We start from the raw sequence: 228,078 nt of genomic DNA on the forward strand, positions 1-228,078 counted from the left end.
GTCGTCGCCGGCGGCAGCAGTGTCGCGAGAGACAGCGGCGGCGGACGCCACGCGGAAGCGGGCGTCGCCAGGTGAGCGGATGGTATCCAACTCGGTCAGGAATTCCGCGATGCTGGCCTGGTCGGTCCGTAACGTACCGTCGTTGCGGCTCGAGGGTATTTGCAGCCGCGCGTGCACTTCATGTGCACCGGTGGCGTCCAGAATCGCGCGAACGTTGTTCGCCCGTACCGACCCTGCAACGAGGATGCTCGGTCGCGGCACGGCGTGGTCGGCGGCTTCGGTGCCTGCGGCTGAGCGGCGCACGAGTTCCGCAAGAACCTGGACTCCGTCACGTGCTGTTCCCGGCCCGCCGGAGGTCAGAATCCTCTCGACCCCGAGAGCAGAGAGGGCGTCGTATGCCTCGAGCAGGTTCCTCGTTGCGTCGAACGCTTTGTGAAAGGTGATCGGTAGAGGGGCGGCAGCGGCGGCAAGGCGCTTCATCGCCGGGGCGTCGACCTCACCGGTCGGCGTCAGCGCACCGACGACAACTCCCACTGGAGTGCGCCCGTTCGCCGAAGCCTCAGTGATCGCCCGCAGGTCGTTGCACATCACGTCGATTTCTTGGGGGCTGTAGGAAAAATCCCCGCCCCGCGGACGCACGATGACCTGAACCCCGACGTGTTCGACCGTGTCGAACACCGAGCGGATGAGGCCCATGCTCGGGGTCGTTCCCCCCTCCATGAGATTGGCGCAGAGTTCGATCCTGTCTGCACCGGCTCGATCAGCGGCGAGTGCGCCATCTAGGTCGTCGACACAGATCTCTGCCAGCGGTCGGGCGCCTGTTTCCCCCACGATTACCGAATCCCGGTGCGTGTCGCTGTAAGCCAGTCTTCGACGTCTGCGCCGGGCACTATGGAGCCGACGGGGATGCCGCCACCAAGAATGGGCAGTTCGGTGAGAGACCCAGCGGCCGAGGTGTCGACACCAAGCGCACCGAGGATCCTGAGGGCGAGCAGCGTGGTCGCCCGTGGGCTTCCGTCAACGATTTTCATAGCGACAGCCTGCCCGCTCGCCGCAGCCATTCCGATCACGCCTTCAGCGCCGCCCTTAGCGAGCACGCCCGGGATGCGGCTCATGGTGTCGCTATTGGCGTGATTGTCTCCTCCGACGAAGAACGGGTGGGAACGCATAGCGTCGGCCACGCGGCGCTCGTTGGTTCCTTCCTCGGCCGCGACGAGTCCTCGGAATGCGCGGGCGAGTCCTTCGACCGTCGTGCTGAAGAGGGGCGCGCCGCAGCCGTCGACGGCGGTGTGGGCGACCTCGACCCCCGACATCCGCTGGACTGTCTCGAGGATAAGCCGCTGCAGGGGATGCGACGGCTCGAGGTAACTCGACGTGTCCCATCCGTTGGTCACGCACGCAAGCAACATCGCCGCGTGCTTTCCGGAACAGTTCATTCGCACCCGCGAGCGTGTTTCACCATCGCGGATAAGGCGCTCCCTGGTCGGCTCGTCTTCGGGCCAGTCGACCGGGCAGCGCAGCGCTGATTCGTCGAGCTGTGCGCGAGAGAGGATGCTGCGAACAGCCTCCGCGTGAGCATCCTCTCCCGTGTGACTTCCTGCCGCGATTGCCAGCTCCTCATCGCTCAGGTCTGCTCCGGCAATGAGACATGCGAGCGCCTGTAACGGCTTTGTCGTCGACCGCGGCAGCACCTGTATTGAATCGTCACCAAGGTGTGCGGCGACGGTCCCGTTGGCGTCGAGGGCCACCAGCCAGCCAAAGTGGCGGCTTTCCGGGACCCCGGACCGCACGATGACGGCCAGTTCTGCGAGGTTGAATCCGGCGTTGGACAGTGTCACGGGTGCTCCTTCGTCGCGGCGAGCGACAATCGGTTGGTGGTGAAAAGCGAGCGATTTGCTCAGTCGAGAATCGGCGTTCCGGCAAGCGGTGCCACAGCGGGAGCACCAGGCTTCGCGGGGCTTCGCTTCGTTGGGCTGGTGCGCAGCCGCGCCGCCAGTGCCGACAGCGCGCCATTGAACACCAGGTAAATCAGTGTGACGACAACGAAGGTCTGGATCAGCAACTGGTTGAATGAGGAGAGCACCTGGCCGCGATAGAGAAGCTCGGTGAACGCGACGATGTAGCCGAGCGACGTGTCCTTGACGAGGCTGACGAGTTGGGTGATTAGCGAAGGCGCGGCGAACCTCAGCGCCTGGGGAAGCACGATGAGTCGCGTGGTCTGCGCCTCGGACATTCCGAGACTCAGGCTTGCCTCGCGCTGGCCCCGTGACAAACCGAGGATTCCGGCGCGAACGATCTCGGCGAAGGCCGCCGAATTCGCGATCGTGAGCGGAATGACGAGTTTCCAGATCAGCGGGAAGTTGAGTCCGAGCTGCGGCAGGCCGAACAGCATCAGGTAGATCAGAAGCAGAACGGGGATCGTGCGGGCGATTTCGATATAACCCGTGCACGCCCAGCGAATCAGCCGCACGTTGCTCAGCCGTCCGAGCGCGAGGAGCACACCGAGGAGTCCGCCAAGCACAGCTACCAGGGCGGCGGCCTGGATGGTGCCCCATAGCCCAACGAAGAGATACTGCCAGATGGGCCACTGCAAAAACGGCGTCCACTTGTCCGCGTCGAGCTGACCACGTGATCCGAACTGATAAAGCCCCGCGCCGACGGCCGCGAATAGCAGAACCGTGACGATCACAGACCAGAGTCGAATGGTGCGGCGCGTGCGTGGCCCCGGCTCGTCATACAGCGAGACCGTGTGCTGCGCCGGTCCCTTCCGGCGGGCCGGACGGATGCCTGTTGCGGCGCTCATCGGAGAATCGCCACCTTTCGCTCGATGCGGCCGGCACTGAGGCCGATCACGAGAGCCAGGAGCATGTACGCCAACCCGGCCGCAGTGAAGATGAGAATCGGCTGCGCTTCGATGAGGTTGAGCTTGTTCGCGGCGGCAGTGAGTTCGACGACGCCAACCGCGGCCGCAAGAGCCGTGTTCATGGTGAGCGCTATCATCACGTTTCCGATCGGCTGGACGGCAGCACGCAGCGATTGCGGAATGACAATGAGGCGCAGCGTCTGGACGAGGGTGAATCCGAGCGCGCGACTCGCCTCGATCTGCCCGTTGCCGACGGTGTTGACGCCACTCCGGATCGCCTCGGCCACGTAGGCGGCCTCATAGAGGATCAGGACGATGACCGCTGTGGGCCCCAGCGGGAGCAGGATGCCGGCGTCGGGAAGTGCGAAGACCGCAAGCACGAGCAAGACAAGTAGTGGAACGTTCACAAAAAACTGAACGTAGGCGAACGCCGCCCCGCGCAGCACGGGGATCGGGCTGATTCGGGCGGCGACAATGAGCGTGCCTAACAGTAGTGAGCCGATCCCGGCGACGAGCGCCATCAGGATGGTCGTTCCGAGCGCGGACAGCAATGGTCCTGCGCTATCGACGAAGATCTCCATTATTTCCTTATGACGGGGGTGCGAGCGCGTCCGCTCGCGGACGCCCAGAGCCGGTTGCCGTGAGTGGACACGGCAACCGGCAGACCGTTAAGAGCCCGGAACGGAACCGATTTCGGGGGCCTCAGGGGTCTCGGACTCAACAGCGGCGCCGAGCGTCGCGTCCCAGACCTTTGCCCAGGTGCCGTCTTCCTGAATCTTGATCAGCCACTCGTTGATGAAGGTCTTGAAGTCCTCATCGTCGTGCTTGAGCCCGATGCCGTAAGCCTCGGTTGTGAAGGGCTGGCCCACGACCTTGACCGACGGGTCGGATGCCGCGTTCGACGCGAGCAGAGTGAAGTCCTGCACGTACGCGTCGCCCCGGCCCTGCTTGAGTGCCTTCATCGCCTGCGGGTCGGTTGAGAAGCTCACAAGGGTCGCGGTGGGCTGCTCAGCGGGCACGGCGGTGACGGCGGGGGTGTTTGCTCCAACGATGACCTTCTTGTTAGCGAGGTCTTCGATTCCCTTGATGTCGTCATTGTCGGCCTTGACCGCAACGGCGAGGCCTGACTCGAGGTATGGGCCGGCGAAGGAGACCTGTTCAGCGCGCTCCTCGGTGATCGTATAGGTGTTGAAGACCACGTCCACGGTGCCGTTTTGCAGGAGGGCTTCACGGGTCTCGGACGCCGGCGGAATGATCTCGACGTTCGGTTCACCCAGGATATAGATCGCGAGCAGTTTGGCGAGGTCCGCGTCAAAGCCCTCGACGTTCTCGGGGTTCGAAGGGTCCTGCTGAGAGAGCAGCGGAGCGTCGAGCGCTTCACCGACAATCAGCTTTCCGCGCTCCTTGATCTTTGCCATCGTGGAGTCGGGAAGGATGTCTGCTGCTTCCGCCACGACGGCGTTCTTGTAGACCTCGGTGAGCGACGACTCCTTTGAGGTGTCTGGCTCGGCACCGGGAACCGCTGCGTCGGAGCCGGAGCCGGAGCAGGCGGAGAGGCCAAGCATGGCCGTAAGAGCGACGGCGGCGAGGGGGAGCGCCCGGCGGAAGGGGGATTGTGAAGTGCGCAAGTTAGTACCTTTCATCGTTGAATTCATGAGAGACGATCAATGGGCCAGGATCTTGGAGAGGAACGCTTGAGCGCGCTCGCTTTGCGGGTTGTCGAAGAACTCGGCAGGCGAGTTCTCCTCGACGATGCGCCCGGCGTCCATGAAAATGACGCGGTCGGCAGCGCGACGGGCGAACCCCATTTCGTGGGTGACGACGACCATCGTCATTCCCTCCTTTGCGAGCGAGATCATGACGTCGAGTACTTCGTTGACCATTTCAGGGTCGAGTGCCGAAGTCGGCTCGTCGAACAGGAGCACTTTGGGGCGCATGGCGAGCGCGCGGGCGATGGCTGCTCGCTGCTGCTGCCCACCGGAGAGTTGGGCAGGGAAACTATCGGCTTTGTCAGCAATACCGACACGGTCGAGGAGTTCGAGGGCGTGGGTCATTGCATCGCGCTTTGAGATGCCGCGAACCTTCATGGGAGCGAGCGCGACGTTGTCGAGGATCGTTCGGTGAGCGAAGAGATTGAACGACTGGAATACCATGCCGACATCGGCGCGCAGCCTGGCGAGGTCTTTGCCCTCCTGGGGCAACTCGGAGCCGTCTACGAGAATCTCGCCGGAGGTGACCGTCTCCAGTCGGTTGATGCACCGGCAGAGCGTCGACTTGCCGGAGCCAGATGGGCCGACGACCACAACGACTTCCTGCGTGGCGACCGTGAGATTGACGTCTTTGAGCACGTGGTGCTCGCCGAAGTGCTTCTGCACGTCACGCATAACGACCATGTCGGTCGCCGTGGTGCCGTTCCGCTGAGCCATGAGCCGCCTTACATTTCGTGGTGCGGCCGGGCCGCGTTGCCATCCGGGTCAATGCGCTCCGGGAAGCGGGATCAACCTAACAACAGATTGTTACACGTATATTTCGATCAACTTTGTGCAAGACTGGATTAACTTATTCGATTCAGGTCAGCGATAGAGGTGGTGATGGTGACCGAGTTGCCACGTTTGCCGCAGCCGTATTCGCCACAGAGCGTCGAGATTCTCGCCGCTCTCCGTTCCGGCCGGGCAAATTCGCGGGCTGCGCTCGCGAAGATGACCGGTCTGTCGCCATCGACTGTTGCGGCGCGCGTCGATGCGCTCATCGGCCGGGGCCATATCGTTGAGACCGGTCCGGGTGAGTCCCGAGGGGGCCGCCGGCCGCGTCACCTTGAAATTCGCGGCAATGCTGGCTTAGTTGGCTGCGTCGACCTCGGCGTCGACCGGGCGTCGTTCGGGCTCGTTGATTTCGCCGGGACGCTTCTCGCTGAGCAACACATGTCGCTCGACATCGCGGCCGGACCGCACGAGGTGCTCGCCCTCGCCGCGACAACCCTCAGCAAGATGGTCGTTGATGCGGATGCGCCCGTAACCACGCGTCTTTGCGGGATCTCGGTCGGTGTGCCGGGCCCCGTCTCCTCAGCGTCGAACCAGGTCATCTCTCCATCGCGCATGCCCGGGTGGAACGGCGTGACCGTCGCCGAGGTCATGAAGCAATTCGTTTCGGTTCCCGTGATCGTCAATAACGACGCCAACCTCATGGCGGTCGGGGAACTGCTCGACGTCGACGGTGACGTTTATGACAACCAGGTGCTCATCAAAGTGGGTTCGGGAATCGGTTGTGGCATCATCTCCGGGGGTGCCCTGTACACCGGAAGCAACGGTTGGGCCGGAGACATCAGCCACGTGTCAGTGCCCGGTGCGGCTCCCGTGCCCTGCTCGTGCGGTCGTACCGGATGTCTCGATGCACTGGCATCCGGCAACGCGCTCGTGAAGGAGATGCGGGTAGCGGGGACAGACGTGCAGTCGGTTGAAGCGATGATTGAGCTCGCCCAGGACGCGCATCCGACGGCGACGGGGTTGCTGCGAAACGCCGGTGTCATGACGGGAGGCGTGCTCGCGACGATCGTCAACTTCTTCAACCCAGACCGCCTCGTCCTCGGCGGTGTGCTTGCCAATTCCTCGGTGTTCGTCGCGGGCGTTCGTGCCACCCTCTATGCCGACTGCCTCCCCATGGTGACCGAACAGCTCTCTGTGGATGTGGCCCGCTACCCCGCGACGGCCGGCCTGCGCGGGGCCGGCCGGGTATTCCTCGACCGGATGTTCTCTGCCGAGGGCATCCGAACCCCCGCGTAGTCGCGCCGGGCACCTCGCGTTCTCGTGGTCGTGGCGTCCGCTCTGGAACCCTGCGACCCCACCCGCGTAGGCTGGTTCTGACTCCACGGTGCGGCGCACCGATTGCCGGCCTCGAACGAAAGCAGAACCGTGCAGGTATCGCCTTTGATCTGGACCCTCACGATTGTCTTCATTCTGGCGTTGCTCGCCTTCGACTTCTTCTTCCATGTGCGGAAGGCGCACATCCCGACGCTCAAGGAAGCGGCGATCTGGTCGTCGATCTACATCGGCATTGCGATCGTTTTCGGCCTCGGCGTTCTCATTTTCGGCGGCGCTGATCCCGGGTCGGAGTACTTTGCCGGTTACATCACCGAGAAGGCGCTGTCTGTTGACAACCTCTTCGTCTTCCTGATCATCATGTCGAGCTTCCGGGTGCCCCGCGAAGACCAGCAAAAGGTGCTGCTGTTCGGAATCGTCTTCTCCCTTATCGCCAGGACCGCGTTCATCTTCCTCGGAGCAGCCCTGATCAATTCGTTTGCCTGGATCTTCTATTTCTTCGGTCTCATCCTCCTGCTCACGGCGGGCAACATGCTGAAGCCTAAAAAGGACGAGAAAGATGAGGCAGACAACCTCATCATCCGGTTAGCGAGGAAAGTGCTCCCGACTTCGGAGCACTACGACGGAGACAAGCTGATCACCGTGGAGAACGGCAAGCGCGTTCTCACCCCGATGCTCCTCGTGATGGTGGCCATCGGCGGTACCGACATTCTCTTCGCGCTCGACTCGATCCCCGCAATCTTCGGCCTCACGCAAGACGTCTTCATCGTGTTCACAGCGACGGCGTTCTCGCTGCTCGGACTTCGCCAGCTCTTCTTCCTCATCGACGGGCTCCTCGACCGCCTCGTCTACCTGTCCTACGGGCTCGCCGCGATTCTCGGCTTCATCGGCGTCAAGCTGATCCTGCACGCGTTGCACGAGAACAACGTGCCGTTCATCAACAACGGAGAGCACGTTCCCGTCGTCGAGATCAGCACCGGCGTCTCGCTGACCTTCATCCTCGGGGTACTCGTCGTCACTGTCGTGGCGTCGATGCTGAGTCCGAAGGGCAAAGCACATGCAGCGATCTCCGGAGCGCGGCGCCACGCGACCGCATACGTCGACCTCGAGTACACGGCAGACCAGAGCGAGCGCAATCGCGTCTTCACCCGTCTCCTCGCTGAGGAAGAAGCCATCCGTTCCCTGCAGCCCAAGTACCGGCAGTGGGTTCGCGATGAGGTGGAGCTCATGGCGCTTCTCAAGCGCGCGCACGACGAGCACGACGCGTCGGTGACGAAGTAGCCGCTGCTCGGTAGCGAGACAGCGCCCGCCTCGAGGGTGCCGACGCCCTCAACGAGAACGCCGGCCCCCTCGGCAGTTAGATCACCGCGGGAGCGAGTACGCGGTCAATGCCGTGCAGGACACCATTGCTCGCGCGGATGTTGAGCTGCTTCAGGATGAGGCGCGGGTCGCGAAGGCTCGTGTTCTCATCGCGGAGCGTGGTCAGCCGTGGCTTGATCACTCCACCATTTGCGACAGTGATCGACCTCGAGAGCAGAACCTCGATCGCTCCGAGTGAGCGGTCTGGCACGACGTGATACAGCAGGACGTTGCTGATCTGCTCGGTGGTCAGAGCCGTCGTGATCGTCGTCAGCGCCGCGGCTTCACTGACCGGCGCTGTGCCCGTCAGGTCCGTCACGAGCCGGGCAAACGCGCGGTCGTTCGGGGCGAAAACCGTGAACCGACGGGAGGTGTCGGCGAGCACCGGGGCCAGCCCGGTGGCGCCAAGCGCCTGGATGAGCAGATCGTAATCGTGCGGGTTGTTGTCGGGTGTTCCGCCACCGGATGCCGCCACAGCGACGTCGACGATCGAGCCGGTGGGGGTTGCGGATCCGTGCGCACTCGCTGGTGCCATCGGTCCGACGAGGATCAGGGCCGCAACGGCGGCGGTGATCGCGGAGACGGTGTTCTTCTTTTTCATGTTCGGCACTCCTTTGTCATGGCATATTCATGCCCCGAATGGGTGCCTCCCGCGAAGGAGCATACGACAGGCGTGGAGCGTCCGCCATAGCTAAAAAAGTTTCCACACTGTTTCGGTCTCGGTGCATCCAAACCACTGTCTGAGACGGAAGTACCTGTGAGAGCGCGGTTGTGTCGCCGGATCCTGGCCGGGTGCCTCTGACTTGGGTTCCGGCGGCGCATCCCGCTTTCATCCCGGTCCGGCGAGCCGACCCGGAGTTCAGCACGGCACGACGGCGGGACGCAATGTCAACGAACAGCAGGCCGGTCCGCTCCGACGACAACTCGGAGGGCTGGTCTCGAGGAGGTGAATGGTTGAGACTGTGGGTGGCGGCGCCGCCGATCGAGCACCGACCGACTCCAACGTCTCAACCGCGATTCCGGATCGAGAGGTCACACACTGACGTGACGGACCCCACCGATGCCGATATCGCCGCGCGATTCAGTGCGGGTGACGAGCGCGCGCTCGCCGACGCATATGCCCGATTCTCACGCGTTGTGTATTCCCTGGCCCGACGGGTTCTGGGCATCGATGCAGACGCTGAGGATGTGACGCAACAGGTTTTCATCGCAGCGTGGCGCGGCCGTGACACCTTCGATGAGGCCAAGGGGCCGCTCGGTGCGTGGCTCGTCGGAATCACCCGCAGGCGCATCGCCGACGCGCTGGAAGCACGCTCACGGGTTCGCAGGATCGAGGAGAGCTGGGCGGAGGCGTCGGGCACACGTGCCCAACCCGAGGTGGTGGACGTTGCCGAACGACTGATGATTGCCGATGAGCTTGAACGCCTTGACCCGGTTCCCCGGCGAGTCATGGCACTCGCGTTCTATGGCGACCTGACACACTCGGAGATCGCAGAGACGACAGGAATCCCGCTTGGCACCGTGAAGAGCCATATCCGGCGAAGTCTTGGCAAGCTGCGCACCCGATTGGAGGTGACTGATGATGCACCTCGATGACGACGAGTTGGTTCTCTACTCCTTCGGCGAAGACACACCGGATGCCGCACAGCGCGAGCACCTCGAGAACTGCGCCCTGTGCAGTGCCGAGCTCAACGCATTGAAGCACCTCGTGAGCGCCGGGCGCGCGCTCGATGACACCGATCTCGTTGAAGCGCCCGATTCTGTGTGGCAGCGGATCCACGCGGAGCTCGAGCTGTCCCCGGAGCTCGGACCGGTTCCGCGCGACGGCGGGGCCCAACCCGTGACGGTTGGCGTCGCCGCTCCACTGCAGGTGCCCTCCCGGCGCGCCTCGCCCACTCGCCCTGAGCGCGAACAGCGGAGGGGGAGGATCCGCCCGATGACCGCCCTGCTCGTTGCGGCGTCGCTCGTGGTTGGGCTCATTGCGGGCATCGCGGGAACCGTGCTGGTCTCCCGTCCCGGTGATCCGCGGCTCCTGGCCGAAGCCGAACTCCAGCCGTTCCCCGACTGGGATGTTTCCGGCTCGGCACGCGTCGAGGAGAACGAGGCAGGTGTGCGCCACATCGTGGTCGACGTCTCTGCGCCGGGTGAAGGACTGACCGAGGTCTGGCTTATCGATCCCGAGACCTCCGGGCTGGTCAGCCTTGGACTGCTAGGTGGCGAGTCGGGCACGTTTGCAATTCCCGAGGGCGTCGATCTCTCGCGCTACACGGTCGTCGATGTGTCCCGGGAGCCGGCCGACGGTAACCCGGCTCACTCCGGCGACTCGATAGCGCGCGGCGAGCTCCGCGGCTCCTGAGCTTTCGTTTGCCCAGCTTTCTTCCTACCGAAAGGCCGGCAACAGACACCGACACTTCCGACGCACACTCGCCGGGTACCGGCCCGAGTTTCCGTCACCGCCACCACCGGTGGCATAAGCTCGCTCCATCCACTCGCCAGCGAAAGGTGCAGAACATGTCACGGATCGTCGTCATCGGTGCAACGGGCCACGTTGGAACCTCTCTCGTTCCCCGGTTGGTTGCGTCCGGACACGACGTCGTCGCTGTGAGCCGCGGCATCCGGTCGCCGTATCGAGAGGATGTCGCGTGGCGACAGGTTCGGCGGGTCGAACTCGATCGCGAAGCCGGTGATTCCGACGGCTCGTTCGCCGGCGCGATCGCCGAACTCAACGCAGACATGGTCGTCGACATGATGTGTTTCACCGAGAGTTCTGCCGCGCAACTCGTTGAGGCTCTCCGAGGGCGTGTCGAGATTCTGCTCAGCGCAGGAACGATCTGGGTCCACGGGCCAGCGGTCGCCGTGCCGACGCGCGAGTCGGACGACAGACACCCGATCGGCGAGTACGGAACCAACAAGTCCGCGATCGAGGCCCTCCTGGCGGCTGAAACCCGGAACGGCGGCCTGCGGACGGCGGTTCTGCACCCCGGGCACATCTCCGGGCCCGGCTGGCCCATGGTCAACGCACAGGGAAACTTCGACACCGGCGTGTGGGAGACCCTCGCCGCCGGCGAACCGCTGGTCCTGCCGAACCTCGGGCTCGAGACGGTGCACCACGTTCACGCGGATGACGTCGCGCAGGCGTTCCACAAGGCGATCGCGCACCCCGACGCGGTGGCGGGGAAGAGCTACCACGTCGTGTCGGAACGGGCCATGACGCTCCGCGGGATCGCAGAGACCGCCGCGCGCTGGTTCGGCCGCGAACCGCAGCTCCGGTTCGCCCCGCTCGAGGAGTTCCTCGCCACGCTGACACCGGAACACGCCGACGCGTCACGCGAACACATCTTGCGCAGCCCGTCCATGAGCATCGCGGCGGCTGCGACCGACTTCGGCTATGCCCCGCGTTTCACCTCGGCGGCAACGATTGCGGACGGCGTCCGGTGGCTCGTTGCTGATGGGCAGGTCGACACGGGCGGGCGGTCCTTGAGGGAGTGACCCGGCCTCGTACCCGGGGTGCCCCGCGCTCAGCCCACAGCTTCGCCGGTCGCGTCATCCGCTGAGGCGTCGAAGAGGTCGTGGCCGCCGATGGGATCCCCGTCCCACTCCACCACGTTCCAGCCGTCGACGGGGCTGCCGGTCACGATGACGACGCCCGTGTTCGACAGCGGATGCTCGGCGGCGTAATCCCCGTCGATGTTCGCGGCTCGAGCGGCGACCCAGGTGCGGATGGCGGCGCCATGGCTGACCACGGCCGCCGTCGACATGCCGCTCTGCGAGACCCGCTCGACGGCGCCGTCAAATCTCTCGAAGAACTCGTGGCCGTCGTATCCGCCCGGCATGGAGCGGGAAAGATCGCCGCCCGCCCAGGCGAAGACGGTTTCCAGGTACGTCAGGTGTGACTCGTGATCGCTGTGTCCCTCGAGCGCTCCCGCGTCGATTTCGTGGATGCCATCGATGATGCGGGTGTCGAGGCCGCGGTCGACGGCGAGGGGTTCTGCGGTGAGCTGGGTCCTGATGAGTGTCGATGCGAACAGTTCTTCGATCTTCTCGGCGCGGAGTGCCCGGGGGATCGCGCGGGCCTGACGGGTGCCGAGAGCGGTCAGCCCGGGGCCCGGATAGGCGGTGTCGAGCAGGCCCCGCACGTTGGACGGAGTCTGACCGTGCCGAATGAAGAGAATCCGCACCGTGTTGCCTTTCGCAGAGAGTGGAGCCGCACCCCGGAGAACTGCGCCGGGCGGGGAGGGGTTTCCAGTCTCGGTTGACCGTGCCCTCGAGGGCAAGTGCCTCGGGCGCACGCGTGTCTGTCAAGGCTCTCCGAGGAACGCTTGGCGTGTCGCGGGGAAGCTGTCTATGCTCCTTAACATTCGAACATAGATACGCATGAGGGAGTCACAATGAACGCCGTGAGGGATCGAACCGCGACCGTGTGGACCGATGGTGACCGGCCGTTGCGGATGTTTTGGCAAGACAAGCGATGGCGGGTCTCCGACACCCCGACAGGGATCTACGGCGAACCCGATTTCGCTCACCCGTTGCTCACGCACTCGCCCGTCGTGCGCATCGGCTGGCGGTTTCAGGTCACAGACGACGAGGGCGAATCGCTGGTCGTGGATGCGATCCAGGACGAGGGTCAGTGGGTCATCGCGAAAACATACCGGTAGTCGGGAGAGAATGGTCGTGTGACACATTCGCTCCCGGCGCCGCGGTTCGGCAGACCCGCCGCGATGCCGCGATGAGCGAGGGAGCGGTGGCAGACCGGGTGACGCAGCTTCGCGAAACGGCGCGAGAACGCATCAAGGACGCTGCGGAACGCGCGAACGACCATCCCAAGGTGCGCATCGCCGCCCGGGCGGGCCTCGTGGCCAACGGGATCATTCACATTCTCATCGGCTGCATCGCCATCGGGATCGCCTGGGGCGCGTCCGGCCAGGCGGACCAGTCCGGAGCGCTCACCGCTGTCGGCTCTACACCGGTCGGCAGCGTTCTGCTCTGGGCTGCCTCAGCATCGTTCATCGGCCTCGCCGTCCTGCAGGGAAGCGAGGCGGCGCGGGTGTATTCAATTCACCGGAAACTCGTTCTTCTCCGCCGGTGGACCAACGTTGCCAAGAGCCTCGGCTACACGGGTATCGCGATGGTGACGGCGCTCTACGCTCTCGGTAGCCGCCATAACGGCTCCGAGGTTTCGCAAACACTCAGTGCGGACCTGCTCAACACCCCTGGCGGGGTCTTCGCGCTCGTCGCAGTCGGCGTGCTGGTCGGCACCGTTGGCGGAACGCTGATCTTCCGTGGGCTTTCGCGCAACTTCCGCGAGGAACTCGAGCCGCTCTCCGGCACACGCTCCCATGTCGTCGTCTCGCTTGGACTTCTTGGGCACACGGCAAAGGGTGTGGCACTCGTGATCTCCGGCGTGCTGTTCCTCTGTGCCGCGGCATTCGCCGATCCGGATGCCGCGCGCGGCGTCGACGGTGCGCTCCGGGTAGTCGCGTTTCTTCCCCTTGGCGGGGCTCTGCTCGTCGTGGTGGCGAGCGGGTTTGTCGCGTACGGGTTCTACCTCTTCGCCCGCGCGCGGTTTCTCCGGAAGGGCCCGCTCGTGGTGGTCACCCGAAAGGACCGCAGGCGGCTGCAGCGCGGCGAAGCGCTCGACATCTGAGGGCCCGCGACATCCGAAATGTACGGCGCGCCATCGACGTGCTGGTGCCTGTGCCCACGCATGCAAATGGCCCGGTCCCACCTGAGGTGAAACCGGGCCACGACTGGCCTACTTGTTGAAGGCATCCTTCACGTGTTCGCCAGCCTGCTTGAGGTTTGCCTTGCTCTGGTCTTTTTGGCCATCGGCCTGAAGCTTTTCGTTGTCGGTAGCTCCGCCAAGGCCTTCCTTGGCTTTGCCCATCGCTTCTTCAGCGCCGTTGCCGATCTTGTCTCCGAGTCCCATAGGCTTCTCGCTTTCTGTCGTTGCGAACCACAGTGTGGTTGGACAGTTTTCACTGTAGGTGTTGTTCGGCCGATGCCTCAAGGCCTTGACAACGGATGCCACTGCACTGGTAAGGGCGATCAAGCCTCGTCGGCATCAGCGTCAGCGTCGGAATCATCGGCAGGGTCCGTGTTCACGTCCGGCCGGTTCAGGGGACGGATGTGGTCCTCGCCCTCGGCACTTTCCGGGACAGAACCCTGTGACGTTCCACCTCCTGTTGCGGTGCTGCCCGGTCCGAGGAGAGCCTCGTCGGGGGCATCCGGGTTCTTGTCGCTGACATTCGACATGGTTTCTCCTCAGCTTGCGAGCCAGTTGCCTGGCCCTGTGACGGTGAACGGCCAGTCTGCATGGCGTCGCAGGCCGGGTCAAACCGCTTGCGGAATGACCCGGGCGTGATGACGTGGCGGGATGACGCGGGCGAATGCCGCAGTCGCCCAGACATTGGCCCTGTAGCGCGCGGCGCTGCGGGGGTACATTGTCGCCATGCCAGAGCGCGACCTGCCGACCAGGCTCGACGAGAGCCTGCCGGACGTTGACTGGGACCGTCTCGCGCCCGACGCTCGCCGCTGGACCTTCAGTGCACCGAGCGGTCCGCTCGCCGCTCTGGAGTCGGGGACCCCGTCGGCAGAACGCGCTGTCCTGGTCCCCGGGGTGACCGGCTCGAAAGAGGACTTCAGGTTCGTGATGCCGCAGCTCGTCGCTGCGGGGTATTTCGTGCAGAGTTTCGACCTGGCCGGGCAGTACGAGTCATGGCCGGCAGGACCGGAGAACCTCCGCCCTCCGCGCGTCGAGTACGACTATGACCTGTTAGTGGGCGACCTGATCGCCTTTCTCGAGGCGGGCAGCACGCCCTCACATCTGCTCGGGTATTCGTTTGCCGGTGTCGTCGCGCAACTCGTCGCAGCGCAGAGGCCGGACCTCGTCTCGAGTCTCACGCTGCTCAGTACACCGCCGGTTTCCGGCAGGGCCTACCGTTCGATCAAGCGGATCGGCTGGCTCGATCGCTTCGTGGACGCGCGTGGAAGCGCACTCTTGATGAAGCTCGGCATCGTGTGGAATGTGCAGCGGGTTCCTCCGGGCAGATTACGGTTCGTTCGTGAGCGCTTCACACTCACCCGCGCGGAGGCGCATCGGCAGGTCATGGGCCTGCTTTCGAGAACACCCGATGTGACCGGCGCGCTCGCCGCTCAACCGTTTCCGAAGCTCGTGGCCGTTGGAATGCACGATCTCTGGCCGCTTGGGCTCCATCGCCGGTTCGCGCAGAAGCTCGGCGCAACAATCGCGGTCTACCGCACGGGCCACAGCCCCTGCGAGACGGCGCCGCATCAGCTCAGTCGCGACCTGCTTGAGCTTTACGCCACGGCGCCAGCGGAACGTCGATAAGCCCGGACGCGCGGCGTTCCGCGCGTCGACGCCAGAAGGGTTGCTCCCGCTCGTTGACGAACACCGTGGCAAACCCCCATCCCACCCGCCGGAGAAAGCCGGCAACGGTGCCGAATGGGCGAGCGGAGATCGACATGCCGAGGTTCCTGTCGAAAATCACGCGCATGTCCGGCTCGATCCGGTAGCTGAGATCGAGGTCGTCGTGGACGTCGTTGCGTGAGAGGTGAAGCCCGTCGCGCATGCGCTGCCACGCATCGGCCCTGAGCGCGAAGTTGGATCCGAAGAGAGGAGGGTGGCCGAGCAGGTACGCGATGAGCGTGAAGTACGCACCCAGGAAGCAATACCGCCCGAACCAGCGCGAGAATGCGGTCCCGCCGTAGAACCAGGCGGTCCCTGTGATGGCGGATGCTTCCGGCTGCGTCTGGAAGTCCGCCTCGATTCGCTCCAGCCAGCGTGGTGGCGGAACCGAGTCTGCGTCGAGTCTCGCGAGGATGTCTCCGGTCGCCGCGTCGAAACCCGCGGTGGTCGCCCACAGGATCCCGCGGTGCGGTTCAGGCACGATACGAGCGCCCGCCTCGCGTGCCACGTCGGCCGAGGCATCCGTCGACGCGTTGTCGACGACGATGACCTCGTCGGCTGGCCGGGTTTGAGCTGCGATCGCCGCCAGGCAGGTGCGAAGCAAATCTGCGTCGTTGTAGACAGGGATGATGACGGAGATCGAAGGCACCCCCCAACACTAGGGAGCCTGCGGGATGAACACAGGGGCTTGCGCCGCGGGTCCGCGGATGCCGGTCGGATCGCAACCCCTATCTCGAAATGTTTGAGTGCCGATATCGTGAGTGCATGGTTGACGAGAACGATGTGCGAATGACGCTGCCCACTGACCGCAAAGACCGCGGGCCGGAAATGGGTGAGGCGGTGCAGGTCCTGAATCTCGAGGAGATCCGCGAGGACCTCGCGTCAACCATTTCGGCCATTCGCGAGAAGGTATCGACGGGCATGCTCATCGCTGTCGCCGTCACGCTCGCTGGCATCGTTGTCGCCGCCACCCTGGCCATTGCAAGGGGTGACCATGGCGACGACTTCTAACGACGAGAGGTCGCAGGCCGCGCGCGACGACGAGGACACGGTCCTCGCGTCTGCACCGTCCGATAAGGAACTTGCCGAGGACTCCGACGCTGATCGCGACGCCCCGCGACGTGCGAAGCTCACGCCGAAGGGACTGCTCGCCGTCTACTCGCGCGCCTTCCGCGAGTTCACCAAAGACCAGGTCGGTGATATTGCCGCCTCGCTCACCTACTTCGCAGTTCTCGCGCTGTTCCCCGCGATCCTCGCCATCATCTCGCTGCTGTCGCTCATCAACCAGGGCACCAACGTGACCGACGGCCTGCTCAAAATCTTCGGAGAGATCGCGCCGGGAGACACGGTCGAGAGCCTGAGGGGGCCCATCGAGGACCTGACCGCGACGCCCGCGGCCGGCCTCGGTTTCGTCATCGGTCTCGTCGGTGCCATCTGGTCGGCATCCGGTTATGTCCGGGCGTTCTCGCGCGGGATGAACCGGATCTACAGCGTGCAGGAAGGTCGGCCGTTCCTCAAGTTCCAGCCGGTCATCCTCCTGATCACCGTCATCTCGCTCATCACCCTCACCCTCATGGCGCTCATGATCGTGCTGAGCGGCGACATCGCCGAGGCCGTCGGTAGCGTGATCGGCCTGGGTGACACGGCGCTCCTGGTCTGGAATATTGCCAAGTGGCCGGTGATCGCATTCCTTGCGGTCATGATCCTCGCGATGCTCTACTACGCCACGCCCAACGTCAAGCAGCACAGGTTCCGGTGGCTGACCGTTGGTGCACTGACCGCGCTCGTCGTGTGGGCGCTCGCCACCTTCGGATTCTTCTTCTACGTCTCCAACTTCGGCAACTACGACAGGACATACGGCACCCTCGGTGGCGTGATCGTGTTCCTGCTCTGGCTCTACCTCAGCAACATGGCACTCATGTACGGCGCCGAGGTCGACGCGGAAGTCGAGCGGGTTCGCGAGCTGCAGGCCGGTATCAAGGCGGAGTACGCCATCCAGCTTCCGTTGCGCGGCACCGCGCTCATCGACGCTGCGATCGAGGCAGAGGCGAAAGCCGTCCTGGCTTCCAAGAAGCTGCGGCAGGACTGGCACGCCGAACACGCGCGGGGTTCCGAAGAGGCATAGCCTCGCCGTCGGCGGTGCACGCCGAGAACATCAGTTGCGGTCGAGAGCGTCAGTTGCGGTCGAGAGCATCGGTTGTGCGGGATGTTCTCGCCCGGAAGTGATGCTCTCGCGGCGGGCGGCGAGCTGCATCACACCAGAGCGAGCCTCGCCTCGCGCGTGAGCAGCGACCGCTTGACGTCGATGCCCCAGGCGAACCCGCCCATGGTGCCGTCTGTGCGCAGCACCCGGTGGCACGGAACGAACAGTGCTGGCGTGTTGGTCGCGCAGACGCTCGCCGCGGCGCGCACCGCCGCCGGGTTGCCGATGGCATCGGCGAGTTGACGGTAGGTGAGCGGATGCCCCGGCGCGATTGACCGGAGCGCAGTCCAGCCCCGAAGCCGGAACTCTCCACCGCGCTGCTCGACGGCAACGTTCTCGATGGCGGCGAGGTCGCCGTCGTAGTAGGCGGTGACGGCATCCGCTGCTGATACTGAACCCGCGGTCACGGTTGCCGGTCGAAGCACCGCAGCGATGCGCGCGGTGAGGGCGTCGACGTCGGCGGTCCAGCCGGAGGCGAGTACCGTCCCATTGTCGCGGGCGATGATCGTGAATGGGCCGTCGGGTGTGTTCATCGTGTGGCTGAGCGCGGTGGTCGTTGGCGTGCCCGACGGCGACGCCGCGGGTGCCGGGTGAAGGGTCGTGCTGGTCATGCGATCTCCTCGAGGGTCGTGGCGGGCGGCGGCGCGAGAGGCGCTTTCGTGCGGCGGGATGCCGGCGGTGCCGTGGCGGCGCTCCGCCAGAGGTGCATACAGAGGTAGGAGCGCCACGGCGCGAAGCGCTCGACGTCGCGGGTGAGCGCACGCGGCTCGGCGGGAAGGCCGAGAGTGCGTGCACCGGTTCGCACGGCGACGTCGCCGGGCAGGAAGACGTCGGGATTGCCGAGCACCCGCATGCTGAGATAGCCCGCCGTCCAGTCGCCGATGCCGCGGAAAGCGGTGAGCGCCCGATGCTGTTCGACGGCGTCGTCGCCAAAGCCAATGGAGAATGCGCCGGTGGCGAGAGCCTCGGCCACCGTGAGCAGGGTGTCGATCCTGGCGCGCGGGCCGACCATCGCGTCACGGCCGTGCTCGACGATCTGTGCTGCGGTCGGGAAGAGGTGGCTGAGACCATCGGGCCCGTCGACGGGGGTGCCCGCTGCCGCGGTGAGCCGGTTGAGCTGGGTGCGGGCTGCGGCTACCGAGATCTGCTGCCCGATGATCGCGCGGAACAACATCTCTTCCGGATCCAGGGCCCCGGGCAGGCGGATGCCGGGGGTCGAGTGAACACTCGCTGCGAGGCTTGGATCTGCCCCGAGCGCTCGGTCGATGGCGACCGGATCCGCGTCGAGGTCGAACAGGCGCCGCACCCGCGACACGAGCACGGGCAGGTCGCCGAGCGAGCTCAGCGTAGCCCGCAACCGCAGTGCGTCACCGTCGAGGCGCACCTCGAAACTGCCGGGGCCGCCGGGGAGGGAGACGGTGCGCCGGTATCCGGTCGCTGTGGCGACCTCGACGCCGGCGACCGCACGAGGCACGAACCAGGCGAACAGGCCGGCGGCATCGAACGGCGGGCGGAATGGAAGCGCGAGATCGAGCGTGCCAGGCACTGGGCGGCTCGAGTGCCGCTGCCTGCTCCGGATTTCGCCTGGAGTGAGCTGGAACACCTCACTGATGGTGTCGTTGAACTGCCGGATGCTCGAGAACCCGGCGGCGAATGCAACATCAGACGCGGGCAGGTCTGTCGAGGTGAGCAGGGTGCGTGCGGTCTGCGCGCGCAGTGCGCGCGACAGTGCGAGCGGCCCGGCGCCGAGCTCCTCGGTGAGGATCCGCGTGAGGTGCCGGCTCGAGTAGCCGAGTCGGCCGGCAAGCCCGGGGACGCCTTCACGCTCGATGATCCCATCGCCGATGAGCCGCATGGCCCGCGCGGCGAGATCGTTGCGGAGGTTCCACGCGGGTGTGCCGGGGACGGCTTCGGGGAGGCACCGCTTGCACGCGCGGTAACCGGCCTCGTGCGCTGCGGCACTGGTCGGGAAGAAGGTGACGTTCTCGGACTTCGGTGTGCGCGCCGGGCACGATGGGCGGCAATAAATGCCCGTGGTGCGCACCGCGGTGATGAACTGCCCGTCGAAACGGGAGTCCTTCGCCTGGATGGCGGAGTAGCGCTCGGTGAAGTCCATGCTCCGAGCTTTTCACAGCGGATGCCGTCGGGCTAGCGGAAATCGGACATTGCCGTGGAGGTGCCAGGGCCAGCCGGGGCGCTGGCTGGTCCTGCGGCGAGGCTACTGGCCGCTCTCGCCGCGCAGCTTCGTCGTCAGTTGCTTGAGTTGCAGCAGCTCTTCGTCCGAGAGGGCGCTCATGAGCTCGGTGATGGTGGCCATGTGGTGGCGTGCGGCGTCCCGGTACCTGTCGAAGCCGTCATCCGTTATCGCGACGATCGTGCCTCGTTTGTCGGTGGGGTCGGGATGCTTCGACACCAGCCCGCGCGCGGCAAGCCGGTCGATGAGACGGCTCACGCTGGGCTGGCTGAGCAGAACGAGCCGATTGATGTCGCGCAGCCGTGCCCTGCGGTCGGGCTGGAGGGAGAGGTTGAAGAGAACGTCGTACTCGTTGAGCGACATGCCCCGCAGGGGGAATTCGGCGCCGAGCACCCGCAACACGCCGACCTGCGCCCGAAACAGTGATTCCCACGCGGATACGGCGAGTTCACGGTCTGTCATTGAGCCTCCTTGCGAATCAAGCCTAGGGGGTGTCGTCTCGCTCGCTCCGGTCTTTCGGCGTTGTGCCGGTGATGGCGCGGTAAATCAGCACGAGTCCCGTGAAGTTGACGGCGATGCCGATGAGGGCAACGAGGATGCCGGGAATCAGTGCGACCGGATTCGACTCAACGAGCTGCACAAGCACGAACACGACAGCGCTCGCCACCAGCAGCAGCCCGCCTCCGAAACAGATGAGACCGGTGAGCATGCGCCGACGTGCCCGGTCTGGTTGTGGGCTGCTGGGGGGATCCGGCGGGGTGTTCGACATGGGTTCAGGGTATCGATCCGAAGCTGGTGTCGAGCCGTGTGCGAACGGATGCCGCGGCATCCGCTCGCCCCTGTTACTCGCGGCTCACATCGCTGAGCGCCTTCACCCGGCTGAGCGGGGAGAGAGCGACCCACAGAATGGTGGACAGGCACAGGATGCCGCCGACAAACATGCCGAGGCGGGTGCCGAGCCAGTCCCCGGCAAAGCCACCAGCGAGGGCGCCGAGTGGGATGGTTCCGTAGGTCACCGTGCGCATCGTGGCGTTCACGCGGCCGAGCAGTTCGTCGGGTGTTCGCAACTGCCGGATGGTGATGAGGAGGACGCTTGAGATCGTCGTTCCCGCCCCGTTGAGTGCGAGTGCGGCGCCGAGGAACGCGATGACGGCGACGGTGCCCCACGAGGCATCCGCCAGCGGCAGGACCGCGAGCATGAGGCACTCGACAGTGACGCACAGCATCATGATCCGGCCGACCGTGAGCCGCGCGGTGAGACGTGGGGTCAGTGCTGCCCCGGCAAGTGCGCCGGCGGCACCGACGGAGAAGACCAGTCCGAGCTGGGCCGGTTCCAGGCCAAGCTCCCGCACGGCGTGGACGACGAGCAGGATGGTCACCCACTGGGCGAAGGGGTTGTAGATCGCGGAGAAGCCGACGTTGGACTTCAGGTATGGATCGTGTGCCACCAGCGATACGCCCGCGCGGAGCTCAGCGAGAAAGTTGCGGTTGGCGTGTGTGGCCGGTTTCGACTCGGGGGTGCGGATCGCCGCGAGCGCGCCGGCCGATGTGAGGTACGCACACGCGTTCACCAGGAGCGTTGCCGGTGCCCCGAGGAGCTGCACGATGAGGCCGCCCAGTCCCGGGCCGCCGACGTCGGCGGCGGCAGCGGTCGCCTGGATGCGTGAGTTCGCCTTTTCCAGGTGCTTCCGGGGCACGAGCGAGGGGATGACGGACTGGTAGCCCACCTCGTGCACCACGGCGAAGATGCCCAGTACGGCAGCGGTGACGACCAGGCCGGGCACGCTGAGGGCGCCGAGAGCGACGGCTCCGACGAGTACGACGATGAGTATCGCGCGCGCTGCGTCCGACAGGATGAGCAACCGTCGGCGCCGGTGGCGATCGATGAGGACGCCGAGGGGGAGCGCAAGCAGAAGGAAGGGCACCCACTGCGCGGCGTTGATGACGCCGAGGTCGGTCGCCGACGCGTTCAGGGTGTACAGCGCGAGCAGGGGAAGCGTGAATTCGCGCAGCTGGTCGCCCGTGAACGAGGCGCCCTGCGCCGTCCAAAACCACCGAAAGTCCCCAACTTGCCGCCGTTCCTGCACGACATCCGGTGTAATGAGTGATGGCCGATTCATGCATTAGAGTATGGCGGATTTCTAATGGGCAATACAAGCAGAATCTATTAGAATTGCGCCATGGCATCCACCGAGCGCCGCACAACGTTCTCCACCATCGCCGGGCATCCCGCGCTTGACCTGGTCAACACGGTTGACTGGCGGTTGAGCAGGGAGCGGTTCAGCGAGGAGCTGGTGGCCTACGGCGACGTCCTCACCTGGGCGCTCCAGTTCGAGCTCATCGATGCGGCCGCGGCCCGTGAACTCGAACGGCGCGCGAATGAGAATCCACGCGAAGCTGAAGCCGAAACACTCCGCGTCCGCGAGTTGAGGGAAGCGATCTACCTCGCCGGTTTCGCAGAGGCTGACAACGACACCGTTGCCGCCCACTACCGCGACGCAATTCAGCGAGGCCGTCTCGATCTCGATGGCGGGAAGCGGGTGTGGAAATTTCCTGTCGACCTGTCGCTGCCGCGGCACCACATGGCGATTCAGGCTCTTGATCTCTTCACGCGCGTGGATGCCGCCACGTTCGGCCAGTGCCATGACGCCGAGTGCGGCTGGGTATTCCTCGACACCTCGCCGCGGCACAACCGGCGCTGGTGCGTGTCTGCCGACTGCGGCAATCGCAACCGGGTGCGGGAGTTCTACGAGAGAAATCGCAAGGCGGGAGATTCCGGCCCGGCCGCGTAATACCGGGCATCCTTCCGCCGCGGAGACCCGGGCGTTAACGGATTGAAGGCCGGTCGTAGAGGCTTACGACCGGCCTTCCCCTTGCACCAAGAGTGTCCTGCAATCACATTCCGCTTCAGCTGCCACAGCAAACAACTTCCGCTCTTCGAATATATAACGGAAAGGTAACGGCGTCTAGTTACCGAAACGTTATTTTTCCGAAACTACTCCGCGCGTCTCCGACGCAGCACAGCCATCGGGACCCCGGCTCCAATGAGGAGGGCCGCGATCCCGGCAGGCAGCGCGGTATCGGCACCTGTTGCCGCCACCGTCTCGCTGGTCCGGGCATCAGACCCCGCCCGGTTCTCACTGGGCCCCTGACTGTCGACCGGCGGTGTGGCAGCGGTGTCGTCATCCCTGGCGGGAGGGGTGACGGTGGGCGCTGCCGTGGCCGTGGGTGCGATCGCCGGTGCGGTGACGACGGGAGGGGTGGTCCCCGACGCTGGATCGGCGGGAAGGATGGCCGCTGGCGGGTCTGCGTCTGGTGTCGTTTCCGCTGGCGGCGCGGTTGCGGTCGGTTCGTCAGCCGGCGGAGCCGAAACGGGCGGGGCGCCAGGGGCCTCGCAGTCGCGTGGTGCGGTGATCGTGTTCGCGTCGAGCGTGACCGCCCCGTTCCTCGCGAGCAGTCGTCCGTCGACATCCGCCCCGGTGTTGGCCGTAATCGATGTCAGCGCCATCACGGTGCCGGCGACGCGCGAATACGAGCCGAGTGTGGCCGATGACGTGGACTGCCAGAAAACGTTGCAGGCGGTCAGCTCGCCGCTGAGGACGACGTTGCTGTTCGACGCGAAATTGATGGTGCTCGCTGATTGGAAGATGAAGACCGAGCTGGCATCGCCGACAAGAGTCAGCGTGCCGGTGAGGCTGAGGGCTCCTCCGGCGTACACTCCGGCGGTGAGGCTGCGACCACCAAGTTCGGTGGCGCCGGACTCGGAGGCCGGGCGCCCGGCCGCGTCGAGGTACGCCTTCGTCAGGTCGTCCTGCGCGGTGCGGGCAATGGTGTCGCTCGAGTGGACCGTCCCGTCCACTCGACCCGGCGGGAACCCGGTGACCGCGGCAGAGGGGCTCACGCCGAGGGCGCCGGAGATCACCGACGGGCCCGTGTTGGTGACCGCGGAACCGGCGAGCACGCCGAAGTCTCCCGCCGTAGCCAGTGCAACGGGTGCTTCGGCCGCGGTGGCGCCGAGCGGTGCGGCAACCGACAGGAACAGTGCGAGGGCGGCGGCGGACACGGCGCGAGCACCGAACTTCCGTGCGGCGGTGGGCGAGGGAGGAACGTGGTGCATGGTGCGGGCCTAACGGGGAATGGGAGGTGCGAGCGGCGATGCGCCGTTGGCACGACGATCTGTATCGCTGATGCCTCATCTATGCGGCGAATCGCCCGCGGTGTTTCCCAGCTCTGCTCAGCAGCCTGGTTCGCGGCGATTGTGACGGACTCGTTTGACAGTGACCCCACCCGCACAGTCAGAGCGGATGAGTGACGTTAGCGTCCTCTCACGCACCGGTAAGACGGTGGCGAGGATGTCGAGCCCCTCCTGAACCTTACAGTGAGCGGGGCTGGGGCGGCGCTCGTGCGGGGAGCGCGGGCGATTATTGTAGGTGCGGATGCCGCGTCGCGCGACCCACGGTCATTTTCAGGACACACGCATAGTGTGGAGACGGTGTCGACTCTCACGCAGGACCCCGCCCCGATCATTCCCGACGCCACGGACGCGTCCGACGGTTGCGTGCGCGTGCGCGGTGCCAGGGAGAACAACCTCACCGATGTGGACGTGGATGTACCCCGCGGCTGCATCGTTGCGTTCACCGGGGTGTCAGGATCGGGCAAGTCGTCGCTGGCGTTCGGCACGATCTTCGCCGAGGCGCAGCGCCGATTCCTTGAGTCCGTCGCTCCGTATGCCCGGCGACTGATCGCCCAGGGCCACAACCCGCACGTCGACTCGATCACGGGGCTGCCTCCCGCCGTCGCGCTGCAGCAGCGGCGGGGAGCACCGAGCACCAGGTCGACGGTCGGTACGCTCACGACCCTGTCCAACTCCATGCGCATGCTCTTCTCGCGAGCGGGCACGTATCCGGCGGGGGCGCCGCGGCTCGAGTCTGATTCGTTCTCGCCCAACACGGCGACGGGCGCGTGCCCGCGCTGCCACGGCCTCGGCATCGCACACACGGTGACCGAAGCTTCGGCCGTCCATGATCCGTCGCTCTCGATCCGCGACGGTGCGATCACCGCCTGGCCCGGTGCATGGCAGGGCAAGAACCTGCGCGACGTTGTCGCCGGTCTCGGCTACGACATCGACATCCCGTGGCGCGATCTCCCGCAGGCCGATCGCGACTGGATCCTGTTCACCGAGGAGCAGCCCGTCGTTGAAGTGACCCCCCAGCGCGACCGCGTCGCGAAGCCGTATAAGGGCAGGTTCTGGAGCGCCAAGAGCCACATCATGCACGCGCTCGCCGACTCCAAGAGCGAGATGTCTCGTGCGCGTGCCGCTCGGTTCGTCGAGTCCGGACCCTGCGATCTGTGCGGCGGCAGCGGACTCACCCGAGCGGCGCTCGATGTGACCTTCGCCGGTCACACCGTTGCGGATCTCAACGCCGTTCCGCTCTCCGAGCTCGCCGAGATCCTCCGTCCGACCACCCTCATCCGCACGGCGACCGCAGCGGTGTCATCCGCATCGTCCGGTGAATCGACCGAGGTCGCCGTCACGATCGCCACCGACCTCGTCGCCAGGATCGACGTGCTCATCGGCCTCGGTCTCGGATACCTGAGCCTCGGTCGAAAGACACCGACGCTGTCGCCGGGGGAGATGCAGCGCCTGCGCATCGCGACCCAGCTGCGCTCGGGCCTCTTCGGCGTGATCTACGTGCTCGACGAGCCGTCGGCTGGATTGCACCCCGCCGACGCCGAGCCGCTCATGGTCGTGCTGGAACAGCTCAAGGCATCGGGCAACTCCGTCTTCGTCGTCGAGCACAACATGGACATCGTGCGCCGGGCCGACTGGCTCGTCGACGTTGGCCCCGGCGCGGGCAGCAACGGCGGTGCCGTGCTCTACAGCGGTGCGGTCGACGGCCTCGCCGATGTGAAGACCTCGGTCACGAGGCGCTTCCTGCACCCCGCGAGCGCGAAACCCGACGAGCCCCGCGAGCAGCGTGAGCCGACGGCGTGGCTCGGGCTTCGCGGCGTCTCACGGCACAACCTCGTCGACCTCGACGTCGACGTTCCGCTCGGCGTGCTCACCGTCGTCACAGGGGTCTCCGGTTCGGGAAAGTCGACGCTCGTCAGCGGTGTGCTCGGCGACGCCGTGCGCGAGGGGCTTCGCGCCGGTCGCCACCACGCCGATCCTGTCATGACCGAGTCCGCCCCCGACGACGAGTCCGCTGCCGTCACCACGACCATCGACGGCGTCTCCGGCCTCGAGGCCGTCGACAGGATCGTTCGGGTCGACCAGCGCCCCATCGGCCGCACTCCCCGGTCGAACCTCGCCACGTACACCGGCCTGTTCGACGCCGTCCGGTCGGCGTTTGCCGCGACGACGGATGCCGCGGCGCGCGGATATGACGCCGGCCGCTTCTCCTTCAACGTGGCCGGTGGCCGCTGCGAGACCTGCCTCGGTGAAGGCTTTGTCGCCGTCGAACTCCTCTTCCTGCCGGGCAGCTATGGTGCGTGCCCCGAGTGCGGCGGCAAACGGTACAACGACGAAACGCTCGAGATCGAGTACCGCGGAAAGAACATCGCCGACGTGCTCGCCATGACCGTCGATGAAGCCGCCGGTTTCCTCGCCGACGTCGCCGCGGCATCCCGGAGTCTCGAAACGCTCCGCGATGTCGGCCTCGGCTACCTGCGCCTCGGCCAGCCGGCGACCGAGCTGTCCGGTGGAGAAGCCCAGCGCATCAAGCTCGCCACCGAACTGCAGCGGGCACGCCGCGGGCACACGCTCTACCTGCTCGATGAGCCCACCACAGGGCTGCACCCCGCCGATGTCGAACTGCTCATGACCCAGCTCAACAAGCTCGTCGACACGGGCAACACCGTCGTACTCGTCGAGCACGACATGGGCGTTGCCGCCGGTGCCGACTGGGTCATCGACATGGGTCCGTCCGGAGGAACAGCGGGCGGACGCGTGCTCGTCGCCGGAACCCCGGCCACGGTGGCTGCGCACGACGGCAGCCGCACCGCGCCTTACCTGGCCGAGCGGTTGAGCGGAGCCTGATCGCGCCGGCCGAGCGGGGTCCAGCCGACGGGCAGCGGCCCGGCGATGTGTGCGCGGCGGGTGTCGGCATCCGCTGACCAGCCCTGAGCCTGTCCCGGCTCGCCGACAGCACCGCGCGCCAACCGGAATCCGACGTCGTCGATCACCGCGTCCGGTGCGCTTCCGCGACGAACCGAGGCGCGGCAACTCCAGGCTTCATCGGCCCAGCCACCTCCGCGAAGGCTGCGGTAATCGCCGTATCGGGCCGGATCCGCGTAGTCCCAGCACCACTCCCAGACATTGCCGATCGTGTCGAACAGTCCGAAGGCGTTCGGCGTTTTGAGGGCAACAGCCTGGGCTGCGGCAACGTCGTCGGCCGCGGTCCAGGCAATCTCCGCGAGTGGACCATAGGTGGGCCCCGTCGTTCCCGCGCGGCAGGCCCATTCCCACTCGGCCTCGGTCGGCAGCCGATACCCGTCGGCGGCCGTGTTCCACTCCACAGTGCCGCCGTCAGTGATCGCGTATGCGGGCGCGAGGCCCTCGGCCCGCGACGCGGTGTTGCAGTACCGGACGGCGTCGTTCCACGTGATCGGATGCCGTGGCGTGGCATCCGTTCGTCCCGTCACCGGTGTTCGAGCGAGTTCGAAGGCCTCGAGTGTCACCGTGCGCGTCGACCCGGTGCGTGCGTCCCGCAGCACGATCTCGCCCCCGGGGATGAGCGAGAGGCCCAGCGGTGACGCAAACGTGTGAGCGAGCGTCCGCTCGACCATCTAGATGAAGTCGGGCGAGTGCGCTGCCGCGTGACGGATGGAGACATCCGCGTGGCGGTCGAAGCGGTAACCGACACCACGCACCGTGCGCACGATGTCTTCGTACCGCCCGAGCTTTGCGCGCAAGCGACGGACGTGGACATCGATGGTGCGCTCGTTCGGTGCGTCGTCGTCGCCGGCCTTCCACAGCGACGAGATGAGCTCAGCGCGGTCGATCGTGCGTCCCTCGCGGAGCACGAGGTACTGCAGCAGCTCGAATTCCTTATAGGTCAGGCCGACCGAGTCGTTGTCGAGGATGAGGCGCTTGCGTGAGATGTCGATGACGACACCGGCGTGCGCACGGTCGAGTTCTTCCTCGGTGTCGGCTTCGCGGTGCCTGGCGAGAGCCGACGGATCCTGAAGCGCGAGCCTCACCACATCGACGTCACGGCCACCAGCGCCCTGCGGCGCCAGTGCGACCGCCGCGTAGGTCTCCGATTCAGGGGCCAGGTCGGCGGCGAGAGCCTTGAGTGCGTGGACGATGGCGCCGAGGCTGGTGCCGGCGGCTGCGGCCTTGGCGTCATCGATGCCGACGTAGAGAACGAAGCCGCGGGCCTCGGTTCCCTCCGGAACGGCGCGAAGGTTACGGCCCTGCGGGGTCGAGGGTGCCGGGGCGGATGCTGCCGGCGCAGTCGACCGGACAACGGTCGGAGCGAGTGTGGTTGCGTGTGCGAGAGACATGGGAGAAATCCTTGGATGATGTGCCTGTGTCGAATCCGGGTACACCGGATGACGTTTCGACGGTGAGTCGGTGTGGCGGCCGGTGTTACGGCCTGCGCGAATGCGGGGTGTGGCATCCGTTCGCTCGAGCGGGACCTCGATGGGTTACCGGGAGCGGGGCGAGGGTTTCGCGGTCAGCGACACATTCGACAACACATGACTGCGCTGCCGGCCATCATCAAGCCGGCAGTTCCGTGAGGCTCGGACGAGCTCAGGAGTTGCGCGTTATCAGTCATGGGCATGAGTAAACCCCACTGTGTCAGCACGTGTCAAATCTTTGCATCGGATGACGAAATATCGTCGAAAAGTGCAGATCGTGTGAATCAGCGGGGTTTGACTCGAAGGATATTCGGGACTATTTCCTGTGTGACGGAACGCGTCGCAGGAAGTTCTACTCGGAATTTGACCTAAACGAGACCGTAGAGGCGGTCGCCTGCGTCGCCGAGGCCCGGCACGATGTAGCCGTTCTCGTCGAGGCGTTCGTCGAGGGCGCCGAGCACGATGGTGACGTCGCGACCCTCCGTCGCCTTTTCGAGTGCGGCGATTCCCTCCGGCGCAGCGAGCAGGCAGATGGCAGTGACGTCAATCGCACCCCGGTCGAAGAGGAACTCGATGGCAGCGCCGAGTGAACCACCCGTCGCGAGCATGGGGTCGAGCACGAAGCACTGGCGATCGGAAAGGTCTTCGGGGAGGCGCTCGGCGTACGTTGCCGGCTCAAGCGTCTCTTCATTGCGCAGCATGCCGAGGAAGCCGACCTCTGCCGTTGGCAGCAGCTTGACCATGCCCTCGAGCATGCCGAGACCGGCACGCAGGATGGGGACGACGAGCGGTCGGGGAGTGCTGATCGCGATACCCGTCGTCGTCGTGACCGGCGTCTCGATTTCAACCGGTTCTGTGCGCACGTTGCGGGTCGCTTCGTAGGCCAGGAGGGTGACGAGTTCCTCGGTCAGCGCGCGGAAGACGGGCGCCGGTGTCGATTTGTCACGCAACACGGTGAGTTTGTGGGTGATCAGGGGGTGGTCCGCTACGTGCACTCGCATAGGCTCTAATCTACCTGTTCGGCCGCTCTGCGCCGGTACAAGGAACGAGAACCAAACTGGCGGCGAGAGCCACCACGATCACAACCCGAGGATGCCGTGCCCCTTCCTGAGCTGCCGGAGCACGTCGAATGGATGGCCCTGGCCATGGCCGAGGCTCGGCTGGCGCTCGAGACTTCGGACGTGCCCGTTGGCGCCATCGTCGTGAACGGCGACGGAATGGTGATCGGAGTCGGGCGCAACGCTCGTGAAGCCCGGCAGGATCCGACCGCTCACGCCGAAGTCGAGGCGATCCGGCAGGCAGCTGAAGCATCCGGCGACTGGCACCTCACCGACGCGACACTGATCGTAACCCTCGAACCGTGCATCATGTGCGCCGGTGCGATCCTGTCTGCCCGGATTCCGCGCGTCGTCTTTGGCGCCTGGGATGAGAAGGCCGGTGCCGCAGGAAGTGTGTACGACGTGCTCAGGGATCGGCGGCTCAATCACCGGGTCGAGGTGTTTTCCGGCGTTGAAGCGGATGCCTGTGGCCGACTGCTCACGGACTTCTTCCGCGGCGACGGACCTAACGCACGATAACCGTCGGGGCTGCGAGCCGGGCGAGCACACCGTGGCTCACCGAGCCGAGCAGGAACCGGGCGACGGCGCCGCGACCGTGACTTCCGACGACCACGAGCGACGCGCTGGCTGCTTCAGCGTTGATCACCGTCGCCGGGTCGCCCTGGCTGACCACCCGCCGCACATCGAGGGCGGGATGGCCGTCACTGACCCACTCGATCGCCCGGGAGATGGCGTCGTGCCCGGTCTCGGTGAGGTCCTCCACATAGTCGACGGGGAACGCGAGGTCGTAACCGTAGACGACGGGATTGGGCCAGGCGTAGACCGCGATCAGTGGCTCATCGAGCCGTTCCGCTTCCTCGACGGCGAAAGCGAAGGCATTGCGTGAGTTGTCGGATCCGTCGACCCCGACGACCACTCCGCTCCTGCCGCGCGGATCGACCTCGGGAATGACCGCCACCGGCGTCGTGCTCGCCGCGGCGATGCGGAAACCACGGGTTCCGTGCCGTGACGGCCCGTTCGCGCCCGGATCACTGCCGACGACGACCATGTCGACGTCGGCCGAGCGTCGCGCGAGTTCGGTAATGGGGTCGCCCTCGGCGACATCCGTCTGGATGTCGGTGGTGGGTGACACCGATCGAGCGAGCTCGATGCTCGTCGTCAGTACCTGTTCGACAGCGGTTTCTGTGGCGTCGAGAAGGTCACGGCTGCCCGCCCTGCGGATGCCTTCGTCGACGATGTGAACGAAGGTCAGGCCGAGGCCACGGGATCCCGCTCGCTCGGCCGCCCAGAGCACGGCTGCCCTGCTCGCGATGGGATCCTTGACGCCGACCAGGATTCGATTCTTCATGGCTGCCTCCCTTTGCAGCACACGGTAGCGCAGGCCTGTCACGCACGCCAGAGCATGCCAATGCCGCCCGAGCTTCGGCGTCTGACGGGGTCGGCGCTGGCGTCGGTGCGCCGATCAGCGTGTGCTCGGTGAGGCCTCCGCCACGGCGATGAATGGGGAGAGCGGATGCGACGGCGAGACGTCGAGCAGCGACTGGACGCCGTCGAGAGGGAGGCCGAGCGGCCGGGCGAGCGTGGCCCCAGGCGCCCGCCTGGCGAGAGCCGTGGTCAGGCGCTCCGGCATGAGTGCCGCTTTGGTCGCGAGGGCGCCGACGACACCGACCCGGGCGGGTTCACCCTCCTCCCAGCCGACGCGCGCGAGCGCGCTTGCTGCCGAGTGGGCGAGTTCTGCAGCAGCCGCCGTGACGATTCCGTCGGCGATCTCGTCGCCGGCCTGCGCGGCATCCACCACGTCGCGACAGAAGGAGGCGATGACGGAAACCCGCTTGGGATCCGCCTGAAGGGTCATGTAGAGCTCGTCGAGCGGACCGAAACGGGCCTCGGCGATACCTTGCAGTGGGGTCGGAGCCGACCTGCCGTCGAAAGCCCGAAGCGCAGCGTCGAGTCCCGCGCGCCCGATCCAGTAGCCACTGCCGGCGTCACCGAGGAGCGAACCCCAGCCGTCGACTTTGGCGACGCGCGACTCGGACAGCGCGAGGACGACAACACCGGTGCCGACAGCGAGCATGACGCCCGGCTCCATGCCGTTCGCGGCGAGGTAGCCGGTGATCGAGTCGTGAGCGAGCGCCACCCGCCGCACCCCGATGGCGGCAGTCCTGACGAGAAGTCCGTCCGGGTCTGCGGTTGCCGGGGTCAGGCCGGACGTGCCGGCGGCGAGTTCGTCGATTCTCGTTCCGGATTCCTTCGCGAGGGCGACCGCCATGTCGGCGAGCTGGTCGATGACCGGCCGGTCGGTGAGCACCCCTGGCCCCTCCGCCTCGGTGAGAACGCCCGACTGGTCGGTAAGCCTCAGCCGGATGCCGGTCTGCCCGCCGTCGATCGAGAGGCGGGTGCGCTGTGAAGTGGTCATGGGAACCTTCGTGTGTGAGGCGGTTCAGGGGGCGACGGAGCGCAGCGAACGAGGGGCCAGGCGTTCCTGAAGGACGAGGGTGGCTGCACCGAGGGCCGCGGCATCATTGCCGTTGACGGAGACGCGCACTTCGATGGGATGGATGTCCCGCACCATGGCGCGCTCAGCGAGGACGCGGGTGATGGTCCGGACATAGATCGAGCCAGTGGTCGAAAACGCATTGCCGGCCAGCACGATGAGCGGCAGGTCGAACAGGTTGACCATCGACACGATGGCGCTCGCCATGTAGTCCGCTGATTCCTGGATCAGCGCAGACGCCGTGGCGTCGCCCCTCGCCGCGGCGGTGCCGAGTGCCGCGAAATCGACGGATGTCTTTCCCGTCAGCGGAATGTCCAGCTCACCGCGAGCGACAGCATCCGTCGCTTTGTTCATGATCGCCCGAGGACCGGCAAACAACTCAAGGCAGCCGAAGTTGCCGCAGGGGCACAGCGGTCCGCGAGCGTCGACGGTGACGTGGCCGATCTCGCCGACGTTGGCGGAAAGCCCGTGGTAGATCGTGCCGTCGACCACAATCCCGGAGCCGATGCCTGACCCCATGTAGACGGATGCGTAGCTGCCGTAGCCGACGGTCGCGCCAAGCCAGTACTCGCCAATGGCCGCAGCGGTGGCGTCGTTGTCGAGTTCGACCTGTAGTCCTGTGGTCGTTGCGAGGGCCCTGCGGATGGGAAATTCGGTCCACCCCAGGAGGGAGGGAACGCCGCGCACCGTGCCGGCGATGCGGTCGATCGGGCCAGGCATGGCCAGGCCCATGCCGACGAGCGAGTGCCGGTCGAGATCGAGACCGACGATGAGGGATTCGATATCGTCAGTCATCCTGGCGACGACCGACACCGGTGAATCATCACCGGGCCCGTCGACCCGTTTCCGGCCGACAACCGTGCCCGCGAGGTCCGCCACGATGTAGGTGATGTAGTCCTGGCCGATGTGAACGCCGATACCAAGCCGGGATGCCGGGTTGATCTCGAGGCGCATTCGCGGCTTGCCGCCGGTCGACTCGCCCCGGCCGGTCTCGCTGATCACACCGTCGGTGAGCAATTCGCGCACGACAGTGGAGATCGTGGCCTGGGTAAGACCGGTGAGTTCCGCAAGCTCGACCCGGCTGATGGGTCCTGACGACCGAATCAGGTCGAGCGTCCTGCCCTTGGAGCTCGCCCGACGGCGGATTTTCTCGGTCATGGGGTCATGCTAACTTATATCGCTTTATAAAGTTCGCTAAGTAAGTAGCCTGAGCGCCCAGGTGCGCCGGACAGAGTCTATTACAGAGACTCGGCGTCGGCGCGTCGTTCATGCGCTCACCTCAACCGGCTCCAATCGAAGACATAGGTCAATGGGCCGGGTGCGCGATCAGCGAGTGAGTCGAACGCGCGCTGGGCAAACTCGGGGGAGATCGTCTCGCTCAGTCCGTCGACGGCAACGGTGCCGTTGGCGAGCCAGTCGATCGCCAGGCGGAAGTTCGACGCAACGCTCCCGCGTCGAAAATCAGTCGCGGTCAGCGGCAGCTGCCATTCCCATCCGCTGCGCACATGCAGATAGCGGTGAAAAATGAGAGTGAGCAGTTCGTGCGCGGATGTCTCCGTTCGTTGTGCCCACGGAGTGCCGGTCAGGACGAGCTCGCCGTTCTTCGCGACAACGCTCGCCGCCTGCACCGTTGCGCCGTCGTGACCGGACGCGTCAACGACGACCTCGAAGACGTCGCCCGGGTCGTCGAGAACAGGTGCCGCAAGCACGCGGATTCCTGTGCCGAGTCCCTTTCGACGTTCCGGCAGTGGATCCCACGCGGTGACGCGGTAGCCGCTCGCGTGAAATGCCTTTGCTCCAAGATGTCCAACGAGCCCAAGGCCGACGATTCCGACGCGATCGCCTGGCCGTGCGGCCGTCGTGATGACGGCGGCGAGCGGAACGGCGATGATCCTGGCGAAAACAGCGATTTCCGGAGCGAGTCCGGGCGGAAGCTCGAAGACCTTGTCCTCATGCGCGCGCTGTTGTGACTGGTGTGGTCCCGTCGAAAAAACGCGCGCGCCGATGTGTGAGGCGGACACTTTGCTTCCGATCTCTTCGACCTCGAATACAGACGAGTAGCCGATCGGTTTCGGATATTCGACCGTACTGGGATCGGCGGGGGCGAAGGCGCTGGCGATTTCCGTGCCGGGACTCACCAGGGTGGCCAGCGTTCTGCCCCTCACCTCATATTCGCCGAGCGGCTCGTTGTCGTCGGCCTCAACCAACGCGACAGTTCGCTCCCGGATAACCTGCATGCTTCTCATTACTGGTGGTGCCCTTCCGCCGTGCCATCGCACGGAGCGCTGCTGAGTGTCACGGGGTCGCGAACTGGGACTCCGGGTTCGGTGACGCATCGCGTAACCGCTTCGTGTAGTCGTGTTGCGGGTTGAGGATGACCTCGTCGGCCGGCCCCTGTTCGACCACGACACCCTGATAAAGCACCATGATCTCGTCACTGAAATGGCGGGCCGTCGCGAGGTCGTGCGTGATGTACAGGACGCCGAGGTTCTCTTCGCGCTGGAGATCTCCGAGCAGGTTCAGCACGCCAAGACGGATGGACACATCGAGCATCGAAACCGGCTCGTCAGCAATGAGGACGCCAGGCTGTGGAGCCAGTGCGCGCGCGATCGCGACGCGCTGCCGCTGGCCGCCTGACAGTTCGTGTGGTTTGCGATGACGCATCTCTGAGGCTGGCGTCAACTGGACGCGCGTGAGAAGCTCCTCCACGTCAGAATCGACAGTGGCCCGTGTGCTCCTCTTGTGCAGAAGCAGTGGCCTTTCCAGATGGTGCCCGACAGGGTGGAACGGGTTGAGCGAGGCGAATGGATCCTGAAACACCATCTGTACGTGACGGCGGTAGTCCCGCAGCCCGCGACCGAAACGCGGCACAGGCTTGCCGTCGAGAAGGATCTGTCCGCTCGTCGGGCGCTCCAGCTGGACCAGCATTTTCGCGATCGTGGACTTTCCGCTGCCGCTTTGACCGACCAGCGCGATCGTTTTGCCCGGCTCGAGGGAAAAGCTCACATCGTCGACGGCTTTGAGCTTGCTTGAGCCGCGCACCCGGTATTCCTTGGATACGTTGCGGAATTCGAGTGTGCTCACAGAATCGCCTCATCCCTGGTTCTCGGTGTGTCATTGCCGCTGCGTATGAAACCGCCCCGTTCGCCCGTAAGGCTGGGGAACGACTGGAGAAGCCGTTCCGTGTACTCGTGCTCCGGCCCGCGGAAGATCCGTTCTGCAGTGCCCAGTTCGACGATTTCCCCCCTGAGCATGACCGCGATTCGATCGCTGATCTCCAGAAGCAGCGGCAGGTCATGGGTGATGAAGATGACGGAGAAGCCGAACTGTCGGCGTAGCTCACTGATTTCCTGCAGGATGTCGCGTTGTACCAGGACGTCGAGGGCGGTCGTCGGTTCATCCATGATCATGAGCTGGGGTTTGAGGGCGAGCGCCATTGCGATCATGACGCGCTGGCGCATTCCCCCGGACAGCTCGTGGGGGAAGGACCTGAGACGGTTTCGACCCACCCCGATGAGATCGAGGAGTCCGGCGCTCTCTTCCCTGCGTTCAGCCCTGGACATCTGCGGCCGATGGGTGCTGAAGATGTCGCTGAGTTGTTTTTCTATGCTGATGACAGGATTGAGCGCATTCATGGCGCCCTGGAACACCATCGACACTTTGTCCCAGCGGTACCTTCGCAAATCGGCGATGCTGAGGGCGTTGATATCGATGTCGAAGCCCTCCTTGTCATGGAGGATGGCTGACCCGGTCCGAATAACAGCCGGTGGTCGAAGCAGGCGGTTGATGCCATAAGCCAGCGTCGTCTTGCCACAGCCTGACTCCCCGGCCAGCCCGAGGATCTCGCCCCGGTGCAATTCCAGGTTGACGTCGCGCACCGCGTGAACAGGACGCTCGGTCTCATACACGATGTTGTAGTCGTTGATGCTCAGTAGCGTGTCACTGCTCATACCGGGACACCTCCCTCTGTTGTCGTGTTGAGCCGCTTCTTGAGCCGCTTCTTGTCCTTGCGAAGGGTTGTGGTCCGCAGTCTCGGGTCGACCACTTCGTCAATCGCGAAGTTCACGAGAGCGAGGGCGCCACCGAGCACGGCGATGAGAATTCCCGGCGGGACGAACCACCACCAGGTTCCCAACGTGAGCGCGAAGCCGTTCTGGGCCTGAAAGAGCATGGTTCCCCAGGTGAAGGTTCCCGATGCCCCGAGCCCGAGGTAGCTGAGGCCCGCCTCCGCGAGGATCGCGGCAGTGATGGCAAGCACGAATTGTGAAGCCAGGACCGGGGTGAGGTTCGGGAGGATTTCCACGGCAATGATGCGCCAGGGTTTCTCCCCGGAGACCCGCGCGGCCGCGACGTAGTCGCGGCTCCGGAGGGAGAGTGTCACCGACCTGAGCACTCGTGCTGAGGCGGCCCAGCTCGTAATGGCGAGTACGACGGCGAGCACCCAGATGGTCTTGTCCTGGACGTAGCTCGAAATGACGATGACCAGGGGCAGGCCGGGAATCACGAGCATGATGTTCGTGAAGAGTGAGAATGACTCGTCGACCCATCCACCGACGTAGCTCCCGATGACGCCGAAAATCATGGAGAGCACGAGGGCGAGCACGCCAACGACGAGTCCGATCAGGAGCGAGCCATACGTCGCGTGAGCCAGTTGTGCGAGCACGTCCTGGCCGGTCTGGGTCGTGCCGAGGAGGAACTCCCCGCTTGGAGGGGTCGTCCCGATGTCCCGGATCGATCGGGGATTTCCGAGCACGGCGGGGCCCAGGACTCCGAACAGGGTGATCGAGGCGATGAGAATCAGTCCCGCTGCGAGTTTGGGCGTCATGGGAGGCAGCACCGAACGCCACTGCTGCGCCCGGCTTCTTGGGCGCGCTGGCTCGGCCGGCGCGGTCAGTGGCGACTCGCCGGGTCCGGCTGCTGCCGGGTTCGACGGAGCGGTGCCGGTCAGCGAGGCGTCCGAAAAGGCCGCGTCCGCCGGCGTGAGCTGGGACACACTGCCGATGGGTGAACCGCCAGAGGACAACGAGTCGTCCCTGTCGGTGAACGGCTGTGTCGATTCGTGTGTCATGGTTCTTACCCGTTCGCCCTGGTTCGCGGGTCGATCACGCCATACAGCAGATCGACGATGAGGTTCGCGCCAAGCACCGCGAGGGTGATGACGAGGAAGAGGCCCTGCATGAGCGCGTAGTCGCTGTTGTTGACTGCCTGCAGCAGAGTGCTGCCGATTCCGGGATAGGAGAAGACCTGCTCGGTGACGATCGACCCTGACACGACGAAGCCAAGCGAGATGGCAAAGCCTGCGACGGACGGCAGCACGGCGTTTCGTGCCGCGTATGCGGTCATGATGCGGACGGGACGGAGACCCTTCGCCTCTGCGGTGACAATGTAATCCTCCGACAGCGTCGAGACCATCATGTTGCGCATCCCAAGAAGCCAGCCACCGAATGACGAGATGACGACGGTGAGCGCGGGGAGTGTTCCGTGATAGATCGCTGTTCCAAGGAACTCCCAGGTGAAACCGGGTTGGGCGACCGTGTAGTCATAGCCGCCGCTGACCGGGAACACCCCGAGGCCCACCGAGAGGAGATACAGCAGAACGAGCGCCAGCCAGAAGTAGGGCACCGACTGGAACATCGTCGTCACCGGGACGAGATTGTCCAGCCATGACCCCCGCTTCCAGCCGGCGAGCATTCCGAGTCCGACCCCGATGACAAACGCCAGCAGCGTGCCGACTCCGATCATGACCACAGTCCAGGGCAGTGCCTGGCCGATGATCTCCATAACCGGAACGGGGTAATAGGTGATGGATATGCCGAGATTTCCCGTGAAGATCCCGACCAGGTAGTTCCAGTACTGCTCCAGAATTCCCTGGTCGGGGTCGCCTCCGAGGAGGAGCTGGAGGCTATCGCGTAACTCGTCGGACACGGGACCCCGAGCTGAGAGCTTCGCCACGAGGATGTCGACGGGGTTTCCCGGCAGCATTCGTGGAAGCAAAAAGTTCACGGTCAACGCGCCCCACAGTGCGACGGCGTAGAAGCCGAGCTTGCGAGCGATGTATCTCACCGGTCCAGCCTCTCTCTCAGTCCTCCTCGGATCACGGGTCAGCTCGCCGGCTTGATCGTCTTCAGGACGATGCCGTTATCCCACGCCCGGTCGGGTCGTGGGTAGGCGTACATGTTGTCTTCGGTCGGCCATCCCTGCACGTTTTCGGTGTTGTAGATGGTCAGCGCCGAGTTCACCAGGATCGGAATGTATGGCATGTCCCTGACGATTTCGGCCTGGATGAGCGCGTACTGCTCAGCCTTCACCGTCTCGTCAAGAGTCGAACCGGCGGTGTCGATCGCCGCGTCGACGGCGGGGTTGCTGTACCGGGCGAAGTTCTGTCCGGATGTGTCGCCGACGGCGGCCGTGTTGGCGGAGTGGAAGTACCGCATGTAGAGGTAATACGGGTCAGCTGCCACGCCCTGGCCGAGCGAATCCAGCGAGAGCTGGAAGTTGCCCTTGCTCTTGTTCGCTGTCCATTCCTGGAACGAGACCTGTGCTGGTTTCAACTCGATCCCCGCCTCCATCAACTGCTCCGCTGCGGCTTCGATCGCGGCGATGTAGTCGGTCCAGCCGGTGACCACCTGGACCGTGAGGCTCACGCGTTCTCCGTCCTTCGCGAATACTCCGTCTGATCCCCGGGTGTACCCGGCTCCTTCGAGAGTGGCAACGGCCGTGTCAACGTCGGCGTCTCCGGGTACCGGCTCACTGAACTCATCGGCGATCCACTTGTCGTCACGTTCCAGCAGCGCGTACGTCGGTGACATCTGGCCGTTGTAGCTCGAGAAAGCCAGTGAGTTCAGCTGGTCGCGGTTGAGCGCGTTGTAGATGGCGGTTCGCACCGCGACGTCGGTCTGCGGGCCGGTGCAGCCCATGGCGGGGTCGGAACAGGTGAAGAACGATGTCTGGTTCAACGGGGTGTTGGTGTACTTGAGAGGTGTTCCCTTGAAGACTCCATCGATGTCCGGGAGGAAGATACCGGCCAGGTCGATCTTTCCCTGCAGCAGGGTGTCAGTTGCCGACTGGTTGCCTGTCAGGGAGATGTACCGAACGGTGTCGACCTCCGGCTCGCCGCCCCAGTAATTCTCATTGGCTTCGAGGAGGTAGTTCTGGGAGTTGAACTCGCTCAGCGTAAAAGCTCCTGAGCCGATTGGTTCCGCGTTCTGGTCCGTGGTTGGATCTGCCTTCTCGGCCCAGATGTGCTCAGGCACGATTGCGGTGTTGCCGATGTAGGACACGGCATCAGTGAACGATGGACCAGGGAACGTGAACTTGACGGTTTTCTCGTCGACGAGTTCGGCTTGCCCGTCGTATCCCGCTGTATTGAATGCGGGGATTTCCGTGATGAGGTCGAACGTGTAGACGACGTCCTTGGCGGTGAGTGGGGTGCCATCGCTCCACTCGACGCCATCGCGCATCGTGACCGTTAGTTCGGTTCCATCGTCGTTGAACTCGAACGATTCGCCGAGCAGCGGCTCAGGGTCGCCGCCAGACGTGATGTTGTAGAAGAACAGCGGCTCGTAGATGACGCCTCGGGTCGACTGAAGGTTGCCCTCGATGAATGGGTTGAAGTTTTCCGCGAAATCGCCGGTGACGCCTGTGTAAACGACGACTTCGGAATCTCCGGAGGAGTCTTGATCAGAACCTCCGGATGGTGCTGTGCACGCGGTCAGGGTTAACGCAGCGGCGAGCACAATACCGGCAGTACTGGCGCTCCTTCGCTTCATTGCGTGAGACATGTTGTGGTGCCCTTCTGCTTTGGATCAATGATCGGGAGTGGGCACCACAACAATCCGCTTCGTCGCGGGCCCTTGGTCAGTGGGTAAAGAGAGAGTGAAGGATGTGGAGCCGGCCGGGAATTGAATCGGCGCAGAGATCCTGGAGAGGTGCAATGGTGGCGAAGCGGGTGGCTGTCTTGCCGTTGGCGAGGTGACGATCAAGCTGCTGAGTGATGGAGCGCGCCGTGGAACGATGTGTTCGCCGGGGCGTGATCCGCCCGTGGTGTGCGCGCTCCGCCGGGTGGTGCACGGTCCTGGGCGGCGCCGTTGCAAGCCTTGGGTGACCTCATTGCGGGAACTCCTTTGTTGCGAGATCAGCAGGTGTTCGGCGGCCAGCGGGTTCATCCGGCCGTGGGACGTGCCACCGAGTGCGGTTGCATCCCACGTGAAAGACGTGTGCGTGAAAGTTAGAGGGTCATGGCGTGAGGGTCCCAGTCCTCCGGCAGCAGTGTTGTGGTTGGGGCTGTGCTTTCGACCGATACGAACTGGCCGGTCTCCATGGACTCGCTGATCGACACCATGGCGTCGACGACGTGATACGCGAGTTCTCCGCTGGCGCGGTGCGGCCGATCCTCACGGATGGCTCGAGCGAAGTCGAGAACACCGGTGCCGCGAGTGGACGTGGCCACCGTTGGTTCGAGGACCTCCGAAGAATCCGACCCGCGGCGGTGAATCACAAGGTCGCCGTCGAAATAGTTCGGGTCAGGGAAAACGAGGGTTCCCTCTGTTCCGGTGATTTCGACGAAGCCGGCCCTGCGCAGGGCTGAGTCGAAACTCCACACGCTCTGTGACGAGGCGCCCTCTGCGAACTGCAGCATGGCGCCGACGTGCGACGGCACGGTGACGTCGAATTCCTCGCCGGCCTTTGGCCCCGACCCGATGACGCGGGTGGGGCGTGCTGTCGACCCGGACGCGGCGACGCGTGCTATCGAACCGAAGGCCTGCACAAGGGTTGTCAGGTAGTACGGCCCGATGTCGAAGAGGGGGCCGGCGCCCTCCTGGAAGAGGAACGCGGGATTGGGGTGCCAGGATTCGGGCCCAGGGGACTGCATGAGAGTGAGCGCGGTCAGCGGGGTTCCGATGTCGCCGCGTCGGATAGCGCGCAGGGCGGCTTGCAATCCGGCGCCAAGGAACGTGTCTGGCGCGCAGCCGACCCGCAGGCCGGCATCCGCCGCTTTCGCAAGGAGATCGCGCCCGCTTGCCCGGTCGAGTGAGAACGGCTTCTCGCCGAAGACGTGTTTGCCTGCGTCAATCGCCCGGAGCGCGACCGGTACGTGCGCAGTGGGAATCGTGAGGTTGACGACGATTTCGACGTCGGGGTGCGAAAGCACGGCATCGACCCCGCCGCTTGACTCGATTCCGAACTGTGCGGCACGCCGAGCAGCGGCGTCTTCGAAGAGATCGCCGATGACGTGGACCTTGACGTCGGGGAATGAGGTGAGATTCTCGAGATAGGTCTCGCTGATGACGCCAGCGCCGATGATCCCGATTCCGACGGGGCCCGTGCCGCTCATGACGAGACCTTCCCGGTGAGGTAGTTGTAGCTGTCGGCAACGGCCTTCAGGATGTCGCCAGAGGTGTCATCGAGCTCGACGACGCCGATGGCCCCGGCTGGAGCCGCCGCGATGATGTCGCCGATGGGCAGCGAGCCAGCGCCGACCGCTACCTGCTTCGTAGTGTCGAGGGAACCATCGCCGTCCTTGATGTGAATTGCGGCAACGCGCTCCCCAAGCCGGGTGAGCAACTCAACCGGGTCTGCCCCACCGACCTGGGCCCAATAGGTATCGATCTCGAGAACCACGCCGGGGTCGAGGGCATCGACGAGCAGGTCGAGAGCGAACCGGTTGTCAATGCGGTTCTCGAGTTCGAAGTGGTGGTTGTGGTAACCGACGGTGATGCCGAACTCCGCACCGGTCGCGGCCGCGCGATTGAGCTGCTCGGCCGTCCTGGCGATGTCTTCGGCGGTGGTCCACCGCTCTCGATCGACGTGGGGGTCGATCACGATGCCGATGCCGAGTCGAGCTGCCGCTTCGAACACCGGGCGCTGATCGTCCACGGAGAGAAGGCCGACGTGCGCTGACGGTGCGCTGATGCCCGTCGCCGCGAGAGCCTTTTCGAGTTCATCTGCCGCTGCCACGAACCGGTACGGCTCGACCTGGCGGTAACCCATGGCGGCGACGCGGTCCATCGTCCCCGCGAAATCTTCCGCCAGGGCATCCCTGAGCGTGTAGAGCTGGAGCGAGGGGTTCTCGAGTATCGTCATGGACTCCATCATCCTGAGAGGGTGGTCAGCACAGAGCCGGACCACTTTTGTATCGAGCTTTATTAACCCGCCTAAGATACTGTTTACCACGAACTGCCCCAGAGTCAAGGAGTTTTTCCGCTTCGAGGCTCGTGCTGGCGGATTCCGATTCGAAGAGAAGAGAGCCCCGAGTGACGTTCACCTCCCTTAACTCCGCCGACGGCGCAACCTGGACCCTCCGCGCGACGGCCGGTCCGATCGATGCGAGCATCACCGACCGGGATGTGCCAGCGACGGTTCCGGGCGAAGTGCAGCTCGACCTGCTCGCCGCCGGCCTCATCGACGACCCGTTCGACGGCGCCAACGAGAAGGTGCAGGCCTGGATCGGCTACTGCGACTGGCGGTACCGCACCTCGTTCAGCTGGAGCCCGAATGACGCCGAGCGCCACGACCTCGTCGCCGACGGACTCGACACGGCCGCGACGATCACCCTCAACGGCACCGAGGTCGGCCGCACCCAGAACCAGCACCGCGGCTACCGCTTCGACATCGCGGGGCTTCTCGTCGACGGTGAGAACGAGCTCGTCGTCGACTTCCGCTCGCCGATCGAGTTCGCCCGCGAGCAGGAGGCGCTCCTCGGCGCGCGCCCGACGGTGATGCATCACCCGTTCAACGCGATCCGCAAGGTGGCCTCCAACTTCGGCTGGGACTGGGGCATCGACGTGTCGAGCTCCGGCATCTGGAAGTCGATCGGTATCGAGTCCTGGTCGGGAGTTCGCATTGCTTCGGTGCGCCCGCTCACCGAGATCGGCGGCGCGGAGAACGACAGCAGCACAGGCATCCTGAACGCACACGTCGACCTCGAGTGGGCGAGTACGAACAGCTCCGACGCCACGGTGGCTGTGACGGTGAACGGTGCCACCGAAACCGTCGAAGTGAAGAACGGTCAGACGGATGCCGCGGTGCGCGTCGACGCCGGATCGATCGATCTCTGGTGGCCGCGAGGCTACGGCGCCCAGCCGCTCTATGACGTCACCGTGACGGTCGGCGACGCCGAGTGGGCCAGCCGCATCGGGTTCCGCACCGTCAGGCTCGACACCGCGCCTGACGCGCACGGCTCACCGTTCTCCATCTTCGTCAACGGCCAGCTCATCGGCATCCGTGGCGCCAACTGGATCCCCGATGACGCCTTCGTCACCCGCATCACCCGCGAGCGTTATCGCGCGCGGATTACGGATGCTGTCGACGCGAACATGAACCTGCTGCGGGTGTGGGGTGGCGGAATGTACGAATCCGACGACTTCTACGACGCCTGCGATGAGCTCGGTGTGCTGGTCTGGCAGGACTTCCTCTTCGCCTGCGCCGCGTACGCGGAGGAGGACCCGCTGCGGAGCGAGGTCGAGGCGGAGGCCCGGCAGAACATCGCGCGGCTGAGCACGCACCCGAGCCTCGCGCTCTGGAACGGCTGCAACGAGAACATCTGGGGCTACCTCGAGTGGGACTGGCGCCGCCAGCTCGGGAACAAGACCTGGGGCGAGGGGTACTACATGGACCTCCTGCCGTCGCTCGTCGCCGAACTGGTTCCCGGCACGCCGTACTCGCCCGGCAGCCCGTTCTCGTTCACGAAGTACGCGCACCCCAATGACCCACGCAACGGCACGATGCACATCTGGGATGTCTGGAACGACAGGGACTACACCGCGTACGCCGACTACGCACCGCGGTTTGCGAGCGAATTCGGGTTCCAGGGCCCGCCAGCGTGGTCGACGCTCACGGCATCCGTTCACGATGAACCGCTCGAGCCGTACGGTGAGCAAATGCTCGTGCACCAGAAGGCCGACAAGGGCAATCTCAAGCTCGAACGCGGACTCGGGGAGCACCTGCCGAAACCGCGGTCGATCGACGAGTGGCACTGGGCGACCCAGCTCAACCAGGCACGGGCGCTGCGCTTCGGGATCGAGCATTTCCGTTCGCTGTGGCCGCTCAACACCGGGTCGATCATCTGGCAGCTCAACGACGACTGGCCCGTCATCTCCTGGGCCGCCGTCGATTACGCCGGTCACCGTAAGCCGCTGTGGCACGCGCTCAAGCACGCTTACGCCGACCGCCTGCTGACGATCCAGCCGCGCGACGGAGTACCCGTGCTCGCCGCGCACAATGATTCGGCCGAACCGTGGACAGCGACGGTGAGCGTGTCGCGCCAGGGTTTCGACGGCACCGAGTTGGCCGCCCAGCGCATTGAGATCGACGTCGAACCGCGCGGTATCGTCCTCATCCCGTTCGACGAGAAGGTGCTCGCGGTGACGGATGCCGGTCGTGAGTTCGTGCGCGCGAGCGTCGACAGCGCCCCGAGCACGGACCGCACGGACAGCATCGACAGCGCGTTCTGGTACTTCGCGGAGGATCCGCAGCTGGGTCTCGAGCCGACCGCAACGGCACTCGACGTCACGGTCGAGCCTGTCGAGGGCGGCGTCGCCATCACCGTTCGGGCGAACTCGCTCGTCAAGGACATCGTGCTTCAGGCTGACCGCCTGCACCCGCAGGCATCCGTCGATCGAGGACTCGTCACGCTCGCGGCTGGTGACAGCGCGGTATTCACGGTCTCCGGGCTCCCGGAGTCGTTCTCCTTCGACGGGGCCTCCATTGCCGGGTTCCCGGTGTTATGTTCGGTCAATGATCTTGTCACCGGGTAGCCGGGCGACGACGGATGCCGTCGGGCTCTGCCTCCATCAGCCGAGGCGGCGGGTTTCGCTCGAGCCGTTTTGGATGCAGTTCCTTCAGGGAGCGGAGGACGTGCTCGCGGAGAGCGGCAAAACGCTGCTGCTCGCGGTCGTTGCCGATCTGAGCGACGAGGTCGCCACCCTTCGGCGCTGGCACGAAACGGGACAGGTTGTCGGGGTGATCCTGTCTGACCTGGCATCGGGCGGTGACGAACGGCTCGAGTTGTTGCGTGAGATCGAGATGCCGGCTGTCGTGCTCGCTCAGCCGATGCTCGCACCGGGGTTTGCCACGATCTCCACGGACAATGCACGTTCTATCCGTGAAGTTGTCGAGTTTCTGGCGGCAGGCGGGCACCGCTCCATCGGCAGGGTGTCAGGGCCGAAGGAGTTCATGCACACCCTCGTCCGGGATGAGGCATTCCGCTCAGCGGGCGAACGCCTCGGGATCGACACGGTCTCGGTGTGGAGCGACTACACAGCGGATGGCGGTGCAGAAGCGACGGTGGAACTTCTCGAGCGCCCCGACCGGCCGACCGCAGTGATTTACGACAACGACCTGATGGCGCTCGCCGGACTCGAGACGGTGACCTCGCTCGGACTGTCCGTGCCCGGAGACGTCGCCATCCTGGCCTGGGACGACTCCGTCCACTGCCAGCTTGCCTCCCCGCCGATATCTGCACTCATGCACGACCTGGTCGCGTACGGGGCAGACACCGCCCGCGTGCTGCTCGATGTGTTGAACGGTGTACCGGAGCCCAGCCGGGTGGCCGAGCAACCACACCTCGTCGCTCGCGAGTCGACCCGCGTGGTCCGGGACAGGGAGCCGGAAGGCCACCCGGACATACACTTGCAAGGGTGAGCAGCGAGAACAGCACGGCGACCGAAACCACCCTCCCCACGATCGCCATTCTTGGCAGCGGCTCGATGGGATCGGCGATTTTGTCCGGGCTGCTTCAGCCGGGAGTGACCGTCGCCGGCGGCATCCGCGTGACGAATCGAACCAGCGCCAAGGCCCAGGAGCTCGCTCGGCTTTCCGGTGTCACGTCGCTCGCTCTCGAGGAGCAGCCCGATGCCAACCGGATCGCCGTCGACGGTGCCGAGGTTGTGCTCGTTGCGGTCAAGCCCGCGATGGTTCCTGACCTGCTGCGCGAGATCAGCGATTCGCTCGCGCCGGGCACGATCGTGATCAGCGTCGCTGCCGGCGTCACGGTTGCGACGTTCGAGTCGCTGCTGCCGGAGACTGTGCCGGTGCTTCGGTCGATGCCCAACACCCCGTCGGTGGTCGGTCGAGGGGTCACCGGGCTGTCGGCCGGTACACGTTCGAGTGAGAGCGACCTGGCTGTGGCCCGGGCGATCTTCGAAACCGTCGGAACCGTGGTCGAGGTGCCCGAGAACCAGCTCGACGCGCTCAGCACGATCTCCGGTTCCGGTCCCGCCTATGTCTTCCTGCTCATCGAGGAGCTCACGAAAACCGCCGTCGCGAAGGGATTCACTCCGGAGCAGGCTGCTGTGCTCGTGAACGGTACTTTCCGCGGTGCCGCAGAGTTGCTCGCGCAGTCGGACAAGACTCCCGAGCAGCTCCGCATCCAGGTCACGAGCCCCAAGGGCACGACGGAGCGCGCGGTTGCCGTGCTCCAGAAGGCTGACCTCAAGCACGTCTTCGATGAGGCGACGGATGCTGCGCTCGAGCGGGCGAAGGAGCTCGCCGCCGGGTCCTGACGGGGCGCGCTCGGATGCCGGCCTCCGGCATCCGCTAACGGCATCCGCTCGTCGCGAGCGCATCACTTCCGGTCGAGAACATCCCGCGCAACTGATGCGCTCGGCTGGAACTGATGTTTTGGCGAAGGCGACTGGATCGGTTAGCTCCCCAGCGCTGCGAACTTCTCGATATCTGCGGACGTTCCCGACACAATAATCAGGTCGTGGTCAGAGACAACGGTGTCTGCCGTCGCGTAGGTGAACGGCTTTCCCGGGCTCTTGACGCCGACGACGGTGATGTTGTGCCGCGATCGCACGCCGCTCTCCGTCAGGTTCTTGCCACGGATCGGCCTCGGCGGGTACATCTTGACGAGGGCGAAGTCGTCGTCGAACTGGATGAAGTCGAGCATGCGCCCGCTGACCAGGTGCGCGACTCGCTCGCCGGCCTCGGCTTCGGGGTAGATGACGTGGTTCGCGCCGACCCTCGCGAGGATCTTGCCGTGTGACTGCGAGACGGCCTTGGCCCAGATCTGCGGGACCTTGAGGTCGACGAGGTTCGCCGTGATGAGCACGCTGGCCTCGATCGACGAGCCGACGGCGACAACGGCGATGGAGAAGTCCTGCGCCCCGATCTGCTTGAGGGCTTCGATGTTCCTCGCGTCGGCCTGAACCGTGTGGGTAATCCGCTCTGACCACTTCTGCACGAGTTCGGCGCCCTCGTCGATGGCGAGCACCTCGCGGTCGAGGCGGTCGAGTTCGCCGGCGCACGCAGCGCCGAAGCGGCCGAGACCGATGATGAGCACGGGGGCGTCGTGCTTGATACGGTCAACCAACGATTGGCCTTTCTTCTGGACGTCGATACAGCTTGGAACTTGTGGTGGCGGCGACTGCCGCAGCGAGAGTCACTGTACCAACTCGGCCGAGGAACATCGTCATAGCGAGGACATACTTGGCGGGGTTGTCGAGTTCGGCGGTGAGTCCCGTGGACAACCCGACGGTACCGAAAGCGGAGATCACGTCAAAGAGCACATGGTCCAGTGGTGCCTTCGTCATTTGGAGAAGAACAATCGTCGAAAGGGCGACGATGGTTGCGCCCCAGAGCACAACGCTCAGCGCCACTCTCAGCACGTCGGGCGGAACGCGGCGGCCAAATGCCTCCATGTCCGGGCTGCCCTTCGCCTCGGCAGCCGCTGCGAGGAAAATCACGGCGAGGGTCGTCACCTTGATGCCGCCGCCCGTCGACGCGGAACCGCCGCCGATAAACATCAGCATGTCCGCGACGAGCAGGCTCGACCCGTTCATGTCGCCGATCTCGACCGTCGAAAACCCGCCAGACCTCGTCATCATCGAGAAGAACAGGGATTGGAAGACCGTGTCACTGAAATTGAGCGTGCCGAAGGTCTTCGGGTTGTCGAATTCGAGCAGCGAGATCGCGAGAGCTCCTGCGAACAAGAGGATGACTGTCGTCACGATGGTGAGCTTGACGTGGAGCGACCAGTAGCGCACGTGCCAGAGATGGCGCTTCAGTGCATAAATCACCGGGAAGCCGAGCGCGCCCAGAAAGACACCGAGCATCAGGATGGAGAGGAACCAGTAGTCGTTAGCGAACTGGCCGATGCCCCCGGCGTTGGGAGTGAACCCCGTGTTGGTGAAGGCCATGGCCGAGTAATAGAGGCTGTTCCAGATGGCGTCCCAGGTGGGGATGCCGTCGATCACCATGCGGGGAAACAGCAGGATAGCGATGGCCCCCTCGATCACGATGAGGCTCAGCGCGACGGTGACGAGCAGGTTGCCGATCTCGCCGAGCCGTACGGCCTGTCCTTCGGCGACGGGGCCGCGGTGGCCGCGCATGGGGTTCGAGTCGCTCGCCGCCATCAGTTTCGCCCGAAGTCCGAGCCGGCGCGAGATGACGAGACCGAGAATCGACGCCAGGGTGAGCACGCCGACCGCACCGATCTGCACGCCGATGTAGACGAACGTGTGACCGACCAGCGACCAGTGGGTTGCCATGTCGACGGTAGCCAGGCCGGTGACGCAAATGACGGAGACCGCGGTGAAGAATGCGTCGGCGAGCGGAGTCATCCTGCCGTCAGCGGAGGCGATCGGCAGCGAGAACAGGAGGGTGAAAACGAGGATCAGCGCTGTGAAGATCAGGATGGCAAAACGCGACGGGGAGCGCCCGGTGAAATCCTCCATCTGCTCGCGGATGCGCGCGAAGCCCGTCGCTACGAGAATGTGCGGACGCGCCTCGGTGGTGCTGCCGGCCACGGTTCCCCCGATCTTGGGCTTGGTTCGGACCGTTGTCATGGTACTCCGTGCTGAGAGTCACTAACCTTGGGGCCATGGCTGACATATTTGACGTTATTGCGGATGCCACCCGGCGTGACATCCTGCAGATCCTCCTTGACCGGTACGAGTCCGACTCGACGGCCTCTCACGGGGGGACGAGCGTGTCCGAAATTGTGACCGCTCTCGGCCTCAGCCAGCCGACGGTCTCCAAGCACCTCAAGGTGCTCCGCGAAGCAGGTCTCGTTGCTGTGCGCGAGGAAGGCCAGCACCGCTACTACCGGTTGGAGAGCTCCCCGCTCGAGACCGTCGAGGACTGGCTGATCCCTTTCCTCAGCGTCGACTTCGACGTCGCCGGTGCGATCGAGGTTGCCCTGACCGATCAGGCGAAACAAATGGCGGATGCCATTGGGCACGCCGTCGCCGACACCACCCATCGCGTAACGAGTGCCGTTCAGGCAGTGAGCAAGAAACTGGGAAAGTAGCGACCCTCGACACCACTGATGGGTGGCGCTACAGTCAGAGAAGATCAGCCTGCTCCGCTTCGACGACACCCATCAGACCGAGATCCCGCACCAGGAGACACCATGGCAAGTGGTTTGGAAGACGTACGTTTTCTTACGGTTGCCGAGGTCGCCGACATGATGCGGGTGTCCAGGATGACCGTGTATCGCATGGTTCACGCCGGAGAACTCCCGGCCATTCGCTTCGGCCGGTCTTTCCGCGTGCCCGAGTCAGCGGTCGAGCAGGTTGTCGGCTCGCACGTCGCATCCCAGGTCGCCGACAGCGCCTGAGTCGGCGTGGGATCGAGAGCCTTCGGGATCGGGTAGACTGTCCCGAGGGCATTTTTTCTGCCGGCCGTGGCATCCGCGGCCATAGCCGATCTTTGTGAGGTAAGTAGTGGGTTCTGTAATCAAGAAGCGCCGCAAGCGTATGGCAAAGAAGAAGCACCGCAAGCTGCTTCGCAAGACTCGTCACCAGCGTCGCAACAAGAAGTAGCGAAACGCACCAGTTAAGCGCCGGGCCTTCGGGACTGGCGCTTTTTGGCGCGCCCGAGGGCCCGGCGTTTGCTCACTCCGCCATGACTTTCTCGTAGCGACGTCGCAGGACTGCCCGCTCCACGAGCGTCCAGCTCGTCGTCACCGCGAGGTAGAGCGTTGCCGCGAGCGGAACGATCGCCGCAAAGATCACGGTGATAAATGGCATCCAGCTGAGTATCCCCGTGAGGTTTTGCATGCCGGGCGGAAGCTCATCGCTGACCGGAGGGGCGTTGCGCAGGGCTGCGCGGCGACTCAGCCAGGCGACGACCGCGATGATGGCGAGGAGTGCGAGATAGACGAGCGCTCCTGGCCACGCGTCGCCCCCGCCGACGAAGCTGATCAGCGAACTGCCGAGTTGCACACCGAAGATGTCCTCGGTGAGCAGATCATTCGAGTGTCCGTTGATGCTCTGCAGAATGAACAGGCCGTAGACGGTTGAAATAACGGGTGCCTGCAGAAGTGTCGGGAAGCATCCGGCGAGAGGTGACGCCTTTTCGGCTTGGTACAGCTCCATAGTCTTTTGCTGCAGCAGCTCGGGTTTCTTCTTGTAGCGCTGCTGCAGTTCTTTGAGCTTCGGGGCGAGCCGCCGTCGGGTGAACTCGGCGCGCACCTGAGAGCGGCCGACCGGGATCAGAAGCGTTCGAACGAGCAGAGTGATGGCCACGATCGCTGCCGCGGTGCTCAGCACTCCCGTGAGGGGTGCGAGCAGGGTGGCGAGAGCGGTGACGAGTGAATAGGCGAAGTCGAGCACGATCGCGACGGGCGCGAACGAATAGATGTCCACAGGGGGATCCTTACGGTCAGAGGGAGAGGTGGCGACTGAAGGTCGCGGGCTCTCTTCGTTACCGAAGGGCTACGCGACCGCCTCTGACAGTCCTGGGGCTCGCGGCTGGGGGCGTCCGGCCGTGTTGGGGTGACTCGGCGCGGGAATGCGGGTGAGTGACTCGCGGTGTTCGCGCGCGCGGGACCCGACCATGAGTCGCAGCGCGATGATGATGACGGCGAGATAGCGGGCCCCGAGAAGAGCGGATGCCGCGAGGACGGCGACACCGGCAACGAGCACGGCGGATGGTTCTGCGGCCTGCGCTACAGCGAGCACGAGGAACGACATGGTGAGCACCATGATCAGTTGCTCGTAGCGGGATCTCATCGGTTCCTCGGGTAGCGGTTGGATTCGAGGGTACCGGATGCCACGGACCGCGTCAGCCTGGCGGCGGCGGTTGCTGTTTTCCGGTGCGCTCAGATGCGGGAGAACACGGGTCCTGCTGCTCGTGGTGCTGGAGGTCAATGTCAGTGGTTGGGTGTGTAGTTAAGTCATGAAGATCCCGGTCAGCAGTCCGATTCGCCACCGTTCTGGTGTGGCGTGCGGATGTCGGCAAAGGCCGGGGTGTAGCGCTCGTGGTGCTGGGGTTCAATGTCAGTGGTTGGGTGTGTACTGAAGTCATGAACATCCCGGTCAGCAGCCCGATCCGCCACCGTCTCGGTGTGGTGAACTCGGTTGTGGGCGGGCCTCGTGCCCTTGAATCGGATGGCTCGACTGGTGGGAGTGTGCAGGTGCCATGAGCCTCGCGGTGAGCGACTTTCCGCCGGCATCGGTGCCGGAGGGTGAGAGTGCGCTCACCGGACTGCTCGTGCACCTGGGGCAGGTGGTCGATGTTCTCGACCTGGATCATCTCGACCGGTTGACCGGCGAACAACTGCTGACCCAGCTGGGCCAGGTCGCCGGGGTGGTGCGAGCCGGGGAGGCGGTCCTTGCTGCGTTCAGTGCCGAGGTCGCCGACCGGTCGGATCCCGCCCGCGGTAACGAGGGGTTGGCGGTGAAGCATAACTACCAGCGTCCGTCGCATCTGGTCGAGGTGATCACGGGAATGTCGTCCGCGGCCGCGTCTCGGTTGATCCGGGTCGGTCAGCGCACCTGCCGCCGTCTCACCGATGCCGGGTTCCCGTTGCCGCCGTTGTTCCCCGTGGTCGGGGAAGCATTCCGGCAGGGCCTGATCGGGGTGGAGTCCGCGGAAGCGATCACCCGGGAACTGTCTTTGGCCGCACCCCGCGCCGAGGTGGAGCACCTCGCTATTGCCGAGCGCACTCTGGTCAGTGAAGCGGTCGGTGCTGGCTGGCGTGACGGTTTACCCATGTCGGCAGACCTGGTCGGTATTCAGGCGCGCCAGTGGCGTGACCGGTTGGACGAAGACGGGATTGAACCCAACACCGACAAAGCGTTCCAGAAACGCGATTTCTGGATCGCTCGTGCGGCGAAGGATGGATTGGTGAAGTTCGGTGGCCAGATCACCGTCGACGTGGGAGCGAAACTCCATGCTCTGCTGGATGCGGTGCTGAGTCCGAAGACCGCGGACCGATACGACCCAATGGCCACTGATACTGGCGCTGGCGCTGGAACTGGCGGCGATGCTGGTGGCACCGGGGCCGGCGACACGGGTGCCTTCGGATCCGCCGCGTCGCCAACCGTGGCCGGCACCAACCCAGACACCGTTGACGCGGCGCAAGGCATCGACGGCAATCCCGATGCGGAATTCAGCGAACCGATCCGGGCCCGACGCACCGCCGGGCAGCAACGCGCTGACGTGTTCGCCGCGATGATCGACGCCCTCGCCCGCTCCGCCGACGCGCCATCGGTCACCGGGGCAGCGCCCACGGTCGTCGTCACCGTCAACGCGGAGGTCATCGACTCCGGTACGGGTACCGGCCAGATCGTTGGAGTGAACGCTCCGGTCGCGGCATCAACGATCACCCAAATTCTCTGTGACGCGAGCATCATCCCGGTATTCATCGACCCCGACGGCACCGTCGTCGCCCTCGGCAACGACCAGCGCGGGTTCAACCGGACCCAGCGGATGGGCATGATCGCCCGCGACGGACCCACCTGCGCGATGCCGGACTGTCAGATCCCGGCGACCGGCTGCGAAGCGCACCACATCGTTCCCCACGCGGAGGGCGGGCCTACCCACATTGATAATGGTGTGTTGTTCTGTTGGTTCCACCACCGGATGGTCGACACCGGGGTATTCACCGTAACGATGGTGAACGGCAAACCCAAGGTCACCATCGCCGAATGGATCCGCCGCAAACCGTACTTCCGGTGACCGGTGCTGACCATCGGCGCGTGCTGACCAGCCGGCTCCGCAATCGGGACGGCCACCCCACCAGCGGCACTGGAAATTCCATCGTGCGCCGTGCGCGTACTCTTGATCTCATGAGTGAATCGCGCAACACCCCAGGCCAGAAGAACGACACAGGCTGGGATGTCGGCGTACGAAAGACCGTGGACACCCCACCGCAGAAGCTCTGGGACTACCTCCTCGGCGAGGGTCTTCCGCTCTGGCTCGGCGAGATCGAGTCCCTCCCGACCAAGAAGGGCGTTCGTTACCAGACCACCGACGGCGTTCGCGGCACGATTCGTGCCTTCACGGCGGGCAAGCAGATTCGCCTCACCTGGCAGCCCCAGGACTGGCCCCACGACACCACACTGCAGGTGACCGTCTCCAAGTCCGGTCCGGGCGCCATCGTCGAGTTCCACCACGAAGACCTCGCTGACCGCGACGAACGACGGATGATGCTCGGTCACTGGCACAACGTCACCGACTCCCTCGTCGACCACTTCGCCTAGCCGATTAGGCTGGAACCGTGGCAACGGCATCCCTCACCCTGATCTCGAAACCGGGCTGTCATCTCTGCGATGACGCCCGCAGCGTCGTCACCAGCGTGATGACCGAGCTCGAGTCCCGCCAGGACGCACCCCGGCTGACACTCGACGAGGTGTCGATCCTCGACGACGCCGAACTGCACGAACGGTACGTCGAAGAGATCCCGGTCCTCCTCATCAACGGGCGGGTCCACAACTACTGGCGCATCGACCCGAAACGCCTCACAACAGCACTTTTGGAGCTCACATGATCCGCCACATCGTCTGCTGGAAGCTCGCCGCAACGGATGCCGCCACCAAGGCAGAACACGCCGCCCGCATCGCAACGGAGATGGGCGAATTACCCGCTCTTATTCCCGAAATCCTCTCACTTCAGGTGGGCGAAAACGTCCTGTACCCCGAGGTCAACTGGGATGTCGTGCTGATCGCCGACTTCGCGGATGCCGCTGCGCTCGAGCGTTACTCGGCGCACCCCGAACACCAGAGGGTGGGTAAGTTCATCGGCGAGGTCCGGTCGGACCGGATCGCCGTCGACTTCGAGGTCTAGAGCCCGGTCCGGCCAGGCCAGGCCAGGTCAGACACGACCAGACTCGGCTACGCGCGAGCCAGCGCTTTCGCCTTGAGGGTCTCGAACTCGGATTGCGAGATCGCCCCAGAATCGAGCAGCGCCTTTGCGGTGGCTATCTCGTCACTCGGCGTTGCTTTTCCGGCCGTTTCGCGGATGTAGGCATCCGTTGCTGCCTTCGCGTTGTTTGCCCGCTCCGCCGACCGCTCAGCCATGCCTTTGCCGCGCGCGATCAGGTAGACGAGCGCGGTGAGAAACGGCAGGAAGACCAGGAAGATGAGCCACACGGCCTTGAGCCAGCCGTTGAGGTTCCGGTCCTGGAAGATGTCCGCGATGATCGAGAACAGAGCAAACAGGTAGGCGATAAACGCGAACGCCCAGAAGAAGACCCACAACAGGTCCCAGATGTTTCGAACGAATTCCACGGCGGATCCCTCCTGCGGGCGAACTCGTGCGGCTCGCGTGCCCGGATCATAGAACCGCGACGAAGCTGAAGGCCAGAGGCCGTGCGCAAAGCAAAGTCCCCCGGGACAAGCGCGCGAAATGTTCGCGGCTTGCCCCGGGGGACTTATGTCAAGACCTACGGCAGGAGGCGGGTCGGGCCGCGGAACAGGTAGGTGACCTCGCGGATCGACGTCTCGTGCAGCATGAGCATCAGTACACGGGCGAGGCCCATGCCGAATCCACCGTGCGGCGGAACACCGTAGCGGAAGAAGTCGAGGTAGAACTCAAGCTCTTCGGGGTCGAGACCCTTTTCCTTGGCCTGCTCAATGAGGACGTCAACGCGGTGCTCGCGCTGCGCACCGGTCGAGATCTCGACGCCGTTGAAGATGAGGTCGTAGCTCTTCGTGATCGACCCATCGCCCTCGTGGCGCATGTGGTAGAACGGCCGGATGCTCGACGCATAGTCGGTCAGGAACACGAACTCGTGGCCGAACTTCTCCGCGACGTAGGCCGCGATCTGGCGCTCACCCTCGGGGTCCATGTCGTCATCGGCGCGGGGCACTTCGTACCCACGGTCGGCGACGATCTGCTTGGCCTCGGCCAGCGGGATGCGGGGGAACGGCGTGGAGGGAACAACGACCTCAAGGTCGAACAGCGCCTTGATCTCCTCGCCGTGCTTTTCCTTTACAGCGCTGAAACCGGCAACGATGAGGTCCTCGTGCAGCTTCATGACGTCTTCGTGCGAGTCGATCCAGCTCACCTCGGAGTCGATCGACGTGAACTCGGTCGCGTGACGCGAGGTGAACGACGGGTCAGCGCGGAACGCGGGTCCGACCTCGAAGACCTTGCCGAAACCGGCGGGCTGAGCCATCTGCTTGAAGAACTGCGGGCTCTGCGCGAGGTAGGCCTTCGTGTCGAAGTAGTCGACCTCGAAGAGCTCGGCGCGTGATTCGCTGGCGGATGCCATGAGCTTCGGTGTGTGGATCTCGATAAAGTCGTTCTCGATCCAGTAGGTACGGAGCGCGTGCTCAAACGTCGTTTGGATACGGAAGATGAGGTTCTGCTTCGGGTTCCTCAGGTCGAGGAAGCGCCAGTCCATCCGCTTGTCGAGGCTCGAGTCGGCAGCAATGGGGGTCTCGGGCAGGGCCTCGGAAACAACGGTCAGCGTCTCGAGCTTGATCTCGAGCCCGCCGAGCTTGACGCGCTCGTCGTGCTTGAGCGTTCCGGTCACGGTGATGAACGAGCCGTGGGCGAGGGCCGAGATCGATTCGGTGATGGCCAGCTTCGACGCCGATGCCTCATCCTCGGGGTTCAGCTCGCGCACCGCGGGGTTCACCAGCTGTGCGGCACCGGACTCATCGCGCAAGACGATGAACTGCACCTTCTTCTGGTCACGGACGGTCTCGACCCATCCGGAGACGGAGACGGGACCTTCGGGAAGGTCGGCCAGGTTCTTGATCAATACGCGTGTGGTCACGAGGGTCAATCTTACCCGCGCGCCGCTGCGGTTCTCCTGACGGCTCTGACCCGCACTCTGCCCCGTTTCCGCTCGCGCTGGCGCGGGCGAGTCACTCTCGGTGTTTTCCGAGTTCTACCGAACGTAGACTGGGACGTGTGGTAGCCAGCCAGATCCACCTCGTCCGTCACGGCGAGGTGCACAATCCGACACGAGTCCTCTATGGTCGACTCCCTGGTTTCCGACTCTCCGAACGCGGAGAACTCATGGCTGCGGCCGCAGCAGACGACCTCGCCGCGCGCGATCGAACGATTACCCGGCTGGTGGCATCCCCTCTTCAGCGCGCACAGGAATCTGCGGCTCCCATCGCCTCACGGTTCGGTCTTGAGATCGTCACCGACGACCGCATCATCGAGCCGACCAACCACTTCGAGGGCAGGATCATGCGGGTCGCCCTTCGCAACCCGGCGAATTGGCCAGCGCTGCGCAATCCGCGCAAGCCCAGCTGGGGCGAGCCATACGTGTCGATCGTCGCCCGCATGCTCGACGCCGTCCGCGACGCATGGGAATCCACCGAGACCGGCGACGCCGTCCTCGTGAGTCACCAGTTGCCGATCTGGATGGTGCACTCCTCGCTCACCGGAACACCGCTGCCCCACGATCCACGCCAGCGTCGGTGTGCACTCTCGAGTATCACCACCTTCGAACACCGCGACGGAGCCTTCGTCGAGGTCGGCTACTCAGACCCGGCGGCACCGCTCAGTGCTGGCGCGACGGACGTGGGGGCGGTATGAAGCACCGGATGCCGCTGGTCGCCACGCTCCTCGCCTCGACGCTGCTTCTTGTCGGCTGTTCAAGCGACCCGCTCGCTGAGCAGTACGCGGAGGGAAGCAACAAGGGCTACATCGCCGGCGATGGCAGCGTCACCGAGATCGCCGAGGCCGACCGCGGAGAGTCGATCACGTTCTCCGGCGTCGCCGATACCGGTGAGCAGATCGCGTCGGCCGACTTCGCCGGTGACGTCCTGGTAGTCAACTTCTGGTACGCCGCGTGCGCACCGTGTCGTGCCGAAGCGCCACTGCTTCAGGAACTCAGCGCGGAGTACGACGGTAAGGACGCGCAGTTCATCGGCGTCAACGTGTACGACCAGCCAGACACCGCGCTGTCGTTCAACGACAAGTACGGCATCACCTACCCGTCGATCATGGACGTGCAGGATGGGGCGGTGAAACTCGCCTTCACCGGCAGCGTGCCACCCAAGGCCGTTCCCACCACCCTTGTCCTCGATAAAGAGGGCCGGGTCGCCGCACGAATTCTCGGCCAGGTGAAGGAAGCGTCGATCCTCGACACCCTCATCCGCGACGCGATCGCCGAGTAACCACGTGAACCCCGGCGAGATCATTTTCAATGGCCAGCTCCTGGCCGCCATCCCGATAGCTCTGCTCGCGGGGCTCGTCTCGTTTGCGTCTCCTTGTGTCCTCCCGCTCGTTCCCGGGTACCTCGGTTACGTCGGCGGAATGTCGAACGGCGCGCGCAGTAAGGCCACCCCGGCACGGTCACGAGTGCTACTCGGTGCCACGCTTTTCGTCCTCGGTTTCTCGCTTGTCTTCGTGCTCATCGGCGCGTTCGCCGGAACTGTTGGCGCGTTCGTCGTCCGCTGGGAAGACATCATCACGCGGGTGCTTGGCGTCGTCGTCATCGTCATGGGGCTCGTCTTCATCGGCCAGTTCTCGTTCCTGCAGCGAACGGTGAAGTCGAACTTCCGCCCGGCAACGGGACTCGCCGGAGCGCCGCTTCTCGGCATCGTCTTCGCGGTTGGCTGGACCCCGTGCCTCGGTCCAACACTTATCGCCATCAACGCGCTGAGCTTCGAGTCCGGATCGACCGGACGGGGAGCGATCCTCGCGCTGTTCTACTGCGTCGGTCTCGGCATCCCGTTCATTCTCGTCGCGGCCGGCCTCAACTGGGTGACCGGATCCGTTGCATTCTTGAAGCGGCATATTCGCGCAATAAATATCGGAGGCGGCATCCTGCTCGTAATCATCGGAGTGCTCATGGTCACTGGCGCATGGGGCATCTTCATGTCGAAGCTCGGGGTGGTGATCAGCGGATTTGTCCCGGCCATCTGATTACGTTGACGCCGGAGCGCCGCTGAGCGAACGCGAGCGCCCGGATTCCGACGCCGCTGACGTCCAGCAGCCCAAGCTCGGATTCGTTGGCACCCTTCGCTTCATCTGGCGCCAGCTCACGAGCATGAAGACGGCGCTGCTTCTGCTCCTCCTGCTCGCTGTCGCGGCGGTCCCCGGTTCGCTCGTGCCCCAGCGCAGCTCCGACCCGAACGGCGTCATCCAGTACTTCGCCGACAACCCGGACCTCGCGCCGGCTCTCGACAACATCCAGATGTTCGACGTCTACGGGTCCGTCTGGTTCTCGAGCATCTACCTTCTCCTCTTCGTGTCGCTCATCGGTTGCGTGATCCCACGCACCAAGCACCACCTCCAGGCCATGCGCGCCCGTCCGCCGCGCACCCCCGCGCGCCTCGAGCGCCTGCCCGCACACACCGAGCAGACCCTTTCGGGTGGCGATGCCGGAGCCGCAATCGACGCGGCAAAGGGCCTGCTGAAAAAGTCCGGCTATCGTGTCGAGCTCTACCAGGGCAGGGACGGCGCCGTCTCGGTCTCCGCGGAGCGCGGCTACCTGCGTGAGACGGGCAACCTCGTCTTCCACTCCGCGCTCGTCGGCATGCTCGTCACCGTCGCGATCGGCGGCGGACTCGGTTACGCCGGACAGCGGGTTGTCGTTGAGGGGCAGACCTTCGTCAACACCCTGCTCGACTACAACTCCTTCAATCCGGGCCGGTTCTACAACCCGGACGACCTCGCGCCGTACTCGCTCTCGCTCGATCGGTTCGATGTGGCCTACGAGCAGGAGAACCTCGACGCTTACGGCCAGCCCATCGATTTCACGGCATTCGTCACGACCCGCTCGCCCGGCGGCGATCCGGTCGAACGCACGGTGAAGGTCAACGAACCGCTCCGCTACGAGGGCACAGACGTCTACCTCCTGGGCAACGGCTACGCGCCGACCATCACCGTCCGTGACCCGGATGGCACAGTCGTGTTCACCGATTCGGTGCCATTCCTCCCGCAGGATGCAAACCTGACCTCCCTCGGTGTCGTGAAGGTCCCTGACGGGCTTGAAGAGCAGATCGGGATGATCGGTTTCTTCTACCCAACGGCACAGCTGCTCGAGACCGGCGCGTACACGTCGACGTATCCCGACCTGGTGTTCCCGGTTCTGACGCTCAACGTGTACACGGGTGACCTCGGCATCGATGACGGAGCACCGAAGTCGGTGTATGAACTCGAGACCGACGACATGACTCAGCTCACCGGTGGCAAGACCGGCGTCGACTCCATCGAGCTGATGCCGGGCGAGAGCCAGGAGCTCCCGGGCGGCCAGGGCACGATCACCTTCGAGAACGCCAACCCCGATGCGGTTCCCGTCGATCCGGATGCCGCTGCGAGCGACGACCACGCAGCCGTCACCGCCGCGCACTACGAAAACGCGGTCCCGCGGTTCGCGTCATTCGATGTGCACCGCGACCCGACCCAGGGGTGGGTGCTTCTGTTCGCCATCCTCATCCTCGGCGGCCTGCTCACCTCGCTCTTCGTGCCGCGGCGCCGGGTCTGGGTCAAGGCAACGGACAAGCCAGACGGTACTGTGCACATCCAGTACGCCGGCCTTGCGCGCGGGGAGGATCCCGGCCTCGTCGAAGCTGTCGATGCGATCGCCTACCGTCACGGCACAGCGCTCGGGCTCGAACGATGAGCGTGCGCTCCCGCGACGTGGCAATTGCTGTCGGACTGGACGTCGTCGCGACGCTGGTTTTCGTGCTCATCGGGCGCGGCACGCACAATGCTGATCCCACGCTCGTGGGCCTTGCGGCGGCGTGGTGGCCGTTCCTCGCCGCGCTCGCGCTCGGCTGGGTCGTCACCCTCGCGTGGCGCCGTCCGTTCGGACCTGTCTGGCCCGGGCTTGGGCTCTGGCTGATCACCGTCGCGGGCGGGATGCTGTTCCGCACGCTGTCAGGACAGGGAACGGCTCTCGCTTTCGTCATCGTTGCCACCCTGTCGCTCGGCATCCTGCTTACCGGATGGCGCGGCATTGCCGTGTTGATCCGCCGTCGATCATCACTTACTCACGCTCCCTCAGCGTGAAACCCGAGAGGTACTGTTAAACCGTGGATCTCAACGAACTGTCCGTCCTCGCCCTCTGGTCCGCCATGGCGATCTACGCGCTGGCGTTCATCGCCTTCGCGGCCGACCTCGCCAAGCGCTCAGCCGACGTCACGGCGGCCGCAGAGCTGACCGAGGGCGACAGCGCGAGCGCGCCCGTGGCTGCAACAGTCGGCTCAGCAGGGAACGCCATGGCCGCAGCATCGGCGGATAAGTCGGCGTACTCGGGGCGTCGCCCCGTCGGGCCGCTCACGCGCACTGACCCGGACGCGCCGCAGGTCCAGGCGAAGAAGTCGGCTGTGCTCCGGGTTGCCGTCGCACTGACTGTGCTCGGGCTCCTGCTTCACCTGACCGCAGCGGTCACCCGCGGCGTTGCCGCCGAGCGTGTTCCGTGGGCCAACATGTACGAGTTCGCCATGACCGGCACACTCCTCATCATTGCGACCTACCTCGTCGTGCTCACCCGGGTCGACCTGCGCTTCCTCGGCACCTTCATCGTCGGCCTCGTGCTCGTCATGCTCGGTCTCGCCGCCGTGAACTTCTACGTCGAAGTGGTTCCGCTTCCGCCGGCACTGCAGTCCGCGTGGCTCGTGATCCACGTTTTCGTCGCGTCGACCGGAACGGCACTGTTCGCGCTCGGGTTTGCGTTGTCCGTTCTGCAACTCGTGCAGCACCGCCGGGAAACGAGCGGATCAGACCTGAAGTCGCTCAAGCTCAAGTTCGTCGCGACGCTCCCGTCGGCGGCGCGCCTCGAGAACCTCGCCTACCGGTCCAACATCGTCGCGTTCATTCTCTGGACGTTCACCCTCATCGCCGGTGCGATCTGGGCAGAGCGCGCCTGGGGCCGCTACTGGGGCTGGGACACCAAAGAGGTCTGGACCTTCATCATCTGGGTGATCTACGCCGGATACATCCACGCCCGCGCGACGCGCGGCTGGCGTGGATCCCGTTCGGCGTGGCTGTCGATCATCGGCTTCGTCGCGGTGATCTTCAACTTCTCGATCGTGAACCTGTTCTTCAAGGGTCTGCACGCGTACTCGGGCCTCTAGCCCGGTCTGGACGTCGACTCCGGCCTGTACCCCGGTCTGCACGGCGACCGCTGCACATCCATCGTTGCGCTGCAGAAGCTTCTGCAGCGCGGGGCAAGGACCTGCAGCGCTCGATGGCGTAGAGCCCAGTCCGCCTGCAGCGCTCGACGGCGCAGAGCGCCCAAACCTGCCTGCAGCGCTCGATGGGCAACGCGCCCGCCCGACTCGGGCCTGTAGCCCGGCGTCTGCACGTCCGCTCAGCCCTGTACCGCGGTCTGGACGTCGACCGCTGCACTTCCAGCGTTGCGCCGCAGAAGCTTCTGCAGCGCGGGGCAAAGACCTGCAGCGCTCGGTAGCGCAGCGCCCGAACCGGCCTGCAGCGCTCGACGGCGTAGTGCCCAGCCCGCACTGCAGCGCTCGATCAGTAAGACCACTCAGGGCAGCTGCAGCGAGGTTCAGCCCAGCGCCGGTGCGGTGTCGCCCTCTGTCAGCAGCTCGTAGCAGCGCGACACCCGCTCCAGCCACCAGTCGCGACGCGCAGCCGATGCCGCATAACCGTCGATCAGCCGAGGCGTCGGGGTGACCCTGCGCACATCGATCGATCCGCCGGATGCCTGCATCGGGGCATCCGTCACATCGGCCGACAGCAGCGACGCCGTACCGAGCCCGCAGTCGTAGTCGAGCTCGGGAATCACCGACGCGAGCCACGCCCCCATCGACAGGCCAACCGAAGTGTCGAGTGCACTCGACACGACGACGGGAAGCCCGGCCTGGGCAATGATGTCGAGCGAGCGACGGATGCCGCCGAGCGGCTGCGCCTTCAGCACGAGAATGTCAGCGGCGCCAGCCCGGGCAACGTTGAGTGGGTCGGCGGCCTTGCGCACGCTCTCGTCAGCGGCGATCGGCACGCCCATGTACTTCGTCCTGCGGCGGATTTCGACGAGCTCCGCAACCGTGGTGCAGGGCTGCTCGACATACTCGAGGTCGTACTCGGCAAGGGCGTGGATGGCGTGCTCGGCCTCGTCGATGTTCCAGCCGCCGTTCGCATCGATGCGGATCCGTGCTTCCGGGCCGAGGATGTCGCGGACGGCACGGACGCGCGCGACGTCTTCGGCGAGTCCCTGGCCGCGTTCGGCGACCTTGACCTTTGCCGTGCGGCATCCGTCGAACCGCTTGAGGATTCCGGCGACGCGATCGACGTGCACCGATGGAACCGTGGCGTTCACCGGGATGCTGGAGCGCAGGGGAGTGGGCAGGTCGCCGAACGCGAACTCAATGGCGGCCCGAAGCCAGGTGGCGCTCTCGGCGTCGTCGTATTCGACGAACGGGGAGAACTCACTCCATCCGTTCGGCCCCTCGAACAGCAATGCTTCGCGTTCCTCGATGCCGCGGAACCTGGTGGCGAGGGGCCGCGCGACGACCCGCGCTGTGTCGAGGAGATCGTGGAGCTGTGGACGCATGCTTCCAGTCTGGCATCCGTTGCTGCCGTCGTTAGGCTGGAGCCATGACCGTGTCAGAAATATTCGATGAGACCCAGTGGGCGGATGTGACGGGGTTCGATTCCCTCACCGACGTGACCTACCACCACGACACGACGGGCCGCATCGCACGCGTCGCGTTCAACCGGCCCGAGGTGCGCAACGCGTTCCGGCCGCACACGGTCGACGAGCTGTACCGGGTGCTCGAGGATGCGCGCACCAACTCCCGAATCGGTGTCGTGCTGCTCACCGGCAACGGTCCGAGCCCGAAGGACGGCGGCTGGGCGTTCTGCTCGGGTGGCGACCAGCGCATCCGTGGCCGTGACGGCTACAAGTACTCAGACACCGAGTCGGCCGGGGGAGTGGACCCCGCCCGTGGCGGTCGCCTCCACATCCTCGAAGTGCAGCGACTCATCAGGTTCATGCCGAAGGTCGTCATCGCCGTCGTTCCCGGTTGGGCTGCCGGCGGTGGCCACTCCCTTCACGTCGTCTGCGATCTCACGATCGCCAGTCGCGAGCACGGCAAGTTCAAGCAGACGGATGCCGATGTCGGCTCCTTCGACGCCGGTTACGGGAGCGCATACTTCGCCCGTCAGATCGGCCAGAAGTTCGCCCGTGAGATCTTCTTCCTCGCCGAGGAGTATTCGGCAGAGCGCGCGTACCAGATGGGCGCGGTCAACGCCGTCGTTCCACACGAGGAACTCGAATCAACCGCTCTCGACTGGGCGCGCACGATCCTCGGGAAGTCGCCGACAGCCATCCGGATGCTCAAGTTCGCGTTCAACGCGGTCGATGATGGCATGGTCGGTCAGCAGGTGTTCGCCGGCGAGGCAACGAGGCTTGCGTACGGAACTGACGAAGCCGTTGAGGGTCGTGACTCCTTCCTCGAGAAGAGGGAGCCGGACTGGGGCCCGTACCCCTGGCAATACTGAGGCCCGTCGGCCGGGGTCTTTAGTCTCCTGACGGGGTGGTCCCCGAAGTGCATACTGTGCGGAAGGGCCGCTCGGTCCGCGTCCACACGACGAGCATAGGAGGACGACATGACCGCTACACCCGCCCAGTCACACAGTGACGACGTCAGAGAAGTTCCGGTTAACGGCCGTGGTGAGATCCTCACTCAAACCGCTCGGCGCTGGCTCGCCGTTCTCAGGCTGGCCCTCGGTTTCCTCTTCCTCTGGGCGTTCCTCGACAAGACCTTCGGGCTCGGCTTCTCGACCCCGTCTGAGCGCGCCTGGGTCAACGGCGGGGCGCCAAGCCAGGGCTTCCTCAAGAGTGACGCTGTCCGCGGGCCGCTGAAGGACTTCTTCGGCAGTATCGCCAGCCCGCTGAGCGACTGGCTGTTCATGCTCGCGATGCTCGGACTTGGCGTCGCCCTGATGCTCGGCATCGGGTTGCGCGTGAGCGCCGTTGTCTGCACCTTCGTGATGATTCTCATGTATCTGGCCGAGTGGCCGTTCACGCCGAACTCCGGGTCCACCAACCCGCTCGTGGACTACCACATCATCTACGCACTGGCCAGCATCGTGATCGCCGCAACCTATGCCGGCGACACCTGGGGCGCCGGCCGCCCGTGGCGGCGCCTGGGCATCGTGCGCAAGAACCCCTGGCTGATCTAGGGCTACCGCCGGCAACGCGAAGGGCGAACGGATGCCAATCCGTTCGCCCTTCGTGTGCGCGGGCACCAAGCACGGTGACCGAGACCGCCGACCGCCTCGGTTGTGGCGCCATCCCGGCGCCTGGGGGTCGTACTCGGAACTGCTAGGCGGAGAGGAGTGAGGCAAGCTCCGCCCACTCGGCGCGCGGCAGCCTCCGTTGTCCCGTAAGCACGTGCAGCGCGAGGTGGTCGGCCCCGGCGGCGATGTGCTCGTCGATGCGCCTGCGCACATCGTCCAGTGACCCCCAGGCGACAACACGGTCGATGAGCCGGTCGCTGCCGCCGGGCACGAGATCGTCGTCGGTGAAGCCAAGGCGCCGAAGGTTCGCCTGATAGCTGGGGAACCCGATGAACATGCCGATCCCGGCTCGGGCGATCTGGCGAGCCTTCGCAGGATCGGTTTCGAGCACGACCGCCAAGTGGGGCGCGATCAGACTGCTCTCGCCGAGGATGGAGCGGTTGGCGATGTTCGACTCGGGGGTGACAAGGAACGGATGGACCCCCGCGCCTCGCCGGCCCGCGAGCTCGACCATCCGGGGACCGAGCGCTCCAAGGATGCGGTCGTTCGCCGCCAGTGGCGGCGTGGCCTGGTCGAGGCGGTCCAGGTACTGATTCATTGCGCCGATTGGCGTGCCGAACGGCTTGCCAACGGCGGCGGCGTTCTGTGGACTGCTGACGCCGAATCCCGCGAGCAGTCGGTCGCCGTGTTGCCCGGTGATGCGTGCGAACTCCGTGGGTGCGGCGTCGGCGTCCGGCCCCCAGATGCTCGCGACGCCCAGCGCGACGCTGAGCCGGCTGGTCGCCGCGAGCAGATCGCTGGCGCTCTGCCAGATGCCCGGTCCACCGGCGCCTGCAAGCCAGAGAGCTCCCCAGCCTGCGTCGTCGAGTTCTGCGGCGGCGTCGCCGGCCGCAGAGGGGTCGGCTCCGCGCAGTTCGAGGCTCCACACCCCGAGCCGTCCAATGTCGGCGCGCGCCGACTTCTTAGTTGTCATCTCTCGTGTCCTTTCGTGTCGTGTGCGTGCGATTCAGTCGTTCGAGTTGGGGCTCAGGCGGTCCAGCCACCGTCGATGGTTACCGTGGAGCCGGTCATGTAGGCCGCCTGGTCGCTGGCGATCCACGCCACGAGCGGTCCGACCTCCTCGACGGTGCCGAAGCGACCCGCGGCGGTCAGGCCGGCGAGGAGCTCACCCGCGGGACCGCCCGCGGGGTTGCCTTCGGTGTCGATCGGGCCGGGCTGGACGATGTTCGCGGTGATTTTGCGTGAGGCGAGGTCACGGGCGAGGCCCTTGGTGAGGGCCACGAGGGCGGCCTTGGTCATGCCGTAGATCGCCGCGCCGGGGAACGGCAGACTCTCGGCGGTGACGCTGCCGATCGTGATGATGCGGCCGCCGTCGGACAGATGATTGATCGCCTCCTGCGTCGCGTAGACGGTGCCCCGGATGTTGATGTTGATCGTGTGCTCGATGTGCTCGTCCGTCGCGTCCTGGAACGGCTCGAACCAGCCAGCGCCCGCGCTGTTCACCAGGATGTCGAGCGAGCCCAGTTTCGCGGCCGCCTCACGCACCCCCTCGCGGGCACCATCTGCGGTCGAGTTGTCCGCCCGGATCGCGACCGCCTCGCCGCCAGCATCCTGGATCGCTGTGACGACCTGCGCAGCCCGCTCCGGCGACGACCAGTAGGTGATGGCGACCTTTGCGCCCTGCGCGGCGAGCTCGGTCGCCAGTCCCGCACCGAGGCCGCGGGACGCCCCGGTGACCAGGGCAGTCTTGCCTGCGAGGGGACGAGTAGTGGTGGTGGTCATGCTGACTCCTTCTAATTGTGTTCGGTACAGTACAGAATCACGATGCGCCCCGTGGTATTCCTCGAAGCGGTAAAATTGTTCAATCGGGTACAGAACAAAGAGCCGGGAGGCGCAGCATGGCGGAGCGAGGCCGACCACGTGAGTTCGAGCTCGACGCGGCGCTTGACGCGGCGATCGAGGTGTTCTGGCGGCAGGGGTATGAGGGCACAACGCTCGATGACCTGACGAGGGCCATCGGGATCAACCGGCCGAGCCTCTATGCGGCGTTCGGGAACAAGGAAGAGACCTTCAGACGCGCAGTTGCGCGCTACGCCAAGGTCGACATGGCCTACATCGACGCGGCGCTCGACAAGCCAACGGCCCGTGCCGTCGCCGAGCACTATGTGCACAGCAATGTGCTCGCGATCACCGATCCGTCCAAGCCACCCGGTTGCCTCTCTATCCAGGGTGGGCTCGCCGGTTCTTCGACCGATCAACGCGTCGTCGACTTCCTCAACTCCACCAGGGCCGCCGGCGAAGCGCGCTTCGCCGAACGCTTCGCGCGCGCAATCCGTGAGGGTGACCTGTCGGACGCCGAAGACCCGGCAGAGCTGGCGAAGTTTCTCAACACCGTTACCAGCGGGCTCGCTGTCCAGGCTGCTGGAGGAGCCGAGCGCCCGGCCCTGGCGAGAGTCGCCGAACGAGCACTCCGAGCTTTTCCGGGATGAGTAGCTCCACGGCGACCCTGCTGTGACGCCGCAACTGGGGGCATCCGGGGCGGCGAAACCTGACCGCAGCGACCAGACGGATGCCAGTATGGCGAGGTGTCGAGAGATAACCAGGCCGGAGCGCTTGCGCCGAGTGACGAACTGTCCTTTACCGTGCTCGGGAGGGGTGGAAACTTCACTGCTCGCCTGAAGGCGGCACTCGTTGATCGCAGGGTGCCCGCCGTTGTTCTGGAGGATGCTCAGCGGGGGGACTTCCTGGCTGTGGCCGTTCGCGCGTTCACCGACGAGGACGGGCACCCGTTGCGATGGGAGACCTCCGAGCCGGGCAGGCACGGCTGGGAACGCGTGGAAGCGGTAACGCTGTTTGATGAACTCAGTGTGGAGCTTGGCTGCGTCATCGCTTCGCCGGCCGGTCTCCACAGCCCGACTGGTTCAGAACCGACATCCGCCGAGGCTGCTGCCCTCGAAGCATCCTTTTCGCTCGACGCGTTTACCTGGTTCTCTCCGGTGGGGAGTGAGATCGAGGTACTGGGTGTCGTCGCGAAACGAGCGGGGCAGGCGTTGGTCGGTCGTGCCGCCGGTGCAGGTGCGGTCGTCGAGCCGACCGGCTCACCTGACGCCGTTTACGAAAGCATGGCGTGGGCGGCGGACGGCGCCCTGTTCCTCGCGCGATCGGGCAAGCGGCGAGGCGCGGGGTTCGCCAGCAAGGACCATCCGCTCGTCATTCACTGGTGGGATGAGGAATGGGTCAGTGTGGATCCGTCGAACCCGTGGGATATGGATGCCGACGGCCGCCATGTGCGCGACTGGCTCGATCTCCTGCTCCCCGAAGCGGAGACCGAGCCCTGGACAGACTCCTTCCGATCCGACGGCGGAAACCTCGAAGAACTCCGGATCCTGCTTCGCTCGCCGCGAAGCGATGACGCGACGTTCGACAGGCTCATCCGCGCTGTCGGCCTGCCACCGTTGCTCGCCGATGTGGCGAGCGGGCGCGTTGCGCTCGCGGGCAGCGACGGTGCGACGATCTTCGAGCCGAACACGCTGTGGGGAGTCGTGAAGGACGCAGTGAAGGCTGAGGCGAAACGCCCGGTCGAGTACCCCACGTGGGCACGCCCGTGCGCGGTATGGGAGCAGCATCGTAACCGGCGGTCACCGCTCTACCTCGCACTCAGCGGCGTCGCTCTGGGGGCCTTCGTGCTCAGCGTTGTCGTTTTTGGTGACGATAACGGGCTGCTGTGGCTCAAGTGGGTGGCGCTCGCCGTGATCGTGTTTGATGTTCTCCGGCCACGCAAAAAAGCCCTGGAAGACACGTCCGGAGTCGAAGCCCCCTGAGCCGGAGCGGGGTCAATAGCCCCGCCTGCCACAGAGGGGCCCTCGCGCATACACTTGAAACCATGACGAGGCCACTCACCCGGGTGTCTGCCACCGACCCACTCGAGCTGATGGTCGAACTCCGGCGTGCGCTTGACAGGTCGGGCCCGGCCATCACTCCGGTTCCCGGCGCGGACGACGGTACAGGCCCGCCAGAGCCAACGGGCGAAGAGGTGCCACAACCGGTCGGAGTCGTCGTCGAGACATCGGGCTCAACCGGAGTACCGAAGCGGGTTGCACTTGGTTGTGACGCCCTGCTCGCGAGTGCCGCAGCGTCGGCGACCGTTCTCGACGGCCAGGGCCAGTGGCTCCTCGCTCTGCCCGCCCACTACATCGCCGGCATCCAGGTTCTCGTCCGCTCGATCGCCGCCGGAACCACCCCAATCGTCGTGCCTCAGGGGAGATTCGACCCGGCCGCGTTCGCCGACGCATCGAAGCGTCTCACCGCTGAACGACGGTTCACTTCCCTCGTCCCGCTCCAGCTCTCGCGCCTGCTGGAATCACGGGCGGGGCTCCTCGCTCTCCGGCGATTCGACGGCATCCTCGTTGGCGGCCAGGCAATGCCGGTCTCCCTCCGCGCGCGCGTTGAACAACTGGGTCTTCCCATCTATCGCACGTACGGGTCGAGCGAAACCTCGGGCGGCTGCGTCTACAACGGAGTTCCGCTTCCCGGCGTGCACGTCCGGGTGGTCGATGGTGAGGTCGAGCTGGCAGGCCCAATGCTCGCGGAAGGATATCTCGGCGACGACGAGCTCACTGAACGAACGTTCGTTGTCGACGAGGGTTTGCGCTGGTATCGCACCGGAGACCTCGGCGAATTCGAGGACGGCGTCCTCCGGGTGACGGGGCGTGCCGACAACGTCATCATCTCCGGGGGCGTGAACGTTTCCCTCGACCGGGTCGAACGCGTGGTTCGGGGCATTCCCGACCTCGCGGAATCCGTCGTCGTCCCCGTGGCGGATGACCGGTGGGGAGAGGTTCCCGTCGTCGTCACCGTCGGACAGCATCCCGAACTGTCGGACATTGCGGATGCTGTCGCTGTCGCCCTGGGCAAACCGGCCAGGCCGGCGCACGTCGTCCGTCTCGACGCCATGCCGACCCTGCCGTCCGGCAAGCCCGACCGGCTTGCGATCGTTGCGATCGTGGCGGTTACCCTCGGCTCGGAGGACGCGCAGACCGCCGAACCGTAGTGCACCTTGCCGGTCGCGCCTGGGCACCCGGCCTGGACCGGCCGGACAGCGAGACTCGTGTGCCGTGGCGCGCACGAAAACCCGTCACGTCGTGGCTGTAAACTCCTTGCGGACAGAGGGAGGTTGCCAGGTGGCAGCTAAGCAGCAGAGACTCACGCCGCCCACGGCGCCAGCAGCATCGAAGCGGAAGGGCAAGAGCGGGAATCCGGCGGCGCGTGTGTACGCCGATGTTCGCCCAGCGCGGTTCAGCGACTGGGTCGCCGGTGCACGCATCCCGACCCTGTCGATGTCGGTCTCCCCGGTGCTCGTGGGCACCGGTGCGGCCGTGGCAGCCGGTGACCCCGGCGAGTTCCACTGGGTGCGAGCACTGCTCTGCCTCGTCGTCGCCGTGAGCCTGCAGATCGCTGTCAACTACGCGAACGACTATTCAGACGGCATCCGGGGTACCGACCGCGATCGCGTCGGTCCGTTCCGCCTCGTCGGCAGCGGCAAAGCGACGCCAAAGGCGGTGCTCACAGCTGCACTGATCTTCTTCGGCATCGCGGCGGTCGCCGGCCTGGTTCTCACCGTTGTCACCCAGCTGTGGTGGCTCATCGCCGTCGGCGCTGTCGCGATCGTCGCCGCCTGGTTCTACACCGGCGGCAAGCGCCCGTACGGGTACCTCGCGCTCGGCGAACTCTTTGTTTTCATCTTCTTCGGGCTCGTCGCCACACTCGGCACCACGTACGTCCAGATCATGAACCTCACGCAGGAAGCATGGCTGGGAGCGGTCGGGGTTGGCCTCATCTCCGTTGCGACGCTCATCGTGAACAACATCCGTGACATCGAGCAGGATCGCATCGCCGGCAAGCGGACCCTGACGACGTTCCTCGGGACGATCCCCAGCCGCATCCTGTACATCGTGTGCCTGCTGGTGCCGTTCGGCATCGCCGCCTGGATCGCGCTGCTTTACCCGATCGCCTGGTTCGCCTTGTTCGCGCTCCTCGCCGCGCTTCCCGCGGCCATCATCGTGGCAACGGCGCGTACGGCCAGGGAGTACATCCTCGCGCTCAAGCTGACCGGACTCACCCAGCTGCTCTACGGCATCGCGCTGTTCTGGGCGCTCTGGAAGTAGCTCAGCGCTCGGTTGGTGAGCGGAACTCGCCCGTGTTCTGCTCATCCACCGTGTTCTTGGAGTGCGCTGTGTGCGCGGTGTCGACCGTGTCCTCGGCGTGCGCGGTGTCTTCCGCGTCTTCGTCGGCGGTGACCGGCGTGCGGTTACCGTGGCGGCGGTCGTACAGTTCAGCTGCGACCTGCTCGCGAGGCTGCCTGAGGAAGATGTACGACAGGCTCAGTCCGATGATCGCCGCGAGCACCGTCGCGACCCACGGCTCGAAGCCCAGGAAGAGAAGCAGGGCAAGCGGAACCGCGAAAGCGAGCAGGCGGAGCACCGTGTAGGTCACAACGGGGGGAATGCGTTTCACGGGATCAAGTGTATGCGCGCCAGTCTGGGAGGACGCTCGCCGGTGTGGCCTGCGTGATCCCCCTCCCCGGGGTAATTCACAGAATGAAGACTACGATGAGGGTATGCGTTGGCTCGTGATTCTCCTCGTTGTGGTGGTAGTCGCAACGATCTTCGCCGTGATCGATTGCGCCATGATGGCGAAGGAGAGAGTGCGGGGCTTGTCGAAGCCGGTGTGGCTCATCGTCATCGTGTTGCTGCCGGTTCTGGGCCTGATCCTGTGGTTCACCATCGGTCGCGCCAGGGTGACCCAGGTTGTCCGCCCCCGACTCGCTCCAGACGACGACCCCGCCTTCATCGGCACCCTCGGTCGCGATAAGGAGCAGGACGAACGCATCCGCCGACTCGAAGAAGAGCTCGCCGCCCTCGACTCAGACGCCGCAGAGCCCGACGAACCCGGTAAGGCCAAGCCGACGCCGGATAAGCACCCTGACGCCAAGCAGGAGCCTGACGACACGGGCAGGGCGGATGCCTGACGGCAGTCCGGCAACCGACTACTCGCTCGCACTTCTCGAGGAATGCATTCGGCAGGGTGTCACCGACATCGTCGTTTGCCCCGGTTCACGCTCGCAGGCACTCGCCCTCGCAGCAGCGGCACTTGAGCGGTCGGGAGAGATCCGCCTCCACGTCCGAATCGATGAGCGGGTGGCCGGCTTCTTCGCGCTCGGCCTGTCGATCGAAACCGGTAACCCTGCCATCGTCATCGTCACGAGTGGCACCGCTGTAGCCAACCTGCACCCGGCCGTCCTCGAGGCACACTCCTCCGACGTGCCCCTCATCCTCATCACCGCGGATCGACCGCTCGAACTCCGCGGCATCCGGTCGAACCAGACCACACACCAGGTCGGCATCTTCGGTGAGGCCGCCCGTTTCGCCCGTGACATAGCCGCCCCGACCGGTGCCAGCGGCGAGCCCGAGGCGGCGCGCGCGATCGCTCGACTCGCGGTCGACGCGGCGCTCGGCAGCGGGCGTGCAAGCGCTGGCCCTGTGCACCTCAACCTCCCACTGCGCGAGCCGTTGTCACGGCCCATCCCGGATCGCGTCGCCGGTCCGCCGGTCGAACGTCGTGCGGATGTCGCGATTCACGACCCAGCGGCCGCCTCGCGCATCACCAGGCCGGGCATTCTGCTCGACCGCTCGAAGCGAACCGTCGTGATCGCCGGCCACGGTGCCGGCCCGCAGGCCGAAGCGCTCGCACACGCCGGCGGCTGGCCCCTCATCGCCGAGGTCTCGAGTGGAGCCCGCTTCGGCCGTAACGTGATTGTCGCGTATCGCGAACTCCTCGCCGATGCGGAGCTCGGCGGCCGGGTCGAGCGGGCCGTCGTGTTCGGTCATCCGACACTGAGCAGGCAGGTGCCCGCATTGCTGTCCACCGACGGCGTCGAAGTCATCGTCGTCGCGCCAACGGGCAACGAGGTCTACAACCCCGGCCGGCGCGCTGCGCACGTCGTCGGTGCCGCGAGCGTCGTTGACGGTGGCGTCGATCGCGCCTGGCTCGGCGCCTGGATCTCGGCATCCCGCGCCATCGTCGATGCGGCATCCACCGACGTTGCTCCTGACCTCGAGGCCGCTCACTCTCACGACCCCGCCACCAGACTCGCGTACGTGAAGACCGAGTTCGGTGCGATCCGGGCGCCGATCGACCGGCGCTCCCTCGCCCTCGCGGTGTGGGGCGCGACCTGGCCGCACGACAGACTCGTGCTCGGGGCGTCCCGGATCATCCGCGACGTCGATGGCGCGGTCCCCGGCAAGAAGATCTCCGTGCACTCGAACCGCGGGCTCGCCGGCATCGACGGAACCGTGTCGACCTCCCTGGGCATCGCCAGCGCCAGCCAGCACGCTGGATCCGGCGTCACCCGGGTGCTCCTCGGCGACCTGACGTTTCTGCACGACGCCGGAGCCCTGCTGACGGCTGCCGGCGAACGGATGCCACGGATCCAGGTGATCGTCGGCAACGACGGAGGCGGCACCATCTTCGACGGACTCGAGGTCGCGCAGGCCGCTGACCGAGACGCGGTCGACCGCGTGCTGTACACACCCCAGTCGGTGAACCTCGAAGCCCTCGCAACGGCCTATGGCTGGAAGTACGTGAAGGCTGCTACCCGCTCGGCGCTCGACCAGGCACTGACCGCGCCGACGGCATCCGGCACGCTGATCGAGGTGCCGCTCGAGCGCTGACGGCCGGGCGCAACATGAACCGAGCATTGGGCCAGCACTTGAGCCGGACGGCCGTGAGGGACCACACTGTCGGGATGGCCAAGAAGAAGAAGTCAGCGGAGACGAAGTCAGCGGAGAAGAAGTCCGAGAAGAAATCGGCGAAGAAGTCCGCGGAGAAATTGGCGGAGAAGCTCGCCGCGAAGAAGTCAGCGGCGAAGGTGGCCGCGAAGGCAGCGGAGAAGTCGGCGGAGAAGTCGGCGGCGAAGCCCGGCAAGAACAGCCAGGCATCCGCGTGGCGGTCAAGCCCTGCCTCACTTTTACGGGTCAGCGACGGCTTCGTCCTCGCTGACGTCGCCCCGGAGTCGACCCCGGGCTTCTCGGGCGGAAAGCGGGAAGGGCGCCAGGAGCTGGCCACCGATGCCGTGGAGCTCAGCGCCATTCAAGAGCGGCTGTTCGCTTCCTCGAAGGGCGGGGCCCCGGATGCCGTTCTCCTGGTTCTGCAGGCCATGGACACGGCGGGTAAAGGCGGGATCGTTCGCCACGTCGTTGGTTCCGTCGACCCCCAGGGCGTGACACTCACCGCTTTCAAGGCGCCGACGCGGGCAGAGCGCAGGCACGATTTCCTCTGGCGAATCGAGAGGCGGGTTCCTGAGCCCGGCTTCATCGGAGTGTTCGACAGGTCGCACTACGAAGACGTCCTCATCGGTTCGGTTCGAAAGCTCGCGAGTGACGAAGAGATCGAACGCCGTTTCGACGCCATCCTCGACTTCGAATCACGCCTCGCCGACCGAAACGTACGCGTCGTGAAGGTGATGCTCCAGATCAGCCCGGACGAGCAGAAGCGCCGCCTGGCTGAGCGGCTGGACCGCCCTGACAAGCACTGGAAGTTCAACCCGGCAGACATCGACGAGAGAGAAATCTGGCCCGACTACCAGGCGGCGTACCAGCGTGTCTTCGACCGGACGTCGACCGAGGGAGCCCCGTGGTTCGTCGTGCCGGCCAACCACAAGTGGTACGCACGCGCCGCGGTGCAGCGCCTGTTGCTCGACGCGCTCACCGATATCGACCCGCAGTGGCCGGTAGCCGACTTCGACGTGGCCGAGCAGAAGGCACGGCTCGCAGCGTCCACGCTGGGCCAGGCATCCGCTCTGCCCACACAGCACTCGACGTCGAAAGTGACGCCGCTCTAGCCGAAGGCGTCCAGAATGGGCCGGAACTTCATTGAGGTTTCGGCGAGTTCCTTCGCCGGATCGGAGTCTGCAACGATGCCGCAACCGGCGTAGGCCGTCACGTCGCCATTCGGCTCGACCTGCGCCGACCGCAGCGCGATCGCCCACTCGCCGTCTCCGTTTGCGCCGACCCAGCCGACAGGTCCGGCAAACCGGCCACGGTCGAACGGTTCGAGTTCGTCGATGAGTGCGGTTGCCTTCGCGGTCGGTGCTCCAGCGACGGCGGCCGTTGGGTGCATGGCGTCGATCAGGTCGAGGGAGGTGGCGGCGTCGGTCAAGGTGCCTTCGACGTCGGTGGCAAGGTGCCACAGGTTCGGCAGCTTGAGGGCGAACGGCGCCTCACTCGTGATCACCCGAGCGGTGTGCGCCCGAAGCGACTCGAGCACGCTCTGGACCGCGAATCGGTGTTCGTCCTGGTCCTTTGTGCTCGACATGAGGTCCGTCGCGGCTCGGGTGTCGCTCGCGGCGTCGATTCCGCGGGAGGCGGTGCCGGCGAGCACCCGCGCGGTGACCGAACCGCGCGACACGGTGACGAGGGTTTCAGGACTCGATCCGATGAGGCCATCGACCGAGTATGTCCAGCAGTTGGGGTAGCCGAGCGCGAGGTCGGCGAGCACACGGCGGAGGTCGGCGCCCGCCGGGAGGTGGCCGTGGAGATCCCGCGCCAGCACCACTTTGTCGACGTCGCCGGCCACGATGTGATCGACGGCCTCGGCGACGTGGGCCTTGAACCCGTCGGCGCTCTCCGCTCCCGGAGTGAGGCTGAGCCGGTATTCAGGGCCGAACGGGGTTGAGCGTGGGGCGGATGCCGTCGGCGCGGCGTCAGAGAGAGCGTCGGTGTCTGAGACCGTGATCTCCGTCATCCAGCTCTGGCCGTCGCGGCGACCGATGATCGTCCGGGGCACGATGAGCACGCTGGACTTCTCCGACGAGTCGGCGAACGCGAAGGTACCGAACGCGACCAGGCCGCTGCCCGGCATCCGTACCTCGTCGACGACATCAGCAGCGGCAGCAACCTCGCGCCAAAGCAGTGCGGCGTCGCTCATCCGGGTCGGCCCTGAGAACTCGAGCCGGAGCGCCTCGCCCATGCCCACGATGCCGTTGCCCTGTCGTACCCACAGCAACGGGTGGTGAGGGTCGCCGAGCGGGAGGAGTGTGCGGACGCCGTCGACCTTGTGGGTCCTGACGGTGAGGTGCCGCACACGCGGATGCGGAGCGATTGTGCCGGGTTGAGTCACGTCTCAAGCCTACGCCTCGACGGTGCACTCCCAGCCGGTTGTCGCCGTCTGCTCAGCGGGCTTTGAGGCGGCCGCGACCCGGTGCCCGCCTGTCGGGATCTTCCATCCATGCGGACGTATGCTTGGAGGATGAACAAGGCAGATCTCTCCAAGCAGCCATCGCAGGTATCCGCCATGTTCGACCAGGTTTCCACGCACTATGACCGCACGAACGCGGTGATGAGTGTCGGCAACGACATGCTCTGGCGAGTGGCCACAACGCGTGCCGTTGACCCGCACCCCGGCGACCGTATTCTCGACCTCGCTGCAGGCACCGGCACGTCGAGTGCGTCGCTCGCGAAGTCGGGCGCAACAGTGGTTGCCGCTGATTTCTCGCCCGGCATGATCGAGGTCGGCCGTAAGAAGTACGGTCGCGTGCGCAACATGCAGTTCGTCGAAGCGGATGCCACTGACCTCCCGTTCGGCGACAACGAGTTCGACGCAACGACGATCTCGTTCGGCCTCCGCAACGTCGTCGAGCCCAAGAAGGCGATCGCCGAGATGTTCCGGGTGACGAAGCCGGGCGGACGCATTGTGATCTGCGAGTTTTCGACCCCGCCGAACCCGGTGATGAAGGGCCTGTACGACTTCTACCTCGAGCGCGTGACGCCGGTGATGGTGAAGCTCTCGAGCTCGAACCCCGACGCGTACGACTACCTCAACGACTCGATCAAGGCCTGGCCGAAGCAGGCCGAACTCGCCTCCTGGCTGCGTGGCGCCGGGTGGACCGAGGTTCAGTACCGCAACCTCACCGGCGGAATCGTGGCTCTTCACCGCGGGACGAAGCCGGTCGCGTAGGCGCCCCTGAAGTTCCCCTGCTCGGACTCGGGCTCGGCGGCTGGCCCGGGGCGATTGTTGCCCAGCAGGTGCTCCGTCACAAGATCAGAAAACGGCACTTCATGGTCGTCTTCGCCGGCACCGTGGTGGCCAACGTCGGCGTTCTCGTGCTGCTGGCCTCGCCGCTCGACGCTACAGCGCTGTGCTCGATCACCGGGTGCCAGTGACGATCGGCGTCACAGGATCTTTTCTCCCCGAGCCAGTTTCTCGACGAACGCGTCAATCCGCCGCGCACGGGTCTCGGGCCGTTTTGCCTCCTGGATCCTGTAATAGACCATGAACCGGTTCTGGCTGTTGAGGCCGGCGAAGGACTCAGCCGCGGCCGGGTTCTTGTCGAGGGCGGCAAGGAAGTCGGAGTGCGGCTCCGCCGTTTTCGGCCCTTCGTATGCCCGATCCCATCTCCCGTCGGCGCGAGCGCGCTCCACCTCGGCAATGCCTCGGGGCGTCATCCGGCCCTCGGCGATCATGGCCTCCGCGAAGCGGACGTTGCGCATCGACCACGGGCTCCGGGATCGCCGTGGGGTGAAGCGCTGGACATAGGTTTCGTCGTCGACCCGGCGGGCCTGCCCATCGATCCAGCCATAGGCGAGTGCGATATCGAGCGCCTCGGCGTACGTGATGGTGGTTTGCCCCGATCCCTTCTTCGCCATCACGAGCCACACACCCGGTGAGGTGTCCTGCTCGGCTTCGATCCAGGCGCGAAACTCATCGGGGCTGTCGAAACGCCGCGTTTCCTGCTCCGCGGCCATTACTCGCCCAGCATCCCGCCGGTGCGGAACTCGAGGATCTGGAGATAGTGAGGGTTGTACATGACGCCCAGGATGTTGCCGAATGGATCGACGACGGATGCCGTCACGAAACCCGCTTCACGCGTCGTGATCGGTTCGTGCTCGGTCGCACCACGCGCGAACAGTCGCTTCAGCGCCTGCTCAACATCATCGACGTGCCAGAAGACAACGGCACCACCCGGATCGGTTATCGCCGGGTGCGGGGAGTACCGGCGATCGATGATCCCGAGCTCGTGCTCATAGTCACCGATCCGGTATTCGATGTATGCGGCGGGTCCGCTCTCGGGCCGCACGAAGTATGGCTCGATCCCCAGTAACTCGGTGTACCACTCCCTGGCCGCATCGATGTCGTCGGCGAAGAAGCTGACAGTGGCGAGGCCTCTCAAAAACATGATTGCTCCGTTTCCGGCGCTCATACGGGTGACGCCTGAACGGTCTAATAGTGACGCGCGGAACGGCATCCGTCCACCCCCGCCGAGAGGCCAGCCAACAGAAATAACGGCATCAGCTTGCACAGGTAGGCTAGTCCTCGTGAATCCGAGTGCTATCCGGCGTGCGACGAGCCTTTCCAGCCATCTGGGCCAGACCGAACGCATCTTTGCGTCCGCGAAAAGCAAGCGGTTGCTCGCGTCGGTCGACGATGGGCTCCAGCGCATCGAGACCGCCCTCGAGCGTGAACTGAGATTCACCGACTCCGTCGCCGATTCAACGTCGCGATACCTGCTCGAGGCCGGCGGCAAGCGGGTTCGCCCCATGCTGCTTCTGCTCACCGCCCAGCTCGGAAACGGCAACACAGACGAGGTGATCCAGGCGGCCGAGGCCATCGAGATCACCCACCTCGCGTCGCTGTACCACGACGACGTCATGGACGACGCTGACCGGAGGCGTGGCGTACCGAGTGCCCACGCCGTGTTCGGCAACTCGGTTGCCATCCTGACCGGTGACCTTCTCTTCGCGCGGGCAAGCCAGCTGATGGCGAAGCTGGGCGAGCGTGCGACTCAGCTTCAGGCCGATACGTTCGAGCGACTTGTCCTCGGACAGCTGCACGAGACGGTCGGACCGCAGGACGACGAAGACCCGGAAGAGCACTACATCCAGGTTCTCGCCGATAAAACAGGTTCTCTCATCGCCCTCGCCGCCCAGGCCGGACTGATCTTCTCGGGAGCCCCCCGCGAATTCGAGCCCGCTGTCGTCGAGTACGGCGAGAAGATCGGCGTCGCCTTCCAGCTCATCGATGACGTCATCGACCTCTCGCCGCAGCCGGAGGAAACCGGCAAGGTCCCGGGCACCGACCTGCGCGCCGGCGTCGCAACCCTTCCGCTCATCAGGCTTCGCGCGCTCGCCGCCACCGATGAGTCGGCGGCTGCGCTTGTGTCCCGCATCGAAACGGATGCCGCTGGCGCCGACGGTGACGCGGCATCCGCCGATTTCGACGCGGCGATCGCGGAACTCCGCGTTCATGACGTCACTACACGCACCCTCGCCGAAGCGCACGAGTGGGCGCGCGAAGCCGTTGAGGCGCTCGCCCCGCTGCCGGACGGCCCGGTGAAACAGGCTCTCACCCGCTTTGCGGACACCATCGTCGACCGCAGCAAGTAAGGAACGTACCCCCGAATGACCAAGTTGAGACTCGCCATCGTCGGTGCCGGCCCCGCAGGGATCTACGCAGCAGACATCCTGCTCAAGACAGAACGCAACTTTGATGTATCGATCGACCTGTTTGACCGGCTTCCGGCACCATACGGTCTGGTCCGATACGGTGTCGCGCCGGATCACCCCCGGATCAAGGGAATCATCACGGCGCTCCGCGAGGTGCTCGACCGCGGCGACATTCGCGTCTTCGGCAACGTCAACTTCGGCACAGACATCACGCTTGACGACCTCAAGAAGCATTACCACGCCGTGATCTTCGCCACGGGCGCCACCCAGGACGCCGACCTCGACATTCCGGGCATCCGGCTCGAGGGGTCCTACGGGGCGGCCGAGTTCGTCAGCTGGTTCGACGGTCACCCTGACGTTCCGAGGACCTGGCCGCTCGAGGCGCAGTCCGTCGCCGTCATCGGCAACGGAAACGTCGCACTCGACGTATCCCGGATTCTCGCCAAGCACCCCGAAGACCTGCTGTCGACGGAGATCCCGGACAACGTGTACGAGGGTCTCAAAGCATCCCCGGTCACCGATGTGCACGTCTTCGGTCGCCGCGGCCCCGCACAGGTCAAGTTCACGCCGCTTGAGCTGCGGGAACTCGGCGAGCTCCGTGACGTCGACATGATTCTCTACGACGAAGACTTCGACTACGACGAGGCTTCCAAGGCGGCCATCGCGACCAACAAGCAGGTCATGGTCATCGACAAGGTGCTGCAGAAATGGCGCCAGCGTGAGGTCGGTTCTGCGTCACGGCGACTCCACCTGCACTTCTACGCCAAGCCGATCGAGATCGTCTCCGACGGTTCAGGTCACGTAGCTGCGTTCAGGTACGAGCGCACGACACCGGATGCCGAAGGCGGCGTCGTCGGGACCGGCGAGATCCGTGAGGTGCCGGTCCAGGCCGTCTACCGGGCCGTCGGATACTTCGGCTCGCCGCTCGATGGCATCCCGTTCGACAAGCGCCACGGCGTGATCCCGAACCGCGAGGGCATGGTGCTCCAAAAGGGCAGCAACGACGTGGTGCCTGGGGTCTACGCCACCGGCTGGATCAAGCGCGGACCGGTCGGCCTCATCGGCCACACCAAGTCCGACGCCATGGAGACGATCAAGCACGTCATCAACGGCGAGAGCAACTGGTGGACGCCCGCAGATCCCACCGAGCAGGGTGTGATCGACATGCTCAACGAGCGTGGCATCAAGTACACGGATCTCGAGGGGTGGCACAACCTCGACCAGTACGAGATGAAGCTCGGTGAGCCCCGGGGGCGCGCGCGCATCAAGGTCGTGCCCCGCGAGGACATGGTCGCTATTTCGCGCGGCGAAGCGGTCGACGAGTAGTAAGCGGAGCGGCACCGGGGACTTCTGTCCATTCGCGGGCGGTGGCTCGGCCGATAGGGTGGGTGCATGTCGATCGAGCAGCCTCCCCAGAACCCGAACTCTCAGCCCGTCCCGCCGGTAAGCGCGCGACCTCAGCAGGGCACAGCGCCGCAGGGCGGTTACGCGCCTCAGGGCGGGTACGCACCACAGGCAGGCTATGCACCGCAGGCCCCCCAGAAGCAGGCGCGGCCGGTTGACAAGAGCATCCTGCGCCAGCTGATCTTCGGTGGAGCCGTCGTCGTCGGGCTCGAGGCAGTCACCGGCCTTCTCGGCTTGATCGGGAGCGCCGTCTATGGCATCGGCAACGGGTTCGTGTACTTCGTTATCTCTGTCGTCGCTGCCGCCGTCTTCGCCGGACTGGTCGCGGTCAGCGCGCTCTACATCGTGCCCATCGAGAAGGCTCGCACCACTGTCGAACTGCTCAAGAAGATCGCGATCGGCGGCGCGGTCGGCCTCGCCGGGCTCGTCATCATCAACCTCATCTGGGCTGTCATCACCGGCGGTTCGTACCTCGGTGAGGCCATCTTCAGCTCCGCGATCGTCGGATCGCTGTCCACCGCCCTCATCTACACGGCCCTCTTCGCCCTCGGAGTTCTCATCGCGCGGGCTGTTCCCGCTCGTCAGCAGGGCCCCGCAGGACAGTTTGGTGCTCCTCAGGGCCAGGCGCCTCAGGGATACGCTCCCCAGCAGGGTCAGGCGCCTCAGGGATACGCTCCCCAGCAGGGTCGCGCTCCTCAGGGGTACGCCCCCCAGCAGGGCCAGGCCCCCCAGGGTTACGCGCAGCAGCAGGCGCCGCAGTACCCCGCCGCTCCTCAGGGCCAGCAGCCGCCGCTCCCGCCCAGGCCGTAATTTCGGTGGTTTCGAGCGCGCACACCGAGAGCGTCGGGCACAGCTGGAAGCCCGACATTCTCGGTGAGCCGTTCGAGCAACTGACGCTCGACCTGGACTCCGATTTCGAGGGGCCCATGGTCGCGACGCTGGTACGGCGTCGCGAGGTCCCGTTGCGCCGTCTTGCGTCGATGTTCAATGACGAAGCCGCGGCTCGCGGCTGGGATGTGCTGTACGTGCACGGCTGGTCCGACTACTTCTTCCAGTCCGAACTCGCCGAGTTTTGGAGTGCACAGGGTGCGAGATTCTTCGCCATCGACCTGCGCAAGTACGGCAGGTCGTTGCGTGAGTACCAAACGCCCGGTTACATCACCAACCTCGCCGACTACGACGAGGACATCGAGGCGGCACTGACCGTCATGGGCCACGGGATCGGTGAGCAGCCGACCCGCCGCCTGCTTCTGATGGGTCACTCCACGGGTGGCCTGACGGTGTCGTTGTGGGCTGACCGGCATCCGCAACGGGCGCAGGCGCTCGTGCTCAACAGCCCCTGGCTCGAGTTTCAGGCGGGCGCTGTCGGGCGACGAGCACTCGCGCCGCTCGCAACGATCGGTGCCAGGCTCGACCCGCGCGCACCCCTGCCCAACGTGGACCTCGGGTTCTATACCCGCGCCGTGTCCAGCGCGATGGATGGCGAGTGGGACTACAACACCGATTGGCGGCCGGCGCGGGGCTTTCCCACGCACCCCGCGTGGCTGGCAGCCATCTTCGCTGGGCATCAGAGAGTGGCAGCGGGCCTGTCGATCAGTGCCCCGGTGCTCAGCATGATGTCGTCCAGGTCGACCCTGTCTGTGACCTGGTCGGATCGGATGCTCGAGAGCGACAGTGTGCTCGTCGTCGATGAGATCGCCGAGCACTCGCTCAGGCTCGCACCGACGGTGACCGTGGCGAAAATCGATCGCGCCATCCACGACGTGTTGCTTTCGGCTGGGCCGGTGCGTGCTGTCGCGTATGGGCAGCTGGGGCAGTGGGCGCGCGCATACCTGCGCTGACGGCATCCGTCTCGATCATCACTGACGGGTTCTGCCTCGCCGGTGTTCTGCGCTACTCGAGTTGCAGTGCCAGCCACAGGTTGGTGCGGGCCTCGAAGCTCTGAAGCTCCCGCCCGGTGAGCTTCTCCACGAGGCCGACCCTGCTCTTCAGCGTGTGCCTGTGGATCCCGAGCTGTTTGGCCGCCGGGTCCCACGACCCGTTGTGCTCAAGCCACACGCGTGCGCTCTCGACGAGAGTCATGCCGGTGGCCGCATCGTGTTCCCTGACCGGTCGAAGCAGCGCCCTGGCGAGCTCGGTCGCCGACGTGTCGCGAAGCAGCCCGGCGAGGCTCCCTGAAACGAGGGCACCGAACTCCAGAACGGATGCCACGCCCGCTTTGTCGAGGGCGCGCACGGCCTGCTCCACCCCTGTCGCGGTCGCCGCCAACGGGAGCGGGTCGGAAATCCCCACCGCGAGGGAGTGCGCGAGGCTCAGCTCGTCCGCGAGCGTGACGGCATCCTCCGCGGCCACGCACACGTACACTCGGCCGTCTTCCGCCGCGAGGAACGGCTCGCCACCCGGGCGGACGTCGAGCTCGGACACGAGCACATCGCGGGAGTCCTGCGGTACCTCCACCGCGACCACGCGCACGGGTTCGGCCGGGAGCATGCCGCCCAGCTGCGAAACGATCCGCTGAACGAAGGCCACATTGCCCTCGAGCAAGGCCTGAAAAAGCCCGCCGCGCAACCGGCCGTGCGTGCGGCCGAGCTCCCGAGCTTGCTCGATGGCCAGCCCGACCAGGGCAACGACGCTCGTCACAACACTCTGATCTGCCGCGTCAAGCGGCTCGACACCCGCGATGACGAGCACACCGCGAAGCTCCCCGCGGCGGCCGAGGGTCTGCAGCGATACCTGGCCCGTGGTGTCGCTGATCGTCGAACTGGACCGTTGCCCGCGTGCAATCAGCCGTCCGGCTTCCGCGTCCACGCGCGTCATCAGCTCTGGAACATCGAGGTGCACCAGAACGGATGCCTCGTCGACCGTCACGGTTTTCTGCCCGCGGTAGTCATAGAGAGCCACCCATCGACCCAGCTGGCGGGAGAGTTCGGCGAGAACCGAGGCAACGGCATCCGGTTTCAATGCTGCAAAGGAAATAGCACGCTGTGCATTGAGCGCCCAGGTGTCGCGCGCATGCGCGGCCTCGGCGATGAGGTCGGCAACCGACCTGACCACCGCGATGAACGGCACCCGGTACGGCACCTCGAACAGGGGCATGCCGGCTCCGTCACACGCCGCGATGAGGCCGTCGGGCGTCTCGGCGCGAACAACCTCGCTTCCGAACCCGATGCCGAGGATGCCGTGGTCGGCAAGCCGTTCGACATAGCCGGAGAAGGTGGCCGCTGTCGCCGCCTCGAACTGTGTGCCCGTCGTGAGCACCAGGTGCCCGGCGTCGAGGAATGGCGTCGGGTCGGCGAGGTCGGAGCTGTGGATCCAGGAGACGGGTTCCGAGAGCTTCGACGAGTTGTCCCCTGCGAGGAGCCGGAGCCCGAGGCCCGCATTGTTGAGCAGGCCGTGCACGGTGGGTTGCATGGCCTCAGCGTACGCGGGATTGCCAGAGTGGCAACAGGTCTAGGAGCCGTAGCCACTTTGTCAGTTCCGGGGAGGCTCGCTCGCTCGTACGCTTGCTACACCGACAGGAGCCCCATGACACTCACCACACACGTCACCGGAGGGCCGTCACTCGCGCAGGAGCGACGGATCGTCACAAAGATCCCTGGCCCGCGCTCGCGGGAACTCATGGCCCGCAAACAGAGCGCCGTCGCCGGAGCGGTCGGAACCACCATGCCGGTCTTCGCCGCGGCCGCGGGAGGCGGGGTTGTTGTCGACGTCGACGGCAACTCGTTCATCGACCTCGGCTCGGGCATCGCGGTCACCGGAGTCGGCAACAGCGCACCGCGCGTGGTCGAGGCCGTGCAGGCGCAGGTGGCGCAGTTCACCCACACCTGCTTCATGATCACGCCGTATGACTCCTACGTCGAGGTCGCCGAGAAACTCAACGAGCTCACCCCCGGCGACCACGAGAAGCGCAGTGCACTGTTCAACTCCGGCGCCGAAGCCGTCGAGAACGCCATCAAGGTCGCCCGCAGCTACACCGGCAAGCAGGCGGTCGTCGCGTTCGACCACGCCTATCACGGCCGCACCAACCTCACCATGGCGCTTACCGCCAAGTCGATGCCATACAAGAGCGGTTTCGGCCCGTTCGCCTCCGAGATTTACCGCGCCCCCATGTCGTACCCGTTCCGTGACGGGCTGACCGGCTCCGACGCCGCGAAGCAAGCCATCTCGATGATCGAGAAGCAGGTCGGCGCGCAGCACCTCGCGGCGATCATCATCGAGCCGATCCAGGGCGAGGGCGGGTTCATCGTGCCTGCCCCCGGATTCCTCCCCGCCCTTGCCGAGTGGGCCCGCGCCAACGGCGTAGTATTCATCGCCGACGAGGTGCAGACCGGTTTCTGCCGCACCGGCGACCTCTTCGCCTCAGAACACGAGGGCCTTGTTCCCGACGTCGTCGTCACAGCGAAAGGGATCGCCGGTGGCCTGCCCCTCTCCGCCATCACCGGGCGTGCCGAAATTATGGACGCCACCCACACCGGCGGCCTCGGCGGCAGCTACGGCGGCAACCCGATCGCGTGCGTCGCCGCCCTCGCGACGATCGAAACCTACCTCGCCGACGATCTCGCCTCGGTGGCCCGCTCCATCGGCGAGACGGTCACCTCGCGTTTCGCCGCAGTGCAGAAGACCGATCCGCGCATCGGCGACGTCCGTGGTCGCGGTGCCATGATCGCCGTGGAGTTTGTTGACCCCGAGACGCATGAACCGGATGCCGCGTTGACGAGCACAATCGCCAAGGCAGCAGCGGCGAACGGCGTTATTGTCCTCACCTGCGGAACGTACGGTAACGTCATCCGTTTCCTGCCCCCGCTGTCCATCACCGACGCGCTGCTCTCCGAGGGCATCGACGTCGTTCTGTCCGCATTGGAGAACGCATGATTTCCGAATCCGCCCTGCTCGCCAAGGTCCCGACCGGGCTGTTCATCGGCGGTGAGTGGCGATCGACCCAGAAGACGATCGACGTGATGGACCCATCGACCGGTGCCGTCCTCGCGTCGATCGCCGACGCATCCGCCGAGGACGCAACCGCAGCGCTCGACGCCGCTGTCGCCGTGCAGGACGAGTGGGCGGCAACGGCTCCACGCACCCGGTCGAACATTCTTCGGAAGGCATTCGACCTCATGCAGGAACGCAGGGACGAATTTGCCCTGTTGATGACGCTAGAGATGGGCAAGCCGCTCGCTGAAGCGCGGGGCGAGGTGACATACGGTGGCGAGTTCCTCCGCTGGTTCAGCGAGGAGGCCGTGCGCATCACCGGCCGCTACGGCATCAACCCCGAGGGCACCGGCCGCACCATCGTTTCGCAGCACCCGGTCGGTCCCTGCTACCTCATCACACCGTGGAACTTCCCGCTCGCCATGGCGACCCGCAAGATCGCACCGGCGCTCGCCGCCGGCTGCACGGTCGTGATCAAGCCCGCGTCGCTCACACCGCTCACCACGCTCTATTTCGCGAAGCTGCTCGAGGACGCCGGGCTTCCCGCCGGCGTTGTCAACGTTCTCACCACGAGCTCGTCGAGCGCCGTCACCGAGCCGCTGCTGAACGACTCCCGCCTGCGTAAGCTCAGCTTCACCGGATCGACACCTGTCGGACAGAAACTGATCGAGCAGTCGGCGAAGAACGTGCTCCGCACCTCGATGGAACTCGGCGGCAACGCCCCGTTCATTGTCTTCGATGACGCCGACCTCGACGCTGCGGTCGACGGCGCCATCGCCGCGAAGTTCCGCAACGTCGGCCAGGCCTGCACCGCGGCCAACCGGTTCATCGTGCACGAGTCGGTCGCCGAGGAATTCGCGCGCCGCGTCACCGAGCGGGTCACGGGCTTCGGCATCGGCCGCGGCACCGAGGAGGGCGTCACCATCGGTCCACTCATCGACGACCGCGCCGTGACCAAGGCCAGCGAACTCGTGGATGACGCCGTCGCGAAGGGTGCGACGCTCCTCACCGGTGGTTCCGCTCTCGACGGGCAGGGCACCTTCTTCGAGCCGACGGTTCTCACCGACGTGCAGGCGGGCTCGAACATCCTGCGCGAGGAAATCTTCGGCCCTGTGCTCGCCATCGTTCCCTTCAGCGACGAAACGGATGCCATCCGGCTGGCCAACGACACCGAGTACGGACTCGTCAGCTACGTCTTTACGACAGACCTCGCTCGCGGGCAGCGGATGATCGACAAGCTCCAGACCGGCATGATGGGGCTCAACGTCGGCGTGATCTCCAACGCATCTGCCCCGTTCGGCGGAGTCAAGCAGTCGGGCATCGGCCGTGAGGGCGGGTTCGAGGGAATCCACGAATACCTCTCGACCAAATACACAATGACACCGATGTCCTAAGACGCCGGGCCACGAGAGAGGAAGAACAGTGACGTTGCTCCAGAACTACATTCACGGAACCTTTGTCGACGCTCAGGGAACGGAGACTCTCGAGGTGGTAAACCCGGCAACGGGTGAGGTCGTCGCGGTGTCGCCCATCTCCAACGTCGCCGACATCGACACCGCGTTCGCCGAGGCGAAGGCGGCATTCTCGACCTGGAAGCGCACAACGCCGAGCCAGCGGCAGGCCATGCTTCTTCGAATTGCGGATGCCATGGAAGCGAACGCAGACGAGCTCGTCGAGGCCCAGCATCGGAACACCGGCCAGCCCAGGGAGACGATCCGGGTTGAAGAGGTGCTCACGGGCGCCGACCATCTGCGGTTCTTCGCCGGTGCCGCGCGCGTGCTCGAGGGCAAGAGCGCGGGGGAGTACCTCGAAGGTCACACCTCGTTCGTGCGGCGCGAGCCGATCGGTGTCGTCGCCCAGGTGACCCCGTGGAACTACCCGATCATGATGGCCATCTGGAAGATCGCGCCTGCGCTCGCTGCGGGCAACACGGTCGTCCTCAAGCCGAGCGACACCACGCCCGAGTCCACCCTGGTTCTCGCCCGGCTGACGCAGGGCATCCTCCCCGACGGGGTGCTCAACGTCGTGCTCGGAAACGGGAGCACAGGACAACTGATGACCGAGCACCCCGTGCCGGGGCTCGTGTCGATCACCGGGTCGGTGCGCGCCGGAATGGCGGTCGCGGCATCCGCTGCCAAGAGCCTGCACCGCGCGCATCTGGAACTCGGTGGAAAGGCACCAGCCGTGGTGTTCGCCGATGCGGACATCGCGGGTGCCGCCGAGGGGATCGCCGGCGCAGGGTACTTCAATGCCGGGCAGGACTGCACAGCGGTCACGCGCGTGCTCGTGCACGAGTCGGTCGCCGACGAATTCACCGCGGAACTCGTGAAAGCGGCGGAAGCCACGACAACGGGCGACGCCGAAGACCCCGATGCGTATTACGGCCCACTCAACAACGCCTCGCACTTCGAGAAGGTCTCTGCGGTGATCGACGACCTGCCCTCGCACGCGAAGGTCCTCACCGGCGGGCACCAGGTCGGTGACAAGGGCTTCTACTACGCGCCGACCGTCATCACGGGGGTTTCGCAGATCGACGCCTGCGTGCAGGAGGAGACCTTCGGCCCCGTGCTCACCGTGCAGACCTTCGCCACCGAAGAGCAGGCCGTCGAGATGGCCAACGACGTGGACTTCGGGCTCGCGTCGAGCGTCTGGACGACAGACCACGGCACCGCAATGCGGATGGCGCGCGACCTCGACTTCGGCGCTGTGTGGATCAACACCCACATCCTGCTCGCTGCCGAGATGCCGCACGGCGGGTTCAAGATGTCGGGCTACGGCAAGGATCTCTCGTCGTACGGACTCGAGGACTACACGCGGATCAAGCACGTCATGAGCGCGATCGGCGAATGACGGATGACGATGCCGGACACAGGGAGAACCGCATGACCGAACTGCAGCGAGACGTCGTTATCATCGGCGCAGGAGCGTCCGGATTGACGGCTGCTCACAAGCTGCGCGAGGCGGGACTCAGCGTCGCCGTGCTCGAGGCACGCGACCGGGTCGGTGGTCGGCTCTGGACGAACGACATCGAGGGGGCGACCCTTGAGATCGGCGGCCAGTGGGTTTCTCCCGACCAGGATGCGCTCATCGAGACGCTCGCCGAGCTCGGGCTCGAGACCTACTCGCGGTATCGCGAGGGCGACAGCGTCTACATCAACGCCGAAGGAACGCTCACGCGGTTCACCGGGGAGATCTTTCCGGTCGAGGCATCGACCCAGCGCGAGATGGAGCGGCTCATCGGTGTGCTCGACGAACTCGTCGCCGAGATCGGGCCGCGCGAACCGTGGGCGCACCCCCGCGCCGAAGAACTCGATTCGGTGACCTGGATCGAGTGGCTCGAGGGCCAGACCGATGACATCGAGGCCCGAGACAACATTGCGCTCTTCATCGCAGACGCGATGCTCACCAAACCGGCCCACAGCTTCAGCGCGTTGCAGGCGATCCTGATGGCGGCATCCGCCGGGAGTTTTTCGAACCTCGTCGACGCCGATTTCATCCTCGACAAGCGGGTGGTAGGTGGACTGCAGCAGGTGCCGCTGCTTCTCGCTGAGAAGCTCGGCGACGACGTGTTCCTGTCGCAGCCGGTTCGTCGGCTGGAGTACGGAACTGAGGGTGTGCGCGCCGTCGCCGATGGGATGACCGTGTCCGCCCGCCACGCCATCGTCGCTGTGCCGCCGAACCTCTACACGCGGATCGACTTCCAGCCGCCGCTGCCACGGCGCCAGCAGCAGATGCACCAGCACCTGTCGCTCGGGCTCGTGATCAAGGTTCACGCAGTCTACGAGTCGCCGTTCTGGCGGGATGCCGGGTTGTCTGGAACCTCGTTCAGCCCGTACGAGATCGTGCACGAGGCCTACGACAACACCAACCACGATGACCCGCGCGGCACACTGGTCGGTTTCGTCTCCGATGAAAAGGCCGACCGGTTGCTTGCCCTGCCGGCCGAGGAGCGCAAGCGGATCATCCTCACGTCGCTGTCGCACTACTTCGGTGCAGAGGCGCTGTCGCCGGTTGTGTACTACGAGAGCGACTGGGGCAGCGAGGAATGGACCCGCGGCGCCTACGCCGCGAGCTTCGACATGGGCGGCCTGCACCGGTACGGCGCCGACCTGCGCTCGCCGGTCGGACCGATCCACTGGTCGTGCAGCGACATCGCGGCCGAGGGCTACCAGCACGTCGACGGTGCCATTCGGCGCGGGTGGGAAACCGCCCAGGAGATACTCGACGACCGACAGTAATCACACCGCAGTACCCCGCACCTCCCGCAGGACCCGACCGCAAAGGAGCGACTCGACATGCGATACATCGTGGGCTACACCGATACACCCTCCGGTGAGGATGCACTCAACCTCGCCGTGAGGCTCGCGCGTTCCATGGACCGCGGCCTCGACATCGTCATCGTGCTGCGAAGCGCGGCGCGGGCGGCGCTCGTGCCCGTCGATGTCGGCTACGAGAAATTCCTGCACCGGGCCGCCGAGGACTGGTTGCACCACGCGCTCGCCTTCGTGCCGAGGGACATGGATGTGCGGGGTCACATCGTGTACGCGGACTCGTTCGCGCAGGGACTGCTCGACGCCAGCCGTGACCTCGAGGCTCGGATGATCGTCGTCGGTGCCGCACGCGGCGGACTGCTCGGCCGGTTCACCGTCGGCAGCGTCGCCAATGCGCTCCTGCACTCGGCTGTCGTGCCGGTCGCGCTGGCACCGGAGGGATCCGTCTCCGAGATTGGACTCGATGGGATCACCCGGGTCACCTGCGCGGTCGGCACACGCACCGGCGCGAAGGAACTGCTCGATGCCGGGATTCTCGCGGCGAGGGCCGCGAAGGTGCCGCTTCGCCTGGTGTCACTGGTTGCCCTCGATTCCGACGGAGTGGACACGCCCCCTGACGTTCGGGCCCGGGCCGAAGAACACGCCGCGGAGACCGTGGCATACGCCGCCGAGCACCTGCCCGACGACGTCGACGTGACCGTTCTTACGGCATCCGGAAACCGGATCGAGGATGCGGTGGCAACGCTCGACTGGGATCCGGGTGAGGTCGTTTTCGTCGGATCGAGCCGGCTTGGACGGCCGAAGCAACTGTTCCTCGGAACGACCGCGGCGAAGATGCTCCGCGAGTTGCCGGTTCCGATGATTGTGGTCCCGCGCGACAGCGTTCTGACGGTTGAGGACTAAGGCCATGACGAGCCAGAAGACCGAACAGGGTCTCTCGAAGAAGGGCCTCAGCGCCGGTTCCGTCGGCCTGATCGGGGCTGTCGTCATCGGGATCTCCTGCATCGCCCCTGCGTACACGATGACGGCCGCGCTCGGGCCGACGGTGTCCGAGGTCGGCCTGCAGGTGCCTGCCATCATCCTCGTCGGCTTCATCCCGATGCTGCTGGTCGCCTTCGGCTACCGCGAGCTCAACCGGGCGATGCCAGACAGCGGAACCTCGTTCACCTGGGCTACCCGGGCGTTCGGGCCGTGGATCGGCTGGATGACGGGATGGGGCCTCATCGCGGCTACCATTCTCGTTCTGTCGAACCTCGCCGGCATTGCCGTCGACTTCTTCTACCTCATGCTCGCGCAGATTTTCGGCAATCCCGACCTGGCTGACCTCGCGCTCAATCCGGTGATCAACGTCGTTACCTGCCTCACCTTCATGCTCGTGGCCACGGCGATCTCCTACCGCGACATGCAGACGACCCAGAAGGTGCAGTACGTTCTCGTCGGCTTCCAGCTGATCGTGCTCGTGATCTTCGGTATCGCCGCGTTCATCCACGTCGCCAACGGTTCGGCCTTCGATGCGGTGCCGGTGAGCCTCGAGTGGTTCAACCCGTTTGCCGTCGAGTCGTTCAGCGCGTTCGCGGCGGGACTCTCGCTGTCGATCTTCATCTTCTGGGGGTGGGATGTCACTCTGACGATGAACGAGGAAACCCGCGGCTCGAGGTCAACACCCGGGCGGGCGGCGACTCTCACCGTGTTCATCATCGTGGTGCTGTACCTGCTCATCGCGACGGCGTCGATCAGCTTCGCCGGCATCGGAACGGGAGAGTTCGGACTCGGCAACGAGGAGATTCAGGGCAACGTGTTCTTCGCGCTCGCTGGACCTGTGCTCGGGCCACTCGCCATTCTCGTGTCGATCGCGGTGCTCTCCAGCTCGGCGGCATCCCTGCAGTCGACGTTCGTGTCGCCGGCCCGGACCCTCCTCGCGATGGGCCACTACGGGGCTCTGCCCGAGCGATTCTCCCGGGTCAGCCCGCGGTTTCTCACGCCGGGCTTCGCGACGATCGTGTCGAGCATCGTGGCGAGCGCGTTCTACGCGATCATGCGATTCGTCTCGGAGGATGTGCTGTGGGACACGATCACCGCTCTCGGCATGATGATCTGCTTCTACTACGGGCTCACGGCGTTCGCGGCGGTCTGGTATTTCCGGAAGCAGGTCTTCGCGTCGACGCGCAACTTCTTCTTCCAGTTGCTTTTTCCGCTCGTCGGCGGGGTCATCCTCGCGGCGCTGTTCTTCACGACAATCATCGAGAGCATGGACCCGGAGTACGGTTCGGGGTCGAACATCGGCGGGGTGGGCCTCGTGTTCATCCTCGGGATGGCCGTCATCGTCTCAGGCATCGTGATCATGATCATCCAGGCGATCAGACGGCCGGCGTTCTTCCGGGGCGAGACGCTCGGCAGGGGAGTGTCTGACGGGAAGGAGGACGAGGAGCTGGACGAGCTGCCGGTGTAGCGCCATGGCGAACCGACGCGGCGATAGGCTTCAGCCATGTTTCGCCGCTATCGCCGCATCGCGTGGCAGTCGCCGCTCGTCGGGTTCGTGGTCAGCGCCGGGTTGTTCCTGCTCATTGTTCTCCCCAGCGCGATCGGCCAGCCGTGGAGATTTTCTCTCGGCGAAACGGTGCGCTCGATCCTTACCTGGGGACTGATTGGTGTCGCCGTCGCGCTCACCGCCCTGCTCGGTGGCATGGGTGCGATCGCGATCCTTGATCGTGGCCTCACGCACACGTCATTGTTCCGGGTGTCATGGGCGGGGATCGGTGCCGGTCTGGCTGTCTGTGCCGGGTGGCTCATCGTTGGCCTGATCGAGAGTGCGCCGGGTTGGCTGGGTGGTTATCTCATGCTCGGTGCCGTCGCGGGAATCATCGCGGCGATCGCGGCCGCCGCTCTGGTGAACCGGGCCGAACGGCGGGCTGCTGACGCACCAGTTGCTCACCCGCTCGACGCCGATCGGCCGGATCTGCCCGTCGGCGAGCAGTCCGCGTGAGTTCGAACTCCCCGCTCGCCCGACGCCTCGGGCTCGGCGACGCCGTCTTCCTTGGCCTCGGCTCGATGATCGGTGCCGGCGTCTTCGCCGTTTTCGCGCCAGCCGCTGCGGTCGCGGGGTGGGGGCTGCTCGCCGGCCTCGCCATCGCGGCGGTCATCGCGTACTGCAACGCCACGGCATCCGCTCAGCTCGCTGCCCGGTATCCGGCATCCGGAGGCACCTACGTCTACGGGAGAGAACGACTCGGCGACACCTGGGGGTTCGCCGCCGGCTGGAGTTTCGTGATCGGCAAGACGGCCAGTTGCGCGGCGATGGCGCTCACTTTCGCGGCCTACGCCGCCCCGGCCGGCTGGGACAAGCCGGTCGCGGCGCTCGCGGTTGCCTGCCTCGTTGCCGTCAACTACTTCGGCGTGACACGGACCGCATTTTTGACCCGGATACTCGTGGTCGCCGCGCTGATCGCCCTCGCGATCGTCGTGGCAGCGGGCCTGTCGGCCCCGGCCGCGTCGGGCGAGGTCGTCTCCGCAGGCGCAATGCCGGGCGGATGGCTGCCGGGCGCCCCTGATCTCGGACTGTACGGCGTCCTCCAATCTGCGGGACTGATCTTTTTTGCGTTCGCCGGGTACGCCAGGATCGCGACGATGGGGGAGGAAGTGACGGACCCGGCGCGCACGATACCGAGGGCGATTCTCCTCGCGCTCGCCGTCACCGTCCTCGTCTACGCCACCGTCGCCGTGGTCGCGTTGCGCACCCTCGGTCCCGGCGTGCTCGGGACGTCGGCGGCGCCGCTCGTCAATGTGGCGGCAGCCGGCGGGTGGGACTGGACCGCGCCCGTCGTCCGCGTCGGTGCTGCGCTCGCGTCACTGGGCGCACTGCTCGCCCTCATCGCTGGCATCGGCCGCACGAGTCTCGCGATGGCGCGTGAAGGTGACCTTCCGCGGTTTCTTGCGGCGGTGCATCCGCGTTACCGGGTTCCACACCGGGCTGAACTCACCCTCGGGCTGATCGTCGTCGCGCTCGTGCTTCTCGTCGATGTGCGTGGGGCGATCGCATTCTCGTCGTTTGGCGTGCTGCTCTACTATTTCGTGGCCAACCTCGCCGCGTTCACGCAGGAGCGCGCTGATCGGCGGTTTCCCCGCTGGCTTCAGGTCGTGGGAATGTGCGGATGCCTCGTGCTCGTTGCCACGCTGCCGCCGGTCGGCATCCTGATCGGGGTCGCCGTGCTTGCGGTTGGCATCGGCGGGCGGTTCCTTGCACACCGGTCTCGTGGGGTTTGACTCTTCGCGAGTTGAGCCCGCCCGCAGCACCGAGCGCTACACATCCATCGTTCCGCTGCAGATGCTTCTGCAGCGGAACGATGGAACTGCAGCGCTCGCGTTGGAGCGCCCGTAGCCGTCAGGAGCGGTAGAACGCGACGGTGTCGTCGAGCGCGGTCTCCCAGTCGGTCGACCGCACATCGAGTTCGCGTTCCGTCTCCGAGGCATCCGAAAGGAAAGGGGCTGTGAACTGGTAGCTCGACGCAGCCACCTCCCGCATCACGGGATTGACCGCGCCGATGCCCTTGAGCAGTGACGACGGGATCCCGGAAATCGAGCCGCGGACGCCGTACCGCTCGTTGACCTGGCGGCAGATGGCGGTGCGGCTGAGGTCGGTGGCTGCCGGAACGTGCCAGACGCGCCCCCACTCACCGGTGTAGGCGCGCGCAGCCACGACGGTGCTCGCGAGATCGGGCAGGTACGCCCAGCTGTGTGGGAGGGCGGGATTGCCGACCGCCCAGGACCGTTTGCTCGCAAGGATCGGGCGGAAGAACCGGGTGCCGAGGTGGGCATCCGCTCCAGCTCCAGGACCGAAATAGTCGCTGGCCCGCACCTCGACGGCGCGCACATCCCCGCGTTTGGTCGCCGCGCGGAGTGTCTCCCAAAGGTCGCGACGCACCTCGCCTTTCGACTCGGCGGGTTGTTCCGGTGTGGTTTCCCGCATCGGCATGCTCGCCGTGCCGTAGGAGTAGAGGTTGCCGATCATCACGATGTCCGACCCGGTCTGCCGAGCGGCACGGATGACCGCGTCGACGATCGGTGGCCAGTCGCTGCGCCACCGATGGTAGGGAGGGTTGGTGCAGACCACGATCGTCGAGCAGCCCTCCGCTGCCCGGGTGAGCGTGCCGGCGTCTGAGGCGTCGAGCGGCACGGCGGCAGCGCCCGGGAGCTGGGTGGCTGACCGCGTGCCGACGGTGACGGTTTCACCGCTGCCGATGAAGGCGCTGGTGACCGTCGATCCGACCGCGCCAGCACCGAGGACGAGAACGCTCACGATCACTCCATCCACAGGGGTTTGGCCAGAGTTTAGTCCGCCGCCCGTGACGTTGCTCCGTCAGAAATGGCTCAAGCAGACTTTGCTCCGCCACAAACGGCTGCGTTTTGTCACGAAATGCAACCGTTTCCGACCACGCAACGGGCCAGGTCGACAGATGCACAGGCATCCGCACGGTGCGGCCGATGTCTCGCGGTCTAGCGGAAGTTGATGAACTGCAGGTCGATGTCGAGGTCCTTGCCCTTGAGCAGCGCGATCACTGACTGAAGGTCGTCGCGGCTCTTCGACTGCACGCGCAGCTCGTCGCCCTGGATCTGGCTCTTGACGCCCTTGGGTCCCTCGTCGCGGATGATCTTGTTGATCTTCTTCGCGTTCTCCTGGGTGATGCCGTCCTTGAGCTCCGCTTCGATGCGGTATTCCTTGCCGCTCGCATACGGGTCGCCGGAGTCGAGGCTCTTGAGCGAGATGCCACGCTTGATGAGCTTCGTCTGGAAGACATCGAGGATCGCCTTGACGCGCTCTTCGCTGTTCGCCTTCATGAGGATCTTGTCGCCGGACTGCGCGATCGACGCCCCGGTGCCCTTGAAGTCGTAGCGCTGCTCGATCTCCTTGTGCGCCTGGTGGAGTGCGTTGTCCGCCTCCATCTTGTCGACCTTGCTAACCACGTCAAACGATGAATCTGCCATGGCCCCATGGTACGGGTTTCCGCGGTCAGGCGGGGTGGCGCCCGTCGGGCATGCTCTCGGCTACGAATGGGAAGATAAGCGGATGCTGTCAGCCCGCCTCGCAATCATCACCGGTGCCGTGGCATCCGCTCTGCTGCTCAGCTCGTGTGCTGCACCGAGCCCGGATACACCGACCGAGATGTCGGCCGGGCAGGCTCCGACCTTCGCTGCCCCGGCCGAGTCGCCGGTCGCCGCGGCTGTGCCGAGCAGGCCGGGGACCCCTGGGCTCGTGGACGACAGCTGGATCGCGGCCACGGCCGAGGCGACGCGGATTCCGGAACGCGCGCTGCGTGCCTACGCCGGTGCCGCGCTGGCGAAGGCCGCGCAGATGCCGGAGTGCGGCGTCGGATGGAACACGATCGCGGCGATCGGGTCCACCGAGAGCGATCACGGCCGCCATGATGGCTCGAGCGTTGACGACGCCGGCACCGTGTCTCCACCCATCTATGGCGTTGCGCTCGATGGCGACGGCAACATCTTGATTCGCGATTCGGATGCCGGTGCCATCGACGGCGACGCCACGTATGACCGCGCGATCGGGCCCATGCAGTTCATCCCGCAGTCCTGGAACAACTGGAACGTCGACGCCAACGCTGACGGGGTCGCGGATCCGCACAACCTCGACGACGCGGCGATGGCCACCGCCAACTACCTCTGCCGGGTGTCGGGAGACCTCGTCACCGAGACGGGCTGGCAGCGGGCGATCCGCGGCTACAACCCCAACGACGAGTACGTCGCGACGGTCGCGCGGACGGGCACCCTGTACGCGGAGCGGGCCGCGGGCGCGAGTTAGCGCGCAGCTCGGCGCCCGCGTCGCGCTGAGACAAGGACATCGGCGCGAGGGAAGGAAGAAAACGGCGGTTGTGTCCTTATCTGGCGCCTTTTTCCTTGTGCCGCGCCGACGGCATCCGTTCGCATCGCACGGTGGACAGGCCATCGCGCGATTATCAGGACCAAACTCGCGAAATCGTCCTGATAAGCGTGCGATCTCCTGCAATCCTGTGTCGCGGATGCCGCGGGGGCGGGCCCGGGGAGGAGTCGCCTACTCGGGCGGCCGCGCGGTCGACGATCGCACGATGAGTTCGTAGTAGAGGGGCACGCCCGCGCTCGCCGGGGCATCCTTGTCCGGCTCGAGGTACTCCATGAGCGCTTCGACGGCCTGCTCGCCCTGCCGCAGCGGAAATTGCGCAACGGTCGTCAGTCCGAAGAACGTCGAGAGCTCGTGGTCGTCGATGCCGACGATGGAGACGTCCTGCGGCACGTGTAACCCGAGATCGCGGGCGGCGAGGATACTGCCAATCGCCATCTCATCCGACGACGCAACGATCGCGGTCGGCCGGTTGCGCGGGCTCCCGAGCAGCTGTTTCGCTGCCTCGTAACCGCCGGGGAGTGTGAAATCTGCGGGGCGGAAGAGGGCAGGATCCGGGGTGACACCGGCATCCGTCAGTGCACCCTCGTACCCGATTCGGCGCTTGGATGGCAGGTGGAAGTCGCGGTCGAATTCCTTGCCGCCACCGATGTGGGCGATGCGGGTGTGGCCGAGGCTGAGCAGGTGCTCCGTCGCGAGGCGGGAGACGGCGACGTCGTCCATGGTGAGGCTGAAGACGTCGGTGATCGCGCCGCCGATACCGATGAGCGGCTTGTCCATGGCGTGCAGGCTCGACACCTCCGCCTCGGTGAGTTCGAGTCCGATCGCGATGACCGCGTCGACCCGCTGCCGCAACAGGAAGTGCTCGAACACGCTCTTGCGTTCGTCTCCGCCGCCGGTGAGGTTGTAGAGGGTGAGGTCGTAGCCGTGGCGTAAGAGAGCGCTCTCAGCGCCCTCGACGACCGACGCGAAGAACCAGTGGTTGAGCGATGGCACCACGACCCCGACGTTGCGGGTGCGACCGGAGGCGAGGCTCGACGCGTTCGATGACACGACGTAGTCGAGCTCCTGGGCCGCCTGCGCGACTTTCTCCCGCGTGGCATCGGAGACATACCCGCGACCGCTCAGGGCCCGCGAAACGGTCGCGGTTGAGACGCCCGCGTGACGCGCAACGTCATCGATGCCCGCCATGGGACTCCTTCGTGCCGGAAATGTACCAGTCGCCAGCATAGCGACGGCCAGCCGACCGCGGCGGCTGGAAGGGCAGTCATAGCGTTGGATCTGGCGTGCCGCGGCGGAGGTGTGCGACCCTCGAAGGAGAACGGAGTCCCATGGAGAGAAACGACGCCCGCACGGTCGTCATCGGAGACGCGCTCATCGACGAGATGCGTGACGGTGAGACCAGCCGTGACTTCGTCGGGGGTGCGGCGCTCAACGTCGCCGTCGGCCTGGCCCGGTTGGGCGTGCCCACCACACTGATCGCCATGGTTGGAAACGACGCTGATGGCGCGAGCATCCGTTCGTTCCTCGACCTCCACGGCGTCGACCTCATTGCGACGCCCGGCCCGCTCGGCAGCTCGCGCGCCACGAGCGACCGCACCGACGGTGAGCCGCGATACAGCTTCAACGAGGCGGCGCAGAAGCGGCGAATCGTGTTCGGTGATGAGGCGCGGCTGGCGATAGCGGATGCTCCGCTCGTCGTGGTCAGTTGCTTCCCGTTTGATGACGATGAGCAGAGCGCTGCGCTTGAAGAGTCGGTGCTGAACCCGGGTCGCAGGCTCGTGATCGACCCCAACCCGCGTGCGGGCATGCTGCACGACCCAGCCGCCTTTGTCCTCAACTTCGAGCGGCTCGCGGCGGCAAGCCTGCTGACAAAGGTCGGCGACGAAGACGCAGAACTGCTGTACGGCATCGCGCTGGCTGACCTTGTCGGCCGCCTGCGCTTTGCCGGCACCGCTCACGTGCTGGCCACGGCTGGCCGCGCCGGCGCCGAAATCGTCTCAGCGTTCGGTCGCGTGGTCGCGCCGATCGCCGACCTGCCCGGGCCGGTCATCGACACCATGGGTGCTGGTGATGCGACGCTCGCTGCGACGGTCCATGCGCTCGCGACCGGCGGCATCCCGCGCGGACTCGACGCCTGGAAGCGCGTTCTCGACGAGGCGATGCTCATCGCCGGGTGGACCTGCCGCACCGAGGGGGCGCTGCTTCAGCTGCCTCCGGTCCCGGATACGACGGGTCGTATTCAGTTGTAGGCGCAGGTGGAAGGCCCGCCGATTTCTCGAAGAGGGCGGGCACAGGTTATTCTTTTCAAGCGCCTCCGGTTGTCTGTACAAGTTGGTCGGATGCGTTTGGCGAGTTACCCAAGCGGCCAAAGGGATCTGACTGTAAATCAGACTGCTCAGCATTCGGGGGTTCGAATCCCTCACTCGCCACGTATAAAACCCCCGGAATCATGCGGATTTCCGGGGGTTTAGTCGTTTCTAGAGGGCTTTCCCCCACGAAACCCCCACAATCGTTTCTGCGCGTACGCCATCCATGCGTTCTGAAACGGCATCAAGGTCGTCCTCGAAGAAGTCCCCAGGTGGGAACACTCCGCTAGAGCAGGGCTCGCGGGTGAAGTCACTCTCACTTGGGAGAACCATTCACATGGATCAGATCGATATTGAATTCCAGCAGCTGGTAGAGGACTACGAGGCTGAACACCTGATTTACCCGACCGGCTTTGAGGCTGAACCGGACTTCGAGGAAGATCCGATTTACGACGTGGCCTGGGGCCGTCAGGAGGCAGGACTGTGAGTGCGTACACCTACCCGATGCCCATTTCCGTCGGCAAGCTCCCGACCGAGCAGATTCACCTCCTCCTGGCACGGCCGGATCTCATCGGAAAGCGCCTCGCAACCCTGATGGACAACAAGTTCGTCGCCGACTTCCTACTGCAAGGGCGGTTCGAAGCCCGCGGCGGTACCATCCTGTACGAGACCGGTGAAGAGATCTTCGCTGCGGACGCACCGGAGTCGATCTCGCCTGGTGGCGAGTACCCCCGGACGGTTCTCACGCGCGGTGAGGTTTCGGCTGCTCGTACGACCAAGTGGGGCATCCAGACCGAGATCACGGACGAAGCGATCGCACGTCAGGGCATGGATCCGGTTGAGCGGGCGCTGGGTCGCCTGGCGAACACTGTGGTGAAGCACGTCGACTCCGTGGCCATGGCGGTAATCGCCTCGAAGGTTTCGTCGGAGGTTGCGGGTACCGGACCGTGGACCAGCGTTCAGAGGATCGTGACGTCGCTGATCGGTGCGCGGACCCAGAAGGAAGACCTCGATCTGGGCATCAGCCTCGACACGGTGGCTCTGTCGCCGCTCGACTACGCAAACGTGATGGGTCTGTTCCTCAATGCCGGCGTGCTGCCGCGCGAGAACAACAACCCGATGCTCAGCGGGGAACTGCCGCCGAACCTGCTCGGGTGGACGTGGGTGCCGTCGCAGCACGTTCCCGGTGGCGATCCGTGGGTGTTCGACCGTACGCTGCTCGGTGGTATGGCTGACGAGGATCTCCGCTCGCCTGGGTACACCAAGGCTGGTCGCTTCGGCGTCGAGGTTAAGGTGGAACGCATCTCCAGCCGTGACGCGTACGAGCCCCGCGCTCGCCGCGTGACGGTGCCTGTTGTCCTCGAGCCGCTGGCTGGTGCGAGGCTCACCGGCACTAGGGCTTGATCGTGAGAGTCTCGCTGGATCTTACGCCTGAGCAGTGCGCTGTTGTCGCGAGCAACCGGACCGCGGAACCTCGTGACTTGTTCGCCAAGCTCAAGTTCACGCGTGCACAGACTGACGCACTAGTCGAGACTGTTGCTCCGGAACGCCCCGCTGGCAGGTCTGCCCTCTCGGAGCCTGTGGCTGGCAGGGCAAATGTGTCCAGCACAGCTGATGCGCTCGCGGTTGAGCGGTGGGTAAAGGGCAGCTGGCTCTAACAGCTCAATAAGCCGGGGTGCGCGGAGGACCGGTTACTCACCGAGAGGCGAGACTCAGCGCACCTCACCCCCGCACAGCACGTCGCGCCGCTGTGCATCACGGCGTACGGGGAGCTTCGTTAGGAGGGGTTCAGGCGAGGCTCCCCGCAATTCACCGCTGTCAGCGACCCGTCTGAGTTGCGTCGACCGCAAGAAGGATTACACCAAGGATCGCAGACACGATGAGGACCCATTGAATGCGCTGCTGATGCCGGGACATCTCAGGCCCAGACATGGAAATGTTGATGTCGTATTCGTCGAGTGCGGGGCCGGCGCTCGAGATGCCGTAGTGGCTGAGCATCCGTTTCTCGAAAGCCTGATTCTCTTCCAGGGCAACGATGGACGCAGGCGTTCCATCGGCCCTCGGACGCGCTCTGGCCTCGACCTCGTCGGACTGCGCACGGACGAGTTTCGCCACCTTCACTCGTATCCGACGCTCCTCAGCGAGCCGCCACTGCTCGACCAGCGTGGACGCTGCCGCATAGACGGAAGCAGCGATAGGGATCAACGCAGCAAGCAACGTACGCACATATGCAGGCTAGCGACTTCCAAGCAGCAGAGGACGCACCCGAATCGCCATAAAATTCCGCCTCGCCCCGACCCCCGGACCACTCCCCGCCTGAGTGGTCCTCTCTCCCCGGTTGGGACCCCCCATCACGCGCGTGCGAGAACTCTCATCGAGAAAGGTGTCTGCCTTGAACATCACCCCGTCGGTGAACCTCACCCCGTCGGTGAACCTCACCCCGTCGGTGAACCTCACCCCGTCGGCGCTGTGGGACGCGTACGAGCGGGGTTTCCGTGGGATGGACTTTAATTGCGCGGTTCTCGAGACGTGGCCGCGGCATTGGATTCCGCCGCTCGACTTAGAACCCTGGCAGTGGGTCGAGATGTTCCGCCGCTGTCACGACGTCGCGCACGACACACGCTTCCAGCAGCTCGCGGATGTTCCGCCGCTGGTGTTCCGGGGATCGTCTCTCGCTGGCTGCGGTGGCATCTCGTGGACTCAGGATCTGCGCACAGCACGTCGGTCTGCGCATCGATCGGTGTTCCGGGAGGACCGGCCGGCGGCTGTGTGGGTGGTGGAGGTCTCACCGAGCATGGTTCTCGCGCTGCCGTCTGACCAGGAGGTGGTGCTGGACCTCGGGGATGCCGTGCCGGTGCAGTTTGAGGCTCCTGTGGAGTCCTGGGCGGGTTTCGCGATGAGCTGGGGATTCGTCAGGCGGGGAGAAGCAGTGTCCAGATGCTGGCGGCTGCCCCGAGGAACACTCCGAGCCCGATATAGACGAAGTCCGCCACGGCTGCTTGAGGGCGACCCTCGGTTGCGCGATGGGCGATCTGTAGCAGAACAGCAGACTGATCAATGGTCGGCATGTCTGGCTCGTCGTTCGGCTGGCCGGGACCGCCGTAGGTTGCTGCGGAGTACTCTCTCGCGTCCCTCGTGGCAGTGCGATACAGCCCCCATAGGCCCAAGAGCGGCAACAGTGCCGATAAGACGTACATGAGGATGATGAGCACGAGGGCGGAGTCCATGGTCAGGACTCTACTGGTCCACGGTTGCCCCCTTTAGGGCTGCCCGCTCATCAGAGTTCGGCGTCAGGCTAGTGTGACGTCGTGGCTAAGCGTGAGATACCTCCTGTCCCCGACCTTGTTCGAGCGATGCTGCGGCTCAGGGATAAGCGGGGTCGGGATCTGGCTATCCTTGGCGCATCCTGGCTGGATGTCGTTCTCGAGCAAAACCTCATTGCCAACATGGGCGCTCTCAGCGCCAAGGATCGCGAGGAATTGTTCGGCGGCCGGGGTGTCCTTTCGACCACTTCCGCGAAGATCAGAGTCGCTCATTCGTTCAAGCTGATCAGTGAGGAGACGAAGTCACAGAGCCTGTTACTCAATAGGGTGCGCAACGAATTTGCGCACACGCTCGAAGACCTGAACGCTACCTCTCCTCGAATACTGCATTTGCTTGACCAAATGTCTTTGACGCCCGAGCACGGCTTGGAATTCATCACCATCAATCCTGACGCACCCACGGAGCTCGAACACGATGCGTTCCTCTTCGACGGCGAGAGATTCGAGATCGATGATGTGAACGCCATCCTCGATTTAGACCCGGAACGAGTGCTCTTTTTCCTACCGAGTGGGGATGGAACCTCGCCGGATGCTGTGCTTCTCCGGCATGTCTATGCATGCATTTTCGGTGTCGCAGGGTTGGGTCTGAGATCGTGGGTCGAGCGCACTTCGCTTGGCGGGCTCGGGGAGATGACCCACTAACTCTGTCGCCCCCTCGATGGCCTACGACGCCGTACCGCGCTGGGCGACCGTGACGTTGCTGAGATGCGCTGTGAGGCAGTTGGGACACATCCAGTAGGGGTGACGCTCAGTCCCAGCGATCTGCAGTCGTACGAGGCAGCGGGGACAGTTCGGAGTATCGAACGAGGTTGCGTCGTCGTCCATTTTGAAAGTATGCACCTGAGCGACACGACACGCTAGGACGTTAGCTATGGCTAGATGCCAACCTTGTCCAGTAACCGATCTCATCGTGGTCGAAGTGTCCCACGGCGGCAGTTTCTTCGCCCCACTCCCTCAATGCCTCAGCATTCTCCACCGGCACGACGCCGAGTTTTGCCGCATGCTCCAGTGCACCGGCCCAGTGGTCACCTAGGACGTCCTTGTACGTCGGCTTCTTCAGGTCGACGCTCGTCAGAGTTCCGCCCCTACGAGCCACAAAGACTGAATATGAGGTCCGCGCCCGCCCGGTACCCAAAACGATCTCACCCGCAGTGCCTGGGCGAGGTTGGCTGGTCCGGCCTCGGTCAATGTCCCGGGGTGAGGCGGACTCCGCGACGCGCGCCAGGTCCTTCGCTGCTTCGAGCATCTCTTCATGGGCAGCTTGAAACTCGAGGAAATGAATGTCTTTCTCGCGCTCGTTGCGCCTGACTCGCAGGAAGCTGCGGGTCGAGAAAACCAAGGCCACCGTCGCAGCGGAAATCACGGCGATCGCCACCAGAGTTACGACGTCCATATGGGTCACTATACCTTCGTCTCATTACCGCAGATTGAAATTTACCTGAAGGGTCTTAGCGAGGACTCACACTTTATCCAAGATCCGGTCGAGCTTGCCATCAATAGTCACCGCTGTTGTCTCGAGTACTCCAAGGCGAGTCACCAACGCCTTTGTTGTATCGCGAAGACTAAGCGACGTGGCTTTTGCTGTGTCCGATGCGAGCTTGAGAGCATTGGTTGTGTTGCCGTTGAGCGAGTTCGTGGTGCGTTCGGAAGACCGTTGCGTGCACAAGTTGAGGATAGCCACACCACATGAGACCACTGCTGTAGCAAGCGAGACCCATTCCATGGCTAGTTGATCTCCCTCGACCAGTCGGGTATGGATATGTCTCGTATGCGATTGTCTAGCTCCGGTATGGTTTCAGCCAGCTCGGTGAGTTCCTTCGCGAGCCCGGGAATAGCCGATACGGGAATCTGGAACACAGTCGCATCCGATCCGCCGACGTGTTCATCGAATTGAAGGCGCGCCGTGACTACCGGTACGAGCTTCTTTCCGCCCGCTACGTCGATGAAACGGAGATCCAGCGAGAAACGAGCCACGCTCAGAATGGGCAGGAAGCTGTCTCTCTGGCGGCTTCCCTCAATCCGTTCGGTGACCAGTTCGTCTGGGGCGATCAGTTGTACTAGACGCTCAGCCTCGTCATCGTCGATGGTAGGCATCGCTTTTCGGACGTCAGCAATGACATCGGCTACCCCCTCCCGCGACGCCGTTTCATAGATCAGCGAAAGTGCCCGAGTGGCTGACTCCCACTCGGGGTCTCCGGGATTCTGATCGATGGTAACTGCGTCGACGCCGAGCGTGGTCCGCAACTCAACGTCGCGGTCGGGGTCTACCTCAATGAGCGACTGCACCGCACCCCGGAAGGACGCGAGCTGCAGGACGGAACGGAGAGTGGTCAAGTGGCGCCCCCATGCTAAGACTGAACGCTCGAGCCTACCAACGCCCTGAGTTTCGGGAACCCCCCAGTGCGCGTGACGCGCTCAGCCTGTGCCGGGTCTGGTGACGGTCGTTGAACGGTCGCGCTGCATCCGGATGAACTACTCGGGCAGGTGCGTCTAGCCCCCACGAGAACCCCACAACTTCCCGCCATCTCAGCTGATCGAAGCGGTTCGTTGTGATCCAAAGAGCCCGACTTTTCCGGTATATTTTGAGTAATCGGCGTGGACCCTCGGCCGTTGAGGGGGTTCGAATCCCTCACTCGCCACCATGGGTTGTGCGTAGATCTCGGAGATTTTGCCCGTAGATCTCGAATAACACGAAAAAGCCCCCGGTTTCCCGGGGGCTTTTTCGTTGCTAGAGGGGTTCGTTTCTCTGCGGCCTATGTGTTGGTCGGGGCAGCGTCTTGGGGAGTGGGTTTTCTGTTTACGGGCAGGCTTGCGCCTTCGATATTTGTTCGCTTGGTCGCTTTGGGTTTGTTGCGCTCGCGACCGGTGATGCGGCTGGGTGCACTGATTCGCCGGTTTCGGCGGCTTCTCGCAATCGGCGCCACGATGCCGTCAGCGGTGTCCTGCTCAATCTCCTTGAGGTTCAGCAGGAAATCACGAACCTTCTGAAGGTTCGCGGCGGCCACGGTGATTACGACGAGGAACATCTTCGCGGTGTACCCGCGCATGCGACGCCGTCCGGGCTGTGCGAGGCCGAAGGTGTTTTCGTTCTTGACGTATCCGTTGAAGGATTCGACGTTGTTGCGCGCGTGGTGGTACTGGGCTTCCCATTCCTTGCTGCCGAACTCGTAGTACTGGCCGTGGCTCTTGCTATCACTTGGGCCGAACGTCGTGGAGGACTTGTTCGTGCAGACTTTCAGCTTGCTTTTCGGAACCTTGATGATGGGAATGAGCGCCTTTGTTGAGTCGCCTGACGGGCACATCTCTTTGAGTGGACATGTGACGGTGGGGTTTGGGCCCGCGGCTGGGCACATCAGGCGGGCGCTGCCGTTTGTGGGTGTTTCTTTCGCTCGAAAGAGGTAGAGGCTCCGCGTCTGGAGGAGTGCCTTCCACGTCTTTTCGCGCACAGCGCGGCGGTCGGCGCGTTCACGATTAGTGAGGTCCAAGTTGCGGTCGTCCCGTTTGTTCGCGTTGCGGTAGTTGACTGTCGCGTTGATGAGGGGAGCGGGCATGCTGGGGCAGTACCAGGATCCCTCGACGAGGATCGCGCCATTGACGGTTTCTTGGACGCCGAGCTGATTGATGGGGTAGTCCATGACCAATTTGGCCCCGGCTTCGCGGAGCGGAGTCTGGAGAACGTCCGGGTCTCCCGCGGGGAGGTAGGCACGGTCGCCAGCGAAGTGGTCGATGAGGTGTCCACGCTCGTGCAGGCTGTCGATGATCGTGCGCGCTGCCTGGACGGGGGCGACGCCTGGTTTATGCTGGGCCTGAAAGGCATGATGACCGCGGATTCGTTGGAGCGCTGGATCGCTAAGGGCTACCAGCCGTACACGAATAGTGCCGGTGTGCTAGACGCGCGGAAGCCTTCCCCCGCCGCCAAAGCGCCACCGAAGCAAACAATCGCAAAATGGCGAGGGATTGCTCGTGACGTTGCCGACGTACTGAAGCCGATATCGTTTGGTCTTACAGCGATTTCGGCTGGACTTGCAGTCGTGTCGATGCGGGTGGGGGTCACCAACCCGCAGACCGGGGCTACGCTGTGGCAGGCAGCGGAAGTCGTTGGGACGGTCTCCGTCATAACTAGCGGCGTTACAGTGGCTCTCGAATGTGCGGCGTATCTCATGGATTCCCAATGCCTAGCCTCGCTCATCGTTAGTGCTATGTCCGGAATGATCGCAGGCGCTGGAGGCGGTGCACCCGCAAGTTTCATTTTCGACGCACATCTCTTCGCCGTCGAGTTCCTTTACCCCCCACGGAGGTTCGAGTAGCGTGTCAAGATCGGCGTGGAAGATTGCTGTCTTTCCGGAATCACGATGGAATGGGTGGCTGCTCGCGGCTTTCGTCCTCATTATGGAACCGCTTTTCGTGGTGGCTTTTCTTTCGAGAGAGACTCTCGGTGAGCGCATTTTTTGGGCGGCGTTCGCCTTAGCGTTTCCGCCCGCCATGGTGCTCATTAGGATGAACCGTTATGCCGGTGTCGTGGCCCGGGCGCGGGAGCTGGCGTCGGCCGAGGGTAGTGAGGCGGTCAGCGTCGGATTCGCGCGCGCGGCTTCGTATGTCAACGGTTCGCCCGCACCTGCCAAGCCGTGGGTCGACGTGTACAGCCGCGGTGCGCTAGTGGCGACCGAGACAGAGATCCAAATGTGGGCAGGACCGGAAGCTAAAAAGCCATCGGTAGTTCGTCCGCTATCCGACCTCGTCACAGCCGAGGTGGAGAAGAAATTCCCTGGCCTTGGGTTCGCGCCTATCCTCAGCCTGACGTTCGCGGACGGCCTGGTCATTGAACTCGTCGTGTTGCAGGGGATGTGGACTGACATGTTCGGTCCAACCACTCCTCATTTGGGTCGTGTGGTCGAGGCGCTTCGCGCAAAGAGCTCTCCCCCGGGACCCGTCTCGTAAACAGCAGACGCCTTGTCAGTGCGCCGGAAGCAATTTTCGCAGTGACAATCGGGCGTCACCCATCAGCGGCACCTTCGCACCTATATCCGTTACGCAACTCCACACCCGATTGTGGACTCCTCACACAAAAAACGGTCAGGCGACCTCGGCGACGGGAGCTCAGCTCCGTCGGCCGCCGCGACGTCAGGTACCAGCATTCCGGAGCAGACCTCACGAGAGAAGGAAGCCGCGGCGCAGGAGTGCGTCGACGTGGAGGCAAGTACGCGGCGCCAACCGACTCATCTGGTGTGTCTTAACGGCTTCAGGGGATTAACTCCTGAACAAAAGGGGCCATCGCCGAAGAGCCGATGAACTCTTGTGGGGGCGATGCCCATGGCGTACCTCTGGGACGAGTCGCGCGGTCGTCAGGCGTCGCTCGGGAGGGGAACGGCCGATGTCGAAACTGCAGGACACGAAACCCATTCTTCACGCGCTCATCTGGATCGCGATCTACATTGTCGCGGTCAATATCGGCGACATCGTCGGTGACGTAATCGGGTTTCCCGAGCTGACGGGCCTTGTGCTGATCGGTTTGTCGATCGTGCTCGTCATCTACCTGCGTGCCGCAGGCCGACTCGCTTTCTACGGCCTTCGGCGGGTGCAGCCGGGCACTCTGTCGCTCACCCTGTTCTACATTCCACTTTTCGCGACCGTGCTCGTGCCGTTCGCACAGGGATTTGCACCCGGGCTGACCGTGCGAACCGTCATCTTCGCCGTTGTGCTCATGGCCGGGGTCGGATTCGTTGAGGAGGTGCTGTTCCGCGGTTTCCTGCTTCAGGCGTTGCGGGTCAGCGAGCCTCTGACCCGCGCGATCATCATTTCGGGCGTCACCTTTGGCCTCGGGCACATTCTCAATCTCTTTCGGGGATACTCGATCGTTGACCAGATTCTCCAGATTGTTGCCGCCGTCATCGTCGGGATCGCCCTCTCCTACTGCGCCGTGCTGACCGGAAGCATTGTTCCCGGCATTGTCTTCCACGCGCTCTTCAATATCAGCAGCACGCTCACCAACAGTTCGGCGATGGCGGATGCCGTTGGTGTCGGCGTGACGTCGCTCGTGCTGGTCGTGTACATTTTTGTCCTCCAAAAACGACTGGCGGACGTCGGCCCAGCGGGCATCGATTCACTGGATCCGCGGGGTCGCCGCCCGTGAGAATGGCGAGGGATCGCGATGCGAGTCCAGAGCTCGTGCCGGCTAGAGGGCCATCTCGCTGAACTCTTCGAGTTTCACCCATCTCGGCTTCTCGGGTGACAGCCCAGCCGCTATGTATCGATCCGCGCCGGTGACTTCACCGAAGCTCAGAGAGGTCGCTTCTTCTATGTCGACGATCGGGACCTGGAATGTGCGGAACGGCCCAAGGGGCGGAACAGCTTGATCCGGCGATCCAGGGCGCAATCTCTCGGTGAGGTCCACGTCGTCGAGTTGGGGGCGTTGGTCGACGACGTACCCGGTCGAGGCAAGTTCAGCGTTCCCCTTCGTCCAGGCCGCGACTTTCCAGAAGGCCAACGGGATGCGGATCCCGCGATATTCGGGATCCGCATCGCTGAAAACACAACCGGTGAACACGCTAAGGCGAACGTGGTACGCGCTGGCGTGCTCCAGCAAGTAGTCTTCCAGGCCCAACCACAGCAATTTGCTTTGGTTGAATTCGCTGGCTTGTGGAGCGGCATTCGCGTATGAAAAGGTGTCGCGGTTTGCCTGTGCGGCAACGTCCGGTGCCCCCCAGACCGGGTCCCTCCTGCGGACGAGATGGCCCCTGTCGAGATCATTACTTCGGTAAAGCTCCGGGCCAGCCTGTTGATCAGCGGGAATCCGCGGATCAAGGTGCCAGTCATCCCCACGTTCGATATCAACGAGGTTTGCACCGTCGATGTTCACCGCGGTTGCAGCTGCGAGACGGCGGTCCGTGTCGAGCAAAACACTGAAGTGCCTGTAGTCGAGTGCGGTGACGTTTCGGCCCGCACCGGGCAACGGCAGTGGAACGCTGGCTGCCAGAAAATCAGGGTCATACCCGAAAGCCCGGCCCCCGTGTTCGGTGGAACTGACTACTGTGCTCATGGAACCACGGTAGATCCTCGGTGTGACACAACCGCCTGCGAGTGCCCATTGCTGGAGGTAGCTGGCGAGAGAAACACCCGCTTGAACGCCGAGCTCAAGGTCAACCCAGGATGGGGCTCTCGTTGGGGTAACGGTAGAGCTGGCGACGTTGCCGGACCGCGAGTGCCGACGCGAGACTGATGGGGCCGACCCGTCCGGCGAACATCAACAGCGCCAGAATGTACTTTCCGCTCGGCGGCAACTCTTCGCTCAACCCGACACTGAGGCCACAGGTCGCGAATGCAGAAATGACCTCGAAGAGAATGCGGTCCAGTGGCTCCCTGGTCACCGCCATGATGAGGCCAGTCGCAACCAGGATCAGGGTTGCGGCGAGGAACAGCACGCTGATCGCGACGCGGAGGGCGCCTTGCGGGATGGTTCGGCCAAACACACGAACGTCGGTATCGCCTCGCGCTTCAGCGATGATCGCGAGGAAAAGCACGGCAACAGTGGTGACCTTGATGCCACCGGCGGTCGAAGCGGACCCGCCACCGGCGAACATCAGGGCGTCGGTTGCGAGCAGGGTGATCGGTTCCGATGAACTGGGATCCACAAGGCTGAAACCGCCGGACCGCATCATCGTCGAGGCGAACAGGGCGTTGAACAGCTTCTCGCCGAGGGGCATGTCCCCGATTGTTGAGCTGTTCGACCATTCCAATGCCGCCCAGAGAATGCCGCCAATGACCAGAAGCACTGTCGTCACCAGAAGAGTGAGTTTCGCGTGGACGCTCCACTTGCGAACCTCGAACTTCGCAGACATCAGCACCATGAAGACCGGGAATCCGAGGCTCCCAATGAACACTCCAACCATGATCGGCACGAGGATCCAGCCGTTTCCGACGAAACCGGCGAGACCGTCTGGGTGAGACACGAACCCAGCATTGTTGAACGCAGACACGGCATAGAAGACGCCGTGCCACAGCCCCTGCAGCCACGACCGGTCAGCGATGATGAAGCTGGGAACGAGAAATGCAGCCAGCGCGAGTTCGATGGAGAGAGTGGTGAGAACCACGATCCGGAGCAGACTCCCCACTTCGCCGAGCCTGCCGGTACTGATGCCCTGCTGCGCGAGGAGTTTGTTTCGCACGCCAAGCTGGCGGGTCACCGCGCGGGCGAGGAGAGAGGCGATAGTGACGATGCCGAGGCCACCGATTTGAATCCCGAGAAGAATCACGACTTGCCCGAAGAACGACCAGTGCTCTGCGGTGTTCACGGTGACGAGCCCCGTCACTGTTACCGCCGAAACCGCGGTGAAGAAAGAATCGTCCAGTGGTGTCGCTCGGCCGTCTCTCGCCGCAATCGGAAGGCTGAGCAAGAGTGTGAAGACGAGCGTCACCAGCGCGAAGACGATCAGAGCTACGCGCGCGGGTGAACTCCTCGCAACCTGGTCGATGAGTACCCGAGGGCGTCGCCACATGCCGCGAGGGAACGAGCGAGAGGGGGCGCGAGCGAGATCTGTCACGCGAGCAAGATCTGTCATAGGGTCGCCCTCCGTGGTCCACGGATTACCGCTGTCAGAACGATCGGCCATCACAGGCCGACCGGACTGCTGCCAGGCAGCGCATCAGTCTATACACGAAGGCCCGGGGAACCGAAGGGCCTCCGACAGTCCCACCTGTCCTGTGGTGCCGGGGGTCTCGCGGAGCGGGCCTCCGGATGGGACAATCGACCGCACAAGCAGAACCCCAAGGGAGCGATATGGAGCGCGTCACGGGTATCGGCGGGTTGTTTTTTCGCGCGGCCCAGCCGGAAAGTCTCAGTCGTTGGTACGCGACGCATCTGGGCGTAGACCCGGCACCCGAGTCGTACGACGAGCCGTCGTGGTGGCAGCAGGCCGGACCGACAGTGTTCACGGCGATGTCCTCCAACTCGCCCCATTTCGGCAGCGCGGCGCACACGTGGGCGGTCAATTTCAGGGTCTCGAATCTCGAGGCGATGGTGAACCAACTCAGGAGTTCGGGAATCGACGTCGACGTGGACCCGGAGGACTACCCGAACGGCCGGTTCGCCAGTCTTCTCGACCCGGAAGGCAATTCCATTCAGTTGTGGCAACCGACCGGTGACCTCAGCGGACCAGGCTGACAACGGGGACCTCCTCGTCCGTCGCATGTGACAGCGGATGCCATGTGGCCCAGATCACGCGGACAGGTGCTGGACCCACCATGACCCGCGTGCGCCGAATCCGGCCGATAGGATGCCCACGTGGAAGCACGAGTGGTTGATCCGGCGAGGCTGTTTCGCAACTGCCTCGCCCGTTTCCGCGCGAGGCGCGCATTGGGTCGCATCAGCGATTCGCTGCTCGACGAAATCGGACCCCTCGCTCTCGAGGAGTCGGAGTCCGACGGTGATCCCGACTTGTGCTCTGTCGCGATGGACCTCAGCTGGCTCGAGTCGCAGATGGCCGGGGGCGTTTTTTGGTCACTGAGCGCTCGGGGGCGCGGCTTCCGAGTGCACGCCCTTGAGCAGATCCACGACCTGCTCCCACGGGTGCGCGCCCTGCCTTTGCCACGGACCGCAGCCGTCCTCGAGCAGATAGCGTGCACCCTGCCCGCGATTGACCGGCGTCGTTAACGAGAACAGGGTGCCTCGCCCGTGGCGAGACACCCTGAACGCAGGTGGAGAAGACTTACGCGGCGACGAGCGCTGCGTCGCGAACGGTCTCCATGGCCTTGGTCCACACGACGAGCTGGTCGAGCATCGGCGCAACGGATGCGGCCGAGAGTTCGGTCGGAGCGAAGGTGCTGAAGTTCTCGAAGTCGGTGAAGAGGCTGAACATACCGGTCTTCTGAACGTGGGCGAGCTGGAGCTCCGAGAGGATTCCGCGGAGGTGCTCGACCGCACGAACGCCCGACGCTGATCCGTATCCGACCATGCCGGCTGCCTTGTTGTTGAACTCGGCGTTCAGGTAGGAAAGCGCGTTGGCGAGGGCCGGGGTAACCGAGTGGTTGTACTCGCCGGTGATGAAGATGAATCCATCGAACTCGGCGATCTTCTGCGACCACGCCTTGGTGTGGTCGTTGGAGTAGTTCTGGTACGCGGCCGGGTAACCCTCATCGAGGACCGGCAGGTTGTAAGCCGCAATGTCAACGAGCTCGAACTCAGCGTCTGTGCGCTGCTGCGCCTGCGCGAGAACCCATTCGGCAACGCCGAGGTTGATGCGTCCCGGGCGGGTGCTTCCGGTGACAATAGCGATCTTAGTCATTGGCGACCTTCCAAATAGTTGATGTGTCAATTACTCTGACGGTAACAGTCTGGATGCGATTGATTGTCATGTCAACTAAATGGAGGTGAATCTTTCGATGAGTGCAGAAGAGTCCCAGCCCCGTTGGCTGGATGAGAGGGAAAAGGCCATCTGGCTGACCCTCCGCGAGTTCATCTGGGAGTTCCCCACCGCGATTGATCGCCAGCTCCAGCGCGACTCGGCCTTGTCCGTTGTCGAGTACTCAGTGCTTGCGGCTCTCTCCGAGTGCCCCGGCGCGCGAAAACGGTCAGGCGACCTCGCCGCCGACCTGGGCTGGGACCGAAGTCGGCTGTCCCACCTGGTCAAGCGCATGGAGGTCAAGGGGACCGTCGCGCGTGCCCATTCGGATGCCGACGGTCGAGGTCAGGACATCGCGCTCACCGATGCAGGATGGGACGAGATCCGGGCGGCGGCACCGGGGCACGTGACGTTTGTGCGCGAGGCGGTTTTCGATCCGTTGAGCCCCGAAGAGCAGGACCAGCTCGAATCCATGCTGACCCGCATCCGGGCGCAGATCACTGCGGAAGGGTTATGGGGGCGAAAGAAGGTCGATACCGCAGATGCGAATGCCGCGCCTGAGGCGCTTCCCGCGCCCTGATCGTCGCGCCGCGGTCCCCGGTCGTCGGTGTCAGCCCGCAGGCGGAGCTTTCGGCCTGGTCAGCGGAAGTGGTTCACGCCAGGTGCTTCCGCTCGACGCGAGGAGCTGGGATGGCAGCTTGCGTTCGTACAGCCCATAGACGTTCTGTGTGGCCTCGGCGAGCGATCCCCAGTACCCGATCAGCTCGCGTCGACCCGGGTCGGCGTGCCATGTCACCGCCCGGAAGTACAGTACGTGTCCAGGGCCGAGTTTCAGCTTGCGGATCACTGCGATCGGAGTCTGCGATGCACCGTGGGTCACCTCCCACTCGATGGGTTTCGTGAAATTCGACAGATCCGGCATGAGTCGAATATACGTTCGAAAGTCTCGACAATCAAATTCAGGACGCAGATTCTGCGACATTGCCCGGGCTGGCTTCTGGGCTAGCGTTGACGGTGAACCGAGAGGACGTCCCGATGAGCGTTGAGCTGCAGAATCTTGCCACCGAAATCGCACTCCAGGCCGGTGAACTCATCCACCGTCGCCGTCGCGAGGGCGTCACGGTCGCTGCCTCCAAGTCGTCGGCCGAAGACGTCGTCACTCTCGCCGACCGCGAGTCGGAGGACCTCATCCGTTCGCTGATCGCCGACGCACGCCCCGGTGATGGTTTCTACGGTGAAGAGTCGGCGGCAACGGGCAGCTCGACCGGAGTCACCTGGGTCGTCGACCCGATTGACGGTACCGTCAACTACCTCTACGACATCCCGAACTATGCCGTCAGTATCGCCGTCGTCGAGGGCGACCCCGACCCGCACTCCTGGACCGCGCTCGCCGGCACGGTGGTGAACCCGGCCGCGGGGGAGACGTTCAGTGCATCGCGCGGCGCTGGCGCAACCCTCAACGGGCAAACGATCCGGTCGAACACGGATGTCGCCCCGTCGCTCGCGATGGTCGGAACGGGTTTCAGCTATACCGCTGAGCGTCGGATCTGGCAGGCCGGAATCGTGCAGCAGCTGATCGGCCAGGTCCGCGACATCCGGCGCATGGGTTCTGCGGCGCTTGACCTGTGCTCGGTCGCCTGCGGTCGGCTCGACGCATACTACGAGCGCGGACTCAACCCGTGGGACCACGCTGCAGGTGCGTTGATCGCCCAGGAGGCTGGCGCTCGCGTCGGCGGACTTCATGGCGCGGAGGCGAGCCGTGACTTCACCCTCGCTGCCGATCCTGTTCTCTTCGACGCACTGCACGAGATGCTGATCGATGCGGGCGCGGAGGCATCCGTTCTCGGCTGACCTGTTTGCTTAACGCAGGAAGCCGGACCCGAGGGCCCGGCTTCCTGTGTGCGTTGGTGGGTTACTGGCCCTGCTCCTTGTAGCGAGCTTCGGTGGCGTCCTTCTGCGGCGCCCACCATGCCTCGTTGTCGCGGTACCACTCGATGGTGTCGCGGAGCCCGGCTTCGAAGTCGGAGAACTGCGGCGTCCAGCCGAGCTCGGTGCGCAGGCGCGTGGAGTCGATGGCGTAACGGAGGTCGTGGCCCGGACGGTCGATCACGTGGTCGTACGCGTCGGCGGGCTGTCCGAGCTGCGTGAGGATGAGCTCGACGACCTCTTTGTTGTTCTTCTCGCCGTCGGCGCCGATGAGGTACGTCTCACCGATCTCACCCTTGTCGAGGATGGTGAGCACCGCTGAAGAGTGGTCGTTGGCGTGGATCCAGTCGCGCACGTTCTCGCCGGAGCCGTAGAGCTTGGGTCGCTCGCCGCGGAGCACATTGGTGATCTGGCGGGGAATGAACTTCTCGACGTGCTGGTACGGCCCGTAGTTGTTGGAGCAGTTCGAGATCGTTGCCTTCACACCGAACGAGCGGACCCAGGCGCGAACGAGAAGGTCGCTCCCCGCCTTGGTCGACGAGTACGGGCTCGACGGGTTGTACGGGGTGCTCTCGGTGAACCGGTTCGGGTCGTCGAGTTCGAGGTCGCCGTAAACCTCATCGGTGGAGATGTGGTGGAAGCGCTTATCGTGCTTCCGCGCCGCCTCGAGCAACGTGTACGTGCCGATGATGTTGGTGTCGAGGAACGGACGCGGGTCGTTCAGCGAGTTGTCGTTGTGGCTCTCGGCCGCGTAGTGCACGATCGCATCGGTCTCAGCGACGAGCGAGTCCACGAGCGCTGCATCCTGGATGTCGCCCTTCACAAAGGTGAATCGATCCTCGGGAAGCCCGTCGAGCGAGGCGAGGTTGCCGGCGTAGGTGAGCTTGTCGAGCACCGTCACCGTGTGGTCGGTGTTGGCGAGGACATAGTGGACGAAGTTCGAGCCGATGAATCCGGCGCCGCCGGTTACGAGAAGTCTGGACACCCGGCCAGTTTACCCAGACGGATGCTGTGAGCCGTTTTTGACTGACTCACAGATTCCGGTGGCACGATATTTATCAGCGCGCAAGCCCCACCGAAAATTTCGGCAGACGGCATCCGCTCTCTTACCCTTGCAGACGCAAGCGACCCACGAGCCGACAGTGGGCATCGCATTCATCGAGAAAGACGCTCATGACCTCTACTACCCCGGCGGGTCAGGCGGACACCGCCCCCGCGTCAAAGCTCAAGCGGAGTATCACAGGTCCTCTTCTCTTCCTGTTCATTCTCGGTGACGTGCTCGGCGCGGGGATCTACGCCCTCATGGGTGTGCTGTCGGCCGAGGTCGGCGGAGCGCTGTGGGCACCGCTTATTCTCGCTCTGCTGCTTGCCCTGCTCACCGCAGGCTCGTACGCGGAACTGGTCACCAAGTACCCGAAGGCCGGCGGCGCCGCTGTGTTCGCCGAGCGGGCGTTCAAACGCCCGATCATCTCGTTCCTCGTCGGTTTCAGCATGCTGGCAGCCGGCGTGGTCAGCGCAGCGGGACTGTCGCTCGCGTTCGCCGGAGAGTACCTGGGCACCTTCCTCGACGTGCCGGCGATTCCCGCAGCCATCGTCTTCCTCGCGCTCGTCGGATGCCTCAACGCCCGCGGCATCCGTGAGTCCATGGGGAGCAACTTCGTCATGACGATCATCGAGTTGAGTGGTCTCGTCATCGTCGTCGTTGTGGTCGCCATCATGCTCGCGAACGGCGGCGGAGACGTGTCGCGCATCGGTGAGTTCCCGGCCGACACGGTGCCAGCGGTCGCGACTCTGAGCGCAGCCATCATCGCCTACTACTCGTTCGTCGGCTTCGAAACGAGCGCCAACGTTGCCGAGGAGATCAAGAACCCGAGCAAGGTCTACCCGCTCGCGCTGTTCGGGTCGCTCGCCACAGCCGGCGTCGTGTACATCCTCGTCGGACTCGCCAGCTCGATCGCGCTGCCCCCGAGCGAACTCGCGGAGTCGACCGGCCCGCTCCTCGCGGTCGTCGCCGCGAGCGGTGTTGGAATCCCCGAGTGGATCTTCAGCATCATCGCCCTCGTCGCTGTCGCCAACGGTGCGCTGCTCACGATGATCATGTCGAGCCGCCTCACCTACGGCATGGCGGAGCATGGACTTCTGCCGAGCGTCCTCGGCAAGGTGCTGCCGAAACGAAAGACCCCGTGGGTGGCGATCGTGGCGACGACCCTCGTGGCGATGGCGCTCACCCTCGTCGGTGACGTGTCGACGCTCGCCGAGACCGTCGTGCTTCTGCTGCTCTTCGTGTTCATCTCGACGAACGTCGCGGTTCTCGTGCTTCGCCGTGACAAGGTCGAGCACAAGCACTTCAAGGTGTGGACCTTCGTTCCTGTCCTCGGCGTCCTCTCCTGCATCCTTCTGCTTACCCAGCAGAGCGGCCAGGTCTGGCTCTTCGGGCTCCTGCTTCTGGCGGGCGGCGTCGTTCTGCACTTCGTCGCCGGGGCTGTGCGAAAGAAGCGCGCGAACGAGAACTCATCGCGTCAGGCCTAGCCGAGCGCGAGACGCAGCCCTTCGACCAGCGGCGTCGTCGGCCGTCCGATCAGGCGGGAGAGGTCACCTGACGTGTCCGCGAGGTCGCCGTTTCGGATGTCTCCGTCGAGGCGGACGAGAAAACCGATGGTTCCCTCGTCGAGGCCCGCAGCCCGGAGGGCGGCGGCGTGTTCCTCGGGCGTGACCGAGGTGAAGGTGATTGTTCGACCGGCCAGTTCGCTGAAGGCTGCGGCGAGCTGGTTGCCGTCCCAGGCGACATCACCCGAGAGTTCGTATACGGCACCGTCATGCCCATCCTGGGTGAGCACGGCCGCTGCAGCCTCCGCGAAATCGGTTCGCGACGCGCTCGCCACGCGGCCATCGCCCGTGCTCGCGAGGTAGGTGCCTGACGCCGTCGCCTGCGTGAAGGCGCCGACATAGTTCTCGGTGTACCAGTTGTTGCGGAGGAACGTGAAGGGGATGCCGCTGGCACGGATCATCTCCTCGGTTGCCTTGTGCTCAGGGGCGAGGGCGAGGGTGGAGGTGTCGGCGTGCGGCGCACTCGTGTAGACGATGCGCGATATGCCGGCGCGAATCGCGGCGTCGACGACGTTCCTGTGCTGTTCGATCCGCTGCCCGGCTTCGCTGCCGGAAACGAACATCAGAGTGTCGGCTCCGGCGAAAGCGGTATCGAGCGTCTCGGGTTTCGAGTAGTCGATGACGGCGGTTCTGACACCGAGAGCTGACTCCAGCTCGGTGAGCTTCTCCTCTGAGCGACCAGCGCCGATGATTTCGCCTGACTGCGCGCCTCGCTCAAGCAGGTGTTCGATGATGAGCCGGCCGAGCGGACCCGTTGCTCCTGTGACGACGATCGACATGTATCCCTTTCGCGGCACGGCGGATTCGTGCTCTCTCCTCAGGAGAACCGTCGGTGAGGCGATCTGCTTCCCGATTGGCGGCATCCGTTCGCAGGAATGCAGAAGGGGCGGATCGCGATCGCGATCCGCCCCTTCTGGAGAGCAACTACGGTGTGCGGAGCCAGACCGTCGTGTCACCCGCGAGAGTGGCACCGTCGAACGCGCCGCTGGAGAGGATGAGCTCAGCTCCGGCGAGCGACGCCGGCAGCGCGACATCGGTTGTGCTGGTGTTCGCCACAACGGTGACCGTGCCGTTGGTGAACGCGATCACGTTGTCGCCGAGGCCGTCGATCCACTCGAGGGTGCCGAGTCCGAGTGACTGCTCCCGACGGACGCGCAGCGCCTCGCGGTACAGCTCGAGCGTCGAGCCTTCAACACCGACCTGGGCGTCACGGGCGTATGGCGCCCAGTCGGCCGGCTGAGGCAGCCAGGCGTCGCCGGTGGAGTTGAAGCCGTACGCCGGAGCGCCCGCTTCCCACGGAATCGGCACGCGGCATCCGTCACGGCCGTATCGTTCGCGGTTCGTGCGGAACCATGTCGGGTCCTGACGGGCGTCATCCGGCAGGTCGATGACCTCGGGCAGCCCGAGTTCCTCACCCTGGTAGATGTACGCGCCACCGGGCAATGCGAGCATGAGTGCGGTTGCGGCACGCGCCCGCTGGAGGCCGATCTCACGGACGGGCTGGCCGGGGCTCTTCGGGCCGATGCCGTGACCCTGCGGGTTTTCGGCGGTCAGCGCGAGGCGTGACGCGTGGCGAACCACGTCGTGGTTGGAGAGCACCCAGGTGCTCGGGGCGCCGACGCTGCTGAATGCCTCGAGCGATTCCTCGATGACGGCGCGCAGTGCGGATGCCTCCCACGGCGTCTCGAGGTATGGGAAGTTGAATGCCTGCTGCATTTCGTCGGGGCGGACCCACTTGGCCATATTGGCCAGTGGCTCGACCCACGCCTCGGCGCACAGCACCCGGTCACCCTCGTACTCCTCGAGGACCTGGTGCCAGTCGCGGTAGATGTCGTGGACACCTTCCTGGCCCCAGTACGGAGCGCCACCGTCGATGTCCTCGAAGTCGTCGATACCCGGCTCGAGTCCGAGCGGGGTGGTGCCGCCCATGCTGCCGCCTTCGGCTGGCGGGGTGTAGTCGGGCAGGCCGTCGGCCTTGATCATGCCGTGGGCAACGTCGACGCGGAATCCATCGACGCCGCGGTCGAGCCAGAAGCGCAGGACATCGCGGAACATGGTTCGGACGTCTTCGTTGGTCCAGTCGAAGTCAGGCTGGCTCGAGTCGAAGAGGTGCAGGTACCACTGCCCGGCGGTGCCGTCGGGGTTCGTGGTGCGGGTCCAGGCAGGCCCGCCGAACACGCTCTGCCAGTTGTTCGGTGGGAGCTCGCCGTTCTCGCCCTTGCCGTCGCGGAACATGTAGTGCGCGCGTTCCGGCGATCCGGGGCCCGCAGCAAGGGCCGCCTGGAACCACTCGTGTGCGTCGGAGGAGTGGTTGGGGACCAGGTCGACAATGACGCGGATGCCGTTCTCGTGCGCCTTCGCGGTCATCCGGTCGAAGTCGTCGAGGGTTCCAAAGAGCGGGTCGACGTCGCAGTAGTTCGCGACGTCGTAGCCGGCGTCCTTCTGGGGGCTCGTCATGAAGGGGGAGAGCCAGATGGCGTCGATGCCGAGGTCAGAGAGTGAACCGAGTCGAGAGGTGATTCCGGGCAGGTCGCCAATGCCGTCGCCGTTGGCGTCCGCGAAGGAACGTGGGTAGATCTGGTAGATGACGGCGGAGCGCCACCACTCCGGGCTGGTGGGGGTATTCATGCGGCTACTCTATGGCATCCCTCCAGCGCTCTGTAAGCGCTTACGGGGAGCCTCAGGTGACGAATCAGTAACTGTCCCCGAAAGGGGCGCGCATGCGCTTGTGTTTTGTACATCGACCCGGTATATCTGGAAACGCTTACAGCACTTGTCGGCACCGAGAGAATGGCCTTTCGCGCTCATGACGTCCCGAACCGGAACACTGGATCGGCTCAGTCGGCGGCCATGACGGGCAAAGAGGCCTCGTTCACACACGTAATCATGAAAGGCACACCAATGAGGGTGAAAAACTCTTCGTTCCTGAAGGCGGGCGCGTTGGCGGCAGTCGCCGCCCTGTCACTCGCGGGCTGCTCCGCCGGCGGAAGCGACAAGGCAGAGAGCGACTCAGAATCGACACTGACCGTTTGGGTCGACGCTGACCGCGCGCCCGTGCTCAAGGAGGCTGCCGCAGACTTCACCGAGGAATCCGGAGTCAAGGTCAAGCTGGTCCAGAAGGACTTCACCAAGATCCAGGACGAGTTCATCGCCCAGGTCCCGTCTGGCAAGGGTCCTGACATCACCATCGGCGCCCACGACTGGCTCGGCAACTTCGTCACCAACGGTGTCGTTCAGCCGATCGAGCTCGGCGACAAGGCCGCCGAATTCGAAGATGTCGCGATCCAGGCGACGAGCTACGAGGGCAAGACCTACGGCCTGCCGTACGCGATCGAGAACCTCGCCCTCCTGCGCAACACGGCACTCGCACCCAACGCGCCGACCTCATACGACGACATGGTCGCAACGGGCAAGGCAGCCGGAACCGAGTTCCCCTTCATCGTCCAGGTCGGAGCAGAGAGCGACCCGTACCACCTGTACCCGTTCCAGACCTCGTTCGGTGCTCCTGTCTTCGGCACCAACCCGGACGGCAGCTACAACCCCGACGACCTGACCATCGGCACAGGCACCGCGTTCGCGACCTGGCTCGCTGAGCAGGGCGCTGCGGGCAACTTGAGCACCTCGCTCACGAGCGACATCGCGCAGGAGAAGTTCAACGCCGGTGCGAGCCCGTACTTCCTGACCGGTCCGTGGAACGTCGGCGGCGCTCAGGAAGCCGGCATCGACGTTGCCGTTGACCCGATCCCGTCCGCTGGCGGACAGCCGGCGCAGCCCTTCGTCGGCGTTCAGGCCTTCTTCGTCTCGGCGAAGAGCAAGAACACCCTCGCGGCCAACGAGTTCCTCACGAACTTCATCGCCACCGAAGACGTTCAGACCGCTCTCTTCGAGAAGGGCCAGCGTCCGCCGGCCCTCACCGCCTCGTTCGAGGCCGCAGCAAGCGACCCCATCGTCGCCGCATTCGGTGAGGTGGGCGTCAACGGCGTCCCGCAGCCGACCATCCCGCAGATGGGCAAGGTCTGGCAGTTCTGGGGCGTCACCCAGGCAGCCATCATCGATGGTGAGGGCGACCCCACCGAGCTGTGGACCAAGATGACCGCAGACATCCAGGCTGCGATCGCAGGATAACGACGACAGGATGCCGGGAGGCGGGCGACAGCTCGCCGCCCGGCATCCTTTCTCCGTCACGCACACATCAACTGAGGCGACCATGCAGACGAGTACCGAGAAATCCCCCGAGACCACCCCGCAGGTCGCCGAGTCGAAGCGGCAGAAACGTGCCGCCCGGATCGCTGACCACGCGTCCGGGTCGATAACGGCTCTCCTCATCAAGATCGGCATGCTGGCCGTCGTTGACGCGATCGCCGTCTACGGCCTCTTCGTGCTCTTCCTCCGCCAGGACTGGGTGATCTTTGCGGTCGTCCTGCTGGTCACCATTGCAATCAACGTCATCTACTTCAAGCGTGGTCTGCTCCCGCTGAAGTACCTGGCCCCGGGCCTCGTCTTCCTCCTGATCTTCCAGATCTTCGTCGTCGGCTACACCGCGTACATCTCCTTCACCAACTACGGCACCGGGCACAACAGCACCAAAGAGGATGCCGTCAGCTCGCTGATCCAGTCGGCCCAGTACCGCGTACCGGACTCTCCGACCTACGGCCTCACCGTCGTCGAGCAGCTGGGTGCGTTCAGCTTCCTCGTGACGGACCCCGACGGTGACGTGCTGATCGGAAACACGGAGACCCCGCTGACCGAGGTGTCCGACGCCGAAATGTCCGGCGACAAGGCCGTGAGCCTGCCGGGCTACACCAGCCTCAACTTCACGGACATCGTCACCAACCAGGACGCGATCGCGGCCATGACCGTGCAGATCTCGGACGACCCCAACGATGGTGCTCTCCGAACCCCGGACGGATCGAGCGCGTACCTCTACCTCTCCACACTTGCCTACGACGAGGCCGCTGACACCATGACGAACACCGAGACCGGTGTCGTCTACTCGGACACCGGCAACGGCGCGTTCACCTCGGAGGACGGCGAAGAACTGCTGCCGGGCTGGAGTGTCGTGATCGGGGCGGAGAACTACCTCACGGCCTTCACCGACCAGAGCATCCGCGGACCGCTCATCGCCGTCACGACGTGGACCTTCCTCTTTGCAATACTCAGCGTCGCGACGACGTTCATGCTCGGACTGTTCCTCGCTGTCGTCTTCAACGACATGCGGATGCGCGGCAGGAAGTTCTACCGCGTGCTCATGATCCTGCCGTACGCGTTCCCCGGGTTCCTCGGGGCGCTCGTCTGGGCCGGCATGCTCAACAAGGACTTCGGGTTCGTCAACCTCGCGCTCCTTGGCGGGGCAGAGATCCCCTGGCTGACCAATGAGTGGCTGGCGAAGTTCAGCATCCTGTTCGTCAACCTCTGGCTCGGCTTCCCGTATATGTTCCTCGTCTGCACCGGGGCGCTCCAGTCGATCCCCGACGAACTGCAGGAAGCGGCGAAGATGGACGGCGCGAGCCCGTGGCAGGTGTTCCGCCGCATCAAGTTCCCGCTGCTCCTCGTCTCGGTTGCCCCGTTGCTGATCTCGTCGTTCGCGTTCAACTTCAACAACTTCAACCTCATCTACATGCTCACCAACGGCGGTCCGCGTGACGCGTCGGCGAGCATCAACGTCGGCGGGTCCGACATCCTCATCTCGATGGTTTACAAGGTCGCGTTCGTCGGGGCCAACCGTGACTACGGGCTCGCGAGCGCATTCTCGATCATCATCTTCGTGATCGTGGCGATCATCGCCATCGTGAGCTTCCGGCAGACAAAGGCACTGGAGGACTTGAACTAATGTCTCTCACCACTCCAACGGTCGCCGCGACAGGCACCCCGACCGAGCCGCGCTCGATCCCAACCAAGCGGCCATTCAAGTTCAGCCGCTGGTTCGCGGCAACCGGCTGGCGGCACCTCGTCGGCATCGTGATGGTCGTCTTCTCGGTCTTCCCGCTGCTGTACGTCCTGAGTGCATCGTTCAACCCGAACGGCACGCTGCTGCAGTCAAACGGCCTCTTCTCCGCCTTCGGCCTCGACAACTACGTCGACCTGTTCAACACCCCCGAGCAGCCGTACGCCGCGTGGTTCGTGAACACCCTCGTCATCGGCCTGACCACAGCGATCGGAACCGTCTTCCTGGGCGCGCTCGCCGCATACTGCTTCAGCCGGATGCGATTCGTCGGCCGCCGGTTCGGACTGATGTCGCTGCTGATCGTGCAGATCTTCCCGCAGCTGCTCGCGGTGGTCGCGATCTTCCTCCTGCTCACGACGCTCGGCGACATCTTCCCGATCCTCGGCCTGGACAATCAGATCGCACTGATCCTCGTGTACCTCGGCGGAGCGCTCGGCGTGAACACGTACCTGATGTACGGGTTCTTCAACACGGTGCCGTCGTCGCTCGACGAAGCGGCGAAGCTTGACGGCGCCGGTCACGCGCGGATCTTCTTCACCATCATCCTGCGCCTTGTCGCGCCGATCCTCGCCGTTGTCGGGTTGCTGAGCTTCATCGCAACCACGAGCGACTTCGTGATCGCGAGCGTTGTGCTGGTGAGCCCCGAGCGGCAGACGCTCGCCGTCGGTCTCTACCAGTTCGTGTCGCAGGAGTTCTCGAGCAACTGGGGCGTCTTCGCCGCCGGTGCCGTGCTCGCGGCGATCCCGGTGATGGCACTGTTCCTGTACCTGCAGAAGTACATCGTCTCCGGCCTCACCGCCGGCGCCGTCAAGTAATGGAACCGCACCACGACGGGTCCCCGCTCTACGTCTCCAACCAGTCGCCGGCGCTCGGCGAGTGGGTGCAGGTGCGGCTGCGCGTGCCGCACACGCTCGGCGAGCCCCGCGCGGTCCGGGTGCGGTCGAACCCGGATCGCGAGCCGCGCTTCTCTGAAGCCACCCTGCTGAGCACAGCGGCGGGCTGGGACTGGTGGCAGGCGGAGATCCTCATCGAGAATCCGGTGCACGGGTACCGGTGGGTCGTGCGGACGGGCGACGGGCATGATCTCTGGATCAACGCCCGCGGTGTCTTCGACACCGAGACGCTCGACAGCGAGGATTTCAAACTCACGAGCCACCCTGCCCCGCCCCGGTGGGCATCGGGCACCGTGCTGTACCAGATCCTTCCAGACCGGTTCGCGCGGAGTGCGGCAGCCAGCCAGCGCGAAGCTCCGGACTGGGCGATCCCCGCGGAGTGGGACGACGAGGTTGAGCTCGAGCAGCCCGCTCGGTCTCAGCAGTTCTTCGGGGGAGACCTCGACGGCATCACCCTGCACCTCGACCACCTCGAGAAGCTCGGCGTCAGCGCCCTGTACCTCACCCCGATCTTCGCCGGCCGGTCGAATCACCGGTATGACGCGTCCAACTTCGACGCCGTCGATCCGCTGCTCGGCGGCGATGAAGCGCTCGTACGACTCGTCGAGGCCGCGCACGCCCGCGGGCTCCGTGTCCTCGGCGACCTCACCAGCAACCATTCCGGTGACGCCCACGACTGGTTCGTCGCTGCCCACCGGCATCCGGAAGCCATCGAAAGTGACTTCTATCACTGGCTCGACGACGAGCAGGAGACGTACGCGTCGTGGCTGGGAGTCCCGAGCCTGCCGAAGCTCAACTGGAACTCGCCCGAACTGCGCCGCCGGTTCATCGAGGGCGATGACTCGATCGTCGCGAAGTGGCTGAAGCCCCCGTTCGCGCTCGACGGCTGGCGCATCGACGTCGCCAACATGACCGGCCGCCTGGCGGACCAGGACCTCAACGCCGATGTGCGCCGCACGATTCGGCGCACCATGATCGACGTGAACCCGGACACCCTCCTCGTCGCCGAGTCGACCAACGACGCCTCGATCGATTTCCAGGGCGACGGCTGGCACGGCGCGATGACCTACGCCAACTTCACCCGGCCTCTCTGGGGCTGGCTCAGTGAACCGGGAACACCGGCGGGTGGTGGCCTCGGGATGAACATGTCGACCATGCCGACGTACACCGGGCAGCAGTTCTACCGCGCGCACCGGCAGTTCTCCGCCGGCTTCCCGTGGCAGACGCGTCTCGCCACCATGAACGCGCTCGACACCCACGACACACCGCGGTTCGCGACGCACGCACTGCCGGGAGTGATCCCGGTCGCGCTCGGCATGTCGATGACGTTGCCGGGTATCCCGGTCGTCTTCGCCGGTGACGAGTTCGGGCTCACCGGTATCGACGGCGAGCACTCGCGCACACCGATGCCGTGGGAGCGTGCCGACGAAGCCGGTGAGCGGATCGACCTGTACGCGACGCTCATCGGCCTGCGCCGCACGCACTCGTCGCTCAACGGCGGCGGTATGCGGTGGTTACACGTCGGTGACGACGTGCTCGTCTACGCCCGCGAAGACGAGTTCGAGACCATCCTCATGGTTGCGGCGCGCGCGGACTTCGATGTGCGCCTGCACGCGGATGCCGTCGGCGGCGTGCAATCAGCTACCCGCCTGTTCGGCTCTGCGGCGTTGTCCACCGATGAGGATGGCATCCGCCTGTCCGGCGACGGCCCGGCTTTCGCAGTGTGGCAGCTGGCGGGCGTCGCGCTGTAGAGAGCCCGACCCGCTCGCGCCCACCGCTGCACATCCATGCCCGCGCTGCAGAAGAATCTGCAGCGCGGGCATGGATACTGCAGCGCTCGATGAGGGAGCTACTCGCGGTGTGGCCCGGCGAGGGGACCTACTCGCTGTGCAACTCGGCGAGGGGACCTACTCGCCCGGCTTGGCTTTCGGGGCTTTCGGCTCCTTGGGTTCTTTGGGCGCCTTGGGTTCCTTCTCGTTGTTCCCGTTCCCGTTGCCGTTGCCGGGCCCGTCGGGTTCCGACTCGTCCGGCTCGGACTCATCCGGCTCGTCTTCGTTTTCCTCGTCGGGGACCGGAGTCGTTGGGCTCACGGGCGTGACGGTCGTTGTCGGTTGCGGCTCCGGTTCGACGGGCGCCGGGGCCTGTGCAGCCAGTGCGGCGTCGACATCGGCGAGCACCGCGGCCAGTGCCGCGTCGATGCGCTTGTGCCGAGCGAACGAGACGGAGCCGTCTGCGGCTGCCTCCTCGAGTTCAGTGTCGAACGTCGTGAGCGTGTCACGCGCGAGCTGCAGTTCGCCGTCGGCCACGGCCTGCGTGACGGTGAGCACTGTCGCCTGGAACCGCGTCGCGGCGTCAGCGTCGAGGTCGGGTGCGCTCGACTGGCACCCCGTCAGAGCGACGACACCCAGCGCTGACGCGAGCATGAGCGGCGCCACACGGGAGCGGGGGCGGGCAGTGAAACGGGTGCTCATGGTGTCACGCTCTTCTGGAGTTCATCAAGGTGCTCGCCGATCTCGCCGGGCACCGCGGGGTAGTCGACGGACGCTGGCTCAGTAGTACCGCCCAGGGCGACCCCAAGCGCGACGGCGACCGCTATCACCACGGCAGCTGCCGCTGCCACGAGCGTCGGCGTCAACCCCATGCGGTGGCGCGGCCGTGTGGACTCCGTCGTCGCGGACCCCGACGTCGCGGGCGCAGACGCTGCGTGCGCAGACACTGTGCGCGCAGACGTTGCGGGTGCCGACGCCGACGCCGCAGTCGCGGACGCAACGGTCACGGCATCCGTCGCGAACTCACGAGACGTGCCGGGCGTGAGAAGCGCCGTCGATGCCGTTCCGGGTCCCGATGCTTCGGGAAGCAGCACGGTGGGGGAGCCGGTGTCGCCGACGGTCATCGCCGCGGTCGCCTCGTCGGGGTCTGCCGCCGACCGATAAGCGCCGAGTCGCTGGATGCCGCGAAGTGCGAGTGCGACCTCGTGGGCGCTCGGTCGGTTGGCGGGCAGCCGCGCGGTCATGGCGGCGAGAGTCTCGGCGAGCAGCGGGTCGAGATCATCCGGCAGCACGGGGTCTCGCGTCAGCGGAGCGAGCGCCGCGTGCTGCCCTGACCCGGAGAATGCGCGACGGCCGGTCGCGCACTCGAGAAGCACCAGGCCGAGGGAGTACACGTCGCTCGCCGGTCCGACGTCTTCTCCGCGGGCCTGTTCCGGGCTGAGATACCCCGCGGAGCCGACGGTGAAGTGCGTCGCCGTGATGCGAGTGCCATCCACCAGCCGGGCGATGCCGAAGTCGCTGAGTTTCGGGTGCGGACGGGTGTCGTTGCCCGCCGTGTGGGCGAGCAGGATGTTCGCCGGTTTCACGTCGCGGTGCACAACGCCGCGGTCGTGAATGTAGTTCAGGGCGTCGGCGAGGTCGGCACCGATGTGCCGGGTGTCGTCGGCGCTGAGCGCCCCAGCAGCGAGCCCCTCACGGAGGTCGGACCCTCGGATGAGTTCCATCACGAGGTAGGAGCGCGGATGCAGGGGGTCGCTCTCATCGGTTCCGGCGTCGAGCAGCGTGACGAGGCCGGGGTGGGCCAGGCTCGCGAGCAGTGAGATCTCGCCCTGCTGCCGACGGAAGTCACCGGGCGACGCGGATGCCGGCGAGAAAAGTTTGACGGCGACGTCACGCTGCAGCGACTCGTCGCGGGCACGGTACACCGAGGCCATGCCGCCGGCGCCGATGAGTGCGAGCAGGCGGTATCGCCCCGACAGCGTCAGGTCGAGCGGGCGTGCGTGTGAGATCTCGGTCATGGGTCCTTCCCTCCTGCCCATGCTACGTTGGCAGCACAAGCACCGGATATGGTTCGAAGCACCCCGCGATGGATGCTAGTCTCTACTGGTGCCATTTCGTATGGCCACGCTCCGGTAGCTCAGTGGTAGAGCACTTCCTTGGTAAGGAAGAGGTCGTCGGTTCAAACCCGACTCGGGGCTCGTTACTTTCTCGGTAAGCCCGGGCGAAGTTTCGCGGCAGGGTAGCTCAGTTGGTGAGAGCGCACGACTCATAATCGTGAGGTCGCGGGTTCGAATCCCGCTCCTGCTACGGGGAAAGGCCCCTCAAGGCCTCTTCCCACTGAACCCCAAGGTCTCGCCACCTTGGGGTTTCTCCGTATCCGGGGGCCTGTTTCCGTCATCCCGGCCGTCGCACCATGCATGCAAAGGCGACGGAGTGCAACCCCGGTAAACGTTCAGCCCGCGGCAACGTAAAATCGATGGGTACTCGGCGTCGCCGAGGTCGAGAGGGAGTCTTTTTTGGCCGGCAATGCAACGACCACACATCGCAACGTCTCGTTGCTGTCTGTTTCGTCCACACTCGCCTCTCGCGTCACGACGTCGGAGGAGATCGACGCCCGCCTGAAACCCGTGCTCAAGCGCCTGCGACTGCCGCAGCGCCTGCTGCAGCGCGTCGCCGGTGTTCACGAACGCCGCAACTGGGAAGAAGGTGTCACCTTCGACACCGCAGCGGTCGATGCGGGCAACCCCGCCATGGCATCCGCCGGTATCACCCCCGACAAGGTCGGCCTTCTTATCAACACCTCCGTGACCCGCAAGCACCTCGAACCGTCCGTCGCGGTCAAGATGCACCACGGCCTCGGCCTGCCGTCGTCGGCGATCAACTTCGACATTGCCAACGCGTGCCTCGGTTTCGTGAACGGTATGACCCTGGCGTCGCAGCTCATCGACGCCGGTCAGATCGAATACGCGGTGATCATCGACGGCGAAGATGCCGACGAGATCCAGCACAACACCATCGAGCGGCTTCACCGCCCCGACATCAGCCGCACAGACTTCATGAGCGAGTTCGCGAGCCTCACCCTCGGGTCGGGTGCCGCCGCCGCTGTTCTCGGTCGTGCCGACGACAACCCGAACGGCCACCGCATTCTCGGTGGCGTCACTCGTGCGGCCACCCAGTTCAACGAACTCTGCGTCGGCAGCGTCGACGGCATGTTCACCGACGCCAAGGCACTGCTCAAGGGCGGCATGCAGCTCGTCACCTCTGCCTGGAAAGAAGCCCGCACCGACTGGAGCTGGGCCTCGATGGACCGCTACATCATGCACCAGGTGTCCGACGTGCACACCAACGCCATCGTCAAGGCGATCGGTATCGATCGCACTCGGGTGCCGCTGACGTACCCGACCCTCGGCAACGTCGGTCCCGCGTCGATCCCCATCACCCTCGCTTCGCAGGCCGACAGCCTCAAGAGCGGCGACCGCGTTCTGCTCATGGGCGTTGGTTCCGGCCTCAACACGGCGATGATGGAACTCGCCTGGTGAGTCCCCGGCTGCCGCGCGCGGCTGAGCTGCGCTCACCCGCGACCCTTCCTCCGCTTGGCCTCGACGGGCTTGACCCCGCCTTCTCCCGGATTGTGACGGCGACGGATGCTGCGGCATCCGTTTCGCGCGACTGGCACGTTCTCGACAACGCCGACCGCCTCGCCGAACTCGGTGTAACACCCGTGGGCACCATTCTCTGCGTGCACGGCAACCCGACCTGGTCGTACCTCTGGCGCCGTCTGGTGTCGAAGGCGACGGATGCTGCCGCGAACGGTGGCGAGGCGTGGCGTGTTATCGCTGTGGACCAGCTGGACATGGGGTTCTCTGAGCGCACCGGTGAGCGTCGACCGCTCGCGCAGCGCGTTCGCGACCTCGGTGCGCTCACCGACGCGCTCGAACTCGACGGACCTGTGTTCACCCTCGGACACGACTGGGGCGGTGTCGTGTCGCTCGGCTGGGCCGTCGACCACCCCGACCTGCTCGCCGGTGTGATGCTGCTCAACACGGCGGTGCACCAGCCGGAGGCCGACCCGATTCCTGCGCCGCTGCGGCTCGCGCTCCAGCCCGCGCTGCTCGGCAAAGCCACTGTCGCGACTCCCGCGTTCCTCGAGACGACGCTCGCCCTTGCGCACCCGGCGCTGCCGAAGGCCGTCAAGGACGGCTACCGCGCGCCATACAGCGACGCGACCCGACGCGTCGGCATCGGCGGTTTCGTCGCCGACATCCCCGTCGACGCCGATCACGAGAGCTTTGCTGAACTCACCCGCATCTCCTCGGGGGTCGCTCAGCTCACTGTCCCCGCGCTCATGCTGTGGGGCCCGCGCGACCCGATCTTCAGCGACAAGTACCTCGACGACCTCATCGACCGGTTGCCGCACGCCGATGTGCACCGGTTCGAGGGTGCAGGACACCTGGTTGCCGAAGATGTGGACTATGCCGGTGCCGTCCTGACCTGGCTGGCCGACGGCATCCGTTCTGCGAGTACCGATTCTGCCGCCGCAACGGCTGCCGCCGCCGACGTTGACCGTCAGCCGCTGTGGCACTACCTCGACGAAATGCGCGACAGTGACGACACTGTCGTGGTGGACATGGTGCCGCCCACGGGCGATGAGCCGCGCGTGGTCAGCTGGAAGCTGCTGTCGCGACGGGTCCGCCAGATCGCCGCTGGACTTTCCGCGATCGGTGTGAAGAAGGGCGACCGGGTGTCGCTGCTGATTCCGCCGAGCGCCGACCTCGTTGCCGTGCTGTACGCGTGCCTGCGGATCGGCGCGATTGTCGTCGTCGCCGACGCTGGGCTCGGTCTCAAGGGACTCACCCGTGCTGTGCGCGGCGCGTGCCCCGACCACATCATTGGTGCGGCTACCGGCCTTGCTGCGGCGCGTGCGCTCGGCTGGCCTGGCCAGAAGATCTCAACGGCGACGTTCCCTGCGCCGGTGCGCCGGGCTCTCGACATTTCGTACTCCCTGTCTGACCTGATCTCGCTCGGTTCCGACGAGATCATGCCTGAGCCTCCCGCGCCGACCGACACCGCTGCCGTGCTGTTCACCTCCGGCTCCACCGGACCGGCGAAGGGCGTCGTCTACACCCACGCCCAGCTGTCCGCTGTGCGTGACGCGCTCGCCGCCCAGTACGGAGTCGGGGTCGGAACCGGACTCGTCGCCGGCTTTGCACCGTTCGCGCTGCTCGGCCCGGCGCTCGGCGCCCGGTCGGTCACGCCCGACATGGACGTGACCTCTCCCAAGACCCTCACCGCGACCGCCGTCGCCGCAGCGGTCGCCGCGGTCAATGCCACAGTCGTGTTCCTCTCACCGGCCGCCGTCGCGAATGTTGTCGCGACCGCCGGCGAGCTGACGGATGCCGACGGCGAGGCCCTCGCTGGCGTTGAGCGGTTCCTCTCAGCCGGTGCTCCGGTCTCAGAGCCGCTGCTCGCCGCGATCTCGGCGCTCATGCCCAACGCGACGGCGCATACCCCCTACGGCATGACCGAGGGTCTGCTGATGACGGACATCACGCTCGACGGCATCCGTGAGGCTGCGGCTGAAGCCGGTGCTGGCGGCGTCTGCGTCGGTACGCCGACGGGGGTCACGCGTGTGCGCATCGCGCCGCTCGACGAGACCGGCCGCTCCACCGAAGAACTCACCGACGAGCCCAACGTCACCGGCGAGATCATCGTCTCCGCGCCGCACGTCGAAGACCACTACGACCGGCTCTGGCTGACCCACCGGGCCAGCCGCCGCGGGGGAGTGCCGGGAGAACGCTGGCACCGCACCGGCGACGTCGGCCACCTTGACTCGGCCGGACGGCTCTGGGTCGAGGGGCGGATGCCGCACGTGATCGCGACAGCGAACGGTGTGCTCACGCCGGTCGGACCCGAACAGGCCATCGAGCGGCTGCACGAGATCGCTCGCGCCGGTGTCGTCGGGGTCGGCCCTGACGGAAACCGCCAGGTCGTCGCTGTCGTCGAAACCGTGCCACCGGCTCGGAGTGTGTCGCTCGCGACGCCCGAGCTTGCCACTGCGATCCGCGGCATGGTCGACGTTCCGATCGCGGCTGCCCTCGTGGTTCCGCGGTTGCCAACCGACATCCGTCACAATTCCAAGATCAACCGTTCGGCGCTGTCCGACTGGGCTGGCGACATCCTCGCCGGCGGGCGGATGACCCACCCGTGAGAGTCCTCGTCACCGGTGCGAGCGGGTTGCTCGGGCGTGCTGTCGCCGCCGAGATCCGCTCGGCCGGTCACGAAGTGACGACCTTCCAGAGGCGTCCATCCGGCGTCGATGGCGTCACCGACGTGCTCGGTTCGGTCACCGAAACGGATGCTGTCGCTCGCGCGGTCGCGGACCAGGACGCGATCGTGCACCTCGCCGCGAAGGTGTCACTCGCCGGTGACCCGGCCGATTTCGACCGCATCAACGTCGGCGGGACTCGCAACCTGCTGGCCGCGGCATCCGCGTCGGGGATCGGGAAGTTCGTGTTCGTGTCGTCGCCGTCCGTGGCGCACGCCGGGACGTCGATCGTGGGCGATGACGCGTTGCCCGCCGACCCGGAGCATGTTCGCGGCGACTACGCGCGGACCAAGGCCGAGGCCGAGCTGATCGCGCTTGCCGCTGACTCGCCCGAGCTTCGGGTCGTTGCCGTTCGGCCGCACCTCGTCTGGGGTCCCGGTGACACGCAGCTCGTCGCGCGGGTCGTCGAGCGCGCTCGAGCCGGGCGGCTGCCGCTGCTCGATTCGGGTGCGGCGCTCATCGACACGATCTACATCGACAACGCGGCGTCGGGCATCGCAGCCGCGCTCGAGCGGGTCGATGCCGTCCACGGCAACTCGTACGTGCTGACCAATGGCGAACCGCGGCCGGTGGCCGAGCTGCTCGCCGGTATTTGTGGTGCTGCCGGGGTCGCGGCACCACGCTGGAGTGTGCCAGCGGGGCTGGCCCGCGGTGCCGGTTCGCTCATCGAGCGGGCGTGGCGCATCAAGCCCGGCGTTGACGAGCCGCCGATGACGCGGTTCCTGGCCGAGCAGCTGTCGACGGCGCACTGGTTCGACCAGCGCCGGACGCGCGCCGACCTCGAGTGGACCCCCGCCGTGTCGCTCGACGAGGGCTTCCGTCGCCTGGCGGACTCGTACCGCACCTCCTGACGCACCCCGCGCTCCCTCGCGCGGCCGCAAAAGGCTGCGCGGCATCCCGTGCTCGGTCACAAACGGCTGCACCAATCCGCGCTCGGTCACAAACTGCTGAACGAACCCGCGCGCGGTCACAAATGGCTCAACGAACCCGCGCTCGGTCACAAAATGGCTCAATGAGCCCGCGCGCGGCCACAAACGGCTGCGTTTGCGCACGAAAGGCGACCCTTTCTGTCCGAGCAGGGGATGCCTGCGGGGTGAACGCCCGTTTATGGCTGAGCAAAGGTGGCGGGGCGCGTGGGCGGGCGCAAATGGTTGCGCGGCATCCTGCGCGGCCACAAACGGCTGAACGAACCCGCGCGCGGCCACAAATGGCTGAACGAGCCCGCGCTCGGCCACAAACGGCTGCGTTTGCGCACGAAAGGCGACCCTTTCTGTCCGAGCAGGGGATACCTGCGGGGCGAACGACCATTTCTGGCCGAGCAAAGGTGGCGGGGCGCGTGCGCGGTCGCAAATGGTTGCGCGGCATCCTGCGCGGCCACAAACGGCTGAACGAGCCCGCGCGCGGCCACAAACCGCTGTGTTTGCGCGCGAGGGGCGACCGTTTTTGTCCGAGCGGGGGATGCCTGCGGGGCGAACGACCGTTTATGGCCGAGCAAAGGTGGCGGGGGTTGCTCGGCCACAAACGGCTGCACCAATCCGCGCTCGGTCACAAACGGCTGAACGAACCCGCGCGCGGCCACAAACGGCTGAACACACCCGCGCTCGGTCACAAACGGCTGCACCAATCCGCGCTCGGTCACAAATGGCTGGGTTCGGGCGCGAAACGCGACCTTTTCTGTCCGAGCAGGGGATGCCTGCGGGGTGAACGACCGTTTATGGCCGAGCAAAGGGGTGCACCAGCACGGCGCACGCACCGCCCGCCCGCCCGGGGTCTCAGCTCCCGACGACGTCCGCCCAGGCGGTGCGGTCGACGATGAGCTGCCGCCACTGGCGCAGCGCCTTCGCGGCGCCGACACCGAGTGCACCGACCACCCGGTCACCCCGGCGGAACACGGCGATCATCCGGCGTTCAACGAGCGAACCCTCCAGGATCCGCACCTCGTCATACCCCTTGATCCACCCGTGCACCTGCAGTTTGAGGTCGTACTGGTCGGTCCAGAAGTAGGGCACCGAGGCGAAGGCATCCGGCGCTCCGTCGAGCAATCGCCCGGCGACGTGCACAGCCTGCTCGGTCGCGTTCGTGCGGTGCTCGACCCGCATCGACTGGTCGAATGCCGGGTTGTCCCAGCGCGCCACATCACCGGCGGCATAAACGCCGGGTGCCGCGGACAGGTCAGGCGCGCACTCGACCCCGTCGCCCAGCCGCAGCCCGCTGCCGGCCAGCCAGCCGATCGCCGGCGTCGCACCGATCGCTACGAAAACGACATCCGCCCCGAGCCGCGAACCGTCGGCAAACTCGACGCCGGTCACCCGACCGTCCGCTGCCACCAGCGAGCGGACCGCAGACGCAGCTCCGGTCCGCAGCTCGACACCGTGAAGCCTGTGCAGTGCGGCCACCTCGGCGCCGATCGCCGGGCCGAGCCCGCGTTCGAGCGGCGTGGGCAGAGCATTCACTAGGGTGACGGTGAGCCCGAGTCCGACGGCAGCGGCCGCAACCTCGGTACCGAGAAAACCGCCGCCGACGATCACGAGGTGCCGCCCGGCGACGAGTTCTTCCTTCAGCCCGAGCGCATCGTCGAGGGTGCGAAGGGTGTGAACTCCTGCGAGGTGCGTCGAGTCGGGCAGTACCCGCGGTGTCACGCCCGTCGCGACGACGAGGCGATCGAACGCGAGGTCCGTGGCATCCGACAGCGACACAACGGAACGACCGATGTCGAGCCCCGTCGCCGTCACGCCCGAACGGATGCTCACCCCCAGCGCAGCGAGGTCGGCGTCGGTCTTCAACCCAATGCGTTCCGGTCCCCACTCGCCGGTGAGCAGCTGCTTGGCGAGGGGCGGCCTATCGTACGGCGTGTGGCGTTCACTGTCCACGAGCGTCAGCGCGCGGTCGTACCCGTTGCGGCGGAGCGCAGCGGCGGTGGTCAGCCCGGCGGCCGACGCCCCGACGATGACGATATGGGAGGGAGCGTCGCTCACGACTCGTCGACGAGCCTCAGCGCCGCTGACGGGCAGCTGAGGACGGCGTCACGAACAGCATCGTGCTCATCGGAGCCCGGGGTGGCGTTGAGCAGAATGACCTTGCCCACCTCGTCGTCCTGGTCGAAAACATCTGGCGCGATGGCCACGCACACTCCGGCGGCAACACACACTTCGATATCGGCAATGACCTTCATCGGTTCCTCATCCCTCGCCGCTCACACCGAGCGCGCCTCCTCCAATTCTGGCACTAGCCGGAACCCCGCTCGTGCGCTGCTCCCGACCTCGCAGCGCTTTCACACGGCCGGACCTCATCACGAGCGCCGCGTGGCGACTGGTAGGTTCTTTCTCGGCCGTTCGGGCCGCGAGGGGAGACGGATGCCACAGCCACGAACACGAGGACACTGGGTCTGGCTCGTCGTCATCGGTCTCGCCGCCGGGTTCCTGTCCGGTCTCTTCGGCGTCGGCGGCGGCATCCTCATCGTTCCTGCGCTCCTGCTCCTGCTCGCCCTCGACCAGCGCATCGCCGCTGGGACCTCGCTCGCAGCCATCGTGCCGATGGCCGCCGTCGGCGTGCTCAGTTACGCACTCAGCGGGTCGGTCGACTGGATTGCCGGTCTTCTCCTCGTGGCTGGCAGCGTCGTTGGCGCGCAGATCGGCATCCGGCTGCTCAACCGTATTCCGCGGCGCGTGGTGAGCTGGCTCTTCATCGGCTTCCTGCTCGTCGTGATCGCGACGCTCTTCCTCGTCACGCCATCGCGGGACGCCTTCGTGGAGATCACGCTGCTCAGCGGGGCTGGACTCGTTCTGCTCGGTCTCGGTACGGGTGTGCTCTCCGGGCTCCTCGGCATCGGGGGAGGCGTCGTCATCGTCCCCCTGCTCATCCTTCTCTTCGGTGCGAGCGACCTCGTCGCGAAGGGCACCTCGCTCGCGGTCATCATCCCGACGGCGCTCTTCGGTACGATCGGCAACTTCCGCAGGGGCAACGTCGACCTTCCCGCCGCGGCGGTCATCGGCGTGGCTGCCTGCACGACGACAGCGGCGGGTGCCGCCGTGGCCGCGGTAATTTCCCCCGCGCTGTCTTCGGTGCTCTTCGCGGTGTTCCTCGTGGCGGTCGCCGTGCAGATGACTGTGAAGCTCCTCCGTTCCAACTGAGGTCCCTATCGTCGCCGATGAGGCGTCTGTACCCTTTCTGCCGTCGGCCAATGGGGGACGACGTGTACCAGGGGGAACACCATGCCATCACTCGACGATTTGCTCGGCAGAATTCCGATCGGCGATATCGCCACGAGACTGGGCGTCGACGATGCCACCGCAACGGCTGCCGTAGAGGACGCTCTGCCCGCCATCGTCAGCGCCCTCGAGATGAATACGGAAGACCCGGCGGGTGCCGCGGCTCTCGAAAAGGCGGTGTCGGATCATTCCCCGGCGCTCGCCGATGCGCCGGTCAACCTCGACGAGGTCAACCCGGCCGACGGCGAGAAGATCGTCGGCCACGTCTTTGGCGGACACAAGGACCAGGTCGTCGCCACCCTCTCGGGGAGCACAGGGCAGGCACCGGCACCGGCCGGTCCCGTCGTCGGCGAGTTGCTTCCGATCCTTGCGCCGATCGTGCTGAGCTATCTCGCCGAACAACTTCCGGAGCGCGCGGGGAGCAGCGGAACCGTGCACCCCGTCGGCGCCACGGACAGCAGTACGATCCCCGGCGCCACCACTTCCGCCAGCGGTACGACCGTCAGCGGCTCGACTGCCAGCGGCACTGCCGACGCCAGCGGGATCCGCGAGGTGCTCGGCACGATGCTCGGCGGCAGCGGCAAAACATCGGGCGGGATCGGCGACGTCCTCGGATGCTTTCTCGGCGGTGGCCGCACCTAGGGTGGCCGAGCGTGACGTGACTGCACCGGCACAGCGCCTGGCCTGTCGTGTCGGCCCGCCCGGGTAGGCTGGCAGAGTGCCAGTAAACCCCGAACTTCAGGGTCGCGTGTTCCCGCCGGCCCCGCCATATCTCGTCGGGCTCGAGAAGATTCGCGAATTCTCGAGAGCCGTGTTCGCCACGAACCCCATCCACTTCGCCACGGATGCCGCGCGCGCAGCCGGTCACGCAGACGTCGTTGCGCCGCCGACCTTCCCCGTCGTCGTGCAGGAGCAGACGCTCGCTCAGCTGCTCAGCGAACCGGATGCCGGCATCGACTTCTCGCGGGTCGTCCACGGCGACCAGCGGTTCAGCTTCTCCCGGCCCGTTGTCGCCGGCGATGAACTCACGGCGACCCTCGCGGTGACGAGCGTCAAAACCCTGGGCCCGCACGCCATGGTGACCGCTGAGTCCACCATGGTCGACGCCTCAGGCGCCCACGTCGTCACGGCGACATCCACCCTTGTTGTGCGAGGTGACGAATGAGTACACCCACCCTTGACCAGCTCACCGTCGGTGACGTGATCGCCGAACGTGAGTTCCCGCTGACGCGCGATTCGCTCGTTCGGTACGCGGGAGCATCCGGAGACTTCAACCCCATTCACTACCGTGACGATGTCGCGGCATCCGTCGGCCTGCCCGGTGTTCTCGCACACGGCATGCTCACCATGGGATTCGCCGTTCAGCCGGTTGTCGACTGGATCGGGGACCCCGCTCGGGTCGTCGATTACGCGGTGAAGTTCACCCGGCCGGTCGTCGTCGACCCGCAGGATGGTGCGCTCGTCACCGTTGTGGCGAAGATCGGTGCGATCGAGGCGGGTATCGCCCGTGTCGACCTCACGGTGAGCTTCGACGGCAAGACCGTGCTCGGCAAGGCCCAGGCCCGCGTTGCGCTCGGATAACCGCCGATGACGACACTCGCTGAACTGACGACACTCGGGGTCGGTGGACCCGCCGCGCACACGGTCACCGCCACCACTCGCGACGAACTCATCCACGCGGTCACCACGGTGTGGCACGAGGGCGACGATCCGTTCGTGCTCGGCGGCGGCTCCAACGTGCTCGTCGGCGACGACGGCTATGACGGCACCCTCGTTCGCGTCGCGACGCGGGGTATCGAGCAGGTCGGTGCCGCGAACGGGCGCGTGCTGCTCCGGGTCGAGGCCGGCGAGAGCTGGGACGACCTCGTCGCGTACGCCGTCGACCGCGGCCTCGCCGGAATCGAAGCGCTGAGCGGAATCCCGGGATCATGCGGTGCCGGGCCGATCCAGAACATCGGAGCGTACGGGCAGGAACTGTCGGCGAGTCTCGTCGCCGTCGAACTGCTCGACCGCGAGCACGGCGATCTCGTTCGCGTGCCGGCATCCGAACTGGGCCTCGGCTATCGAACGTCGGTGCTCAAGCGCCACGGCGGCGAGGCACCGGTCCGCGACGGCGTCGTCGTGTCGATCGACGTTGAACTGACGGATGCCGGCGGGCTGAGCGCTCCTGTCGCGTACCCGCAGCTGGCCTCATCGCTCGGCGTCGAGCTTGGCACCCGGCTCCCGATCGCCGACGTGCGGCGCACCGTGCTCGAGCTTCGCCGGTCGAAGGGCATGGTTCTCGACCCGGCAGACCCTGACACCTCGAGCGCCGGATCCTTCTTTACCAATCCCATCGTTTCCGAGTCGTTCGCCCGGTCGTTGCCGGCGGATGCACCGCGCTGGCCGATTGCGGATGATGACGCAGACGACGCGGTCGTCATTCCCCTCGGTGAGTGGACGGGCGAGGTCCCGCGCCCGTCGCTCGAGCATGACGCGAGGGTCAAGCTCTCCGCCGCCTGGCTGATTGAACGCTCGGGCATCCGCCGCGGGTTCCGGCTGCCGGGATCGCGCGCCGCGATTTCGAGCAAGCACACGCTCGCCCTGACCAACACGGGTGGGGCGACGGCCGACGAGATCGCCGCGCTCGCGCGCTACGTGCAGATGCGCGTCGGTGCCGAGTTCGGTGTCGTACTGCAGCCCGAGCCGGTGTTCGTGAACGTCGAGTTCTAGGCGGTCGCGCGCTGGCGCGCCCGGTCGGCCGCGTCCGGTTCGCGCGGGCAGTCGCTGCGCCGAACGCATCAATTGCGGTCGAGAACATCGGTTGCGCGGGATGTTCTCGACCGGAAGTGATGTTCTCGGCGGGTGCAGCGGTTGGGTTCTACCCGAAGAGCTTCTGCAGCCGCTGCACGCCCTCGAGCAGTGCGTCGTCGCCGAGCGCGTAGCTGAAGCGCAGGTAGCCCGACGGGCCGAAGGCCTCACCGGGAACGGCAGCGACCTCGGCCTGATCGAGCATGAGGTCGGCGAGTTCGAGCGACGTCGTCGGGGTGACGCCGTTCCATTCCCGACCGAGCAGCCCCGTGACATCCGCGTACACGTAGAACGCGCCCTGCGGGGTCGGCACCGAGAACCCGTCGATCTTGTTGAGCTCTTTCACGATCACCTGACGCCGTCGGTCGAATGCCAGGCGCATGGTCTCCACGTCGTCCTGGGGGCCGGTGAGCGCGGCGATCGCGGCACGCTGGGCGATGTTGTTCACGTTGCCGGAGAGGTGCGACTGCAGGTTCGAGAGCGCCTTGATGGCGTCGGCCGGGCCGACGGTCCAGCCCACCCGCCAGCCGGTCATCGCGTACGTTTTTGCGACGCCGTTGACGAGCAGGGTCTGCTCGGCGAGCGCCGGGACCGCCTCGACGATCGAGAGGGCCTTCACGCCGTCGTAGGTGAGGTTCTGGTAGATCTCGTCGGAGATCACCCAGATTCCGTGCTCGAGCGCCCACTCGCCGATGGCCCTGGTCTGCTCGGGCGAGTACACGGCACCGGTCGGGTTCGACGGAGACACGAACAGCAGCACCTTCGTGCGCTCGGTGCGTGCGGCTTCGAGCTGCTCGACGGTGACCTGGTAGCCCTGCGATGCGTCCGCGAATACCTCGACGGCAACACCGTCGGCGAGCGCGATGACCTCGGGGTACGTGGTCCAGAACGGCGTCGGCACGATGACCTCGTCGCCCGGGTTGAGCAGCACCTGGAACGCCTCGTAGACGGACTGCTTGCCGCCGTTGGTGACGAGCACCTGGCTCGCGCTTGCGGCGAGACCCGAGTCGCGCAGGGTCTTCGCGGCGATGGCCTCACGCAGGTCAGGGAGCCCGGCTGCCGGCGTGTACCTGTGGTTTTTCTTGTCGCTCGCGGCGGCGATCGCGGCGTCGACGATGTGCTGCGGCGTCGCGAAATCAGGCTCACCAGCGGCGTAGCTGATCACGGGCCGGCCATCGGCCTGCAGCGCCTTGGCCTTCGAATCGACCTTCAGCGTTGCTGACTCGGCGATGGCGGAAATCTTGGTGGAGAGTCTCGGTGTTGTGCTCACCCTAGAAGGGTACCGTCTGCCGTGCGGCCGTAAAGGTTGCAGCGAAGCGGTTCATCAACGCCGCATTACCGGAGAGGATCCGCACGATTCCCCGCTCGATCGCCGCGTCCGCCGTCACCTCACCCGTGATCACCGATCGGATGCCGTGGCCGGCCGCGAAATCGAGATCGGCGTCGGTCGCACCGGAGGCTCCTGGCGAAATGTCGAGCGCCGAACCGTCCACCCTGGCAGTGAGGTGCACGTCACCCACGCGCACACCGTAGGCCGTCGGTTCGTAACCGGTGGCGGCATCCGTTTGGAATACGGATCGAAGATCGAGGGTGAGCGATTCCGCCGTGATGACGTCGTCGTCCGCCGGTTCGCCCGCTGCGCTGAGCCCCCACCGGCTGAGTGCGAGGACGACCTGCTCGAGTTCACGCCCGGCATCGGTGAGGTCGTACACGACCGAGTGGTGGAGCGGGGCGCGACGGATGACGCCGCCCTCCTGCAGCTCTTTCAACCGGGTGCTGAGGATGTTGGTGGGAATGCGCGGCAGCCCGGCCTTGAGATCGGTGTAACGGCGCGGCCCGACGAGCAGGTCGCGAACGATGAGCAGTGCCCACCGTTCGCCGACCAGCTCGAGGGCACTCACCAGGCCGCTGTTCTGACCGTAATTGCGAGCTGTCATGACCGGGCGCGTTTCAAGCCTGAGCGCCCTGTTCTGCCATATAGGTTTCTGGCCCCTTTTCCGCGGCGACGGGATCCATGTAGAGGAAGCCGAGGATGTTGCCGTCCGGGTCCTCGAGGTCGCGTGAATACATGAACCCGTAGTCCTGGGCGGCGCGCGGTTCGGTTCCCCCAGCCGCGAGACCCTTCTCCATCATGGCGTCCACAGCTTCACGGCTGTCCCGGCTGAATCCGGTCGAGGCCTGCGCAGACGTGGTGGTGTCGATGATCTGCTTGTCGGTGAATGTGGCAAAGAATTCATGCGTGAGGAACATGAAGTAGATGTTCGTGTCGACGACGACGCACGCGGCGTTCTCGTCGGTGAACTGCGGATTGATTGTCCAGCCGAGGGCCGTATAGAACGCTTTGCAGCGCTCAAGGTCCGTTGTGGGGAGGTTGACGAAGATGTCGGTCATGGTGTCTCCTTTGACGTTCCGGCGGTGACGGTCACCGTCAGGAGCCATGCTTGCAAAAAGCAAGTAACTCGTCAATACCCCTGTTTTATCGAGGGCCGCCGCCAGGCCTTACGGCACCTCGTCGACCACCGTCGTCGTCACGGCGGTGTAATCCTCAACGGTTCCGGCCGGTATGGCGCCCTGTGCGGCGGGAGTGAGTGAGCGTTGACCGATGAACTGGCCGGTGTCCGGGTCGACGATGATCTCCGGGACTGTGGTGTCGGAGTCGATGCTGAATGCGATCCCGGTGCGTCCGTCCAGTGCGGCATTGCCGTCGGTGATGCGGATACCGGGCAGTAGCGCCAGTGCCTGGTACAGCGTGGAGCGCTGCTCTGCCGCCATCGTGCCGTCGCGGAGCAGCTGTGCGGCGTACGAGAGAGCACCCTCGTCGGTCCCGTTCCCGTAGGGCATGTCGTAAAGGAAGGCCAGGGCTTCCTCCGGGTCGCTCGGCAGAACGGGCGCCGCGACCTCGCCGCCGAGTTCCCGCGCGTGGACGAAGTCTCCGTCCGAATCGCGGCTGATCTGGACGACGCCGTTATCGACGGTGTTTGCCCAGTCGCGCTCGGCTGCGGCGTGTGATGCCTCACCGTAGAACTCCGTGGCCGGCTGTGCGGTCACTCGCTGCACCCAGTCATCGCCGGGGCTGGCAGGAACGAAGACCTCGGTCACCGTGGTCGACCGGTATGCCGAGTAGTCGCCGTCAGCGGTGACCTCGTACGCGAGGAAAGCCTGCTCGGTGGTGATTTTCAGGTACTCGCCCTCGCCAACGAAAGGGTCTGACACGCTGATTGTCCGGTCGGCAGCGTCCCTCAGCGCCTCCGATGCCTGGGCGGCGTCCGGGCTGGGGCCGAACACGACGGTGCCGATCACGAGCGCGGCCGCAAGCGGCACCGCGATGAGGCCAGCGATCAGGGGCCGCCTGGGCGGCTGAGGGGAAACGGGGTGCTCGACGGTGTCGACGAGGATGCGTCGGAGGGCGCTGGCTTGTTCGGTGCCGAGGGAGGTCATCGGGAAGCACTCATTTCGATCGAATCGGTGGTGGTCGTGTCGGTGGGGGATGAGACGGCGCGGGAAGTGGCCGGCGCCAGCAGGTCGGGGGTGATGTCTTGACGCAGGTGACTGGCCAGTGTCTGTTTTGCCCGGTGCAGCCGGGACTTCACGGTTCCCACTGGAACACCGAGCGCCTCTGCGGCCTCGGCTTCACTGAAGCCCTCGATGACGCAGAGGGCGACAACGTCGCGCTGGTGGGTCCCGAGGTCACGGAGCGCCGTCATCGCGGCGCCGTCGTCGGGCATCAGCTCCGGTCCAGCCTGCGACTCGGGTCGGGGAACGTGTTCGAGCAGGTTCCGGTACCGCCGGGCTGCCCGCGAGATGTTCTTCGACGAATGGGATGCGGTCACGAGAAGCCAGGGAAGGAGTGACCCGTTCACAAAGCGGACGTCACCGCGCTTTCGCCACGCTTCAAGAAAGGTGACACCGACGACATCCTGCGCGTCATCGGCGGCCGGTACCATCGCGAGGCTGTGGCGGTAGACGCGCTGGCTGTGCCTGTCGAAGATGCGGGCGAAAGCCTCGCCGTCTCCGGCCAGAACAGCGTGCCACTCGTCGGCGTCGCTCAGGGGAATGCTCATACCTGTAGTGTCCGGCATGCCGCGAAAGGTTCCATCGACCCCAAAGTTTTCTTCGGCGATCGCACAACGGTCCCCGCACGAGCGTGCGGGGACCGTTTGTCAGGGGCGACGCGGATGCCGTCAGGCGAGGTCGACGAGGAACCGCGAGTACGCACCAACGGTGAGGAACGTCGGGAACTCGTCCCTTAGCGCGACGTCACGGAAAACGTCGGCGGCGTCGTCGAACCGGTCGCCGTCGAACCTGTCGACCGACCCGAGCAGCTCGGTGAGGATCTCCTCGACCCGGTCACGGGTGATCGGGGCGCCGTCATCGGTGCGCACGTCCTGGTGAATCCACTGCCAGATCTGCGAGCGGCTGATCTCCGCGGTCGCGGCATCCTCCATCAGGTTGTCGATCGCGGCAGCGCCGATGCCTCGGAGCCACGATTCGAGGTACCGAACGCCGATCGAGACGTTGTCGCGAAGCCCGGCATCCGTCACCGCACGACCGATGTGCACATCGAGCAGCTGCGCCGCGGTCACCTCGACGTCGTCGCGCTGGCGGTCGAGCTGGTTCGGGCGCTCGCCGAGGACAGCATCGAACTCACCGCGGGCCGTCTCGATCAGGTCGGGGTGGGCAACCCAGGTGCCGTCGAAACCGTCGCCGGCCTCGCGTCTCTTGTCTGCCGAGACCTTCTCGATCGCGCGGGCGGTCACCTCGGGGTCGCGACGGTTCGGAATGAAGGCACTCATCCCGCCGATGGCGTGTGCGCCCCGCTTGTGGCAGGTCTTCACGAGCAGTTCGGTGTACGCCCGCATGAACGGAACGGTCATCGTCACCTCGCTGCGGTCGGGCAGAACGAACCGGGCACCGCGGCCGCGGTAGTTCTTGATGATCGAGAAGATGTAATCCCAGCGGCCGGCGTTGAGTCCGGCGCAGTGGTCGCGCAACTCGTAGAGAATCTCGTCCATCTCGAACGCGGCGGGCAGGGTCTCGATGAGCACCGTCGCTCGGATGGTTCCGTGCGGGATGCCTGCGCGCTGTTCGGAGAACGTGAACACGTCGTTCCAGAGGCGGGCTTCCTCGCTCGATTCGAGCTTGGCGAGGTAGAAGTAGGGTCCGCGGCCCGAGTCGATGAGCGCCTGCGCGTTGTGAAGGAAATACAGGCCGAAGTCGACGAGGCTTCCGGATGCCGCCATCGCGTGACCGGCGGAGTCAACGAACCGAAGGTGCTTCTCGACGAGGTGCCAGCCCCGGGGCCGCATCACGATGGTCGGCGTCTCGCCCGTGGTGAGGCGGTATTCCTTTCCCTCTGCGCTGGTGAAGTCGATCTGCCGACGGATCGCGTCGAACAGGGAGATCTGGCCACCGATTACGTTCGCCCAGGTAGGGCTCGTGGCGTCCTCCTGGTCGGCGAGCCACACGTTCGCACCGGAGTTGAGCGCGTTGATGGTCATCTTGCGGTCGGTGGGTCCGGTGATCTCGACGCGGCGGTCGTCGAGACCCGGGCCGGCCCCGGCGACGCGCCAGGTGGCATCCGCCCGGATCGACGCGGTGTCATCGCGGAACTTCGGGTCGCGGCCGTTGCCGATCTCGAACCTGCGGCGCATGCGGTCGGCGAGCCGGTCGTGCCTCGGGCCGGCGAAGCGCTGGTGCAGCTCGGCGAGGAACTGCAGTGCCTCTGGGGTAAGGATCTCGTCGAATCGTTCGTGTATGCGGCCGACGACCTCGATGCGGGGTCCGGTGGGGGTGGAGGAAGCGAATGAGGTGGTGGGTGTCGTGCCGGGTTCGGTGAGCAGAGTGTTCATGATGACAATCCCTTCGGGGGTCGCCCGGCCGCGAACGAACTGTCGCGAACGGCCGGGCGGAAAAGTGGTTAGTGGAACTGGTCTTCTTCGGTCGAGCCGACGAGCGCGAGGGTGGCGCTCGTGGGGTTCAGGGCCGTTGCGATCCGGTCGAAGTAGCCTGTGCCCACTTCGCGCTGGTGCTTGGTCGCGGTGTAGCCGTCTGCCTCCGAGGCGAATTCGGCTTCCTGCAGTTCGACGTATGCGCTCATGGCGCGGTTCTTGTAGTCCTGAGCGAGCGTGAACATTGAGTGGTTCAGCGCGTGGAAGCCGGCCAGCGTGATGAACTGGAAGGCGTAGCCCATTGCCGCGAGTTCCTTCTGGAAGGTCGCGATCTGCGCGTCGTCGAGGTGGGATTTCCAGTTGAACGACGGCGAGCAGTTGTAGGCGAGTTTCTTGCCGGGGAAGTCCTGGTGGATGCGCTCGGCGAACCGGCGGGCGAGCTCGAGGTCAGGCTCGGCCGACTCGACCCAGAGCAGGTCGGCGTATTCGGCGTAGGCGAGGCCACGGGAGATCACGGTGTCGATGCCGTTCGTCACCTCGTAGAACCCTTCGGCGGTGCGGGTTCCGGTGAGGAAGGGGCGGTCGCGTTCGTCGACGTCGCTCGTCAGCAGCGTCGCCGCGAGGGCGTCGGTGCGGGCGATGATGACGCTCGGCACGCCGGCAACGTCGGCGGCGAGCCGAGCGGCATTGAGGGTGCGGATGTGCTGGCTGGTCGGGATGAGGACCTTGCCGCCCATGTGGCCGCACTTCTTCTCGCTCGCGAGCTGGTCTTCCCAGTGCACGCCAGCGGCTCCCGCCGAGATCATGGATGCCATCAGCTCGTAGGCGTTGAGCGGCCCCCCGAATCCGGCCTCAGCGTCGGCGACAATTGGAGCGAGCCAGTCCACAGTGGTGGTTCCGGTCTCGGCGAACTCAATCTGGTCGGCGCGGAGCAGCGCGTTGTTGATGCGGCGGACGACACTCGGAACCGAGTTCGCCGGGTAGAGCGACTGGTCCGGGTAGGTCTGGCCGGAGAGGTTCGCGTCTGCGGCGACCTGCCAGCCGGAGAGGTAGATGGCCTTGAGGCCGGCGCGAACCTGCTGCACGGCCTGGTTGCCGGTGAGGGCACCGAGTGCCGGGACCCACTCCTCGGAGTGGATGAGGTTCCACAGGTTCTCGGCACCGCGGCGGGCGAGGGTTGCGTCCTCACGGACACTGCCCCGAAGCGCGACGACCTCGGCGGCCGTGTAGTCACGCCGGACACCTTCCCAGCGGGGGTTGGCGTCCCACTCGAGCTGCAGTTCGGCCGCGGTCTGGACCTGGTCGCCTGGGCGGGTGTTGTCGGTGCTCATCGTTGTGCTCCTTCGTCGTGGGCCGAACCGGCTTCGAGGAGCCGTGGTTCGGAGGTCGTACAGAGAGTCTGTGGGCCGGATGCCGCGCCGCATCCGGAAAACTCGGTAGAAAAACCGCGATTCTTCTGGTTGTCGAAAGGAGTGCTGAATGCGACGATGGCACCATGACCAGCACCGCAGCTGACCCACGAACTCTCGCGACTGCCGAGCCCGACGAGGGAACCGTCGACGCCCTCCTGCTTGGCCGTCGCATCCGTTCGCTGCGCGTCGCCCGCGGAATGACGCTCGAGCAGCTGGGCGCGGCGATCGACCGCGCTCCATCTCAGGTGTCGACGATCGAGAACGGCAAGCGGGAGCCGAGGCTCTCGATGCTGCGCCAGATCGCTGTGGCGCTCGGTACAACTACCGACGATCTTCTGCACGATGAGGCCCCGAGCGAACGGGCAGCCCTCGAGATCGCCGTCGAGCGTGCCCAGCGCGGCCCGGTGTTCTCCGCACTCGGCATCGACCCGATCCGGGTGTCGAAGGGCCACAGCGATGACACGCTGCGCACGATCCTGGCGCTCGCCACCGAGGTTGAGCGGCTGCACCGCGAACGGGCGGCGACCCCGGAGGAGGCCCGGCGCGCAAATGCGTCACTGCGGGCGACGATGCGAGCGAAAGACAACTACTTCCCCGAGCTCGAGGCGCAGGCGAAGAAACTCCTCGCGGCTGTCGGGCACACCGGCGGCCCCGTGTCACAGCAGCTCGTCGGTGACATGGCCAACCACCTCGGGTTCACGCTGCACTACGTCGGCGACCTGCCGCACTCGACCCGGTCGGTTACCGATTCGCGCAACGGCCGGATCTACCTGCCGACGTCGCAGTCGGCATCCCGCGACTCACGCTCACCGGTCGTGCAGGCCTTCGCGAGTCACGTGCTCGGGCACTCCGAGCCGACGAGTTACGCCGACTTCCTCCGGCAGCGCGTCGAGACCAACTACCTCACGGCGGCGATCCTGCTGCCGGAGTCTGACGCCGTCCGGTTCCTCACCGAGGCGAAGAACTTCCGCCGAATTTCAATGGAGGATCTCCGCGACGCGTTCGCGGTCTCGTACGAGACCGCAGCCCACCGCTTCACCAATCTCGCCACCGCGCGCCTCGGCATCCCTGTGCACTTCACCAAGGTCCACGAATCGGGCACGATCGTGAAGGCGTACTCCAACGACGGAGTGAAGCACCCGACGGATGCCCTCGGCGCGGTCGAGGGGACGACGGTCTGCCGCAAGTGGACGGCGTTCACCGTCTTCGCCGCTGAAGACCGGTTCAGCCCCTGGTACCAGTACACCGACAACCCGAACGGCACGTACTGGTGCACCTCGCGGATCGAGAAGGCCAAGGAGGGTGACTACTCGGTGACCGTCGGGGTGCCGTTCGAGCACGTGAAGTGGTTCCGTGGGCGAGAGACGGCAAACCGGTCGCAGTCGAGCTGCCCGGATGACGGATGCTGCAAGAGCGCACCGAGCGAGCTCGCCGAGAAGTGGGAACACCAGTCGTGGCCGGCGGCGCGGACGCCGACGAGCCTGCTCGCGGCGCTGCCGACCGGCACGTTTCCGGGCGTGGACCAGGTCGAGGTGTACCGGTTCCTCGAGGCGCACGCCCCGGCATAACCGCCCGGCCGGCTCGTGAGTCAGGCGCGAGCGTCGCCCCGGAGGATCTTGACGGCCTCGGCCAGGGTGTCGTCCGCGCCGACATTGCCGGCGAAAACGACGTACGGAAGCCCGCTCAGGGCCGGGTTGTCCTCCCCGACGTGCAGCCAGACCGAGACGATGCCGGGGAACAGCTGGCCCGCAACCATTGCCCGTCGGATCTTCAGACCGCCCGTGGCAACATCGCTCGACGTGATGCCGCCCTTGGCGATCACCCACGCTGGCGTCGCATCGCTGACCGCGATCTCGGTGAGCGCGACGAGCACCGCGGAGACCGTCTGCGCGATCACAAGGCTGGAATGACCGGAGTCGCCTGTGATCTGTTCGCGACTCGAGGCGAGGACGACGTCTGTGCGGCCGAGCGCCGAGATCAGCGCCTCGCCGACCCGCGCGAGTTCGGGGCCGGAGCCTGCCGGGTCGAGCAGTCGCGGCACGTCGACGACAACGGTCTCGATGTCGGTGACCTCAGCGTGCAGGTGCGCGATCTGGCGGGTGGTGAGTTCGACGTGCGATCCGACAACGACGAGTCCGTGGCCAGGGCGCTCGCCCCCTGCGAAGATCTCGTCGTGGGTGAGTGGCTCCCGGGCGGCGATGCCGAGCCTCGCTCCCGGGAACGACGGCCCGCAGCGAGTCAGGACCCTTGCTCCCTGTTCTTCGGCCAGCAACAGCCCGAGCACGACGACGTCGAGGTCGGCCTCCTCGAGCAGGTTGACCGCGACCGGCTGGGCGTCGGTGCAGCCCAGCAGAATGTCACGTACGCGCTCGGGGCCACCCTGGCGGATGTCCTCGAGACCGATGCTGATCACATCCGTTGCCGGGATCGCGCCACCCGTCTTTTCCTCGATGTAATCGGGGAGCGTCGACGCCGAGAATCCGAACGTTGCATCCTTCGCGTAGTTCGAGAGTCCAACGGGAACGAACGTGTCACCCGTGCCGACGTAGTGCACGTCTCCCACCGTCACCCGGCCGGCGGGGAAGTAGGCCGGTGCGAGGAGCAGGGCACTGAACGGCATCCCCGCGGTCGCCGCCTGAGTGATGAGCACGTCCGTCTCAAGCGGGTAGTGCCCACGGAGGGTTGAATCGCCTCGTGCGATCAGCGCGACCTCGGCGCCTCGCTTCCTGGCTTCCCGCTCGACCGCTCTGGCGACCTCTGATACCCGCTCGCGGGCTTCGTCGTCGTTGAATCCCCGCGAATTGGTGAGGATGAAGAACCCGTGGCCGGGCTGGTCGAACGCCCACTCGAGATCATCGGCATCCCAGCTCGTCAGAACCGGGGTGTCGTGAACGGTCTGGCTGCCGGTGGGGTCGTCGTCAAGCACGATCACCCAGCGGTTGCCTGACTCGTAGGCCTCGCGGATCCGCCGGCGTGCGTCGGGAATGGTCAGTGGGTCAGGGAGGCCGGTTGAGAGTTCCTGCATCGTGCGGCTGGCCGACGCGTTGGGTGTGTCGCTCATCTGCTGCTCCCCGTTGATACTGCCGGGCGCCCCGGCGCTGTGGCTCCATCGCCGCTCCGGAACCGCCACGAGCCGTTCCGGGTGACAGCGCCAAATATATAAGATGACGAACACATCCACTGAGGTGTGAGAACCCGCAACGGCGCTGGACAGGAGACCCCCATGACCACGACACCCCCGGCATTCGCCCCTGACACCGTGGCAGTTCTCGGTCTGGGAGCGATGGGACTGCCGATGGCGACGCGACTCGCCAGTGGCCTTTCTGTGCGAGCCTTCGACTTCGATGCAGCACGGATGGCGCTCGCCGTAGAGCGAGGAGTGGACTGTTTCGAGTCGGCTCCCGATGCTGCCCGTGGCGCGGATATCGTGCTGATCGCTGTGAGAAACGGCGATCAACTCGACAGTGCCCTCTTCGGCCCTGACGGCGTCGCCGAGGTGCTGAGGCCTGGAAGCATCGTGATCCTCACCAGCACGATCGGGGCGGATGCCATTCCGGCGACCGTCGAGCGGCTCGCCGCGCGTGGTGTCGAGCTCGTCGATGCCCCGCTGTCCGGCGGTCCGGTTCGGGCGGGGCAGGGCGATCTGCTCATCGTCGTCGGTGCATCGCCGCAGGCGCTTGAGCGGGCGCGACCGGTCCTCGATCTGCTCGCATCGACGCTGACGGTGGTCGGCGACAAGCCGGGGGACGGGCAGGCGATGAAGACCGTCAACCAGCTGCTGTGCGGAGTGCACATTGCTGCAGCGGCTGAGGCCCTTGCCCTCGCTGACGCACTGGGTCTCGATCAGGGCAAGGCACTGGCGGCCCTCGAAGCGGGCGCCGCTGGGTCATTCATGCTCTCGAACCGTGGGCCGCGGATGCTGGAAGCGTACGACGATGACGGCGCGGAGGTGTTGAGCAGGCTCGACATTTTCGTCAAGGACCTGGGCATCGTCGGCGCGGCGACTCGTGCCGCTGGACTGCCGGCGCCGGTCGCCGCCGCGGCCGAACAGTTGTTCCTGCTTGGCCAGGCACAGGGCCTCGGAGCCGCTGACGATTCCGCGGTCATCCGGGTGGTCGCGCCCGGTCGAACCTTCTGACGCCGGCCGGCGACGTCCGGCTGCTTATTCCGTAGTTGTGAGCCATCGACAGGGCTAGAAATATCCTATAGGATTGCTCGCACCACGCACTCAACGTCGAGGAAGACACATGACCAGGCTCTGGAACGAACCCGAGAACTTTGCTGACGAAATGACCGACGGATTCGCGCGCGCCAACGCGCGGTGGGTTCGCCGGGTATCCGGAGGGGTGACTCGATCCACCCGCGCGGAAGAACCGACGGTGTCAGTCGTGATCGGGGGTGGGTCAGGCCATTACCCCGCAGTCGGCGGCCTGGTCGGGCACGGCCTCGCCCACGGGGCTGCCATGGGAAACCTGTTCGCCTCGCCGTCGGCACGACAGGTCGAATCGGTCGCTCGCGCGAGCGAACAGGGCAAGGGCGTCCTGCTGAGCTACGGCAACTACGCCGGCGACGTCCTCCACTTCACCGAGGCACAGGACAAACTCCGTGCTGACGGAATCGACTGCAGGACCGTGACGGTGACCGACGATATCTTCAGCGCGCCAGCGGGCGAGCAGGAGAAGCGCCGGGGGATCGCGGGGGACCTCACGGTGTTCAAGGCCGCCGGCGCCGCCGCCGCGGCCGGGTACGACATGGACGGCGTCGAGCGAGCCGCCATCCTCGCGAACGATCGCACACGCACGATGGGTGTCGCCTTCACCGGGTGCACGCTTCCGGGCGCCGCAGAGCCGCTGTTCACCGTGCCGGAGGGACGGATGGCCATCGGCCTTGGCATCCACGGTGAACCTGGCATCGACGAGGTCGACATCCCCAGCGCAGACGGCCTCGCCGAACTCTTCATCGAGCGCCTCCTCGACTCCGCTGAGATTCCCGACGGGGTCAGCGTGGAGGGTGCGCGGGTGGTTCCCATCCTCAACGGCCTCGGGTCGGTGAAGAACGAGGAACTCTACGTTGTTTTCGACCGCATCGCCACGCTGCTGGAGGATGCCGGTGCCGTGATCGTCGATCCGCACGTCGGCGAGTTCTGCACCAGTTTCGACATGGCCGGTGTCTCGCTCACCCTGCTCTGGCTCGACGACGAGCTCGAGACCCTCTGGCGCGCCCCTGCCGACACACCAGCGTTCCGCACCGGGTCTGTCGACACCAGTGCGCAGGTTGAACGGGACGCGATCGACGACTCGGTTGCCGAGGAGGTCATCCCCGACGCGAGCGACGAGTCCAGGCGTGCTGCTGCGGTGGTTGTCACCGCGCTCGAGGCGATCGTCTCGGTCATCGACGTCAACGCGGAAGAACTCGGCCGCATCGACGCGATCGCCGGGGACGGCGACCACGGAATCGGGATGAAGCGAGGCTCACACGCCGCGCTCACCGCCGCTCGCTCCTCGCACTCGAACGGTGCAGGTGCCCAGAGCGTGCTCGCTTCGGCGGCGGATGAGTGGTCGAACCGGGCCGGCGGCACCTCCGGTGCGATTTGGGCGGTCATCCTCCGCACCGTGGGCGAGCGGCTCGGCAACACGGCACCGGTCACGGCGGCGGCCGTTGCCGATGGGCTCGACGGTGCCAGCACAGCAGTGATGGACTTCGGCAAGGCGAAGGTTGGCGACAAGACGATGGTTGACGCCCTCGTGCCCTTCGCTGAAACGCTCAGGCAACGTGTCGGTTCCGGCGATACTCTTGCCGTCGCCTGGTCGGCGGCGAGCACTGCCGCACAGGATGCGGCGGACGGCACGGCCGACATGATGCCGGGGATGGGGCGTGCCAGGTCCCACGGCGACAAGGCGCTCGGGGTCGCGGATCCCGGTGCGGTTTCACTCGCGATGATCGCGGCAGCGATCAAGGACGTCCTGCCGGCAACATCCGGTCTCTGATTTATCCACGAACAGGAGCACAACATGAGCGCACTTCGAATTGTCGTCGGCTCTGACGACGCAGGATTTGAGTACAAGGAACGGCTGAAGGCCGACCTCGAGGGCAGCGACCTCGTGGCATCCGTTACCGACGTCGGTGTGAACGCCGACGGTCACACCAACTACCCGACGATCGCCATAGCGGCAGCGGAGATGGTTGCCAGGGGCGAGGCCGACCGGGCCCTCCTCGTGTGCGGGACCGGCCTCGGCGTCGCCATTGCGGCGAACAAGGTTGCCGGGGTGCGCGCCGTCACGGCCCACGACCCGTACTCCGTGGAGCGCGCCGTGCTCTCGAACAACGCGCAGGTGCTGTGCATGGGCCAGCGCGTCGTCGGCCTCGAGCTCGCTCGCCGCCTGGTGCGCGAGTGGCTGACCTATCACTTCGACGAGTCGAGTGCCTCCAACGACAAGGTGCAGGAGATCCGCAGCTACGAAGGCGTCTGATGCCGCCGGCCGGCTCCCCCCGGTTTCTGATCGGGGTGAGCCACAAGATGTACTTCAGCCACGCTCGCACCGTGGACTGGTGCCGTGACGTCGCCGCCATCGCCCGGGACCACCCGGCGATTGCGGACGGAACGGTCGAGCTCTTCGTCATCCCGACATATCTCTCAGTGCCCGCCGCGCTCGAGGCGTTCCAATCGGTCGCCCTCGTCGGCGCGCAGGATCTGAGCACCGAGGATTCCGGGGCGTACACGGGCGAGGTGAGCGGATCGGAGATCGCAGAACTGGGCTGTCGCGTGGTCGAGGTCGGCCATGCCGAACGGCGGCGCCTCTTCGGGGAGACCGACGAGATCGTCGCCAGCAAGACGGATGCCGCGCTGCGCAACGGCCTCGATCCTGTGCTCTGCATCGGTGAAGCGGTGCGCACGAGGGCTGAGGACGCCATCGCCGACTGCACGGCCCACATCGCTTCAGCACTCGAGCCGAGCCGCACAGCCGGCCACCACGGCCGGGTCATCGTCGCCTACGAACCCCACTGGGCGATCGGCGCGCCGGAGCCGGCGTCCGCCGAGTACATCGGCACCGTGTGCTCCGCGCTGCGTGAGTACGTGGGTTCGCTCAGCGACTTCCCCGGATCGGTAGTGATTTACGGCGGCAGTGCCGGCCCCGGCCTTCTCGGCGAGATCGCCGACAGTGTCGACGGCATGTTCCTCGGCAGGTTCGCTCACGACCCCGAAGCCGTGCGCGTCATCCTCGACGAAGCAGCGGACGCAGCGACGTGACCAGCGGCGCTGGTACTCTCGAGAGCGGACCGCCGAGGAGAGCCCATGTCTGAATCCACCTACCCGCTTGGACAAGCGGGGGTGATTGAGCGCAAAGGGCTCAGGGACCGCGTCTACGACCTCGTGCTCGACATGCTCGTCAGCCAGTCCGTCGCACCAGGCACCCGACTCTCGATCGACGCGATCGCCCGCGACCTCAACGTGTCACCGACGCCCGTGCGCGAGGCGCTCGTCCAGCTCGAGCGCACGGGACTCGTGACGAGGGAGCCGCTCAAGGGGTACCGGGTCGCCCCGCAGATCACCGACGGACAGCTCGAGTCGCTCTTCGATACCCGGATCGTGCTCGAGGGCGGTGCCGCGGCTCTCGCGGCGCGGCACTCCGACGACCTGGTCCCGCAGCTCGAGGCAGCACTCGATGAGCACCGGAGGATCACCGAGCGAGTGCGTGCCGCCGCCGAGGCAGGCAGCCTCTCCGTGGCGTTGCTGCGCGAGTACTTCGCCGTTGACTGGAACTTCCACCACCTCATCTTCGAGGGCACGAACAACCCCTTTCTGATCGACATGTCCGAGGTCATCTCGACGAGGGTGCACCGCATGCGCCAAACGGTGCTGAGCGGTGTCACCGACGCCGAAGACGCGGTGAGCGAGCACTCCCGCATCATCGACGCGTTTCGGACGGGCGACCCGGATGCCGTTGCTGCGGCGATGCGGGATCACATCGAGCGGGTGCGGTCCCGTTCGCGCTCCGATGCCCACACGCAGTAGCTGCCGTGCGCACACGACAATGGACCGGATCCCCGCGGGATCCGGTCCATTGTCGTTGACCGAGCTGTCGTGTCTGGAGCTGTCGTGGAGCGTTGCTCAGTGACCGGGAGGAGCGTCTTCGAGCAGGGCATCTGCCCTCGCCCTGAAGAACCGGGTGCAGTAGAGCATTGCAGCGGCGAGGAACGCGAAGACGCCGAGCGAGACAACGCCCCAGGTGCCGCTCTCGGTCGGAATCGCCTCATTGATACCCGTTCGCATGATCGGCGCGACGAAGCCACCGAGGTTTCCGAGCGAGTTGATGAGGCCGATTCCGGCCGCAGCCGCTGTTCCGGTGAGGAACGCCGTCGGGTATGACCACGTGATCGGCCCGACCGAGAGGAAGCTCGCAACGGCGATCGTGATGAACAGGATGCCGAGGAACGGCATGCCATTCGCGCCAGCCCAGGCGGAGCCCAGAATGGCGAGGCCGGTGAGAAGGTAGAACATTGTTCCCCAGTTGCGCCGGCGGATGATTGTCGATGCGTGCTTTCCGAAGAAGTAGCAGGCGAAGAGTCCGACAAGCCACGGGATCGCCGAGATCAGCCCGACCTGCCAGCCGACCTCCTGCCCGATCAGTCCGGAGACCTGTTGGGGCAGGTAGAACGTGGTGCCGTAGACAGCGATCTGGAGGCAGAAGTAGATGATGGTGAAGTACCACACCTTCCAGCTCGACATTGCGCGCCAGATGCCGGATGGGCCGTCCTCCGTGCGCACGACGTCTTCTCTCGCCATCACCTCGGTGAGGGCGTCCTTCTCCTCCTGGTTCAGGAACTTCGCCTTTTGCGGACTGTTCACGAGGAAGAAGAGTGCTGCAATACCGGCTACCACCGCCAGCATGCCCTCGACGAAGAACATGACCTGCCAGCCCTGCCACGGGGTGACCGTGTCACCGAAGCTGATCAGTCCACCGCTGAGTGGGGCGCCAAGCATCTGCGAGAACGGCTGCGCCAGGTAGAAAATGGCGAACATCTGAACGCGGACCTTGTTGGGGAACCACTCGGCCAGGAACATGATCACACCGGGGAACAGACCGGCCTCTGTGACTCCGAGGAGGAATCGCAGGATGATGAACATCGTGTCGTCCGTCGTGAAAGCGAACGCCGCCGCGACGATGCCCCACGTGATCGCGATCCGGGCGAGCCAGAACCTCGCACCGAACTTCTTCAGCAGCAGGTTGCTCGGGATCTCGAAGATCGCGTAGCCGATGAAGAAGATGCCGGCTCCGAGTGCGAATGCTCCCTCCGAGATTCCGCGATCGACCGAGAGCGCTTCCTGGGCGAAACCGATGTTCGTGCGGTCGAGGAATGCCACGAAATAGAGGATGACGAGCATCGGCATGAGGTGCCGTGCCGCCTTGGAAATAGCCGACTTGAGCGCCGGGCTGTGCGCGTTGGGATCAACGTTCACAGAGGGGTTGAATGTGGACAATCTGCTCTCCTTTGAGTTCTCTGTCGGTTCGGCTTTATATCAGTTGAGTTTTAGATCGGTCGATATGGTCGTGCGGCGACTCCCGGGAGGCAGACCGGGCGACGGTTAAACGGCTCAGCCGAAGATGCTCGGTGCGAGCAACCAGATCCCGACGCCGACGAGGATGATGCCGACGACGAGAAAGAGGATGCGGCCCGGGGACCAGGGGCGTGGTGTTCCTGTCATGGTGATCTTTCAGTGCATGTAGAGGCCGCCGTCAACGTTCAGGGTCTGACCCGTCACGAATCCGGCGTCCTCGCTGATGAGGTAGGCGATGGCGGCGGCGATGTCTCTCGGGGTTCCGATCCGCGGGAGGACGCCGTCGGCTGCCATGGCTTCCTTGCGCTCGTCGGTGAGCGTCCCGCCCATGATGTCGGTGTCGATCGGACCGGGGGAGATGACGTTGACCGTGATGCCGTCGCGGCCCAGTTCGCGGGCGACGCTGCGCGAGAACCCGATGACGCCGGCCTTCGCGGCGGAATACGCCGTCTTGCTGAACGTGCCTCCACCGCGCTGCGCCGAGACCGACGAGAGGTTGACGACGCGGCCGACCCCGTTCTTCACCATGGACTCGACGGCGCGTCGGGTGGCGAAGTGAACACCGTTGAGGTTGATCCCTATGACCCGGTTCCACTCATCGGCGGTGACCTCGAGGTAGGGAACCGGTGACGAGACACCGGCGAGGTTCACCAGCGCGAGAACCTGGGGCAGCGCAGCTTCGAGTTCGTCGAATGCTGCGCGGACCTGAGCTTCGTCGGCGACATTCGCGCCAGCGCCTGCCGCGACGACACCGTGCTGTTGCACAATGTCCGCTGCGACGGATGCCGCGGCGTCCGCGTCGATGTCAATGATGCCGATGTTCCAGCCCAACTCTGCAAGGTAGTGGGCGGACGCGCGACCGATGCCGCGCGGTGACGCCGCACCGGTGAGGATGACGGTGCGGGATTCCGGGAACCGGGATGCCATGGTGAATCCGATCGGGTCAGTTCGACGGGTGAAGGGGTGCCGGGCCGAGCTCGTCCATGAGCTTCTTGATGGCAACGTACGCCTTATTGCGGTACGCGATGAGCTCCGCCGTGCGGTCCGCGGGCACATCGAGGTAACCCGCGCCCGTCTTGGTGCCGAACTTGCCGGCGTCCACGAGCTCTTTGAGAGAGTTCGGCGTGGCGAAACGCTCGGGCCAGCGGGTTTGGAGCGAGGCGTAGCAGAACGAGTAGACGTCGAGCCCTGCCATGTCGGCGATGGCGAACGGCCCGAACACCGGAAAGCGGAAACCGAAGGTGGTCCGCACGATCGTGTCGATGTCTTCGGGGGTGGCCACGCCCTCTTCAACCAGTTGGGTTGCCTCGTGGAACAGCGCATACTGCAGGCGGTTGAGCACGAATCCCGTTGAGTCCTTGACGCGAGCGGTTTCCTTGCCTGTCGCCCTGACGATCTCCTCGGCGACCTCGATCGCGGCCGGGTCGGTGCTCTCGTGTGGGATGAGTTCAACGCCGGGAATGAAGGGAGCCGGGTTCGAGAAGTGGACGCCGAGGAAACGCGACGGGTTGACGACGGCCTCCGCGAGCGACCCGATCAGAATCGTCGAGGTGTTCGAGCCGATGATCGCGTCGGGGCGCGCTGCCTCGCTGATCCGCTTGAGCGTCGCGTGTTTGATCTCGATCTTCTCGGGAACGGCCTCCTCGATGAAATCCGCGTCGGCGACAGCCTCCTCGATGGATGCGGCCGGTGAGACGTTGGACTGAATTCGCTCGACAGCGTCGGCGGGGAACAAGCCGTCAGCGACGAACTGGCGTGCCTCATCGATGAGGCGCTCGTAGTTCGTGACGGCGATCTCCTCGGAGATGTCTGCGATGCGGACGGTGGCGCCCGACAGGGCGAGCACCTGTGCGATGCCACCGCCCATGTATCCGGAACCGACGACGGCGATGGTGCGGTTGGTCATATTTTTCTCCTCGGACGTGGATGGATCGGAGTTGGCGTAAGTCTGGTCGGTCGAGCGCACGCGTGGGTCGTGCCGGCGTGCGAGGTCGTGGGCGTGGTCCAGGTCATGGTCGAGTCACGCTCGTGTCGGCGGGGGAGTTCGACGCGCGGTGCCACGCGGCGGCGGCTCAGCCCTGCCGTACTCGCGTGGTCATCAGTCGGCATGCGTGCTCCATTGCAGTCGGGGGCCGCCTTGAGGTCCCATATCCTATAGGAAGACTAAGGGCCGCCCCGTCGCTTGTAAAGAGAAGTCGCCTGTAAACAGAAACGGTTCTCGTCCGTGGTTGACCGTCGTGGCGGTTAGTGGGCCCGCCGAGCCGGTGCGGCGTCGGCGTCGTGTTTGCGGAGAGCATTTCGCCCTGTACACTTGGGGAGGTAGTTGAAATCTGCCAAGCTTTTTTGCGCCTATTTTCCTCTTTTTCCGGTGAACGCCGGGAGAGAGGATTGCGGTTCAGGATCGTGAATCAGGTTTTTGCTTCCCGACCGGGTATCCGGTCATAGGGCGGTGGCTCAATTGGTAGAGCAGCGGTCTCCAAAACCGCAGGTTGCAGGTTCAAGTCCTGTCCGCCCTGCGCGTCGGTGTTAACACCCCGGCACATGAAAGGTGTAACCAGGTGGCCCGAAAAGTTATCGACGAACCGAGCGAGGAAATCGTCGCAGCAGCGAAGAAGGACCGTGCCGCAAAGCGTGGACCCTTCGCCGGGATCATCCTGTTTCTGAAGCAGGTGGTTGCTGAGCTCAAGAAGGTCGTCACACCGACCCGCAAGGAGCTGCTCAGCTACACCGGTGTTGTGCTCGTGTTCGTCGTGATCATGATGGCGCTTGTCTGGGGCCTGGATCAGGTGTTCAGCTGGGTTGTGATCTTCACGTTCGGTACTCCGGCGGCCTAGCCGCTGGCATCCGTTCATCCGAACCTCACACAGCGCAACGTGGCCGTACACCGGCCAAACGAGAGCCAAAGGAAAGAGATTTAAGTGTCGGAGAGAAATCTAGACGACGTCGACTGGTCGACTGCCGCTGAGCAGTCCAGTGAGGACGACGAAGCCCAGGAGGGCAACGTGCTCGCGGCCGAAGAGAACGCTGTCACCCCCGCCGAGCACGAAGCGCTGCACATCGAAGACACGGCGGATGTCATCGTCGACGTCGAGGAGGAGGTCGAGGCTCTCGCCGAGGCCGTCGATCCCGAAGCCGATGCGATCGTCGATGACGCTCTCGAGATCGACGAGGCTGCAGAGGCTGAAGCCGCTGCTCTCGCTCTCGCAGATTCCATCGACGTCGAGCGCGAAGAAGAAGCAGAATTCGAGCCAGAGGTCGCACCGTACGACGGCGAAGAGCCGGATGCCGGCGTTGCCGATGTCGAGGCTGACGCCGCAGGCGACGAGGCCGACGCAGAAGACGCCGACCCGTACGACGCATTCCGCAAGGAACTGCGGAGCCTGCCTGGCAAGTGGTTCGTCATTCACTCCTACGCCGGATTCGAGCGCAAGGTCAAGGCGAACATCGAGCAGCGCAAGGGTTCGCTCGACGTCGCCGACTACATCTACCAGGTCGAAGTGCCGATGGAAGACGTTGTCGAGATCAAGAACGGCCAGCGCAAGATGGTCACCCGCGTGCGCATCCCCGGATACGTGCTCGTCCGCATGGACCTCAACGAGGACTCCTGGTCTGTGGTTCGCCACACGCCCGGCGTCACCGGATTCGTGGGCAACGCCCACAACCCGACGCCGTTGCGCTTCGAAGAGGCCTTCAACATGTTGAAGAGCCTCGTCGAGGTCAAGGAAGCCGCGCAGTCGAAGGCCACCGGAGCGAAGGGCGGCCAGACGGCTCGCTCGATCCCCGCCGAGGTCGACTTTGAAATCGGCGAGACCATCACGATCAAGGAAGGTTCGTTCGCGGGCCTTCCTGGTTCGATCAGCGAGATCAAGCCGGAGAGCGGCAAGCTCATCGTGCTCGTGTCGCTGTTCGAACGCGAGACCCCGGTCGAGCTCAGCTTCGACCAGGTCACCAAGCTTTAGAAGTTTTCTCAACCACCGCGGCCCAACCGGGCCAGCGGGAGAGCACCCGTCACACGGACAGGGCTCGAAACCCAATAAGAAGGAAGAAACATGGCTCCGAAGAAGAAGGTCACTGGTCTGATTAAGCTTCAGATCAAGGCTGGCGCCGCCAACCCCGCCCCGCCAATCGGCCCGGCACTGGGTCAGCACGGCGTGAACATCATGGAATTCTGCAAGGCATACAACGCCCAGACAGAGTCCCAGCGCGGAAACGTCATCCCGGTCGAGATCACCGTGTACGAGGACCGCTCGTTCACGTTCATCCTGAAGACCCCGCCCGCCGCAGAACTCATCAAGAAGGCTGCCGGCGTTGCAAAGGGTTCAGGAACCCCGCACACCGTCAAGGTTGCGAAGCTCACCAAGGAGCAGGTCCGCTCGATCGCCGAGCAGAAGATGGCCGACCTCAACGCAAACGACATTGACGCTGCGTCGAAGATCATCGCCGGAACCGCTCGCTCCATGGGAATCACCGTCGAAGCGTAGTAACACCCCCGGGCATCCGAGTCGCCATCACAGGCGCCGGTTCCCACCCGAGTCCGCCGGACACCGTCCGGCGCCGACTCATGACACAACATTCGTGGCAGCGCCGGCCAGGCGCAAATGACCACATTCTCGAATTGGAGAAATTCACATGGCACAGAAGTCAAAGGCCTACCGGGCCGCCGCCGAGAAAATCGGCACTGACAAGGTCTACACCGCAGCCGAGGCAGTTAACCTTGCCAAGGAAACCGGTTCGGCCAAGTTCGACTCCACGGTTGAGGTTGCCCTCAAGCTCGGTGTCGACCCCCGCAAGGCAGACCAGATGGTCCGCGGTACCGTGATTCTTCCTCACGGAACCGGTAAGACCGCCCGCGTCATCGTCTTCGCAACGGGCCCTGCAGCAGAAGCAGCAATCGCTGCCGGTGCTGACGAGGTCGGTGGCGACGAGCTCATCGAAAAGGTGGCCGCTGGTTACACCAACTTCGACTCCGCGGTTTCGACCCCGGAGCTCATGGGTAAGGTCGGTCGTCTCGGAAAGGTCCTCGGACCCCGCGGCCTCATGCCGAACCCGAAGACCGGAACCGTCACCCCCGATGTGGCCAAGGCCGTCAACGACATCAAGGGCGGAAAGATCGAATTCCGCGTTGACAAGCACTCCAACGTCCACTTCGTCGTTGGCAAGGCATCGTTCTCGCCGGAGCAGCTGTTCGAGAACATCTCGACCGCTCTCGAAGAGGTCAACCGCCTCAAGCCGTCCTCCTCGAAGGGCCGTTACATCCTCAAGGGAACCGTCTCGACCACCTTCGGTCCTGGCATCCCGATGGACATCAACTCCATCTAGTTCCTCGGAACACACAAAAAGGACCTCGCTTCGGCGGGGTCCTTTTTGCGTGCCAGGCGGCATCCGGTGCTCCATAAACTAGCGGGATGACCCTGACTGTTCGACGTGCCCAACCGACGGATGCCGCGGGGCTGGGGGAGCTCGCTGCCGCCACTTTTCCGCTCGCCTGCCCACCCGGCAGCGCGCCGGAAGCGATCGCCGAGTACATCGCCGGCAACCTGACGGCGCAGAGCTTTGATCGGTACCTCGACGACAGCAACCGGGTCATCCTGCTCGCCGAGGATGCCGGCGAGCTGATCGGGTACATGATGCTCATCGGCGGAGAGCCGACGGACGCTGACGTCGCTGCTGCGGTGATGATCAGGCCGACCATCGAACTCAGCAAGGCTTACGCACTGCCGGGGGCGCACGGCAGGGGTGTGGCGGTGGCGCTGATGGCTGCGACTCTCGACGCGGCGAGAGAACGGGGAGCAGCGGGCATCTGGCTCGGGGTCAACCAGCTCAACGCGAGGGCGCTCCGGTTCTACGAGAAGAGTGGGTTCGCCATCGTTGGTGAGAAGAAGTTCTCCCTCGGCCCCGAGGTGCACAACGACTTCGTCATGGAGCGGACGCTCGCGGGGCAGTCGTGAGGTGGTGACGGGCGAGCAGGTTGATCCCCAGCGCTGACAGCAGGAAGACGGCGCCAAGAACCATCCAGCCCATCGTGCCGTGGGTGAGCACTGTCGCGCTGATGACGAGCGGCGCGGCCATAGCGCCGAGCGAGTAACCCATGGCGAAGACCCCCTGGTAGGCACCGGCGCGCGACTGGTCGGCGAGTTCGAAGCTCAACCCCCAGTTGCTGGCGCTGGAGAGGATCTCGGCGAACGAGTGCACGACCATGGCGAGCACGAGGAGGGCGATGGCGACGCCGATGGCGACGTCAGCTGACCCTGCGTAGAGCCCGCAGGCGACCACCATGAGGATGCCGGCGAGCACCGAGATCTTCCCGGCGTGCGCGACATCGTGGGTGCCGCGGGAGAGCCGCACCTGGAACGCGATCACGAGGATCGTATTGAGGATGAGCAGGACCGAGTACACGGCGCTTGGCGCCCGGGTGTCGTGAACGATCCACAGCGGCAGGCCAACCTCGGCCACACCGAACTGCATGCCGAAAACGCCGGAGAGCACGGTGAGCGCGAGATAGGTCGGATTTCGGAACGGTGAGCGTCCCCGCTCCGGCCGGGGCACGTCACTCGTCGGGTCGTGCTGCGGGGCGTCGACGGATTTCGGCAGGCGAGCGAGCACGAACGCGCTCGCTCCCGTCAGGACCGCAGCGATTACCATCACGCTTCGGTAGGCCGTCGGGGTGGCGAGCAGCAGTGCGATTCCGCCGGCGGCACTGCCGAGTGAGATGCCGATGTTCGTGACGGTGCGGAGCACGGCACGGGCGCCCACCCTGCCCTGACCGGTGAAGGCGCGAGCGATGATCGCGCCACGAGTGGAGTGCGCGGCACTCGCGGTTGCCGTGACGACACACGCGACGGCGAGTGCCACGGGGAACGATGTCGCCAGTGGATAGCACGCGAGCGCGACCGCTTCGATGAGCGTCAGCCAGACGGCGAGGCGCCTGGCGCTGAACCGGTCAGCGAGGTGGCCGCCGAGATACGACGTTCCCACTCCGATGGCGCTCGAGATCGTGAGGAGCAGGGCGACCTCCATCGCGGGCAGCTCCACGATGAGTGTGAAGTACAGCACGGTGAGTGTGAGAAACACGCCACGGCCGAGAGTCGAAACGAGGGTGGCGAGGACAAGCCGACGCAGAACGGGATCCTGCGTGATCGAAGCGAACCATCTGCCATCACGACGACGGATGCCGCCTGTAGGGATCGGTGTGGTGTCGGGGAGGGAGGGGGCGTTACTCGGTGGTGCTGCGCTCACGTTCCTTTGTCCCACGCGCGGAACGGCGTCCGTTAGTGATGTAGCGTATGGCTACATGTTGCGGTATCAGCTCAGCGAGTCCGATCTCGGTGGCGTGCGGTTCGGAATCTCGCCGCTGTGCGAACTCGGTCTCTCGCTGCGGTCGATCCGGGATCCCGGGCGGTACCCACTGCAGCTGCCCTGGGTCCTTCGAACAGAAGACGCGAGGCGCTCCCTCGACACCGAGGTGCTCGCGGCGCTGGTCAACGACCGGTTGTGGACACCGGACTTCCTCAACCCGCGGCCGGACTCGCCCCTCACGCGGATCGAGAACGAACTGGCCCGGCTCGAGGCCCTCCCCGCCGCCGACTTTTTGCGCGGTGTGCTCTCGGTTCACCCGGATCTTCCTGCGGTCTTTGCCGGCCCACCTGACCGCGCAATACGCCGGATGGTGAGCGCACTTCGTGAGTACTGGGATGCGTGCTTCCGGCCGCACTGGCCCCGGATGCGGGCGATCCTGGAGTCCGACATCGTCCACAGGGGCCGTGTCGTGGCGCTCGACGGGCTCGCCGTCATGCTCAACGGTGTCTCCTCGGCGGTGACCTATGAGAACGGTGTGGTGTCGATAGCCCTTGCCGCACCCGAGAACCGGACCGAGCACACGGATGGCCTCGGTCTCACCCTCGTGCCAACGATGTTCACCCGGCGGGCGTCGGCGCCTGTCGAGGCCGGGCAGGCCCCGCTTGTCATGTACCCCGCGCGCGGCCAGGGAGCGATGTGGGAGCCGGAGACCCTGGCGCCGGAGGGCGCCCTCGTCAGCCTCATCGGGTCGCGGCGCACGGCGCTGCTCAGGGCACTGGGGTCGCCGGCGTCGTCGACTGAGCTCGGGATCAGGTTCGGGATCTCCACGTCGGCGGTCAACCAGCACCTGCGGGTACTCGCAGACAACGGGCTCGTGACGTCAACGCGACACGGGCACAGTGTTCTCTACTTCCGCAGCGAACTCGGGCAGGCGCTCTCGGATCGAGCGAGCTGACGTTCGGGCCGGTGGGACTTCTGCGCCGCCGGAAGTCTGCGCCCCCCCGGAAGTCAGTGAGCGGGAATCGTGAGCACAATCTTGCCGCGGGTGTGCCCGGATTCGAGCGCCTCGTGCGCCCGCGCGGCGTTGCCGAGCTCGAAAACCTGGTCGACGAACACGCGGACATCGCCTGACTCGAGCAGGCGGGAGATGGTCGAGAGGCTGTCGCCGTCCGGTGCGACCTTGTACGTGGTCGCGCGCATTCCCGCGTCAGCGGCCTCGGCGAGAAAGGTCGGCCAGCTGCCGGTCGGCGCATTGACGATGAGACCGCCATCGCGCAGCACAGCGAGAGAGCGCGAGCCCGTGTTGTCGCTGACATTGCCGACCAGGTCGATCACCACGTCAACGTTGCTGACGGCATCCTCGAATCGGGTTGTCGCGTGGTCGATGACCTCGTCGGCGCCGAGCTCACGCAACCACTCCTGATTGCGGGTCGATCCCGTTGCGATGACGTGCGCCCCGAAGTACTTGGCGAACTGCAGCGCGAAGTGCCCGACGCCACCGCTGGCAGCGTGGATGAGGATGCGCTGGCCCTGGTGTGCCTTGGCGACCTCGACGACCATTCCCCAGGCGGTCAGCGCGGCGAGCGGGACGCCGGCGGCTTCGACGTGCGAGAGCGCCGCTGGTTTCTTTGCGACGGACAGGCTCGACACGGCGACATATTGCGCGTAGCTGCCCGAGGTGCGCGGAACCATGGTCATGCCGTACACCTCGGTGCCAGGGGCGAAGGGGTGTGCCTCATACGGCGACTTCACGACGACGCCGCTGAAGTCGTAGCCGAGCACGGCGGGAAAGCTCGGGATGCCGGCGGAGACGCCGCGTCCGGCCCGCGTCTTCGCGTCGATCGGGTTGATTCCCGCAGCAACGACCTGCACGATGAATTCGGAGTTGTACGGCGCCGGCACGGGAACGGTGGCCTCGTGCAGCGAACTCGCCTCGCCGGTGGTGTCGATGACCGCCGCGCGCATGGTCTCGGGAACGACGGGCGGGGCCGATGCTCCCGCCGGGGAAGCATCAGGTGATCCAGTCATGCCCCGAGTCTGCCACGCAATCCCCACACCCTCACGCATCGCTGCCCCCTGTCGTTGTTGCTCTGGTTACAGCTAACGCCCGCAATGAGTCAGTGGTGTTACGGCCGAGTTCCCTCCCAGCAAACAATCCCGAGCCGCGACGGCGCGCGGGCCCTCGCCCTCCCCGGGGCGCTTTCGTCCCCCGAGCGCGACAGATCCATGCCCGCGCTGCATAAACATCTGCAGCGGGGGCATGGAAGTGCAGCGGTCGGGAACAGGAGGCCAGACATCCGACCCGACTCGGGCAGCGCGGCTCAGCCCGCCTCGGCGGGGCTCGGATCGGGACCGGGGATCAGGGAATGTCGTACGGGTCGTCGTGCACGAGGTACCGCGACACCCGCGTGGTTCTGCGGTGCAATTCGTCGATGAGGTTGTTGGCGAGCCCGACCAGCTGGTTGATCTGCTTCTCGTCGCGGTCGATCCAGCGGCACATCGGCTCCTCGCCGACGGGAACGAAATTCGCGTGCTGCTCCCAGACCACGAGAGTCCGTTCTGCCCCGAGTACGTACTGCTGCCACCAGATCTGGCGGAGGTAATTGCGGGGAACGCTCGACCACGGCTTGGTCGTTGTCTTGATCTCGGCCAGTACGAGTGCGCCGGACGTCGACACGGCGAGGCCGTCAGGGGTCGCGAGGTGGCGCTTCTCGATCTCCGCGTGGAACAGCGCCGATGACGGCGAAATGCCGTGGGTCGCGGCGACCCAGCGAGCGATCTCGGGCTCACGCGCCCGACCGTGGTCGGTGTAGGCGTTACCGGAGAAGCCCGGGCCACCGCCGAGTTTTTCGGTGGCGACGGCGTCGATCGACTTCGCGCTCGAGAGTCGGGCAACATCCGTCGCGGTGATCCCGCGAGAGCGAGCCCGGAGCCAGGCCACCCGGTCCGATGAATCGGCAACGAGGCGGTCGAGATGGCTGGAAGTCACACCTCTATTGTGCCTCGGCCGGGCGGATGCTCCCGCCACCGGCGTCCTGTCGGCGCGCCTCCGTGCGATGGCTGGCCTCTGGCGGCGACGTCACCGCAAACCGCTGGGCGGCGTTGCCGGTCACGGGGCGTCAGAGCGCCTTGGCGGCCGCCCGGAGCACCTGGTTGAGCGTGGGAACACCCGTCGCGCGGAAGACTTCCTTGCCCGTCTCATCGAGGACGAGGACCGTCGGCGTCAGGCGGATGCCGTCATCCGCCGCCTGGGCATTCTCGATTGCGACGTCACGCTCGACCACCCTGGCTTTGGGCACGAGGCGTTCGGCTTCGGCAAGCACCTCCCGGGCGCGGGCGCACGGGGTGCAGAATGACGAGGTGTAGAGGACGAGTTGCATGCTTACACTCAACCACGCCCGAGCGCCACCCATACCCCCGATGACCCAACTGCAACAGAATGAGCCCATGAGAATTGCTGTCACCGGTGGATCCGGAAAACTGGGACGCACCGTCGTCCGCGAACTGCGTGCCGCAGGGCACGACGTCATCAACCTCGACATGACGGGGGAGCGCGGGCCAGGATTCGTGCGCGTCGACCTCACCGACTACGGGCAGACCCTCGACGCACTGCTCGGTGTCGACGACAGGCACTCGGGGTTCGACGCTGTCGTTCACCTCGCCGCGATCCCTGCGGCCGGACTGGCGAGCAACGTTGCGACGTTCTCGAACAACATCCTCGCGAGCTACAACGTGATGAGCGGTGCTATCCGCGCCGACATCCGCAACATCGTCTATGCGTCGAGCGAGACGGTTCTCGGCCTGCCGTTCGAGACGCCACCGCCCTACATTCCCATCGATGAGGAATACGCGGCACGGCCGGAGAGCACCTACTCGCTGGTCAAGCACCTCGAAGAGCAGATGGCGATCGAGCTCGTGCGGTGGAACCCCGACCTCAAGATCATCGCGCTGCGGTTCTCGAACGTGATGAACCCCGAGGATTATGCGGAGTTCCCGGACTTCGACTCTGACGCGTCGCTGCGGAAGTGGAACCTGTGGGGCTACATCGACGGACGGGACGGCGCCCAGGCGGTCGAGCGCGCCCTCGAGCTGGACACGACAGGGTTCGACCGGTTCATCATCGCGGCGGCAGACACCGTCATGTCGCGCCCGAACGACGAACTCGTTGCCGAAACGTTCCCCGGCGTCCCTGTGACGCGCGAGCTCGGCAAGAACGACACACTGCTGTCGATCGACAAGGCACGACGGGTGCTCGGGTACAACCCACAGCACTCCTGGCGCGACTGACCGTTGCCGGTCTGGTGGGTGCGCGGCCTAGAGTGTGCCGCGCACTCACGCGGGGGTTGTGGCGGTTCGCTCCGATCCCGTCAGCCACAGCGCAGCGGCGCACGCGACGAGCGCGGCCGCAGCGAGGGGGAAGTCGAGCCCGTACGCCGTGATCGCGAGTATCGGCAGCACGAACAGAACAACGGCGACCGGCGTGGCCCACGACGCCGCGATTCGCGGCGCACCCGTCGGCGGCACTTTCTCGAACCTGATCAGCCAGAGCGACAGCACCCACACGGCCCCGAGAACCAGAAGGAAGAACGGCAGCCGTGTCCACCACCATTCAGCGCTCCCTGGCGCGGGCAGCGGGAGCGGCAGGAGCAACTGGATGCCGATGAGCACCATGATCATCGGCAGGTGCCAGAGGTAGACCGTCATCAGCCGCGATCCGACGAGGAACACGGCACCCTGCGCCACTCGCGTGCGCATCATCGCGGTCAGTGGTGTGTGCAGCAGCGTGAGCGCGGCCGCCTGAATGACGGCGAACACAGCCATGGGCGTGGTCGGCGGCCACTGATTGCCGAGCATGCTCACCGAGTAGCCGCCGAGGGCCACCAACTGCCACACGGCGACGTAGCCGACGGCCACCAGCAGGACGAGTTGCCACCAGCGGCGCTTCGCGAACCAGCCGTCGTAGAGGAAAAAGCCGACCTGGGTGGCGAAGAGCCAGACGAAGGCGACGTTGGGGATGCCGAAGAGCTCCTGCCCGATCTCATATCCGGTCGGCGGGAGCCGGTCGATGCCGAGAAGTCCGCCAACCACAATGAAGCGGATGCCGTCGATCGCCAGCGCTGCGGCGAACAGCGCCAGGAGTACCCACCCGCCGTACCGGTCGTGCCAGCGCATCATCACGGGCGCGAGTGCCTGGACGATCATGTACGCGGCGAGAAACCACAGTGGCGAGCCGACCCCGATCGCTATCGCGTCGACCAGCTCAGGGTCGATTCCGAGCGCTCCGGCAACGCCGAGGACGACGGTGAAGAAGATGAAAACGACGAGCGCCGGGCGGGCAAGGCGGGCGAGGCGAACGCGCACGAACCGATCGGCGGTCGTGCCCTTCGCAACGGCCGACCGCCAGCCGGCCCTCGCCGCGTAGCCGCCGACCACGAAGAACAGCGGCATGATGTTCGCGATCCAGGTCGCCGCGTTGAACCACGGCTGGAACTCCACGGTCCTTTCGATCAGGAGCGAGCCGTTCGCGTCGCGGCCGACCCCCGTGAACAGGATGTGAACGAAAACGACGAGCACAACGCAGAACACGCGGGCAAGGTCAAGGGTGAGGTCGCGCCCCGCTGGAACTGTGCGGCTGGCCACGTCGACGGAGCGGGTCATGCCCCGAGAATAGTGGGCGGCTCACCCAGGGGTGTAGCGACACGAACAGGGGTCACGGGCGTCGCCAAGATTGCTCATAGGTGGTTCATAGCAACAGGCAGATACTGGAAATGTGAGCGCATTCGAGTCTTCGTCACTGCCAGCGGCATCCGTGCCCCTGAAGCGAGCGGATGGCAGCGCCATCCGTGTGCTCGTCGTCGACGACGAGAACAGCCTGACCGACCTGCTGAAGATGGCGCTTCGCTACGAGGGCTGGGAGATCCGCACCGCGGACACCGGCCGAAAAGCACTCGACGTTGCGCGGGAGTTCCGCCCGGATGCCATCGTGCTCGACATCATGCTTCCGGACATTGACGGCCTGAGCGTTCTGCACCGTCTGCGCCAGCAGGGCGACGATGTCCCGGTGCTGTTCCTCACCGCGAAGGATGCGCTCGACGACCGGATCGCCGGCCTGACCGCCGGCGGAGACGACTACGTGACGAAACCGTTCAGCCTCGAGGAGCTCGTTGCCCGCCTGCGCGCCCTGATTCGGCGATCGACGCTGACCGGGGTGACCGATGGTCCCGTCATCACCGTCGGTGACCTCACCCTCGACGAAGACAGCCACGAGGTCATGAGGGGTGGAACCCCGATCGAACTGACCGCGACCGAATTCGAACTCCTCCGCTTCCTCATGCGCAACCCGCGACGGGTTCTCTCCAAGGCACAGATCCTCGATCGGGTGTGGAGCTACGACTTCGAGGGCAGGGCGAGCGTTGTCGAGATCTACATCTCCTACCTGCGCAAGAAGATCGACGCCGGACGGCCGCCGATGATCCACACGGTTCGCGGTGCCGGATACATGCTGAAGGCGGCCGAGACGACGCCATGAAGCGGATGTCGCGGTGGACGTTGCGGCGGCGGCTCGTCGCCGCTGTCGTCGCATTGCTCGCGCTCGCCGCTGTGATTATCGGCTTCGCGAGCGTGGTGAGCGTGCGTACGGTGCTGCTCGACCGTGTTGACGCGCAGCTCACGGCGGCGACCTCGCGGTCGTACGGCGCCGAGGAAGCGCGCCGCGGTAACGATGGCCCGATGTCCCCGCGGGAACAACCGCCGGTGCCCGAATTCATCGGGGTTCCCGGCCAGTCAGCCGGCACGCTCGGCGCGATCATCTCCGGGGGAGCTGTGCGCTACGCCGGATACCTCGATGACGCCGGCAACCTGCAGCCGCTGACAGCCGGACAGGTGGAGACGCTGCTGAGGGTGAGCATGGACGGTCAGCCGGAGTCGATCGACCTCGGTGGTGAGCTCGGTTCCTACCGGGTGGTGGCCGTCGAGGCCGGTGATGGGGTGATGATCGTTGGCCTTCCGCTCGCAGACCTCGAGTTCACGCTCGGGCAGCTCATTGCCGTGATCGGCGCGATTGCCCTCGGCGTTCTCGTTGTCGCCGGTGTGGCCTCGTATGTCATCGTGAGGCTCGCACTTCGCCCGCTCGACCGGGTGGCGAATACGGCGACCGCCGTCTCGGAACTGCCGCTCGACCGTGGCGAGGTCGCGCTCGCGGTCCGCGTGCCCGCCGAGGACGCCGACCCTGAGACCGAAGTCGGGCGGGTTGGTGCGTCGATCAACCGGATGCTCGGTCACGTCGCCGCCGCGCTCTCCGCTCGCCAGGCATCCGAGAACAAAGTCCGAACCTTCGTGTCGGATGCCAGCCACGAACTGCGCACCCCTCTCGCCTCGATCCGCGGATATGCCGAGCTGACCCGACGGTCCGGCGAGGAACTGCCGGAGGACGCCGCATACGCGCTCGGCCGGATCGAGTCTGAAGCGGTGCGGATGACCGCGATCGTCGAAGACCTGCTGCTGCTCGCACGACTCGACGAGGGCCGGGAACTGGCGAAGGACCCGGTCGAACTGAGCGCGCTGGTGACCTCGGTCGTTCACGACGCCCAGGCGGCGGCGCCCGGCCATGACTGGCAACTCGAACTGCCCGGGCGGGAGGTGTTCGTGCGGGGCGACGCGCAGCGGTTGTTCCAGGTGGTCGCGAACCTCCTCGGCAACGCGCGAGTGCACACCCCGGATGGCACCCGCGTGGTCACCGCAATCACCGCCGACGACGAGACCGCCGAGATCACGGTCACCGACGACGGCCCCGGCATCGACCCAGCCATGCTTGGATCGGTGTTCGAACGGTTCGTGCGCGGGGACTCGTCCAGGCAGCGCGCGTCGGGCGGAACCGGGCTCGGGCTCGCCATTGCCCGCGGGGTCATCGAGGCACACGGCGGCACCGTCGCGGTCGAGTCAGTGCCGGGTCGCACCAGGTTCAGCATCCGCCTGCCCCTCGCCGATCTGACCGCCGAGGCTGATCCCGAGGGCAACGACAGCGCTCGCGCAATCCCCTGACAGCGGAGTCAGCGTCGCGCTACAGTGGCGGCAACCCGGAGGAGAACCCATGACCGAAGTCGCGCCAGCCACGTCACCGAGCGCCGTTCTGTTTGACATCGACGGCACTCTCGTCGACTCCAACTACCTGCACGTCGAGGCCTGGGCGCACGCCTTCGCCGACGTCGGCGCGGAAGTCTCGTCGTGGCGCATCCACCGCGCGATCGGCCTTGACTCCCAGAAACTGCTCGACGCGCTGCTGGGTGACCAGGTCGACGAGCTCGGTGACCGCGCGAAAGAGCTGCACTCGCAGTACTACAAGGAACTCGCCGATCGCTTGCGTCCGCTCGACGGCGCGAGGGACCTCTTGCGTGAACTCCACGACCGTGGCCTCAGGGTCGTGCTCGCCACCTCCGCTCCCGAGGACGAGCTGGAGATTCTCACCGGCAAGCTCGACATCGATGACGCCATTGATGCGACCACCAACGCGGACGACGTCGAGACGGCGAAGCCCGACCCGTCGATCGTCGAGATCGCGTTGAAAAAAGCGGGGGTAGATGCGGGCGAGGCGATGTTCGTCGGCGACTCGGTCTGGGACTGCATTGCCGCGTCACGTGCCGGCGTTCGGACTGTCGGCCTGCTGTCCGGTGGGTTCAGCTCGGCTGAACTCCTCTCGGCCGGCGCCATCGCCGTCTATGACGACCCGGCCGCACTGCTTCGCGAGTTGTCGCTCAGCCCGCTCGCCTGACGGCGGGCAGGCGATTTGGCGAAGTGACACGGATGCCATAAGCTGAGACAAAACCAAAGACCGCAGGTTTTCGGCGTGCTCGCGCAAGTGTGCATCCGATCGAAGGTTCTCAGCTGAGACAACCCGCGCAGGTGAACGAAACATTCTTAGAGATTCTCTCGAAATGCTCCGTGCGCTTGCGCCGGAGCTCTTTTTTTTGCCGAAAACCGACTGCCCCTTTTGGCTCGCATCGCCTCCGCGGTGCGAGGAAGACTAATCAAGGAGTGGCTATGGCGAACAAGGAAGCCTCGGTTGCCGAACTCACGGAGAAATTCCAGAGCTCGACCGCCGTTCTGCTGACCGAGTACCGCGGCCTCACTGTTGCTCAGCTCAAGACGCTGCGCAAGAACATCAGTGCGGACGCAACCTACGCCGTGGTGAAGAACACGCTGACCAAGATTGCTGCGAACAACGCGGGCATTTCGTCGTTTGACGAAGAGCTCGTTGGTCCGTCGGCCATCGCTTTCGTTCACGGAGACCCTGTCACCGTTGCAAAGAGCATGCGCGACTTCTCCAAGGCAAACCCTCTCCTGGTGATCAAGGGCGGTTACTTTGACGGTAACCCCCTGACCGCCGAAGAGGTAGGCAAGCTCGCCGACCTCGAGTCCCGCGAAGTTCTGCTCGGCAAGCTTGCCGGCGCCTTCAAGGCCTCGCTGTTCGGAGCCGCATATCTGTTCAACGCACCGCTGTCGAAGGCCGTTCGCACGGTCGACGCGCTGCGTGAGAAGCAGGAGTCCGCTTCCTAGGTTCAGACCTGGGACAGCGGTGAGTAGACCAAAGAAATCTAAGGGAGAAAATCATGGCAAAGCTGTCAACTGAAGAGCTGCTTGAGCAGTTCAAGGGACTCACGCTCATCGAGCTCAGCGAGTTCGTCAAGGCATTCGAGGAGACCTTCGAGGTCACCGCGGCTGCACCCGTCGCTGTTGCTGGACCGGCTGCTGCCGGTGCCGCTGCAGAAGAGGTTGAGGAGAAGGACTCCTTCGACGTCATCCTCGAGTCGGTCGGCGACAAGAAGATCCAGGTCATCAAGGCTGTCCGCGAGCTCACCTCGCTCGGCCTCGGCGAGGCCAAGGCCGTCGTCGATGGTGCACCGGGACCCGTTCTCGAAGGTGCAAACAAGGAGACCGCCGAGAAGGCAAAGGCTGCTCTCGAAGAAGCCGGCGCAACCGTCAACCTCAAGTAATTTGCGCCCTTCGGGGCTCTTACTTGTGGCGTGACCCGCGGGGTATTCCTTCGCGGTCGACAACGCTCCACCGTCCCTGACACGTGTGCTTCGGCATCCGTCTGTCTGGGGCAAACGAATGACGTCGCTCCTCACGGAGCGGCGTCATTCGTGCGTTAAGCCGTCTGTTCTTCGGCAGGCGCCCGCTCGGCAACACCGGGCACAGCCCGCGTCGGGGCAAGCGGTGCCGTGCTGGTTCGGACGATCAGGCGGGCCGGAACGTCGACAACGGCGGCTTGCGCCGGGTTTCCGGCGACCGCGTCGAGAAGGGCCGTCGCGGCGTCGCTGCCCTGCTGGCGCGGCCGTTGCTCGATCGTGGTCAGCGAGAACATCTCGGCATACTCGTGTCCGTCGATGCCGATGACCGAGAGGTCGCCAGGCACACGAAGTCCGAGACGCCTCGCAGCGATCATGGCGCCAATGGCGATCTCGTCGCAGGAGGCGAACACGGCAGTTGGCCGCCGGTGGGCACTGCTCAGGATGTTCGCACCGGCGTCGTAGCCCCCGGGCAGGCTCATGGCCGTCGTCTCGATTCTCGACTCGGACTCCAGGCCAGCCGCCGCCATCGCCTCGCGGTAGCCAGCGCCGCGCAGCGCCGCGACGGAGAACTGCGACTCATCGGCGCCCTCGCCTCCGATGTGGACGATGCGCTGGTGACCGAGGCTGATCAGGTGCTCAGTGGCCCGCCTGGCAGCGCCCCTGTCATCCATGGCGAGCGTGGGGATGCCATCGGTGGGAAACCCGATACCGACGAGGGGAATCGCGAGTCTGGTGAGCGCCTGGCGTTCAGCTTCGGTCGGTTCGACCCCGATGAGGATGATGCCGTCGAAGCGCTTGCGGGCGAGGAAGAAGTCGAACACGCGCTGGCGGTCCGGCGAACCGGCGTGCAGGTTGTACAGGGTCATGTCATACCCGCGGTCGAGGAGTGCCTGTTCGATCCCGTCGAGGACCTCGCCGAAGAACCACCGGTTGATGAAGGGCATGACGACGCCGATGTTCTTGGTCTGCCCGGTCACGAGGCTCGCCGCGTTGGAGGATGCGACGTAGCCGATCTCCTCGGCGGCAGCGATCACGCGCAGCCTGGTCGCCTCAGCGACGTAACCATTCCCGGAGAGAGCGCGAGACGCCGTAGCCTTCGACACCCGGGCTCTGGCGGCAACGTCAGCGATGGCACTGGACACTGGGCCTCCGATCGCCGGTGAAAGTAGGGGACCCACCCTCGCTGGGAATGCGGTCGGTCACAGGTTAGCCGATAGATGCTCCACATGGAACCGGTTACACAAAGGGCGGTGCCGCGGTGCCCTCCACGTCGCTGCGACTGCCCGCTGGGCGGACGCAGCACGTCCCCTGAGAGCGCGCGCCCATGCGGATCGGCGTTGGCCCGGTCCGGCTTGTGAATCTGCCCGCTGTGCCGTAGTTTGTGCATGGAACCGGTTCCCTATGGGGCGCCGGACCCGCACCTGCAGTGCTGAGGCGACGAGCTCGCCTCACGAACACACTCAACGAGGAGACACAGATGAGCTTGAAAAAAACCCATCGCCGGGTGCTTGCGCCGCTTGCAGCGGCGAGCATTCTCGGCCTGGCACTGACCGGTTGCACCGGCGACGTCGCAGCTGGCGACAAGGAGAACACCGACTGCTCCGACTACGAGACGTACGGTACCTTCGACGGCGGCGAGGTCAGCATCAGCGGAACGATCGTTGACGCCGAGGCCGACCGTCTCCTCGAGTCATGGGCTGACTTCGAGACCTGCACGGGGATCGACATCTCGTACCAGGGCACCAAGGAATTCGAAGCGCAGATCGCCGTGCTTGCCGAGGCTGGCAACGCGCCCGACATCGGAATCGTGCCGCAGCCGGGCTTGCTGCAGCGACTCGCTACCGGCGGCTGGCTCCAGCCGGCACCTGAGGCCGTTGAAGCCAACGTCGACGAGTTCTGGGGCGAAGACTGGAAGACCTACGGCAGCCACGACGGCACGTTCTACGCGGCGCCGTTGATGGCCAGCGTCAAGGGCTTCGTCTGGTACTCACCCACCGATTTCGAAGAAAAGGGCTACGAAGTCCCCGAGACACTCGACGAGCTCACGGCTCTGAGCGAGCAGATCGTCGCTGACGGCCAGCAGCCATGGTGCGTCGGATTCGGCTCGGGCGACGCGACCGGCTGGCCCGGAACCGACTGGGTTGAGGACTACGTCCTCCGCCAGGCCGGCGCTGACGTGTACGACCAGTGGATCAACCACGAGATCCCGTTCAACGACCCGCAGATCGTCGCAGCATTCGACGCCGTCGGCGAGATCATCAAGAACCCCGACATGGTCAACGGTGGACTCGGCGACGTGTCCAGCGTCATCTCCACCGAGATGGCTGACGGTGGTCTTCCGATCCTCGACGGCGAGTGCTCAATGCACCACCAGGCATCGTTCTACGAGGGCTTCTGGCCTGAGGGAACCGAGGTCAGCCCCGACGGAGACGTCTTCGCTTTCCTCCTTCCTTCGGTTGAGGCCGGCGGCGAAACCGCTGTCACCGGTGGTGGCGAGTTCCCCGTTGCCTTCAACGAGGGCGAAGAGGTTGACGCTGTCCGTGCCTACCTGTCGAGCGACACCTGGGCAAACATCCGGGTTTCACTCGGCGGCGTGATCAGCGCGAACAAGGGACTTGACCCGGAGAACGCGTCGAGCGACGTGCTCAAGGAGAGCATCGAGATCCTCCAGGGCGAAGACACCGTCTTCCGCTTCGACGGATCAGACCTGATGCCGGCTGCCGTTGGCGCCGACTCGTTCTTCAAGGGCATTGTCGCCTGGGTTTCCGGGGACAGCACCCAGGAGACCGTGGACGCGATCGAATCCAGCTGGCCGCAGGACTAGCTGATACCGCCTCTCAAGGGCGAGGTCGCCTCACGGTGGCCTCGCCCTTGATTTCCCTCGTTCCGAAAGGCGTTGTTTCATGACGACCGCTGACCTCATCGGCAAAATCATCCAGGTTGTGGGTGGCCTCGCGATTTTCGCCGCCATCGTTGGCCTGCTGTTCTTCTTCCTCGACAAGGCCCCCAAGCGTGGCAAAGACTGGGTTCAGCTCGTCGTCTTCCTCGCCCCGGCCCTGATCCTCGTTCTGCTCGGGTTGATCTACCCGGCCATCCGCACGAGCCTCCTGGCATTCACCAACAACCAGGGTGACTTCAACGGCATCGACAACTTCGTCTGGATGTTCACGCAGCCAGCGATTCTGAGCACGCTCCTCAACACGGTGATCTGGGTGCTCCTGGTCCCGACGGTGTCCACCATCGTCGGCCTCGCCTACGCCGTGTTCATCGACAAGTCGAGGGGCGAGAAGTTCTTCAAGGCCCTCGTGTTCATGCCCATGGCGATCTCCATGGTCGGCGCAGGAATCATCTGGAAGTTCGTTTACGACTACCGCCAGTCCGGCGACGAGCAGATCGGTCTGCTCAACCAGATCGTGATCTGGTTCGGAGGCGAGCCGGTTCAGTGGCTGCAGACGTCGCCGATCAACACGTTCCTTCTCATCATCGTCATGATCTGGATCCAGACCGGGTTCGCCATGGTCGTGCTGTCCGCTGCGATCAAAGCGGTTCCGATGGAGCAACTCGAGGCCGCCGAGATCGATGGCACGAACGCATGGCAGAGGTTCACCAACGTGACCCTGCCCGGCATCCGGGGCTCGCTCGTCGTGGTCATCACGACCATCTCGATTGCCACGCTCAAGGTGTTCGACATCGTGCGAACCATGACAGCGGGAAACTTCAACACCAGCGTCATTGCCAATGAGATGTACACCCAGGCGTTCCGGGCCGCAGAACCGGGTCGAGGCTCAGCCCTCGCGCTCGTTCTGTTCGTTCTGGTCCTCCCGATTGTCATCTACAACATCAGGCTCATGAATCAGCAGAGGGAAATCCGATGAGCACTACACCGATCATTCCCACGACAGGCAACGCTGAAGCCCTCGAACAGATCGAGCGCGGTGAAGCGATCGATCTCGGCACCAAATCGAAACGCGTCAAGCGTCGGCTGACCTCGCGCGGTGCGACGTTTGCCGCCCTGATCATCGCCGTCATCTGGACGATCCCGACCTTTGGACTCTTCGTCTCCTCATTCCGGCCGGCGGAGCTCATCCAGTCGACCGGCTGGTGGACGATCTTCCAGAACCCGGGCTTCACCCTCGAGAACTACCAGGAAGTGCTCCTGTCGTCATCGGCGTCGTCGCCGCAGCTCGGTTCCTATTTTGTGAACTCGCTGGCGATCGCGATCCCGGGCACGATCTTCCCGCTGATCCTCGGCGCGATGGCGGCATATGCCTTCGCGTGGATGAAGTTCAAGGGGTCGAACTGGCTGTTCATCCTGATCTTCGCGCTGCAGATCGTTCCGCTTCAGATGGCGCTCCTGCCGCTGCTGCAGATGTTCACCACGTTCCTGCGGCCGCTGCAGGAAACGCTGCACGAGGTCGTCCCGATGATTCCCGAGCAGAACTACCTGCCCGTCTGGATCGCGCACACCATGTTCGGCCTGCCGCTCATCATCTTCCTGCTGCACAACTTCATCTCAGAAATTCCGGGCGAGGTTATCGAGGCAGCACGCGTCGATGGTGCAAGCCCGGGCCAGATTTTCTTCCGGATCGTCCTGCCGCTCGCGCTGCCGGCGATCGCATCGGTGGCGATCTTCCAGTTCCTCTGGGTGTGGAACGACCTGCTTGTCGCGCTCATCTTCTCCGGCGGCACACCGGATGTCGCGCCGCTGACGCAGAGACTGGCCGAACTGACCGGTACCAGAGGGCAGGACTGGCAGCGTTTGACCGCTGCGGCGTTCGTGTCACTCATCATTCCGCTGATCGTCTTCTTCAGCCTCCAGCGGTACTTCGTTCGCGGGCTTCTGGCCGGCGCGACGAAGGGATAATCCCTCAGCATAGTCATCCGTTTGATTGATCACCCTGAGCCCGGCATTCGCACGTCGTATGCCGGGCTTAGGGTGAATTCATGAGTATGCATGGCCGCGGTGGCGGAAGTGGAGCTGGCGGCGGACGGATGCGCGGCGGCGGTGACGAAGAGGCACAGCGTGCCGTGAACGCCAGTGCCCCGCGCGTGCCGCACCTGTTCAAGCGGGTGATGGCGCTATTCGCGCCGCACCGGGCGAAGATCACGCTCACGGTGATTCTGGTGTTGATCGGGGCTGCGCTCAGCGTCATCCCGCCGCTGCTCGTCGAGCAGGCCTTCGACGTCGGTTTGTTCCCGCCGGAGGGCGGCCCAGACCTGCCGGCGCTCAGCCGGATCGTCGCGATCATGATCGGGATCTTCGTGATCGCGACCGGGCTCGGTGTGTGGCAGACCTGGCTGACGGCGACCGTCGGCAACACGGTGATGGGCGAACTGAGGGTCTCCCTGTTCCGCAAACTCCAGGCGATGGAGCTGAGCTTCTTCACGCGCACCAAAACCGGCGTGATCCAGTCGAGGCTGCAGAACGACGTCGGCGGGGTCGCCGGTGCGCTGAGCAACACGATCTCCAGCGTGCTCGGCAACACGGTCACCGTGATCGCCGCGTTCGTCGCCATGGTGCTGATCAACTGGCAGCTGACGATCGTCGCGCTCATCCTCATGCCGATCCTCGTGATCGCGCAACGCCGCGTCGGGCAGGTGCGCGCGCGCATCGCCACCAAGACGCAGGAATCGCTCTCCGACATGACTGCCATCACCCAGGAGACACTGAGCGTCTCCGGCGTGCTGCTGTCGAAGAGCTTCAACCAGCAGCCGGCCGAAATTCAGCGCTACAGCGGAGCGAACGAGGAGCAGGTCGACCTGCAGGTGAAGCAGACCATGAGCGGCCAGTGGTTCTTCGCGATGGTGAACATCTTCCTGTCGTCGATCCCCGCCATTGTCTACCTCGTCGCGGGGCTACTGGTCTCCGGCGGTTCTGTCGACATCACAGCGGGAGCGATCGTCGCATTCACGACCGTCCAGTCGCGACTGCTCTTCCCGCTCATGGCCCTGATGCGGGTCGGACTTGACCTGCAGACATCCGGAGCGCTCTTTGCCCGGATCTTCGAGTACCTCGACCTCACGCCGTCGATCGCCGACCGGCCGGATGCTGTACCGGTGTCGCGCGCGAACCCCCGGCTGGGGAGCGTCGAGTTTGAGGGCGTCACCTTCCGGTACCCCGACGCAGCCGACGACTCGCGGCCCACTCTCGACGACGTGTCGTTCTCGATCGAGCCGGGGCAGTTCGCGGCGTTCGTTGGGCCGAGCGGCGCCGGGAAGACCACGGTGTCGTACCTCGTGCCGCGCTTCTACGACGCGACAGGCGGGCGGGTGCTCTTTGCCGGCACCGATGTGCGTGACCTGCAGGCCGAGTCGCTCGTGTCGAACATCGGGATCGTCAGCCAGGAGACCTACCTCTTCCACGCGACGATCGCCGAGAACCTTCGGTACGCGAAACCGGATGCCACAGACGCAGAACTCGAAGCGGCCGCACGTGCCGCGAACATCCACGAGACGATTGCGTCGTTTGAAGACGGCTACGCCACGGTGGTGGGGGAGCGTGGGTACCGACTTTCCGGTGGTGAGAAGCAGCGGATCGCGATCGCCCGGGTGATGCTGAAGGACCCCGCCGTGCTGGTGCTCGATGAGGCGACAAGCGCCCTCGACACGATCTCGGAGCGGGTGGTCCAGCGTGCGCTGGAGGCGGCATCCGCCGGCCGGACCACGATTGCGATCGCGCACCGACTCTCGACGATCGTGAAGGCCGACGTGATTTTCGTGATCGAGGCGGGGCGGGTCGCCGAGAAGGGCACGCACGCGGAACTGCTCGCACGGGGCGGCACCTATGCGCGGATGTTCGAGGAGCAGCTCGGGGGGCGCGCGCTCGTGGAGTGAGCGGGTCGCTCAGGCGGTCGCGCCGCACTGCGCACGCGCAACAGTAACCCGCCGCACGACCTCGGACGGGGTAGAGAAGACGTGGCTCCCGGTTAATCGCACGATGCGCCACCCCGCCTCGACGAGTCGGTTGAGGCGATCGATGTCACGGTGGAACTGTTCGGCCGTTCGCCAGTGGTGTGCGCCCTCGTATTCGATGGCGATCTTGAGCTCCGGGTAGGCGAGGTCGATGCATCCGAGGAAATTGCCGGCGTCGTCGTATGCGTCGTAATTGAGTGCGGGTTCCGGAAGACCTGCATCGACGAGGATGAGCCGCACCCAGGTCTCGAGCCGCGACCATGAACCCGGGCGGATCCGTCCCAGTGCATCCTGGAGCGCACCCACCCCTGGCCGGCGACCGGCGTCCACCGCAGCCCGGAGCTGGTCGACCGTTGCGAGTGGTGCCCGGCTGAATCCATTGCCGCCCGCCGAGGCGCGCCGGCACACAATTGCGTCGCCCGCTGCAACGAGGTCGTACGGGTGGAGCATCGGGCCGAGGCTGGCCCAGGTTGACGCCGGTGAGGAGAGCTTGAATCCGTTGTGGTCGGTGACTCGGACGAGGCGTGGATGTGCCTGGTGTCCGCGAACTCCGACGCTGCGGGGGGCGCGACCCGGGCGGGGAACTGAAACGTCGAGCACCACATCGCTCAGCGCGGGCAGCGGGATTTCCCACAGGGTGGCGGCTGTCCGGTGGCTGAAAAACTCCAGCGGCTGCATCCGTGTCGCGTACGCCTGTGCGAGGCGGCGCAGGTCCGTGCGGAGATCGTCGGCTGGATCCGATGTGGAAACACCGGTAGTACCTCGGGCGCGCACGCCGTGGAAGGGGCGCTCAAGATCGGAGCCCCGTAGCCTGCCCCGCCCGACGCCCAGCCGATGGGCCTCGGCAACGGTGAAGGCGGCGGGCAGTTCGGGAGGCAGCGGACGATGGGGCAGCATCCGTTCACGGTGGCATGACGTCGTTCGCTCAAACCGGCGGCGAAAGGATCGGTGGATAACGCGCCGCCTGTGGAAAACGCGCCGGTTCCGTTCGGTGGACGCAAGTGCACGCATCAGGGCGTTATGGCGTGCGTTTGTGACAGCCGAAGCCGACGGTGGGGCAGGCGCGGCGGTTCGGTGGTCGCGAATGCACGTGGTGAGGCGATACGGCGTGCGTTTGCGACAGTTGAAGCCGGCGGTCGGGGCGGCGTGGTGGTTCGGTGGTCGCAAATGCACGTGGTGTGGCGATATGCCGTGCGTTTGCAACAGTTGAAGCCGACGGTGGGGGAGCGGCGGTTCGGTGGTCGCAAATGCACGTGGTGCAGCGTTATGCCGTGCCTTTGCGACAGTTGAGGCCGGCGGTGGGGGAGGCGCGGCGGTTCGGTGGACGCAAGTGCACGCATCCGTGCGTCGTGGCGTGCGTTTGTGACAGTTGAGGCCGGCGGTGGGGGAGGCGCGACGGTTCGGTGGACGCAAGTGCACGTGGTGAGGCGCTTTGGCGTGTGTTTGCGACAGTCGAAGCCGACCGTGGGCGGAAGCCGGAGGGTGGGGTGACGGTTCGGTGGTCGCAAGTGCACGCATCCGTGCGTTATGGCGTGCGTTTGTGACAGTTGAAGCCGCACGCGGGCCGCTACGGCGCCGGCCGCTCCTCGAGCATCGACGTCATGAGGTCGATCTCCGCGTCCTGGCTCTTCACCACTCCGGTGGCGAACGTCCGCACCGTCGAGTTCGTGCTCCGGTCGAGCACGGCTTCGGCCATCTCGATCGCACCCTTGTGATGCTCGATCATCAGCTCGAGAAACAAACGCTCGGCCGCCACACCGCTGAGACTCTTGAGCTCCGTGATCTGCTCGGGCGTTGCCAGCCCCGGCATCGGTTCACCGGGCTTGTGCGCGCTGTCGCCTGATCCGTGGTTGTGGCCTTCCCCGTCGAGCGTCGGCGTCGTCATCCACGTCATCGACGGGTCGGACGAGTACTCAGGCAGATCCCACACGTTGAGCCAGCCCTTCATCATGCCCGACTGCGCAGACTGCGTTGTCGCGATGTCGTAGGCGAGCAACCGAACCTCAGCATCATCCGTGAGGTCACGGATGATCATCGCGAGTTCAACGCCCTGGTTGTGGTGGGTCTGCATATCGCGCGCGAAGCCTGCTTCGGCACTCTCGGTCGTCGGGGTCGGGTCTCCGAGCGTCGACAGCCGTCCAACCGAGAACGCGACGATGCCCACGATGACCACCGCGACGAGACCGACGAGGAGCAGCGCGAGGGGTGACCGGCGCCGGGGTGCAGGATCCGATGTCGAGACGGATGCCGCAGCATCCGTCTCGAGGTCGGTCGGTTCAGCAGCCGCCAAAGTTACGCCTTGCCCGGTCCGTCGACGGCGCCGGTGCAGAGAGCGCCGGGCTCGGGGACTTTCTCGCTCTTCCAGTACTCCTCGAAGAATTCGCCGATGCGCTCGTCAGAGGCTTCGTCGATCTGGAGCTGCGCGTTCCACGCGGAGAGGACGATCGGCGTCGGGAGGCCCTCGAACGGAGAGAGGATCACGTAGGTGGAGGGAAGTTTGGCCTTGAGCGCGTCGAGCTCATCGTCGGAGATCGACGGGTCATAGGTGACCCAGACAGCCCCGTGCTCGAGCGAGTGCACGGCGTTCTCGTTCTGCTGCGGCTCGGTGTACACGTCACAGTTCAGCCAGGCCGGGGTGTGGTCGCCGCCGGCCGGGGGAGTCTGCGGGTACTCCACGGTGGTCTCCACGTGGTTGTTCGTGTTCTCGAAGGTCTCGACGCCCTCGATCTCGGCACCTGAGCTACCGGCTTCATAGGTGGCGTTCTTCGGCATCGTCAGCACGATGCTCGCAACGAGCAGCGCGATAATGGCAACGCCGCCGACAATGGCGGCTCCGATACCGATGCGCTTGTTGCGGCGCTTCCTGGCCTGTTCCCGCTTGAACGCCTCCACCTTCGCGGCGCGCTGCTCTGCGCGCTGCTCTTTGATGGTCAACTGCTTCGCCGGGTTACCGCTCTTGTTCGCGGTGCCAGCGGGGGAATCGTCTCGGGGGGTCAACGGGGGCCTCTCGTCGGTGATCGTCGTCGGGGCAGCCGTCGATCACGAGTGCGCGCCGGGCTGCCTTCCATAGTGTATGGCCCGCATGCTCACAGCTTTATGTGAAGAGGATGCCGCCGGCGAGCGTCACGCGCGCCCTGTAACACTTCCGGAGCAGCGGCTAGGCTCGATAAGACGGCCATAACCCGTCACGAGACCGACCCGATCCGGACCCCGGCCACGCACGCACCCCCGAATGGACAGACACGTGAAGTACGCAGAGACCATCGTCGATCTGGTGGGGAACACCCCGCTGATCAAGCTCAACAGCGTCACCGACGGCATCGCCGCCACGGTGCTCGCGAAGGTCGAGTACTTCAATCCGGGTGGCTCGATCAAGGACCGCATCGCGACGCGCATCATCGACGCCGCCGAGGCATCCGGAGACCTGCTGCCCGGCGGAACGATCGTCGAACCGACGAGCGGCAACACCGGTGTCGGCCTCGCGCTCGTCGCCCAGCAGCGCGGCTATAAGTGCATCTTCGTGGTGCCGGACAAGGTCGGCGAGGAGAAGCGCAACGTACTGACCGCGTACGGCGCCCAGGTCGTCGTCACACCGACGAGCGTCGCGCCCGATTCGCCCGAGTCCTACTACAGCGTCTCCGACCGGCTTGCCGCCGAAATCCCGGGCGCATTCAAGCCCAACCAGTACTTCAACCAGAACGGCCCGCTCAGCCACTACGAGAGCACCGGCCCCGAGATCTGGAACGACACAGATGGCACCGTGACCCACGTCGTCATGGGCGTCGGCACCGGCGGCACGATCACCGGCACGGGGCGGTTCCTCTGCGAGGTCTCCAGCGGCGGCGTCCGCATCATCGGCGCAGACCCTGAAGGCTCCGTCTACTCCGGCGGCACCGGCCGGCCGTACCTCGTCGAGGGCGTCGGCGAAGACATGTGGCCCGGGGCATATGACCCGGGTGTGGTCAACGAGGTCATCGCGGTATCGGATGCCGAATCCTTCGCGATGACCCGTCGCCTCGCGCTCGAAGAAGGCCTGCTCGTCGGCGGCTCAAGCGGCATGGCCGTCGTTGCAGCGCTGGAAGCCGCACGCTCCCTCCCCGCAGACGCCGTCGTCGTCGTGATCCTGCCCGATGGCGGACGCGGCTACCTCGCGAAGATCTTCAATGACACCTGGATGCGCAGGCATGGCTTCATCGGTTCAGCGACCGACGAGCGAACCGTCGGTGACCTGGTTCTGGCCAAGGGCGACACAGCAGAGTCTCTGCCGCACCTCCGTCCCGACGACACGGTCCAGAGTGCGGCGGCACTGCTGTCGAAGAGCGGCATTTCCGCGCTGCCCGTGCTCTCCGCCGAGCCGCCCGTCGTTCTCGGTGAGGTCGTCGGTTCGGTGTCGGAGAGCTCGCTCCTCGAGAGCATCCTTTCCGGTTCGGCCACGGTGACGGATGCCGTTTCCACGCTCACGCGGGCACCGCTTCCGCTGATCGGGTCTGGCGAGTCGCTCGACTCCGCGCGCACGGCGCTCGAGGCATCCGACGCACTCCTGGTCATGCACGACGGCAAGCCGGACGCCGTCATCACCCGTCAGGACCTCCTGACCTTTTTGAGCAAGTAGAGGACAGCGCATGAGCGACAAGACCACGAAGAAGCAGGGATTCGCGACGCGAGCCATTCACGCCGGCCAGGAATTCGACCCGACGACCGGTGCCGTCATTCCGCCGATCTACCAGTCGTCGACGTTTGTCCAGACGCACATCGGCGGTCTGCGCAACGGCTACGAGTACGGCCGCGCGGGCAACCCGACCCGGAACGGACTGGAGGAGCAGCTCGCGGCGCTCGAGGGCGGAAAGCACGCCATCTCGTTCGCGTCAGGCCTCGCCGCCGAAGACGCCCTGCTTCGCGGCATCCTCAAGCCAGGTGACCACATCGTCCTCGGCAACGACGCGTACGGCGGAACCTACCGGCTGATCAACAAGATCTTCGGCGCGTGGGGTGTCACCCACACCGTCGTCGACATGTCGAACCTCCGCACCGTGCAGTCGGCGATCACCGCCGACACGAAGATCCTCTGGGTTGAGACTCCGTCGAACCCGCTCATGAAGATCACCGACATCGCCGAACTCGCAGAGATCGGGCACGCCGCCGGTCTCACCGTGGTCGTCGACAACACATTCGCGTCACCGGCACTTCAACAGCCGCTGGTCCTCGGCGCCGACGTCGTCGTGCACTCGACCACCAAGTACCTCGGTGGCCACTCTGACGTGATCGGTGGGGCGCTCGTCCTCAACGACGATGAGATGCACGAAAAGGTGCGCTTCATGCAGTTCGCCGCCGGTGCCGTGTCATCGCCGATGGATGCCTTCCTCACCTCGCGGGGAATCAAGACCCTCGACGTGCGCGTTCAGCGACACAGCGAGAGCGCCCAGGCGATTGCCGAGTACTTCGCTGAGCACTCGGCTGTCGAGACGGTGTATTACCCCGGGCTCGAATCGCACCCGGGACACGCGCTTGCCGCGAGCCAGATGTCGGGTTTCGGCGGGATGCTGTCCGTCGCCTTCGCGGGCGGCGAACGGGTGGCGAGGCGATTCGCCGAGAGCACCCGGGTGTTCCAGCTCGCCGAATCGCTTGGTGGAGTCGAATCGCTGGTCAACTACCCCGCTGAGATGACCCATGCCTCGGTCGCCGGAACCGAACTCGCGGTACCCGCCAATGTGATCAGGCTCTCGGTCGGACTCGAGAGCATCGACGATCTGCTCGCCGACGTGGACCGGGCAATCGGGAAGGCGCTCAAGAAGCGCTGACCGCGGGGCTAGGCTCGTTGCGTGACTTCTGATGCCGGGGCCCGAACCGGGTCGCACAACCCCCGGCCTCCGGCTGCACCAGGAATCTTCTCGGCCGGGTACCTCTGGGCGACGATCGGATCGTGTGCGCTCGTCTTCCTGAGCGCGTTCGAGTCGCTCGCGGTGACGACGATCATGCCGCTCGTGAGCGCCGACCTCGACGGTGCTGCGCTCTACGCGTTCGCGTTCGCCGGTCCGCTCGCCACGGGCGTCATCGGCATGGTTGTCGCCGGAAACTGGTCAGACCGTATCGGACCCATCGCGCCGCTGCTCACCTCCGTGGCACTGTTCATCGTCGGCCTGATCATCGCCGGGCTCGCGCCGGACATGACCGTGTTCCTTCTCGGACGCCTCGTGCAGGGACTCGGCTCCGGCGCCATGAACGTCGCGCTCTACGTCGTGGTCGCGCGGATCTACCCGGCCGCGCTCCACGCGAGGATCTTCGCCGGGTTTGCCGCCGCGTGGGTCGTTCCGTCGCTCGTCGGTCCATTCGCCGCCGGCGTCGTCGCCGAACTCACGAGCTGGCACTGGGTGTTTCTCGGCGTTGTCGTCCTCGTCCTCATCGCCATGCTCATGGTGGTTCCTGCCCTGCGGATGCTGCGGGGCGGCGAGCAACCGGACCTCGCCGCGCGACCGGCCTGGGCGATCGGCAAGATCGGGTGGGCCGTGCTCGCCGCGGCAGCTGTGCTCGGTCTCAACCTCTCGGCGAGGCTCGACGGGGCGCTCGTTGGTGTCGTCGCGGTTGCCGCTGTCGTCATCGCGCTCGTGGCTGTTCGCCCCCTCCTGCCGACAGGTACGCTCCGCGCTGAGCGCGGGCTGCCGAGCGTGATCCTGCTGCGCGGACTCATCTCGGCGGCCTTCTTCGGTACCGAGGTATACATCCCGTACCTGCTGACCGATCGGTACGACTACTCCGCCGCGCTCTCGGGACTGGCGCTCACCGGTGCGGCACTCACCTGGGCGGGCGCCTCGTGGATCCAGGGCAGGCTCGATTCAACGCTGAGCTCCGTCAATGCCATGCGCATCGGGACCGTCCTGGTGTTGCTGGCGATCCTCTCCGCCGTGGCGACCGCGGCCTTCGAATTGTCACCGCTCGTCGTGATCGGCGGGTGGCTGCTCGGTGGAGGAGGCATGGGCCTCATGTATCCAAGGCTCAGCGTCATGACGCTGTCATACTCGACCGATCGCAACCAGGGCTTCAACAGCTCGGCGCTGTCGATCTCGGACTCACTCGGCGGTGCCCTCGCGCTGGCCTCGACCGGAATCGTGTTCGCGGCCCTCGTCGGGCTGGGCGGCGCCTGGCCGTTCGCCGGCTGTTTTCTTCTCGCGGCGGCGATCTCGGCGGCCACCCTCGGGCTCGGGTCCAGGGTCGGCACCGGTGTGCGGGCGGTCGCCGCAAGCGACGGACCGCACGGATCCTGACCGCCCCGCTTATCCGCGCGGCGTAGCGGATGTGACAGTGTGTGACAGCGTTGCGGCGGCATCCTCGGCCTGTCACATTGCTGTCACATCGGATTCCGCTCGCCCCGTCAGGTCGCTGCACCTGAGATGACTCAGCCCCACCGGCCGCGGGTCTCGCCGCTGCGCCAATCGGGTGCCGGGTTGTGCATAATTGACGTACCAGCGCGGATGTGACCGTGCACATGAGTCAGGGGCATCCCGGTGACACCCAGCGTTGACAAAGGCCGAGCGCCGAACATCCGCGACGTCGCGCGCCTCGCCGGAGTGAGCCACCAGACCGTCTCCCGTGTTCTGAACGACCACCCCAGCATCCGGGAAGCCACGAAGCAGCGCGTGCTCGACGTGATGAACGAGCTGCAGTACCGGCCCAACCGGGCAGCCCGTGCCCTCGTGACCAGCCGGTCGCGCACGCTCGGCGTGCTCGCATCCCAGCGCTCGCAGTATGGGCCGTCGAGCATCATCCAGAGCATCGAAACCGCCGCTCAGGATGCCGGTTACCTGGTGTCGACGGCGAACATCACGGCGACGGACGAGGAGTCGATCGTCACGGCGCTCGACCATCTCAACGCCCAGGCGATCGAGGGCCTCGTGATCATCGCGCCGCAGGTGCGGGTGTTACGGGCGATCTCGAGCCTGGACCTCAGAGTTCCGTTCGTCACCATGAACACGAACGAGGGTGACGACCACGCCATTGCCGTCGACCAGGTGGCCGGGGCCCGTCTCGCCACCCGGCACCTCATTGAGCTCGGGCACAGGCACATCTACCACCTGGCCGGCCCCCAGGACTGGATCGAGGCAGAGGCTCGGATGCGCGGCTTCCTCGAGGAGATGAACGCGCAGGATGTCGCGACCACCGCGCCGATCCTCGGCGACTGGTCGGCGGATTTCGGCTATTACGCCGGCCGCGAGCTGATGCGCGTCCGCGACTTCACCGCGATTTTCTCGTCGAACGACCAGATGGCGCTCGGCCTCATGCACGCGATCCGCGACGTCGGCCAGGACGTCCCGAGGGACGTCTCGATCATCGGATTCGACGATATCCCCGAGGCCGCACACTTCTGGCCGCCACTGACGACGGTCAGGCAGGACTTCCTCGAGCTGGGTCGCCGCTGCGTCGCGCAACTGCTGGGGACCATGGGCGACGCGCCGAACGCGTACACCGCACGCATCCAGCCCGAACTCGTGGTGCGCGCGTCGACGGGAACACCGTCGTTCTGAGGCTGTGCGGTCCGCGATCCTCGACCGGTTATCAAACTGAGACCTTGGAGCTTGACAACCTCGCTTGTGTTCTGCGTAACATGTGACAACAATGTGAACGGTCACATTGGCTGCCGGAATCGGAAATCGAGATCGGCTGACGAAGAAGTCCCTCACAAGTTTTTCGCGGTCACCCGCACGCGGTCCGCTTCGGCGGCTGCAGCGAACAGGGCGTTCATGGACGCAGCCCTGCTCGAGCGGAACACCACCCCCTGTCTGGAATCTCAGGCGACAATGACGTCCATGGCACGATTACAGAGAGGTAACACAGTGAAGAAAGTACTCATCGCGACACTCGCGGCCGGCGCAATGGTCGTGTCGCTCGCGGCATGTTCGTCGGGCGGTTCAGGCGGCGGCGGAGAAGGCGGAGGCGCGCTCGTTGGCGTCGCAATGCCGACCAAGTCGAGCGAGCGCTGGATCCAGGACGGCGACGCCGTCAAGGAGCAGCTCGAAGCCGAGGGCTACAAGGTCGACCTGCAGTATGCAGAGGACGACATCCCCACCCAGGTCAACCAGATCGAGAACATGATCACCAAGGGCGCTGAAGCCCTGATCGTCGCCTCGATCGATGGCACCACGCTCACGCAGGTCCTCCAGGACGCCGCTGACGCGGACATTCCGGTCATCGCATACGACCGACTCATCCGCGACACCGAGAACGTGAGCTACTACGCCTCGTTCGACAACTACAAGGTCGGTGTTCAGCAGGCCAACTCGGTACTCAACGGACTCGGACTCGTCGACCTCGAGGGCGCGCCCGTCGAGGGAGCACCCGCTGGCCCGTTCAACGTCGAGATGTTCGCGGGCTCACCCGATGACAACAACGCCACCTTCTTCTGGGAAGGCGCCCAGGACACCCTGGCACCGTTCATCGAGGCAGGAACCCTCGTTGTGAAGAGCGGACAGACCGACTTCGAGCAGGCTGCAACGCTTCGCTGGGACGGCGAAACCGCGCAGAAGCGTATGGAGAACATCCTGACGTCGAGCTACTCGGACGGCACGCAGGTCAACGGCATCCTCTCGCCGTATGACGGAATCTCCCGAGGCATCATCTCGGCACTCACCGACGCCGGTTACGCGACCGGCGAGGAATGGCCCACCATCTCGGGCCAGGACGCTGAGCTCGACTCGGTCAAGGCGATCAACTCGGGTGAGCAGTTCGCGACCATCTTCAAGGACACCCGCAAGCTGGCGACAGCCGCGGTCGAGATGACGGTTGCCGTGCTCAACGAAGAAGAGCCTGAGGTGAACAACACCGACGACTACGACAACGGCAAGTTCGTTGTTCCGTCGTACCTCCTCGACTCGCAGATCGTTGTCAAGGACAACGTCAACGAGGTGCTCGTGGAGTCCGGTTACTGGACAGAAGAAGAGATCGGCTAACACCCCTTCTCAATCGAGGCCGGTGGGAGAGTAGGTTCTCTCCCACCGGCACTCGAATGCAATGAAGCAGGTTCGGTATGGAGAAGGTGCGAAAAGTGACCACAAACATCCTCGAGATGCGCAACATCACCAAGACGTTTCCCGGTGTCAAAGCGCTCTCGGACGTTACCCTCGACGTGGAGCGCGGCACAGTCCACGCGATCTGCGGTGAGAACGGTGCGGGCAAATCAACGTTGATGAAGGTGCTGTCCGGGGTGTACCCGCACGGCTCGTACACCGGTGACATTGTCTTCGAGGGCGACGTCGTCGAGTTCAAGGACATCCGGGACTCCGAGGCCAAGGGCATCGTGATCATCCACCAGGAACTGGCGCTCAGTCCGTACCTGTCGATCGCCGAGAACATCTTCCTCAACAACGAGCAGACCGGTCCGTTCGGTCTCATCGACTGGAACAAGACCAACCAGGAGGCGGCGGCCCTCCTCGCGCGCGTCGGTCTGAAGGAAAACCCGACAACGAAGATCCTCGATATCGGCGTCGGCAAGCAGCAGCTCGTCGAAATCGCCAAGGCGCTCTCGAAGCGCGTGAAGCTCCTCATCCTCGACGAGCCGACCGCCGCGCTGAACGACGAGGACTCCGACCATCTGCTCGACCTGATCCTGAACCTCAAGGAGCAGGGGATCACGTCGATCATCATCAGCCACAAGCTCAACGAGATCAAAAAGGTCGCTGACACCGTCACGGTGATCCGCGACGGCAAGGCGATCGAGACGATCCAGAAAACGGATGTCACCGAAGAGCGCATCATCAAGGACATGGTCGGTCGCGACCTCGAGCACCGGTACCCGGATCACACGCCCAACATCGGCGAAGAGATCCTGAGGGTCGAGGACTGGGTGGCGCACCACCCGCAGGACCCAACACGGGTCGTTGTCGACAACGTCAGCATCAACGTGAGCGCCGGCGAGATCGTCGGCATCGCCGGGCTGATGGGTGCGGGGCGGACCGAGTTCGCCATGAGCCTGTTCGGCCACAGCTACGGCAGCAGGATCTCCGGCAAGGTCTTCATGCGCGGCGAGGAAATCAAGACCCGCACCGTCTCGGAAGCCATCGGCAACGGCCTGGCGTACGCCACAGAGGACCGCAAGCACTACGGCCTGAACCTGCTCGAGGACATCAAGCGCAACATCGCCCTGGCGTCCCTCGACAAGCTCTCGAGCAACGGCCTCGTGAACGACAACGAGGAATACAAGGTCGCCAACGGCTACCGGTCGAGCATGAACATCAAGGCTCCATCGGTGCTCGCGAAGACGAGCAAGCTGTCCGGCGGTAACCAGCAGAAGGTCGTGCTGTCGAAGTGGATCTACTCCGACCCCGACGTCCTGATCCTCGATGAGCCAACACGCGGCATCGACGTCGGCGCCAAGTACGAGATCTACGCCATCATCAACGCGCTTGCTGCCCAGGGCAAAGGCGTCATCGTCATCTCGAGCGAGCTGCCTGAACTGCTCGGGATCTGCGACCGCATCTACGCCCTCAGCGAGGGCCGTATCACCGGCCAGCTTCCCATCGAGGACGCCAACCCGGAATCCCTTCTCAAGCTCATGACCATGGAAAAGCCGCGCTAGGGCGCCCGGCACCACCAAGGAGAACCCTGACATGTCAAACACCCAGACACCGGTGACCGAGGAAACCGCCGCAGGCGGCGCGATCCACCCGGTCGACAACAAGTTCACGAGCTGGCTCAGCCACCTGCTCTCCGACCTCGGCAAAAACGGAATCTTCATCGCGCTGCTCGCGGTGGTGCTGTTCTTCACTGTCGTAACCGACGGCATCCTGCTTCGTCCGCAGAACATCTCGAACCTCATCGTCCAGAACGGGTACATCCTCGTCCTCGCGATCGGAATGGTGATGATCATCATCGCCGGTCACATCGACCTCTCGGTCGGATCGGTTGCCGCCTTCGTCGGCGCCTGCTCCGGCGTCTTCGCCGTGACCTGGGGCCTGCCATGGTGGCTGTCGATCATCATGTCGCTCGGAATCGGCGCGCTCGTCGGTGTGTGGCAGGGATTCTGGATCGCCTACGTCGGCATACCGGCGTTCATCGTGACGCTCGCCGGCATGCTCATCTTCCGCGGCCTGGCGCTCGTCGTGCTCGGCAACGCCAACATCGGGTCATTCCCCACCGAATACCGTGCACTCGGCAACGGCTTCCTGAGCGACCTGTTCGGTGACTTCGATCTTGACCCGCTGACCCTGATCGTCGCCGCCGCGGCAGTCGTCGCCCTCATCGTCGGCCAGTTCCGCACTCGGGCAGGCCGCCAGAAGTACGGTCAGGATGTTGAGCCCATCGTCTGGTTCATCGCCAAGCTCGTGCTCATCACCGCGGCCATCGGGTTCTTCGCCTACGCACTCGCGTCGTACAAGGGCATCCCCGTGACGCTCATCGTGCTCGCTGTCCTGGTGCTGATCTACGGCATCATCATGAACCGGAGTGTCTTCGGCCGCCACGTTTACGCGATCGGTGGAAACCGCCACGCCGCCGAGCTCTCGGGAATCAAGACCCGGAAGACCGACTTCCTGCTCTTCGTGAACATGGGTGTGCTCGCCGCACTCGCCGGCCTCATCTTCACCGCGCGACTCAACCTCGCCGGCCCGAAGGCGGGCGACGGCTTCGAGCTCGAGGCCATTTCGGCAGCGTTCATCGGTGGAGCGGCAGTGCAGGGCGGTGTCGGCACCATCGGCGGAGCGATCATCGGTGGTCTCATCATCGGTGTCCTCAACAACGGTATGTCGATCCTCGGCCTCGGAATCGAGTGGCAGCAGGCCGTCAAGGGTCTCGTGCTGCTCCTCGCCGTCGCCTTCGACGTCTACAACAAACGTCGCTCAGGCGGCAAGTAACACCTCGCGGGGGTCGTCACAGTGTGGCGACCCCTGCCGCATTTCAGGAGAACCAGATGCACCTCGTCGGTTCGTTGCCGGACGGAGCACGGCTCGTCGCCGTGCTCGGTGGCGTGCCCGAGGCTCCCGGGATGCCGCTGATCGGTGTTGAATCGCTCACCATCCCGTTCTCGACCGTCGGCGACAACGTCCTGCTCGGCTCCGAGTCGGCGAGCGGATTCTTTACCCGGCGGCGCGTGCTCGAGCGGAGAGCGCGCGAACTCCTCGATGTCGTCGGCCTGCCCGTCGCGCCCAGCACTCCGATCCTCGATCTCGACGCCGTCGACCAGCGGGTCGTCGAACTGGCCAGGGCACTGGCGAGGCGCACCGACGTCATCCTGGTCGACGACCGGTTGACGCTGTTCCATGCCGATGAGGCCGCTCGCTGGTATGCCGCCGTAGCCAGGGCGGCTGCGGTGACACCGATCCTGGTCGCCGTCCAGTCGCTTGCCGACCTGCGGGACGTTCCCGCTCCCATCGATGCCGTTCTGGTGATGAGGGACGGGGTCGTTGCCGGGGTCGCGACGCCGCAGGAGAGTGCCAGGCTGCTCGACCTTCTGGCCGGCGGAGTCGACGAGCCAGCGCCGGTGGAACGGGTCTTCGGGCCGGTTGTACTCGAGCTGGAGTCCGTCACCGTCACCCATCCCATCCAGCGCCGCCGCCCCGTCGTCGAAGGCGCGACACTCGCCGTCCGGTCGGGCGAAATTGTGGGCCTCGCGGGGGCAGAGTCCCTGGTTCTCGGGGTGTTCGGTGCGTCATCCGGAGGCGAGGTGAGCGGCGAAATCCGCCTCGACGGTCAGCCGGTCGACCTGTCCTCGGTGGCCAAAGCGATAGCGGCGCGGGTGCTGTTCATCTCCGAACACCCGCCCGCGTATGACGTCGGCCTCATCGGGGGGATCCCGACGAGCGTGTCGGGTGAATCGCTCGCCCGACTGGCCCGGACCGGTTTGATCGACCCGCGGCGCACCTACATCCCGCGCCGGGCGCCGTCGATGCTGCTCGAGGCTCTTCCCGGTGCCAGGTCACGGCCGTCGACGGGCGACATGAACGAGGTGCTGGCTGGCTGGGCAGCGACGCCGCCCAGAGTGGCACTGATCACCGAACCGTTTTCCGGACTCGGCCCGGCCGAGCGCGACGAGCGTCGTTCGCTCATCGAAGCGATCGCGGCCGCTGGCACCGCTGTGCTCCTGGAAGCGGTCGATCCCACCCAGCTTCTCGGACTGAGTAACCGCATCCTCGCGCAGCACGGCACCCGGCTCGCGACCGAACTTTCCGGCGGGGACGTGACGCTTCGCGGCCTCGCGGCCCTCAGCATCCGAACCGATATACAACGTTAGAATTGAGGAGCACGTGGCAGTACAGCAGGAGCCCGACACCGGGCGAAATTCAGACGAAGGAGTCGAGACGGTGACCGATCAAGCAGAGAACCAGGCCGCCGAGCGCTACGTGATCGGGGTCGACTACGGCACCCTGTCCGGCCGCGCGGTCGTCGTGCGCGTTTCCGACGGTGCCGAACTGGGCAGTGCTGTGCTCGACTACCCGCACGCCGTGATGGACACGACCCTCGCCGCGACCGGCAAGCGACTGCCGCCGGACTGGGCGCTCCAGGTGCCGCAGGACTACGTCGACGTGCTCAAGTCAGCGGTTCCCGAGGCGGTAAAGATCGCCGGGATCGACTCGGCAGACGTCATCGGCATCGGCACGGACTTCACCGCCTGCACGATGGTTCCCACGCTCGCGGACGGCACCCCGCTCAACGAGCTGCCTGAGTTCGCTGACCGCCCGCACGCCTATGTGAAGCTGTGGAAGCACCACGCCGCGCAGGCGCAGGCCGACCGCATCACCGAGCTCGCGGCATCCCGCGGGGAAAGCTGGCTGCCCCGTTATGGCGGCCTCATCTCGAGCGAGTGGGAGTTCGCGAAGGGCCTGCAACTGCTCGAGGAAGACCCCGAACTGTATGACCGCATGGACCACTGGGTCGAGGCTGCCGACTGGATCATCTGGCAGCTCACCGGTGAGTACGTGCGCAACGCATGCACCGCTGGCTATAAGGGCATCTACCAGGACGGCGAGTACCCGAACCGCGACTACCTCGCCGCGCTCAACCCCGACTTCGCCGACTTCGTCGAGTCGAAACTCGAGCACCGGATCGGTCAGCTGGGGGATGCCGCCGGCCGGCTCTCCGCGGAGGCCGCTGCCTGGACGGGGTTGCCCGAGGGTATCGCCGTCGCCGTCGGTAATGTCGACGCACACGTCGCCGCCCCCGCGGCGCGCGGAGTGCTCCCCGGGCAGATGGTCGCCATCATGGGGACGTCGACCTGCCACGTGATGAACAGCGACAAGCTCGTCGAGGTGCCTGGCATGTGCGGCGTCGTCGACGGCGGGATCGTCGCGGGTCTCTACGGGTACGAAGCCGGGCAGTCCGGTGTCGGCGACATCTTCGCCTGGTACGTCAAGAACCAGGTTCCCAGCGCCTACTACGAAGCGGCGGAGGAAGCCGACCTCAGCATCCACCAGTACCTGACGAGCCTCATCGAGGACCAGCCGGTCGGCGCACACGGACTCGTCGCTCTCGACTGGCAGTCGGGCAACCGTTCGGTGCTCGTCGACCACGAACTCTCCGGCGTCGTGCTCGGCACCACGCTGACCACCCGCACCGAGGAAATCTACCGGGCACTGTTCGAGGCCACGGCTTTCGGTACCCGCGTGATCGTCGAGACGTTCAATGCGTCCGGCGTCCCTGTGACGGAATTCATCGTCGCGGGCGGCCTGCAGAAGAACCCGTTCCTCATGCAGACATACTCCAACGTCCTGCGGATGCCGATCTCCACCATCGCGAGCGACCAGGGCCCCGCGCTCGGTTCCGCGATCCACGCCGCTGTGGCAGCCGGCGCCTACCCGGACGTGCAGGCGGCAGGCCAGGTCATGGGCAAGGTGAACAAGAACGTCTTCACCCCAGACGAGAAGGCGGCGCAGGCGTACGACAGGTTGTTCGCCGAATACCGCGAACTGCACGACTACTTCGGTCGTGGAGGCAACGATGTGATGCACCGGTTGCGTCAGCTGAAGAGAGAGGCTCTCGCGTGAGCGGCTATTCCCCCGAAATCGAGGTCGCCATCGCGCGCGTCCGTGCCGATGTTGCGAGACTCCACGGAGAACTCGTGCGTTACGGGCTCGTGGTCTGGACGGGCGGAAACGTCTCCGGACGCGTCCCAGGCGCCGATCTCTTCGTGATCAAGCCGTCCGGCGTCAGCTACGACGACCTCGCGCCGGAGAACATGATCCTCTGCGACCTCGACGGCACTGTGCTTCCCGGCACCCCTGGCTCCGATCGGTCACCGTCGAGCGACACGGCGGCACATGCATACGTCTACCGGAATATGCCAGAGGTTGGCGGTGTCGTGCACACCCACTCCACCTACGCGGTGGCCTGGGCAGCGCGCAACGAGCCGATCCCGTGTGTGATCACCGCGATGGCCGACGAGTTCGGCGCCGAGATCCCGGTGGGGCCGTTCGCCATCATCGGCGACGACTCGATCGGTCGCGGCATCGTGGAGACGCTGACCGGCCACCGCAGCCGTGCCGTCCTGATGGCCAACCACGGTCCGTTCACCATCGGCAAGGACGCAAAGGATGCCGTCAAGGCCGCCGTCATGGTCGAGGACGTCGCCCGCACCGTGCACATCTCCCGCCAGCTCGGCGAGCCGGTTCCGATCCCGCAGCCCGCCATCGACTCACTGTTCGACCGTTACCAGAACGTCTACGGCCAGGCGCCGCAGGGCGCTCTCGCCGACTCCCAAGGAGACACCCATGCCTAAGCTCGTAACCTCACTCGACGCCTACGAGGTCTGGTTCCTCACCGGTAGCCAGAACCTGTACGGCGAAGAGACACTTCAGCAGGTGGCTGAGCAGTCGCAGGAGATCGCGCGAACCCTCGGCGCGGCATCCGATGTTCCGGTGAAGGTCGTCTGGAAGCCCGTCCTCAAGGACTCCGCGTCGATCCGGCGTGCGATGCTCGACGCCAACTCCGACGACAAAGTCATCGGCCTCATCGCGTGGATGCACACGTTCTCGCCGGCGAAGATGTGGATCGCGGGCCTCGACGCGCTGCGGAAGCCGCTGCTGCACCTGCACACGCAGGCGAACGTTGCGCTGCCGTGGGACAGCATCGACATGGACTTCATGAACCTCAACCAGGCGGCACACGGCGACCGGGAGTTCGGCTACATCCAGACTCGACTCGGCGTCTCGCGCAAAACTGTCGTCGGCCACGTCTCGAACCCCGCCGTCACAGCGCAGGTCGGCACCTGGATGCGCGCAGCCGCCGGCTGGGCAGCCACCCACGAACTCAAGCTCGCCCGGTTCGGTGACAACATGCGCTACGTCGCCGTCACCGAGGGTGACAAGACCGAGGCCGAACTCAAGTTCGGCGTCCAGGTCAACACCTGGGGAGTCAATGACCTGGCGGATGCCGTCGCCGCTGCGTCGGAGAGCGCCATCGATGCGCTCGTCGCCGAATATGAAGAGCTCTACGACGTCGCCCCCGAACTGCGGAAGGGCGGCGAGCGCCACTCGTCGCTCCGCGACGGCGCGGCCATCGAGATCGGACTGCGGTCGTTCCTCGAGGAGGGCGGCTTCGGCGCGTTCACCACGTCGTTCGAGGACCTCGGCGCGCTCAAGCAGCTGCCCGGCCTCGCCGTGCAACGGCTCATGGCCGAGGGTTACGGCTTCGGTGCAGAGGGCGACTGGAAGACCGCCGTTCTCGTGCGCGCGGCATCCGTCATGGGTGCAGGCCTGCCCGGTGGCGCCTCGCTGATGGAGGACTACACCTACCACCTGGTGCCGGGGGAGGAGCAGATCCTCGGCGCGCACATGCTCGAAGTCAGCCCCGGCCTCACCACGGCGAAGCCGACGCTCGAGATCCACGAGCTCGGAATCGGCGGCAGGGAAGACCCGGTCCGGCTCGTGTTCACCGCCGACCCCGGCCCCGCTGTCGTCGTCGCGATGAGCGACATGCGCGATCGGTTCCGGCTCGTGGCGAACGTCGTCGACGTGATCGAACCGGCTGAAGCGCTGCCGAAGCTGCCGGTCGGCCGTGCCGTGTGGAAGCCGCAGCCGTCGTTCGCTGTCTCGGCGACGGCATGGCTCACCGCTGGTGCCGCCCACCACACGGTGATGTCGACCGCTGTCGGGGTCGACGTGTTCCGCGACTTCGCGGAGATCGCCGGCACCGAGCTGCTCGTCATCGACAACGACACGACGCTCGACGGGTTCTCGCGTGAGGTGCGCTGGAACAACGCGTACTACCGGCTCGCGCAGGGGTTCTAGGGCGCCCACCCACCGAACGCATCAGTTCCGGTCGAGAACATCCCCCGCAACGGATGTTCTCGACCGGAAGTGACGTTCTCGGCGCCCGGGTCGACGCGCGACGTACGAAGCGGATGCTGCCAGCTGGCGGCATCCGCTTCTCGCGTTAACCGAGCCCGCGGTGTGATCGCTCACAATTTGATAACGGACCTTGATCTTTACGTTGTGCTCGCCTAATTGTGAGCGCTAACATCACAGCCATGACCAGAACGGACTGGTCAACCGGCAGCTGACTCAGCATCGGAACACGTCGCGCCGGCCGAACAAGGAGGTTTGGTTGTGAAGAAGATACTTGCGCCGATTGCAGCTGCAGGAGCCGTGCTCCTCGCGCTCACCGGGTGCGCACAGTCGGGCGGAAGCTCGGCAGACGGGCCCAAGGACCCGAGCGAGATCATCGTTGGATTCGCCCAGGTCGGCGCCGAGAGCGGATGGCGTACGGCGAACACCAAAGACATCCAGGCGGCATTCGAAGACGCGGGCATCGAGCTCAAGTTCTCCGACGCCCAGCAAAAGCAGGAGAACCAGATCCAGGCGATCCGCTCATACATCCAGCAGGGCGTCGATGTCATTGCGTTCTCGCCGGTCATCGAATCCGGGTGGGATGCCGTGCTCAAGGAAGCCAAGGACGCCGAGATACCTGTCGTCCTCACCGACCGCGCCATCGACAGCACGGATGACTCGCTCTACGTGAGCTTCCTCGGCTCCGACTTCATCGAGGAAGGGAAAAAGGCCGGGGAATGGCTCGTGGAGGAATACTCCGCGTCGACAGAGCCGGTCACCATCATCCAGCTCGAGGGAACGACGGGAGCAGCCCCCGCGCTTGACCGGGCCGAGGGCTTCGCCGATGTCATCGCCGCTGACGACAAGTTCCAGGTGGTCGCGTCGCAGACCGGCGACTTCACCCGCGCCGGTGGCAAGCAGGTCACCGAGGCGCTGCTCAAGTCGAACCCCGACGTCGACGTGATCTACGCACACAACGACGACATGGGCCTCGGCGCGATCGAAGCGATCGAGGCGGCGGGCATGGTGCCTGGCACCGACATCAAGATCATCACGGTGGATGCCGTGAAGGACGGAATGCAGGCGCTCGCCGACGGCAAGATCAACTTCATCGTCGAGTGCTCGCCACTCCTCGGCAACCAGCTCGTCGAAATTGTCGAGAAGGTCGTCGCGGGAGAAGACGTCGAGAAGCGGATCATCACCGAGGAGACGACCTTCACCCAGGAGCAGGCTGTCGAAGCGCTCCCGGACAGGAAGTACTAGGCACCCTCCCCTCGGGCGTCCCTGGACCGATGAATCCGGGCCAGGGACGCCCGACACATCTTCCCTCAGCGCAGAGAGCAGAGTCATGACCGATCAACAACCGGCCGTCAGCATGGAGGACATCTCCATCGAGTTCCCCGGGGTGAAAGCCCTCGACGGCGTCAGTTTCCGGATGTTTCCCGGAGAGGTGCACTCGCTTCTCGGCGAAAACGGGGCAGGGAAGTCGACCCTGATCAAGGCGCTGACCGGCGTCTATCGCATCGACAGCGGCGTGATCACGCTCGCCGGGAGCGAGGTGTCGTTCTCCACAACGGCAGAGGCACAGGCGGCGGGGATCTCGACCGTTTATCAGGAGGTCAACCTCCTGACCAACCTCACGGTCGCCGAGAACATCATGCTCGGCCGGGAGCCACGGCGGTTCGGCTTCATCGACTGGCGGGCGACTCGGGCGCGAGCGGCCGAACTGCTCGCGAAACTCCACCTCAACATCGATCCCAACTCGCGGCTCGGCTCACACTCTCTCGCCGTTCAGCAACTCGTCGCCATCGCACGCGCGACCGACATCAACGCGCGGGTGCTCATCCTCGACGAGCCAACGTCGAGCCTCGACGCCGATGAGGTGCAGGAACTCTTCCGCATCATCCGCGAGCTCAAACAGGACGGAGTCGCCATTCTCTTCGTCTCGCACTTCCTCGACCAGGTGTACGAGATCTCCGACCGGCTGACCGTTCTGCGCAACGGCAAACTCGTTGGTGAGTACCTGACCGAGGAGATCCTGCGCATCGAACTCGTGCAGAAGATGATCGGCAAGGAACTCACCGTGCTCGAGGACCTCGAACGCAAGACCAGGCAGCAGAGCATCGATGACGTCGAACTCACCCCGTACGTGCGCGCCGTCGGGCTCGGCCGCAAGGGCTCGGTCCAGCCCACCGACCTCGACGTGTTCGAGGGCGAGGTCGTCGGCCTCGCCGGTTTGCTCGGGTCCGGCCGTACCGAGCTGGCGCGGATCCTCTCCGGAGTCGACCGGGCGGATGCCGGTGCGCTCGAGATCGAGGGCAAGCCGCGTCGCATCCGCACCCCACGCCAGTCGATTCGTGAACGGGTCATTTACTCGAGCGAGAACCGTCGCGAAGAGGGAATCGTCGACGAACTCACGGTTCGCGACAACATCGCGCTCGCGTTGCAGGCCGACCGCGGATGGTTTCGGCCTATCCCGAAGAAACGGCAGGACGAACTCGCCGAGAGCTACATCTCGGCACTCAACATTCGACCGGCGAATCCGGACGCGCTGCTCAAGAATCTCTCGGGTGGCAACCAGCAGAAGGTGCTCCTCGCTCGCTGGCTGGCGATAGCCCCGCGGCTTCTCATCCTCGATGAACCGACCCGCGGTATCGATGTCGGCGCAAAGGCCGAAATCCAGAAGCTCGTGTCAAACCTCGCCGAGAACGGAATGAGTGTGATTTACATCTCGGCAGAACTCGACGAGGTGCTTCGGCTGAGTCATCGCATCGCCGTCATGCGCGACCGCAAGCTCGTTGCCGATATCGAGAACGACGGCCTCACCACAGACACCCTGCTCGCCATCATCGCCGACGGGCTCGCAACGGAGGTCGTCGCATGAACGTCAACAGGCTCATGGCGCACCGGTTGTTCTGGCCGGTGGTGATGCTCGTCGTGCTCCTCGGCATCAACCTCATCGCATTCCCCGGGTTCTTCTCGGTGCAGGTGCGCAACGGTCACCTCTTCGGCAGCCTCATCGACATCCTGCGCAACGGTTCGCCGACGCTCATGATCGCGGTCGGTATGACGCTCGTCATCGCCACCCGCGGCATCGACCTCTCGGTCGGCGCCGTCTGCGCGATCTCGGGCGCCGTTGCCTGCTCGATCATCCTCGGCTCCCCGGATCCGGGCAATCCGGGCACCGTCGCGGTTGCGGTGGTCGTCTCCCTGCTCATCTCCCTCGTGCTCGGGCTCTGGAACGGGTTCCTCGTCGCGGTGGTCGGCATCCAGCCGATCATCGCGACGCTGATTCTCATGACGGCCGGCCGCGGTGTCGCCATGCTCATCACCGAGGGGCAGATCCTCACGGTCAACAGCCCTCCGTTCAAGGCGATCGGCTCAGGGTTCTTCCTGGGGCTGCCGATCGCTGTACTCATCGCGGCTGTCATCTTCGTGTTCGCCGTCGTCATCACCCGTCGAACGGCGCTCGGCCTCATGATCGAGGCCGTCGGCATCAACCCCGAGGCATCCCGCCTCGCCGGGGTTCGCGCCAGGGGCCTGCTCATCACCGTCTATGTCTTCACCGCGGTGTGCGCCGCGATCGCCGGACTCGTCCTCACGAGCAACCAGACCGCGGCGGATGCCAACAACACAGGACTGTTCATCGAACTGGATGCCATCCTCGCGGTGGTCATCGGCGGCACGTCGCTCGCGGGCGGGCGGTATTCGCTCTTCGGCACCCTGATCGGTGCGCTGGTCATCCAGACTCTCGTCACGACCGTGTACACGGTGGGCATTCCGCCGATCGTGACCATGGTGTTCAAGGCCGCCGTTGTCACCGTGGTCTGCCTGCTCCAGTCGCCGCGGACGACCCAGCTGATCGAGTCGGCGCGCCGCCGAAACGCGCGCCGCCGCGGAAGGGCGGTGACGGCATGACCGCAACAGTCGTGACCGACGGATCTCCGGTCAGCGCGGCAGCCGGGCGCGTTCGTGGCTGGCTGACGAACCCGAAGTATGGGCCGGTCACCGTTACGGCCGTGCTCCTCGTCGGCATGTTCATCGCGGGTGCGTCCCGGTATCGCGGGTTCACGAACCCGCAGGTGATCGCCAATCTCTTCATCGACAACTCCTACCTCATCGTGCTCGCCGTCGGGATGACGTTTGTCATCCTCACCGGGGGCATCGACCTCTCGGTCGGCGCGGTGCTCGCCATGTCGACGATGATCGCGGCAAGCCTGCTCCAGGCCGGCTGGCCGCCCGGGGTGATCATCCCGCTGATCCTCGTGATCACCTCGCTCCTCGGCCTGGCCGTCGGCCTGATGATCCATTACTTCCAGATCCAGCCGTTCATCGCGACCCTCGCGGCCATGTTCCTCGCGCGGGGCCTCTGCTACGTGATCAGCAAGACGACGATCTCGATCACCGACCCGGTGTTCATCGCGCTGGCGCAGACGCGGATTCCCCTCGCGCCACGCCTCAGCATCACCCCGAGCGTGATCCTCGCGCTCGGGCTTGTCATCGTCGCCGTGGTGGTGCTGCACTATTCACGCTTCGGCCGCACCGTGTACGCGATCGGCGGCAGCGAGGCATCCGGTGTCCTGATGGGGCTTCCTGTGGCCCGAACCAAGGTCCTCGTCTACGTCGTCAGCGGGTTCTGCTCCGGTCTCGCCGGGGTGCTGTACAGCTTCTACACACTCTCGGGGTACGCGCTCACGGCGATCGGAACCGAACTCGACGCCATCGCCGCTGTGGTGATCGGCGGCACACTGCTCGCCGGCGGGTACGGCTTCGTCCTCGGCTCAGTGCTCGGCGTGCTGGTGCTCGGCACCATCCAGACCCTGATCACCTTCGACGGCAACCTCACGTCCTGGTGGACCAGCATCTTCATCGGGGCGCTCCTGCTCGTGTTCATCGTCCTGCAGAAGGTGCTCACCGCGAGACGGACATGACCCGGCATCGGTTGCACGGGGCGAGCGGATGCCGGCGGAAGACGGAGTGAGACCCATGTTGCCTGTGTTCACAGTGCGGTCAGAGTGACGAGATAATCGAATGGTCGGGCGAGAGTCGCCGGGCGGGAGTGGACCCACGTGGTGACGAACGAGGATGACAAGGCGCGCGTCGCGAATATCTTCGACGTCGCGCGCCTCGCCGGAGTGTCACACCAGACCGTGTCCCGGGTGCTCAACGACCTGCCCAATGTTCGGCCAGCCACCCGCGAGCGCGTCGAGAAGGCGATCAAGCAGTTGCGGTACACGCCGTCGCAGGCGGCACGCGCGCTGGTCACCCGGCGGTCGCGCACGATCGGACTGATCACGACGGGCGGGCCGGACTTCGGTCCGTCCTCGACGGCGCTGCACTTCAACGACGCGGCTCGGGATGCCAGGTACGCGGTGAGCATGGCGAGCATGCTCGACTCAGACCCGGCCTCGCTGCGTGCTGCCGTCGAGCTGCTGCTGCGCCAGAACGTCGAGGCGATCGTGCTCATCGCGGCGCATGCTGGCGCGCTCGAGGCCATCCTGAGCATCGAGCTCGGGGTGCCGTTCATCGCCGTCGACGCGGGCGGAAGACCCGGCGTTCACTCTGTCGCGCTCGACCAGTACGCGGGCGCCCGTGCGGCCGTCGATCATCTGGTCGGCCTCGGGCACCGCGAGATCCGGCACATCTCAGGGCCGCTCGATTCAACCGACGCCACCGAGCGCCTCCGCGGCTGGCGCGACTCTCTCGCCGGCGCCGGACTGCCGGCGCGCGAGCACCTCGTCGGTGACTGGACCCCGGCGAGCGGGTACCGCCACGGGCTCGCGCTCGCCGCGGACCGCGACATGACCGCGGTGTTCGTCGGCAATGACCAGATGTCGCTCGGGCTGATCCACGCCCTCAGTTCGGCCGGGCTCAGCGTGCCAGCCGACGTGAGCGTCATCGGCTTCGACGACATTCCTGAGGCCGAGCATTTTGCTCCGCCGCTGACCACGATCCGGCAGGACTTCGACGGTCTCGGCCGCGACATCATGACCGAACTGCTGGCCGTGCTCCGGGACGAGGACGCCGCCGACCTTCCACGTATCCTGCCGTCCCTCGTCGTGCGGGAGTCGGCAGGGCCGCCGCGCGGTCGCGCCGCTGACCCGATCGATTCGGACACAACGCCAGAAACAGCATCCGCCCCAGCGGCTGCTCGCCAGCCACTCGGCTAACCGGCGATTCAGCTCATGGGCACCGGGGCTGATGGGCAACGGGGAGCCCGCCGTCATACCCATTGCCGACCGGCGCGGCTCTGGCACAGTGGAGCTATGACATCCCACACGGTTGTGATCGCGCCGGACTCGTTCAAGGGCACAGCGACGGCGATCGAGGTGACGGACGCGCTCGCCGAAGGCTGGGCTTCGGTTCGCCCGGGTGATGTTCTGGTGCGGATGCCGCTTGCCGACGGAGGCGAGGGAACTCTCGATGCGTTCGAGATCGCCGTCCCCGGTTCCGAACGGGTGCCTGTGACGGTGCTCGGGCCCGACGACCGGCCCGTCCAGGCGAGCTGGCTCCGGTTGCCGGATAATTCCGCCGTGGTCGAGTTGGCCGAAACGAGCGGCATCACCCTGCTCGACCCGCTGCTCCCGTTCGACGCGCACACGATCGGATTCGGCGAGGCCATCGCTGCCGCGCTCGACGCTGGTGTCGAGCGGGTCTACCTCGCGATCGGCGGCAGCTCGTCGACCGACGGTGGCGCCGGAGCGCTCACCGCGCTCGGGGCGCGGTTCCTCGACGGCGACGGCATCCCGATCGCCCCCGGTGGTCGGGGGCTCGCGAGCCTCGAGGCCGTCGACCTCAGCGGGCTTCGCACTCTGCCTCCCGGCGGGGCGGTCGTGCTCAGCGATGTGAGCCACCCGTTGCTCGGGTCCTCCGGTGCTGCCGCGGTCTTCGGGCCGCAGAAGGGGGCGACCGCGGCCGATGTCGCCGTGCTCGACGCTGGGCTCGCCCGGCTGGCCGCGCTGCTGCCCGCCGACGCGTCCACTCCGGGTGCCGGTGCTGCCGGCGGCACCGGCTTCGGGCTGCTGGCCTGGGGCGCGACGCTCGCCGCCGGTGCAGACGCGGTCGGCGAGGTGGTGCGAGCGGCCGACGCCGTGGCATCCGCTTCGATCGTGATCACGGGTGAGGGACGCTTCGACGGCCAGTCGGATGCCGGGAAGGTCCCGTCGTACGTGCGCTCTCTCGCCGCGGCTGGCTCGACGCGCGCGATGCTCGTGGCGGGCGCGATCACGGCCGAACCGCTTGGCTTCGGTGCTGCCGTTTCACTCACTGAGATTGCTGGGAGCACGGAGTCCGCCATGGCCGACACGCGGCTGTGGCTCCGCGAGGCCGGTGCCCGGCTCGCGGCCGTCGCGGGCTGACCCGGGCTGCGGTCGGACACCGCAGCCCATACGCGAGAACATCAGTTGCGGTCGAGAACGCCCGGCGGAACCGATGCGTTCGACCGGAAGTGATGCTCTCGGCCAACGGGGCGGCCGGGCGGGCTACGCCCGCGGCAGGCCTCAGGCGAGCCAGGACGCGAGGGTCGCGGCCTCGCCGGCCAGGAGTGCCGGGTCGTCGTCCGGCAGGAACTCGATGAGTGCGTCGGTAACGCCCGGCAGGGTGCCCGCGAAGGCGAGGGCACGCGTCCACAGTGCTTCCCGGCGCTCCAGCGGCATCCGTTCGCGCTTGGGTGACCACGAGAAGACGTGAACCGTCGACACCCACTGCGCCAGTTGTGACAGCTCGGCGAGAGCCTCCTCGTCATCGGCGCCGACCGGTGGCTGCCAGTAGCACGACACGTTGGTCGCCGTGATGCCGGAGAGCAGGTCGAGCGTTGATTCGGCGGTGTCTGCCAGTGTGCCGTCGTGGAACTCCAGCGCGAGTTCGATGCCGTACTCCGATGCGTGCAGCGCTGCTGAGTCGAGCTGGGCGGTGACCAGCGCGCGGTCGTCGGCTGAGGCATCCGCAGACGCCTTCTCGCCGGCCCAGACCCGAATGCGCGGGGCGCCGAGCGCCGCGGCCGAGGAGAGCACGGAGGGAAAGTCGCCGACCTCGTCACAGCGGTAGTAGGAGCCGAGGGATGCCACGTCGAGGCCCGCAGCGCGGGTGCGCTCGCCGACCTCCCTGGCGGTGTCGATGTCGCCCGGTGGGACGTGGACGTCACCGCCCCACTCGATCGACTCCAGTCCGGCAGCAGCCGCCAGGGCAATGACCTCGTCGACGCTCGACTCGCGCAGCGTGATCGAGCACAGGCCGGGCCGGATGGACGGGGTCGAGCGGATCTGCATCTGGGGTGCCTTTCGTCGTCGGTTGGGTCGAGCGTACCCGGTCGGGGTTTGCCGAACAGGTCGGTGGAAGCGGGATCCCGCTCAGCGCAGGTGGGCGAGTGTCGCCCGAATCCGGTCGAAGATGTCGGCGGTCACGTCGATACCGGCTGAGCGCAGCCCGAGAACCGCGGCTCCGACCACCCCGTCGGGGACAGCCCTGATCTCGGGATCAAACCCCGACCCGCGGATGATCTCGGCCACTCCCTCGCTCACCCGGGGCTGGGAGGTCAGGATGCTTCCGCCGAGGACGAGCGGGCCGGCGAGGTCCCGCACCGAAATCGCATCGAACAACCGGGCGAGTGCGTCGATCGCGTCGTCCAGTATGGCGCGAGCGGTGGCATCCGACCCGGCCGCAAAGGCGAGCGGGGCGAACCGCGACAGTTCGACGGGGCGCAGGCCATACAGCGCCTGGGCCAGCGCGCGGAGCGACGATGACCGGCCGTCCGGTCCTCGCTCGCGCGAGTCTTCGATGCCGGCCGCCTCGAGGACCAGTGGCACGAGCGCCGTCGGTTCGGCGCGCCCATCCAGGCTCGCCACGGCAGCGCCGACAACCCGGTGGCCGATCCAGTAGCCGGAGCCCGCATCGCCGAGCAACCAGCCAAGTCCGTCAGCGGTTGCCTCGGTGACGCCCCCGCGTACACGGATTCCCGCCGACCCCGTGCCGGCGACCATCGCATAGCCGTCCGGTTCCCAGGTGCCGGAGAAGTAGATGGCGAGAAGATCGGATGCCACGTGAGCCGTTGCGGGAAAACCGCGAGCGGCGAGCGGCGTGGTCACCCAGTCGATCGGACCCGAAACGCTCATACCCGCCATCGCGATGAGGACGTGCCCGACGTCACCCGGCGGGCGTCCGGCAGCATCACTCGCCACCTCGGCGGCCGCGGTGATCGAGGCGGCTGCGCGGTCGGGACCCGACGAAACGGGATTTCCTCCTCCGGCGAACCCATAGCCGTGGCAATGCCCCGTTTCATCCAGCAGGACGGCTCGAGTGGATGTGCCGCCGGCGTCTATTGCGAGGACGTTAATCATTCGTTACGACTTCGTGATCGTTGCATCATTGCCCTTCCTCACAGGTAAGAATACTTTTCAACAAAGCTCCAATCCACTGAAACGGATTTTCATGTCAACGCTGACATCGGGTAGAGAGGCATTGCGTATGTCGACTCGCATTCAGGCCAACCTGCCACATATGTCGAGCGTTATGGTGAAAATCGCGGAGCTTCTCCTCGAACACCCCACCCTCCCGCTCGAGCTTTCGATCACCGAACTCGCCGAGCGGGCGGGGACGTCAGCCGCGACGGTGACGAGGTTCTGTCGCCAGATCGGTTTCAGTGGCTACGTGCAGTTCCGGGTCGGTGTCGCGAGCGACAGCGGCAGGGGCGATGCCCACGAGTCCTGGCGTGCCGACATCGGCCGGGCGTTTGCTCCCGAGGACACCCCCGGCGAGGTCCTGAGCACTCTCCTTCACGCGCACGTTCGCTCGCTCGAGACCACGGCGCGGCAGATGGACCTCACCGCCGTCACCGCGATCGCCCGTGCGATCGCAACAGCGCGGCACCTCGACATCTACGGCATCGGCGGGAGCGCCGGCATGGCGCTCGAAATGCAGGGACGCCTGTATCGCATCGGCATCAACGCCCACTGCTGGTCGGAAGTTCACGCGGGACTCACGAGTGCGGCGATTCTCGGCGAGGGGTCGGTGGCGATCGGTATCTCGAACACCGGTCGCACCGAGGAGACCATCCAGATGTTGTCCCAGGCGAAGTCGTCCGGCGCGTTCACGATCTCGCTGAGCAACAACGCCAGGTCCCCGCTCGCCACAGTGGCCGACGTGAACGTCGTCACCGCAGCGCCCGAACAGTTCCTGCAGCCGGACGATCTCTCCGCGAAACACTCGCAACTCTTTGTGCTCGACCTGCTCTATCTGCTCGTCGCCCAGCACAACTCGGCCGAAACCGCGGCGAAGCTCGCGGCCAGCGCGATGGCTGTCTCCGAACACCGCCGTCCCGCGCGGCGCGATGCCCGAACCACGACAAGGAAAGGCGGGGGCCGATGACGGACCTTGTTCACCAGTTGCTCAGCCAGGCCACAACCCGGCTGGAGCGGCTTGCAGAACTCGCGGGATCGGGCGGGCTCGATGCCGCCGTCGACCTCTGCGTCGACGCGCTCGACGCCGGTGGGGTGCTTCAGGCGTTCGGCACCGGCCACTCACAGGCATTCGCCATGGAGATCGCCGGCAGAGCCGGCGGCCTCATTCCGACCAATCGCATCTCGCTCCACGACCTCGTCCTGTACGGCGGGAGGGATGTTGGAGACCTCGGTGGATCGACCCTCGAGCGTGACTCCGCTGTGGTCGACGAGCTCATCGAGGTGTCGGTCATCAACCCGCAGGACGTGTTCCTGATCGCGTCGAACTCGGGCGTCAACGGATCCATCGTCGGCTTTGCGCTCGCCGTGAAGGAACGCGGACACAAGCTCATCGCTGTGACGAGCCTCGAGCACACGAACGCGGTCGAGCCCAAGCATCCGAGTGGCAAGCGGCTCAGCGATGTCGCCGACGTCGTTCTCGACAACCTGGCGCCCTTCGGCGACACCACCCTCGAGCTCTCCGGCGGCGTCGGCGTCGGTGCCATCTCGTCGATCACATCCGCCTTCATCGCGCAGATGCTGACCGTCGAGGTTTCCCGCCGGTTCACCGAGAGGGACGAAGTTCCGCCCCTGTACATCTCGGCGAATATCCCGGCAGGAGATGCTCACAACAGCGCACTCGAAGACAAGTACCGCGGAAAAATCCGCAGGCTCGCATAACCCAACCCCCACCCGCTGATCAGGGCCCCCAACCCGGTTCAGCAAATCCCAGCAAAAATTGGAAGGCACATCACAATGATGAATCTAGATAACGTGGTCATCGACCGACGCAATGTACTCAGGGGCGCTATCGCCGCTGCAGTACTCATCCCGCTCGGTGGATCACTGATGTCCTGTGCAACGGGAGGACCCGGCGGCACGGGCGGCGCGGCAGGAACCGTCTCGGCCAATAACCCGTTCGGTATGGCAGACAACTCCACCATCGACTCGGTCATCTTCGACGGTGGCTACGGCGTCGACTACGTCGAGTACGCGGCCAAGATCCTCGAGAAGAACCACGAGGGATCGACAGCCAAGGTCGCGTCGAGCACGCAGATCGCGCAGGAGCTCCAGCCTCGCTTCGTCGCAGGCAACCCGCCTGACCTCGTCGACAATTCAGGTTCAGGCCTGATCGGAATGAACACCATTCTCGACCAGCTCGAGGACCTCACCGATGTCATCGACGCCGAGAACCTCGAGGGCGACAAGATCCGCGACACCCTCTACGGCGGAGTCCTTACCCCCGGAACGTACGACGGCAAGCTCGCCGCGCTCAACTACGTCCTCACCGTCTACGGCACGTGGTACTCGTCGAGCCTGTTCGAGGAGAACGGCTGGACCCCTCCGACCACGTGGGCGGAGATGATGGACCTCGGTGCCAAGGCGAAGGAGCAGGGCAAGTACCTCTTCGTCTGGGGCAAGGAAGCGGCAACCTACTACCAGACGATGGCCATCGAGTCGGCGATCAAGGAGGGTGGAGACGAGGTCCGTCTCGCCCTCGAAAACCTCGAGGAGGGCTGCTGGTCGCTTCCGGCCGTGCAGAGCGTCTTCACCGCCATGCACGACATCGTGGCGGCTGGCTACATGAAGCCGGGTGGAGCCGGTACGCAATTCACCGCGGCGCAGGCACAGTGGAGCAACGACATGGACGCCATCCTGTACCCGTCGGGGTCCTGGATCGAGAACGAAATGAAGGACAACACGGCTGAGGGCTTCGCTATGAAGGGCTTCCCGGCACCGGTGGTCTCGACGAGTTCGGCGATGCCGGTCGAGGCGCTGCACTCAACGGCCGGTGAACCGTTCATCATTCCGTCGCAGGGCAAGAACGTGGCCGGCGGCAAGGAACTGCTTCGGACCATGCTGTCGAAGGATGCCGCGACGAACTTCGCGAAGACGAAGCTCGCCCCGACCATCGTCAAGGGACTCGTCCCCGCCGACGGATTCGGATCGACCGCGCTCGTGTCGCAGACCGACATGCTGGATGCCGCCGGCGAGAACATCTTCACCTGGGGCTTTGTCGACCTGTACGGCACCAACGCCGACCAGCTCGTCGTCTGGAACAGCTTCCTCGATGGCAAGTCCGATGTCGCCACCCTCACCTCGAGTCTTCAGGAAATCACCGACAGGGTGAGGAATGACGACTCGATCGACAAGATCGAGATCAAGTGACAGCCGCTGGTGCTGACCCGGGGCGCGCGCTTGCCGTTACCCTCGGACCCTCCGGCGGCCGAAAGGCCGCCGGAGGGCGTCGGCGGCGCCCCACCTTCGACTATGTGTCGTTCATGGTGGTCTTCCTCGGGTTGCCCCTCGCAATCTTCGTGATCTTCGTGATCTGGCCATTCGTCCAGGCGGTGTATTACTCCCTCACCGACTGGTCGGGGTTCAGCCCCGAGATGAACATCGTCGGAATCAACAACTACCTTCGGTTGCTGAACGACGACATCTTCCTCACGGCGCTCGGCAATAACGTTCTGCTCGCCATCGTCGTTCCACTCGTCACCATCGTGCTCGCGCTCGCGCTCGCCACGATGGTCACCGTCGGTGGTCCAAGCCACGGTCCGATCCGCGGCCTGCGGAACTCGAGTTTCTACCGGGTCGTCTCCTTCTTCCCGTACGTGATCCCCGCAATCGTCACCGGCATCCTCTGGGGACAGATCTACAACCCGGCCGGCCTGCTCAACGGGCTGCTCGGTCTCGTCGGACTCGACATGTTCGAGTCGTTCGCGTGGCTCGGCGATGAGCGAACCGCGATGGGCGCAACGATCTTCGTGATCGTGTGGGGCTTCGTCGGTTTCTACATGGTGCTCTTCGTCGCGGCGATCAAGGGCGTGCCGGCAGAAACCTATGAGGCGGCAAGGATCGATGGGGCAGGGCGCATGCGCACGGCCTTCTCGATCACGATCCCGCTCATTCGTGACAACATCCAGACCGCGTACATCTATCTCGGGATCATGGCGCTCGACGCGTTCGTCTACATGCAGGCACTCAACCCGGGCGGCGGGCCGAACAACTCGACGCTCGTGATGAGCCAGCAGCTCTTTCGGACGGCGTTCGTCAAGGGCGAGTTCGGGCAGGCGAGCGCCATGGGCGTTGTGCTTGCGATCGTCACCCTGATTTTTGCGGCACTGGTCTTCACGGTGAACCGAATCACCGGCGGCAAGGAAGAGAGGGGCCGCGCATGACAACCGAAGCCATCACCACACGGGGCGTATCGCGCCCCGAGCGTTCGCCGGAGTTTTCGCGCAAACCGGTGAATACTCCGGGAGACAAGGCCGTCGGTGTTCTCTCCCACACCGCGCTCGTCATCTGGTCACTCATCGTCATTCTGCCGCTGCTGTGGACGCTCATGACGAGCTTCAAGACGACGAAAGAGATCTTCGCGTCGCCGTTCTCGCTGCCAGCCGACTGGAACTTCAACAACTACGTCTCGGCCTGGACGCGGGAGGGCATCGGCAATTACTTCCTCAACACGGTGATCGTCGTCGGGTTCGCGCTCGTCATCGTCATGGTGCTCGGCGCGATGTGCGCGTACGTGCTCGCCAGGTACAGGTTCTTCGGAAGCAGGGCCATCTACTACCTGATGCTCGCCGGGCTGACCTTCCCGGTGTTCCTGGCGATCGTTCCGTTGTTCTTCGTACTCCGCAACATCGGGCTGCTCAACACGCTGCCCGGCCTCATCCTCACCTACGTCGCATTCGCGTTGCCGTTCACCGTGTTCTTCCTGTACTCCTTCTTCAAGGGGCTGCCGGATGAGATCGCAGAAGCGGCGGCAATCGATGGTGCGGGGGAGTGGCGTACGTTCTTCCAGGTGATGCTGCCGATGGCGAAACCGGGGATGGCATCCGTCGCGATCTTCAACTTCCTCGGCCTGTGGAATCAGTTCCTGCTGCCCGTGGCGTTGAACACCGACAAGAACAACTACGTTCTCTCGCAGGGCATGGCGTCGTTCGCGTCGTCAGCGGGCTACGCGGTCGACTTCGGCGCGCTGTTCGCCGCCGTTGTCATCACCATCGTGCCCGTGCTCATCGCCTATGTGATCTTCCAGCGCCAGCTGCAGGGATCCGTCAGCCAGGGGACGATGAAGTAGACACATCACGCGAACGGATGCCGTCACGTCACCGTGACGGCATCCGTTCGGTGGTCGCAAATGCACGCGTAGGTCGCGCTTTCCGTGCTTTTGCGTCAGGTGAAGGATGCCTGCCCGACGTGGCATCCGTTCGGTGGTCGCAAATGCACGCGTAGGTCGCGCTTTCCGTGCTTCTGTGTCAGTTGAAGCGGGCCTGCGCGTGACGGCCGCCGTTCGGATGCCACAAAAACGCGCTACGGACGTCGCATTCCGCGGTTTTGCGGCATTCGAACGCCGCAGGACGGCGACCCGGGGCTCAGTGCGCGCGGTACTGCTCGCGGATCACCGGACGGAAGTCGACCGGCGGCTCGGCCGTGATCGACAGCGGCCAGTCCGGGCGCTCGCCGGTCAGTGCCCATGCGGCCTGCGCCGCAGCGCCGGCCGCGACGTACTCACCCGGGCGGGGGATGACGACGGGAACGTCGAAGACCTGCGCGGCGATCTGCTGCACGGCCGGGTTCTGGGCGGCCCCGCCCACGATGAGGATCCGCTCGGCGACGACGCCCTGCGCCCGCACGGCGTCGAGGCCGTCGGCGAGCCCGCAGAGCATGCCCTCGATGGCTGCACGGGCCAGGTTCGGCCGTGTCGTCGACGCCAGCGTCATGCCGAACAGGGTCGCGGTGGCATCGGGACGGTTGGGCGTGCGCTCGCCCTCGAAGTACGGCTGCAACACGAGACCGTCGGCACCGGGTTCGGCAGACAGCGCGAGTTCGCCCAGCTCGTCGTGGTTCACGCCTAGCAGCCCGGCGATCGCGTCGAGAATGCGCGCGGCATTGAGGGTCGCGATCAGCGGCAGGAACAGTCCGGACGCATCGGCGAATCCGGCAACGGTGCCCGTGGCATCCGTCGCAGGGGTTTCGGTGACCGCGAAGACGGTGCCGCTCGTGCCGATCGAGACGACCACATCACCGGATGCCGCACCAAGGCCGAGGGCGGCGCCCGCGTTGTCACCGGCGCCCGGTCCGACGAGGGTGCCGTTCGTCATCAGGCCGGCTTGTTCGCCGGGCCCGAGAACCCGCGGCAGGATCGCCGAGTGGCCGAGCGCGCGCTCGAAGAAGTCGAGTTCGTACTCGCCGGTGACGGCCGACCAGTACGCGGTTCCTGAGGCGTCCGAGCGATCCGTCGTCAGTTCCTCGAGCACGGGGCCGAGTTCGGACTCGTCGACGGGGCCGAACCCGCGCAGGCGCCAGGTCAGCCAGTCATGGGGGAGGGCGACGGCGGCGACGCGGGCGGCGTTCTCCGGTTCGGCGTCGCGCAACCAGCGCAGCTTGGTCGCCGTGAACGACGCGACGGGGACGACGCCGATCCGCGACGCGTACACGTCGGCACCCACCTCGGCGATGAGGTCCCGCGCGGCGGCCGCGCTGCGGGTGTCGTTCCAGAGCAGCGCGTCGCGGATGACCCTGCCGTCCTCATCGAGGACCACCATGCCGTGCTGCTGCCCGCCGACCGAAATCGCCGCAACATCGTCGAGGCCCCCCGCCTCGACGATCGCCGTGTTCAGCGCGTCCCACCACGCCGATGGCGCCACCTCTGTTCCGGACGGATGCGGTGCGCGGCCGGAGCGCACGATCTCGCCGGTATCGGCATCCGTGATCACGATCTTGCAGCTCTGGGTCGAGGAGTCGACGCCGGCGACGAGGGTCATGTGGGAGTGCCTTTCGGTGGGGGTTGTGCGGTGTCAGCCGTGTAAAGAGCGCGGACCCCGACGCCTGGTGCTCGCCAATACGTCGGAGTCCGCCACTCGGTCGTGGAGGGGTGCGCGGATGCCGCGGCTCGGTACGAAACGTACGCGGCGGCGGCACCCGCGTGCCCCCGAGGGTTTAGCGTGCGTTCAGCAGGTGCTCGAGTGCGAGCTGCTGCAGGCGAACGAATCCGAAGCCCTTGCCGTTGAAGTACTCGTCAGCGTTGAAGTCCTCGAATGCGCTGCGGTCGGCGAGCAGGTCGTCGTAGCTCTCGCCCGGGTTCAGCGTGGTGTCGCTGAGCTCGGTTACGCGAGAAGCGGCGAGTGCTTCCTGGACCTCGGGGTCGGCACGGAACGCCGCAGCCCGCTCCTTGAGCAGGAGGTAGGTGCGCATGTTGGCCGCTGCTGAGTCCCAGACGCCGGTCTCGTCTTCGGTGCGGCTCGGCTTGTAGTCGAAGTGGCGGGGGCCGTCGTAGGCCGGTCCGCCGTTCGGGCCACCGTTTTCGAGGAGGTCGACGAGGGAGAACGCGTTCTGCAGGTCGCCGTGACCGAAGACGAGGTCCTGGTCGTACTTGATGCCACGCTGGCCGTTGAGGTCGATGTGGTAGAGCTTGCCGGCATCCAGGGCCTGCGCGATACCGGCGGTGAAGTTGAGCCCGGCCATCTGCTCGTGCCCGACCTCGGGGTTAACGCCGACGAGCTCGGGGCGCTCCAGCGTGTGAATGAACGCGATGGCGTGACCGAGGGTCGGCAGCAGGATGTCGCCGCGCGGCTCGTTCGGCTTCGGCTCGATAGCGAAACGGATGTCGTAACCCTTGTCGGTGACGTAGTCGCCGAGCAGGTTGACGGCTTCGCGGTACCGCTCGAGAGCGCCGCGGATGTCCTTCGCTGCGTCGTACTCAGCGCCCTCGCGGCCGCCCCACATGACGAAGGTCTTTGCACCGAGCTCAGCGGCGAGGTCGATGTTGCGCAGCACCTTGCGCAGGGCGAACCGGCGCACGTTGCGGTCGTTCGAGGTGAAGCCGCCGTCCTTGAAGACCGGCGCCGAGAAGAGGTTGGTGGTGACCATCGGCACGATGAGGCCGGTGTCTGCGAGGGCCTTCTTGAGGCGGTCGATCTGCGTCTGGCGCTCGGCGTCGGTCGAACCGAACGCGAACAGGTCGTCGTCGTGGAACGTCAGGCCGTATGCGCCGAGTTCGGAGAGCTTCTCAACCGCGTGAACGACGTCGAGCGGCGCGCGGGTCGGTCCGCCGAAGGGGTCGGCGCCGTTGTAGCCGACGGTCCAGAGGCCGAAGGAGAATTTGTCGTCGCGGGTGGGGGTGAGGCTCATGTGGTGCTCCCATTCAGCATCGTTGATGATTTGTTGGATGTAGAAACATATTACACAACGGATGCCGTTTGGCCAGCCGGTCGACGGCATCCGGGTGAAAAGTCCCGGCCAGGTTCAGTCGGCCAGGCGAGAGGGCGTACACGGTCGCGCGGCGATCTGCGGCGAAAACATCAGTTCCGGTCCAGGGCATCAGTTGCGCGGGATGCTCTGGACCGGAAGTGATGCTCTCGCGTCGCGTGGTCGCCGCGCGGGCCGTCGCGTGGTCGCCGCGCGGGCCGCCGCGCGGGCGCGAGCCGGCTGGTGCGCCGTCCGGGTTGCCCGCGCCGCAGCATCCGGCACCGTGTGCGGGTTCTGCGCGAAAACATCAGTTCCGGTCCAGGGCATCAGGTGCGCGGGATGCTTTCGACCGGAAGTGATGCTCTCGGGGCTGACGCCGCCCGCTCAGCTGCGCCGGCTCAGTTGCGTCGGCTCAGGCGTTCCCGACGATTCCGCGGAAGAACTCGAGTGCGCGCTCGACATCGACGATGCCGCCACCCTCGTGTCCGTTGAACTGCCAGAGCGACATTGAGCGCTCGCCGCCGTAGACGTTGTATGCGGCGTGCACGGTCGACGGCGGGCAGGTGGAGTCCATGAGGCTCGTCGAGAACAGTGCGGGTGCGCTCGCCCGCTTCGCGAAGTTGACGCCGTCGAAGTACGCGAGCACTCCGGCAACCGGTTCGACCCTGTCGCGGTGAATAGAGAGATAGTCGCCGATCTCCTTGTACGGGTAGGCATCGGTTATCACCGTCGCGCGCGGAAAGTCGCAGAGGAACGGCACGCACGGCGCAACGGCCGCGAGTCCAGGCACAAGCCCGGCCACCGCGAGCGCGATACCGCCGCCCTGGCTGATGCCGAAGACCGAGATCCGCGAAGCATCGACGCTGTCCAACTCGCGCACCGTCTCGACAGCGCGTACGGCATCCGTGAACAACCGGCGGTAGTAATAGGTCTCCCTGCTGTCGATTCCGCGCGTCATCACGCCCGGGGTTTGCGGACCGGTGCCGTCGGGATCCGGGGTATCGCCGAGCGACCAGCCACTGCCCTGCCCGCGGGTATCCATCTGGAAGTGGGCGAACCCCGATGACGCGTAGAACAGGTCTTCGAGGTGATGGCCCCGCCCGCCGCCGTAGCCGACGAACTGCACGATCGCTGGCAGCGGACCCGTCGCACCCTTCGGCATCCGCAGCCAGGCTTTCACCGGCTGGCCATTGAAACCCGAGAAAGTGACGTCGAAGACATCGATCGTGGTCAAGCCCGACTCCACCGGTTCGATGCGAACAGCGGATGCCGCGGCGCGCGAGGTCTCGAGCGTGGCCGCCCAGAACTCATCAAAGTCGTCAGGGTCGACCTGGCTGCTGCGGTAATCGGGGAGTTCGGACGCGGGCATGTCGACGTACATCGTTGGACCTCTCGAACAGGACAGGAAGCGGATCAAGACTAGCGAGAGGTCGTGCGGATGGCGGCGTTGACACGTGCGACGAGTGAGTGTACTCACGTGCTGCTGTCGACGCGGCCGTGGTCATTTTCCCGACTATGTCGCATGCGCGTCCGGTGATTCTCCGACGTTGGTATCGTTCGATGAAGGAATGACACCTCGGACGCCCGCTCCCGACAGCGCGCTCTCGTACGCAGAACGTGGCAGGAGCCACAGAATCCTGAGCTGACAGTGAACAATCGCGGCACCAACCTCGATACCGTCCGTCGGTACAACCTGTCGCGCATCCTCGGACTCGTTCATCGTGAGGGCGCTGTCTCGCGGTCGACGCTCACCCGTGAGACGGGGCTCAACCGGTCGACCGTTGCCGCCCTCGTCACAGAACTCACCGCCCTGCGGCTTGTCGTCGAAGCCGAGCCGGACGTCAATCGCGGAGTCGGCAGGCCTTCGCCCGTCGTTCGGCCTCACCCCGACTGCGTGGCTTTCGCGGTGAACCCTGAGCAGGATGCCATCAGTATCGGTGTCGTGCGGATGAACGGCGCCGTCGTCGAGCGGATCCGCCACGAGATCGATGCGCCGCTCGGTGTCGAAGAGACCGTGCGCGTGACCGCTGCGCTCATCGCCGAACTGCGGTCGCGGCTGCCCGCTGACGCCGTCGTGGCGGGGGTCGGCGTTGCCGTCCCCGGCCTCGTTCGGTCAGGGGACGGAGTCGTTCGGCTCGCCCCGCACCTCGGCTGGGTCAACGAGCCGGTCGCGTCGTTGTTGTCGGATGCCACTGGGTACGTCTCGCGAGCAGCGAACGATGCGAGCCTCGGCGCGCTGGCTGAGCACACCTTCGGCGCCGGCCGCAAAGTGGACGACCTGATCTACCTCAACGGTGGCGCCTCTGGCATCGGTGGCGGTGTCATCGTGAATGGCGCACCACTTCGCGGCGTCGGCGGCTACGCGGGGGAGTTCGGGCACAACCTCGTCACGGCGCCGGATGGTCCCGGTCAGCCGTCAACCGGAGGCGCACTTGAGGATGAGGTCAACCGGGCCCGCCTGCTCGAACTGCTCGAGTTGCGGTCTGCTGACCCTTCTCAGTTTGAGGAGGCGCTCCTCTCATCGACGTCGCCCGAGCTGCGCACCGAAGCCGTGCGCCAGCTCGGCATCCTGAGCATCGCGCTCCGCAACGCGATCAACGTGCTCAACCCGGAGCTCGTCGTGCTCGGTGGCTTCCTGGCCTCGCTGCACGCGTTCGACCCCGACCTGCTCGAGTCGCTCGTCGCTGAGCAGACCCTGGCCGCCTCGTACGAGTCGGTTCGGATCGTGCGCGCGGAACTGGGACCCGGCCTGTTGTTGATCGGAGCGGCGCAGCTTGCCTTCGAGCCGCTCATCGAGGATCCCGCCGGGCTCGCAGCCCGGAGCGCCTGAGCGCCCTACCCGCTCACGGCAGGTCCACCGCGTCGGTTCTGGGCGATAAATCCCGGGTCGAACGCCGTCAAGGGTTTCCGCCGATCGAATCGATTCGATACGATTGCCGACGCTGGGAATAACCCGCCGCCCCGCCGCGGTTACGGTCAGGGTCCCGGCACGCTCGCCCGTGGGATGCTCGGCCCGCTCGCCAAAGATCTAGGACCTCTTTCACGTGACCTCTACTGTTGTGCATCCCGGTGACGCACTGACCCGTCGTCAGCGCCTCGTCTACATCGTCGTTCTCGGCGCGCTCACCGCGCTCGGGCCGTTCACCATCGACCTGTATCTCCCCGCGTTCCCCGTGCTCGAATCGGAACTCGACGTTCCGGCATCCCTCATCCAGCTGACGCTCACGGGAACCACGATCGGCTTCGCCCTCGGGCAGCTGTTCATGGGGCCGTGGAGCGACAAGGTGGGCCGCCGACTGCCACTGATCCTCGCGACGACCGTGCACATAGCCGCGAGTGTTGGAGCCGCATTCGCCCCCGACATCCTCTGGCTCGGCGTCTTCCGGGTGCTGCAGGGTGCCGGCGCCGCTGCCGGCGGCGTCGTCGCCATGGCGATGGTGCGAGACCTGTTCGGTGGAAAACCGCTCGTACGGATGCTGTCACGCCTGGCCCTGGTCAATGGCCTTGCCCCGGTTCTCGCTCCGGTGATCGGTTCCCAGCTGCTGCTCTTCCTCGACTGGCGTGGTCTTTTCGTCTTCCTCGCGCTGTACGGCGTCGTCGTGATCCTCGCGGTGACGTTGTTCATCGTCGAGACGCTTCCCCCGGAGCAGAGGCACGGTTCCGGGCACTCGACGGTCCGCGACCGTTACCGGTCTGTGTTCACCGACAGAGTGTTCGTCGGCGTTGCTTTGATCGGCGGAATGAGCTTCTCCGGCCTGTTCGCGTACCTGTCGAGTTCGTCGTTCCTCTTCCAGGATCTGTACGGGCTCGATCCGCAGCAGTACGGCTTCCTCTTCGGGATCAACTCGATCGGGATCGTCATCGGCGTCCAGGTCTCGTCGAGGCTCATGCGCTCGATCGGCCCGCAGTGGATTCTCGCGGCGACGACAGCTGTGCAGGCACTCACCGCCCTCGCCATCATCGTGCTGGCGCAGACCGGTGGCGGCTTCCTCGGCGTCCTGATTCCGCTGTTCTTCTTCATCATGGCCGCTGGCTTCGGGTTCCCCGCCGTGCAGGTTCTCGCGCTCGTCAACCACGGGCACGAAGCCGGCACCGCTGCCTCGCTCCTCGGCGCTCTCAACTTCGGTCTTGCCGGACTGATCTCACCGATCGTCGGTGTGCTCGGTATCGACTCAGCAGTTCCCATGGGCTCCGTCATGCTCGCGACGGCCCTCGTGTCCGTCGCCTCGGTGTGGCTCATCGTGCGGCCACGGTCGGTGCCGGCGCTCACCGGCTAACGCGTCGGCCGCTGAGTTCGCCGGACACGCCGGGAGTCGCCCGTTCGGGGGCCGTCGAGTTGTAGCATCGGAACACCCGCACGCCGTTGTGCGGGACGGGCGAGCACCGACACTGCGATCCGAGGGGTTCCGATGGGCAACGACGCCGACCAGAGCAAGCGCAACAGGACAAGCCGACGCACGGGCAACGGCCCGGCAATGTCGGGCGGGACTTCCGATTCCGCCGTTCTTTCCCAGGACCCGTCGCTCCCACCCGTCGCCGTTCCCGACGACGAACGCGAAGCCGACGAGCGCCGGTGGACACCGCCGAAGATCATTCTGTGGGTGGCGATCGCGCTGCTCGGTGGACTGGCGTGGGTGATGCTCGCCATCGTGCGTGGCGAAACCGTCAACGCCATCTGGTTTGTCTTCGCCGCCGTGTGTACCTACCTCATCGCCTATCGCTTCTACTCCAAATTCATCGAACGGGTCATCACGAGGCCGGACGACCGGCGAGCAACGCCCGCCGAATACAAGGCCAACGGCAAGGACTACGTCCCGACCGACCGCCGTGTGCTCTTCGGCCACCACTTCGCCGCCATCGCCGGTGCCGGCCCGCTCGTCGGCCCGGTCCTCGCCGCGCAGATGGGGTACCTGCCCGGCACCCTGTGGATCATCGTCGGCGTCATCCTCGCCGGGGCCGTGCAGGACTACCTCGTCCTCTTCTTCTCCACCCGCCGCGGCGGCCGTTCGCTCGGCCAGATGGCGCGCGACCAGCTCGGCAGGGTCGGCGGCACCGCGGCGATCATCGCGACGCTCGTCATCATGGTCATCATTGTCGCTATCCTCGCGCTCGTCGTCGTCAACGCGCTCGGTGAGAGCCCGTGGGGTGTCTTCAGCGTCTCGATGACCATCCCGATCGCGCTCTTCATGGGCGTGTACCTGCGGTTCCTTCGACCGGGCAGGATCACCGAGGTCTCGATCATCGGCTTCGTCCTCCTGCTCGCCGCCATCATCGGCGGCGGCATGGTCGCCGACACCGCGTGGGGAGCAGCGGTCTTCACCCTCGACCGCACCACGATCGCGTGGGGCATCATCATCTACGGCTTCATCGCCGCGATCCTCCCCGTCTGGCTGCTGCTCGCGCCGCGCGACTACCTGTCGACGTTCATGAAGATCGGCACGATCCTCATGCTCGCCCTGGCCATCGTGATCGTTCGCCCCGAGATCACCGTCCCGGCGTTCAGCGAGTTCGCCAGCAACCCGGCCGGCGGTCCCGTCGTGCCCGGGTCCTTGTTCCCGTTCCTGTTCGTGACCATCGCGTGTGGCGCGCTGTCCGGGTTCCACGCGCTGATCGCATCCGGAACCACTCCGAAGCTCCTCGAGAAGGAGCGCCAGAGCCGGTTCATCGGTTACGGCGGGATGCTCATGGAGAGCTTCGTCGCCATCATGGCGCTCGTCGCGGCGATCTCGATCGACCGTGGACTCTACTTCGCCATGAACATCTCGGCGGCCAACACACTCGGCACCGTCGAGGGCGCTGTCGCCTACGTCAACTCGCTCGGGCTGACCGGAGTGAACCTCACGCCGGAACTGCTCGAGGAGACGGCGAGGAACGTGGGGGAGGAGAGCGTGGTCTCCCGCACCGGTGGAGCGCCGACCCTCGCCGTCGGGCTCGCGCACATCATGCAGCAACTCATCGGGGGCGTCGGACTGATGAGCTTCTGGTACCACTTCGCGATTATGTTCGAGGCGCTGTTCATCCTGACCGCCGTCGACGCAGGCACGCGGGTCGCGCGGTTCATGCTGCAGGATTCGATCGGCAACATCTTCCCGAAGTTCAAGGACGCGAGCTGGACGCTCGGAGCGTGGATCTGCACGGCCATCATGGTCGCTGCGTGGGGAGCGATTCTGATCATGGGGGTCACCGACCCGCTTGGCGGGATCAATACCCTGTTCCCGCTGTTCGGCATCGCGAACCAGTTGCTCGCCGCGATCGCCCTCGCCGTCTGCCTCGCCATCGTTGCCGACCGCGGTTACTTCAAATACCTCTGGGTCGTCGCGCTCCCGCTCGGCTTCGCCACCGTGGTCACCGTGACGGCGTCGCTGTTCAAGATATTCTCGCCGGTCCCTGCTGTCGGTTACTGGGCACAGAACGCGGCGTTCAGGGAAGCGCTCGCCGCCGGCGAGGAGACCTTCGGAACGGCGACGAGTCGGGAGGCGATGGAGGCTGTTGTGCGCAACACTGTCGTGCAGGGCACCCTCTCGATTTTGTTCGTGGTCCTCACGGTCATCGTCATCGCCATCGCGGTGTTCCGGACGGTGCGCGCGTTCCAGAACGGCGGAGGCGTCAACACCGAAGATCCGGCGATTCCGTCGAAGATCTTCGGGCCGTCAGGGTTGATCACGACCAAACCGGAGAAGCGCATCCAGAAGCTCTGGGATGCGTTGCCGGCCGCCGAGCGCCGAGAGAAGGCGAAGCACTGATGGCCGGCTCGCTGGTGGCCAGGGCTCCCGCGATGATGCGCGACGGCCTGGCATCGATCGCCCGATACGTCCGCGCCATCATGGGCGACAACGCATACGAGATGTACCTCGCACACCACCGGAGCGTTCACGGCGATGCCCCGCCCATGCCGGAGAAGCTGTTCTGGCGGGAGCGCGACGATGTCAGGGACCGCGAACCGCAGGGCCGCTGTTGCTGAGCAGTGCATTGAGCGGCGCACCGCTGTAACCCGGGGAGGTGTCGATCTGGATGTTGCGGCATCCACATCGACACCTGCCGCTGGGGCGGGTGCGCGCACCGCGATGACCTGCGACGTTGTAGGTTCTTAGCAGATAACGGTTCACGGGCGGCGTTCCGGGGGAGGGCGGGCTTCGATGGCCACAACACTGCACGACGTCGCGACCCTCGCCGGTGTGTCGATCAAGACCGTGTCCAACGTGGTCAACGACTATGAACACGTTCGTCCCGCTACCCGCGACAAGGTCCTCAAGGCCATCGCCGAGCTCGGCTACAAGCCGAACCTCTCCGCGCGCAGCCTTCGGTCAGGACGGACGGGCGTCATCGGTCTTGCCCTGCCTGAACTCAGCCTGAGCTATTTCGCGGAACTGGCGGATGCCGTGATCCGCGCTGCGGAACGGCGCCACCTGGTCGTCCTCATCGAACAGACGGCAGGCGGTGACCGCACCAGGGAGATCGAGATGCTCTCGAGCCCCCGGCTGCAGCTGACGGACGGCCTCATTTTCAGCCCGCTCGGCATGGGCCCGGAAGACCTCGCGTTGCTCGACGTGCCGTACCCGCTCGTGCTGCTCGGCGAGCGAATCTTCGACGGCCCCGCCGACCACGTCACCATGCGCAACGTTGAGGCGGCGAAGGCGGCGACGAAGCACCTGATCGACGCCGGCCGGTCGAGGATCGCCGTTCTCGGAGCACACGAGGGGGAGCTGGTGGGCTCAGCCTCGTTGAGGCTGCGGGGATATCGGGAAGCGCTCGCCGACGCAGGCATCGCGTTCGACGAGGGCCTCATCGGCTACGCGGGACTCTGGCATCGGCGCAACGGAGCGGAAGCGATGCGGGCGATGCTCGCGTCCGATGTTCGATTCGACGCGGTCTTCGGGCTCAACGACACGCTCGCCCTCGGGGCCATGAGGGTGCTCCAGGAGGCGGGACTCCGGGTTCCCGCCGATGTCGCCGTAATCGGATTCGACGACCTCGACGAGGCGAAATACTCGCTGCCGACGCTGTCGACCATCGACCCTGGCCGAGATGAGATCGCGGACACCGCCGTGCGGGTACTGGCCGAGCGCATCGATAACCGGCTGGGGCCGCACACTCCCCGGCGGTACCTGACCGACTTCCGGGTGATCCCACGGGAGTCAACCGCCGTGTAAGGGCTCCGCACCAGCCGGCTCCATGTGATTACCGCCGGCACTCTTGACCATCCGCTCACGCGCCGCCACTATGGTTAGTGCATTTACAACGTTGTATAGAAGGGCAGTCATCCCGTGACCACCGCACGAATTGCCATCGACCGAACAGCGGTCGTCGCGCCACTCAACCGCCGCATCTTCGGCTCGTTCGTCGAGCACCTCGGCCGGTGCGTGTACGACGGCATCTACGAACCGGGCCACCCGACAGCCAACGATGATGGCTTCCGCCTCGACGTGGTCGAACTGGTCAGGGAACTCGGTTCAAGCACCATCCGTTACCCAGGCGGCAACTTCGTTTCCGGCTACCGGTGGGAAGACGGGGTCGGCCCCAGGGACAACCGCCCGGTCCGCCGGGACCTCGCCTGGCACGCTCTCGAGTCCAATCAGGTCGGGACAGACGAGTTCGCCCGCTGGTGCAGGCTCACCGGCTCGGAACTGATGATGGCGGTGAACCTCGGCACCCGCGGAATCGAAGCCGCACTCGACCTGCTCGAGTACGCCAACCACCCGTCGGGCACAGCGCTCAGCGACCAGCGTGTGGCCAACGGATCGCCCGAGCCCCACAACATCCGTATGTGGTGTCTCGGGAACGAGATGGACGGCCCCTGGCAAACCGGCTACATGACCGCGGAAGACTACGGCAAGCTCGCCGCCCGGACCGCGCAGGCCATGAAGGCGGCGGACAAGGACCTCGAACTCGTGGTCTGCGGATCGAGCGGGTCGAGCATGCCGACCTTCGGCGACTGGGAGCGCACGGTTCTCGAGCACAGCTACGAGCACGTCGACTACATCTCCTGCCACGCGTATTACCAGGAGCGCAAGGGCGACCTCGGTTCGTTCCTCGCCTCGTCCCTCGAGATGCAGTACTTCATCGAAACCGTCGTCGCCACAGCCGACCATGTCGGCAACAAGCTGCGCAGCAAGAAGAAGATCAAGCTCTCCTTCGACGAGTGGAACATCTGGTACCTCGACGAGCACCAGGCGTCGGATGAGGTCAACGACGAGTGGCGTTATGCGCCGCGGCAACTGGAAGACGTGTACTCGGTTGCGGATGCCGTTGTGCTGGGAAACCTGCTGATCACGCTCCTGAAGAACCACGACCGCGTGGCATCCGCTTCTCTGGCCCAGCTGGTCAACGTGATCGCCCCGATCGTGACCGAGCCGGGTGGGGGCGCATGGCGCCAGACCACGTTCTTCCCGTTCTCCGTCACGTCGCGCCTCGCGAAGGGCGACGTCCTTCGTCCGCGGATCGACGTGGGAACGTACGACACCGAGGTGTATGGCGCCGCACCGCTCGTCGACGCCGTCGCAACCGCCGATGCCGAGTCGGGCACGAGTGCGCTGTTCCTCGTCAACCGGAGCCAGACGGAATCGATCACGGTGACCGTCGACCTCGCGTCGCTCGACGCCGCCACCATCTCCGAGGCGCTCACGCTCCACGACGATGACGTCTACGCGAAGAACACGATCGATGACCGGGAGCGGGTCGGGCTGCGGGAACTCGACGGTGCGGTGCTGGCTGACGGTGTTCTCACGGTAACGCTGCCGCCCGTGTCGTGGTCGGCGCTGGCTCTGGCCTGACCGACGTCGCGTTCGAGGGCTCCAGGCCCGGCATCTCTGCCGGATCTGGAGCCCTCGATTGGTACCAGCGGGTACCCGCCCCTGGGCGGGTTACCTGGTTGTCGTGTCGCGACCGTCGGTGTCGAGTTCGATCTCTTCCTTGCGAACGTTCTCGCTGACCTTCTGCTGTTCGGTGACGCGCTCCTTGTCGAGCTTCACGCGCTCGACCGGTACCGTCTCTTTCTCGACGACGACGCGTTCCTCGGTGAGCACGACCTCGTGCTCCTCCTCACTGATGTCAGGGCCGGAGAGGGCATCGGCCGCGTTCGCGTCCGTGATTGGCTCACGCTCGAGCCTTACCTCTTCGTGCGTGACCGGAACCGTGACGTTCTGCTCCTCGGTGACGACGTACTTGCGGAGTCGCGCTCGACCCGTCTGCACCTGCTCGGTCCCGACGTGGAGCTGCTCCTCTGACCTCGTCATCGCGGAGTCGGTGTTGGGGCCCGAGGTGTCGTGCCCGACCGTTGCATCAGTGGTCCGGGATTCGGTGTCGTTCGACTGCGCCGCGGGGCTGTAGTCCCGGCTGTAATAGGTGTACAGCTGCTGCTCTTCCTCGGGGCTGAACGCTCCCTCCGGTTCGATTCGCGGAGCATCCTTGACGAAGTCCTTGTCGTACGAGACGTGAACCTGTTCACCCGCGAACGTCGCGTCCTCGAGTGGAACGAAGGACTCCGATGTGCCGAACAATCCGGTGCTCACGCTCGCCCATTCCAGGTGACCGTCCTGCGGATCGACGTAGATTTGTCCGACTTTTCCGATCTTGTCCCCGTTGGGGTCGAGGACTGTTGCGCCGATCAGGCTGCCGGTTGCATTCGAATCAATCATTTTCGTTCTCATTTCCTCGTTGTCCTGCCCGGTGCCGGGCAGGGTTCTTCGCCTGGGCGAAGGCACGACAAACGTCCCCTGCGCACCTGTGCTGCACGCTGGAAAAAGATGGCGACCGACTGATCGCCTCGGGTCGAACGTGTCGTGGTCAGCAAGTATGCGACTGAGAATTACTCATGTCTCGGGCTTGACAGCCGAGAACCGGGCATCGACTATGTCGCTAGAGTTTCGGGCGCGCCCGTCGGCGTCGCTGTGTGGCTTACGCGGCGGGAGCAGCCGTTGTCGCTCGCCTGACCAGTGCGGTGGGGAGCCTGATGTGCATGTCGGCGGGTTGCTGGCCCTCCATGAGCGCGAGCAGGAGGCCGACGGCATCCTCGCCCAATTGCTGCATGGACTGGCGGATCGTCGTCAGCGGAGGTGAGAGCCTTGCCGCCTCGGGGATGTCGTCGAAGCCGACAACCGAGAGGTCGCCTGGCACAGTGAGACCGAGGCTTGCGGCCGTCTCGACAACCGCGATGGCGGACAGGTCGTTCGCCGCGAAGATCGCCGTCGGTCGGTCGGGACTGCCGAGGAGTGACGCTGTGCTTTCCTTTGCCGTGTCCTGCTGGTAAAGCCCGACCCGAACGAGGTCTTGCCGAAACGGGATGCCGGCCTCCTTGAGGCCCTGGCGGTAACCGGCCTCCCGGAGCCGCGACGACCGGAGGTCGGGTCGGCCGGCGACAAACCCCACCCGGCGGTGTCCCAGCTGGATCAGGTGCCTCGTTGCGAGCAGGGCGCCGCCGAAGTTGTCTGACTCGACGGTGGGCAGGTCAGCGGGACCGGCGTGTGGGTCGATCGCGACGATGGGGATGTCGGAGGATGCGCCGATAACCGTCGGCGTGACCATGATGGCACCGTCGATGAGCGTTCCGCTCAGCCGGGAGAGCGAACGACGCTCCCAGCCGGCGCTGTCGCGCTGTCGTGACCCGCTGTAGGCGAGCAGGTCAAGCTCGGAATCCTTGAGCGCGATGCTGACGCCCTTGAGGATTTCGGCGCTGAACGGCTCGAAATCCGCCACGAGTACCCCGATAACGCCGGTGCGCCGCGAGCGCATGCTGCTCGCGACGAGGCTCGACGCATACCCGAGCTTGTCCACCGCTTCCATCACCCTGCGGGAGGTGTCTACGGCGATTCCATATCGGCCGTTCACGGCCTTCGACACGGTTGCGACCGAGACGCCTGCCTCCCTGGCCACATCGTGGATGGTCGCTCGTCGAGTCATAGGGCAGACACTAGCACCCGTGGAAAAGGTTTTCGAAAACGTTTGACACCGGGCTTTCGACTTGGGAAACTTCGAGAGTTCGTTCGCTTCAGCTTGGGTGCGACCTGCATGATTTCCCTTTCGGATTCTGCCGGCATCCCGACACACATACTCAGGCGAGTGAGCTCCCGTCGCATCCACAGCAAAGGACCGCGGCAGCGAGAAAAGCCGGCACCCAGCCGGTAAAGCACCGACGGCGTCCATGGCGGACGTCGCTCAAAGAAGAGAACAGGTGAGAAATGAAGACACGTAAAGTCCTCGCCGGGTCCGCAGTCATGATGGCTGCCGCGCTCGCATTGAGTGCATGCGGAAACGCAGATGCCGGGTCAAGCGATGGATCCGTCGAAATGACTCTGTGGCAGAACTCGACAACGG

The 228,078-nt window shown here is 65.4% G+C and carries 219 protein-coding genes and 4 tRNA genes (2 of these 223 cut by a window edge); 132 read left to right on the forward strand and 91 right to left on the reverse strand.

All coding sequences use genetic code 11. The features are described 5' to 3' along the window. The 6 genes from C3E77_RS01360 to C3E77_RS01385 form a co-directional block, all read right to left on the reverse strand. A protein-coding gene (locus C3E77_RS01360) for a copper homeostasis protein CutC (protein WP_108390002.1) crosses the window boundary here: on the reverse strand, window positions 1–831 show its 5' end (the start). 978 nt of this gene lie to the left of the window's left edge; 831 of the gene's 1,809 nt are visible here — the first part of the coding sequence; it begins with the start codon at window positions 829–831; its stop codon lies beyond the left edge, outside the window. 2 nt (window positions 832–833) lie between these two features. Further along, window positions 834–1,838, reverse strand: coding sequence for an asparaginase (locus C3E77_RS01365; protein ID WP_108390003.1), 1,005 nt, complete (start codon window positions 1,836–1,838; stop codon window positions 834–836). A 59-nt stretch (window positions 1,839–1,897) separates the two neighbouring features. Beyond that, window positions 1,898–2,803 (reverse strand): amino acid ABC transporter permease, encoded by a 906-nt coding sequence (locus tag C3E77_RS01370; protein WP_108390004.1) that lies wholly within the window; start codon window positions 2,801–2,803, stop codon window positions 1,898–1,900. Continuing rightward, window positions 2,800–3,444 (reverse strand): amino acid ABC transporter permease, encoded by a 645-nt coding sequence (locus C3E77_RS01375; protein WP_108390005.1) that lies wholly within the window; start codon window positions 3,442–3,444, stop codon window positions 2,800–2,802. Before C3E77_RS01375 ends, C3E77_RS01370 begins: the two co-directional genes overlap by 4 nt. An 87-nt stretch (window positions 3,445–3,531) precedes the next feature. Next, window positions 3,532–4,491: a glutamate ABC transporter substrate-binding protein gene (locus tag C3E77_RS01380; protein ID WP_234031253.1), complete on the reverse strand. Its 960-nt coding sequence runs from the start codon at window positions 4,489–4,491 to the stop codon at window positions 3,532–3,534. 36 nt (window positions 4,492–4,527) lie between these two features. Next, window positions 4,528–5,289, reverse strand: coding sequence for an amino acid ABC transporter ATP-binding protein (locus C3E77_RS01385; protein ID WP_269467314.1), 762 nt, complete (start codon window positions 5,287–5,289; stop codon window positions 4,528–4,530). A gap of 168 nt (window positions 5,290–5,457) precedes the next feature. Between C3E77_RS01385 and C3E77_RS01390 the strand changes: the two genes are divergently transcribed. Continuing rightward, on the forward strand, window positions 5,458–6,642 hold the full coding sequence (locus C3E77_RS01390; RefSeq protein ID WP_234031254.1) for an ROK family transcriptional regulator: 1,185 nt from the start codon (window positions 5,458–5,460) through the stop codon (window positions 6,640–6,642). A gap of 129 nt (window positions 6,643–6,771) precedes the next feature. Next, window positions 6,772–7,959 (forward strand): TerC family protein, encoded by a 1,188-nt coding sequence (locus C3E77_RS01395; protein ID WP_108390007.1) that lies wholly within the window; start codon window positions 6,772–6,774, stop codon window positions 7,957–7,959. Window positions 7,960–8,035: 76 nt separating this feature from the next. Here C3E77_RS01395 and C3E77_RS01400 read toward each other — a convergent pair whose 3' ends face one another. Continuing rightward, on the reverse strand, window positions 8,036–8,638 hold the full coding sequence (locus C3E77_RS01400; RefSeq protein ID WP_198410523.1) for a fasciclin domain-containing protein: 603 nt from the start codon (window positions 8,636–8,638) through the stop codon (window positions 8,036–8,038). A gap of 443 nt (window positions 8,639–9,081) precedes the next feature. Between C3E77_RS01400 and C3E77_RS01405 the strand changes: the two genes are divergently transcribed. The 3 genes from C3E77_RS01405 (at window position 9,082) to C3E77_RS01415 (ending at window position 11,526) form a co-directional block, all read left to right on the forward strand. After that, complete coding sequence (locus C3E77_RS01405; RefSeq protein ID WP_234031255.1) at window positions 9,082–9,633, forward strand: RNA polymerase sigma factor; 552 nt, start codon at window positions 9,082–9,084, stop codon at window positions 9,631–9,633. After that, window positions 9,617–10,393, forward strand: coding sequence for an anti-sigma factor (locus tag C3E77_RS01410; protein ID WP_108390009.1), 777 nt, complete (start codon window positions 9,617–9,619; stop codon window positions 10,391–10,393). Before C3E77_RS01405 ends, C3E77_RS01410 begins: the two co-directional genes overlap by 17 nt. 155 nt (window positions 10,394–10,548) lie before the next feature. Next, the gene (locus C3E77_RS01415) at window positions 10,549–11,526 is read left to right on the forward strand and encodes an NAD-dependent epimerase/dehydratase family protein (RefSeq protein ID WP_108390010.1); all 978 of its coding nucleotides are present in this window, start codon (window positions 10,549–10,551) and stop codon (window positions 11,524–11,526) included. A 29-nt stretch (window positions 11,527–11,555) separates the two neighbouring features. Here C3E77_RS01415 and C3E77_RS01420 read toward each other — a convergent pair whose 3' ends face one another. Continuing rightward, window positions 11,556–12,215: a histidine phosphatase family protein gene (locus C3E77_RS01420; protein WP_108390011.1), complete on the reverse strand. Its 660-nt coding sequence runs from the start codon at window positions 12,213–12,215 to the stop codon at window positions 11,556–11,558. Between the two features lie 219 nt (window positions 12,216–12,434). Here C3E77_RS01420 and C3E77_RS15345 point away from each other — a divergent pair, with 219 nt between their 5' ends. Next, window positions 12,435–12,692, forward strand: a complete 258-nt coding sequence (locus tag C3E77_RS15345) for a hypothetical protein (RefSeq protein WP_158270342.1) — start codon at window positions 12,435–12,437, stop codon at window positions 12,690–12,692. A gap of 71 nt (window positions 12,693–12,763) precedes the next feature. After that, entirely contained in the window at window positions 12,764–13,681 is a 918-nt protein-coding gene (locus C3E77_RS01425) for a DUF1206 domain-containing protein (RefSeq protein WP_162924876.1), read from the forward strand. 108 nt (window positions 13,682–13,789) lie between these two features. Here the strand turns inward: C3E77_RS01425 and C3E77_RS01430 are convergent, their stop codons facing one another. Both C3E77_RS01430 and C3E77_RS01435 read right to left on the reverse strand, forming a co-directional pair. Continuing rightward, window positions 13,790–13,963, reverse strand: coding sequence for a CsbD family protein (locus C3E77_RS01430; protein WP_108390013.1), 174 nt, complete (start codon window positions 13,961–13,963; stop codon window positions 13,790–13,792). A 119-nt stretch (window positions 13,964–14,082) separates the two neighbouring features. After that, on the reverse strand, window positions 14,083–14,289 hold the full coding sequence (locus C3E77_RS01435; RefSeq protein WP_108390014.1) for a hypothetical protein: 207 nt from the start codon (window positions 14,287–14,289) through the stop codon (window positions 14,083–14,085). 196 nt (window positions 14,290–14,485) lie between these two features. On the opposite strand from C3E77_RS01435, the gene C3E77_RS01440 reads away from it, so the two are divergent. Further along, on the forward strand, window positions 14,486–15,385 hold the full coding sequence (locus C3E77_RS01440) for an alpha/beta fold hydrolase (RefSeq protein ID WP_108390015.1): 900 nt from the start codon (window positions 14,486–14,488) through the stop codon (window positions 15,383–15,385). Here C3E77_RS01440 and C3E77_RS01445 read toward each other — a convergent pair. Further along, window positions 15,333–16,112, reverse strand: coding sequence for a glycosyltransferase family 2 protein (locus C3E77_RS01445; RefSeq protein WP_108390016.1), 780 nt, complete (start codon window positions 16,110–16,112; stop codon window positions 15,333–15,335). The two genes, C3E77_RS01440 and C3E77_RS01445, sit on opposite strands and share 53 nt — an antisense overlap. Before the next feature lie 116 nt (window positions 16,113–16,228). Here C3E77_RS01445 and C3E77_RS01450 point away from each other — a divergent pair, with 116 nt between their 5' ends. Beyond that, window positions 16,229–16,474 carry a hypothetical protein gene (locus tag C3E77_RS01450; protein ID WP_108390017.1) on the forward strand — a complete coding sequence of 82 codons (246 nt, stop codon included), beginning with the start codon at window positions 16,229–16,231 and terminating at the stop codon, window positions 16,472–16,474. Further along, window positions 16,458–17,588 (forward strand): YihY/virulence factor BrkB family protein, encoded by a 1,131-nt coding sequence (locus C3E77_RS01455; RefSeq protein WP_108390018.1) that lies wholly within the window; start codon window positions 16,458–16,460, stop codon window positions 17,586–17,588. The genes C3E77_RS01450 and C3E77_RS01455 overlap by 17 nt, the downstream gene beginning before the upstream one ends. 128 nt (window positions 17,589–17,716) lie before the next feature. Here C3E77_RS01455 and C3E77_RS01460 read toward each other — a convergent pair whose 3' ends face one another. From C3E77_RS01460 to C3E77_RS01480, 5 genes are all read right to left on the reverse strand, one after another. After that, a complete protein-coding gene (locus C3E77_RS01460; RefSeq protein ID WP_108390019.1) occupies window positions 17,717–18,277 on the reverse strand; it encodes a methylated-DNA--[protein]-cysteine S-methyltransferase in 561 nt (186 codons plus the stop codon). Then, complete coding sequence (locus C3E77_RS01465; protein WP_108390020.1) at window positions 18,274–19,782, reverse strand: AlkA N-terminal domain-containing protein; 1,509 nt, start codon at window positions 19,780–19,782, stop codon at window positions 18,274–18,276. Before C3E77_RS01465 ends, C3E77_RS01460 begins: the two co-directional genes overlap by 4 nt. Window positions 19,783–19,884: 102 nt before the next feature. Next, window positions 19,885–20,322: a MarR family winged helix-turn-helix transcriptional regulator gene (locus tag C3E77_RS01470; protein ID WP_108390021.1), complete on the reverse strand. Its 438-nt coding sequence runs from the start codon at window positions 20,320–20,322 to the stop codon at window positions 19,885–19,887. A 22-nt stretch (window positions 20,323–20,344) separates the two neighbouring features. After that, a complete protein-coding gene (locus C3E77_RS01475; protein WP_146188160.1) occupies window positions 20,345–20,629 on the reverse strand; it encodes a hypothetical protein in 285 nt (94 codons plus the stop codon). Between the two features lie 73 nt (window positions 20,630–20,702). Beyond that, the gene (locus tag C3E77_RS01480; protein ID WP_108390023.1) at window positions 20,703–21,980 is read right to left on the reverse strand and encodes an MFS transporter; all 1,278 of its coding nucleotides are present in this window, start codon (window positions 21,978–21,980) and stop codon (window positions 20,703–20,705) included. A gap of 60 nt (window positions 21,981–22,040) precedes the next feature. On the opposite strand from C3E77_RS01480, the gene C3E77_RS01485 reads away from it, so the two are divergent. Then, complete coding sequence (locus C3E77_RS01485) at window positions 22,041–22,652, forward strand: CGNR zinc finger domain-containing protein (protein WP_108390024.1); 612 nt, start codon at window positions 22,041–22,043, stop codon at window positions 22,650–22,652. 203 nt (window positions 22,653–22,855) lie between these two features. On the opposite strand, the gene C3E77_RS01490 is transcribed toward C3E77_RS01485, so the two are convergent. After that, entirely contained in the window at window positions 22,856–23,977 is a 1,122-nt protein-coding gene (locus C3E77_RS01490; protein ID WP_108390025.1) for an ice-binding family protein, read from the reverse strand. Between the two features lie 375 nt (window positions 23,978–24,352). Here C3E77_RS01490 and C3E77_RS01495 point away from each other — a divergent pair, with 375 nt between their 5' ends. Beyond that, complete coding sequence (locus C3E77_RS01495) at window positions 24,353–26,899, forward strand: excinuclease ABC subunit UvrA (RefSeq protein WP_198412177.1); 2,547 nt, start codon at window positions 24,353–24,355, stop codon at window positions 26,897–26,899. Here C3E77_RS01495 and C3E77_RS01500 read toward each other — a convergent pair. The 3 genes from C3E77_RS01500 to upp form a co-directional block, all read right to left on the reverse strand. Next, window positions 26,869–27,648, reverse strand: a complete 780-nt coding sequence (locus C3E77_RS01500; protein WP_108390026.1) for a formylglycine-generating enzyme family protein — start codon at window positions 27,646–27,648, stop codon at window positions 26,869–26,871. The two genes, C3E77_RS01495 and C3E77_RS01500, sit on opposite strands and share 31 nt — an antisense overlap. Continuing rightward, complete coding sequence (locus C3E77_RS01505) at window positions 27,649–28,368, reverse strand: winged helix-turn-helix domain-containing protein (protein WP_108390027.1); 720 nt, start codon at window positions 28,366–28,368, stop codon at window positions 27,649–27,651. 446 nt (window positions 28,369–28,814) lie between these two features. Continuing rightward, window positions 28,815–29,447: a uracil phosphoribosyltransferase gene (gene upp, locus C3E77_RS01510; protein WP_108390028.1), complete on the reverse strand. Its 633-nt coding sequence runs from the start codon at window positions 29,445–29,447 to the stop codon at window positions 28,815–28,817. A gap of 96 nt (window positions 29,448–29,543) precedes the next feature. Between upp and tadA the strand changes: the two genes are divergently transcribed. After that, a complete protein-coding gene (gene tadA, locus C3E77_RS01515) occupies window positions 29,544–30,023 on the forward strand; it encodes a tRNA adenosine(34) deaminase TadA (RefSeq protein WP_257791009.1) in 480 nt (159 codons plus the stop codon). Here tadA and C3E77_RS01520 read toward each other — a convergent pair. From C3E77_RS01520 to C3E77_RS01570, 11 genes are all read right to left on the reverse strand, one after another. Then, window positions 30,010–30,852, reverse strand: coding sequence for a universal stress protein (locus tag C3E77_RS01520; protein ID WP_108390029.1), 843 nt, complete (start codon window positions 30,850–30,852; stop codon window positions 30,010–30,012). The genes tadA and C3E77_RS01520 overlap by 14 nt on opposite strands. A 114-nt stretch (window positions 30,853–30,966) precedes the next feature. After that, the gene (locus C3E77_RS01525; protein ID WP_108390030.1) at window positions 30,967–31,920 is read right to left on the reverse strand and encodes an N-acetylglucosamine kinase; all 954 of its coding nucleotides are present in this window, start codon (window positions 31,918–31,920) and stop codon (window positions 30,967–30,969) included. A gap of 24 nt (window positions 31,921–31,944) precedes the next feature. Next, window positions 31,945–33,156 (reverse strand): ROK family transcriptional regulator, encoded by a 1,212-nt coding sequence (locus C3E77_RS01530; RefSeq protein WP_108390031.1) that lies wholly within the window; start codon window positions 33,154–33,156, stop codon window positions 31,945–31,947. Between the two features lie 116 nt (window positions 33,157–33,272). Further along, entirely contained in the window at window positions 33,273–34,235 is a 963-nt protein-coding gene (locus C3E77_RS01535; RefSeq protein ID WP_108390032.1) for a zinc-dependent alcohol dehydrogenase, read from the reverse strand. Window positions 34,236–34,293: 58 nt separating this feature from the next. Further along, window positions 34,294–35,082 (reverse strand): ABC transporter ATP-binding protein, encoded by a 789-nt coding sequence (locus tag C3E77_RS01540; RefSeq protein ID WP_108390033.1) that lies wholly within the window; start codon window positions 35,080–35,082, stop codon window positions 34,294–34,296. Further along, window positions 35,079–35,948, reverse strand: a complete 870-nt coding sequence (locus tag C3E77_RS01545) for an ABC transporter ATP-binding protein (protein ID WP_108390034.1) — start codon at window positions 35,946–35,948, stop codon at window positions 35,079–35,081. The genes C3E77_RS01540 and C3E77_RS01545 overlap by 4 nt, the downstream gene beginning before the upstream one ends. Next, window positions 35,945–37,066, reverse strand: a complete 1,122-nt coding sequence (locus C3E77_RS01550) for an ABC transporter permease (RefSeq protein ID WP_108390035.1) — start codon at window positions 37,064–37,066, stop codon at window positions 35,945–35,947. Before C3E77_RS01550 ends, C3E77_RS01545 begins: the two co-directional genes overlap by 4 nt. A gap of 5 nt (window positions 37,067–37,071) precedes the next feature. Further along, on the reverse strand, window positions 37,072–38,061 hold the full coding sequence (locus tag C3E77_RS01555) for an ABC transporter permease (RefSeq protein WP_108390036.1): 990 nt from the start codon (window positions 38,059–38,061) through the stop codon (window positions 37,072–37,074). 38 nt (window positions 38,062–38,099) lie between these two features. Beyond that, entirely contained in the window at window positions 38,100–39,779 is a 1,680-nt protein-coding gene (locus C3E77_RS01560) for an ABC transporter substrate-binding protein (protein WP_108390037.1), read from the reverse strand. Between the two features lie 446 nt (window positions 39,780–40,225). After that, window positions 40,226–41,332, reverse strand: coding sequence for a Gfo/Idh/MocA family protein (locus C3E77_RS01565; RefSeq protein ID WP_108390038.1), 1,107 nt, complete (start codon window positions 41,330–41,332; stop codon window positions 40,226–40,228). Continuing rightward, complete coding sequence (locus tag C3E77_RS01570; RefSeq protein WP_108390039.1) at window positions 41,329–42,081, reverse strand: sugar phosphate isomerase/epimerase family protein; 753 nt, start codon at window positions 42,079–42,081, stop codon at window positions 41,329–41,331. Before C3E77_RS01570 ends, C3E77_RS01565 begins: the two co-directional genes overlap by 4 nt. Window positions 42,082–42,251: 170 nt before the next feature. Between C3E77_RS01570 and C3E77_RS01575 the strand changes: the two genes are divergently transcribed. From C3E77_RS01575 to proC, 3 genes are read left to right on the forward strand one after another with little or no spacing between them, the layout of a single operon-like run. Next, window positions 42,252–44,753, forward strand: a complete 2,502-nt coding sequence (locus C3E77_RS01575; RefSeq protein ID WP_108390040.1) for a glycoside hydrolase family 2 protein — start codon at window positions 42,252–42,254, stop codon at window positions 44,751–44,753. Then, complete coding sequence (locus C3E77_RS01580) at window positions 44,734–45,639, forward strand: LacI family DNA-binding transcriptional regulator (RefSeq protein WP_108390041.1); 906 nt, start codon at window positions 44,734–44,736, stop codon at window positions 45,637–45,639. The genes C3E77_RS01575 and C3E77_RS01580 overlap by 20 nt, the downstream gene beginning before the upstream one ends. Further along, complete coding sequence (gene proC, locus C3E77_RS01585) at window positions 45,636–46,499, forward strand: pyrroline-5-carboxylate reductase (RefSeq protein WP_257791010.1); 864 nt, start codon at window positions 45,636–45,638, stop codon at window positions 46,497–46,499. The genes C3E77_RS01580 and proC overlap by 4 nt, the downstream gene beginning before the upstream one ends. A gap of 140 nt (window positions 46,500–46,639) precedes the next feature. Here the strand turns inward: proC and C3E77_RS01590 are convergent, their stop codons facing one another. After that, window positions 46,640–47,311, reverse strand: a complete 672-nt coding sequence (locus C3E77_RS01590; protein ID WP_108390042.1) for a potassium channel family protein — start codon at window positions 47,309–47,311, stop codon at window positions 46,640–46,642. After that, window positions 47,304–48,785 (reverse strand): TrkH family potassium uptake protein, encoded by a 1,482-nt coding sequence (locus C3E77_RS01595; RefSeq protein ID WP_416046412.1) that lies wholly within the window; start codon window positions 48,783–48,785, stop codon window positions 47,304–47,306. The genes C3E77_RS01590 and C3E77_RS01595 overlap by 8 nt, the downstream gene beginning before the upstream one ends. A gap of 35 nt (window positions 48,786–48,820) precedes the next feature. Between C3E77_RS01595 and C3E77_RS01600 the strand changes: the two genes are divergently transcribed. The 3 genes from C3E77_RS01600 (at window position 48,821) to C3E77_RS01610 (ending at window position 49,763) form a co-directional block, all read left to right on the forward strand. Next, entirely contained in the window at window positions 48,821–49,249 is a 429-nt protein-coding gene (locus C3E77_RS01600; protein ID WP_108390043.1) for an ArsR/SmtB family transcription factor, read from the forward strand. A gap of 102 nt (window positions 49,250–49,351) precedes the next feature. Next, window positions 49,352–49,558, forward strand: a complete 207-nt coding sequence (locus tag C3E77_RS01605; RefSeq protein ID WP_108390044.1) for a helix-turn-helix domain-containing protein — start codon at window positions 49,352–49,354, stop codon at window positions 49,556–49,558. Window positions 49,559–49,664: 106 nt separating this feature from the next. After that, a complete protein-coding gene (locus tag C3E77_RS01610) occupies window positions 49,665–49,763 on the forward strand; it encodes a 30S ribosomal protein bS22 (protein ID WP_003792170.1) in 99 nt (32 codons plus the stop codon). A 72-nt stretch (window positions 49,764–49,835) separates the two neighbouring features. Here C3E77_RS01610 and C3E77_RS01615 read toward each other — a convergent pair whose 3' ends face one another. Both C3E77_RS01615 and C3E77_RS01620 read right to left on the reverse strand, forming a co-directional pair. Continuing rightward, entirely contained in the window at window positions 49,836–50,588 is a 753-nt protein-coding gene (locus C3E77_RS01615; RefSeq protein WP_108390045.1) for a YidC/Oxa1 family membrane protein insertase, read from the reverse strand. A gap of 69 nt (window positions 50,589–50,657) precedes the next feature. Beyond that, on the reverse strand, window positions 50,658–50,954 hold the full coding sequence (locus C3E77_RS01620) for a DUF6412 domain-containing protein (protein WP_108390046.1): 297 nt from the start codon (window positions 50,952–50,954) through the stop codon (window positions 50,658–50,660). Window positions 50,955–51,363: 409 nt separating this feature from the next. Between C3E77_RS01620 and C3E77_RS01625 the strand changes: the two genes are divergently transcribed. From C3E77_RS01625 to C3E77_RS01640, 4 genes are all read left to right on the forward strand, one after another. After that, window positions 51,364–52,905 carry an HNH endonuclease signature motif containing protein gene (locus C3E77_RS01625; protein ID WP_108390047.1) on the forward strand — a complete coding sequence of 514 codons (1,542 nt, stop codon included), beginning with the start codon at window positions 51,364–51,366 and terminating at the stop codon, window positions 52,903–52,905. A 110-nt stretch (window positions 52,906–53,015) separates the two neighbouring features. Beyond that, window positions 53,016–53,429: an SRPBCC family protein gene (locus C3E77_RS01630; RefSeq protein WP_158270339.1), complete on the forward strand. Its 414-nt coding sequence runs from the start codon at window positions 53,016–53,018 to the stop codon at window positions 53,427–53,429. Between the two features lie 17 nt (window positions 53,430–53,446). Further along, entirely contained in the window at window positions 53,447–53,716 is a 270-nt protein-coding gene (locus tag C3E77_RS01635; RefSeq protein WP_108390049.1) for a glutaredoxin family protein, read from the forward strand. Continuing rightward, entirely contained in the window at window positions 53,713–54,012 is a 300-nt protein-coding gene (locus C3E77_RS01640; protein ID WP_108390050.1) for a Dabb family protein, read from the forward strand. The genes C3E77_RS01635 and C3E77_RS01640 overlap by 4 nt, the downstream gene beginning before the upstream one ends. Before the next feature lie 47 nt (window positions 54,013–54,059). Here the strand turns inward: C3E77_RS01640 and C3E77_RS01645 are convergent, their stop codons facing one another. Further along, entirely contained in the window at window positions 54,060–54,455 is a 396-nt protein-coding gene (locus C3E77_RS01645) for an SHOCT domain-containing protein (RefSeq protein WP_108390051.1), read from the reverse strand. Between the two features lie 155 nt (window positions 54,456–54,610). Further along, window positions 54,611–55,936, reverse strand: coding sequence for an aspartate--tRNA(Asn) ligase (aspS, locus tag C3E77_RS01650; protein ID WP_416046414.1), 1,326 nt, complete (start codon window positions 55,934–55,936; stop codon window positions 54,611–54,613). 152 nt (window positions 55,937–56,088) lie between these two features. Here aspS and C3E77_RS01655 point away from each other — a divergent pair, with 152 nt between their 5' ends. The 6 genes from C3E77_RS01655 (at window position 56,089) to ccsB (ending at window position 61,217) form a co-directional block, all read left to right on the forward strand. Continuing rightward, the gene (locus tag C3E77_RS01655; RefSeq protein WP_108390052.1) at window positions 56,089–56,724 is read left to right on the forward strand and encodes a histidine phosphatase family protein; all 636 of its coding nucleotides are present in this window, start codon (window positions 56,089–56,091) and stop codon (window positions 56,722–56,724) included. An 8-nt stretch (window positions 56,725–56,732) separates the two neighbouring features. Continuing rightward, window positions 56,733–57,308, forward strand: a complete 576-nt coding sequence (locus tag C3E77_RS01660; RefSeq protein ID WP_232529086.1) for a TlpA family protein disulfide reductase — start codon at window positions 56,733–56,735, stop codon at window positions 57,306–57,308. A gap of 4 nt (window positions 57,309–57,312) precedes the next feature. Beyond that, entirely contained in the window at window positions 57,313–58,059 is a 747-nt protein-coding gene (locus C3E77_RS01665) for a cytochrome c biogenesis CcdA family protein (protein ID WP_108390054.1), read from the forward strand. Beyond that, window positions 58,043–59,761, forward strand: coding sequence for a cytochrome c biogenesis protein ResB (gene resB, locus C3E77_RS01670; protein ID WP_108390055.1), 1,719 nt, complete (start codon window positions 58,043–58,045; stop codon window positions 59,759–59,761). The genes C3E77_RS01665 and resB overlap by 17 nt, the downstream gene beginning before the upstream one ends. Further along, the gene (locus tag C3E77_RS01675; RefSeq protein WP_108390056.1) at window positions 59,758–60,150 is read left to right on the forward strand and encodes a DUF3054 domain-containing protein; all 393 of its coding nucleotides are present in this window, start codon (window positions 59,758–59,760) and stop codon (window positions 60,148–60,150) included. Before resB ends, C3E77_RS01675 begins: the two co-directional genes overlap by 4 nt. A gap of 65 nt (window positions 60,151–60,215) precedes the next feature. After that, complete coding sequence (ccsB, locus tag C3E77_RS01680) at window positions 60,216–61,217, forward strand: c-type cytochrome biogenesis protein CcsB (RefSeq protein ID WP_108392918.1); 1,002 nt, start codon at window positions 60,216–60,218, stop codon at window positions 61,215–61,217. Between the two features lie 434 nt (window positions 61,218–61,651). Here ccsB and C3E77_RS01685 read toward each other — a convergent pair whose 3' ends face one another. Further along, window positions 61,652–62,656 carry an o-succinylbenzoate synthase gene (locus C3E77_RS01685; RefSeq protein ID WP_108390057.1) on the reverse strand — a complete coding sequence of 335 codons (1,005 nt, stop codon included), beginning with the start codon at window positions 62,654–62,656 and terminating at the stop codon, window positions 61,652–61,654. Window positions 62,657–62,700: 44 nt separating this feature from the next. On the opposite strand from C3E77_RS01685, the gene C3E77_RS01690 reads away from it, so the two are divergent. Continuing rightward, complete coding sequence (locus C3E77_RS01690; RefSeq protein ID WP_108390058.1) at window positions 62,701–63,606, forward strand: 1,4-dihydroxy-2-naphthoyl-CoA synthase; 906 nt, start codon at window positions 62,701–62,703, stop codon at window positions 63,604–63,606. 108 nt (window positions 63,607–63,714) lie between these two features. Next, window positions 63,715–64,290 carry a DoxX family protein gene (locus tag C3E77_RS01695; RefSeq protein WP_162924877.1) on the forward strand — a complete coding sequence of 192 codons (576 nt, stop codon included), beginning with the start codon at window positions 63,715–63,717 and terminating at the stop codon, window positions 64,288–64,290. Window positions 64,291–64,432: 142 nt separating this feature from the next. On the opposite strand, the gene C3E77_RS01700 is transcribed toward C3E77_RS01695, so the two are convergent. Both C3E77_RS01700 and C3E77_RS01705 read right to left on the reverse strand, forming a co-directional pair. After that, entirely contained in the window at window positions 64,433–65,320 is an 888-nt protein-coding gene (locus C3E77_RS01700) for a TIGR03620 family F420-dependent LLM class oxidoreductase (RefSeq protein WP_108390059.1), read from the reverse strand. A 53-nt stretch (window positions 65,321–65,373) separates the two neighbouring features. Further along, complete coding sequence (locus C3E77_RS01705; RefSeq protein WP_108390060.1) at window positions 65,374–66,129, reverse strand: SDR family NAD(P)-dependent oxidoreductase; 756 nt, start codon at window positions 66,127–66,129, stop codon at window positions 65,374–65,376. Window positions 66,130–66,245: 116 nt separating this feature from the next. Here C3E77_RS01705 and C3E77_RS01710 point away from each other — a divergent pair, with 116 nt between their 5' ends. From C3E77_RS01710 to C3E77_RS01725, 4 genes are all read left to right on the forward strand, one after another. Continuing rightward, window positions 66,246–66,836 (forward strand): TetR/AcrR family transcriptional regulator, encoded by a 591-nt coding sequence (locus C3E77_RS01710; protein WP_108390061.1) that lies wholly within the window; start codon window positions 66,246–66,248, stop codon window positions 66,834–66,836. Window positions 66,837–66,932: 96 nt separating this feature from the next. After that, the gene (locus C3E77_RS01715; RefSeq protein WP_108390062.1) at window positions 66,933–68,168 is read left to right on the forward strand and encodes a hypothetical protein; all 1,236 of its coding nucleotides are present in this window, start codon (window positions 66,933–66,935) and stop codon (window positions 68,166–68,168) included. 62 nt (window positions 68,169–68,230) lie between these two features. Beyond that, window positions 68,231–69,397 carry an AMP-binding protein gene (locus C3E77_RS01720; RefSeq protein WP_108390063.1) on the forward strand — a complete coding sequence of 389 codons (1,167 nt, stop codon included), beginning with the start codon at window positions 68,231–68,233 and terminating at the stop codon, window positions 69,395–69,397. A 130-nt stretch (window positions 69,398–69,527) separates the two neighbouring features. Continuing rightward, a complete protein-coding gene (locus tag C3E77_RS01725; protein ID WP_108390064.1) occupies window positions 69,528–70,511 on the forward strand; it encodes a 1,4-dihydroxy-2-naphthoate polyprenyltransferase in 984 nt (327 codons plus the stop codon). A gap of 1 nt (window position 70,512) precedes the next feature. Here C3E77_RS01725 and C3E77_RS01730 read toward each other — a convergent pair whose 3' ends face one another. Further along, window positions 70,513–70,860 carry a DUF4229 domain-containing protein gene (locus tag C3E77_RS01730; protein WP_234031256.1) on the reverse strand — a complete coding sequence of 116 codons (348 nt, stop codon included), beginning with the start codon at window positions 70,858–70,860 and terminating at the stop codon, window positions 70,513–70,515. 103 nt (window positions 70,861–70,963) lie between these two features. On the opposite strand from C3E77_RS01730, the gene C3E77_RS01735 reads away from it, so the two are divergent. From C3E77_RS01735 to C3E77_RS01745, 3 genes are all read left to right on the forward strand, one after another. Next, window positions 70,964–71,374 carry a PLD nuclease N-terminal domain-containing protein gene (locus C3E77_RS01735; RefSeq protein ID WP_108390065.1) on the forward strand — a complete coding sequence of 137 codons (411 nt, stop codon included), beginning with the start codon at window positions 70,964–70,966 and terminating at the stop codon, window positions 71,372–71,374. Further along, the gene (gene menD / locus C3E77_RS01740; RefSeq protein WP_108390066.1) at window positions 71,367–73,076 is read left to right on the forward strand and encodes a 2-succinyl-5-enolpyruvyl-6-hydroxy-3-cyclohexene-1-carboxylic-acid synthase; all 1,710 of its coding nucleotides are present in this window, start codon (window positions 71,367–71,369) and stop codon (window positions 73,074–73,076) included. The genes C3E77_RS01735 and menD overlap by 8 nt, the downstream gene beginning before the upstream one ends. Before the next feature lie 74 nt (window positions 73,077–73,150). Further along, complete coding sequence (locus C3E77_RS01745; protein ID WP_108390067.1) at window positions 73,151–74,245, forward strand: PPK2 family polyphosphate kinase; 1,095 nt, start codon at window positions 73,151–73,153, stop codon at window positions 74,243–74,245. On the opposite strand, the gene C3E77_RS01750 is transcribed toward C3E77_RS01745, so the two are convergent. After that, window positions 74,242–75,522, reverse strand: coding sequence for an isochorismate synthase (locus C3E77_RS01750; RefSeq protein ID WP_234031257.1), 1,281 nt, complete (start codon window positions 75,520–75,522; stop codon window positions 74,242–74,244). The genes C3E77_RS01745 and C3E77_RS01750 overlap by 4 nt on opposite strands. Before the next feature lie 129 nt (window positions 75,523–75,651). Here C3E77_RS01750 and C3E77_RS01755 point away from each other — a divergent pair, with 129 nt between their 5' ends. Further along, window positions 75,652–76,359 (forward strand): demethylmenaquinone methyltransferase, encoded by a 708-nt coding sequence (locus C3E77_RS01755; RefSeq protein ID WP_108390068.1) that lies wholly within the window; start codon window positions 75,652–75,654, stop codon window positions 76,357–76,359. After that, on the forward strand, window positions 76,284–76,565 hold the full coding sequence (locus tag C3E77_RS15845; protein ID WP_522731626.1) for a DUF1294 domain-containing protein: 282 nt from the start codon (window positions 76,284–76,286) through the stop codon (window positions 76,563–76,565). The genes C3E77_RS01755 and C3E77_RS15845 overlap by 76 nt, the downstream gene beginning before the upstream one ends. Before the next feature lie 9 nt (window positions 76,566–76,574). Here the strand turns inward: C3E77_RS15845 and C3E77_RS01765 are convergent, their stop codons facing one another. After that, window positions 76,575–77,147, reverse strand: a complete 573-nt coding sequence (locus C3E77_RS01765) for a YdeI/OmpD-associated family protein (protein WP_108390070.1) — start codon at window positions 77,145–77,147, stop codon at window positions 76,575–76,577. After that, window positions 77,147–77,578 (reverse strand): VOC family protein, encoded by a 432-nt coding sequence (locus C3E77_RS01770; protein WP_108390071.1) that lies wholly within the window; start codon window positions 77,576–77,578, stop codon window positions 77,147–77,149. The genes C3E77_RS01765 and C3E77_RS01770 overlap by 1 nt, the downstream gene beginning before the upstream one ends. Before the next feature lie 139 nt (window positions 77,579–77,717). Here C3E77_RS01770 and C3E77_RS01775 point away from each other — a divergent pair, with 139 nt between their 5' ends. The 4 genes from C3E77_RS01775 to C3E77_RS01790 all read left to right on the forward strand — a co-directional run bounded on the left by C3E77_RS01775 (window position 77,718) and on the right by C3E77_RS01790 (window position 82,090). Beyond that, window positions 77,718–78,785, forward strand: coding sequence for a polyprenyl synthetase family protein (locus C3E77_RS01775; protein WP_232529084.1), 1,068 nt, complete (start codon window positions 77,718–77,720; stop codon window positions 78,783–78,785). A 15-nt stretch (window positions 78,786–78,800) separates the two neighbouring features. Next, a complete protein-coding gene (locus tag C3E77_RS01780; protein ID WP_108390073.1) occupies window positions 78,801–80,171 on the forward strand; it encodes an FAD-dependent oxidoreductase in 1,371 nt (456 codons plus the stop codon). A 66-nt stretch (window positions 80,172–80,237) separates the two neighbouring features. Beyond that, complete coding sequence (locus C3E77_RS15510) at window positions 80,238–81,059, forward strand: hypothetical protein (protein ID WP_198412178.1); 822 nt, start codon at window positions 80,238–80,240, stop codon at window positions 81,057–81,059. A gap of 5 nt (window positions 81,060–81,064) precedes the next feature. Next, the gene (locus C3E77_RS01790; RefSeq protein WP_234031258.1) at window positions 81,065–82,090 is read left to right on the forward strand and encodes an alpha/beta hydrolase; all 1,026 of its coding nucleotides are present in this window, start codon (window positions 81,065–81,067) and stop codon (window positions 82,088–82,090) included. Between the two features lie 52 nt (window positions 82,091–82,142). Here the strand turns inward: C3E77_RS01790 and C3E77_RS01795 are convergent, their stop codons facing one another. Further along, entirely contained in the window at window positions 82,143–83,660 is a 1,518-nt protein-coding gene (locus C3E77_RS01795; RefSeq protein WP_108390074.1) for a PucR family transcriptional regulator, read from the reverse strand. A gap of 114 nt (window positions 83,661–83,774) precedes the next feature. Here C3E77_RS01795 and gabT point away from each other — a divergent pair, with 114 nt between their 5' ends. The 8 genes from gabT (at window position 83,775) to C3E77_RS01835 (ending at window position 93,709) form a co-directional block, all read left to right on the forward strand. Then, window positions 83,775–85,121: a 4-aminobutyrate--2-oxoglutarate transaminase gene (gene gabT / locus C3E77_RS01800; protein WP_108390075.1), complete on the forward strand. Its 1,347-nt coding sequence runs from the start codon at window positions 83,775–83,777 to the stop codon at window positions 85,119–85,121. Further along, window positions 85,118–86,572, forward strand: coding sequence for an NAD-dependent succinate-semialdehyde dehydrogenase (locus C3E77_RS01805; RefSeq protein ID WP_108390076.1), 1,455 nt, complete (start codon window positions 85,118–85,120; stop codon window positions 86,570–86,572). The genes gabT and C3E77_RS01805 overlap by 4 nt, the downstream gene beginning before the upstream one ends. 28 nt (window positions 86,573–86,600) lie before the next feature. Continuing rightward, complete coding sequence (locus C3E77_RS01810) at window positions 86,601–88,028, forward strand: gamma-aminobutyraldehyde dehydrogenase (RefSeq protein WP_108390077.1); 1,428 nt, start codon at window positions 86,601–86,603, stop codon at window positions 88,026–88,028. A 32-nt stretch (window positions 88,029–88,060) separates the two neighbouring features. Continuing rightward, on the forward strand, window positions 88,061–89,416 hold the full coding sequence (locus C3E77_RS01815) for a flavin monoamine oxidase family protein (RefSeq protein WP_108392928.1): 1,356 nt from the start codon (window positions 88,061–88,063) through the stop codon (window positions 89,414–89,416). A gap of 57 nt (window positions 89,417–89,473) precedes the next feature. Next, window positions 89,474–90,352, forward strand: a complete 879-nt coding sequence (locus C3E77_RS01820) for a universal stress protein (RefSeq protein WP_108390078.1) — start codon at window positions 89,474–89,476, stop codon at window positions 90,350–90,352. A gap of 4 nt (window positions 90,353–90,356) precedes the next feature. After that, window positions 90,357–91,898 (forward strand): APC family permease, encoded by a 1,542-nt coding sequence (locus C3E77_RS01825; RefSeq protein ID WP_108390079.1) that lies wholly within the window; start codon window positions 90,357–90,359, stop codon window positions 91,896–91,898. Window positions 91,899–91,934: 36 nt separating this feature from the next. Beyond that, on the forward strand, window positions 91,935–92,432 hold the full coding sequence (locus tag C3E77_RS01830) for a hypothetical protein (protein WP_108390080.1): 498 nt from the start codon (window positions 91,935–91,937) through the stop codon (window positions 92,430–92,432). Between the two features lie 65 nt (window positions 92,433–92,497). After that, window positions 92,498–93,709: an APC family permease gene (locus tag C3E77_RS01835; protein WP_418288068.1), complete on the forward strand. Its 1,212-nt coding sequence runs from the start codon at window positions 92,498–92,500 to the stop codon at window positions 93,707–93,709. A 118-nt stretch (window positions 93,710–93,827) separates the two neighbouring features. Here C3E77_RS01835 and C3E77_RS01840 read toward each other — a convergent pair whose 3' ends face one another. Then, complete coding sequence (locus tag C3E77_RS01840) at window positions 93,828–94,742, reverse strand: NAD-dependent epimerase/dehydratase family protein (RefSeq protein ID WP_162924878.1); 915 nt, start codon at window positions 94,740–94,742, stop codon at window positions 93,828–93,830. Between the two features lie 197 nt (window positions 94,743–94,939). Further along, window positions 94,940–95,428: a YajQ family cyclic di-GMP-binding protein gene (locus C3E77_RS01845; RefSeq protein ID WP_108390083.1), complete on the reverse strand. Its 489-nt coding sequence runs from the start codon at window positions 95,426–95,428 to the stop codon at window positions 94,940–94,942. Window positions 95,429–95,510: 82 nt separating this feature from the next. On the opposite strand from C3E77_RS01845, the gene C3E77_RS01850 reads away from it, so the two are divergent. Further along, window positions 95,511–96,260 (forward strand): lytic transglycosylase domain-containing protein, encoded by a 750-nt coding sequence (locus tag C3E77_RS01850; RefSeq protein ID WP_162924879.1) that lies wholly within the window; start codon window positions 95,511–95,513, stop codon window positions 96,258–96,260. A 249-nt stretch (window positions 96,261–96,509) separates the two neighbouring features. Here C3E77_RS01850 and C3E77_RS01855 read toward each other — a convergent pair whose 3' ends face one another. Further along, the gene (locus tag C3E77_RS01855) at window positions 96,510–97,526 is read right to left on the reverse strand and encodes a LacI family DNA-binding transcriptional regulator (protein ID WP_108390085.1); all 1,017 of its coding nucleotides are present in this window, start codon (window positions 97,524–97,526) and stop codon (window positions 96,510–96,512) included. Between the two features lie 140 nt (window positions 97,527–97,666). Here C3E77_RS01855 and C3E77_RS01860 point away from each other — a divergent pair, with 140 nt between their 5' ends. The 4 genes from C3E77_RS01860 (at window position 97,667) to C3E77_RS01870 (ending at window position 100,048) form a co-directional block, all read left to right on the forward strand. Beyond that, window positions 97,667–98,587: a carbohydrate kinase family protein gene (locus C3E77_RS01860; RefSeq protein ID WP_108390086.1), complete on the forward strand. Its 921-nt coding sequence runs from the start codon at window positions 97,667–97,669 to the stop codon at window positions 98,585–98,587. A gap of 98 nt (window positions 98,588–98,685) precedes the next feature. Continuing rightward, window positions 98,686–98,767, forward strand: a tRNA-Tyr gene (locus tag C3E77_RS01865). A gap of 214 nt (window positions 98,768–98,981) precedes the next feature. Continuing rightward, entirely contained in the window at window positions 98,982–99,131 is a 150-nt protein-coding gene (locus C3E77_RS15350) for a hypothetical protein (protein WP_162924880.1), read from the forward strand. Further along, complete coding sequence (locus C3E77_RS01870; protein WP_234031259.1) at window positions 99,128–100,048, forward strand: phage major capsid protein; 921 nt, start codon at window positions 99,128–99,130, stop codon at window positions 100,046–100,048. The genes C3E77_RS15350 and C3E77_RS01870 overlap by 4 nt, the downstream gene beginning before the upstream one ends. Before the next feature lie 414 nt (window positions 100,049–100,462). Here C3E77_RS01870 and C3E77_RS01875 read toward each other — a convergent pair whose 3' ends face one another. Further along, window positions 100,463–100,870 carry a hypothetical protein gene (locus C3E77_RS01875; protein ID WP_108390087.1) on the reverse strand — a complete coding sequence of 136 codons (408 nt, stop codon included), beginning with the start codon at window positions 100,868–100,870 and terminating at the stop codon, window positions 100,463–100,465. A gap of 686 nt (window positions 100,871–101,556) precedes the next feature. Then, window positions 101,557–101,871: a hypothetical protein gene (locus C3E77_RS01885; RefSeq protein WP_108390089.1), complete on the reverse strand. Its 315-nt coding sequence runs from the start codon at window positions 101,869–101,871 to the stop codon at window positions 101,557–101,559. An 81-nt stretch (window positions 101,872–101,952) separates the two neighbouring features. On the opposite strand from C3E77_RS01885, the gene C3E77_RS01890 reads away from it, so the two are divergent. Then, window positions 101,953–102,609 carry a hypothetical protein gene (locus C3E77_RS01890; RefSeq protein ID WP_162924881.1) on the forward strand — a complete coding sequence of 219 codons (657 nt, stop codon included), beginning with the start codon at window positions 101,953–101,955 and terminating at the stop codon, window positions 102,607–102,609. A gap of 223 nt (window positions 102,610–102,832) precedes the next feature. Here C3E77_RS01890 and C3E77_RS01895 read toward each other — a convergent pair whose 3' ends face one another. The 3 genes from C3E77_RS01895 to C3E77_RS01905 form a co-directional block, all read right to left on the reverse strand. Continuing rightward, complete coding sequence (locus tag C3E77_RS01895; protein WP_108390091.1) at window positions 102,833–103,360, reverse strand: hypothetical protein; 528 nt, start codon at window positions 103,358–103,360, stop codon at window positions 102,833–102,835. Window positions 103,361–103,692: 332 nt separating this feature from the next. After that, a complete protein-coding gene (locus tag C3E77_RS01900; RefSeq protein ID WP_108390092.1) occupies window positions 103,693–104,301 on the reverse strand; it encodes a hypothetical protein in 609 nt (202 codons plus the stop codon). 419 nt (window positions 104,302–104,720) lie between these two features. Further along, window positions 104,721–105,602 (reverse strand): hypothetical protein, encoded by an 882-nt coding sequence (locus tag C3E77_RS01905; RefSeq protein WP_162924882.1) that lies wholly within the window; start codon window positions 105,600–105,602, stop codon window positions 104,721–104,723. Here C3E77_RS01905 and C3E77_RS01910 point away from each other — a divergent pair. The 3 genes from C3E77_RS01910 (at window position 105,570) to C3E77_RS01920 (ending at window position 108,097) form a co-directional block, all read left to right on the forward strand. Continuing rightward, complete coding sequence (locus C3E77_RS01910; protein ID WP_108390094.1) at window positions 105,570–106,274, forward strand: hypothetical protein; 705 nt, start codon at window positions 105,570–105,572, stop codon at window positions 106,272–106,274. The two genes, C3E77_RS01905 and C3E77_RS01910, sit on opposite strands and share 33 nt — an antisense overlap. Before the next feature lies 1 nt (window position 106,275). Next, complete coding sequence (locus C3E77_RS01915; RefSeq protein ID WP_108390095.1) at window positions 106,276–106,905, forward strand: hypothetical protein; 630 nt, start codon at window positions 106,276–106,278, stop codon at window positions 106,903–106,905. 433 nt (window positions 106,906–107,338) lie between these two features. Continuing rightward, window positions 107,339–108,097: a CPBP family intramembrane glutamic endopeptidase gene (locus C3E77_RS01920; RefSeq protein ID WP_108390096.1), complete on the forward strand. Its 759-nt coding sequence runs from the start codon at window positions 107,339–107,341 to the stop codon at window positions 108,095–108,097. 42 nt (window positions 108,098–108,139) lie between these two features. On the opposite strand, the gene C3E77_RS01925 is transcribed toward C3E77_RS01920, so the two are convergent. Both C3E77_RS01925 and C3E77_RS01930 read right to left on the reverse strand, forming a co-directional pair. Next, window positions 108,140–109,003: a DNA/RNA non-specific endonuclease gene (locus tag C3E77_RS01925; protein WP_108390097.1), complete on the reverse strand. Its 864-nt coding sequence runs from the start codon at window positions 109,001–109,003 to the stop codon at window positions 108,140–108,142. Window positions 109,004–109,103: 100 nt separating this feature from the next. Beyond that, window positions 109,104–110,522 (reverse strand): TrkH family potassium uptake protein, encoded by a 1,419-nt coding sequence (locus tag C3E77_RS01930; protein ID WP_198412179.1) that lies wholly within the window; start codon window positions 110,520–110,522, stop codon window positions 109,104–109,106. A gap of 218 nt (window positions 110,523–110,740) precedes the next feature. Between C3E77_RS01930 and C3E77_RS01935 the strand changes: the two genes are divergently transcribed. Both C3E77_RS01935 and C3E77_RS01940 read left to right on the forward strand, forming a co-directional pair. Continuing rightward, a complete protein-coding gene (locus C3E77_RS01935; protein ID WP_108390099.1) occupies window positions 110,741–111,124 on the forward strand; it encodes a VOC family protein in 384 nt (127 codons plus the stop codon). Window positions 111,125–111,244: 120 nt separating this feature from the next. Further along, window positions 111,245–111,613, forward strand: coding sequence for a hypothetical protein (locus C3E77_RS01940; RefSeq protein WP_162924883.1), 369 nt, complete (start codon window positions 111,245–111,247; stop codon window positions 111,611–111,613). Window positions 111,614–111,668: 55 nt separating this feature from the next. On the opposite strand, the gene C3E77_RS01945 is transcribed toward C3E77_RS01940, so the two are convergent. Further along, window positions 111,669–112,244, reverse strand: coding sequence for an NADPH-dependent FMN reductase (locus tag C3E77_RS01945; RefSeq protein WP_108390101.1), 576 nt, complete (start codon window positions 112,242–112,244; stop codon window positions 111,669–111,671). A gap of 97 nt (window positions 112,245–112,341) precedes the next feature. Here C3E77_RS01945 and C3E77_RS01950 point away from each other — a divergent pair, with 97 nt between their 5' ends. Further along, entirely contained in the window at window positions 112,342–112,881 is a 540-nt protein-coding gene (locus C3E77_RS01950) for a MarR family winged helix-turn-helix transcriptional regulator (protein ID WP_108392932.1), read from the forward strand. Between the two features lie 30 nt (window positions 112,882–112,911). Here C3E77_RS01950 and C3E77_RS01955 read toward each other — a convergent pair whose 3' ends face one another. Further along, the gene (locus C3E77_RS01955; RefSeq protein ID WP_108390102.1) at window positions 112,912–113,223 is read right to left on the reverse strand and encodes a hypothetical protein; all 312 of its coding nucleotides are present in this window, start codon (window positions 113,221–113,223) and stop codon (window positions 112,912–112,914) included. Window positions 113,224–113,336: 113 nt separating this feature from the next. Between C3E77_RS01955 and C3E77_RS01960 the strand changes: the two genes are divergently transcribed. After that, window positions 113,337–114,152 carry an inositol monophosphatase family protein gene (locus C3E77_RS01960; protein ID WP_108390103.1) on the forward strand — a complete coding sequence of 272 codons (816 nt, stop codon included), beginning with the start codon at window positions 113,337–113,339 and terminating at the stop codon, window positions 114,150–114,152. A gap of 61 nt (window positions 114,153–114,213) precedes the next feature. Here C3E77_RS01960 and rfbB read toward each other — a convergent pair whose 3' ends face one another. Further along, window positions 114,214–115,212, reverse strand: coding sequence for a dTDP-glucose 4,6-dehydratase (gene rfbB / locus C3E77_RS01965; RefSeq protein ID WP_108390104.1), 999 nt, complete (start codon window positions 115,210–115,212; stop codon window positions 114,214–114,216). 188 nt (window positions 115,213–115,400) lie between these two features. On the opposite strand from rfbB, the gene C3E77_RS01970 reads away from it, so the two are divergent. Then, entirely contained in the window at window positions 115,401–116,756 is a 1,356-nt protein-coding gene (locus tag C3E77_RS01970; RefSeq protein ID WP_108390105.1) for an APC family permease, read from the forward strand. On the opposite strand, the gene C3E77_RS01975 is transcribed toward C3E77_RS01970, so the two are convergent. Both C3E77_RS01975 and C3E77_RS01980 read right to left on the reverse strand, forming a co-directional pair. After that, window positions 116,753–117,613 (reverse strand): SDR family oxidoreductase, encoded by an 861-nt coding sequence (locus C3E77_RS01975; RefSeq protein ID WP_108392934.1) that lies wholly within the window; start codon window positions 117,611–117,613, stop codon window positions 116,753–116,755. The genes C3E77_RS01970 and C3E77_RS01975 overlap by 4 nt on opposite strands. Window positions 117,614–117,758: 145 nt before the next feature. Then, entirely contained in the window at window positions 117,759–119,462 is a 1,704-nt protein-coding gene (locus C3E77_RS01980; RefSeq protein ID WP_108390106.1) for a glycoside hydrolase family 13 protein, read from the reverse strand. A 273-nt stretch (window positions 119,463–119,735) separates the two neighbouring features. Between C3E77_RS01980 and C3E77_RS01985 the strand changes: the two genes are divergently transcribed. The 4 genes from C3E77_RS01985 (at window position 119,736) to C3E77_RS02000 (ending at window position 125,422) form a co-directional block, all read left to right on the forward strand. Then, window positions 119,736–120,959 (forward strand): sugar ABC transporter substrate-binding protein, encoded by a 1,224-nt coding sequence (locus C3E77_RS01985; protein ID WP_108392936.1) that lies wholly within the window; start codon window positions 119,736–119,738, stop codon window positions 120,957–120,959. Window positions 120,960–121,041: 82 nt separating this feature from the next. Then, complete coding sequence (locus C3E77_RS01990) at window positions 121,042–122,664, forward strand: ABC transporter permease subunit (RefSeq protein ID WP_108390107.1); 1,623 nt, start codon at window positions 121,042–121,044, stop codon at window positions 122,662–122,664. Further along, a complete protein-coding gene (locus C3E77_RS01995; RefSeq protein ID WP_108390108.1) occupies window positions 122,664–123,593 on the forward strand; it encodes a sugar ABC transporter permease in 930 nt (309 codons plus the stop codon). Before C3E77_RS01990 ends, C3E77_RS01995 begins: the two co-directional genes overlap by 1 nt. Next, window positions 123,593–125,422: a glycoside hydrolase family 13 protein gene (locus tag C3E77_RS02000; protein WP_108390109.1), complete on the forward strand. Its 1,830-nt coding sequence runs from the start codon at window positions 123,593–123,595 to the stop codon at window positions 125,420–125,422. The genes C3E77_RS01995 and C3E77_RS02000 overlap by 1 nt, the downstream gene beginning before the upstream one ends. A 156-nt stretch (window positions 125,423–125,578) precedes the next feature. Here the strand turns inward: C3E77_RS02000 and C3E77_RS02005 are convergent, their stop codons facing one another. Both C3E77_RS02005 and C3E77_RS02010 read right to left on the reverse strand, forming a co-directional pair. Then, window positions 125,579–126,142, reverse strand: coding sequence for a hypothetical protein (locus C3E77_RS02005; protein WP_162924884.1), 564 nt, complete (start codon window positions 126,140–126,142; stop codon window positions 125,579–125,581). Then, complete coding sequence (locus C3E77_RS02010; RefSeq protein WP_162924885.1) at window positions 126,139–127,458, reverse strand: serine/threonine-protein kinase; 1,320 nt, start codon at window positions 127,456–127,458, stop codon at window positions 126,139–126,141. The genes C3E77_RS02005 and C3E77_RS02010 overlap by 4 nt, the downstream gene beginning before the upstream one ends. Before the next feature lie 108 nt (window positions 127,459–127,566). Here C3E77_RS02010 and C3E77_RS02015 point away from each other — a divergent pair. The 5 genes from C3E77_RS02015 to C3E77_RS02035 all read left to right on the forward strand — a co-directional run bounded on the left by C3E77_RS02015 (window position 127,567) and on the right by C3E77_RS02035 (window position 132,616). Next, window positions 127,567–127,638 (forward strand) — tRNA-Thr (locus tag C3E77_RS02015). Between the two features lie 35 nt (window positions 127,639–127,673). Then, window positions 127,674–127,747 (forward strand) — tRNA-Met (locus C3E77_RS02020). Between the two features lie 209 nt (window positions 127,748–127,956). After that, complete coding sequence (locus C3E77_RS02025) at window positions 127,957–128,979, forward strand: 3-oxoacyl-ACP synthase III (protein ID WP_108390112.1); 1,023 nt, start codon at window positions 127,957–127,959, stop codon at window positions 128,977–128,979. After that, the gene (locus C3E77_RS02030) at window positions 128,976–131,648 is read left to right on the forward strand and encodes an alpha/beta fold hydrolase (RefSeq protein WP_108390113.1); all 2,673 of its coding nucleotides are present in this window, start codon (window positions 128,976–128,978) and stop codon (window positions 131,646–131,648) included. Before C3E77_RS02025 ends, C3E77_RS02030 begins: the two co-directional genes overlap by 4 nt. Beyond that, the gene (locus C3E77_RS02035; protein WP_108390114.1) at window positions 131,645–132,616 is read left to right on the forward strand and encodes an NAD-dependent epimerase/dehydratase family protein; all 972 of its coding nucleotides are present in this window, start codon (window positions 131,645–131,647) and stop codon (window positions 132,614–132,616) included. Before C3E77_RS02030 ends, C3E77_RS02035 begins: the two co-directional genes overlap by 4 nt. A 921-nt stretch (window positions 132,617–133,537) precedes the next feature. On the opposite strand, the gene C3E77_RS02040 is transcribed toward C3E77_RS02035, so the two are convergent. After that, complete coding sequence (locus C3E77_RS02040) at window positions 133,538–134,740, reverse strand: NAD(P)/FAD-dependent oxidoreductase (protein ID WP_108390115.1); 1,203 nt, start codon at window positions 134,738–134,740, stop codon at window positions 133,538–133,540. Then, complete coding sequence (locus tag C3E77_RS02045; protein WP_108390116.1) at window positions 134,737–134,937, reverse strand: ferredoxin; 201 nt, start codon at window positions 134,935–134,937, stop codon at window positions 134,737–134,739. The genes C3E77_RS02040 and C3E77_RS02045 overlap by 4 nt, the downstream gene beginning before the upstream one ends. Before the next feature lie 130 nt (window positions 134,938–135,067). Between C3E77_RS02045 and C3E77_RS02050 the strand changes: the two genes are divergently transcribed. From C3E77_RS02050 to C3E77_RS02070, 5 genes are all read left to right on the forward strand, one after another. After that, complete coding sequence (locus tag C3E77_RS02050) at window positions 135,068–135,895, forward strand: sulfite exporter TauE/SafE family protein (RefSeq protein ID WP_418288052.1); 828 nt, start codon at window positions 135,068–135,070, stop codon at window positions 135,893–135,895. 81 nt (window positions 135,896–135,976) lie between these two features. Further along, window positions 135,977–136,615 (forward strand): DUF937 domain-containing protein, encoded by a 639-nt coding sequence (locus C3E77_RS02055; RefSeq protein WP_108390118.1) that lies wholly within the window; start codon window positions 135,977–135,979, stop codon window positions 136,613–136,615. 76 nt (window positions 136,616–136,691) lie between these two features. Continuing rightward, window positions 136,692–137,138 (forward strand): FAS1-like dehydratase domain-containing protein, encoded by a 447-nt coding sequence (locus C3E77_RS02060; RefSeq protein WP_108390119.1) that lies wholly within the window; start codon window positions 136,692–136,694, stop codon window positions 137,136–137,138. Next, on the forward strand, window positions 137,135–137,554 hold the full coding sequence (locus tag C3E77_RS02065) for a MaoC family dehydratase (protein WP_108390120.1): 420 nt from the start codon (window positions 137,135–137,137) through the stop codon (window positions 137,552–137,554). The genes C3E77_RS02060 and C3E77_RS02065 overlap by 4 nt, the downstream gene beginning before the upstream one ends. Before the next feature lie 6 nt (window positions 137,555–137,560). Further along, window positions 137,561–138,685, forward strand: coding sequence for a UDP-N-acetylmuramate dehydrogenase (locus tag C3E77_RS02070; RefSeq protein WP_108390121.1), 1,125 nt, complete (start codon window positions 137,561–137,563; stop codon window positions 138,683–138,685). A gap of 148 nt (window positions 138,686–138,833) precedes the next feature. Here C3E77_RS02070 and C3E77_RS02075 read toward each other — a convergent pair whose 3' ends face one another. The 7 genes from C3E77_RS02075 to aceA form a co-directional block, all read right to left on the reverse strand. Beyond that, entirely contained in the window at window positions 138,834–140,033 is a 1,200-nt protein-coding gene (locus tag C3E77_RS02075) for a pyridoxal phosphate-dependent aminotransferase (protein WP_108390122.1), read from the reverse strand. Window position 140,034: 1 nt separating this feature from the next. Further along, a complete protein-coding gene (locus C3E77_RS02080; RefSeq protein WP_108390123.1) occupies window positions 140,035–140,700 on the reverse strand; it encodes a winged helix-turn-helix transcriptional regulator in 666 nt (221 codons plus the stop codon). Window positions 140,701–140,713: 13 nt separating this feature from the next. Then, window positions 140,714–141,154, reverse strand: a complete 441-nt coding sequence (locus C3E77_RS02085; RefSeq protein WP_108390124.1) for a VOC family protein — start codon at window positions 141,152–141,154, stop codon at window positions 140,714–140,716. 108 nt (window positions 141,155–141,262) lie between these two features. Next, window positions 141,263–142,201 carry a hypothetical protein gene (locus tag C3E77_RS02090; protein ID WP_108390125.1) on the reverse strand — a complete coding sequence of 313 codons (939 nt, stop codon included), beginning with the start codon at window positions 142,199–142,201 and terminating at the stop codon, window positions 141,263–141,265. Next, on the reverse strand, window positions 142,198–142,824 hold the full coding sequence (locus tag C3E77_RS02095; RefSeq protein ID WP_108390126.1) for an RNA polymerase sigma factor: 627 nt from the start codon (window positions 142,822–142,824) through the stop codon (window positions 142,198–142,200). The genes C3E77_RS02090 and C3E77_RS02095 overlap by 4 nt, the downstream gene beginning before the upstream one ends. Before the next feature lie 120 nt (window positions 142,825–142,944). Continuing rightward, window positions 142,945–144,612 (reverse strand): malate synthase A, encoded by a 1,668-nt coding sequence (gene aceB, locus C3E77_RS02100; RefSeq protein WP_108390127.1) that lies wholly within the window; start codon window positions 144,610–144,612, stop codon window positions 142,945–142,947. Between the two features lie 68 nt (window positions 144,613–144,680). Continuing rightward, on the reverse strand, window positions 144,681–145,982 hold the full coding sequence (gene aceA, locus C3E77_RS02105; protein WP_108390128.1) for an isocitrate lyase: 1,302 nt from the start codon (window positions 145,980–145,982) through the stop codon (window positions 144,681–144,683). Window positions 145,983–146,146: 164 nt separating this feature from the next. On the opposite strand from aceA, the gene C3E77_RS02110 reads away from it, so the two are divergent. After that, complete coding sequence (locus C3E77_RS02110) at window positions 146,147–147,631, forward strand: helix-turn-helix transcriptional regulator (RefSeq protein WP_108390129.1); 1,485 nt, start codon at window positions 146,147–146,149, stop codon at window positions 147,629–147,631. A gap of 20 nt (window positions 147,632–147,651) precedes the next feature. Here C3E77_RS02110 and C3E77_RS02115 read toward each other — a convergent pair whose 3' ends face one another. Next, entirely contained in the window at window positions 147,652–149,124 is a 1,473-nt protein-coding gene (locus C3E77_RS02115; protein ID WP_162924886.1) for a four-carbon acid sugar kinase family protein, read from the reverse strand. A gap of 162 nt (window positions 149,125–149,286) precedes the next feature. Here C3E77_RS02115 and C3E77_RS02120 point away from each other — a divergent pair, with 162 nt between their 5' ends. The 5 genes from C3E77_RS02120 to C3E77_RS02140 all read left to right on the forward strand — a co-directional run bounded on the left by C3E77_RS02120 (window position 149,287) and on the right by C3E77_RS02140 (window position 154,077). After that, a complete protein-coding gene (locus C3E77_RS02120) occupies window positions 149,287–150,201 on the forward strand; it encodes an NAD(P)-dependent oxidoreductase (protein ID WP_108390131.1) in 915 nt (304 codons plus the stop codon). A 109-nt stretch (window positions 150,202–150,310) separates the two neighbouring features. Further along, window positions 150,311–152,050: a dihydroxyacetone kinase family protein gene (locus C3E77_RS02125; protein ID WP_108390132.1), complete on the forward strand. Its 1,740-nt coding sequence runs from the start codon at window positions 150,311–150,313 to the stop codon at window positions 152,048–152,050. Window positions 152,051–152,074: 24 nt separating this feature from the next. Beyond that, window positions 152,075–152,533: a ribose-5-phosphate isomerase gene (locus C3E77_RS02130; RefSeq protein ID WP_108390133.1), complete on the forward strand. Its 459-nt coding sequence runs from the start codon at window positions 152,075–152,077 to the stop codon at window positions 152,531–152,533. A 35-nt stretch (window positions 152,534–152,568) separates the two neighbouring features. Then, entirely contained in the window at window positions 152,569–153,312 is a 744-nt protein-coding gene (locus C3E77_RS02135; protein WP_335583238.1) for a triose-phosphate isomerase family protein, read from the forward strand. 45 nt (window positions 153,313–153,357) lie between these two features. Continuing rightward, window positions 153,358–154,077 (forward strand): GntR family transcriptional regulator, encoded by a 720-nt coding sequence (locus C3E77_RS02140; protein WP_108390135.1) that lies wholly within the window; start codon window positions 153,358–153,360, stop codon window positions 154,075–154,077. A gap of 96 nt (window positions 154,078–154,173) precedes the next feature. Here the strand turns inward: C3E77_RS02140 and C3E77_RS02145 are convergent, their stop codons facing one another. The 3 genes from C3E77_RS02145 to C3E77_RS02155 all read right to left on the reverse strand — a co-directional run bounded on the left by C3E77_RS02145 (window position 154,174) and on the right by C3E77_RS02155 (window position 157,528). Further along, window positions 154,174–155,544, reverse strand: coding sequence for an MFS transporter (locus C3E77_RS02145; protein ID WP_234031260.1), 1,371 nt, complete (start codon window positions 155,542–155,544; stop codon window positions 154,174–154,176). A gap of 234 nt (window positions 155,545–155,778) precedes the next feature. Continuing rightward, window positions 155,779–156,549, reverse strand: coding sequence for an SDR family oxidoreductase (locus tag C3E77_RS02150; RefSeq protein ID WP_108390136.1), 771 nt, complete (start codon window positions 156,547–156,549; stop codon window positions 155,779–155,781). Between the two features lie 16 nt (window positions 156,550–156,565). Then, the gene (locus C3E77_RS02155) at window positions 156,566–157,528 is read right to left on the reverse strand and encodes a 3-hydroxyacyl-CoA dehydrogenase family protein (protein ID WP_108390137.1); all 963 of its coding nucleotides are present in this window, start codon (window positions 157,526–157,528) and stop codon (window positions 156,566–156,568) included. A 537-nt stretch (window positions 157,529–158,065) separates the two neighbouring features. On the opposite strand from C3E77_RS02155, the gene C3E77_RS02160 reads away from it, so the two are divergent. The 6 genes from C3E77_RS02160 to C3E77_RS02185 all read left to right on the forward strand — a co-directional run bounded on the left by C3E77_RS02160 (window position 158,066) and on the right by C3E77_RS02185 (window position 161,570). Beyond that, a tRNA-Trp gene (locus C3E77_RS02160) sits at window positions 158,066–158,138 on the forward strand. A gap of 42 nt (window positions 158,139–158,180) precedes the next feature. Continuing rightward, entirely contained in the window at window positions 158,181–158,456 is a 276-nt protein-coding gene (gene secE / locus C3E77_RS02165; RefSeq protein ID WP_108390138.1) for a preprotein translocase subunit SecE, read from the forward strand. Between the two features lie 84 nt (window positions 158,457–158,540). Continuing rightward, the gene (gene nusG, locus C3E77_RS02170) at window positions 158,541–159,581 is read left to right on the forward strand and encodes a transcription termination/antitermination protein NusG (RefSeq protein ID WP_108390139.1); all 1,041 of its coding nucleotides are present in this window, start codon (window positions 158,541–158,543) and stop codon (window positions 159,579–159,581) included. A gap of 90 nt (window positions 159,582–159,671) precedes the next feature. Beyond that, on the forward strand, window positions 159,672–160,103 hold the full coding sequence (gene rplK / locus C3E77_RS02175) for a 50S ribosomal protein L11 (RefSeq protein WP_108390140.1): 432 nt from the start codon (window positions 159,672–159,674) through the stop codon (window positions 160,101–160,103). Between the two features lie 148 nt (window positions 160,104–160,251). After that, window positions 160,252–160,941: a 50S ribosomal protein L1 gene (gene rplA, locus C3E77_RS02180; protein ID WP_108390141.1), complete on the forward strand. Its 690-nt coding sequence runs from the start codon at window positions 160,252–160,254 to the stop codon at window positions 160,939–160,941. A gap of 86 nt (window positions 160,942–161,027) precedes the next feature. Beyond that, window positions 161,028–161,570 carry a GNAT family N-acetyltransferase gene (locus tag C3E77_RS02185; protein WP_108390142.1) on the forward strand — a complete coding sequence of 181 codons (543 nt, stop codon included), beginning with the start codon at window positions 161,028–161,030 and terminating at the stop codon, window positions 161,568–161,570. Here C3E77_RS02185 and C3E77_RS02190 read toward each other — a convergent pair. Then, window positions 161,539–162,858: an MFS transporter gene (locus C3E77_RS02190; protein WP_162924887.1), complete on the reverse strand. Its 1,320-nt coding sequence runs from the start codon at window positions 162,856–162,858 to the stop codon at window positions 161,539–161,541. The genes C3E77_RS02185 and C3E77_RS02190 overlap by 32 nt on opposite strands. Before the next feature lie 55 nt (window positions 162,859–162,913). Between C3E77_RS02190 and C3E77_RS02195 the strand changes: the two genes are divergently transcribed. Next, a complete protein-coding gene (locus C3E77_RS02195; protein ID WP_108390144.1) occupies window positions 162,914–163,873 on the forward strand; it encodes an ArsR/SmtB family transcription factor in 960 nt (319 codons plus the stop codon). Window positions 163,874–163,926: 53 nt separating this feature from the next. On the opposite strand, the gene C3E77_RS02200 is transcribed toward C3E77_RS02195, so the two are convergent. The 3 genes from C3E77_RS02200 to C3E77_RS02210 form a co-directional block, all read right to left on the reverse strand. Beyond that, window positions 163,927–164,946: an NADP-dependent oxidoreductase gene (locus C3E77_RS02200; protein ID WP_418288053.1), complete on the reverse strand. Its 1,020-nt coding sequence runs from the start codon at window positions 164,944–164,946 to the stop codon at window positions 163,927–163,929. A gap of 331 nt (window positions 164,947–165,277) precedes the next feature. Then, window positions 165,278–165,946, reverse strand: coding sequence for a YqaJ viral recombinase family protein (locus C3E77_RS02205; protein WP_416046410.1), 669 nt, complete (start codon window positions 165,944–165,946; stop codon window positions 165,278–165,280). A gap of 91 nt (window positions 165,947–166,037) precedes the next feature. Beyond that, window positions 166,038–166,298 (reverse strand): thioredoxin family protein, encoded by a 261-nt coding sequence (locus tag C3E77_RS02210; protein ID WP_198410519.1) that lies wholly within the window; start codon window positions 166,296–166,298, stop codon window positions 166,038–166,040. 67 nt (window positions 166,299–166,365) lie between these two features. On the opposite strand from C3E77_RS02210, the gene C3E77_RS02215 reads away from it, so the two are divergent. Next, window positions 166,366–167,205, forward strand: a complete 840-nt coding sequence (locus tag C3E77_RS02215; protein ID WP_108390148.1) for an NAD-dependent epimerase/dehydratase family protein — start codon at window positions 166,366–166,368, stop codon at window positions 167,203–167,205. 45 nt (window positions 167,206–167,250) lie between these two features. Here C3E77_RS02215 and C3E77_RS02220 read toward each other — a convergent pair whose 3' ends face one another. Continuing rightward, window positions 167,251–168,576 carry an acyltransferase family protein gene (locus C3E77_RS02220; RefSeq protein WP_108390149.1) on the reverse strand — a complete coding sequence of 442 codons (1,326 nt, stop codon included), beginning with the start codon at window positions 168,574–168,576 and terminating at the stop codon, window positions 167,251–167,253. A 112-nt stretch (window positions 168,577–168,688) separates the two neighbouring features. On the opposite strand from C3E77_RS02220, the gene C3E77_RS02225 reads away from it, so the two are divergent. From C3E77_RS02225 to rplL, 5 genes are all read left to right on the forward strand, one after another. Beyond that, window positions 168,689–169,447 carry a response regulator transcription factor gene (locus C3E77_RS02225; protein WP_269467315.1) on the forward strand — a complete coding sequence of 253 codons (759 nt, stop codon included), beginning with the start codon at window positions 168,689–168,691 and terminating at the stop codon, window positions 169,445–169,447. Next, complete coding sequence (locus C3E77_RS02230) at window positions 169,444–170,958, forward strand: sensor histidine kinase (RefSeq protein WP_108390150.1); 1,515 nt, start codon at window positions 169,444–169,446, stop codon at window positions 170,956–170,958. The genes C3E77_RS02225 and C3E77_RS02230 overlap by 4 nt, the downstream gene beginning before the upstream one ends. A 49-nt stretch (window positions 170,959–171,007) precedes the next feature. Next, window positions 171,008–171,685: an HAD family hydrolase gene (locus C3E77_RS02235; RefSeq protein WP_108390151.1), complete on the forward strand. Its 678-nt coding sequence runs from the start codon at window positions 171,008–171,010 to the stop codon at window positions 171,683–171,685. A gap of 269 nt (window positions 171,686–171,954) precedes the next feature. Beyond that, the gene (gene rplJ, locus C3E77_RS02240; RefSeq protein ID WP_108390152.1) at window positions 171,955–172,470 is read left to right on the forward strand and encodes a 50S ribosomal protein L10; all 516 of its coding nucleotides are present in this window, start codon (window positions 171,955–171,957) and stop codon (window positions 172,468–172,470) included. A gap of 53 nt (window positions 172,471–172,523) precedes the next feature. Next, window positions 172,524–172,907, forward strand: a complete 384-nt coding sequence (gene rplL, locus C3E77_RS02245) for a 50S ribosomal protein L7/L12 (RefSeq protein ID WP_108390153.1) — start codon at window positions 172,524–172,526, stop codon at window positions 172,905–172,907. Window positions 172,908–173,062: 155 nt separating this feature from the next. On the opposite strand, the gene C3E77_RS02250 is transcribed toward rplL, so the two are convergent. After that, complete coding sequence (locus tag C3E77_RS02250; protein WP_108390154.1) at window positions 173,063–174,127, reverse strand: LacI family DNA-binding transcriptional regulator; 1,065 nt, start codon at window positions 174,125–174,127, stop codon at window positions 173,063–173,065. Between the two features lie 335 nt (window positions 174,128–174,462). On the opposite strand from C3E77_RS02250, the gene C3E77_RS02255 reads away from it, so the two are divergent. The 4 genes from C3E77_RS02255 to C3E77_RS02270 all read left to right on the forward strand — a co-directional run bounded on the left by C3E77_RS02255 (window position 174,463) and on the right by C3E77_RS02270 (window position 179,819). Continuing rightward, the gene (locus C3E77_RS02255) at window positions 174,463–175,809 is read left to right on the forward strand and encodes an ABC transporter substrate-binding protein (protein ID WP_108390155.1); all 1,347 of its coding nucleotides are present in this window, start codon (window positions 174,463–174,465) and stop codon (window positions 175,807–175,809) included. Between the two features lie 79 nt (window positions 175,810–175,888). Beyond that, window positions 175,889–176,860, forward strand: coding sequence for a carbohydrate ABC transporter permease (locus C3E77_RS02260; protein WP_108390156.1), 972 nt, complete (start codon window positions 175,889–175,891; stop codon window positions 176,858–176,860). Beyond that, window positions 176,857–177,849, forward strand: a complete 993-nt coding sequence (locus tag C3E77_RS02265; protein WP_108390157.1) for a carbohydrate ABC transporter permease — start codon at window positions 176,857–176,859, stop codon at window positions 177,847–177,849. Before C3E77_RS02260 ends, C3E77_RS02265 begins: the two co-directional genes overlap by 4 nt. Window positions 177,850–177,929: 80 nt before the next feature. Beyond that, a complete protein-coding gene (locus C3E77_RS02270) occupies window positions 177,930–179,819 on the forward strand; it encodes an ABC transporter ATP-binding protein (RefSeq protein ID WP_198410518.1) in 1,890 nt (629 codons plus the stop codon). A gap of 9 nt (window positions 179,820–179,828) precedes the next feature. Here C3E77_RS02270 and C3E77_RS02275 read toward each other — a convergent pair whose 3' ends face one another. The 3 genes from C3E77_RS02275 to C3E77_RS02285 form a co-directional block, all read right to left on the reverse strand. Beyond that, window positions 179,829–180,794 carry an endonuclease domain-containing protein gene (locus C3E77_RS02275; RefSeq protein ID WP_162924888.1) on the reverse strand — a complete coding sequence of 322 codons (966 nt, stop codon included), beginning with the start codon at window positions 180,792–180,794 and terminating at the stop codon, window positions 179,829–179,831. Window positions 180,795–181,464: 670 nt separating this feature from the next. Beyond that, window positions 181,465–182,187: a DUF305 domain-containing protein gene (locus tag C3E77_RS02280; protein WP_198412180.1), complete on the reverse strand. Its 723-nt coding sequence runs from the start codon at window positions 182,185–182,187 to the stop codon at window positions 181,465–181,467. 2 nt (window positions 182,188–182,189) lie between these two features. Beyond that, window positions 182,190–182,894, reverse strand: a complete 705-nt coding sequence (locus C3E77_RS02285) for a thioredoxin-like domain-containing protein (RefSeq protein ID WP_108390160.1) — start codon at window positions 182,892–182,894, stop codon at window positions 182,190–182,192. Between the two features lie 247 nt (window positions 182,895–183,141). Here C3E77_RS02285 and C3E77_RS02290 point away from each other — a divergent pair, with 247 nt between their 5' ends. The 17 genes from C3E77_RS02290 (at window position 183,142) to C3E77_RS02370 (ending at window position 205,497) form a co-directional block, all read left to right on the forward strand. Further along, window positions 183,142–184,509 (forward strand): cystathionine beta-synthase, encoded by a 1,368-nt coding sequence (locus C3E77_RS02290; protein WP_108390161.1) that lies wholly within the window; start codon window positions 183,142–183,144, stop codon window positions 184,507–184,509. 10 nt (window positions 184,510–184,519) lie between these two features. Further along, window positions 184,520–185,695: a cystathionine gamma-synthase gene (locus tag C3E77_RS02295; RefSeq protein ID WP_108390162.1), complete on the forward strand. Its 1,176-nt coding sequence runs from the start codon at window positions 184,520–184,522 to the stop codon at window positions 185,693–185,695. A 21-nt stretch (window positions 185,696–185,716) separates the two neighbouring features. After that, the gene (locus tag C3E77_RS02300; RefSeq protein ID WP_108390163.1) at window positions 185,717–187,156 is read left to right on the forward strand and encodes an MFS transporter; all 1,440 of its coding nucleotides are present in this window, start codon (window positions 185,717–185,719) and stop codon (window positions 187,154–187,156) included. A 240-nt stretch (window positions 187,157–187,396) separates the two neighbouring features. Then, complete coding sequence (locus C3E77_RS02305) at window positions 187,397–188,413, forward strand: LacI family DNA-binding transcriptional regulator (RefSeq protein WP_108390164.1); 1,017 nt, start codon at window positions 187,397–187,399, stop codon at window positions 188,411–188,413. Window positions 188,414–188,695: 282 nt separating this feature from the next. Further along, window positions 188,696–189,835, forward strand: a complete 1,140-nt coding sequence (chvE, locus tag C3E77_RS02310; RefSeq protein ID WP_108392944.1) for a multiple monosaccharide ABC transporter substrate-binding protein — start codon at window positions 188,696–188,698, stop codon at window positions 189,833–189,835. A gap of 95 nt (window positions 189,836–189,930) precedes the next feature. Beyond that, window positions 189,931–191,460: a multiple monosaccharide ABC transporter ATP-binding protein gene (mmsA, locus tag C3E77_RS02315; RefSeq protein ID WP_108392946.1), complete on the forward strand. Its 1,530-nt coding sequence runs from the start codon at window positions 189,931–189,933 to the stop codon at window positions 191,458–191,460. A 31-nt stretch (window positions 191,461–191,491) separates the two neighbouring features. After that, window positions 191,492–192,733, forward strand: a complete 1,242-nt coding sequence (gene mmsB, locus C3E77_RS02320; protein WP_108390165.1) for a multiple monosaccharide ABC transporter permease — start codon at window positions 191,492–191,494, stop codon at window positions 192,731–192,733. Window positions 192,734–192,789: 56 nt separating this feature from the next. Next, window positions 192,790–194,109, forward strand: coding sequence for an ATP-binding cassette domain-containing protein (locus C3E77_RS02325; protein WP_108390166.1), 1,320 nt, complete (start codon window positions 192,790–192,792; stop codon window positions 194,107–194,109). A gap of 70 nt (window positions 194,110–194,179) precedes the next feature. Next, a complete protein-coding gene (gene araB / locus C3E77_RS02330) occupies window positions 194,180–195,859 on the forward strand; it encodes a ribulokinase (protein WP_108392948.1) in 1,680 nt (559 codons plus the stop codon). Further along, entirely contained in the window at window positions 195,856–196,590 is a 735-nt protein-coding gene (locus C3E77_RS02335; protein ID WP_108390167.1) for an L-ribulose-5-phosphate 4-epimerase, read from the forward strand. Before araB ends, C3E77_RS02335 begins: the two co-directional genes overlap by 4 nt. Further along, complete coding sequence (gene araA, locus C3E77_RS02340; RefSeq protein WP_108390168.1) at window positions 196,583–198,100, forward strand: L-arabinose isomerase; 1,518 nt, start codon at window positions 196,583–196,585, stop codon at window positions 198,098–198,100. Before C3E77_RS02335 ends, araA begins: the two co-directional genes overlap by 8 nt. Before the next feature lie 318 nt (window positions 198,101–198,418). After that, window positions 198,419–199,402 carry an ABC transporter substrate-binding protein gene (locus C3E77_RS02345; RefSeq protein ID WP_108390169.1) on the forward strand — a complete coding sequence of 328 codons (984 nt, stop codon included), beginning with the start codon at window positions 198,419–198,421 and terminating at the stop codon, window positions 199,400–199,402. Window positions 199,403–199,487: 85 nt separating this feature from the next. Next, window positions 199,488–201,023: a sugar ABC transporter ATP-binding protein gene (locus tag C3E77_RS02350; protein ID WP_108390170.1), complete on the forward strand. Its 1,536-nt coding sequence runs from the start codon at window positions 199,488–199,490 to the stop codon at window positions 201,021–201,023. Further along, window positions 201,020–202,057, forward strand: a complete 1,038-nt coding sequence (locus C3E77_RS02355; RefSeq protein ID WP_198412182.1) for an ABC transporter permease — start codon at window positions 201,020–201,022, stop codon at window positions 202,055–202,057. Before C3E77_RS02350 ends, C3E77_RS02355 begins: the two co-directional genes overlap by 4 nt. Continuing rightward, window positions 202,054–203,070 (forward strand): galactofuranose ABC transporter, permease protein YjfF, encoded by a 1,017-nt coding sequence (gene yjfF / locus C3E77_RS02360; RefSeq protein ID WP_108390171.1) that lies wholly within the window; start codon window positions 202,054–202,056, stop codon window positions 203,068–203,070. Before C3E77_RS02355 ends, yjfF begins: the two co-directional genes overlap by 4 nt. Window positions 203,071–203,211: 141 nt before the next feature. Beyond that, a complete protein-coding gene (locus C3E77_RS02365) occupies window positions 203,212–204,309 on the forward strand; it encodes a LacI family DNA-binding transcriptional regulator (RefSeq protein WP_108392952.1) in 1,098 nt (365 codons plus the stop codon). Window positions 204,310–204,405: 96 nt separating this feature from the next. Next, window positions 204,406–205,497, forward strand: coding sequence for a glycerate kinase (locus tag C3E77_RS02370; RefSeq protein ID WP_108390172.1), 1,092 nt, complete (start codon window positions 204,406–204,408; stop codon window positions 205,495–205,497). A 141-nt stretch (window positions 205,498–205,638) separates the two neighbouring features. On the opposite strand, the gene C3E77_RS02375 is transcribed toward C3E77_RS02370, so the two are convergent. Both C3E77_RS02375 and C3E77_RS02380 read right to left on the reverse strand, forming a co-directional pair. Then, window positions 205,639–206,406 carry a sugar phosphate isomerase/epimerase family protein gene (locus C3E77_RS02375; protein ID WP_108390173.1) on the reverse strand — a complete coding sequence of 256 codons (768 nt, stop codon included), beginning with the start codon at window positions 206,404–206,406 and terminating at the stop codon, window positions 205,639–205,641. Between the two features lie 81 nt (window positions 206,407–206,487). Continuing rightward, entirely contained in the window at window positions 206,488–207,474 is a 987-nt protein-coding gene (locus C3E77_RS02380) for an N-acetylglucosamine kinase (RefSeq protein ID WP_108390174.1), read from the reverse strand. 127 nt (window positions 207,475–207,601) lie between these two features. On the opposite strand from C3E77_RS02380, the gene C3E77_RS02385 reads away from it, so the two are divergent. From C3E77_RS02385 to C3E77_RS02405, 5 genes are all read left to right on the forward strand, one after another. Next, window positions 207,602–208,501, forward strand: a complete 900-nt coding sequence (locus C3E77_RS02385) for a MurR/RpiR family transcriptional regulator (protein WP_108390175.1) — start codon at window positions 207,602–207,604, stop codon at window positions 208,499–208,501. Continuing rightward, window positions 208,498–209,253 carry a sugar isomerase domain-containing protein gene (locus C3E77_RS02390; protein ID WP_108390176.1) on the forward strand — a complete coding sequence of 252 codons (756 nt, stop codon included), beginning with the start codon at window positions 208,498–208,500 and terminating at the stop codon, window positions 209,251–209,253. The genes C3E77_RS02385 and C3E77_RS02390 overlap by 4 nt, the downstream gene beginning before the upstream one ends. A gap of 78 nt (window positions 209,254–209,331) precedes the next feature. Then, a complete protein-coding gene (gene ngcE, locus C3E77_RS02395; RefSeq protein ID WP_108392954.1) occupies window positions 209,332–210,741 on the forward strand; it encodes an N-acetylglucosamine/diacetylchitobiose ABC transporter substrate-binding protein in 1,410 nt (469 codons plus the stop codon). Between the two features lie 113 nt (window positions 210,742–210,854). Then, entirely contained in the window at window positions 210,855–211,754 is a 900-nt protein-coding gene (locus tag C3E77_RS02400; RefSeq protein WP_108392956.1) for a carbohydrate ABC transporter permease, read from the forward strand. Then, window positions 211,751–212,659: a carbohydrate ABC transporter permease gene (locus tag C3E77_RS02405; RefSeq protein WP_418288055.1), complete on the forward strand. Its 909-nt coding sequence runs from the start codon at window positions 211,751–211,753 to the stop codon at window positions 212,657–212,659. Before C3E77_RS02400 ends, C3E77_RS02405 begins: the two co-directional genes overlap by 4 nt. 295 nt (window positions 212,660–212,954) lie before the next feature. Here the strand turns inward: C3E77_RS02405 and xylB are convergent, their stop codons facing one another. From xylB to C3E77_RS02420, 3 genes are all read right to left on the reverse strand, one after another. Beyond that, on the reverse strand, window positions 212,955–214,346 hold the full coding sequence (gene xylB, locus C3E77_RS02410; protein ID WP_108390177.1) for a xylulokinase: 1,392 nt from the start codon (window positions 214,344–214,346) through the stop codon (window positions 212,955–212,957). Window positions 214,347–214,521: 175 nt separating this feature from the next. Continuing rightward, window positions 214,522–215,712 carry a xylose isomerase gene (xylA, locus tag C3E77_RS02415; RefSeq protein ID WP_108390178.1) on the reverse strand — a complete coding sequence of 397 codons (1,191 nt, stop codon included), beginning with the start codon at window positions 215,710–215,712 and terminating at the stop codon, window positions 214,522–214,524. Between the two features lie 469 nt (window positions 215,713–216,181). Continuing rightward, complete coding sequence (locus C3E77_RS02420) at window positions 216,182–217,150, reverse strand: acetylxylan esterase (RefSeq protein ID WP_108390179.1); 969 nt, start codon at window positions 217,148–217,150, stop codon at window positions 216,182–216,184. A gap of 267 nt (window positions 217,151–217,417) precedes the next feature. On the opposite strand from C3E77_RS02420, the gene C3E77_RS02425 reads away from it, so the two are divergent. The 6 genes from C3E77_RS02425 (at window position 217,418) to arfA (ending at window position 225,539) form a co-directional block, all read left to right on the forward strand. Then, entirely contained in the window at window positions 217,418–218,599 is a 1,182-nt protein-coding gene (locus C3E77_RS02425; RefSeq protein ID WP_108390180.1) for an ROK family transcriptional regulator, read from the forward strand. Window positions 218,600–218,813: 214 nt separating this feature from the next. Next, on the forward strand, window positions 218,814–220,046 hold the full coding sequence (locus C3E77_RS02430; RefSeq protein ID WP_108390181.1) for a multidrug effflux MFS transporter: 1,233 nt from the start codon (window positions 218,814–218,816) through the stop codon (window positions 220,044–220,046). A gap of 198 nt (window positions 220,047–220,244) precedes the next feature. After that, entirely contained in the window at window positions 220,245–222,512 is a 2,268-nt protein-coding gene (locus C3E77_RS02435; RefSeq protein WP_108392960.1) for a carbon starvation CstA family protein, read from the forward strand. Beyond that, the gene (locus C3E77_RS02440) at window positions 222,512–222,730 is read left to right on the forward strand and encodes a YbdD/YjiX family protein (protein WP_234031261.1); all 219 of its coding nucleotides are present in this window, start codon (window positions 222,512–222,514) and stop codon (window positions 222,728–222,730) included. The genes C3E77_RS02435 and C3E77_RS02440 overlap by 1 nt, the downstream gene beginning before the upstream one ends. A gap of 175 nt (window positions 222,731–222,905) precedes the next feature. Continuing rightward, window positions 222,906–223,919, forward strand: a complete 1,014-nt coding sequence (locus tag C3E77_RS02445; RefSeq protein ID WP_108390182.1) for a LacI family DNA-binding transcriptional regulator — start codon at window positions 222,906–222,908, stop codon at window positions 223,917–223,919. A gap of 114 nt (window positions 223,920–224,033) precedes the next feature. Next, window positions 224,034–225,539, forward strand: a complete 1,506-nt coding sequence (gene arfA / locus C3E77_RS02450) for an arabinosylfuranosidase ArfA (protein ID WP_108390183.1) — start codon at window positions 224,034–224,036, stop codon at window positions 225,537–225,539. 90 nt (window positions 225,540–225,629) lie between these two features. Here the strand turns inward: arfA and C3E77_RS02455 are convergent, their stop codons facing one another. Both C3E77_RS02455 and C3E77_RS02460 read right to left on the reverse strand, forming a co-directional pair. Then, window positions 225,630–226,403 (reverse strand): DUF2382 domain-containing protein, encoded by a 774-nt coding sequence (locus C3E77_RS02455; RefSeq protein ID WP_108390184.1) that lies wholly within the window; start codon window positions 226,401–226,403, stop codon window positions 225,630–225,632. A 259-nt stretch (window positions 226,404–226,662) separates the two neighbouring features. Further along, window positions 226,663–227,664, reverse strand: a complete 1,002-nt coding sequence (locus C3E77_RS02460; protein ID WP_108390185.1) for a LacI family DNA-binding transcriptional regulator — start codon at window positions 227,662–227,664, stop codon at window positions 226,663–226,665. 278 nt (window positions 227,665–227,942) lie between these two features. On the opposite strand from C3E77_RS02460, the gene C3E77_RS02465 reads away from it, so the two are divergent. Continuing rightward, window positions 227,943–228,078 carry the 5' portion of an ABC transporter substrate-binding protein gene (locus tag C3E77_RS02465; protein WP_108390186.1) on the forward strand. Its footprint extends 1,151 nt past the window's final position, so 136 of the gene's 1,287 nt are visible here — the first part of the coding sequence; its start codon is at window positions 227,943–227,945; its stop codon lies off the right edge, out of view.

Source organism: Mycetocola zhujimingii (assembly GCF_003065425.1).
In the GTDB taxonomy this organism is placed as follows: domain Bacteria; phylum Actinomycetota; class Actinomycetes; order Actinomycetales; family Microbacteriaceae; genus Mycetocola_A; species Mycetocola_A zhujimingii.

Coding starts and splice junctions, on each gene's coding strand:
- C3E77_RS01370 (WP_108390004.1), bottom strand. CDS start 2,803: ATGAGCGCCGCAACAGGCATCCGTCCGGCCCGCCGGAAGGGACCGGCG.
- C3E77_RS01375 (WP_108390005.1), bottom strand. CDS start 3,444: ATGGAGATCTTCGTCGATAGCGCAGGACCATTGCTGTCCGCGCTCGGA.
- C3E77_RS01385 (WP_269467314.1), bottom strand. CDS start 5,289: ATGGCTCAGCGGAACGGCACCACGGCGACCGACATGGTCGTTATGCGT.
- C3E77_RS01400 (WP_198410523.1), bottom strand. CDS start 8,638: ATGAAAAAGAAGAACACCGTCTCCGCGATCACCGCCGCCGTTGCGGCC.
- C3E77_RS01410 (WP_108390009.1), top strand. CDS start 9,617: ATGATGCACCTCGATGACGACGAGTTGGTTCTCTACTCCTTCGGCGAA.
- C3E77_RS01415 (WP_108390010.1), top strand. CDS start 10,549: ATGTCACGGATCGTCGTCATCGGTGCAACGGGCCACGTTGGAACCTCT.
- C3E77_RS01425 (WP_162924876.1), top strand. CDS start 12,764: ATGAGCGAGGGAGCGGTGGCAGACCGGGTGACGCAGCTTCGCGAAACG.
- C3E77_RS01430 (WP_108390013.1), bottom strand. CDS start 13,963: ATGGGACTCGGAGACAAGATCGGCAACGGCGCTGAAGAAGCGATGGGC.
- C3E77_RS01435 (WP_108390014.1), bottom strand. CDS start 14,289: ATGTCGAATGTCAGCGACAAGAACCCGGATGCCCCCGACGAGGCTCTC.
- C3E77_RS01440 (WP_108390015.1), top strand. CDS start 14,486: ATGCCAGAGCGCGACCTGCCGACCAGGCTCGACGAGAGCCTGCCGGAC.
- C3E77_RS01450 (WP_108390017.1), top strand. CDS start 16,229: ATGGTTGACGAGAACGATGTGCGAATGACGCTGCCCACTGACCGCAAA.
- C3E77_RS01455 (WP_108390018.1), top strand. CDS start 16,458: ATGGCGACGACTTCTAACGACGAGAGGTCGCAGGCCGCGCGCGACGAC.
- C3E77_RS01460 (WP_108390019.1), bottom strand. CDS start 18,277: ATGACCAGCACGACCCTTCACCCGGCACCCGCGGCGTCGCCGTCGGGC.
- C3E77_RS01465 (WP_108390020.1), bottom strand. CDS start 19,782: ATGGACTTCACCGAGCGCTACTCCGCCATCCAGGCGAAGGACTCCCGT.
- C3E77_RS01470 (WP_108390021.1), bottom strand. CDS start 20,322: ATGACAGACCGTGAACTCGCCGTATCCGCGTGGGAATCACTGTTTCGG.
- C3E77_RS01475 (WP_146188160.1), bottom strand. CDS start 20,629: ATGTCGAACACCCCGCCGGATCCCCCCAGCAGCCCACAACCAGACCGG.
- C3E77_RS01480 (WP_108390023.1), bottom strand. CDS start 21,980: ATGAATCGGCCATCACTCATTACACCGGATGTCGTGCAGGAACGGCGG.
- C3E77_RS01485 (WP_108390024.1), top strand. CDS start 22,041: ATGGCATCCACCGAGCGCCGCACAACGTTCTCCACCATCGCCGGGCAT.
- C3E77_RS01490 (WP_108390025.1), bottom strand. CDS start 23,977: ATGCACCACGTTCCTCCCTCGCCCACCGCCGCACGGAAGTTCGGTGCT.
- C3E77_RS01500 (WP_108390026.1), bottom strand. CDS start 27,648: ATGGTCGAGCGGACGCTCGCTCACACGTTTGCGTCACCGCTGGGCCTC.
- C3E77_RS01505 (WP_108390027.1), bottom strand. CDS start 28,368: ATGTCTCTCGCACACGCAACCACACTCGCTCCGACCGTTGTCCGGTCG.
- upp (WP_108390028.1), bottom strand. CDS start 29,447: ATGCGAGTGCACGTAGCGGACCACCCCCTGATCACCCACAAACTCACC.
- C3E77_RS01520 (WP_108390029.1), bottom strand. CDS start 30,852: ATGAAGAATCGAATCCTGGTCGGCGTCAAGGATCCCATCGCGAGCAGG.
- C3E77_RS01525 (WP_108390030.1), bottom strand. CDS start 31,920: ATGACCACTTCACAGCGCACCCGCCTCTCGATCGACGGCGGGCAGACC.
- C3E77_RS01530 (WP_108390031.1), bottom strand. CDS start 33,156: ATGACCGAGAAAATCCGCCGTCGGGCGAGCTCCAAGGGCAGGACGCTC.
- C3E77_RS01535 (WP_108390032.1), bottom strand. CDS start 34,235: ATGCAGGTTATCCGGGAGCGAACTGTCGCGTTGGTTGAGGCCGACGAC.
- C3E77_RS01545 (WP_108390034.1), bottom strand. CDS start 35,948: ATGAGCAGTGACACGCTACTGAGCATCAACGACTACAACATCGTGTAT.
- C3E77_RS01550 (WP_108390035.1), bottom strand. CDS start 37,066: ATGACACACGAATCGACACAGCCGTTCACCGACAGGGACGACTCGTTG.
- C3E77_RS01560 (WP_108390037.1), bottom strand. CDS start 39,779: ATGTCTCACGCAATGAAGCGAAGGAGCGCCAGTACTGCCGGTATTGTG.
- C3E77_RS01565 (WP_108390038.1), bottom strand. CDS start 41,332: ATGAGCGGCACGGGCCCCGTCGGAATCGGGATCATCGGCGCTGGCGTC.
- C3E77_RS01570 (WP_108390039.1), bottom strand. CDS start 42,081: ATGACGATACTCGAGAACCCCTCGCTCCAGCTCTACACGCTCAGGGAT.
- C3E77_RS01580 (WP_108390041.1), top strand. CDS start 44,734: ATGATCTTGTCACCGGGTAGCCGGGCGACGACGGATGCCGTCGGGCTC.
- C3E77_RS01595 (WP_416046412.1), bottom strand. CDS start 48,785: ATGACAACGGTCCGAACCAAGCCCAAGATCGGGGGAACCGTGGCCGGC.
- C3E77_RS01600 (WP_108390043.1), top strand. CDS start 48,821: ATGGCTGACATATTTGACGTTATTGCGGATGCCACCCGGCGTGACATC.
- C3E77_RS01605 (WP_108390044.1), top strand. CDS start 49,352: ATGGCAAGTGGTTTGGAAGACGTACGTTTTCTTACGGTTGCCGAGGTC.
- C3E77_RS01620 (WP_108390046.1), bottom strand. CDS start 50,954: ATGAGATCCCGCTACGAGCAACTGATCATGGTGCTCACCATGTCGTTC.
- C3E77_RS01625 (WP_108390047.1), top strand. CDS start 51,364: ATGAGCCTCGCGGTGAGCGACTTTCCGCCGGCATCGGTGCCGGAGGGT.
- C3E77_RS01630 (WP_158270339.1), top strand. CDS start 53,016: ATGAGTGAATCGCGCAACACCCCAGGCCAGAAGAACGACACAGGCTGG.
- C3E77_RS01640 (WP_108390050.1), top strand. CDS start 53,713: ATGATCCGCCACATCGTCTGCTGGAAGCTCGCCGCAACGGATGCCGCC.
- C3E77_RS01660 (WP_232529086.1), top strand. CDS start 56,733: ATGCCGCTGGTCGCCACGCTCCTCGCCTCGACGCTGCTTCTTGTCGGC.
- C3E77_RS01675 (WP_108390056.1), top strand. CDS start 59,758: ATGAGCGTGCGCTCCCGCGACGTGGCAATTGCTGTCGGACTGGACGTC.
- ccsB (WP_108392918.1), top strand. CDS start 60,216: ATGGCGATCTACGCGCTGGCGTTCATCGCCTTCGCGGCCGACCTCGCC.
- C3E77_RS01685 (WP_108390057.1), bottom strand. CDS start 62,656: ATGCGTCCACAGCTCCACGATCTCCTCGACACAGCGCGGGTCGTCGCG.
- C3E77_RS01690 (WP_108390058.1), top strand. CDS start 62,701: ATGACCGTGTCAGAAATATTCGATGAGACCCAGTGGGCGGATGTGACG.
- C3E77_RS01695 (WP_162924877.1), top strand. CDS start 63,715: ATGACCGCTACACCCGCCCAGTCACACAGTGACGACGTCAGAGAAGTT.
- C3E77_RS01700 (WP_108390059.1), bottom strand. CDS start 65,320: ATGACAACTAAGAAGTCGGCGCGCGCCGACATTGGACGGCTCGGGGTG.
- C3E77_RS01705 (WP_108390060.1), bottom strand. CDS start 66,129: ATGACCACCACCACTACTCGTCCCCTCGCAGGCAAGACTGCCCTGGTC.
- C3E77_RS01710 (WP_108390061.1), top strand. CDS start 66,246: ATGGCGGAGCGAGGCCGACCACGTGAGTTCGAGCTCGACGCGGCGCTT.
- C3E77_RS01720 (WP_108390063.1), top strand. CDS start 68,231: ATGACGAGGCCACTCACCCGGGTGTCTGCCACCGACCCACTCGAGCTG.
- C3E77_RS01735 (WP_108390065.1), top strand. CDS start 70,964: ATGCGTTGGCTCGTGATTCTCCTCGTTGTGGTGGTAGTCGCAACGATC.
- menD (WP_108390066.1), top strand. CDS start 71,367: ATGCCTGACGGCAGTCCGGCAACCGACTACTCGCTCGCACTTCTCGAG.
- C3E77_RS01745 (WP_108390067.1), top strand. CDS start 73,151: ATGGCCAAGAAGAAGAAGTCAGCGGAGACGAAGTCAGCGGAGAAGAAG.
- C3E77_RS01755 (WP_108390068.1), top strand. CDS start 75,652: ATGAACAAGGCAGATCTCTCCAAGCAGCCATCGCAGGTATCCGCCATG.
- C3E77_RS01765 (WP_108390070.1), bottom strand. CDS start 77,147: ATGGCCGCGGAGCAGGAAACGCGGCGTTTCGACAGCCCCGATGAGTTT.
- C3E77_RS01770 (WP_108390071.1), bottom strand. CDS start 77,578: ATGTTTTTGAGAGGCCTCGCCACTGTCAGCTTCTTCGCCGACGACATC.
- C3E77_RS01780 (WP_108390073.1), top strand. CDS start 78,801: ATGACCAAGTTGAGACTCGCCATCGTCGGTGCCGGCCCCGCAGGGATC.
- C3E77_RS15510 (WP_198412178.1), top strand. CDS start 80,238: ATGTCGATCGAGCAGCCTCCCCAGAACCCGAACTCTCAGCCCGTCCCG.
- C3E77_RS01795 (WP_108390074.1), bottom strand. CDS start 83,660: ATGCAACCCACCGTGCACGGCCTGCTCAACAATGCGGGCCTCGGGCTC.
- gabT (WP_108390075.1), top strand. CDS start 83,775: ATGACACTCACCACACACGTCACCGGAGGGCCGTCACTCGCGCAGGAG.
- C3E77_RS01805 (WP_108390076.1), top strand. CDS start 85,118: ATGATTTCCGAATCCGCCCTGCTCGCCAAGGTCCCGACCGGGCTGTTC.
- C3E77_RS01815 (WP_108392928.1), top strand. CDS start 88,061: ATGACCGAACTGCAGCGAGACGTCGTTATCATCGGCGCAGGAGCGTCC.
- C3E77_RS01820 (WP_108390078.1), top strand. CDS start 89,474: ATGCGATACATCGTGGGCTACACCGATACACCCTCCGGTGAGGATGCA.
- C3E77_RS01825 (WP_108390079.1), top strand. CDS start 90,357: ATGACGAGCCAGAAGACCGAACAGGGTCTCTCGAAGAAGGGCCTCAGC.
- C3E77_RS01830 (WP_108390080.1), top strand. CDS start 91,935: ATGTTTCGCCGCTATCGCCGCATCGCGTGGCAGTCGCCGCTCGTCGGG.
- C3E77_RS01835 (WP_418288068.1), top strand. CDS start 92,498: ATGATCGGTGCCGGCGTCTTCGCCGTTTTCGCGCCAGCCGCTGCGGTC.
- C3E77_RS01845 (WP_108390083.1), bottom strand. CDS start 95,428: ATGGCAGATTCATCGTTTGACGTGGTTAGCAAGGTCGACAAGATGGAG.
- C3E77_RS01850 (WP_162924879.1), top strand. CDS start 95,511: ATGCTGTCAGCCCGCCTCGCAATCATCACCGGTGCCGTGGCATCCGCT.
- C3E77_RS01855 (WP_108390085.1), bottom strand. CDS start 97,526: ATGGCGGGCATCGATGACGTTGCGCGTCACGCGGGCGTCTCAACCGCG.
- C3E77_RS01860 (WP_108390086.1), top strand. CDS start 97,667: ATGGAGAGAAACGACGCCCGCACGGTCGTCATCGGAGACGCGCTCATC.
- C3E77_RS15350 (WP_162924880.1), top strand. CDS start 98,982: ATGGATCAGATCGATATTGAATTCCAGCAGCTGGTAGAGGACTACGAG.
- C3E77_RS01885 (WP_108390089.1), bottom strand. CDS start 101,871: ATGGACTCCGCCCTCGTGCTCATCATCCTCATGTACGTCTTATCGGCA.
- C3E77_RS01895 (WP_108390091.1), bottom strand. CDS start 103,360: ATGGACGTCGTAACTCTGGTGGCGATCGCCGTGATTTCCGCTGCGACG.
- C3E77_RS01905 (WP_162924882.1), bottom strand. CDS start 105,602: ATGGACTACCCCATCAATCAGCTCGGCGTCCAAGAAACCGTCAATGGC.
- C3E77_RS01920 (WP_108390096.1), top strand. CDS start 107,339: ATGTCGAAACTGCAGGACACGAAACCCATTCTTCACGCGCTCATCTGG.
- C3E77_RS01925 (WP_108390097.1), bottom strand. CDS start 109,003: ATGAGCACAGTAGTCAGTTCCACCGAACACGGGGGCCGGGCTTTCGGG.
- C3E77_RS01930 (WP_198412179.1), bottom strand. CDS start 110,522: ATGACAGATCTTGCTCGCGTGACAGATCTCGCTCGCGCCCCCTCTCGC.
- C3E77_RS01935 (WP_108390099.1), top strand. CDS start 110,741: ATGGAGCGCGTCACGGGTATCGGCGGGTTGTTTTTTCGCGCGGCCCAG.
- C3E77_RS01945 (WP_108390101.1), bottom strand. CDS start 112,244: ATGACTAAGATCGCTATTGTCACCGGAAGCACCCGCCCGGGACGCATC.
- C3E77_RS01950 (WP_108392932.1), top strand. CDS start 112,342: ATGAGTGCAGAAGAGTCCCAGCCCCGTTGGCTGGATGAGAGGGAAAAG.
- C3E77_RS01955 (WP_108390102.1), bottom strand. CDS start 113,223: ATGCCGGATCTGTCGAATTTCACGAAACCCATCGAGTGGGAGGTGACC.
- C3E77_RS01960 (WP_108390103.1), top strand. CDS start 113,337: ATGAGCGTTGAGCTGCAGAATCTTGCCACCGAAATCGCACTCCAGGCC.
- C3E77_RS01970 (WP_108390105.1), top strand. CDS start 115,401: ATGACCTCTACTACCCCGGCGGGTCAGGCGGACACCGCCCCCGCGTCA.
- C3E77_RS01975 (WP_108392934.1), bottom strand. CDS start 117,613: ATGTCGATCGTCGTCACAGGAGCAACGGGTCCGCTCGGCCGGCTCATC.
- C3E77_RS01980 (WP_108390106.1), bottom strand. CDS start 119,462: ATGAATACCCCCACCAGCCCGGAGTGGTGGCGCTCCGCCGTCATCTAC.
- C3E77_RS01985 (WP_108392936.1), top strand. CDS start 119,736: ATGAGGGTGAAAAACTCTTCGTTCCTGAAGGCGGGCGCGTTGGCGGCA.
- C3E77_RS01990 (WP_108390107.1), top strand. CDS start 121,042: ATGCAGACGAGTACCGAGAAATCCCCCGAGACCACCCCGCAGGTCGCC.
- C3E77_RS01995 (WP_108390108.1), top strand. CDS start 122,664: ATGTCTCTCACCACTCCAACGGTCGCCGCGACAGGCACCCCGACCGAG.
- C3E77_RS02000 (WP_108390109.1), top strand. CDS start 123,593: ATGGAACCGCACCACGACGGGTCCCCGCTCTACGTCTCCAACCAGTCG.
- C3E77_RS02005 (WP_162924884.1), bottom strand. CDS start 126,142: ATGAGCACCCGTTTCACTGCCCGCCCCCGCTCCCGTGTGGCGCCGCTC.
- C3E77_RS02010 (WP_162924885.1), bottom strand. CDS start 127,458: ATGACCGAGATCTCACACGCACGCCCGCTCGACCTGACGCTGTCGGGG.
- C3E77_RS02045 (WP_108390116.1), bottom strand. CDS start 134,937: ATGAAGGTCATTGCCGATATCGAAGTGTGTGTTGCCGCCGGAGTGTGC.
- C3E77_RS02055 (WP_108390118.1), top strand. CDS start 135,977: ATGCCATCACTCGACGATTTGCTCGGCAGAATTCCGATCGGCGATATC.
- C3E77_RS02065 (WP_108390120.1), top strand. CDS start 137,135: ATGAGTACACCCACCCTTGACCAGCTCACCGTCGGTGACGTGATCGCC.
- C3E77_RS02070 (WP_108390121.1), top strand. CDS start 137,561: ATGACGACACTCGCTGAACTGACGACACTCGGGGTCGGTGGACCCGCC.
- C3E77_RS02080 (WP_108390123.1), bottom strand. CDS start 140,700: ATGACAGCTCGCAATTACGGTCAGAACAGCGGCCTGGTGAGTGCCCTC.
- C3E77_RS02085 (WP_108390124.1), bottom strand. CDS start 141,154: ATGACCGACATCTTCGTCAACCTCCCCACAACGGACCTTGAGCGCTGC.
- C3E77_RS02090 (WP_108390125.1), bottom strand. CDS start 142,201: ATGACCTCCCTCGGCACCGAACAAGCCAGCGCCCTCCGACGCATCCTC.
- C3E77_RS02095 (WP_108390126.1), bottom strand. CDS start 142,824: ATGAGCATTCCCCTGAGCGACGCCGACGAGTGGCACGCTGTTCTGGCC.
- aceB (WP_108390127.1), bottom strand. CDS start 144,612: ATGAACACTCTGCTCACCGAACCCGGCACGACACCCACCACCTCATTC.
- aceA (WP_108390128.1), bottom strand. CDS start 145,982: ATGAGCACCGACAACACCCGCCCAGGCGACCAGGTCCAGACCGCGGCC.
- C3E77_RS02110 (WP_108390129.1), top strand. CDS start 146,147: ATGACCAGCACCGCAGCTGACCCACGAACTCTCGCGACTGCCGAGCCC.
- C3E77_RS02115 (WP_162924886.1), bottom strand. CDS start 149,124: ATGAGCGACACACCCAACGCGTCGGCCAGCCGCACGATGCAGGAACTC.
- C3E77_RS02120 (WP_108390131.1), top strand. CDS start 149,287: ATGACCACGACACCCCCGGCATTCGCCCCTGACACCGTGGCAGTTCTC.
- C3E77_RS02125 (WP_108390132.1), top strand. CDS start 150,311: ATGACCAGGCTCTGGAACGAACCCGAGAACTTTGCTGACGAAATGACC.
- C3E77_RS02130 (WP_108390133.1), top strand. CDS start 152,075: ATGAGCGCACTTCGAATTGTCGTCGGCTCTGACGACGCAGGATTTGAG.
- C3E77_RS02140 (WP_108390135.1), top strand. CDS start 153,358: ATGTCTGAATCCACCTACCCGCTTGGACAAGCGGGGGTGATTGAGCGC.
- C3E77_RS02150 (WP_108390136.1), bottom strand. CDS start 156,549: ATGGCATCCCGGTTCCCGGAATCCCGCACCGTCATCCTCACCGGTGCG.
- C3E77_RS02155 (WP_108390137.1), bottom strand. CDS start 157,528: ATGACCAACCGCACCATCGCCGTCGTCGGTTCCGGATACATGGGCGGT.
- rplK (WP_108390140.1), top strand. CDS start 159,672: ATGGCTCCGAAGAAGAAGGTCACTGGTCTGATTAAGCTTCAGATCAAG.
- rplA (WP_108390141.1), top strand. CDS start 160,252: ATGGCACAGAAGTCAAAGGCCTACCGGGCCGCCGCCGAGAAAATCGGC.
- C3E77_RS02185 (WP_108390142.1), top strand. CDS start 161,028: ATGACCCTGACTGTTCGACGTGCCCAACCGACGGATGCCGCGGGGCTG.
- C3E77_RS02195 (WP_108390144.1), top strand. CDS start 162,914: ATGTTGCGGTATCAGCTCAGCGAGTCCGATCTCGGTGGCGTGCGGTTC.
- C3E77_RS02200 (WP_418288053.1), bottom strand. CDS start 164,946: ATGACTGGATCACCTGATGCTTCCCCGGCGGGAGCATCGGCCCCGCCC.
- C3E77_RS02210 (WP_198410519.1), bottom strand. CDS start 166,298: ATGCAACTCGTCCTCTACACCTCGTCATTCTGCACCCCGTGCGCCCGC.
- C3E77_RS02215 (WP_108390148.1), top strand. CDS start 166,366: ATGAGAATTGCTGTCACCGGTGGATCCGGAAAACTGGGACGCACCGTC.
- C3E77_RS02220 (WP_108390149.1), bottom strand. CDS start 168,576: ATGACCCGCTCCGTCGACGTGGCCAGCCGCACAGTTCCAGCGGGGCGC.
- C3E77_RS02230 (WP_108390150.1), top strand. CDS start 169,444: ATGAAGCGGATGTCGCGGTGGACGTTGCGGCGGCGGCTCGTCGCCGCT.
- C3E77_RS02235 (WP_108390151.1), top strand. CDS start 171,008: ATGACCGAAGTCGCGCCAGCCACGTCACCGAGCGCCGTTCTGTTTGAC.
- rplJ (WP_108390152.1), top strand. CDS start 171,955: ATGGCGAACAAGGAAGCCTCGGTTGCCGAACTCACGGAGAAATTCCAG.
- rplL (WP_108390153.1), top strand. CDS start 172,524: ATGGCAAAGCTGTCAACTGAAGAGCTGCTTGAGCAGTTCAAGGGACTC.
- C3E77_RS02255 (WP_108390155.1), top strand. CDS start 174,463: ATGAGCTTGAAAAAAACCCATCGCCGGGTGCTTGCGCCGCTTGCAGCG.
- C3E77_RS02260 (WP_108390156.1), top strand. CDS start 175,889: ATGACGACCGCTGACCTCATCGGCAAAATCATCCAGGTTGTGGGTGGC.
- C3E77_RS02265 (WP_108390157.1), top strand. CDS start 176,857: ATGAGCACTACACCGATCATTCCCACGACAGGCAACGCTGAAGCCCTC.
- C3E77_RS02270 (WP_198410518.1), top strand. CDS start 177,930: ATGAGTATGCATGGCCGCGGTGGCGGAAGTGGAGCTGGCGGCGGACGG.
- C3E77_RS02275 (WP_162924888.1), bottom strand. CDS start 180,794: ATGCTGCCCCATCGTCCGCTGCCTCCCGAACTGCCCGCCGCCTTCACC.
- C3E77_RS02295 (WP_108390162.1), top strand. CDS start 184,520: ATGAGCGACAAGACCACGAAGAAGCAGGGATTCGCGACGCGAGCCATT.
- chvE (WP_108392944.1), top strand. CDS start 188,696: ATGGCACGATTACAGAGAGGTAACACAGTGAAGAAAGTACTCATCGCG.
- mmsB (WP_108390165.1), top strand. CDS start 191,492: ATGTCAAACACCCAGACACCGGTGACCGAGGAAACCGCCGCAGGCGGC.
- C3E77_RS02325 (WP_108390166.1), top strand. CDS start 192,790: ATGCACCTCGTCGGTTCGTTGCCGGACGGAGCACGGCTCGTCGCCGTG.
- araA (WP_108390168.1), top strand. CDS start 196,583: ATGCCTAAGCTCGTAACCTCACTCGACGCCTACGAGGTCTGGTTCCTC.
- C3E77_RS02350 (WP_108390170.1), top strand. CDS start 199,488: ATGACCGATCAACAACCGGCCGTCAGCATGGAGGACATCTCCATCGAG.
- C3E77_RS02355 (WP_198412182.1), top strand. CDS start 201,020: ATGAACGTCAACAGGCTCATGGCGCACCGGTTGTTCTGGCCGGTGGTG.
- yjfF (WP_108390171.1), top strand. CDS start 202,054: ATGACCGCAACAGTCGTGACCGACGGATCTCCGGTCAGCGCGGCAGCC.
- C3E77_RS02370 (WP_108390172.1), top strand. CDS start 204,406: ATGACATCCCACACGGTTGTGATCGCGCCGGACTCGTTCAAGGGCACA.
- C3E77_RS02375 (WP_108390173.1), bottom strand. CDS start 206,406: ATGCAGATCCGCTCGACCCCGTCCATCCGGCCCGGCCTGTGCTCGATC.
- C3E77_RS02380 (WP_108390174.1), bottom strand. CDS start 207,474: ATGATTAACGTCCTCGCAATAGACGCCGGCGGCACATCCACTCGAGCC.
- C3E77_RS02385 (WP_108390175.1), top strand. CDS start 207,602: ATGTCGACTCGCATTCAGGCCAACCTGCCACATATGTCGAGCGTTATG.
- C3E77_RS02390 (WP_108390176.1), top strand. CDS start 208,498: ATGACGGACCTTGTTCACCAGTTGCTCAGCCAGGCCACAACCCGGCTG.
- ngcE (WP_108392954.1), top strand. CDS start 209,332: ATGAATCTAGATAACGTGGTCATCGACCGACGCAATGTACTCAGGGGC.
- C3E77_RS02400 (WP_108392956.1), top strand. CDS start 210,855: ATGGTGGTCTTCCTCGGGTTGCCCCTCGCAATCTTCGTGATCTTCGTG.
- C3E77_RS02405 (WP_418288055.1), top strand. CDS start 211,751: ATGACAACCGAAGCCATCACCACACGGGGCGTATCGCGCCCCGAGCGT.
- xylB (WP_108390177.1), bottom strand. CDS start 214,346: ATGACCCTCGTCGCCGGCGTCGACTCCTCGACCCAGAGCTGCAAGATC.
- xylA (WP_108390178.1), bottom strand. CDS start 215,712: ATGAGCCTCACCCCCACCCGCGACGACAAATTCTCCTTCGGCCTCTGG.
- C3E77_RS02420 (WP_108390179.1), bottom strand. CDS start 217,150: ATGTACGTCGACATGCCCGCGTCCGAACTCCCCGATTACCGCAGCAGC.
- C3E77_RS02435 (WP_108392960.1), top strand. CDS start 220,245: ATGTCGGGCGGGACTTCCGATTCCGCCGTTCTTTCCCAGGACCCGTCG.
- C3E77_RS02440 (WP_234031261.1), top strand. CDS start 222,512: ATGGCCGGCTCGCTGGTGGCCAGGGCTCCCGCGATGATGCGCGACGGC.
- C3E77_RS02445 (WP_108390182.1), top strand. CDS start 222,906: ATGGCCACAACACTGCACGACGTCGCGACCCTCGCCGGTGTGTCGATC.
- C3E77_RS02455 (WP_108390184.1), bottom strand. CDS start 226,403: ATGATTGATTCGAATGCAACCGGCAGCCTGATCGGCGCAACAGTCCTC.
- C3E77_RS02460 (WP_108390185.1), bottom strand. CDS start 227,664: ATGACTCGACGAGCGACCATCCACGATGTGGCCAGGGAGGCAGGCGTC.